The following is a 226804-nucleotide window of genomic DNA, read 5'->3' as shown; positions in this document are numbered from 1 at the left end:
GCGGGGCGAGGTCGGCGATCACGTCGTAGCCGTAGAGCATCTGCATCGGGCCCTTCTCCAGGCCCCAGGCGGAGTTGTTGCCCATCACCATGACGACCGGCAGGTCGTGGCGCACGAGGGTGTCGACGTCCATCAGCGAGAAGCCGGCGGCGCCGTCGCCCAGCAGCAGGGTGACCTGCGCGCTCGGGCGGGCGAGGCGGGCCGCGATCGCCGCACCCAGGCCGGCGCCGAGGCAGCCGTAGGGGCCGGGGTCGAGCCACCCGCCGGGGCGCTGGGGCTCCACGTACTTGCCGGCGAAGGAGACGAAGTCACCGCCGTCGCCGATCACCACCGAGTCGTCCGCGAGGCGCGGCACCAGCTCGCCGTAGATGCGGGCCGGGTGGATCGGGTCGGCCTCGGCGGTGAGGAGCTGCGCGTCCCGCTCTGCCGCCGCCTTCACCTGGTCGGCGAGCTGGTCGGACCAGGCCCGCCAGTCGGGCTTGTCGCCCCGCTCGATCGCGGCCTGGAGACCGTCGAGCACGGTCGTGAGGTCGCCGGCGACCGAGCCGGCCAGCTCGGCGTGGCCGGAGACCTGGTCGGGGGAGTCGGCGATGTGGACGACCCGCGCGAACGCGCCGTCGGGGTTCTTGTCGGGACCGCCGAAGACGCCGTAGCCGAGGCGGAAGTCGAGCGGCGTGCCCACCACGACGACGAGGTCGGCACCGGACAGGGCCGCACCGCGCGCCTTGGTAACGAGCGAGCGGTGGCCGCCGGGGATGATGCCGCGACCCATCCCGTTGGTCAGCGTCGGGATGCCGAGGTCCTCCACGAAGCGCAGCGCGGACACCTCGGCGTGGTCGGCCCAGACGTCGGTGCCGAGGATCAGCACGGGCCGCTGTGCCGCTGCCAGCAGGCGGGCGACCGCCTCGATCGCCGAGGCGTCGGGCTCGATCCGGGTGCCCTCGCCCGACGACGCGGTGCCGGTCGAGGAGTTGAAGAACTCGTCCATCGGTACGTCGACGAACACCGGTCCGCGGTGGCTCGAGCGCGCGAGGGTGAACGCCTCGTCCATGCCAGCCGTGACCTCGCCGGCGGTCATCAGGGTGCGTGCGGCCTTGGCGACGGGGGCGATGATCGGCGGTTGGTCGAGCTCTTGGAGCGAGCCGGTGCCCCAGCGGTTCTGCGGGGCGCGGCCGCCGACGACCACCATCGGTGACCCGGCGAACTGCGCCTGCGCGATGGCGCTGATGCCGTTGGTGACACCGGGTCCTGCGGTGAGGACCGCCAGTCCGGGGACGCGGGTGAGCTTGCCGGTGGCCTCGGCGGCGAACGCGGCGGTCTGCTCGTGGCGTACGTCGAGGAGGCGCATCTGCGGGTCCTCGCCCTCCTGGTTGATCCGCACCGCACCGTCGTACATCGGGAAGACGTGCGCACCCGACAGGGTGAACATCGTCTCGACACCGTGGGCGCGGGCGACGTGGACGGCCAGCTCACCGCTGTGGCCAGAAATCTCGCTCATGCCCGCAGGCTATCGGGTGTCTACTCGCAGGTAGGGAGCGTTCGTCATCCGGAGCGCGTCGATCACGACGAGCAGCAGGTCGGACCGCACGGTCGGCGGCCGGGGCGCGAGCGAGAGCTGCACGAAGAGGGCCCGCAGGAAGTCCTGGCCGGCGCGGGCCGGCGCGTAGGGGTCGTGGTCGACGGGGCCTGCGAAGGGGTTGCCGGCAGTGCCGATGCGGTGCACCCAGGGCTCGAGGACGTCGGTGTCGAGGGTGTTGCGGCGCAGGATCTGCATGACGGCGGCGGCGATCCGGTCGGGCTCACCGGCGGCGAGCGGCTCGTCGACGGGCTGGGCCAGGAGCCGCTCGGCGAGGATGTCGAGCAGGAGCGCGTGCTCGGGCCCTGCCAGGTGCGACGACTCGCCGAGGGCCCCGATCGTGTCCGCGCCGTGGGCGATCGCGTGCGCCCAGCCCTTGTCGACCACGTAGCCGCGGGTGTCGCGCTCGCCGAGGAACCAGGTCGCGGCCCGGTCGCCCCACTCGAGGACCTTGCCGCCGGGCAGCAGGTGCAGCTCGTTGTCGCGCTCGAGGCACGCTGCCAGGATCAGGGCGCTGAAGCTGCGCCGGAACACCGTGTCGGTGCCGCTCTCACCCAGCCCCACCGACAGCCCCGCGACCATGCCGTCGCCGAGCCCGGCGAGCAGGTCGTCGTAGACACCGCGCTCGATCCAGGTGGCGAGCGCCGGGAAGGCGGTGCCGTCACGGACCGCCGCATCTGTGGACCCGAGCATGGTGGTGAGCTCGGCCGTCAGGTCGTCGAGCGGCCGGTCGGACGGGACCTCGAACCCGGTGGCCTGCACCTGGCTCCAGTACCCGATCGACATGCCGCCAGTGTGCCAGCCGATCGCGCGCGGCCCCAGACGGGAGGCCCTAGCCGGGAGGGCCGAACCGGATCGACAGGTCGAGGTGGTCGGGTCCCCGTCACCTCGGCGCTCGCCCGCAGGTCCTGCCCATGCGCGTGGTCGTACGCGGGTCGTGCGGGTGTCCGTGGGAGGGCCCCGACCTGCGCGCGCGCACCGCCTAGTCTGGGCCGATGCCCTCCCTCCACGAGCTCGTGCGAGCCCACACCGATCTCGTGGAGGACGACATCGCGTGGCTGCAGCTGCTCATGGCGGACTGGCAGATCCTCGCCGACCTCTCGTTCGCCGACCTGGTGCTGTGGCTCCCGGACCGCGAGGGCCGGGGGTTCTGGGCCGGCGGGCAGATGCGGCCCACCACCGGCCCGACCGCGCTGGTCGACGACGTGCTCGGCACCTTCATCCCGGCCGGGCGACGGCGAATGCTCGACGAGGCTTACGGCTCGGGCCGGCTGGTGCGCGAGGGGGATCCCGAGTGGCGTGACGACGTGCCGGTCCGCGTGGAGGTCATCCCCGTACGACGTGCCGGCCGGGTCATCGCGATCATCGCCCGCAACACCAACCTGCTCGGCGTCCGCACCCCGAGCCGGCTCGAGCTGAGCTATCTCCAGACCGCCGCCGAGCTCACCCAGATGATCGCGTCGGGGCACTTCCCGCTGCCGGGGCAGCGCAGCGACCACGCGGACTCACCGCGGGTGGGCGACGGGTTCGTCCGCCTCGACCCGGCCGGCAAGGTCGTCTACGCCAGCCCCAACGGGCTGTCGGCCTACCGTCGGCTCGGGCTGCAGGGCGACCTGGCCGGCCTGGTCCTCACCGACCTGACCCGCGACCTGGTGCCGGTCCGCAAGCGCCCCGACGAGGAGACGCTCAGCGCCGTGCTGGGAGGCCGCGACGGCCGGGCGACCGAGGTCGGCACCGATGACGTGACCCTGATCGTGCGGAGCATCCCGCTGCGCCCGCAGGGGGACCGCAGCGGCGCGCTGCTGCTGGTGCGCGACGTCACCGAGCTGCGCAGCCGCGACCGCGAGCTCGTCACCAAGGACGTCACCATCCGCGAGATCCACCACCGGGTGAAGAACAACCTCCAGACGGTCGCCGCGCTGCTGCGGCTGCAGGCACGGCGTACGCAGGCCGAGGACGCCAAGGCGGCGCTGGAGGAGGCCGTGCGGCGGGTGGGCTCGATCGCGATCGTGCACGAGACGCTCAGCCACGCGCTGGAGGAGACGGTCGACTTCGACGACATCGCCGACCGCCTGGGGGCGATGGTGGTCGACGTGAGCGGCGTCGACCTGCCGGTCCGCGTGGTGCGCGAGGGCACCTTCGGCAAGCTGTCGTCCGACGCCGCGACGCCGCTGGCGATGGTGCTCACCGAGCTGCTGCAGAACGCCGTCGAGCACGGCTACGCCGGCCTGACCGACCGCACCGAGGGTCGGGTCGTCGTGACGGCGCGCCGCATCGTCGGCCGGCTCCACGTGGTCGTCGAGGACGACGGCCGCGGACTGCCGGACGGGTTCGACCTCGACGGGTCGACCCAGCTCGGGCTCTCGATCGTGCGCACGCTCGTCGAGTCGGAGCTGGGAGGGGTCCTCGAGATCGGCCCGGGGAGCCGGGGCACGCGCGTGCAGGCGGACCTGCCCGTCGACTAGGCGGTGCGGATGCGTGCGCGGGCGTTGCGTCGCTTCAGTGCGCGACGCTCGTCCTCGCTGAGTCCACCCCACACTCCGTGGTCCTGTCCGGCCTCCAGGGCCCAGGCAAGACACTGTTCGCGCACGTCACAACGACGGCACACCTGCTTCGCCTCCTCTATCTGGAGGATCGCGGGACCGGTGTTGCCGATCGGGAAGAACAGCTCAGGGTCCTCGTCGAGGCATGCAGAGCGACTGCGCCAATCCATGAGTGGGGGATTCCCTCTTTCTTTCACAGGCAAGTGGCTGTTTGCGGACATTCAGCGGGGCCCGGGCGCACGGAGCGCAGCGACAAGACTCGCAACCTTTGAACGTTCACACAACCCCCCGTGATGGTCGTCTCGGTCACAACTAGAATCCCCGAGTGCCTGTTACGCCTGCTGGACCAGACAGCGTCGCCCCTCCGCCCCTCGTGGTGGCTGCCTCGCTGACCGCGGTGGAGGCGTTCGTCCTCGCCGCGCTGGGGGTCTTCGAGCTCGCCAACCTGAGCTCGATCCGGCTCACGATGGGCGTCACGACCTCGGTCTTCTTCCTCGCGGCGGCTGCCGGACTGGCCTGGTGTGCCTGGTCGCTGTGGAAGGTACGCCGCTGGGCGCGTGGCCCGGTCGTGATGGCCCAGCTGATCCAGCTCGGGCTCGCGTGGAACCTCTGGGCGGGAGAGACCAAGCCGCTGTCGGTCGCCCTGGCCGTGGTGGCCCTGGTCGTCATCGTCGGGCTGGTCCACCGTTCGAGCACCGAGGTGCTGGAGCGGGAGTCCTACGGCTAGTCCTGCTCGAGCGAGGTCCGCAGCTGGGCGAGCGTGCGGGTCAGCAGCCGCGAGACGTGCATCTGGGAGACGCCGATCTCGTCGGCGATCTGCGACTGCGTCATGTTCTTGAAGAACCGCAGGAGCAGGATCTTCTTCTCCCGCTCGCCGAGCCCCTCGAGCAGCGGCTTGATGGACTCGCGGATCTCCACGTGCTCGATGTTGGAGTCCTCCACCCCGAGCGTGGCCAGCATCGCCGGAGGCCCGTCGTCGGAGTCGTCGGAGGCGTCGAGGGAGAGCGTGGCGTAGGCGTGGGAGGACTCGATGCCCTCCATGATCTCCTCGACCGAGCAACCGATGACCTCGGCGAGCTCGCGGGGCGTGGGGGAGCGGCCGAGCTTCTGGGTCAGCTCGCCTGTCGCACCGCCGATCTGCATGCGCAGCTCCTGCAACCGCCGGGGCACGCGGATCGCCCACCCCTTGTCGCGGAAGTGGCGCTTGATCTCCCCGATGACGGTCGGTGTGGCGTAGGTCGAGAACTCCACGCCGCGGTCGGTCTCGAAGCGGTCGACCGCCTTGATCAGGCCGATGGTGCCGACCTGCACGAGGTCCTCGAAGGGCTCGCCGCGGTTGCGGAAGCGCCGGGCGCAGTGCTCGACCAGCGAGAGGTGCAGGTGCACCAGGTCGTCGCGGGCCATGGATCGCGCGGCCGTGGAGCTGTCCCCGTCCCGCAGGACGACGAAGAGCTCCGCGCTGCGCGCGCGAACGTGATCCAGTCCGCTGAGTCCGACCGACTCAGCCTCATCCCCCGTGTGTGCGCTCATGTCAGAGCTCGGCACCCGTCGTTCCCGCAGCAACCTGCGACGTCACGGTGAAGCGGACACGGAACCGGCCCTCCCCGGATCCTGCCGACACGTCCTGGGCCATCGTGTCGAGCACCTGCCAAGCGAAGCTCTCGGTGTCCAGCGGCGGGTCGTCCATCGCCTCGGACTCGAGGGTGACGGTCAGGGCGCCCTGACCGAAGAAGAAGCACGCCACCAGGTCGGTCCCCGGGTCGGCGGCCGGGATCGCGAGGGCGGTGGCCTCACCGATCGCGATGCGCAGGTCCTCGATGTCGTCGATGGTGAAGTCGAGCCGCGCGGCCAGGCCCGCAGCCGTCGTACGCACCACCGACGCGTAGGCGCCCTCGGCGGGAAGTCGGAGCTCGACGTCGGCCCGAGGGCCCCCCGTGTGTTCTGACATCTGCGTCTTCGTCCCGTCCTCGAGGCTGATGTGCTCGGGCCCACCCTAACCGGGTCGGACTCCTTCGAGCAGCGCGAGCGACACGTCCCACAGCCGCTCCGCCGCGACCGGGTCGAGGGCGTACGCGCACACCCCGTGCAGTCCGTCCGGGACCTGCTCGACGACCGCTGCCTCGCGGCAGTCCTCGAAGTATCGCCCGCCGACACCCTGCAGTCCCGGCCAGGTGGCGAGCAGCACCGAGGTGGCCGCGCCCTGCTGGGGCGTCTTGACGCCCATGCCGGCGGCGTCGGTCGCAGGCACCTGCGCCTTGGTCGCCGCCAGGGTCGCGGGGTCCCAGTGCTGCTGCAGCTTGGTCCAGACCCCGCCCGGCATGAGGGCGTTGGCGGTGATGCCGAGGTCGGCCCACCGTCGGGTCGCCTCGACGGCGAAGAGGACGTTGGCCGTCTTGGACTGGCCGTAGGCCGTGCCTGCGTCGTAGGGCCGCCGGTCGAAGAACAGGTCGTCGAACAGGACCGGCGAGCTGCCGTGACCGCTCGAGCTGACCGAGACGATGCGCGCGTCGTCCGCGGCCGCCAACGCGTCGCGCAGCCCCAGCGCCAGCGCGAAGTGACCGAGGTGGTTGGTCGCGAACTGCAGCTCCCAGCCCTGCGGCGTGTAGGCCTCGGGGCTGGCCATGATCCCGGCGTTGTTGACCAGGACGTGCAGTGGTCCGACCCAGCCGTCCGTCAGCGTCGAGACCGTCCGCAGGTCGGCGAGGTCGAGGTGGACGACCTCCACGGTGTCGTTGCCGGTCGTGGCGGCGATGTCACGACCGGCCGTGTGCCCGGCCTCGAGGTCGCGCACCGCGAGGGTGACGCTCGCGCCGGCTCCCGCGAGGGCGCGGGCCGTCTCGAGCCCGATGCCCGACGCGGCACCCGTGACGAGCGCCGTACGGCCGGTCAGGTCGATGCCGGCCACCACGTCCTGCGCGGTGCTGGTGGCGTCGAAGGGGGTGGTGATGCGGGTGGCGATGGGGACTCCAGTCGGGTGGGGTGGGGGAGACGCAGCGGACCCGGCCGCCTGAACGAGGCGACCGGGTCCGACCTGGAATCTGACCGTGAAGGTCTGGGTTCAAGCACGAAGCAGCAAGCTGCTCAGGCCTTCTTCGTCTCCCAGAAGATCTCGGCGATTTCGTCGATCTTGGCGAGCAGCTCGTCGGCCTTCGCGGCGTCGAGCTCACCCTTGGTGCCGCTGGCACCGGCGAGCTTGGTGGCCTCGTTGACCAGCGTGTGGAGCTGCGGGTACTTCTCGAAGTGCGGGGGCTTGAAGTAGTCGGTCCAGAGCACCCACAGGTGGTGCTTGACGAGCTCCGAGCGCTGCTCCTTGATCAGGATGGCGCGGGTGCGGAAGTCGGCGTCGTCGTTGTCGGCGACCTTGGCGATGATCGCCTTGATGGACTCGGCCTCGATGCGTGCCTGAGCGGGGTCGTAGACGCCGCAGGGCAGGTCGCAGTGCGCGGAGACCTCGATGGTCGGGGCGAAGAAAGTGCGAAGCATGTGCTTCCTCTCGAACGTCGGGGAACCCTTCTGCTGCGACACTACTCCGCGTGGAACGTGCGGGTCAGTGGGGTCTCGCCCGGGTGGGTGGGCGCTCGATGCTCCCCACGCTGCGTGACGGTGACCGGCTGCTGGTCCGGTACGGCGCCCGCGTGCGCCCGGGCGACCTGGTGGTCGCCCGGTTCGCGGACGGGACGCTGGCGGTGAAGCGCGCGCAGGAGCAGCGGCCCATGGGATCGGGCGGGGAGGGGTGGTGGCTGGTGAGTGACAACCCCGACGAGGGGGTCGACTCCCGCCACCGTGGACCGGTGGCCGAGGACCACGTGCTGGCCGTCGTACGCCTGCGGGTGTGGCCTTCCCCACGCATGGGACGCGCTCTCTCGCCCCGATGAGCTGTGCGAGTATCGCCGGCATGGCCTCGCACCCGCACTCAGGCGATCCCGTGTTCGACCTGCATGTCGGCGGCAAGATGGAGACCGTCTCGACGGTCGCCCTCACCGGCCCCGACGAGCTCTCCCTCGCCTACACGCCCGGCGTGGCCCGCGTGTGCGAGGCGATCGCCGCCGACCCGTCGATGACGCAGCACTACACCTGGGTGCCCAACGTGGTCGCCATCGTCAGCGACGGCACGGCTGTCCTCGGCCTGGGCGACATCGGCCCGGCCGCCGCGATGCCGGTGATGGAGGGCAAGGCCGTCCTGTTCAAGCAGTTCGGTGGGGTCGACGCGGTGCCGATCTGCCTCGACACCACGGACGTCGAGGAGATCATCGAGACCGTCGTCCGACTGGCGCCGAGCTTCGGTGGCATCAACCTCGAGGACATCTCCGCCCCGCGCTGCTTCGAGATCGAGGCGCGGCTCAAGGAGCGCCTCGACATCCCCGTGTTCCACGACGACCAGCACGGCACCGCGGTCGTCGCGCTCGCCGCGCTGACCAACGCGCTCCGCCTCACCGGCCGCGACGCCGCCACGGCCCGGGTCGTGATCCAGGGAGCCGGTGCGGCCGGTGTCGCAGTGGCGCGGATCCTGCTCGAGGCCGGCGTGCGCGACATCGCCGTCCTCGACCGGCAGGGAGTGCTCAACTCCGAGCGCCACGACCTCACCGCGGTCAAGGCCGCACTGGCCCGTGACACCGCCGACGTGTTCGGTCGCCGCGGGACCCTGGCCGACGTGATGGCCGGCGCCGACGTCTACATCGGTGTCTCCGGCGGGCAGGTGCCCGAGGAGATCGTCGCCTCGATGGCCCCCGAGTCGATCATCTTCGGCCTGGCCAACCCGACGCCCGAGGTGCACCCCGACCTCGCCCACAAGTACGCCCGCGTCGTGGCGACCGGCCGCTCCGACTTCCCCAACCAGATCAACAACGTGCTGGCCTTCCCGGGCATCTTCCGCGGCGCCTTCGACGTGCACGCCACGGCGATCACCGAGGGCATGAAGGTGGCCGCGGCCACCGCGCTGGCGGCGCTCGTCGGTGATGCGCTGAGCGAGGACCTGATCATCCCGTCGCCCTTCGACCCGCGGGTCCCGGGTGCGGTGCGCGAGGCCGTGGCTGCAGCGGCGCGGGCCGACGGGGTCGCGCGGCGCTGATCGGTGGGCGTTCCTCCCAACGCTTGAGTACGCGACCCCGAGCGAGGAGAGCCTGAGGCCGGACACCATGAGGCATGGACACGACAACCTCGTCACGGAGGCCGAGCCGCGTTGCCTGGGCCATGCTCCTGGCGCTGGTGCTCCTCAGCACCGTCGGAGTCACGATGCTGCTGGTGCTGTTCGTGGGGATGTTCGCCGTCGCACTCCCGGTTGCCGCGCTGGCGGTGCTCGCCTGCTACGTCCTGAGCACACGAGCAGCCCACGACGCCGACTCGCGCACGGTGGTGCGGGAGACGGGTGCTGTGGCCCTCGCATCTCTCACCGGTTTCGGCATCTGGACCGGGATGCTCGTGCTGGGCTTCTGGGTCGGCATCGTCCCGCTCCTGGCGAGCGCTGACGGCTACGAGCACGCCGACGAATGGGGCCTGCTCAGCGTCCTCGTCGCGGCGTCGGCGACCGTCACCGCCTGGTGGCTGCTGCGTCGGTGCGTGAGTCCTTCGGGTCGAGCTGCACGCCGCGAGCGGCGTCGACGAGCTGGCTCAGGACCTCGGACACGAGGCCGCTGCTGAACCCTCTCTCGGTCACGGACTGGATCAGGTCCCGGGCGAGGTAGCCCACCTTGCGGTTGGCGTGCTCCGAGCACGTCCGCAGTCGGTCGAACGCCTCGTCCGCGGTGCAGCCCTCTGCGAGCATGATCATGCCCTTCGCCTGCTCGATGACAGGGCCGGTGTGGGCCTTCCGGGTGAGCGCATCTCGGACGTCGACCTCGGTCTCGTCGCGTCGCGCATCCGTCAGGTCGATGTAGTAGCCCTCGATCTCACTCGTCCGGCCGTCCGGGTCCAGGACGGTCCTGCCCACACTGACGACGGTCAGGGTGCGCTGGTTGCGGTCGACGAGGCGGTGGTAGCACCGGTAGGTCCCGCCGTCGCGGACGACGGCCGCGAAGACCTCCGCGGCACGCTCGCGATCCTCCGGGTGCTTGTGGTGCATGAGCGCCTGGGTCGTGGCGGGAATCTCGCGGGGTGAGTAGCCGTGCAGGTCGTAGAGGGCGTCGGACCACTCCCACTGGTCGTGGACCACGTCGTACCTGAACGGCGCGACCACGCCCGGGGACCGGGTGGCGGGGAAAGAGTCGATGTCCAACGTGCAGTCCGTGTCCTGTTCAGGGGGTGCGTCGAGGATACAAGCGAGCCGGCGCGCCCAGCGACCTGATCCAGCGCGCCCTACGCCCAGTAGATCTCGACGCCGTCGTCGGCGGCCTCGTCCATGACGCCTGCCTGGTGCTGGGTGAGCCGCCGGGTGCCGGTGTGGTCGACGAGGAACGCCTGGCCGTGGGGTGTGGTCCAGAGGTGCCTGCCGGAACCGGCCACGCGGCATCGATAGCCGCCGAAGGTCTTCCATCGGTGGTGCCGTCGGCGCAGCGGGCCGGAGTTGTGGGTGCCGGTCTGGCCGGGTGGCCCGGTGTCGTCGTACGGCGTGGAGTGGTCGTAGTCGACGCCGTCGCGGGTCGCCGTACGAGGTGAGAACGGGAAGCAGTCGCCGCCGACCTGGGTCCACACGTGGTCCTTGATGTCCTCGGGGTGCTCGTAGGCGTCGACGCGTCGGCGCATCCTCAGGTCGAGGACAGGGGTGACGGTGACTGCGGCGTTGCCGAGGACCTCGTGGAGCTGGGCGATGTCGATGGGCCCGACGCCCTCGACCCGGGCGACGCCGACACCGGTGCGGAGCGCCTCATCGGTGACGTGGACGAAGAGGCGGCCGCGGTTGCGGAGCCGCTCGAGGCGCCGGGCAGGCAGGGTGCAGAGCTTCTCGAGGGCACCCGTGGTGTGCTCGGGGAGCCAGGCAGGCGGGGCGGCGTCGCCGGCACCATCGATGTCGGTCTCGTCGTCGGGATCCGCGGGGTCGGCCACGTCGGTGTGCTCGAGGAGGAGCTTGATGAGCTCGGCGGGTCGGGCGAGCCAGCCGAGGGCCAGCGAGCGGAGCTCGTCGTGGTTGTGGTCGGCACCGAGGGTGAGGCTGAGGATGTCGGCGACCCGGTCGACCATCGCGTCGATCCAGGCGGCGTCGCCGGCGGTGACGCGGGCGATGATGCAGCGGTAGCCGTACTCGTCGGTGCGCGAGAGGCGTACGTAGCGCTCGTGGCGGAGGCGCTCGCGCTCGGCGCGGTGCGTCTCGGGATCGGCCTCGATGACCTTCGCGCGGGTGATCTCCAGGACGGTGGAGGGCGCGTGGCCGCGGATGGCCTTGGCGATCGCGCGGTCGACGCGGACCACCTGCTCGCTGAGCAGGGAGCGCGACAGGACGGCAACCTGGCGGGCGACCCAGGGCTCGCAGGCGCCGGCCTCGACGATGGCCCAGGTGCGTGGGAGGCGGTGGACGAGATCGAGGCCGTCGGCGATCAGCGCCCTCGTGGTCGCGGGGTGGGTCTCGCGGGCCATGGCGAGCTCGGGGATGGCGTGCTCACGGAGCGCGGGGGTGCCGTCGCCGCCCGGGGTGACCATCGGGTCGCGGTCATCATGCGGGTGGCCGTGGAGGACGGCCCACTGGATCGCCAGGTGCAGCTCGGCGACCTCGGCCAGACGGCGGGCCGTGAGTGCCTGCCCAGCCAGGTCCAGCACCTGGCCCGCGCTCGCTCCATCGGCCACCTGGGGCGGCTGCTGAAGGAGACGGGGAGCGGCCATGCCTCATGATATCGAACAGATGTTCGAGTGACAAGCAGGTTCGCGGCCGGTGTGGAGAAGAGACCAGGCCGGTGTCGAGCCGTGCCCCAGAGGATCGGACGGCAGGTCCTCCGGCTTGACCGCCGCCGGGTCGACGAACTGGTGGAAATCGCCCATGAAGGTGTGCACGAACCCGCACCGCAGGCAGATGACGCCGGCCGCGGACAGGCTCGACCCTAGGCGACCGGGCCGGGCCCGGGTCCGTCACCCGGATCGGGGGAGGAGCCCTTGCAGCATCGTTGCCACGCTCGGAGGACGCCGACACCAGGACCGGAGCCCCCATGTCGCACGCAGTGCAGCCCACTCTTCCGCCACCGCCCGAGGGTCCGATCGTCTACCCCCAGCGTCGAGCCGTCCTGTGGGGTGCCAAGGCCCTGGGCTACCTCGTGTACGCCTACCTGGTCCTCACGCAGATCGTCCTCGGGCTGGGATTCATCCTGCTGCTCTTCGGCGCCAACCCCGAGCCGGCCTTCGTCCAGTGGGCCTACCGGTCTCTCGACCGCGCCATGGAGCAGTTCCGCGGCATCTTCACCTCGATCGAGCTCGGCCAGACGGGCAACGACGTCGCGGCGGTGCTCGACGTCTCGATCCTCTTCGCCATGGTCGTCTACGCCATCATCGCCTGGATCATCCATGCCGGAGTCGCCTGGCTGGCAGCACGCATCACCCGTCTGGACCGTGAGGACCAGCAGTACCAGCGTGACCTCCAGCGCTACCAGGAGCAGGTGTTCCAGGAGCAGAAGCTCCGGGAACGCAGCTCCTAGCCGACGCTCAGAACCCGATCGACGGCTCGGGCGCCAGGAGCGTCCGCATCGCCCGCGCCAGCTCGGCGTACGCACCTGATCGGTGCTGGCGGACCAACCCGGCGCGCAGCAGCCCCCCGATGCCGTGCCCGAGGAACCCCGCGCCCAGCACGGCGACGTCGAGGGTGACGTCGGCGTCGTCGTCCGTACGTCGGGCGGCGCCCGAACCGCCCGACGCAGTCAGCCGCCACCGGCCGGCGTTCCACGGCGCACTGCGGTCCTCGACCTCGACGACGACGTCGCAGTCGCCCTCGAACGAGCGCAGCGACCACGCTGCCCCGACGTCGACCAGCCGGATCCAGGTGCTGTCCCAGGTCTGCAGGTCGCCGGTGTCGCGGGGTCCACCGATCCAGCCGAGCAGCGGGTCGTCCGCGCCGATGGCCTCGAGCTTCGTGGTGCCCATCAGGTCGATGTCGACGACCCGACGCGCGAGCGCCAGCCGCGCCGCGGGAAGTCCGCAGAACGTGCCGACCACGACCGTCCCCGACGGCCGCGCCCGCTCCCACTTGTGCTCGCGCCGCAGCCCGACGAAGCCGACGTCCTCGCCGTCGCGGCGGGCGAAGAGGACGCGACGCGCCTCCTTGTCCCGCAGCGCCTCAGCGGGCTCGAGGGACATCAGCGCGAAGAAGTCCGCGGACCCCACGATCGTTCCGGGAAGGTCCCCGGCGAGCCGCACCTGGCACGCACGCATCCGGTCGGTCACACCGGGCGCGGACATGGTGACGAGCTGCGTGGTGATCCCTGACGCCTCTTCCTCGAGGTGCGGAGCCGTGAACGTCGTCCCACGGCCGATCGACACCTGCAGCATGAGCGCCGCCATGCCGTAGCCGAACCTCCCGTAGATGCCGGTCTCGCTGGCGTGCAGCGCCGAGATCGCCACACCTGCGTCGTGGCAGCGGGTGAGGTGGTCGGTCATCATCGCGGCGAGCACGCCACGACGGCGTACGTCCGGGTGCACGCCGACCCAGGTGAGACCTGCGATCGGGACCACGGACCCGCCTGGCAGTGACAGCTCCATCGGACGCACGCCGTAGATGCCGCTGTGCAGGTCCTCCGGGCCGGCAGGGAGGTCGACCACGAACCGCTGGTCCTCGGGCAGGCCGAGCCGGAGGTGCTCGGCATCGGAGTCGGTCACCTCGCCGAACCAGACGAGCTGGTCGGTGGCCAGGTACTTCTGCGCGTCCTGCGAGAGACGTACGTCGATGCTCACTCGAGCAGCCAAACGGTTCGCCGCCGGACCCGCAACCGGTTAAGCGTCCCCACTCGCTAGGGTCGGGGAATGTTCGCCGTCTACGCCGAGACCTTCTCCTTCGACGACCCGCTGAGCGGCCTGATGGTGGGGGAGCGCCCCGCCCCCGAGGCCCCGGACGGGTGGGCCACGGTCACCGTCAGGGCCGCCAGCCTCAACCACCACGACCTGTGGTCGCTGCGTGGCGTCGGCCTGCGCCAGGAGGCGCTGCCGATGATCCTCGGCTGCGACGCCGCGGGCCTGGACGAGGACGGCAACGAGGTCGTCGTGCACGGCGTCATCGGCGACCCGTCGTGGGCCGGCGACGAGGCCGACGACCCCGGCCGGTCGCTGCTCTCCGAGCGGCACCAGGGCACCTTCGCCGAGCAGGTCATCGTGCCGCGCCGCAACCTCGTGCCCAAGCCTGCCTCGCTCTCCTTCGAGGAGGCTGCCTGCCTGCCGACCGCCTGGCTCACCGCCTACCGGATGCTCTTCGTCCAGGGTGACCTCAAGCCCGGCGAGACCGTGCTGGTGCAGGGCGCCGGGGGTGGCGTCGCGACCGCGCTCATCACCCTCGCCCGCGCAGCCGGCCTCACCGTGCTCGCCACGAGCCGCGACGAGTCCAAGCGCGAGCGGGCGCGTCAGATCGGCGCCCACGAGGTGTTCGAGTCCGGCGCCCGGCTGCCGGTCAAGGTGGACGCGGTGATGGAGACCGTCGGCAAGGCCACCTGGACCCACTCGATCCGCGCGCTGCGCCCGGGTGGCCGCATCGTCATCAGTGGCACCACGTCCGGTCCCGACGTCGACGATGCCGGGCTCACGCACGTCTTCTTCAAGCAGCTCTCGGTCATCGGCTCGACGATGGGCACCCGCGCCGAGCTCGACCTCCTGGTGAAGTTCCTCGACGCGACGGGCGCGCGGCCCCTCGTCGACCGCGCCATCCCGATGCAGGACGCCCGCGACGGCTTCGCAGCGATGGCCGAGGGCGACGTCTTCGGCAAGGTCGTCTTCACGCTATGACGGAGAACGCGGTGAGCGGGTCGTGAAGCACGTCCTCACCGGCGCCGGGTCCGGCATCGGCCTCGCGCTGGCGCAGCGACTGGCCGGGCGCGGCGACGACCTCGTCCTCGTCGTCCGCAACGACGCGAGGGCCGCTGAGCTCGAGGACACCTTCCCGCGCGCCCAGGTGCTGGTCGCCGACCTCGCCGACCCCGGCACGCTCAACGGCCTCGGCCGCCAGGTCGACGGGGGAGTGGACACCCTGCTGCACGTGGCCGGCGTGGTCGACCTCGGACCGGTCGGCCGGCTGCGGCTCGCGGACTGGGAGGAGCAGATCGCGGTGAACCTCACCGCACCCGCCGCCCTGACCCGCGAGCTCCTCCCGCACCTGCGCGGCAGTCGCGGCACGGTCGTGTTCGTCAACTCCTCGGCCGGGCTCTCCGCCAGCGCCGGCTGGTCGGCGTACGCCGCCTCGAAGTTCGGCCTGCGCGCCTTCGCCGACTCCCTCCGCGCGGAGGAGGTCGACTCGGGGGTGCGCGTCAGCACGGTCTATCCCAGCCGCACGGCGACGCCGATGCAGGAGAAGGTGCACGAGCAGGAGGGGCGGACCTACGACTCCTCGCGCTGGATCAGCGCGGAGACCGTCGTCGACACGATCCTGCACGTGATCGACCTGCCGGCCGACGCGACCATCCCGGACGTCACGGTCCGACCGGTCGTCCCGCGTCCGGGGACGTGAGCACGAACGCCCGGATCCGGCGGGTGCCCCCGACGCGCTGCCGGTAGCTCAGGTAGCCGGGGTAGAACTGCCCGGCCAGTGCGAAGACCTCCTCGGTCTCCGCCGGCGTCGCCGCCCGCGCGGTCACCTCTCGGGTGGTGCCGCGATAGGTGACCGTGGCGTGCGGGTCCGCCTCCAGGTTGAGCACCCAGGCGGGGGTCGAGGCCTGGCCGAAGTTGGTGCCCAGCAGCGCCAGCGTGTCGTCGTACGGCGTCGCGATGAGGTGGCTCGAGCGTCGCTGCCCGGACCTGCGGCCCGTCGTGGTCACCTCGAGGACCGCGAGCCCGGCCAGCAGGCTCGGCGCGCTGTGCCGTCCCCGCGAGAGGCGTACGACGACGTCGTCGAGGTGGCGCAGGGAGTGCGCGAACACCCAGCCGCCGGGTCGCGTGCCGGCCGCCCAGCGGACGAACCGGTGCAGCGGGTTGGCGGACGAGTGCGAGTAGTCGAGGTCGCTGGCGAGGCCCATGCGGTGATCATGCCTCCCGTGAGCGCCAGTTGAGCGCGCCGACGAGCAGCATCCGCAGCTGGGTGCGTGCCTCAGCCAACGTGCGTGCCTCGGACTCGGGATCCTCGACGAGACGCTCGGCCATCGTCACCACGAAGGAGACGATCAGGTCGGCGAGCAGCGCGATGTCGGTGCTGGAGTACTGGTCCGCAGCCCCGGTGCGGGCGACGTCCGTGGCGAGCTCACGGGTGATCAGGTCGATCTCGCGGCTGATCGCCTCGCGCACGCGGGGCGGGCCGGCTGTGCGCTCGCGGGCGATGAAGGCGTAGTGGGAGCGGTTCTCGCGCACGTGCTGCGCGACGATCGGCAGCGAGCCGTCGATGAAGTCGCGGTACTCCGGGGCATGGCGCCAGACGTCGAGCAGCATCTCGCGCAGCGACCGGAAGCTCTCGTCGACGAGGGCCAGCCCGAGCAGCTCCAGCGAGCCGAAGTGGCGGTAAAAGGCGGTCGGGACGACCCCGACCTGCTTGGCGACCTGGCGCAGCGAGATCGCCGCGAGGTTGGAGTCCGCGGCCAGGGCCAACGCGGCATCGAGGATCGCGCGTCTCGTCCGCTCCTTGCCCTCCGCCCGCGTGCCGGGGTCGCTGATGGCTCAGTCCTCGGGGTCGTCGAGCCGCGCCAACCACACGGCCAGCCGCTCGATCGGGATCTCGAAGTCCGGGTGCGCGTCGACGAAGCCCTGCAGCTGCTCGGCGAGCCACGCCAGGGTGACCTCCTCGTCACCCCGGCGTCGCTCGAGCTCCTCGATCCCGCGGTCGGTGAAGTACATCTCTCCTCCTCGGGACCTGGTGACTCAGTAGTCGTCGCCGCTGCTGCGCGGGGACTCGAAGGCCGCGTCGAGGAGCGTCTTCTGCTCCTCCACGTGACGCTTGACCGTGCCGACCGACGGCGACGCCGACGACGGGCGGGTGACCGGCTCGACGGTCAGCCCGAGCTCGGGCCACACGTTGAGCTGGTAGTGCGGCCACGGGCCCATGTTGCGCGGCTCGTCCTGCACCCAGCGGATCGCTTTCAGGTTCGGGTACTTGGCGATCTCCGCGCGGATCTCCTCGCGGGGGTTGGGGTAGAGCCGCTCGATGCGGGCGATGGCGAACTTCGCGCCGTTCTCGCGCTTGGCACGGTCGACCATGAGGTCCCACGTGACGCGGCCCGAGCACATGATCAGCGTCTCGACCTGCTCCGGGTCGGCCGCCTCGTCACCGATGAAGGGGCGGAAGGTCGTGCTGCCGATGAAGTCGCCGGGCTGCGAGGCCGCTTCCTTGCGCTTGAGCATCGACTTCGGCGTGAAGACGATCAGCGGGCGGTGCTCCTCGCCGAGCGAGTGCCGCCGCAGCAGGTGGAAGTACGACGCGGGGGTCGAGGGCTGCGCGACCACCATCGCGTCCTCGGCGCACATCGTGAGGAAGCGCTCGATGCGGGCCGAGCTGTGGTCGGGGCCCTGGCCCTCGTAGCCGTGGGGGAGCAGGAGCACGACGCCGGACTGCTGGCGCCACTTGGTCTCGCCCGCCGAGATGAACTCGTCGATCACCGTCTGCGCGCCGTTGACGAAGTCGCCGAACTGCGCCTCCCAGAGGACGAGCGCCTCGGGCCGCGCGACGGAGTAGCCGTACTCGAACCCGAGGGCGGCGTACTCCGAGAGCAGCGAGTCGTAGACGTGGAACTTCGCCTGGTCCTCGGTGAGGTTGGTCAGCGGCGTCCACTCGTCGGCGTTGACCCGGTCGATGATCGTGGCGAAGCGCGAGACGAACGTGCCACGGCGCGAGTCCTGGCCGGCCAGCCGTACGGGCCGTCCGTCCATGAGCAGCGAGCCGAAGGCGAGGATCTCGCCGGTGCCCCAGTCGATCGGGCCGTCGGTGATCGCGGCCGAGCGGCGCTGCAGCTGCGGCATCACCTTGGGGTGCACGGTGAAGTTGTCCGGCGGCGTGACGTAGGAGTCGGCGATCCGCTTGAGGACCTCCGGGGTCACCGCGGTCGAGAAGTCGCCCGCCGGCTTGTCCGGGTAGTCGGGGACCGTCGTCCACTCGGTGGGCGCCTCGGAGCTGGCCTCGCGGACCTCGGTGAAGACCCGCTCCAGCTGCTGCTGGTAGTCCTTGAGGACCTGCTCGGCCTCCTCGATCGTGATGTCGCCACGGCCGATGAGGGACTCGGTGTAGAGCTTGCGCACGGAGCGCTTCTGCTCGATCAGGTCGTACATCAGCGGCTGGGTGTACGACGGGTCGTCGCCCTCGTTGTGCCCGCGCCGGCGGTAGCAGACCAGGTCGATGACGACGTCCTTGTTGAACGTCTGGCGGTAGTCGAAGGCGAGCCGGGCGACGCGGATGCACGCCTCCGGGTCGTCACCGTTGACGTGGAAGATCGGCGCCTGGACCATCCGCGCCACGTCTGTGGCGTAGAGGGAGGAGCGCGAGGAGCCCGGTGCGGTGGTGAAGCCGACCTGGTTGTTGATCACGACGTGGACGGTGCCGCCGGTGCGGTAGCCGCGCAGCTGCGAGAGGTTGAGCGTCTCGGCGACCACGCCCTGCCCGGCGAACGCGGCGTCGCCGTGCACGAGCAGGGGGAGGACGGGGAACTTCTCACCCTGGTCGAGCAGGTCCTGCTTGGCGCGCGCGATGCCCTCGAGCACCGGGTTGACCGCCTCGAGGTGCGAGGGGTTGGCGGCCACGGAGACCTTGATCTTGTCGCCCGACCCGGCCACGAACTCGCCCTCGGCGCCGAGGTGGTACTTCACGTCGCCGGAGCCCTGGACGGTCCGCGGGTCGATGTTGCCCTCGAACTCGCGGAAGATCTGGCTGTACTTCTTGCCCACGATGTTGGCGAGCATGTTGAGCCGGCCGCGGTGGGCCATGCCGATGGTGACCTCGTCGAGGCCGGTCTCGGCGGCGGCCTCGCAGATCTCGTCGACCAGCGGGATGGTGGTCTCGCCGCCCTCGAGGCTGAAGCGCTTCTGGCCGACGAACTTGGTCTGCAGGAAGGTCTCGAAGGCCTCGGCCTGGTTGAGCTTCAGCAGGATCCGAAGCTGCTCCTCGCGGGGCGGCTTCACGTGCGGCTGCTCGACGCGCTCCTGGATCCACTTGCGCTGCTCGGGATCCATGATGTGCATGTACTCGATGCCGGTCGTGCGGCAGTAGGAGTCGCGCAGGATGCCGAGGATGTTGCGCAGCTTCATGAAGCGGCGGCCCTCGCCACCGAACGAGCCGGTCGCGAACTCGCGGTCGAGGTCCCACAGCGTGAGCCCGTGCGACTCGATCTCGAGGTCGGGGTGGCTGCGCTGGCGGTACTCCAGCGGGTCGGTGTCGGCCATCAGGTGGCCGCGCACGCGGTAGGCATGGATCAGCTCGAGGATGCGGGCCTGCTTGACGATGTCGTCGTCGTGGCTGGCCACGACGTCGCGGGCCCAGCGGATCGGCTCGTAGGGGATGCGCAGCGATCGGAAGATCTCGTCGTAGAAGTCGTTCTCCCCGATGAGCAGCGCGTGCACGCGCTTGAGGAACTCGCCCGACTGCGCACCCTGGATGACGCGGTGGTCGTAGGTCGAGGTCAACGTCATCGACTTGCTGATCGCGTTGCGGTTGATGGCCTCGTCGGAGGCGCCCTGCCACTCGGGGGAGTACTCCATGGCGCCGACGCCGATGATCGCGCCCTGGCCGGCCATCAGCCGCGGCACCGAGTGCACGGTGCCGATGCCGCCGGGGTTGGTCAGCGAGATCGTGGTGCCCTGGAAGTCGGTCACGGCGAGCTTGTTGTCGCGTGCCTTGCGCACCACGTCCTCGTACGCCGTCCAGAACGCGGCGAAGTCCATCGTCTCGGCGCCCTTGATGCTCGGCACGAGCAGCTGGCGGGTGCCGTCGGGCTTCTTCATGTCGATCGCGAGGCCGAGGTTGATGTGGGCCGGGGTGATCAGGTTGGGCTTGCCGTCGACGACCTCAAACCCGACGTTCATCTCCGGCATCGACCGCAGCGCCTTGATCAGGGCGTAGCCGATGAGGTGGGTGAAGGAGACCTTGCCGCCGCGGGCGCGAGCGAGGTGGTTGTTGATGACCGTGCGGTTGTCCCACAGCAGCTTGACCGGCACCGAGCGCACCGAGGTGGCGGTGGGCACGGTCAGGGAGGCGTCCATGTTGGCCACGGTGCGCGCCGGTGCGCCGCGCAGGACGGTGTAGGTGGGCTCGTCGCTCGTCTGCGACGGGGCGGCCGGCTTGGGGTCCTTCGCCACCGGCTTGGTGGTGCCCTTGGCGGGCTCGTCGGCGGCCGCGGCCGGGCGGGGCGTCGACTTCGGCGCGGCGGGCGTCTTGGCAGGGGCGGCGGCGGGCGCGGCCGCCGGGGCCTTCGCCGGCGCTGCGGCCGGGGCCTTGGCCGGTGCGGCGGCAGGTGCCTTCTCCGGGGCCTTCGCCGCTGCCTTCTCGGGTGCCTTCACCGCTGCCTTCTCGGGCGCCTCGGTGCCGTTCCCGAAGTACGCCGCCCACTCAGGACCCACGCTCCCGGGGTCCTTGTCGTACTGCTCCTTCATCTCCTCGACGAGCCACTCGTTGGCTCCCAGGTCAGAGGATGGAGCAACCGAGGACTGGTTGCCGGACTGCCCGTTCGGGGACTGCGCCACGCGTTTTCGCCTCTTTCAGAACTCTTCGCGCAAGGGTTGGACAACTGTGCCTGACTAGGGCGCTGACAAGGCTAGTCGCACACGCCTTCAAATGCAGGGGCGGGGATGGACTTTGAGGCATGGTGTCGACCACACCCCCTGTCCCACCCGCACCACCCCTGCTGGAGTCGTCATGCCACGCCCCTCACCGGGCCGCACCTCGTGGGCCCGCCGCAGCGCGACGCTCGTGCTTGCCCTCGTCCTGCCGCTGTCGGCGGCCTCCTGCCGCTCGGGCTCGGACCCCTCGGCGGCACCCGAGCGGATCAGCCGCAACGACGCGCAGGCGACGCTCGCGTCGCACCCCCTCGAGACCACGACCAGGATCCACCGGGTCTTCGGCCGGCTGCCCGACGCCCGTCGCAAGGACGTACGCCGTGAGGTCGGCGAGGTCGTCGACCGCTGGTGGGACGCGGCCTACCTCGGCGGTGCCTACCCCCGCAGCAGCTTCCCCTCGGCGTTCCCCGGCTTCACCGACGGCGCCGAGGAGCGCGCCCGGTCGGACAAGGCGCTGCTCACCAACGAGACCAAGGCGCCGGCCGTCGACGCGGTGACGGCCCGCCACCGCGAGGTGTCCCTCGACATCCTCGCCACCGGCAAGGAGGCGCGCTCGGTGACGGCGCACTTCAGGCTGCGATTCGAGGCGAGCGGCCAGAAGGCCGGCACCACCGTCGTACGGGGTCGCCTGTTCCTCACCTTCAAGCGGGGTGCGTGGCGCATCTTCGGCTACGACGTCGCGAAGGGAGCGCGGTGATGAACCCGGTGGTGCAGCGCATTCGTCGAGCAGCGAAGGCTGCCGTACTGGTGGGAGTCCTGGCCGTCACGGCGTTCGTCGTACCCCCGTCAGCCGTGCAGTCGACCGATGTCAGCCTGGTCAAGATCCGCCACGCCCAGGGCGTCGCCGTCGGCGGCGCGGACGTCGTGTGGATCCTCGCGATCGGCTCCGACGCCCGACCCGGGCAGGACATGAGACGCGCACGCGGAGACGCGCTCCAGCTGGTCGGGATCAATGCCCGTACGGGCGCCGCGACCGCGATCGGCGTGCCTCGCGACTCGTGGGTGAGCATCCCCGGGCACGGTCGCGAGAAGATCAACTCCGCGCTCTACTTCGCCGGCCCGCGCGGCATGGCCGGAGCGATGCGCAACCTCGTCGGCATCGAGCCCGACTACGTCATGGTGACCCGGTTCCCGTTCTTCGAGGACATGGTGGACGACATCGGCGGGATCACCGTGACCAACCCGCGCCGGTTCCAGGACCCCTACCTCAAGAAGGAGGGCTTCGCGAAGGGCCTCATCCACCTCGACGGCTACAACGCGATGGCCTTCTCGAGGATCCGCAAGGGACTCTCGGGTGGCGACTTCGACCGCTCGGCCAACCAGCAGCGCACCCTGCGCGGCATCCACGCCCGGATCCGGTCCCAGGCCGACCGGCCCGGCTTCATCGAGCGCGGCGTGATGACCGTGATGGAGCACATGGCCACCAACGCCTCGCCCGCCGAGCTCTTCGAGCTCGCCCAGGCGGTCGCGCAGGTGGACCCGTCGAAGATCACCACGTGCGTCGTCCGCGGGCGGGTGGGCTTCGTCGGCGCGGCCAGCGTGGTCTTCCCCGACGTCGCGCAGGCTCGTCGGCTCGGGCGCGAGGCCCGGGCCGACGCGACGTTGCGCGGCTGCTGAGCGCTGCGCCGCTCCTTGCCGCGTCCACCCAGGTCGCCAACCGACGAGTTGGCGCGCCAACTGGTGAGTTGGCAGGGAACCTCCGACATGCAGCGAGCGGCAGCACCCGACGGGTGCTGCCGCTCGTGTGGCGCGTGGCGCCTCCGGCAGGATTCGAACCTGCGGCACCTGGTACCGGAAACCAGTGCTCTATCCCCTGAGCTACGGAGGCCCGCACCGGCCCCGGGGCCAGTGCGCGGTGAAGACTACCGGTCGGTCGCCGCGGTCGTGAAACCGCCTCAGCGCAGGGCGAGGGAGCCGTTGGTGTCCGCGTCGAAGGGGAGCGCCCGGTGCTCGGCCACGCGGGCGTCGATCGCGGCCGCCACGTCGTCGGGCCAGGGCGCGGTCAGCCGGCTGTCCATCTCGATGTGGAGGAAGATCTCCTCGACCACGCAGGCAACGCGCTGGTGGGTCTCGTCGAGCACGTACACCAGCGCGTGGCAGGCACGCTCGGAGCGGCCCAGCAGGCGCACCCGGGCCGACATGGAGTCGCCGGTGCGCAGCTCGTTGAGGTAGGTCACGTGGTGCTCGGCGGTGAAGCAGGCCTGCCCGTGCGTCAGCGGCCACATCTGCGGGATGCCGACCTCGACGAGCGACTCGTCGAGGCCCTCGCTGGCGATGCCGATGTAGTGGCGGACGTTGAGGTGGCCGTTGATGTCCTCGAACGGCATCGGCACGGGCTGCTCGACGTAGGCCGGGAGGGCGATCAGCTGGTCGTAGGTCGGGTGCGTCGTCACAGCGCAGAACACTAGGCCCAAAGGGGCCGGGTGTGTCCGAGGCCAGGGGGTGAAACCGGTTCGGTCGGTGGCAGGCCCCGCCGATAGGCTGGGCGGGTGACTCCTGAGCAGCTCTCCGAGACCATCGTCGACGCGCTGGCGGCCCTCGTGGCCGACGGCGCGATCACGCTGCCCGACGGCGTGCCGACCCAGGTCACGGTGGAGCGACCGCGGCAGAAGGGCCACGGCGACTACGCCACCAACGTCGCGCTGCAGCTCGCCAAGAAGGCCGGCACCAATCCGCGCGCGTTCGCGGACCTGCTGGCCGGCGCGCTGGGCGAGCGGGACGGCATCGGCGCCGTCGAGGTCGCCGGGCCGGGGTTCCTCAACATCACGGTCGAGGCCGCTGCCCAGGGCCAGGTCGCTGCCGACATCGTCGCGGCGGGAGAGGCGTACGGCTCCTCCGACGCCTTCGCCGGCGAGAAGATCAACCTCGAGTTCGTCTCCGCCAACCCCACCGGCCCCCTGCACCTCGGCGGGGTGCGCTGGGCCGCCGTCGGTGACGCCCTCGGCCGGATCTTCACCAAGACCGGCGCCGAGGTCACCCGCGAGTACTACTTCAACGACCACGGCGCCCAGATCGACCGCTTCAGCTCCTCGCTGCTGGCGAGCGCGCAGGGCCGTCCGGCCCCGGAGGACGGCTACGGCGGCCAGTACATCCACGACATCGCGAGCGCGATCGTCCAGCAGCGCCCGGACGTCAAGGACCTCGACGACGCCGCTGCGCAGGAGGTCTTCCGCCAGGTCGGCGTGGACATGATGTTCGAGGAGATCAAGCAGTCCCTCCACGACTTCGGCGTCGACTTCGACGTCTACTTCCACGAGAAGTCGCTCCACGACTCCGGCGCCGTCGAGCGGGCCATCGCGCGGCTCACCGAGATGGGCAACACCTACACCGAGGACGGCGCGCTCTGGCTGCGCACCGAGCAGTACGGCGACGACAAGGACCGCGTGATCATCCGGTCCAACGGCACCCCCGCCTACATCTCCGGCGACCTCGGCTACTACCTCGACAAGCGCGAGCGCGGCTTCGACCGCTGCTTCATCATGCTCGGGGCCGATCACCACGGCTACGTCGGCCGGATGAACGCCATGTGCGCCGCCTTCGGCGACGAGCCGGGCAAGAACCTCGAGATCCTCATCGGGCAGATGGTCAACCTGCTGCGCGACGGTGAGCCGATGCGGATGTCCAAGCGCAACGGCACCATCGTGTCCATCGACGACCTCGTCGACGCGATCGGCGTCGACGCCAGCCGCTACGCCCTGGCGCGCTACCACTCCGACTCGCCGATCGACATCGACCTCGACCTGTGGGCCAAGGCCACGAACGACAACCCGGTCTTCACCGTGCAGTACGCGCACGCCCGGGTGTCGAGCCTGATGCGCAACGCGGCCGACCTGGGACTGACCGCCGAGTCCCACCCCGACCGCCTCGTCCACGAGAAGGAGGGCGAGCTCCTTCGCGCGCTCGCCGAGTTCCCGCGGGTGGTCAAGGCCGCCGCGGAGCTGCGCGAGCCGCACCGCGTGGCGCGCTACCTCGAGGAGCTATCGGGCACCTACCACCGCTTCTACGACAGCTGCCGGGTGCTCCCGCGTGGCGACGAGGAGGCCGGTGACCTGCACCGCGCCCGGCTCACACTGGTCGACGCGACCCGGGTGGTGCTCGCCAACGGCCTGTCCCTGCTCGGGGTCTCCGCCCCCGAGCGGATGTGAGTCGTGCCCACCTCCCACCCGTCCGGCTGGGCGCACGCCGACGGCGCCCTCCGGGGACCTTCCTGGCTGCGTGAGCCGACCGACCCCAACGAGCTCGTCACGCCCCTGTGGTCGCAGACGGCCACCAAGTCCGACGGTGTGCTCTCGGTCGGGGGAGTGCCGCTGCCCGAGCTGGTCCGCGAGCACGGCTCCCCGGCGTACGTCCTGGACGAGGCCGACTTCCGCGCGCGGGCCCGCGCCTTCCGCGACGCGTTCTCCTCCTACGACGTCTACTACGCGGGCAAGGCCTTCCTCTGCACGACCGTCGTCCGCTGGCTCGCGGAGGAGGGGCTCTCGCTGGACGTCTGCTCCGGTGGCGAGCTGCTGGTCGCCGAGCGGGCGGGCTTCCCGATGGAGCGCATCGGCTTCCACGGCAACAACAAGACGCTGCGCGAGCTCGAGCGAGCCGTCGAGCTGGGCGTCGGGCGGATCATCGTCGACTCGTTCCACGAGATCGAGCGGCTGACCGAGGTGTCCCGCGAGCTCGGTCGCACGACCGGCGTGATGATCAGGGTGACCGCGGGCGTCGAGGCCCACACCCACGAGTACATCGCCACCGCCCACGAGGACCAGAAGTTCGGCTTCTCCATCGCCAGTGGTGACGCGCTGCGCGCCGTACGCCTCGTCCACGACGCGCCGTCGCTGCACCTGCTCGGGCTGCACTCCCACATCGGCAGCCAGATCTTCGACACCTCCGGCTTCGAGGTCGCGGCCCGCCGCGTGCTCGCGCTCCACGCCACGGTGAGCGAGGAGATCGGCGTCGAGATGCCCGAGATGGACCTCGGCGGCGGCTTCGGCATCGCCTACACGACCCAGGACGACCCGTCCGACCCCGCCCAGCTGGCCACGGAGATGTCGAAGATCGTCGAGCACGAGTGCCGCGCGCTCGGGGTCGCCGAGCCGCGGCTCTCGATCGAGCCGGGCCGCGCCATCGTCGGGCCCGCGATGTGCACGGTCTACGACGTCGGCACGGTCAAGGAGGTCGCCCTCGACGGCGGCGCCCGCCGCACCTACGTCTCGGTCGACGGCGGGATGAGCGACAACATCCGCACCGCCCTCTACGACGCCGACTACTCCGCGACCCTCGCGTCGCGCGCCTCGGCCGCCCCGCCCGTCCTGGCGCGGATCGTCGGCAAGCACTGCGAGGCAGGCGACATCGTCGTCAAGGACGAGTTCCTGCCCGGCGACGTCCGTCCCGGCGACCTGCTGGCGGTGCCCGGGACCGGCGCCTACTGCAGATCCATGGCCTCCAACTACAACCACGCACTTCGTCCTCCGGTGATCGGAGTTCGGGACGGGAAGACTTTCACCGTGCTCCGACGAGAGACTGAGGCCGACCTGTTGGCGAGCGATGTGGGTGTCTCATGAACGAGCGCAGTGACGACCGCGCACTCAAGGTGGCGGTGCTGGGCTGCGGCGCAGTCGGCTCCCAGGTGGTGCGGCTGCTGACCGAGCAGCACGACGACCTGGCCGCCCGGGTGGGTGCGCCGGTCGAGCTGGTCGGCGTCGCCGTACGCCGGCTGGACGCGCCCCGCGACATCGAGGTGCCGCACGGGCTGCTGACCACCGACGCGGTCGGCCTGGTCTCCCGTGAGGACGTCGACCTCGTGGTCGAGGTCATCGGCGGCCTGGAACCGGCCCGGTCGCTGATCCTCGCAGCGCTGGAGAACGGTGCGAGCGTGGTCACCGCCAACAAGGCGCTCCTCGCCGAGGACGGACCGACCCTCTTCGAGGCGGCTGCCAAGGCCGAGCGCGACCTCTACTACGAGGCCGCCGTCGCCGGTGCCATCCCGATCCTGCGGCCGCTGCGCGAGTCGCTGGCCGGCGACAAGGTCACCCGGGTGCTCGGCATCGTCAACGGCACCACCAACTTCATCCTCGACAAGATGGACACCTCCGGCGCTGGCTTCTCCGAGGCACTCGAGGAGGCGCAGGAGCTCGGCTACGCCGAGGCAGATCCGACCGCCGACGTGGAGGGCTTCGACGCCGCAGCCAAGGCCGCGATCCTGGCCAGCCTCGCCTTCCACTCCCGGGTCACCGCCGCCGACGTCTACCGCGAGGGGATCTCCGAGGTCACCGCCGCCGACGTCCAGTCGGCGCGAGAGATGAATTCCGTCGTCAAGCTGCTCGCGATCTGCGAGCTCCGGGGCGACCAGGTCGCGGCCCGGGTGCACCCGGCGATGATCCCGCGCAGCCACCCGCTGGCCAGCGTCCGCGGTGCGTACAACGCGGTCTTCGTCGAGTCCGAGGCCGCCGGACAGCTGATGTTCTACGGCCCCGGCGCGGGCGGCGCCCCCACTGCGAGCGCGGTGCTGGGCGACCTGGTCACGGTGGCGCGCAACCGCCTCGCCCACACCCGCGGCCCCGGCGAGTCGGCGTACGCCGACCGTGCGGTGCAGCCGATGGGGGAGACCCGCACCCGCTACCACGTCGCGATCGACGTCGACGACCGCGCGGGCGTGCTCGCTGCGGTCGCCAACGCCTTCGCCGACCACGACGTGTCGATCCAGACGGTCCGACAGGAGGGCCGCGGGGCCGACGCCCAGCTGGTCGTCGTCTCGCACGCCGCTCCCGACGCGGCGCTGAGCGCCACCGTCGCCCAGCTCCGCAGCATGGACATCGTGCGCGAGGTCACCTCGGTGATGCGCGTGGAAGGCGGCGACGAATGACGAACGGTCAGTGGCGGGGCGTCATCGAGGAGTACCGCGACCTCCTCGACCTCCCCGAGGGACTCGTCGCGGTCACCCTGCGCGAGGGCGGCACCCCCTTGGTCCACTCCGACTGGCTGTCCGGGCTCACCGGCGGCGAGGTGTGGCTGAAGGTCGAGGCCAACAACCCGACCGGCTCCTTCAAGGACCGCGGCATGACCGCGGCCATCTCGGTCGCCAAGCACGAGGGCTCCGAGGCGGTCGTCTGCGCCTCGACCGGCAACACGTCGGCCTCGATGGCCGCCTACGCCGCCAAGGCCGGGCTCAAGCCGCTCGTGCTGATCCCCGAGGGCAAGATCGCCGCCGGCAAGATGGCCCAGGCCGTCGTCCACGGCGCCCGGATCATCATGGTCCGCGGCAACTTCGACCACTGCCTCGATCTCGCCCGCGGCCTGGCCCGCGACTACCCGGTCGCCCTGGTCAACTCGGTCAACCCGGTCCGCCTGCAGGGGCAGAAGACCGCGTCCTTCGAGGTGTGCGACTTCCTCGGAGACGCCCCCGACTACCACCTGCTGCCGGTCGGCAACGCCGGCAACATCGCCGCCTACTGGCTCGGCTACCAGCAGTACGCCGAGCTCGGCCGCGCGTCGCGGCTGCCGGTGATGCGCGGGTTCCAGGCCGAGGGTGCGGCACCGCTCGTGACAGGGGAGCCGTTCCCCGACCCGGAGACCAAGGCCACCGCCATCCGCGTCGGCAACCCGGCCTCGTGGCACCTGGCCGAGATGGCCGCCAAGGAGTCCGAGGGCAGGTTCGCCGCCGTCAGCGACGCGCAGATCCTCGCCGCGCAGGCCGAGCTCGCCCGACGCGACGGCGTCTTCGTCGAGCCTGCCTCGGCGGCCGGCGTCGCCGGCATGCTGGCCGAGCTTGCCTCCGGTGAGAGCTATGCCGGGAAGTCCGTGGTCATCACGGTCACCGGCCACGGGCTCAAGGACACCGCCACCGCGCTGGAGAGCCACACCGACATCGTCGACACGGTCGTCGATGCCGACGTCGACGCGGCCGCGGCCGCCGCCGGTCTCGCCTGAGCATGGCGACCTTCGTCGAGGGCCCGGTCCGGGTGACCGTGCCCGCCACGTCCGCCAACCTCGGACCGGGTTTCGACTCGCTCGGCCTCGCGTTGTCGCTGCGTGACCGGCTCGAGGCGGAGGTGCTCCCCGACGGGCTGGTCGTCGAGGTCGAGGGCGCCGGCGCGGACGGCGTGCCGCGCGACGAGTCGCACCTGGTCGTCCGAGCCATGAGGGCGGCCTTCGACCTGATGGGCGCCCAGCCGCCCGGCCTGCGGCTGTCGTGCCACAACGTCATCCCGCACGCGCGCGGCCTCGGCTCGTCCTCTGCTGCGATCGTCGCCGGTGTCGTGCTCGCCCGTGCACTCGTCGCCGGGGGCCAGCTGCTCGCCTCCGACGAGGCGCTCTTCGACCTCGCCGCCGACCTCGAGGGGCACCCCGACAACGTCGCCCCGGCGTTCTACGGCGGCTTCGTGATCTCGGGGCGCGAGGACGGCCACTGGTACGCCGTCCGGGTCGGCGTCGATCCGCGGGTCACCGCGGTCGTGTTCGTCCCGCCGACCGGCGTCGAGACCGCGGTCGCGCGGGGACTCCTGCCCGACGCGGTGCCGCACGCCGACGCGGCCGCCAACTCCGGGCGCGCCGCGCTCCTCGTCGCGGCCCTCACCGGCCAGCCCGAGCACCTCCTCGCCGCCACCCGCGACTGGCTCCACCAGGAGCAGCGGGAGCCGGCGATGCCGGAGACGCTGGCGCTCGTACGCCGCCTGCGCGCCGACGGCGTACCTGCCGTGGTGTCCGGAGCCGGACCGACCGTGCTGGCCTTCGGCACGAGCGACACCTCGACGCTCACCGGACGCTGTCCCGACGCCTGGGAGTGTCACGACCTGGCGATCGAGTCCGTCGGCGCCACCCTGCTAACCTGACGGCACGCCGTTCGGCGTATCCGCCCGCCGTAGCCCCTCTGCACTCTCGAGGGCCGCGCGCATGGGCACCACCATCCGCCTCGTAGGCCGCTCCTCGCGCCTCGCAGGTGACGCAACGTGCGAAGGACCCACGTGACCGAGACCCCCACTGCTGCTCCCTCCGACGCCCCGGAGAAGACAGCGGAGAAGAAGCCGGCCAGGAAGGCCGCCGCCAAGTCGGCCGGGCTGAACTCGATGCTGCTGGCCGACCTCAAGTCGATGGCCGCCGGCCTCGGCGTCGCCGGCGCCGGCTCGATGAAGAAGGCGCAGCTGGTCGACGCGATCAAGGCGACCCAGTCGGGCGCGCCCGCGAAGACGGACCCGGCTCCTGCCGCCGAGGCTGAGCCCGAGCAGACCGCACCCGAGCAGTCGGCACCCGAGCAGTCGGCACCCGAGCAGACCGCGCCCGAGCAGCCGGCACCCGAGCCGACCGCCGCCCAGCCGACGGTGCGGACCCGCACGCGCAAGCAGCGCCAGGCCGAGCAGGCCGCCGAGGCGAAGGCCGAGCAGCCCGCCGCGCGCGAGGAGGCGAAGGACCAGCCCAAGGACCAGCCCAAGCAGCAGGACCAGAAGCCGGCCAAGCAGGGCCAGAAGCAGCCGCAGGGCAAGCAGAACCAGCAGGACCGGCAGCAGCAGGACCGCAACCAGCAGGATCGCAACCAGCAGGACCGCAACCAGCAGCAGGACCGCCAGCAGGACCGCAACCAGCAGGCCCAGAACCAGCAGAACCAGCAGGACCGCAACCTGCAGGACGACGACGAGGACGACGAGGGCGGCAGCCGTCGCAACCGGCGCCGTCGCGGCCGTGACCGCACGACCGTGCGCACCGGCAGCCGCAACGAGCCCGACACCACGATCCTCGAGGACGACGTCCTGGTGCCGGCCGCCGGCATCCTCGACGTGCTCGACAACTGCGCGTTCGTACGGACCTCGGGATACCTGCCCGGTCCGGAGGACGTCTACCTCTCGCTCTCGATGGTGCGGAAGTACCACCTGCGCCGCGGCGACGCGGTCGTCGGCCAGGTACGCCAGCCCCGCGAGGGGGAGCGTCGCGAGAAGTTCAACCCGATGGTCCGCATCGACAGTGTCAACGGCACCGAGGCGGAGGGCGCCAAGGAGCGTCCCGAGTTCGCCGACGCGGTGCCGGTCCACCCGCACCAGAGGCTGCGCCTGGCCACGGACGAGGCCAACCCGATCGGTCGCGTGATCGACATCGCCGCGCCGGTCGGCAAGGGCCAGCGTGGTCTCGTGCTCGCGCCGCCGCGTACGGGTGCCACGTCGCTGCTGCAGTCGATCGCCCAGTCGGTGACGACCAACAACCCCGAGTGCCACGTGATGGTGGTGCTGGTGGACACCCGCCCCGAGGAGGTCACCGACTTCCAGCGTGCCGTGAAGGGCGAGGTCGTCGCCTCGACCTTCGACCGGCAGCCGGCCGACCACACCCTCGTCGCCGAGCTGGCCATCGAGCGGGCCAAGCGGTTGGTGGAGCTGGGCCACGACGTGGTCGTGCTCCTCGACTCCCTGACCCGCCTCGGCCGGGCCTACAACCTGGCCGCTCCGGCCAACGGCCGGATCCTCGGCGGGCTCGTCGACGCGTCCGCCGTGCACCCGACCAAGGAGTTCTTCGGCGCCGCCCGCAAGCTCGAGGACGCCGGATCGCTGACGATCCTGGCCACGGTGAGCGTGGGCACCGGGTCGGCCACGGACGAGTTCTTCCTGGAGGAGCTCGAAGGGACCGCCAACCTGGAGCTGGTGCTCAGCGCGGACCGCGCGGCCAAGGGCATCGTCCCGGCCGTCGACGTCGCCGCGTCGGGCACCCGACACGAGGACAGGCTGCTCGCGCCCGCCGAGGGCGCAGTGGTCGGCAACCTGCGCAAGCAGCTCGCCGCAGCCGACTCCCCGCAGGCCGTGACCAAGGTCTTCGGCTCGCGCTGATCGCGGGAGCACCCCGACCACGCTCCCGCGAGGGAATGCACCGATTGGCGCCGCTGTTGAGAGCGGTGGCACACTGAGCCGGTTCCGGTTCACGTCCTGAGCGATCCACGCGGACGACCCGGAACCCACCCGAGAGGAACACCATGAAGAAGGACACGCACCCCGACTACGTCGAGACCGCCGTCACCTGCACCTGTGGCGCATCGTTCACGACCCGCAGCACCGCGACCTCCGGCAAGCTCCACGCCGATGTCTGCTCGCAGTGCCACCCGTTCTACACCGGCAAGCAGAAGATCCTCGACACCGGTGGCCGCGTCGCCCGCTTCGAGGCCCGTTACGCCAAGAAGACCCCGGCCGCTGCTGCCGAGGCTGCCTCCGCCGAGTCGGTCGAGAGCAAGTAGTCCACGCCAGGCGCCGGTCGCCCGCTTCGTGCGGGTGGCCGGCGTCTTGTCGTCTGTCCAGGTCCGCCCAAATCTGCTGAGTCGAGGAGGAACGGTGTTCGAGGCCGTCGAAGGCATGCGTCAGGAGCACCTCGAGATCGAGCAACGGCTCGCCCTCCCCGAGACCCACGCCGACCAGCGCCTGGCCAAGCAGCTCAACCAGCGCTACGCCGAGCTGACCGCAGTCGTGACGACGTGGCAGGACTGGCTGCAGCTCGGTGACGACATCGAGGCCGCCCGCGAGCTCGGGGCCGACGACCCGGCGTTCGCCCAGGAGGCCGAGGAGCTGGCCGTGCGGCGCGAGGTCGCCTCGGAGCGGCTGCGCCGACTCCTGGTGCCGCGCGACGCCGCCGACGGCAAGGACGCCCTGCTGGAGATCAAGTCCGGCGAGGGCGGCGAGGAGTCGGCCCTCTTCGCCGGCGACCTGCTCCGGATGTACTCCCGCTACGCCGAGACCCGCGGGTGGAGCGTGGAGATCCTCGATGCCACCGAGTCCGACCTCGGCGGCTTCAAGTCGGTCACTGCGGCGGTGAAGGCCCGGGGGACCGTCGAACCCGGCCAGGCGCCCTACGCCCTGCTCAAGTTCGAGGGTGGCGTGCACCGCGTCCAGCGGGTGCCGGTCACCGAGTCGCAGGGCCGCGTGCACACCTCGGCCGCGGGAGTCCTCGTGTCGCCCGAGGCCGAGCCGGTCGACGTGACCATCGACGACAACGACCTGCGCATCGACGTCTACCGCTCCAGCGGGCCCGGCGGCCAGAGCGTCAACACCACCGACTCGGCCGTGCGCATCACGCACGTGCCCACCGGCATCGTGGCGAGCTGCCAGAACGAGAAGAGCCAGCTGCAGAACAAGGAGTCCGCGATGCGGATCCTGCGCTCGCGGCTGCTCCAGGCCGCGCAGGACGCTGCCGATGCGGAGGCCAGCGACGTGCGGCGCTCGCAGGTGCGTACGGTCGACCGCTCCGAGCGGATCCGGACCTACAACTTCCCCGAGAACCGGATCTCCGACCACCGCACCGGCTACAAGTCCTACAACCTCGACCAGGTGCTCGACGGCGACCTCGCGCCGGTGCTCGAGTCGTGCGTCGAGACCGACATGGCCGCCCGCCTGGCGGCGCTGGAGTCCTGAGGTGGAGGGCAAGGTGCGCGCGAGCGTGGCCCGGCGCGACGCGTCATCACTGCTGCGTGCGGCCGGAGTCGCCTCACCCGAGCGCGACGCCGACCTGCTGCTCGCCCACGTCCTCGACGTCGGGCTGGGCCGGTTGCCGCTGGTCGACGACCTGACCCCGCCCCAGCAGGAGCAGTACGACGTCCTGCTGGCGCGGCGGGCTGCCCGTGAGCCGCTCCAGCACCTGACCGGCACCGCTGCGTTCCGCCACGTCGAGCTGGCCGTCGGCCCCGGGGTCTTCGTGCCGCGCCCCGAGACCGAGCTGCTCGCCGGCTGGGCGATCGACGCGGCGTCGGCCCTCGACCGGCCGGCCCTCGTCGTGGACCTCTGCACCGGGTCGGGAGCGATCGCCAAGGCAGTCGCCGACGAGGTCCCCGACGCCGACGTCCATGCCGTCGAGCTCGACGAGGGCGCGCTGGCCTGGGCCGAGCGCAACCTTGCCGGCACGGGCGTCGACCTGCGCCACGGCGACCTCGCCACCGCCTTCGACGACCTCGCGGGCACCGTCGACGTGGTGGTCTGCAACCCGCCCTACATCCCGCTCGAGGCGTGGGAGTCGGTGGCCGCGGAGGCTCGCGACCACGACCCGCACCTGGCGCTGTTCTCCGGGCAGGACGGCCTCGACGCGATCCGGGTCCTCGAGCAGCGCGCCGCCCTGCTGCTGCGGCCCGGGGGAGTGGTCGGCGCCGAGCACGCCGACGTGCAGGGGGAGTCGGCACCGGGTGTCTTCGCGGCCTCGGGCCGCTGGGTCGACGTGGCCGACCACCGAGACCTCGCGGGTCGGGCGCGCTACCTGACCGCTCGACTGGCACGATGAGCCACGTGGACAGGCTTGCGACCTCGACCGAGGAGGAACGGGAGGCGGCAGTGACCGCCGCCGCCGGTGCCGTACGACGTGGCGAGCTGGTGGTGATCCCGACCGACACCGTCTACGGCATCGCCGCCGACGCGTTCTCCCACGACGCCGTCCGGAGCCTCCTCGAGGCCAAGGGCCGGGGTCGGGAGATGCCGCCTCCGGTGCTGGTCTCCGCCGCCACCACGCTCGACGCGCTCGCCGAGGGCGTACCTGCGTGGGCGCGCACCCTCGTCGAGACGTTCTGGCCCGGCCCGCTCACGCTGGTCTGTCGCCAGCAGGGCTCGCTGGTGTGGGACCTGGGCGAGACCCGCGGCACCGTCGCGGTCCGGATGCCCGACGACGCCCTCGCGCTGGCGGTCCTCGAGCGCACCGGACCCCTGGCCGTGTCGTCGGCCAACCTCACCGGCCGCCCGGCCGCGACCGACGCCGACCAGGCGGAGGAGATGCTGGGCGACGTCGTCGCGGTCATCGTCGACGGCGGCGACTCCCCGGGCGGCGAGGCCTCCACGATCATCGACGTCACCGTCCCGGAGGGCCGCGTCCTGCGTCTCGGCGCCCTGTCGCTCGAGGAGCTGAACGCCGCCATCGAGGAGCACGGCGTGGTGCTCTCGGACGAGGGCTGACGGTTGCGGGAGTACCTCCTCGTCTTCCTGGTCGCCCTGTCGGTGACCTACCTCCTCACTGTCATCGCCCGCGAGATCGCGCTGCGCACCGGCGCCGTGGCCGCGGTGCGCGACCGCGACGTCCACGCGGAGCCGATCCCCTACCTCGGCGGGCTGGCGATGCTCGGTGGCCTCTGCGCCGCCTACGTCGTCGCGCGCGAGCTGCCGTTCCTCACCCGGAGCGAGGGCTTCGTCTTCGAGGATGCGGGCGTCGTGCTCATGGCGGGCGCGCTGGTGTGCGCCGTCGGGGTCGTCGACGACATCTTCGAGCTCGACGCGCTCACCAAGCTCGGCGGGCAGGTCCTCGCCGCCGGTCTGCTGGTCGCCATGGGGGTGCGGTTCTACTACTTCCCGAGCCCGGACGGCGTGCAGTTCTCCCTCGACAACGCCCAGGGTGCGCTGCTGACCCTCGTCGTGGTCATCGGCACGATGAACGCGGTCAACTTCGTCGACGGCCTGGACGGCCTGGCCGCGGGCATCGTCGGCATCGGCGCAGCCGCCTTCTTCGTCTACTGCTACGCGGTGTCCGCCACGAACAACCTCACCCTGGCGACGACCGGCGCCCTGCTGAGTGCGGCGCTGGCCGGCGCGTGCGCCGGGTTCCTGCCGCACAACTTCCACCCGGCCCGCCTCTTCATGGGCGACTCGGGCTCGATGCTGATCGGCCTGGTGCTCTCCGCAAGCGCACTGACCCTGACCGGCCAGTTCGTGGGCATGCCGGCCACCGGAGGCAACAGCCTCTTCGTGACGGTCCTGCCGGTGCTGCTGCCGATCGCGCTGCTGATGGTGCCCATGGCCGACCTCGTGCTGGCCGTCGTACGCCGCACGCGGGCGGGCCGCTCGCCGATGAGTGCGGACAAGCAGCACCTGCACCACCGCCTCCTCGAGATCGGCCACTCCCAGCGCCGAGCCGTGCTGATCATGTGGTTCTGGGCCTTCACCGTGGCGTCCGGCGCGGTGCTCGTCAGCCTCTACGACGACCCGTGGGTGTGGTGGAGCCTGGGCTCCATGCTCGCCCTGACGATCGTGATGACCTTCGTGCTGCCCCAGGTGCATCGACCGCGCAAGACCGGGCTGGGCGACACCGGGCTGCCCGAGAACGCGATCATCGAGGGGCGGCTGGACGAGGCCCGGACCGACGCGCAGGAGGCGGGGGAGACGGTCCACGAAGTCTGATTGGAGCCCCTCCCAGACTTTGTGATAACTTTCACGAGCACTGAAGATGACCTCTCCCAGAGACAGGCCGCCGCCATGACGACCGAGTCGAAGCCAGGCACCCGCACCGGGTTGTCCCCGCTCCTCGGTGCCGTGGGCGCAGGCGCGGTCGCGGTGCTCGTCCTCGTGGTCGCTGCGGCGCTGACGGACGGCCGCGCGGCCGTCGTGGGCGCATCCACCGGGGGAGTGCTCACCCTGGCCGTGTTCGCCCTCGGCATCGCCGTCGTGGGCGTCGTCGCGCGCCTGATGCCTGCTGCGTCCTTGCTCGTCGCGCTCATGACGTACGCCCTCCAGCTCCTGGTGCTCGCGCTCTGCATCACCGCGATCGACCGCGCCGGCGTGGGCGCCGAGACGCTGTCCCGCGGCTGGTTCGCGGCCGGCGTCATCGCGGTGACGCTCCTGTGGATGGTGGGCCAGCTGGTCGCCGCCACCCGCCAGCGGATCCCGGCGTTCGAGACCACACCGGCTGACGCATTGGTCGATCACCCCGGGGGTGAGCGATGACCGAATCCGCTGCTAGTGTGCGGACCGCGATGGCTCGACAGCTTCCCCCGACGGCCGGACCCGACGACACCTCCAAGGGCGACCCCTGGCACGCCTTCGGCTACGTCGTGTCGGGTGTAGCCGTCTACGGTCTGGCTGGCTGGGCCCTCGATCGCTGGCTGGGAACGACCTTCCTCGTGGCGATCGGCATCCTCATCGGTGCCGGCTTCGGGATCTACATGACGTACGCACGGTTCAACAAGGCAAGCGCAGACGACAAGCCAGTAGGAGACTGACTCGATGTTCGGCATCACGATGGCTGAGTCCGAGGGTGGCGAGTTCCTCGCTCCCGGACCCAACAGCTTCGACTTCAGCGAGGTCCCGCTGTTCCACATCGGTGGCCTCGCGGTCACCAAGCCCATGGTCCAGCTGCTGCTCGGCGCCGTCATCGTCTTCGTGTTCTTCTACGCCGCCGCGCGCCGCGCCACCCTCGTGCCGGGCCGCCTGCAGTTCGCCGGCGAGGCCGCCTACGGCATGGTGCGCAACTCGATCGGCCGCGACATCATCGGCAGCAAGGACTACGCGAAGTTCGTCCCCTACCTGGTGACGCTCTTCTTCTTCCTGCTGATCAACAACGCGTTCGCATCGATCCCGGCGATCCAGTTCCCCACCTTCTCGCGTGCGTCGATGGCCTACGCGCTGGCGGGTCTGAGCTGGGTCATCTACAACGGGGTCGGCATCCACAAGCACGGGCTCCTCGGCTACCTCAAGCTCCAGAGCGTCCCGTCCGGCGTCAGCCCCGTGATGTACCCGCTCCTGGTGCCGCTGGAGTTCTTCTCCAACATCCTGGTCCGCCCGGCCACGCTGGCCCTGCGTCTCTTCGCCAACATGTTCGCCGGCCACCTGCTCCTGATCCTGTTCTCGACCGGTGGCCTGTTCCTCCTCGAGTACGGCGGCATCGGCTACGTCGCCGGCCCGCTCGCGTGGGTGCTGGCGATCGCGATCTCGTTCCTCGAGCTCCTGGTGCAGTTCCTCCAGGCCTACGTCTTCACCCTGCTCAACGCGATGTACATCTCCGGTGCGCTCGCCGACGAGCACTGATCCACCCGCACCACCTGCCCGACCCCCTGATCTGCTCCACCCCTACCTGTGAAGTAGCACCAACCGAAAGGAAACTGCCGTGGACGGCAACCTCAACATGATCGGCTACGGACTCGCGGCCATCGGCCCCGGCGTCGGCATCGGTCTGATCTTCGCGGCCTACATCTCCGGTGTCGCGCGCCAGCCCGAGGCGCAGGGTCGCCTCCAGTCGATCGCCATCCTGGGATTCGCCCTGGCCGAGGCGCTCGCCATCATCGGTATCGCGCTCGCGTTCGTCCTCTGACACGACCCGCTTGCACGACTGACGAAGGACTGCCATGCAGAATCTGATCTTCCTCGCGGAAGGAACCGAGCCCACCGAGGGCGGCCACGCCCCGGAGAACCCGCTCGGCTTCGTGCCCGTCGAGTTCGCCCTGTCGCTCGTGACCTTCGGCATCCTGCTGTTCCTCATCTGGAAGTACGTCGCTCCTCGTTTCGAGCAGACCTTCGCCGAGCGCACCCAGGCGATCGAGGGTGGCATCGCTGCGGCCGAGACCAAGCAGGCCGAGGCCGATGCCAAGCTCGCCGAGCTCGAGAAGCAGCTCGGCGACGCCCGGCACGAGGCAGCGCGCATCCGCGAGGAAGCGCGTGAGCAGGGCGCCCAGATCGTGGCCGAGATGCGGGAGACGGCCCAGGCCGAGTCCGCGCGCATCGTCGAGCACGGCAAGGCCCAGATCGAGGCCGAGCGCCAGCAGGCGGTCACCTCCCTCCGTGCCGAGGTCGGCGCCCTCGCGACCGGCCTGGCCGGTCGCATCGTCGGGGAGAGCCTGGAGGACGAGGCTCGTCAGAGCCGCGTCGTCGAGCGCTTCCTCACCGACCTCGAGGCGTCCAACGGTGCCGCATCGGGGAGCGTCAACTGATGATGCGAGGTGCGTCCGCAGACGCCTATGCCGCAGCCGCCGCAGTGCTTCCGGGCACCGGCGACCTGGGCCGGGTGGGTCAGGACCTGTTCGGGACGGCGGACCTGTTCCGCGCCGAGCCGGGCCTGCGCCGGGTCGCCACCGACGTGTCGCTGCGCGGTGAGGCCAAGGCCGACCTGCTCCGCGGCGTGCTCGGCGACAAGGTCTCGCCCGAGGCCATGGACGTCGTCGCCACGGCGGTAGCTCAGCGGTGGACCTCGGGTCGTGACCTGAGCGACGCCCTCGAGCAGCTCGGTGTGGTCGCCACGGTGCGGTCCACCGGCGGCGACGCCGGTCGACTCGAGGACGAGGTCTTCGCCGTGGGCCGGCTCATCCAGGCCAACCCGGAGCTGCGCGACGCGCTCTCCGACCCGGCCCGCAGCCGCGCCGACAAGTCAGGCCTGGTCAAGGGCCTGCTGGGCGACAAGGTCCTCCCCGCCACGGTGGCGCTCGTGCAGCAGTCGCTGTCCGGCAGCCACCGCACGGTGGCGGTCGCCCTCGCCGCCTACCAGAAGGTGGCCGCCGAGGTCCGTGGCGAGGGAGTGGCGACCGTTCGCGTCGCCCGCCCCCTGGCTGACGCGGACCGCGAGCGACTGGCCGGTGCGCTCGCGCGCACCTACGGCCGCGACGTGCACCTCAACGTCATCGTCGACCCCGAGGTCCTCGGTGGCATCCGCGTCGAGATCGGTGACGACGTCATCGACGGGACGGTGTCCAGCCGTCTCGACGACGCCGGCCGCAGGCTCGCCGGCTGACGCAGCCACGACCGACATCCAAGAACTTTTCGAGCAGCAGCAGACCCAGAGAACAGGTGAATGAAATGACGGAGCTGTCCATCCGTCCGGACGAGATCCGGGACGCGCTTCAGCGCTTCGTGTCGGACTACAAGCCCGACTCGGCGGCCAAGGAAGAGGTCGGCACGGTCGCGGAGGCTGCCGACGGCATCGCCCGCGTCAGTGGCCTGCCCTCGGTCATGGCCAACGAGCTGCTCGAGTTCGAGGACGGCACGCTCGGCATCGCGCTCAACCTCGACACGCGCGAGGTCGGTGTCGTGGTCCTGGGTGACTTCGACAAGATCGAGGAGGGCCAGGTCGTGCGTCGCACGGGCGAGATCCTCTCGGTCCCCGTCGGTGACGGCTACCTCGGCCGCGTGGTCGACCCGCTCGGCACCGCGATCGACGGCCTCGGCGAGATCACCCCGCTCGAGGGCCGCCGCGCGCTCGAGCTGCAGGCTCCCGGCGTCATGGTGCGCAAGTCGGTGCACGAGCCGCTCGCGACCGGCATCAAGGCGATCGACGCCCTGACGCCCATCGGCCGCGGCCAGCGCCAGCTCATCATCGGCGACCGCTCGACCGGCAAGACCACGATCGCGATCGACACGATCATCAACCAGAAGGCCAACTGGGAGTCCGGCGACCCGGACAAGCAGGTGCGCTGCATCTACGTCGCGATCGGTCAGAAGGGCTCGACCATCGCCGCTGTGCGTGGCGCCCTCGAGGAGGCCGGCGCGCTCGAGTACACGACGATCGTGGCCTCGCCCGCGTCCGACTCGGCCGGCTTCAAGTACCTCGCCCCCTACACCGGCTCGGCCATCGGCCAGCACTGGATGTACGACGGCAAGCACGTCCTGATCGTGTTCGACGACCTCACCAAGCAGGCCGAGGCCTACCGCGCCGTGTCGCTGCTGCTGCGTCGTCCGCCGGGCCGCGAGGCCTACCCCGGCGACGTGTTCTACCTGCACAGCCGGCTGCTCGAGCGGTGCGCCAAGCTCTCCGACGAGATGGGCAAGGGCTCGATGACGGGCCTGCCGATCATCGAGACCAAGGCCAACGACGTCTCGGCCTTCATCCCGACCAACGTCATCTCGATCACCGACGGGCAGATCTTCCTCCAGTCGGACCTGTTCGCGGCCAACCAGCGCCCCGCCATCGACGTGGGTGTCTCGGTCTCGCGCGTGGGTGGCTCGGCGATGACGAAGGCGATGAAGACCGTCACCGGTTCGCTCAAGGTCGACCTGGCGCAGTTCCGCGCGATGGAGGCGTTCGCGATGTTCGCCTCGGACCTCGACGCGGCCTCGCGCCAGCAGCTCGACCGCGGCCAGCGCCTGATGGCGCTGCTCAAGCAGCCGCAGTACTCGCCCTACCCGGTCGAGGAGATGACCGTCTCGCTGTGGACCGGCACGTCGGGGCGCCTGGACAAGGTGCCCACCGACGACGTGCTCCGCTTCGAGAACGAGTTCCTCGACTACCTGCGCCGCAGCCACGAGGGCATCCTCGCGGGCATCCGGGAGACCTCGAAGTTCGAGGACTCCACCGAGGACCAGCTCGCCCAGGCGTACGACTCCTTCCTCGACCAGTTCGAGACCTCCGACGGCCAGAGCATCAAGGCCGGCAAGGAAGAGCACGTCGCCCTCGAGGACGAGGACGTCGAGCAGGAGCAGATCGTCAAGCAGAAGCGGGGCTGAGGAATGGCTCTCTCGGTACGCGAGTACCGCGCGCGGATCAAGTCGACGGAGTCGATGAAGAAGATCACGCGTGCCATGGAGCTCATCGCTGCGTCCCGCATCATCAAGGCGCAGCAGCGGGCCCAGGCCGCAGCGCCCTATGCCCGTGAGCTGACTCGTGCGGTGTCGGCCGTGGCGACGTTCTCCAACGTCGACCACGCCCTCACCCTCGAGCCGGAGAACCCCAAGAAGGCGGCGATCCTGATCGTCACCTCCGACCGCGGGCTCGCCGGCGCCTACTCCTCGAGCGTGCTCAAGGAGGCCGAGCGCCTCATCGAGAAGCTCAGGGGCGAGGGCAAGGACGTCGACATCTACACGTCCGGTCGCAAGGCGGAGGCCTACTTCAAGTTCCGTCAGCGCCCCGTGGCGCAGTCGTGGACGGGCTTCTCCGACCAGCCGACGTACGACGTGGCTGCGGAGATCGGCGCCACGCTCATCGAGACCTTCCTCGCGGAGGAGGGCGACGACGTCGCAGCGGTCGACGAGGTCCACGTGGTCTACACGCGGTTCCGGTCGATGCTCAACCAGGAGCCCACCGCCGTACGCCTCCTTCCGCTGGAGGTCGTCGAGGGCACCGAGCCGCCCGAGGAGGGCGACCTGCTGCCGCTCTACGAGTTCGAGCCCTCGCCGAGCGACGTGCTCGACTCGTTGCTGCCGCGCTACGTCCAGAGCCGGATCTTCTTCGCCCTGCTCCAGGCTGCGGCCTCGGAGCTGGCGGCACGCCAGAAGGCGATGAAGGCCGCGACGGACAACGCCGACGAGCTCATCAAGAAGTACAAGCGCATTGCCAACCAGGCCCGCCAGGCTGGCATTACCCAGGAAATCAGCGAGATCGTCGGTGGCGTCAACGCGCTCGCCGACGCACAAGCCGGGAGTGAATGAGATATGACTGCCACCATCAACGAGTCCGCGGAGACCACCTCCGCAGCCGGCGTGGGCCGCATCGCCCGCGTCATCGGCCCGGTCGTGGACATCGAGTTCCCGTCCGACTCGATGCCCCCGCTCTACAACGCGCTCACGTGCGACTTCGAGCTCAGCGGCGAGCACCACTCGATCATCCTCGAGGTCGCCCAGCACATCGGTGACGGCATGGTCCGCGCCATCTCGATGAAGCCGACCGACGGCCTGGTCCGCGGCGGCCAGGTCAAGGACACCGGTGCGTCGATCACCGTGCCCGTGGGCGACGCGACGCTCGGCAAGGTGTTCAACACCACCGGTGACGTGCTCAACCTCAAGGAGGGCGAGACCTTCGAGCCCGCCGAGCGCTGGGGCATCCACCGCAAGGCGCCGGCGTTCGACCAGCTGGAGTCCAAGACCCAGATGTTCGAGACCGGCATCAAGGTCATCGACCTGCTCACCCCCTACGTGCAGGGCGGCAAGATCGGCCTGTTCGGTGGTGCCGGTGTCGGCAAGACCGTGCTCATCCAGGAGATGATCGCCCGCGTCGCCAAGGACCACGGCGGTGTGTCGGTGTTCGCCGGGGTCGGCGAGCGCACCCGCGAGGGCAACGACCTCATCGTCGAGATGGAGGAGGCCGGCGTCCTCGGCCAGACCGCCCTCGTCTTCGGCCAGATGGACGAGCCGCCGGGCACGCGCCTGCGGGTCGCCCTGTCCGCCCTCACGATGGCGGAGTACTTCCGCGACGTGCAGAAGCAGGACGTGCTGCTCTTCATCGACAACATCTTCCGCTTCACCCAGGCCGGTTCCGAGGTCTCCACGCTGCTCGGGCGCATGCCGTCCGCGGTGGGCTACCAGCCCAACCTGGCCGACGAGATGGGTCAGCTGCAGGAGCGCATCACCTCGACGCGTGGTCACTCGATCACGTCGCTGCAGGCGATCTACGTCCCCGCAGACGACTACACCGACCCGGCTCCGGCCACGACGTTCGCCCACCTGGACGCCACGACCGAGCTGTCGCGCGAGATCGCCTCGCTCGGCATCTACCCGGCCGTGGACCCGCTGACGTCGACGTCGCGCATCCTGGACCCGCAGTACATCGGCGAGGACCACTACCGCTGCGCGGTGCGGGTCAAGCAGATCCTGCAGCGCAACAAGGAGCTCCAGGACATCATCGCGATCCTCGGTGTCGACGAGCTGTCCGAGGAGGACCGCATCATCGTCTCGCGGGCCCGCCGCATCCAGCGCTTCCTGTCGCAGAACACCTACGTCGCCAAGCAGTTCACCGGCATCGAGGGTTCGACCGTCCCGGTGGCCGACACCATCGAGGCGTTCAACAAGATCGCTGACGGCGAGTACGACCACGTGGCCGAGCAGGCCTTCTTCATGTGCGGCGGTCTGGACGACGTCGAGCAGAAGTGGGCCGAGATCCAGAAGAGCCTCTGATGGCCGAGTCGACCGACAAGGTCCTGCAGGTCGAGCTGGTCGCTGCCGACCGGCTCGTCTGGTCGGGCCAGGCCACCATGGTCATCGCCCGCACCACCGAGGGCGACGTCGGCATCCTCCCCAACCACGCTCCGCTGCTGTCCTCGATCATCGAGGGCGTCGTGGACGTGCAGACGGTGGAGGGTGAGACCTGGATCGCGGCGGTCGACGCCGGCTTCCTTTCGGTCGCCGACAACCGGGTCTCGATCCTGTCGGAGCGGGCCGAGATGTCGCACGAGATCGATCTGGAGAAGGCACGCCAGGACCTCGAGCGGGCCAAGGGCGCGGGTGAGAACGACGACGCTGCCCAGGAGGCCGTACGTCGTGCCGAGGCACGCGTGCGTGCCGCGGAGCGGGCTTCCTGACCGCTCCTCCCACACGACCGCTAGGGTGAGCGCACGGACCTTCGGGTTCGTGCGCTCATCTGTCGGTGGGCCAGGACGCGGGAAGGACATGGATGCCGGTCTGGCAGTGGCTGCTCGACCTCGTCGGGCTCGTGCTCCTGCTTGCGCTGCTCTACGGCATCGCGCTCATCTTCCGGCGCCGGTTCCTCGCCCGCAACGGCGGGACCTTCGAGCTCAGCTTCCGTGCCCGCTCCGACCGCCCCGGACGGGGCTGGCTGCTCGGCATCGGGCGCTACTCCGGACAGTCGCTGGAGTGGTTCCGGATCTTCTCCCTGTCCCCGCGCCCCAAGCGGGTCTGGGCCCGTGACCTCCTGGACTACTCCGGACGCCGCGCGCCGGCCGGCGCCGAGGAGATGTCCCTCTACGACGGCCACGTGGTCGCGTCCTGCCACTACGGTGGCGACCCGCTGGAGATCGCCATGAGCGAGGCATCCCTCACCGGCTTCCAGTCATGGCTGGAGTCCGGACCCCCCGGCACCGACTGGAACCGGCGCTGACCCCGGGCTGAGGTCGCCTCAGGCGGGACCCGTCGAGTCGCCGATGCGGAGCTCGACCGGGAGCACGACGTCGTCGACAGCCGTCCCCCGGATGCGGGCGAGCGCCGCCTCCGCCGTCGTACGCCCCTTGCCCGCCAGCGGCTGCACGACCGTCGTGAGCTCGAGGTCGAGCCACGGCGTGGCCACGCCGTCGAACCCCGCGACGCTCAGGTCCTCGGGAACCCGGATGCCACGTCGTCGTGCCTCGAGGACCACGCCGGCAGCCTGGACGTCGCTCTGGCACACGATCGCGGTGGCGTCTCCGCTGCGCGCGAACCAGCCGGTCACCAGGGCCTGGGCCGCGGCGACGTCGCTGTCGCACGCGCCCACGACGGTGGCCTCGGGGAACACCTCGCGCAGGCCCGCCTCGCGCTCGCGCTGCGGATGGGAGGCAGCGAGGGTCACGGTCCCGACCCTGCGGTGCCCGAGGTCGTGGAGGTGGGCCGCCAGGGCCGCCGACCCACTGCGGTGGTCGATGTCGATGTGGGTGGCGCCGGGCCACGCGGGGCCCTCCACCACGACGAGGGGTACGTCGCGCGCGACGAGGTCGTCGTAGGCCGCCCAGGTCTCGCGCCCGCAGATGTCGTAGATGACCGCGTCGAGGGGGAGCCGGGCGTGGTCGTCGTCGTCGCTCATCAGCAGGAGCCCGAGCCCGGACGCTCCGAGCACCTCCGAGATCGCGTCGAGCATGGCCAGCGCGGCGGGGTCGCGGAACGCCGTGCTCAGCTGGCCCACCGCGATGCCGACCACACCGCTGCGGCCCTGCCGCAGGTTGCGCGCCAGCGGGTTGGGTCCGGAGTAGCCCAGCGCCGCGGCGGCCGCGACGACCCGTTCGCGGGTGGCCGCCGACACCGGCTTGTTGCCCGAGAAGGCCAGCGAGGCGGTCGACAGCGAGACTCCCGCCGCCGTCGCGACGTCGGCCAGGGTGGGGGCGCGAGATGGACCGGACACGAGTGAGAAGGTAGCATCGAATCGATTCGATCGAAACGATTCGCCGGTGCGTCCCGCACTGTGCCCCGAGGAGTGCTGTGCCCACCCTGACCGCCGCCCGCAACGCCGTCGGCCTCACGTTCTTCCTCAACGGACTGGTGTTCGCCAGCTGGGTCTCGCGGATCCCGGAGGTCCGGTCGAGCTTCGGGCTGACCAACGGCCAGCTCGGCCTCGTTTTGCTGGCGATCGCCGTGGGATCGGTCGTGGCGCTGCCCTCCACGGGAGCGGTGATCAACGCCTGGGGCACCGTACGGGTCGTGCGGATCGGCGCTGCCGCCGCGACGCTCGGGATGGTGACCGCCGCCCTCGGCCTGGGGCACGCCCTGCTGGTGACCGTCCTCGGTCTCTTCGTCTACGGCCTCGGCATCGGCGTGTGGGACGTCGCGATGAACGTCGAGGGCGCGGAGGTCGAGCGCGGCCTCGGTCGTACGATCATGCCCCGATTCCACGCGGGTTTCAGCGGCGGCACGGTCGTGGGCGCCCTGCTCGGTGTGCTGCTGATCGAGCTGTCGGTGCCCGCACTCGTCCACCTCGTCGCGGTCGTGCTGCTGTCGATCGTGCTGGTGTGGCGCACGTCCCCGGCGTTCCTGCCGGTCGCCGAGACGCACGAGGAGCACCGCACGTCGGCGGCCCGCGCATGGCTCGAGCCCCGCACCCTGCTGATCGGTGTGATGGTCCTGGCGCTGGCGATGACCGAGGGCACCGCCAACGACTGGCTCGCCGTCGCACTCGTCGACGGCCACGACGTCTCGCACGCGACGGGAGTCGCCGGCTTCGCCGTGTTCGTGCTCGCCATGACGGCGGGCCGGTTCGCGGGCACCGGCCTCATCGACCGCTTCGGCCGGGTCGCCGTGCTGTGGGGCACGATGGTCGTCGCCGGTGCCGGTGTGCTGATGATCGTCTTCGTCGAGCAGCCCGCGCTGGTGGTGGTCGGCATCGTGCTGTGGGGTGTCGGCGCCTCGCTCGGCTTCCCCGTGGGGATGAGCGCCGCGGCCGACGACCCGCTCCGGGCGGCGTCGCGCGTGAGCGTCGTCTCCACCATCGGCTATGCCGCCTTCCTCGCCGGCCCGCCGTTCCTCGGCTTCGTCGGCGACGAGGTGGGCACGCTCAAGGCGCTGCTGGTGGTGGCCGTGCTGCTGATGCCGGCGGCCCTGGTCGTGCCCGCGGCGCGCGAGCAGCGGGTCGTCGCAGCCCACCAGGAGTGATGCTCACGCGGGCTCAGTCGAAGAGCCCGCGGATGTCCTCGGCCGTGATGCCCGTGCTCGCAGCGCCCCCACCGTCCATGACCTTGGCGAAGAGCTCGGCCTTGCGGGCCTTGAGCGCCATCACCTTCTCCTCGATCGTGTCGGTCGCGACGAGGCGGTAGACGTTGACGTGCTTGTCCTGCCCGATGCGGTGCGCGCGGTCCACGGCCTGGGCCTCGGCTGCAGGGTTCCACCAGGGGTCGAGGACGTAGACGTAGTCGGCCTCGGTCAGCGTGAGGCCGACGCCGCCCGCCTTGAGGCTGATCAGGAACACCGGTGCCTCACCCCGACGGAACGCCTCGATGACCGCCTCCCGGTCACGTGTGCTGCCGTCGAGGTAGACCGTCGCGATGCCCTCTGCCGTGAGCCGGTCGCGCACGCGTCGCAGGAACGTGGTGAAGGTGCTGAACACCAGCGCCTGGTGGCCCTCGGCCGTCACCTCCGCCAGCTGGTCGGCCAGCAGGTCGAGCTTGGCGGAGCCCACCCGGTCGTGCTCGGGGTCGACCAGCGCCGGGTCGAGGGCGAGCTGGCGGAGCTTGGTCAGCGCGCTGAAGATGGCGACCCGGTTGCGGTCGAACTCCTCCACCAGCCCCAGGATCTTCTGGCGCTCCTTGGCGAGGTGGGTGTCGTAGATCTTGCGGTGCCGCGGCGCGAGCTCGATCTCCAGCACCTGCTCCTGCTTGGGCGGCAGCTCCGCGGCGACCAGCTCCTTGGTCCGGCGCAGCATGAAGGGCCTGATCCGTCGGCGGAACCGGTCCAGCGCCGCCGCGTCGCCGTCCTTCTCGACCGGACCCACGACCACGTCACGGAACCGGCGCGGTGCGGGGTAGAGCCCGGGCGCGGTGATGGAGAGCAGCGACCAGAGCTCCATCAGCCGGTTCTCGAAGGGCGTGCCGGTGACCGCCAGGCGGAAGTCGGCGTCGAGGGCGCGCACGGCGGCGTAGGCCTTGCTCTGGTGGTTCTTGACCTGCTGCGCCTCGTCGAGCACCAGTCCGCCCCAGTGCAACGGCGCGAACTGCTCGCGCTCGAGCCGGAGCAGCGCGTAGGTCGTCACCACCACGTCGTGGTCGCGGGCGATCGCCGCGACGTCGTGCGTGCGGCGGCCCACCACGCCCACCCGCAGCCCGGGCGCGTGGGTGGTCGCCTGCTGGCGCCACGCCGTCACCACGCTGGTGGGTGCGACGACCAGGAAGGGATCGCTCGCCCCGCCGGCCACGGCGTGCTGCACGAGCGCAAGCACCTGCAGCGTCTTTCCCAGCCCCATGTCGTCGGCCAGGATCCCGCCCAGGCCGTGCTGGTGGAGGAACGCCAGCCACCAGAAGCCCTCGAGCTGGTACGCGCGGAGCTCGGTCACCAGGCCGACCGGGGCGGGCTGGGGGATGTCGGCGAGGTCGCGCAGGGCGGTGGCCCGCTCCACCCACGTCGCGGCCTGCGCGTCGACCACGCCCAGCTCGGCCAGCTCGGCCCACACGCTGAGGTCGGTGGCCCCGACGCTGACGCGGCCGGGCTCGCCCTCGCGCAGCTGGGCGGCGAGGGCGACGACCTCCTGGAGGCGGTCGAACTCGGGCCGGTCGACGGCGACGTAGAGCCCGCTGGGGAGGACGAGGAACTCGTCCTTGCGGGTCAGCGCGGCCAGCACGTCGGGCAACGGGACGAGCTCGCCGTCGATGCTGACCTGCACCTCCAGGTCGAGCCAGTCGGTGTGGTCGGGTTGCTCGTCGGCGAGGGCGAACGCGATCTGAGGGGCCGTGGTCGACTCCCGGAAGTCGGGCCGCTCGTCCTCGACGACGTCGATGTCCGCCAGGGTGCGCAGGTGCGGCAGGTCGTGGAGCGCGAGGGCCAGGGCGTCCCCGTCGCGGACCGAGGTCGCCGCGGACAGGGCGCCGGGGACCGTCGCGAGGACCCCTCGCTCGAGCGAGGGGTCCCGGACGCCGCCGAGCGGGTCCGTCGAGGTGAGGGCGCAGCTGGCCGCACCGTAGGCCCACTCCCACCCGAGGGAGGCGTGGGTGGGCGAGTGCCAGGTGACGTGGAGCCGTAGGCGCGGTGGCGGGGGAGCAGGCACCTCCAGCGAGCCGTCCGACGAGCTGATCGCCAGCCGGCGGCTCAGCGGTCCGAGGGCGCCGAGGAACGGGTCGAGGTCCTCGGCGCCGACGACGACGGGGGGACCGAGGAGCAGGTCGAGCAGGCCCTCGTCCAACGGCTCGACCAGGTCGGTGAGCAGCACGTCGTCGCCCTCGACCAGGACCAGGGTCGTGGTCGGCCTCCCGACGGGCATGACCTGGTCACCGCGCCAGCGCCGCCCGCCCACCTCCGCGGCGACCTCGAGCACGGACTCCTCGCCGCGGGTGGTGAGGTCGGCGGTGACCTGTGCCGGCTCGTGGCTCAGCGCCAGGGAGTCGACGCCGGCTCCGGGGAGCAGCGTGACCCCGGCGTCGACGGCTGCGCGCAACGACGGGACGAGCCGGTCGCCGTAGTCGTCGAGCATCGGCGCGGCACCGGCCGCCAGGTAGGTGTGGAGCCCCACGAGACCGCGGTGGAGCGTCAGGAGCGCGTCGGCCTGCGCCGGCACGAACCGGCTGCGGGCCGCCGGACCGGACAGGTCGGTCCACTCGGCACCACTGCGCACCCAGCCGGAGCGGGCGCCGGGGCGCATCGGGCGCATGGAGAAGTCGCCGGGCGTGCCGCGGGACCACCGGGTGGCCGGGCGGCGGGAGATCTCCAGCCCGAGGCGCGTGCCCACGAGCGTCGACCGGGCCCGTTGCGCCAGGTCGTCGTTGATCCGGGCCAGGCGCTCGCGCCAGACCGGTAGAGGTGCTGGACTCGACGCCCCGCGCAGCCGGAGCGCCACGGCGGCGCCGTGCTTGCACAGCCTGGCGACCGGGCAGGAGCAGGCACTGAAGACCCAGTCGGAGGTCTCGTTGACCTCGGCGTGGAACTGCACGTCGTAGGGCACCTGCGCCGAGCCCAGGACCTGCGCGGTGGCGGTCAGGCTGCTCGAGGACTCATGGACGACCTCGAGCCGGAGGACGTGGTCGAGGATCCCCGCGGCGCGAGCCATAGTCCCCGCGTCGTAGAACTGGGCGAGGTAGACGTCGTTCAGCGCGTCGCGGATGTCCATGGCGCCGTCATCGTCGCACCGACGGCCGACATCGTGCGGTCGTCATCCACAGCCGTCCTCAGGCGTCGGCGGCCGTCTCCCCATCCGTCTGGCCGCGCTCGCCCCCGGGCACCCAGAGGATGTCGCCGTTCTCGCGGTTCGCGTGGCGGGCGAGGATGAACAGCAGGTCCGAGAGGCGGTTGAGGTAGGTGATGGCGAGCACGTTCATGGTGTCCTCGTGCTCCTCCCACGCCGCCCACCCGGCCCGCTCGGCACGGCGTACGACGGTGCGTGCCACGTGCAGGTGGGCCGCGCCGAGGGTGCCGCCGTTGAGGATGAAGGACCGCAGCGCGGGCAGCTCCGCGTTGTAGTGGTCGCACCAGGCCTCGAGCCGGTCGACGTAGTCCTGCTCGACCCGCAGCGGTGGGTAGGCCGGCTCGGCGACGACCGGGGTGGAGAAGTCCGCGCCGACGTCGAAGAGGTCGTTCTGCACGTGCGTGAGCAGCGCGACGACGTCGTCCTCGAACCCGCCGTGGGCGAGGGCCACCCCGATCTGGGCGTTGCCCTCGTCGACGTTGGCGTAGGCCTCGAGCCGCAGGTCGGTCTTCGAGGTCTCGCTCATGTCGCCGAGCCGGGTCTGTCCGGCGTCGCCGGTGCGGGTGTAGATGCGTGTCAGGTTGACCATGCTGCGGAGCCTAACGTCGGGACTCGCCGGAAAAGATCAGGCATGGACGCAACCGAAGGGGGTACAACATCGTCATAGGAGTGACACAGGTCACGCTAGCGGCGTCGGGGGACGTCGGGGAGGAGCACCCGATGGACATCGTCCTCGACGGACAGGCGCTGGTGCTGCACGGCGCGTTCGACGTGCGCAGCACGTGGGAGGTGCGCAACGCGATCTACGAGCGGCTCGAGTCCAGCGACTCCGACGTGGTGATCGACATGACCGACGTGTCCACGATCGACGTCACCGCGCTGCGCCTGCTGGCCGTGGCCACCCGGCACGCCTGGCTCACCGGCCACCACCTGACGATCCGCAACCCGGGCCCCGCCGTACGCCGGATGGTGCACCTGACCCGCCTCGCCCATGCCATCGAGGTCGAGCGCGCCGCGGCCACCGCCTGAGCGGAGGCCACGGCGCGGCCCGTCACGCCGCCGGCACGACCTCGATCGCGGAGATCTTGGCCTGGTTGACCACGGAGTCGAGGTCGACATCGACCTTCCCGTCGCTGACCTGCACCGTGTAGGACTTCACCACTGCTGTCGCAGAGCCGACGTCGGCGACGATGTCGTAGTTGTCGAGCCGCAGCTGCCCCTCGACCGCCACGTCGAACGTACGCCGACCGGTCCCGCCCGGGCCGCCGCCCGGAGCGCCGAAGTAGATCTCGGCGAAGTGCAGACGGACGGTGTAGGCGCCGTTCTGCACAGGGATGTCGTAGTCGATCGCCCCGGTCGCAGTGGAGTACTCCGACTGGTAGAGCACGTCGTCGGTGGTCCCGGCGATGGCGACCGCACTGGTGAAGGTCTTGCCACCGGTGCCGTACTGCTGCGCTCCCCAGGCGACGCCACCGGTGGTCACTGCTGGCCCGCCGGCGTTGATCCGGATTGCCGCCTGCGGTCGCGGCGGCGTGGTGACACCCGCCGTCGCCGAGGGTGCTGAGGCGTTCTGCGAGGTGTCCACCGCGATCACGCGGTAGGCGACCTGGGTGCCGCCCGGCGCCGTCGAGTCGATCAGCGACAACCCGGCGACGGGCGTCGCGTTGACCCGCGTCCAGGTGGTCGCGCCGGCGGCCTGCCGCTCGACCACGTAGCCACCGAGGTCCGCCAGCGCGACGGCGTTCCAGGAGACCTGCACGTCGTTGCCCGTGACCGATGCCGAGACGCCGGTCGGCGCCGAGGGCGGGGCGGTGGTGTCCGCCGGCGCGACCGGGGCGATGTTGGTCATCAGGAACACGTTGTCCTGGTAGTCGCAGTTGGCGCTGCCACCACCGCACCCGTTCTGCACGAAGTCCTGGCCGACGAGGTAGGCGCCCGGGACGGTCCGCCCGCCGATCTTCACCGGCCACACGCGGATGCCCAGGTTGGCCGGATCGGTCGACGTCGGGGCCTTGTTGCTGGTGTAGCCCGCGATCGTCAGCGCGAAGCTGCCCGTCGGGTTGGCCTGCCCCTGCTGGAAGGGAGCTGAGGCCGGCGCGGTGCCGGTCTGCGCGACGCGGGGGTAGAACGACTGGCCCCACGCGCCGTCGTGGGAGCCCGAGATCGGGCTCGCGATGCTGTCGCCCGTCTCGCCGCAGCACCCGTGCAGGGCGGTCAGCTGGCGCGCGGTGACCGGGCGTGACGCGTCCAGTCGCTTCCAGAGGAGGGACCGCACCTCGTCACCTTGGAGCGGGCCGTCGTAGGCGTCCTCCAGCGGCTCACCGATCGCCGTCGACCACCCGAACACCCGGGCGACCTCGGTCATGGTCGGCTCGACCCCACCCTCCGGCTGCGGCTGCCAGTAGCCGCGCAGCTGCACCGGCAGCTCGGGACGGTTGGCGGCGTTGGACGTGATGGTCATCGTCGCACCGTAGGAGCCGCGGCTGCCCGCGCCACCGAACTGCACGCGCAGGTCGTAGCTCGCGCCCGGTGCGATGGTCAGCGGAAGCGTGGTGCCCGGGACGGTGAAGTTGGTCGTGCTGGTGCGCACGCCCGGGGTCGGGTCCACCGGGGCCGACAGACCGAGGCCGGTCACCACCAGCGGGTCGTCCGGATCGGTGTTGCTGAGCCGCAGGGTGGCCGTGTCGTGGGTGACGGCGGCCGCGTGGGTGGACGTGCTGGTGGTCCGGTTGTTGAGGTGGTGCATGACGAGGAAGTCCTCGGCCATGCCCGGCACCACCGTGCCCCCGACGCGCTGGGCGTCCTGGTTGGTGATCGCGATCGCGGCCACGCTGCCGTCCACGATGGTGAACGTGCGCGTCGCGGTCGTGTCGTTGCCGGCGGCGTCGGTGGCCGTCACGGTCACCGTGTGCGCGCCGATGCCGGTGACCTCGAGCCGGTCGCCGGTCGGACGGGGCACCTCCGCGCCGTCGACGGTCCAGTCGACGAACTCGGTGCCGGAGCCGCCGCGGTCGACGACCTCGGCGACGACCGTCGCCGCACCGACGTAGCCGCCCGGGCCGGCGACGCCGCTGACGGACAGGTCCACGGTCGGCGGGATGACGTCGACCTCGGAGCCCGAGGCGACGCTGATCCACTGCACCTTGGTGTTGCTGCCCGTCGAGGCGAGGGTGAGCCGACCGTCGGTCACGTCGACCGATGCCGTGGCGACGCGGTAGTCGCCAGGACCGGTCGGGACGAACCCCGAGACGAGGGGCACGCCCTCGGCTGCGAGGCCGTGCGAGGAGTCGGCGAAGCCCGCGTCGCCCACGGACACCGACACGGTGTAGGTGCCGTCGGCGACGGCGAGCTCCCACTCGCCGTCCACCACGCTGGCGACCTCGGTGTCGTCGACGATCATCAGCGTGCTGGTCAGTGGGTCGGGGTCCTGCGTGCGGGCTCGGGTGTCGGCGGTCTTGGTCGCCCCGCCCTCGGTCCGCACCCAGCCGTAGCCCCGTGCCTCGGTGAACAGCTGGCCGCTGTCGGCCGACCAACCCGCCGGGGTGGGGGACGCGACGGGCTGGAAGCTCACCTGGGCCACCGTCTCGCCGCCGCCACCGGTGACCGGCGTGACCTCGATGTAGTCGATCTTGGTGTTGGTGCCGCCCACGGCGTCGAGGGTGAGCTCGCCGTCGGACACCGTGACGACCTGCGTCCCGGTCGCGTGGTGGCCGGCGCTGCCCGCCGCCCCGCTCGGGACGTGGGGGGCCGCGAGCAGCGGCACGCCCTCGACACGGACCTGGTGGGCCTCTGCGTCGGAGTTGGTCGCCGCGTCGCCCACGGCCGCCGTCACCTGGTAGGTGCCGTCGCCGAGCGCGAGCTCCCACGTGCCGGTGTTGCAGTTGTTGGCGGTGCAGTTGGGCGCGGTCTGCTGCTGATACTGCATGTGCATGAAGGTGTCGAGGCGTTGGTCGCTGTTGAGGTTGCGCTCGCGGCCGGACGTGGTGCGGGCCTCGGGGGCCAGCGTGGTGGCGTTGCGCCAGCCGTAGGTCAGCCCGCCCTGGTCGGCGAGCGTACGAGCACCGTAGGCCTGGCCGAAGTCACGCAGGTGTCCGGCAGGCACCGGCGCGGCCTCGTTCTGGAAGTTGACCCGGATCGTCTGTCCCGGCGGCTGGGTGCCGCCGGCAGGATCGACGTTGCGGACGATGAAGACGATGTCGTTGTAGTCGAATCCCGACGTGTGCTCCTCGGTCGCGACGACGTACGCGTGCGACACGGGCTGCCCGTTCTCCACCAGCGGGTAGACACGGACGTGGTTGCCGATCGCACCGGCGAACGTGTTGAGCGAGTCTTGGCTGTGGACCAGTCGGTTGGCGAAGAACGGCCACCGCGAGACGAACCCGAACGTCGACGGGCCGGGGTCGAACTGCAGCGCACCGGTGGTCGCCGGGGTCAGCGTCTGCCCGTTGGAGGTGGGCGAGTTCGACACCGAGAACAGCGCGTTGCGGGTCGCGGGTGCGGCGTCGTCGTACCACGACACCTCCGTCACCGGCGTGCTGTCCGTGGGCCCGAACACCGAGATCGGCTCGACCGTGACCGGGCCGTCGGCGAAGCGGGTGAAGGTCTCCACGTCGATGCTGTCGCCGAGGGTCGGCGAGACGCGCTCGCTCGAGCTGGAGTGGATCTCGTTGGTGGCGTCATTGTCGTCACCCGTGTCGATCCCCAGCTCCCAGGCGTCGAGGACGTACTGGAGCGAGGGCTCCGCGGAGCCGCCGAGCCCGTCGGTGCCGAGCCCACGCAGTGAGACGTTCGGTGCGCTCCCAGTGCTCAGGCTCAGCCCGAGCGAGGCGGGAGCCACGCCCTCGCTGCTCGGGTCGAAGCCGACCTGGACGGTGAACGAGGCGCCGGGGGCGAGCGTGACGGGTAGCGGCGAGCTGGTGGTTCGCGTGTACGCCGCCGCGCCGGCGCCGGTGACGGTCGCGCCGGTCACAGTGGTGGCCTCGTTGCCGTTGTTGGTCACCGTCACGGTGCCGAGGATCCGCGAGCCCGCGCTCGTCACCTGGTTGCCCACCAGGCGACGGGAGCTGACGGACACGTCCGCGCCACCCTGCCCGTCGGGTACCCGCAGCAGGTAGAGCCGCGGCTGACCGCTGCTCTGGTCGTAGGAGTTGACGTAGAGGTTGCCCGTGTCGAGGTCCTCGACGATGTCCAGCGGGTCGTCGAAGCCCGAGAAGCCACCGATCGTCGAACCGGCCTGGCCGCCCTCGATCTGCCCGTTGGCCGCGGCCTCGAGGGTGAAGACGTCGTCGAAGTTGGAGAACCGGACCACCATCAGGCGACCCTTGAGCTCGCCGCCGAACGTGTTGGAGCGATACTCGATGACGCCGTTGGGCGACTTGTTGAACTCGAAGTCGTAGGCCCAGCCGCGGTAGTTGCGGTCCGGTGCCACGGAGGCGGTGTACTTCGACCCGCCCGAGCCGGCGCCCTCGGGGTTGCCGCCGTTGTTGAGGACCCACTCGCACCGGGAGGGGTTCGGGTGCCCGTAGTAGCCGCCCGCCTCGACGTCGAACAGGAAGTCGCGCTGGGTGTTGTGGTTGGTCACCGCCGGCACCGTCGGCGCCGTGTAGGGCGCACCGTCGATCCGGCGCGTCGCGCACTCGGAGGTGACGTTGCGGCCGGGCACCTGGCCCGTGCGGGTCAGTGTGCCGCCGCTGGCAGTGACGCCCGGGCTGTTGCCGCCGCTGGCGGTGCCGTTGGTCGGCACGTAGAGGCTGCCGTTGGACGCGAAGACGAGGTCGTAGGCGTTGCGGATGCCGGTGGCGTAGATCTTCAGGGGGGCGGCCGCGGCATAGGGGTCGTACGAGCCGCCCTTGTCGACGGTCTGCACGTCCACGGGTCCGGATGCCTGGACGCGCTGCCACGTGGCGGCGGGGTCGAAGGTCAACATGGCCGCGGTCAGCAGCGTCTCCCCACGGTCGCCCCAGGCACCGTCGGGGTCTCCAGCCGCCTGGTTGGAGCCCTGCAGGAAGTAGAGCCTGCCGCCGGGACCGTAGGAGATCGAGTTGGACAGGTGGTCCTTCTGCGAGCGGGGCAGGTTGACGAAGACGTCGGAGATGGCCGGGCTCGTCACGCTCGCCGAGAAGTCGACCCGGCTCAGCTTGGAACCGAAGGCCTGGGACTCGTTGCCGATGTTGGCCGTCGCGTGGGTCACCCACGCCACGTCGGGGTTCGCGCGGTCGAACACGAAGCCGACCGCAGCCCGGCCCAGGAAGGCATTGATGGGCTGCTCGTCGCCGAGCGTGCCGTCAGCGTTGATCGGGTAGCGGAACATGCCCTGCCCGATGGTGGTGGCCCACAGGTGGCCGTCGTGCACCACGAGCGAGGCGTAGTACTTGCCGTTCTTGCCCAGGTCGACCTTCTGGAAGTCGACCCCGTTGACGGGGTCGAAGGTGCCGTTGGGGGGCTGCACCTCCCCGGTGCCGGTCGTGAAGAGCGACCGGAAGGGGACGAAGGTGCGACCTGTCGTGTCCTTCACGCCGTCGACCACGAAGCGGTAGGTGGTGGTGGCCTTGAGGTTGCCGCTCTGCTGGAAGTTGATGGAGTCACCGCCGCCGGTCGTGTTGCGGTTGCCCGCGACCTCGACGTCGGGAGCGCTGCCCGGGACGACCTCGAAGAGCCGCACCGTGGCGTCGGTGACGGTCGCCGGGTCGACCGGTCCCGGATCGGCGTTGGTGCCGACCAGGTGGACGTCCGCAGCCACGCCCTCGCCGAGGGAGGAGCCGAGCGACCGGTTGGCCGGCCGGGTCTGCACGACGAACGGAAGCGGGTCGGCGACGGTGGTGCTGGCCGACCTGATCTCGACGTAGGCGATCTTGGTGTTGGTGCCGCCCGTGGCGTTGATCGTGAGCTCTCCGTCGACCACCCCCACCCGCGTGGTGGCGGTGTCGAACTCGGCCGATGCGCTGCCCGTGAAACCCTCGATCAGCGCGGAGTTCTCCACGTTGACCGCGTGCAGGCTGTCGTAGCTCGTGGCACCCGGCTGGTCGCCGACCGCCACGGTCACGTCGTAGGTCCCGTTGTCGACGGCGAGCTGCCAGTCGCCGTCCTCGCACACGTTGGGCGGGCAGGCGGCGTTGGGCACGTCCGCGAACTGCATGTGGACGATCGAGTCGAGTCGTGCGTCGACACCGGCCCGGCCGCGTACGCGACCGTTGCCGACGAGCGAGAGCTCCTCCTCGCTGTTCTCCTTGACCCAGCCGAAGACGTGCTCGCCGCCGCCCTGGGAGGCCCCGCTGCGCTGGCCGTAGGGCTGTCCGTAGTCCTTGAGGTAGCCCGCGGCCGGGCTGCCTGCCTCGGAGGTGAAGTCCACCTTGACGTCGAGCGGGGTGTAGGGCTCGACCACGCCACCGATGAGCTCGGCGGAGAAGTCGGCGAAGGACACCACGACGTTGTCGGACGCGGCAGCGGTGCGCTTGGTGGCGTAGAGGCCACCGAAGGCGACTGGTCCGCCCGCCCCGGAGGGGAGGTCTGCGCCGGCGAGGAAGGCCGCCGGCACGGGGAGCTCCGTGGACCCGGCCGTGTTGGCCGGGTCGGTCAGCACGCCGAGCTGGCCGTCGCCCACGGCGTACGACCCGCGCACCACAGGCTGGGCGCCGGACGCGTCGACCTGGAGGACCAGACGGACCCGCTGGCCGCTCGGGAAGGCGGCCGAGTTGAGCTCGTACGTCGTCGCAGGCTGCGCGATCCCGCCGACCTCCTTCACCAGCTGGACCTTGTTGGTCGTGGCGGTCACCCGGACCACCGCGAGCTTGACGTAGTTGTCCTCGTCGAGGCCGAACCAGAGGCCGCCCTGCTGGCTCTGCGTGCCGGTTATCGAGCTGGGGAACGCCGGGTCGACGACCGTCGTCTCGAGCTCGTAGCCGTCCGTGCCACCGGCGAGGCCCACTCCCAGCATGTTGAGCTGGGAGTTGGTGCCGGCGCTGTCGGCGGGACGCCGGTAGGCGATGCCCTTCGTGGCGGCGATCTCCAGGTTGCCGGCCGGGCTCAGCGCGAGCAGGCCGGGCTCGAGCCCGGGCACGCCCGCGGTGCTGGGTGTGGTGGGCGCCGGCGCCTGGTCCACGTTGCCGCGGGCCGAGGGGTCGTCGACCATGGTGAACCCGGTACCGTCGAGGCCTCCCTGGGGACCGCCGAAGCCCAGGACGTAGGGCGTCTCGACCCGCACCGTGGAGCAGGGCTCGGTGCTGACCGGCAGGCAGGGTGCGCCCGCCTCGGCCACCGTGATGCTGAACGTGCGGGTGCCGCTCGCCCTGCCGTCGCTCGCGGTGACCACGACGGTGTAGGGGCTCTGGGCGGCCGTCCCGGCGCCCGGCGTGCCGGCCAGGGTGGCCGTGCCGTCACCGTTGTCGGTGAGGGTCAGCCCTCCGACGGCGAGGTCCGAGCCGATCGTCACGTCGTCACCCTCGGCGTCGGTCGTGGTGACCGTGACCGGGGCAAGGGCGGCGCCCTCGACGGCCGCGACGTCCGCGACCGCTGCGACGACGGGCGCGGTGTTGGGGACCTCGTGCGCCTCGACCATGAAGTCGCTGAAGGTCACCGTGGTGACGTCGGAGACCGGCGCGTTGCGCTTGGTGGCGAGGAGGCCGGCGAAGCTCTGCGGTGCCTCGTTGCCGACCGTGGTCCCGGTGAGGAAGGCGTCCGGCACGGGGACCGCGTCGGTGTCGACCGTGTTGGCCGGGTCCGCGAGCAGGGTCCGCTGGCCGGCGCCGACGGTGTAGTGGAGCACCGCCTGGCCTCCGGCGCCCGGGGTGTCGACGACCTCGAGCTCGAGCTGGACGTCCTGGCCCGAGGTGAAGCCGGCGCTGTTGAGCTCGTACGCCGTGCCCGGCGTCGCGACGCCACCGACCTCACGGAGCAGCTGGACCTTGTTCTGGGTCGCGGACACCCGGGACACGACCGCCTTGACGTAGTTGTCCTCGTCCAGGCCGAACCAGAGGCCACCCTGCTGCGAACCGTTGGTGGTGCCGGGGAAGGTCGGCGCCAGCACGGTGGTCGAGAGGTCGTAGCCGGTGGTCGAGCCGCGCACGCCGACACCGAGGGCGTTGAGCTGGGCGTTGGGGGAGGTGGCCGCCGGGCTCTGACCCGGGGCGCGGTACATGATGCCCTTGGTCGCGGTGAGGGTGAGCTGGCCGCCACCCGCGGCGACGAGCCCGGGCTCGAAGCCGGGCACGTCGGTGTACGTCGGCGTGGTGGGAGCCGGCGCCTGGTCGATGCTGGAGCGCAGGGACGGCCGGTCGACCATGGTGAAGCCGGTGTCGTCCAGCCCGCCCTCGGTGCCGGCGAAGCCGAGCGCGAAGGGCAGGTCGACGGCGATGTCGCCGCACGGCAGGGTGGACCGCTGAGGACACGGGTTGCTCGGGGCGGGCGCGACGACGACCTGGAAGGTCGCCGTGTCCGACCCGCCGTTGCCGTCGGTGACGGTGACGGTCACGGTGGACGTGCCGGAGACGGTCGGCGTGCCACCGAGCGCGATGCCGGTGGCGGTGCCGGTGCCGGTCATCCCCGAGGGGAGGCCGCTGACGGTGCGCGTGAGCGGGTCCCCCTCCTCGTCGGTGGCAGGCACCAGCACGGTGGCGTCGACGGCCCGGCCCTGGGTCGCCTGGACCGTGGCAGGGCTCGGGTCGCCCGCGACGGGGGCGTCGTTGACGTCGGTGACGGTGAGGACGAACGTGTCGCTCGCCCTCCTCCCAGCGGAGTCCTCGGCCGTGACGGTCACCGAGAAGGTGCCGCCCACGGTCGGCGTGCCGCTGATGGTGCCCGTGGCGGCCAGGTAGGTCACACCTGCGGGGAGGCCCGAGACGCTCACGGACGGCTTGCCGTCCTCCTCGTCAGTGGACACGACGGAGATCGCACCCATCGCCTGGCCCTCGATCGCGGTCGCGTCGTCAACCGGCACGAGCACGGGGGCGTCGTTGACCGCCGTGACGGTGATGGTGAGTGTCTCGGCAGAGGACAGGTTGCCGTCGGAGGCGCTCACCCTGACGGCGAAGGTGCCGGAGGCCGACGGGGTGCCCACGATCGTCCTGCCGGAGATGCTCAGCCCGGCCGGCAGGCCGGTGGCGGACAGTGTGACCGCCTTGCCCTCGGGATCGATCGCCTCCACCGCGATGGCGCCCATCGCCTGGTCCTCGACGGTGGTCACGTCGTCGAGCGGCGTGATCACCGGGGCCTCGTCGACGTCGGTGACCGTGACGGTGACGGTTGCCTCGTCGTCGAAGGTACCGGTCGTGGCGCGCACCGTCAGCGTGTAGGTGGTGACGCCCTCGAAATCGACCGCGCCGGCGAGGGTGAGCGCACCACTGGCCCGGTCGATGGCGAACCGACCGGAGCCGTTGCCGCCGGTGATGGAGAAGGCGATCGTGTCGCCGTCGGCGTCGGTGGCGACGACGGAGTCGACCACGGAGCCGACGGCCGCGTCCTCGGCCACCTCGAAGTCCTGGTCGTCGATGACGGGCGGGTGCTCGACGTCGCGCACGCGGACCGTGATCGTGGCAGTGGTGCTGAGGTCGCCCGCGGTGACGGTCGCGGTGAAGTCCCGCTCGCCCACCACGGCGGTGGCCTCCGGCCGCTCGACCGTCACGACGCCGCCGTCCGACACGGCGAAGTCGAGGCTCGCGGCGGAGAACTGCAGGTCCTCCAGCGTCGTCTCCTCGTCGGTCGCGACCAGCCTGCCGACGACCGTGCCGTCGCCGGCGCCCTCGAGCACGGTGAAGACCTGGTCGGTCATGACCGGGGCGTCGTCCACGGCGGTCGTCGTGATGGTGAAGACCTCCGCGACCGGCGTCGACGTGCCGTCCGTCGCTGAGACCGTGACCTGCGACGCGCCGCCGACGCGCGGCGTGCCGGTGATCCGGCGGGTGGCAGCGTCGTACGACAGGCCGGTCGGGAGACCGGTCACGGTGACCGTGACCTCCTCGTCCTCAGGATCTTCTGCCGTGATGGTGATCGGGGTGATCGCCTCGTCCTCGGTGACCGTCACGTCCGGCAGGGCCGTGATGACCGGCTCCTCGTCCACGTCCGTGACCCGCACGGTGACCTCGGCGTCGTCACCGAGTGCGCCGTCGCTGACGCGGACCTCCAGTGTGTGCGCCGCCTTCGCCTCGTGGTCGAGCGCCGAGGTGGCGGTGATGATCCCGGTGCTCGGGTCGATGGAGAAGCCGCCGCCGCTGACCAGGCTCCACGTCAGGCGGTCCCCGTCCGGGTCGCTGCCCCGGACGGCACCGACGATGGTCCCTGCCGGTCCTTCGGCGACCTCGAGGGTGATGTCGTCCACCGCGGGTGCGCGGTTGCCCGGCGCCGGCTCGCGCACGACGCCCAGGGCGAGGGTGCGCAAGGGGGAGGTGTCACGGCCGTCGTCGGCACGGAAGGCGGGTGCATAGGTGCCGGCCGATCCGGCCGGCGGCGTGCCGGACACGATGCCGGTCCTCCGGTCGAGCGTCAGCCACGCGGGCAGCGTCCCCGGCTCGACCAGGTAGGACACGGGTTCGGGCGCGCTGTCGGCGTCGGCGCCGATCAGCTGCAACGAGAACGGCGTGCCGATGACAGCGGTGCGCGCTCCGGGCGGGTCCAGCGTGGGGGGCTGGTTGCGGACGGTCAGGCGGTAGGACACGGAGGCCACCGCGAGGCCGTCGGACGCCTGGGAGGTGACCTGCCAGGCCATGCCGACGGCAGGGGCGGGCGCAGTGCCCGTGGTGGACCCGGTGGTCGTGGAGGTGGTCAGCCACGACGGGGGAACGGCGGGGGTGCGGTCGTTGGCCGGGGCAAAGGTCGTCACCCAGGCCAGGTCGCGCGGACCGTCGTCGGAGTCGGTGCCGACCGGCAGGACCCGTACGACGGTCCCTGCGTCAGCCACCACGTCGGCGATCGGTGCGACGGCGGGCGCCCGGTTGTTCCGGACCCGCACCTTGAAGGTCTCGCGGTCGGTGGCACGGCCGTCACTCACGATGAGGACCAGCGTGTAGCGGCGACCGGCGGCGGACTGGGGCGCCCGCCCCTTCAGCACACCGGTGCGCTTGCTGAAGCGCACCCAGGAAGGCTTGTTGCGGATCTGGTATCGCAGTCGGGTGCGGGGTCCGTCCGGGTCCTTGGCGCGCGGTCGCACGACCATGCTGTGACCTACCGCGGTGGTGACGTTGGCGATGTTCTTGATCCGCGGAGCCTTGTTGCTGGGCGCGGCGGCCGCGACCGGACCGAGTCCGGCCAGCACGAGCGCCGCGAGGAGCAGGACCGTGAGCACTGGGCGCAAGGCCCGGGACGTGACGTGACGACTGACAACCGACATCGGCTGGTTCCCCGATATTTCCCCCGTGGAGGAGCCCCCGCTCCTCGCTGAGCGGTCATGGCACCACGCTGGCGCGAGCAAAAGATCACAGGAACTGCCTAGGTTTTGCCGAGATTCCCGTCCGCTACACCCCGTCGGGGGTAATTGAGACCTGACGCGCCACGCCTCCGTGAGGTCCGTCTCACACGCCGTTCCCGGTGACTGGTCAGTAACCGAAGTCCTACTGTGTCGCCATGACCGAGACCGAGGACCGGCAGCCGCAGGACCGTCCCGTGAAGGACCGCCCCTGGGTGATGCGCACCTACGCCGGCCACTCCACGGCCGCTGCGTCCAACGCGCTCTACCGCACCAACCTGGCCAAGGGTCAGACCGGCCTCAGCGTCGCGTTCGACCTGCCGACGCAGACGGGCTACGACCCCGACAGCCCGCTGAGCCGCGGCGAGGTCGGCAAGGTCGGTGTGCCGGTCCCGCACCTGGGCGAGATGCGCACGCTCTTCGCCGACATCCCGCTCACCACCATGAACACGTCGATGACGATCAACGCGGTCGCGATGTGGATGCTCGCGATGTACCAGGTGGTCGCCGAGGAGCAGAACCCCGATCTGTCGCCCGAGGACGTCGCCTCCCAGCTGGCCGGCACCACCCAGAACGACATCATCAAGGAGTACCTGTCGCGAGGGACGTACGCGTTCCCGCCCGAGGCCTCGATGCGGCTGATCGCCGACATGATCGCCTACACCGTCCACCAGATCCCCAAGTGGAACCCGATCAACATCTGCAGCTACCACCTGCAGGAGGCCGGCGCGACGCCCACGCAGGAGCTCGCCTATGCGCTCAGCACCGCGATCGCCGTGCTCGACCAGGTCAAGGACTCGGGGCAGGTCTCGGAGGACGACTTCGAGAAGGTCGTCGGGCGGATCTCGTTCTTCGTCAACGCCGGCGTCCGGTTCGTCGAGGAGACCTGCAAGATGCGGGCCTTCGTCCAGCTGTGGGACGAGATCACCCGCGAGCGCTACGGCGTGGGCGACCCGAAGATGCGCCGCTTCCGCTACGGCGTGCAGGTCAACTCGCTCGGGCTCACCGAGGCGCAGCCGGAGAACAACGTCCAGCGGATCGTGCTGGAGATGCTGGGCGTGACGCTGTCGAAGAACGCGCGCGCCCGTGCGGTGCAGCTGCCCGCCTGGAACGAGGCGCTCGGTCTGCCGCGTCCGTGGGACCAGCAGTGGTCGCTGCGCCTGCAGCAGGTGCTCGCCTTCGAGTCCGACCTGCTGGAGTACGACGACATCTTCGACGGCTCGCACGTCATCGAGGCCAAGGTCGCCGAGCTGGTCGAGAGCGCGAAGGCCGAGATCGCACGGGTGCAGGACATGGGCGGCGCGATCGCCGCCGTCGACTACATGAAGTCCGAGCTGGTCTCGTCGCACGCGGCTCGCAGGGCCCGCATCGAGTCGGGCGACGAGATCATCGTCGGCGTCAACAAGTACGAGTCCACCGAGCCGTCGCCGCTGACCGCCGACCTCGACGGCGCGATCATGGCCGCCGACCCGGAGGCGGAGAAGACCGCCCGCGCCAGCGTCGAGGCGTGGAAGGCAGAGCGGGACGAGGCGGAGGTGGCCGAGTCACTGGCTGCGCTGGCGGCGGCCGCCGCGACCGACACGAACCTGATGGCACCGACCCTGGTCGCGGCCCGCGCCGGCGCCACGACGGGGGAGTGGGCGGCCACCCTGCGCGGGGTCTTCGGCGAGTACCGCGGCCCCACCGGGGTCGCGGGCGCGGCCACTGTGTCCCTCGGGGGCTCGGGCGGTGCCGACCTCGTCGCGGTCCGGGAGCGGGTGAGGGCCACCGGCGACGAGCTCGGCGGCCGGCTGCGGCTCCTCGTCGGCAAGCCGGGCCTCGACGGCCACTCCAACGGCGCCGAGCAGGTCGCTGTGCGAGCGCGCGACGCGGGCTTCGAGGTGATCTACCAGGGGATCCGGCTCACGCCGCAGCAGATCGTGGCTGCTGCCGTCGCTGAGGACGTGCACTGCATCGGGCTCTCGATCCTGTCCGGCTCGCACATGGAGCTGGTGCCCGACGTCCTCGACGGACTGCGGGAGGCGGGGCTGGACGACATCCCCGTCATCGTCGGCGGGATCATCCCGGAGTCGGACGGACGGCGGCTCCGCGAGCTCGGCGTGGCAGCGGTCTACACGCCGAAGGACTACGGCCTCACCGAGATCATGGGCAGCATCGTCGACGTCATCCGCACGGCCAACGGGCTCGCCTGACGCGTGCTTGGATGGGCGGGTGACCCTCGCCCAGGACCACCTCGCGACGATCCGCAAGGCGATCGGGGGCGTCCTGCGCCCACGCGGGTTCCGCGTCGCGTCGAAGCGCACCTGGATCCTCGGTGACGACGGGTCCGGATGGGTGGTCGTGGCCTGGCAGGGTGACAAGTGGAACACCCAGCAGGTCGCCGAGGCCTCCCTGGAGGCGGCGGTGTGGCCCGCCGGGACGCGGGAGCACCAGAGCGAGGTGCGGGGCACGGACCTGCCGGCACATCCGTGGGGAGGCGCACCGGTCGAGGCCACCGGCGAACGCGTCGCGGGTGACCGCGCGGCCGACCGGTTCACGGTGTCGGCCGACATGTCGCCCGAGGAGCTGGCTGCGGAGTCGGCGCGCGCCCGGTCGTACGCCACCGCGCTCACCGAGTGGGCGGACCGCATGCTCGACGCCCGGAGCTCCGCGCCCCTCATGCGTGGCGGCAACGCCGTCGCGGCGCTGATGGCGCGGCACCCCTCGTCGCCCGACCTCGACCCGGCGCTCGACCGGCTGACCGCGCGCTTCCAACGCGACCCGCGCCCCATCGAGCTCGCGGCGATCATCCGGCGGTGGCGTGCGGAGCGTGGCCTGCCCGAGGTCCCGCTCCCACCGTGGTCGCGCTACGCCTCGCGCCCCTACGCCGTCGGCCGACTGCCCTCGCCCCGGGAGGAGCTGCTCGCCGGGATCGGCGGCGGGGTCGAGTTCCACCACGCCGACGGCACGGTGCGACCCCCGCGACCCGAGGACCTGCCCGACGTGGCCGACCTCGCGCGGTGGCGCGAGGAGAGCCGTCGGGCCCCGCTGCCCGACGGCGTGCTGACGCACCTGCCCGAGTGGCTGCCGTACGTCGACTGGCTGGAGCTGCCCCAGCCCGGGCCCGGGCCCGATCCCGAGCCCGATCCCCTTCCTGCTCGACGCCGGTGGTGGCGACGGTGAGGCGGGTGATCGTGGTCGGTGCCGGCGTGGTCGGCCTGACGTGCGCGGTGCGCCTGCTCGAGGCCGGCCACCGGGTCGACGTGGTCGGCCGCGACCTGCCGCTGGAGACGACGTCGTCGGTCGCGGCGGCGGTGTGGTCGCCCTACTCCCAGCCCCAGGAGCACGTCGTGCGCTGGGCACGAGCGGCGTACGACGCCTTCGCGGAGCTCTGCGCGGACGAGTCGGCCGGGGTGGTCATGCGCACCGGCACCGAGCTGTTCCGTGAGCCGGCCGGTGACCTCTGGTGGCGCGACGCGCTGCCACCGGGGGCCGGGCCCGACCGCGAGACAAGCCTGCCGCCGGGATACGCGTCCGGCCTGACGATGCGCACACCGGTCATCGAGATGCCGGTGTACCTCCACTGGCTGGCAGCCCGTGTCGAGGCCCTCGGCGGCACGGTCACGCGGATGAACCTGTCGGCCCTGCCGACCGGTGACGTCCTCGTGGTCAACGCCAGCGGCATCGGTGCGCGCCTGCTCGGCGCCGACCCCACCGTCGGCCCCGTGCGCGGCCAGGTCGTCGTCGTGGAGCAGGTCGGGGTCGACCGCTGGTGGATCGACGCCGAGGCGCCGTCGTACGTCGTGCCGCGTAGCCGCGACGTCGTGCTGGGCGGCACCGCGGACGAGGGGGAGTGGAGCCGTACGCCGGACCCGGGCACGGCTGCGTCGATCCTTGAGCGGGCAGCAGTGATCGAGCCCCGCCTGGCCGGCGCCCGGATCCTGCAGCACAAGGTCGGCCTGCGCCCCGGGCGACCCGCGGTGCGCCTCGAGCGCGCGGACGACGTGATCCACTGCTACGGCCACGGCGGGTGCGGTGTCACCGTCTCCTGGGGCTGCGCCGACGACGTGGTGGACTTGGCGCGTGAGTGACCTCCAGTGCGCCGCCCGGGTGTTCGTCGCCCGGCACGGCGAGGCCGACTACGAGAGCGAGCTGCTGAGCGACGCGGGTGGCTGGCTCACGCCCCTGGGGCGCGACCAGGCAGGCGTGCTGGCCGCGTCGGTGTCGGGCGAGCGGATCGCCCGGGTGTGGACCAGCGACATGGCCCGGGCCGTCCAGACCGGCGAGATCGTGGCGGCGCAGCTCGGCACCGACGTGATCGTGCGCACGGGCCTGCGTGAGTTCGGTGTGGGCGACGCCGCAGGCACGACGGGAGATCCCGATCCGTTCGCCGAGACGTTCGCGGCGTGGCTCGACGGGGACCTGGCGGCCCGGATCCCCGGTGGGGAGAGTGGCACGGAGGTGGTCGAGCGCTACGCGGCCGTGCTCGACGAGATCGCGGACAGCCACCGCGGGGAGTCGGTGCTGGTGATCAGCCACGGCGGGGTGATGTGCATGGCCCTGTCCGCGCTGGCCCGCAACCTGACGCTCAGCCACTCGCGCGACCTCCCGGTGCCCCACTGCGAGGTGGTGGCCGTGGAGGCCGACGCGGACGGGTGGGTCGCCCGCTCGTGGGCGGGCCGGCCGATCACCTGGAACGACAGGTAAGCCTTGCCTAAGTGTCCTGTACGCTTCGCATGTGGGTTCGTCCAAGGGGTCGCCGAAGAAGTCCGGCAAGCTGCACACGAAGGTGGCCAAGCTGCCGAAGAAGAAGTGCTGCGTCTCCAGCAAGAAGTGCGCCCGCTGCCCGCTGCGGATGCTGAAGGAGGGCACGCTCCCGCCCGGCTACACGGTCAAGAAGCGCAGGCTGGTGAAGGTCGAGGTCGTGACCGGCAAGAAGGCCGCCTGAGCCCCCGCCTCACAGGGCGACGAGCACGAGCACGGCGACCAGCACCATCACCGCGAGCGCGATGCCCATGCGCACGGCCATGCCCGTGAGCCAGAGCGACAGCAGCGTCTCCACCCCGCCGCGCCGGTTGAGCGGTGACACGTCGACGACCGCGCTGCGGTTGATCGGCCCGTAGACGTGCGGGTAGGTGTCCTCGCCGACCGGCTCGACGCGCACCTCGGCGTCGGTGAGCCGGGTGGGATCGATCCTCAGCAGGACGAGGTGCTCGCCGAGGCCGCGGTAGTAGCGGTCGAACACTCCCTGCACCTGGTCGCGGCGCGAGGCGTGGATGAAGCCCTCCTCCTCGAGCGTCCGGCCCACGGTGGAGGTGGTGTAGGTCCCGGTCCCGAGGGTGCGGCGCCAGTCCGCGGCCGTGGCGATGTGGAAGATGCGCTCGGGCGGCGTCGCGGTCACCGTGCGAGGGTAACGACATGGTGGAGCGCGTCTACGTCGTGACCGACATCGAGGTCGACGGGTTCGTCCCCGGCGCCCACTCGATGCTCGCCCTGGCCTCCGTCGCGGTCACCGCGGCGGGCGAGCAGATGGGGGAGTTCGAGGCGGTGCTCGAGCGGCTGCCCGGTGCCCAGCCCCACCCTGACACGTGGGCGTGGTGGCTCTCCCAGCCGGCCGAGGTGCTCGCCGCGGCGACGGACGACCCGCGGCCGGTGCCCGCGGTGATGGCGGACTTCGTGTCGTGGGTGAAGGGACTCGGCGAGGAGCGTGAGTTCGTCGCGTCGCCCCTCGGCTTCGACGGGACCTACGTCGACTCCTACCTGCGCCGCTTCACGCCGTACGGCCTGGCGCAGGGACCCGACGAGACCGACCGCCTCTTCCACGGAGCCGGCCTGTGCCTCAAGAGCCTCGCCTGCGGGGTGAGCGGCGGTGACCCCGCGACGTTCTCCGTCCACGACCTGCCGGGCGAGTGGTTCGGCGACGTCGAGCACACGCACCGGGCCATCGACGACGCCCGCGGCTACGCACACCTCCTGGTCGAGGTGCTGAGGCGCTCGCGCGAGGGCTAGAAGAGCCGGTGCTCGGCGCCGTCGTCCATCCCGCGGAGCACGTCGTAGTCCACCAGGGCGCAGGCGATGCCGCGGTCGGTGGCGAGGACGCGGGCCTGGGGCTTGATCTCCTGGGCGGCGAAGATGCCCCGGACGGCGCCCTTGCGGGTGAGGGCGGGGTCGCGGTTGAGGAGGTCGAGGTAGCGGGTCAGCTGCTCGACGCCGTCGATGTCGCCGCGGCGCTTGATCTCGACGGCGACGGAGAGGCCCTCGGCGTCGCGGCACATCAGGTCGACCGGCCCGATGGCGGTCATGAACTCGCGCCGCACGAGCGTGAGCCCGTCCGACAACGTGGCGGGGTGCTCGGCGAGCAGCTCCTGGAGGTGCTTCTCGACGCCGTCCTTCTGCAGGCCGGGGTCGATGCCGAGCTCGTGCGAGGTGTCGTGGAGGACCTCGTCGATCAGGATGCGCAGCGTGTCGTCGGTCTTGCCGGCCGTCACCACCCACTCGGGGCGGCCGTCCTCGGCGACGCCCTCGCGGACGGTGCAGGGCGGCGACATCCAGTTGAGCGGCTTGTAGGAGCCACCGTCGGAGTGGATCAGCACCGAACCGTCCGACTTGAGCATCAGCACTCGCGTCGCGAGGGGCAGGTGGGCCGAGAGCCGACCTGCGTAGTCCACCTGGCAGCGCGCGACGACGATCCTCACGACGGGCGAATCTACAGTGGTCGCGTGACCGACCACGCAGTACGCCCCGCACGGGCGCGCGACCTCCCGCTGATCGCCGCGATCGAGGACTCCGGTCTCGCGATGTTCGAGGCCGTGCTGGGCGACCTGACCGGCGACGTGCTCGCCTCGCCGGCGCCCAGTGGGCACGAGCGGATGTCGCAGCAGGGCTTCCTCCTGGTCGCCGGCGACCCCGCGATCGGCTTCGCCCACGTCGTCGACATGGAGTCCCACGCCCACCTCGCCCAGATCTCGGTCCACCCCGACCACGCCCGCCGCGGCGTCGGGACGGCGCTGCTGGAAGCGGCCGCGGAGCGGGCTGCGACCAAGGGGCACGGCTCGCTCACGCTCACGACGTACGCCGACCTGCCGTGGAACGCGCCGTTCTACGCGCGGCACGGCTTCGTCGAGGTCGCCGAGGACGAGCCTCGGACTGCGGCGCAGCTCGCGATCACCGAGGAGGAGGAGCGGCTCGGCCTGTCCCGGCACGGTCGGCGCACCTGGATGCGGCGCCCCCTGCGCGCCCACCGGTCCACCGCCGAGCTGACCGCCTTCCTCCCGACCATCGACGAGGCGCCGCGCGACGTCGGCACCCTCCGGGCCGTCGTCCGCAGGCCTGCCGTGGGAGAGCGCGAGGTGCTGGAGGTCGGCCACCTCGACGTCGACGAAGGTCTGGTCGGCGACACGTGGGTCGCTCGCGGCAGTCGCCGCATGCCCGACGGCTCGGCCCACCCCGACATGCAGCTCAACCTGATGAGCCACCGGCTGGTGGAGTTCCTCGCCCAGGACCCGGAGCGCGAGGCGCTCGCCGGCGACCAGATGTTCCTCGACCTCGATCTCTCCCACGACCACCTGCCCGCCTGGAGCGAGCTGCACATCGGCGGCCCCGGGGGCGCCGTGGTCGTCGTGACCGACCAGCCCCACAACGGGTGCGGCAAGTTCATCGCGCGCTACGGCAAGGACGCGATGGCCTTCGTCAACGGACCCGAGGGCAAGCCGCGTCGCCTGCGGGGGCTCTGCGCCAGGGTGGCGCGCCCCGGCCCGGTCCGACCGGGCGACGAGGTGGTCGTCGTACGTCCCGGGACGTGACGGTTCCCACACCCGCGAGGCCGCACCCGCGTGGGAGCATGCGTCCATGAGCGACGAAACCACCCGCGAGTTCACCACCGTCGGCGTCATCGGCCTGGGCACCATGGGCGCCGGCATCGCCGAGGTGTTCGCCCGCAACGGCTACGCCGTGATCGGCGTCGAGGTCAACGAGACGGGTGTCGAGCGCGGTCGCCAGCACCTCGAGCACTCCACCGGCCGCGCCGTGAAGCGCGAGAAGATGACCGAGGAGCAGCAGGCCGAGCTGCTCGGCCGGATCACCCTCACCACGGAGATGAAGGACCTCGCCGTCGCCGACCTCGTCATCGAGGCAGTGGTCGAGTCGCTCGCGGTCAAGAAGTCGATCTTCCGCACGCTGGACGACATCGTCCGTGACGACGCGGTGCTCGCCACCAACACGTCCTCGCTCAGCGTCACCGAGATCTCCACGGCCAACTCCAAGCCGGGCCGCGTGGTCGGCGTGCACTTCTTCAACCCGGCCCCGGTGCAGAACCTCGTCGAGATCATCCGCACCGTCGTCACCGAGCCCGACGTCCTGGCCGACGTGCAGGGCCTGCTCCGCAGCCTCGGCAAGAACCCGGTCGTCTGCGGGGACAAGGCCGGGTTCATCGCCAACACCCTCCTCTTCGGCTACCTCAACCACGCGGTCGCGATGTACGAGGGCAAGTACGCCTCGCGTGAGGACATCGACGCCGCCATGCGCTTCGGCTGCGGCTATCCGATGGGCCCGCTGGCGCTGCTCGACCTGATCGGCCTCGACACGGCCTACGAGATCCTCGACACGATGTACAAGCAGGGACGCGACCGCCTGCACGCACCGGCGCCGATCCTCAAGCAGTACGTCACCGCGGGCCTCCTCGGCCGCAAGTCGGGCCGCGGCTTCTACACCTACGAGGCGCCCGACTCACCCGTCGTCGTCGACGACGCCCAGACCCCCAGCGCCGACGACAAGCCGCAGCTGAGGCACGACATCCGGCTCGTCGGAGTCGTGGGCACGGGCACCATGGCCGCCGGCATCGTCGAGGTCTTCGCCAAGGCCGGCCACGAGGTCCTCTTCACCGGACGCGGCCAGGACAAGATCGCCGGCGTCGTCGCCGCGATCACCAAGAACTTCGACAAGCAGATCCAGCGCGGCCGCGCCACCGAGGAGCAGAAGACCGAGGTGCTCGGCCGGGTGCGCGGCACCACCTCGCTCGAGGACCTCAAGGACGTCGACCTCGTCGTCGAGGCCATCGCTGAAGACCTCGCCGTCAAGACCACGCTCTTCGAGAACCTCGACGAGATCTGCAAGCCCGGGGCGATCCTCGCGACGACGACGTCCTCGCTGCCGATCATCTCCATGGCCCGGGTGACGAAGCGCCCCCAGCACGTCATCGGCATGCACTTCTTCAACCCGGCGACCATCATGAAGCTGGTCGAGGTGGTGTCCACCGTCGCGACCGACGAGGCCGTCACCGAGACCGTGCTGGCGCTGTGCGACCAGGTCGGCAAGGTGGCCGTGAAGTGTGGGGACCGCGCCGGCTTCATCGTCAACGCGCTGCTCTTCCCCTACCTGAACGACGCGGTGAAGATGCTCGAGGCCCACTACGCGACCGCCGACGACATCGACCTCGCCATGAAGCTCGGGTGTGCGCTGCCGATGGGTCCCTTCGAGCTGCTCGACGTGGTCGGCAACGACGTGTCGCTGGCGATCCAGAAGGAGCTGTACCTCGAGTTCCGCGAGCCGGGCTTCTCGCCCGCTCCGCTGCTCGAGCACCTGGTCACTGCCGGCTACCTCGGTCGCAAGGCCGGTCGCGGCTTCCGGGACTACAGCGCGCGCTAGTCGGTCCCCGCTGGCCGACCCCCGCTGGTCAATCGAGGCAGAACTCGTTGCCCTCGGGGTCCGCCATCCAGAGGTGACCGGCGGTCATCGGCGGCGACGGCTCGTGCCGCTCCACCCGGGTGGCCCCGAGGGCGACCAGCCGCTCGCACTCGGCCTCGAGAGCGGCCATCCGCTCCTCTCCCTGCCGTCCCGGGGCGGCGCGCAGGTCGAGGTGCACCCGGTTCTTGGCGGTCTTGCCCTCCGGCACCCGCTGGAAGAACAGGCGCGGGCCGGCGCCGTCGGGGTCCTCGGCCGCGGACGCTGAGTTCCACTCCGACTCGGGCACCCCGACCTCGGCGAGGAAGGCGTGCCACGCATCGAACGGGTCCTGTCCCGGCTCGAGCTCGCGCCCGGGTGGGGGCGGGTTGACGTAGCCCATGGCGTCGGCCCAGAAGCGGGACAGCGCCTGGGGGTCGTGGGCGTCGAAGGTCACCTGGATGGTCCGGCTCATGGATCCATCCTGACGACGACCACCGACAGCCGCCACCGACAGCCGCCACCGACCGGCTACTGCGAGAAGGTCTGCTCCATGACCAGCGCGGCCAGGCGGGCGCGGGTGTTGATGTCGAGCTTGCGGTAGATGTGGGTGAGGTGGGCGTCCACCGTGCGCGGTGACACGAAGAGCTCCTCCGCGATCCTGCGGCTGGTGAGCCCCTGGGCCACCCGCTGCGCCACCAGCCGCTCGGCAGCCGTGAGGGCGTCGAGCGCAGAGGGAGGTGCGGACGCGGGGCGGTTGAACACGGCGGTGATGAGGCCGACCGACTGCGCCGACAGGTCGTCCCCCTCGATCCAGTCCTCCGGCGCCCGGCCGGCAGGCAGGACGTCATAGTCGGCGGAGTAGCCCCAGCGCACCGCCATCCGCGGGGTGCGCAGCGCGAAGGCAGCGGCCGCGAGGGCACGCGCCTCCGGCAGCTCGCGGGCGTGGGCCACTCCGGCGAGACCGTCGAGGACGTCGGCCGCACGCAGCGGCAGGTGCATGGTGCGGCAGTGCTCGAGTGCCGTCAGGTAGGTCGTGGTCGCCTGGTCGAGGTCGCCGAGCTGCACGAGCGCCCGACCGAGCAGCAGGCGCGCCTCCACGCCGTCACGACCGAGCCTGGCCGAGTCGGCCAGGGCGACGACGTCGGCGGCCAGCCCGGCCGCCTGCCGCGCCTCGCCGCGCGCCAGCAGGTCCCGACCGTCCTGGGCCAGCACGGGCAGCCGGACCGCCCACGGCAGGGTCTCGCGGACCACCTCGGTGGGTGTCCACGTGGGGTCGATGCCCCGGAGCAGCGTCTCGGCCAGCAGGCCGACCCGGTCCTCGGCGAGCTCGCGGGCCTCGAGCACCACGGCACGCGCACCGGCCACTGCCTCGGCGGTGCGGCCCTGCTCGAGCGCGATGCGGGCCAGGACGGTGCGCGCGGAGAGGTCGATCCAACGCTCGTCGCGGGTGATCCGGCCCGGCATCGCGTCGCTCGCCGCCTGGGCGGCCTCGGCGAAGCGTCCCTGGGAGGCATAGACGTCGGCGAGCGTGCGGGTCGCCTGACGCCGGATCGACCCGTCGGGATCGAGGTCGATGGCGCGCCGGGCCTCCGCCTCCGCGCGCTGCATCTCGCCGGCGTCGAGGTGCATCTCGGCGCGGATCGAGGCGGTCTTGGACAGCTGCTCCTCGGGGCGGGGCGCGGACGAGGCGTGCTCGTCGGACCGGTCGAGCAACCACATGCCCTCGTAGGTGCCGCGCATCTCGGAGGCCGCGATCCCGGCCCGTCGCGCGACCTGGGCGCCCATCCAGGGCGGGCCGTCGCCGCTCGCGATGGCCGCCTCGAGGATCTCGAGGGCCTCGCGCGCCCGCATCGAGGTGTAGAGGGAGGAGAAGATCCGGTTGGCCACCGAGTAGCCGTCGGCGCGCGTGTCCGGGTTGGCGCACGCGGTGAGCACGGCGTGGCGCATGGCCGGCAGGTCGTGGAGCCACTCGGCGTCGGCGGCGCCGTAGTTGTCGTGCTCCGGGGCGTTGTCCTGCGCCCAGCCGAGCAGGCCGGCCTCGACCGCAGCCACGTCGACCGGGCTGGCCAGGGCACGCGCGCGCCCGCGGATGGGCGAGAGCATGTCGAAGCGCCCGCGGGCGTCGACCTCCAGCAGGCTGCGGCGTACGAGGTCGCCGGCCAGCTCTGCGGTGGTGGGGACCGACTCGTCGAGCACCCGGGCGAGCACGCCGAGGCCGGCCGGGAAGTCGAGCACGCCGATGCGCCGCAACGCGGTCGCGCTCGCCTCGTCCAGCAGCGCGTGGGCCGAGTCGACGGCCTGGTCGAGGCTGACGGTGGACATGGCGTTGCTCAGCCCGACCAGGGCCGACTGAACGGCCACCTGCTCGATGAGCAGGGGCAGTCCACCGGTGGCGCGCAGCAGGCGGCGTACCTCGTGGGACTGGGTGGTCAGGTCGACCGCCTGTCCGCCGGCCGAACGGATCCGGCGCAGGAAGAGCTCGACGGCCGGGCCCTCCAGCGGCGAGCGGTTCGTGGGGACCGGCAGCGGCCCGACGCGTACGACCGACTCCAGCGGCTGGCCGGCCGTGGTCCGCGCCGTCACCACCACGCGGGCGTCGGTGGTGCTCTCCAGCATCGACTGGAGCATCGGGCCGGCCCGGGTGACGTCGAGGTCCAGACCGTCGAGGACGAGGAGGCACTCGCGGCCGTCGACGGCACGTCCGAGGGCACCGCTGAGGGAGTCGCCCGGGGCGGTCTCCGACTCGAGGCTCTCCAGGGCGGCGACGAGCACGTCGTCGAGGCTGTGCAGGTTGCGCGCGTCGACCCACGACGCGGGCGAGGCGACCGCGGCATGGCGCACGAGGAGCGTCTTCCCGCTGCCGGGCGGACCGACCACGGTGACCCAGCGTGACTCGTCCATGGCCTGGCCCAGCACACGCTGGACCTCGGCACGACCGAGACAGGGGGACAGCACGAACTGAACCTATCGCTCTCCGCGAGAGAGATACGTAGGACTACGGATGCCGACACCCACAGGTTCGCGGGAGTCTTCTCGTACGCCGAGGGTGGCGGGGCCCCACAGGGGAGGGTCCGGCAGCCCACCGGCCGCCTCTCAGAGCAGGCCGTACGTCGTCGGGGGTCGACGTACGGCCTGCTCGGGAGTGCGCCCGCACCGGCTCCGGGACCTTGCCGCCGCTCGATAGGCTGTGGCCATGGAACTCGTCCTCGTGCTGGTCGTCCTCGGCGGTCTCGTCGCGGTCGCGGTGAGCGCGGGCAAGACGGGCAAGAAGCGCGAGCTGGCCAAGGCCGAGGCCGCGGTGGCGCCGGTTAAGCGGCTCGCCGAGGAGGACGTCACCGCCCTCGGCGTGGAGCTGCAGGACCTCGACATCGACCTGGCCGGCGAGCAGCTCGACCCGGGAGCCAACGCCGACTACCAGCGTGCCCTCGACGCCTACGAGTCCGCCAAGACGGCCGCCGCCGCGCTGACCCGCCCCGACGACGTACGCCACGTCACCGAGATCCTCGAGGACGGCCGCTACGCGATGGCGTGCGTGCGTGCGCGGGTGGCCGGGGAGCCGCTCCCGCAGCGCCGCCCACCCTGCTTCTTCGACCCGCGGCACGGGATGTCGGTCGCCGACGTCCCGTGGGTGCCGCCGGGCGGCGCCCAGCGGGACGTGCCCGCCTGCGCCCTCGACGCAGAGCGCGTGCGCGCCGGCGCCGAGCCCGACATCCGCAAGGTCATGGTCGGCTCCCGGCGGGTGCCCTACTGGCAGGGCGGTCGCGCCTACCAGCCCTACGCCCAGGGGTACTTCGGCAACTTCGGCCCGATGGAGTGGATGTTCATGGGCATGCTCTTCAGCGGCGGCTTCGACGGGCTCGGAGACGGCATCGGCGCCCTCGGTGAAGGCCTCGGCGACATGTTCGGCGGGATCGGCGACGGCATCGGCGACCTGTTCGACGGCTTCGACTTCTAGCCGTGGGCCTGCACACCACGGTCCTCGGCGACGACCACGCCGGGGCGACGATCGCCTTCTGCCACGGGCTCTTCGGCCAGGGCAGGAACTGGACGCAGGTCGCCAAGGCGCTCAGCGCCGTCCACCGGGTCCTGCTGCTCGACATGCCCAACCACGGCCGCTCGCCGTGGACGGAGTCCTTCGACTACGTCGAGCTGGCCGACCTGGTCGCCGACGAGCTCCGCGGTCACGGGCCCGTGGTCCTCGTCGGGCACTCCATGGGCGGCAAGATCGCGATGTGCCTGGCCCTGCGCCACCCCGAGCTGGTCGAGCGCCTCGTCGTGGTCGACGTCGCTCCCGTGGCCTACCCGAGCGGTCGCGAGTTCGTCGGCTACATCGACACCATGCGCGCGCTCGACCTCGCGGCCCTGCAGACCCGCGGCCAGGCCGACGAGGCCCTGCGTGAGGCGGTGCCCAACCCGGTCGTGCGCAGCTTCCTCCTGCAGAACCTGCGCCGCGCTGACGACGGGTGGCACTGGCAGCTCAACCTCGACCTGCTCGGGGCGTCCATGGACGGGCTCACCGGCTGGCCGGCCGAGCGCCTGGGCGAGGCGTCGTACGACGGTCCGGTGCTGTGGGTCGGCGGGGCGAGCTCGGACTACATCGACGACGAGCACTCCGCGGAGATGGACCGACGGTTCCCGCGCAACCGGAGGGTGCTGATCAAGGGCGCCGGGCACTGGGTGCACTCCGAGCAGCCGGAGATCTTCCTCGAGGTGCTGCGCCGCTTCCTCGCGTGAGGCGAGCCTGACTCAGGCCTTCTGGCGGGCGCGGTAGGCCGCCACGGCCTCGCGGTTGCCGCACGTGGTCGAGCAGTAGCGGCGCGACCGGTTGCGCGAGAGGTCGAGCACGACGTCGTCGCAGTCGTCGGCCGCGCAGCGGGCCAGCCGCGACATCTCGTCGGCGCGGATCACGTCGATCATCGCCATGGCCGTCTCGACGACCACCCGCTCGTCGAGCGGGTGGTCGGGGTCGACCGCGTGCACGTGCCAGTCCCACTGGTCGTGCCGCTGGAGCTGGGGGAGCGCCCTGGCGCGCGCGAGCATCGTGTTGACGATGCCGGCCGCCTCGTCGCGCTCGGCGAGCAGCAGGTCCTTGAGCGCGGGGCGCAGGCGCCGGAGGGCCTGGAGCTCGGCGGGGGTGGCGTCGTGGCGCCCGGTGTAGGTCCAGGCGGTGAGGAAGGCGGAGAGGTCCTCGACCGTGCCGAGGGGGTCGCCGGGGGCGTCGGTCGAGTTCACCAGCGCGACAGCGGCCTGCAGCGCCGCGTCCGTGTCATCCGTGAAAAGCACATTGACACATTACACGACCGCGCCATAGTGTCATGACCGTGACGGCTTTGACGCATGACAGCAGATCGTCGCGGACGACCACCGGTCTGCTGCTCGCCCTTGCGTCCGCCACCAGCTTCGGCCTGTCCGGGGTGCTGGCGCGCGGACTCCTCGACACCGGGTGGAGCGCCGGCGCGGCGGTGACCGTGCGCACCGTCATCGCCGCGACCGTGCTGATCGTGCCGGGCCTGCTGGCGGTGCGCGGTCGGTGGCACCTGCTCCGCGACAACGCCGGCCTCGTCACGGTCTACGGCATCTCGGCCGTGGCCGGGGCGCAGCTCTGCTACTTCTACGCCGTCACCTACATGCAGGTCAGCGTCGCGCTGCTCCTCGAGTACACCGCTCCCGTCGCGGTGGTGCTCTGGCTGTGGCTGCGCCACGGCCACCGGCCCTCCGGGCTGACCGTCCTGGGGGCGGCCATCGCCGCGTCCGGCCTGGTGCTGGTGCTCGACGTGATCTCGGGCGCCGAGCTGAGCACGGTCGGCGTCCTCTGGGCGCTCGGCGCGATGGTCGGCGCTGCGTCCTACTTCGTGATCTCCGCCGACGAGGGCAACGGCCTGCCGGGCATCAGCCTGGCCGCCGGCGGCCTGCTGGTCGCCAGCGTGGTGCTCGGCACCGCCGGCGCGGTCGGCGTGCTCCCGTTCCGTGGCTCGACCGCCCCCGCCGTCTACGACGGCCACTCCGTCCCGTGGTGGCTGCCCGTCCTGGCCCTCGGCCTGGTCACCGCAGCCTTCGCCTACGTCACCGGCATCGAGGCCGGGCGACGACTCGGCAGCCGGCTGGCGTCCTTCGTCGCGCTCGGCGAGGTGCTGGCGGCGGTGATCTTCGCCTGGCTGCTGCTGGGCGAGCTGCCGCGCCCCGTGCAGATGACCGGCGGCCTCCTGGTGCTCGCCGGAGTCGTCGTGGTCAAGCTGGGGGAGGGACGCGCGCCACTGGTGGTCGAGCCCCTCCCGGAGCCGGAGCCCGAGACGCTCAGCGAGAGTCCTGCCGCTTGAGGAAGACCTCGCGGTGCAGCAGCAGCAGCGCCGCCGCCACCGGCACGGCCAGCAGGGCACCGATGATGCCCAGCAGCGAGCCACCCACGAGCGCGGCGACCACGGTCACCGAGCCCGGGATGTCCACCGACTTCTTCATGATCCGCGGGTAGATGAAGTAGGACTCCACCTGCTGGTAGGCGATGTAGTAGACCAGCGCCACCAGGGCGACCGTCGGCGAGACCGTCAGGGCCAGCAGGGTCATCAGAGCGCCGGACACGAAGGCGCCCACGACCGGGATGAGCGAGAACAGGCCCACGACGAAGGCCAGGGCGAAGGCGTAGTCACCGAGCCCGACGACGAACGAGAAGACCAGCGTGCTCACGCCCGCACACATGGCCACGAGGAACGCGCCGGCGACGTAGGCGCCGGTCGAGCGGATGATCTTGTCGCCGAGCTCGCTCACGCGGGGCCGCTTGGAGGCCGGCGCGAGGGAGTAGCCGGCGTGCTTGATGCTGGGCAGTGAGGCCAGGAAGTAGATCATCAGGACGATCACGATGAAGCTGTTGGCCACCGCGGACAGCACCTTGAGGCCGACGCCGAGGGCGCCGCCGAACACCTTCTGGCCGAAGTCGCCGTTCTGGATGTAGTCGCGGGCCTTGGCGATGATGTCGTACTGGTCGTCGAGCTTCTGGACCTGACGGTTGCTCTGCAGGTCGTCGAGCCAGCCGGGCGCGTTGCGCGTGATCAGGGCGATCTGCTCGCTGATGACGGGGGCGATCGCGACCACGAAGAGCGCCAGCACCCCGATCACCACGACGAGCACGAGCAGGACCGACAGGCCGCGCCGCATGCCGCGGCGCATGAAGAACTCCACGACAGGGTTGAGCCCGATCGCGAGGAACATCGACATCACCAGCAGGATCAGGACCGAGGAGATGCTGAGCAGCTGCTGGGACAAGAAGATGGCGACGAGGGCGCCCAGCGCACCGAAGAAGCCGATGTTGAAGGGCGTGTGCCGCAGCAGCGTCGGGTGCGGAGCCGGCTCGGCGGGGACGTAGGGCGCGGGACTCGCCTCGTCGACCACCAGGTCCGTGGAGTCGTCGATGTGCTCGGCGATCTCGGCGGCCGACCTGGCCGACTCCTCGGCGGACTCGGCCGCGGCCTCGGCGCGGTCGGCGTCCTCGCTGACCTGGTCGACGACCTGCTCGAGGACCTCGGGCTCCACCTCGGCGTCCGGGGAGGACAGGGCCTCCCGGAGCCGGGTGCGCCAGCTCAGGACTCGTCCTTGTCGAACCCGGCGACGACGTCGCGCAGGGCCCCCAGCTGGGCGGTGATCGCGTCGCGACGCTTCGTCACGCGCTCGATCTCGGCCTGGATGTTGGCGAGCTCGCGCTCGGCCTCGGCGACCCGGGTGGTGCCGATGGAGTCCGCCTGGGACCGCGCCGAGGCGACGACCTGCTCGGCCTCGCGGCGGGCCCGGCTCAGCAGCCCCTCGGCCTCGGCCTGGGCCTGCTGGCGGTGGGTGTTGGCCTGCGCCGTGGCCTCGCGGGCACGCTGCTCGGCGGCGTTGGCGCGCTCCTCGGCCTCGGTGACGAGGCGCTGGGTCTCCGCCGTGGCGTTGCTGTGGTGCTCGGTGGCCTCGCGGGCGAGCCGCTCCTTCTCCACCGCCAGCGTGCGACGGGCCTCCTGCACCTCGCGGTCGGCGGCGGCGCGGGCCTGCTCGGCCTCGCGCGTCGCCGTCACGCGCAGCTCGTTGGTCTCCTGCTGGGCGGCCAGCCGCAGCTGGTCGGACTCGCGTCGCGCGGCGGCCAGGATGTCGGCGGCCTCCGCCTGGGCGAGGTTGCGCTCGGTCTCGGCGTCCGCGGTCAGTCGCGACCGCATCTCGTCGAGCTCCTTGAGCTGCACCATGCGCATGTCGTCGGCCTCGCGGGCCGCGTCGGCGCGGATGCTCTGGGCGTCGCGCTCGGCCTGCGTGCGGATCTCGTCGGCGTCGCGGCGGCTCGCCGTGCGTACGTCGGTGGCCTCGTCCTCGGCCAGCTTGAGCATCGAGGTGGCGCGACCGCCGAGGCCGGCGTAGGTGGGGTTGGCGTTCTCCTGCAGCTCGCTGCGCATCCGCTCGAGGTCCGCCTCGAGGTCGATGACGCGCTGCTCGCTGCTCGCGAGGCTGGAGGCCAGGCCGGACTTCTCGGTCTGGAGCTGGCCCACGCGCTGGTCGACGGCCGCCTTGTCGTAGCCGCCGCGGCGAACGAGGGGCAACGGGGCGGAGGCAGGCGCGGGTGCGGCCGGCGGGATCACCGGCGACGGGCGTGAGGGCTGGGGGGCAGCGGCCGCGACCGGCGCGGCTGCGGGAGCCGGCTCGGGCTCGGGCGTCGGCTCGGCCTTCGGTGCCTGCTCCGGCGTCCGCCTGGGCGCGGGCTGCATGGCCTGGGTGGCCTCGCCCGGGTCCTCGGCCTGCTCCTGGCTGGCCGGCGGGGACTTCGGTGCGTCCTTCGGGGTGACCGGGAGCACCTGCGTCTCCTCGGCTGCGCTGTCGGCGGACTCCGGCTCGTCGAAGATGGACAGGCCCTGGTCGCGGCTCATGCTGCGGCACCCTCTCTCGGTACGTGTGGACTGGTTCGGGGCCAGTCTGTCCGATGGCCGGGGACAAACACACCCCGGCTCGCGGAGAGTCCGCGAACCGGGGTGGAGGCCATCCCTGGGGGTGGGTGTCTCAGACGCCGCGGAAGCGGTTGATCGCCGTCTCGTGCTGGGCGCGCATCTCGTGGTTGAGGACGCCGAGCCCCTCCTCGGGCGCGAGGCACAGCACGCCGACCTTGCCCTGGTGGGTGTTGTGGTGGACGTCGAGGGAGGCCTGGCCGACCTCGTCGAGGGTGTAGGTCCGCGACAGGGTCGGGTGGATCTTGCCCTTGGCGATGAGGCGGTTGGCCTCCCACGACTCGCGGTAGTTGGCGAAGTGGCTCGAGATGATCCGCTTGAGGTTCATCCACAGGTAGCGGTTGTCGTACTCGTGCATGTAGCCCGAGGTCGAGGCACAGGTGGTGATGGTGCCGCCCTTGCGGGTGACGAACACCGAGGCGCCGAAGGTCTCCCGACCGGGGTGCTCGAAGACGATGTCGATGTCCTCGCCGCCCGTGAGCTCACGGATGCGGGCGCCGAAGCGCTTCCACTCCTTCGGGTCCTGCTGGGTGTTCTCGTCGTTCCAGAACTTGTAGCCCTCCTCGGAGCGGTTGATGATCAGCTCCGCGCCCATGCTGCGGGCGATGGCGGCCTTCTCCTCGTTGGAGACGACGCACACGGGGGTGGCGCCGCCGTTGAGGGCGTACTGCGTGGCGAAGCCGCCGAGACCGCCCGAGGCGCCCCAGATGAGGACGTTGTCGCCCTGCTTCATGTCGCCGCCGTTCTTGGAGACGAGCTGGCGGTACGCGGTGCAGTTGACGAGGCCGGGGGAGGCGGCCTCCTCCCAGGTCAGGTGCTCGGGCTTGGGCATCAGCTGGTTGGCCTTGACCATGGCGACGTCGGCGAGGCCGCCGAAGTTGGTCTCGAAGCCCCAGATCCGCTGCGACGGGTCGAGCATCGTGTCGTTGTGGCCGTCGGGGGCCTCGAGCTCGACCGAGAGGCAGTGCGCGACGACCCGGTCGCCGGGGTGCCACTTGGTCACGCCGGGGCCGGTGGCCAGCACGACGCCGGACAGGTCGGAGCCGACCACGTGGTAGGGCAGGTCGTGGCGCTTGCCGAGGTCGGACTCGCGGCCGTAGCGCTCGAGGAAGCCGAAGGTGGAGACGGGCTCGAAGATCGAGGTCCACACGGTGTTGTAGTTGATGGCGCTCGCCATCACCGCCACGAGCGCCTCGCCCGGGCCGAGCTCGGGCAGCGGGACCTCGTCGACGTGGATCGACTTGCGAGGGTCCTTCTCCTTGGCGGAGAGGCCCTCGAACATGTCGACCTCGTCCTTCTTCACGAAGGCGGCCCGGTAGGACTCGGGCAGCGCGAGGGAGGAGAAGTCCTCCGAGGTGGCGTTGCCGGACTGGATGGCTTCGAGGATGTTCTGCACAGGTGTCTCCTGGAATCAGGGGGTGAGGCAGCGGTGGCGCGACGGTCGATCGGGTCAAGATACCGGTGGGTAACCTTGCGTGGAACGAGGTGTGACGTACGTCGCTAGTGCGCCGTCCGCGCGGGCTCGACCAGCTCGACGAGCACCCCGCCGGCGTCCTTGGGGTGGATGAAGTTCACCCGGCTGTCGGAGGTGCCGCGCCGCGGGGCGTCGTACAGCAGGCGCAGGCCGCGCTCGCGGAGGACAGCGGCCACGTGCTCGACGTCCTCGACCCGGAAGGCGAGCTGCTGGATGCCCGGGCCGTTGCGGTCGAGGAACGTGGCGATGGTCGACTCGGGGGAGAGTGGTGCGAGCAGCTGGATGCACGACCCGGAGCTGCCCACCCCGACCATCGCCTCGCGCACGCCCTGCTCCTCGTTGACCTCCTCGTGGAGGACCTGCATGCCGTAGATGTCGCGGTAGAAGGCCATGGCGACGTCGAGGTCGGGCACCGCGATGCCGACGTGGTCGATCGCGGTAAAGAGGTGCTGGACGTCCTGGAGTGGCTCGGGAGCGCTCATGGGCACATGGTGGCCGAAGGTGGCGCGACGCGCGAGGGGGTGTGACGTGTGCCTCACGCCGCCCCGGAGACTCCCGTCAGAGGGTGGGGTCGGCCACGTAGTGGCCGATCACGGCCGCCGCGTCGATGTCGCCCACGAAGCCCAACGGGCTGCCGCACGGTCCGGCGTAGTCGCCGAGGAGGAAGTCCTCCCCGTCCGGCAGGCCGTAGCCGATGCCGACCGGGGAGACGACCGGGCTGCCCACCTGCACCCCGTCGACCCACAGCCGCACCGACTGCCCGTCGTACGCGCCCGTCACCCGGTGCCAGCGACCGTCCCAGATCCCCGCGCCGGCGTCGGCGGACAGGGTGTAGGTGCTGCCGTCGGATACGTAGAAGCGCAGGCCGCCCTGGGCTCCGGTGTAGAGGCCGTAGGACGCCGTCTCGCAGGAGAGCGACCCCTTCGAGGCGAGGTAGCGGAAGGTCCCGCCCGCCGTGCCGCGTACGCGCGCCACCACGGTCACCCCGTCGGGCTCCAGCGACGGTGCGTTGGCGACGCGGAGGTGCTGCGAGCCGGCGAAGCGGAGCGCGGAGCGACGCAGCAGGAGGCTCGGCACGGAGACCCACGCGGGGTCCTGGGCGTCGGCATAGGGAGTCGACCCGAGCTGGCCACGGTTGCCGCTGAAGGACCAGTCGTAGGCGACTTGGCCGGACCCCTCGTCGAGGAACCAGAGGCCGGCGAGGTCGCTGCCGGCCGCGCTGGCGGGCGGGGCGCACAGTGTGGTGCCCAGCACGGCCGTCGTGGCGAGGGCGACGAGGGTGGAGAGGGTGCGGCGGGCTCGGGACATGGTGCGCTCCTCGGACGTTCGGGGGTGGGCCTCCCGAGAAGGTGCCCCCAGCCCACCACCGCCGGGACCCGGACGGGTGCCGCGAGGTGGCCGGCTCCCACATTTTGGGGAGGGCCATGGCGGCTCGACGGTGTGACGTGTGCCTCACGGCGGGCGGGCCGCAGCCCCTGCCGCGTCGCATGCAGGAGTGGGTATCGTCGCCAGACGTACACCTCACCCGCATCGCTGGAGGAAAGCTCATGACCGGTTCTGTCATCGTCGCTGGAGCGCGCACCCCGATCGGCCGCCTCCTGGGTGGGCTCAAGGACCAGTCGGCAGCCGACCTCGGTGGCGTGGCCATCGCCGGCGCGCTCGACAAGGCCGGGGTCAGCGGGGACCAGGTCGACTACGTGATCATGGGCCAGGTCATCCAGGCCGGCGCCGGGCAGATCACCGCGCGCCAGGCCGCGGTCAAGGGCGGCATCCCGATGACCGTCCCCTCGATCACCATCAACAAGGTCTGCCTCTCCGGCCTCAACGCGATCGCGATGGCCGACCAGCTCATCCGCGCGGGGGAGCACGAGATCGTCGTCGCGGGCGGCATGGAGTCGATGACCCGGGCGCCGCACCTGCTGCCGAAGAGCCGTGAGGGCTTCAAGTACGGCGACACCGCGCTCGTCGACTCGATGGCCTACGACGCGCTCTACGACCAGTTCACCGACCAGGCGATGATCAACCTCACCGACGGCTGCAACGCCGCCGGCGCCCACCTGACCCGCGAGGAGCAGGACGCGTTCTCGGCCCAGTCGCACCAGCGTGCGGCGCTGGCCTGGAAGAACGGTGTCTTCGACGACGAGGTCGTGCCGGTGACGATCAGGACCCGCAAGGGCGACCTCACCGTCGCCGAGGACGAGGGCATCCGCGGCGACACCACGGTCGAGTCCCTCGCCAGCCTCCGTCCGGTGGCCAGGGACGGCAGCATCACCGCCGGCTCCGCGTCCCAGATCTCCGACGGCGCCTGCGCGGTGGTCGTGATGAGCAAGGCCAAGGCCGAGGAGCTCGGCCTCACCTGGCTCGCCGAGATCGGCGCCTCCGGGCAGGTCGCGGGTCCCGACTCCTCCCTGCAGCTCCAGCCGGCCAACGCGATCACCAAGGCGGCGCAGAAGGAGGGCATCGCGGTCTCCGACATCGACCTCTTCGAGCTCAACGAGGCCTTCGCGGCGGTCGGCATCGAGTCCGCCCGTCAGCTCGGCGTCGACCAGGACCGCGTCAACGTCAACGGCGGCGCGATCGCGCTCGGCCACCCGGTCGGGATGTCCGGCGCCCGCATCGTGCTGCACCTGGCCCTCGAGCTCCAGCGTCGCGGTGGCGGCGTCGGGGCGGCCGCCCTGTGCGGTGGCGGTGGCCAGGGCGACGCCCTGATCATCCGGGTCCCGCAGGCGTGATCGCCTCGTGACGCGGAGGGGTGCCCACGCGGTCCCCGACCTCGTCGCGCGAGCCCGCGAGGGTGATCCCGCCGCCGTCGCGCGGCTGATCACCCTCGTCGAGGATGCCTCACCCGTCCTGCGCGAGGTGATGTCCGCGCTCCGCGAGCACACCGGTCGGGCCCACGTGCTCGGCATCACCGGCGCGCCCGGGGTCGGCAAGTCCACCTCGACCAGCGCGCTGGTCTCGGCGATGAGGCGAGGGGGTCGGCGGGTCGGCGTGCTCGCCATCGACCCGTCCTCGCCGTTCTCCGGTGGCGCCCTCCTGGGCGACCGGGTGCGGATGGGCGACCATGCGCTCGACCGGGACGTCTACATCCGCTCCATGGGCGCCCGCGGGCACCTCGGCGGTCTCGCCTGGTCGACCCCGCAGGCCGTGCGCGTGCTTGACGCGGCCGGCTGCGACGTGGTGATCGTCGAGACCGTCGGCGTGGGGCAGAGCGAGGTCGAGGTGGCCGGCCTGGCCGACACCACCCTGGTCCTGCTCGCGCCCGGGATGGGCGACGGGATCCAGGCCGCCAAGGCCGGGATCCTGGAGATCGGTGACGTCTACGCCGTCAACAAGGCCGACCGCGAGGGCGCCGACCGCACCCGCCGCGAGCTCCGGACCATGCTCACCATGGGGGAGCGGCGCGAGGGTGCCTGGCGCCCACCGGTCGTGAAGACCGTCGCCAGCACGGGCGAGGGCATCGACGAGCTCCTCGGCGAGGTCGACCGGCACGCCGCCTGGCTCGGGGAGTCCGGCGAGCTCGCGCGTCGTCGTACGGTCCGGGCGCGACGCGAGGTCGAGGCGATCGCCCTGTCTGCCCTGCGGGCCCGCTGGGAGCGCGCCGATGACGGTGCCGACCTCGACGCCCTCGCCGGTCGCGTGGCGCAGGGCGACCTCGATCCCTACGCCGCTGCCGACGAGCTCCTCGACCAGGGGTAGTGGTCAGCCCAGCCGCAGCGTCTGGCCGGTGATCCGTGAGGCCGAGCTGCTGGCCAGGAACAGGGCGGCGTCGGTGACGGCCTCGCTCACCCGCTGCTGCTGGGTGCGCACCAGGGTGCCACCGGCAGCCCGGCTGCCACCGGACGGGACCGGTGGCGGGGCGTACTGGCGGGGCAGCACGGAGCGCGGCGCCTGGAGCACGGAGTTGACCCGCACGCCCAGCCCGGCCCACTTGTCCCCGGCGCGGGCGGTCGACTCGATCACCTCGGCCTGGGCGGCCTCCGTGGTCGACGACAGCTCCAGCCACGTGCGTACGGCGCCGGTGTTGACGACGCAGCCGCCTCCGAGCGCCGGGCTGTGGCTGAGCTTGAGCCGCAGCCGGGTGGTGAGGAAGGTCGGTCCCAGCAGCCCGGAGCGGGCGGCTTCGGCGATGAAGGCGTGCTCGCTGTCCGGGAGCCCGTAGGGCAGGTTGCAGGTGGCTGCGAGGACCAGCACGTCGAGGTGGTCGATGGCGCCGACGAGGTGGTCGATCGACGGCTGGCGCGCGAGGTTGACCGACTCGTAGTCGAACGGCGTGAGGTCGGTGTCGTAGAGGGAGCGGAGCATCATCGTGCCCGTCACGGTGACCGAGGCACCAGCCTGCGCCATGGCTGTCGCGATGGCGTGGCCCTCGCCGCGTGTACCGCCGACCACCAGCACCTGATAGCCGGTGAAGTCGTATGACCCCGATGTCATGCCGTGGCGCCCCTCCCGATGAACTCCGGGCTTGTTCTACCACGCCACGGGAGCCTCAGACCACCTCGTCCTCGGCCAGCACCTCGTCCTCGCGCAGGGGGTCGGCGAGGTCGGGGTGACCGGTCCGCACGGCGGCGAAGGTCCAGAGCTTGTTGAGCACGAAGGACAGGGGCGTGACCAGCACGATCACGACCAGCTGGGCCCAGTAGAGCCGGGTGCGCAGCCCGGTCGAGTCGTCGAAGACGCTCGTCGGCAGGCCCACCGGGGAGCCCGGGTGCATCAGCAGGGTCAGCAGGGCCAGACCCACCACCTGGCCGCCGAGGCCGACCACGAGGAACGGCCAGTACTCGGTCCACCAGCGCGAGGCCCGGGTGCTCCGGAAGGTCCAGGTGCGGTTGAGCTGGAAGTTGGACAGGTTGGCGACGAAGAACGCGATCGTGGAGTAGACGTGGTACCAGCGGACGTTGAAGTCGGAGGTGCCCAGGCCGATCACCGCGTCGTCGAAGTGGGGGCCCAGCTTGCGCAGCACGACGAGCGTGAGCAGGTTGACCAGCACGCCCGAGGCACCGACCAGCACGAAGCGGAACAGGAGCCCGAAGTTGCGCCGGTGGCGCGTCAGGAGAGCGCTTCCCCGGGATGGCATGCGCCGAGGCTACCGACCCCCGACACCTCGCGTGACCGGTCTCCCTAGGATTGAGCCATGACGCAGCAGCCGTTCAGCCGCCCAGGTGCCATCGACCTCTCCGGGCTGGGGAAGCCCGCGGCTCCGCCGCAGCCCACCGCGCCCGCGGGTGGCGGTTCGTCGTACACCGTGGTCGTCGACGAGCAGAACTTCCAGGACATGCTCGAGCAGTCGATGACGGCGCCCGTGCTGCTGGCGTTCTACTCCCGCACCCGGATGCCCGAGAGCGGCCAGCTCGCCGACGACCTCGAGACGGTGGTGGGCGAGCACGACGGTCGCTTCCTGCTGGGCCTCGTCGACATCGACGCGGTGCCGCAGATCGCCCAGGCCATGCAGATCCCGTCGATCCCGCTCGTCGTGGCCGTGGTGGACGGCCGGCCGATGCCGCTGATCCAGGACCCGCTGCCGATCGAGGAGCTGCGCACCGCGCTCACCCAGGTCGGCCAGCAGCTCACCGCCCAGGGCATCACCGGCCGCCACCAGCCGCGCTCCAGCGCTGCTGCGGTGGCGGAGGGCGAGGAGGAGGTCGTCGACCCGCGCTACGCGCCGGCACAGGACGCCCTCGCCGCCGGTGACGTGGACGCCGCGGTCGCGGAGTACCAGAAGCTCGTCGACTCCAACCCCGCCGACGTCGAGGCCGCCGGGGGGCTCGCGATCGCCAAGGTCATGCAGCGCACCCAGGGCGTCGACCTCGCCCAGGCGCGGGCCGCCGCGGCCGAGAACCCCGACGACGTCGACGCGCAGACGATGGTCGCCGACCTCGACATGCTCGGCGGTCATGTCGAGGACGCGTTCACCCGGCTGGTGAACCTCGTGGCCCGCACGGTCGACCCCGACAAGGCGAAGGCGCGCGACCACCTGCTCGGCCTCTTCGCAGCCGTCGGCAACGACGACCCGCGCGTGCTGGCGGGGCGCCGCAACCTGGCGTCAGCGCTGTTCTGAGGTCCCCTCTGGTCAGCCCCTCTTGATCAGCCCCTTTGGTCAGCGCTGCTCCAGCACCGACCGTCCGGCCTCCAGCCGCGCGACGGGCACGCGGAACGGTGAGCACGAGACGTAGGTGAGCCCGACCCGGTCGAAGAAGTGCACCGACAGCGGGTCGCCGCCGTGCTCCCCGCACACGCCGACCTTGAGGTCGGGCTTGGTCTCGCGTCCCTTCGTCGTACCCATCTCGACCATCCCGCCGACGCCGCGCTGGTCGAGCGACTCGAACGGTGAGACGTCGAAGATCCCGTGCTCGAAGTAGCGGGAGAAGAACGAGGACTCCACGTCGTCGCGGGAGAAGCCCCACGCCATCTGGGTCAGGTCGTTGGTGCCGAAGGAGAAGAAGTCCGCGGCCTTGGCGATCCGGTCGGCGAGGAACGCCGCGCGCGGCAGCTCGATCATCGTGCCGATCGCGATGTCGAGCGTCACGCCGCGGGCCTCCTCGACCTCGGCGATCACCCGCTCGATGGCGGTGCGGACGATCTCCAGCTCCCGGACGCTCGCGACCAGCGGCACCATGATCTCGGGTCGGGGGGTCCCGTGGGCGGCCAACCGGTCGGCCGCCGCCTCCGCCATGGCCCTGGCCTGCATGAGGAACAGACCGGGGATCTGGATGCCGAGGCGCACCCCGCGCAGGCCGAGCATCGGGTTCTGCTCGTGGAGCCGGCGTACGTGCGTGAGCAGCGTCGCGGCCCGCTCGTCGACCTCGCCGCGCTCCTCGGCGAGGGCCACCTCGACGCTCAGCTCGGTGAGGTCGGGCAGGAACTCGTGCAGCGGCGGATCGAGCAGCCGGATCGTCACCGGCAGGCCGTCCATGGCCTCCAGGATCCCGGTGAAGTCCTCGCGCTGGAGCGGCAGCAGCGCCGCGAGGGCCTCCTCCACCCCGGCCGCGTCCTCGGCGACGATGAGCTTCTCGACCAGCTCCCGGCGCTCGCCGAGGAACATGTGCTCGGTGCGGCACAGGCCGATGCCCTGGGCGCCGAAGCGGCGGGCCCGGGCGGCGTCCTCCGGGGTGTCGGCGTTGGTGCGCACGCGCAGGCGCCGCGCGCCGTCGGCGTGGGCCATGATGCGGGCGACCGCGTGGGCGAGGTCGTCGTCGAGCTTCTCGCCCTCGAAGTGGCGCACGACGACCGAGTCCGACACCGGCACGGCGCCGGCGAAGACCTCACCGGTGCTGCCGTCGATGGAGATGACGTCGCCCTCGCTCACCGTCACCCCGTCGCGGACCCGGAACTCCTTGGCGCGCGCATCGACGTCGAGCGACTCGGCGCCGCACACGCACGTACGTCCCATGCCGCGCGCGACGACGGCGGCGTGCGAGGTCTTGCCGCCCCGGCTGGTGAGGATGCCGCGCGCCGCGACCATGCCGCGGAGGTCGTCGGGGTTGGTCTCCTTGCGGACCAGGATCACGTCGTCGCCCCGAGCGGCCCACTCGACCGCGGTGTCGGAGTCGAACACCGCCTTGCCGACCGCCGCACCGGGGGAGGCGTTCATCCCCTTGGCGAGCAGGGTGCGCTCGGCGGAGTCGTCGAAGCGGGGGAACATCAGCAGCGCGAGCTGGTCGCCGGTGACCCGCAGGACTGCCTCGTCCATCTGGATCAGGCCCTCGTCGACCATGTGGACGGCGATCCGGAACGCGGCCTCCGGCGTGCGCTTGCCGACCCGGGTCTGGAGCATCCAGAGCTTGCCGCGCTCGACGGTGAACTCGATGTCGCACATGTCGCGGTAGTGCCGCTCCAGGCGGGTCATGATGCCCATCAGGTCGTCGTAGGACGTCTTGTCGATGTCGGACATGTCGGCGAGCGAGACGGTGTTGCGGATGCCGGCGACGACGTCCTCGCCCTGGGCGTTCTGGAGGTAGTCGCCGTAGACGCCCTGCTCGCCGCTCGCGGGGTCGCGGGTGAAGGCCACGCCGGAGCCGGAGTCCATGCCGAAGTTGCCGAAGACCATCGCCTGGACGTTGACCGCGGTGCCGAGGTCCTCCGGGATGCGCTCCTGACGGCGGTAGAGCCGGGCACGGTCGGTGTTCCAGGAGTCGAAGACCGCCCGGATGGCGAGGTCGAGCTGCTCGCGAGGCTCCTGCGGGAAGTCGCGCCCGGTCTGCTCCTTGATGATCGCCTTGAAGGTCTCGACCAGGGCGCGCAGGTCGTCGGCGTCGAGGTCGAGGTCGGACTCGCTGCCCCTGGCCCGCTTGGCCTCGTCGAGCGCCTCGGAGAAGAGCTCGGAGTCGACGTCGAGGACGGTGCCGCCGAACATCTGCAGCAGGCGACGGTAGGAGTCGAGGGCGAAGCGCTCGTCCTCGCTGCGTGCCGCCAGCCCGCCGACCGAGGTGTCGTTGAGACCGACGTTGAGGACCGTCTCCATCATCCCGGGCATCGAGAACTTGGCGCCGGAGCGCACGGAGACGAGCAGCGGGTCGTCGGCGTCGCCGAGGCGCTTGTCCATCGCCTCCTCGAGGCTCGCGAGGTGGGCGCTGACCTCCTCGGCCAGGCCCTCGGGCTCACCACCCTCGGCGAGGTAGGCCCGACACGTCTCGGTGGAGATCGTGAAGCCCGGCGGCACCGGGAGACCGAGGGTCGTCATCTCGGCGAGGTTGGCCCCCTTGCCGCCGAGAAGGTCCTTCTGGTCCTTGTTGCCCTGTGAGAATTCGTAGACCCAAGCCATGGAGGCATCCTGCCTCAGCGGCCGGACTCCGTATATGGCTGCTGACCGCCGACCGCGGCGCGCACCCGGCGTGCGGTGAAGTCTGCCGCCAGCTCGTCGACCTCCTCGAGCGTGCAGAACCGGACGTCGCGGATCTCCCGCTCCTGCTTCACGATCTCGTCGAGGGTGTCGGCGCGACGCGTCCCGCCGTCGAAGACCAGGCACACGGCGTCGTCCCAGCCGCCCCACGGCGGGAGCCAGTCGGTCAGGAGCAGCTCGCCCGGCTCGATGGCCAGGCCCAGCTCCTCCTCGACCTCGCGCTGCACGGCGACCCGCGGGGACTCGCCGACCTCGACGACGCCACCGGGCAGGTCCCAGTCGCGCTTGTAGGTCAGCTGGCACAGCAGCACCCGGCCCTCGGGGTCGCGCACGAGCATCTGGGAGATCGCCCGCTTGCGGGGCAGGAAGGAGTTGAGGAGGGAGCGGAAGCCGCCGGGCTCCGTCAGCGGCTTGTCGGTCACGAGCCGCGAGAACACGACGTAGCCGGTGGTCTCGGGTCGATCGCCCATCCCCGGCACGACACGCTGGACGCCCTCTCGGTGCATGCCCGCTCGCGTGGCCACGCTGAGGGAGCGGGTGTTGTCGGGGTCGACGCGTGCCTCGACCCGCTGCAGGCCTAACCCGCCCTGGGAAGCGTCGGTCAACGCCCAGTCGATCAGCACCCGGACCGCTCGCGTCGCGAAACCGCGGCGACGGTGTCCGGCGTACGACGTCCAGCTCAGGCTCGCCCCTGACGTCCCCTCGCGGGTGAGCTCGACGCTCCCGACGAGCTCACCGTCGTGCTCGACCACGAAGGACGCCTGCTCGCCCGTCGCCCAGCGGCTGCGCCACTGCTCGATCGCGGCGAGATGCCGTTCGGCGCTCACCTGGTCCGGGTCCCACCCGAACCAGGTCGCCATCTCGGAGTCGTGGCCGGCCACTGCCTCGGCGACGTCGTCGTCGCGCCAAGGGCGCAACGTGACGGTCCCGTCGTTCAGCGTGGGCTGGTCATCGGGCACGTTGCCACCCTAGCCAGTCCGACAACGACACCATGAAGGCAGTTGCGGCCGTGCGGACGCCCCGCCACGCTCAGCCTCGCCGTGCAGGTGGCGAACTGCCTGCACGGTGTCGTCAGGGGACGACGTCGAAGCGGGCCATCATCCCGTGGTCCTCGTGGTCGAGCATGTGGCAGTGGATCATGAACGGCCCGGTGTAGTCGGTGAACCGGGCCGCCACCTCCACCTCCTCTCCGGGCTCGAGGCGCCACGTGTCCTCGAGGCCGCGCTCCCACGGTGGGGGAGCCTGGCCGTCGCGCAGGAGGGTGCGCCACTGCTCGGCGTGGATGTGGACGTAGTGCGTCACGTCGCTGGTGTTGCGGAAGCGCCACCGCTCCACGGTCCCGAGCCGGGCCCGGTGGTCCACCCGCCCGGGGTCGAAGGCCTTGCCGTTGATGGACCAGAAACTGCCGTGGTGCTCCTCGTCGTGGAGCCCGAAGGTCCACGTCTTCGACACCTTCGACGGGACCGGGGAGACCAGGGCGGGTGAGGGCAACCGCGACGGCAGCCGCGAGGGGTCGCGCGCGCGGTCCCCGACCCGGAACTCCATGACAGCGGTCTCGCGGGCGTCGTCGCCGGTGGTCCCCGGCTTCGCGGGAACGGACTCGAGCACCACCCGCTGGCCGGTGGCGCCGCCGAAGTCGACGACGACGTCGGCGCGCTGGCCCGGTCCGAGGAGCACGCTGGTGCGCACCACCGCCTTCGGGAGCAGCCCGCTGCCGGTGCCGACCTGGAGGAACGGGCGACCGTCGGAGAACGTCAGGTTGTAGCTGGAGAACGGCGAGGAGTTGAGCAGCCTCAGGCGGTGGCGCGTGGCAGTGACGTCGAGGTAGGGCGCGTAGCGGCCGTTGACCAGCACGGTGTCGCCCACCGTCGCGTCGTCGGGTGGTGCCTGCGGACCGACCCATGCCATCTGGCCGTGGTGGCCGACCATCTCGGGGCCGTCGGCGAAGGGGTCGGTCAGCTGGTTGTCGGCGCGGAAGGAGCGCTCCGAGATCATCAGCGGGACGTCCCGGTCGCCGGTCGGCAGCCGGACGCCGGACAGCGGCGGGTCGGTGACGATGAACATCCCCTGCAGCCCGCGCCAGTTGTTGCGGGCGGTCCGGTCCATCCGGTGGTCGTGGTACCAGAAGAACGAGCCCGGCTCCGCGCGGCCGTCGACGGTCAGCGGGTAGTCGTAGGTGCGGCTCGCGCCCGGGCGGATGAGGTACGTCGTGGGCTGGCCGTCGTGCTGCGAGGCGTGGTGGTCGCCGTGCAGGTGCGTGGACATCGACCCCGCCTCGCGGGGGAGTCGGTTGACGATGGTGACCCGGGTCCCGCGGCCTCCGCGCCGGCGGATCGTCGGACCCGGGTACGTGCCGTCGTAGGTCCACATCGAGGTGCGTGGCCCGTCGGGCAGCGTGCGCACCAGGGCGCGTCGCATGACCAGCCGGATCTCGGCCCCGCGACGCGTCGGCGGGACCACGAGCGGCTGGTCGAAGGTCGGGCGCTCGGGTGCCACGCCGCCGCCGGCGCCCTCGACGGTCAGGACGCCCCGCATGCCGGGGTGGAACTTGCAGTAGAACGCCCACTCGCCGGCGGCCAGCGTGTCCACGCCAGGGACGGTCGCCGACGTCCCCGCCGCGATCCGGACGTCGAAGACCGGCAACCCGTCGGCACCCGTCGCCACCGAGGTGACGGTGTGGTCCATCGAGTCCAGGTTGACGACCGTGACGACGCCCCCGGTGATGCCGCCGCCCCCGGAGACGCTGACGTCCGGCGTGGCATAGCCCTTCCGGGCGCCGCCCTCCTCGATCACGATCGTGGCGTTGCGGACCGGTTCGGCGTACGCCCGAGTGGCCTCGGGCGCCGGCCCCACGACGTACGCCACCAGGGCCGAGGCGCTGAGCAGGACCGCGGCCACACCGGCCGCGGTCCGGCTCCTCGACCCCCGCATCCGACCGAGTCTGCTCCTCTGTCGGGAGGTCGGCACCTCCTATTTCGCGGTGGTCTGGACCTCAGTGCTATTGCCGATGACGTCGACAGTCAACCGTGCCTTTACTGGACTGTTGTGCCGACGAGTGTCGGCACAGCCCACCAAGAAGGGTTGGTCCACTCATGCAGATGGTGAAGAAAATGAAAGGGGTCGTCGCGGTCGTGGGTGCCACGGTGCTCGCCTGTACTCCCCTCCTGTCGTCGCCGACCGTGGCCGGTGCCTCGTCCGCGGCGACATCCAGCGCGGCGATGCCGCACATCACGGCCAAGGTGACCAAGCAGGGGATCGTCGTGCGTGGCACCGCCGGCCTCCGGGCCGGTCGCGTCCACCTCACGGTGAAGGGTCCGGGCACCGTCGAGTTCGTGTCCTTCGACCCCGGCTACACCGCCGACGACTTCGTCTCGGACGTCAACAAGTGCGGCGAGAAGTGCAACGTCAAGGCTCTCAAGCGCGCACTCGCCAACGCCACGATCCATGGAGGCATGACCGGCGGCACCGGAACCATCGTGCTGCCGACCGCCGGGTCCTACACCCCGTTCACCATCGGTGAGCGCGGTGCCGTCGTCGGGCAACCGTTCCGGGTCAGCGGACCGCCGCGGAAGTCCAGTGCTCCGAGCGTCGACGGCAAGATCCTCGCCAAGAAGGGTCTGTCGTGGGGCGGCTCCTCGATGCTTCCCGCCGAGGGGAGGTTCCTGTTCAAGAACAAGCGGGATTCCGGGGTGCCCCACTTCGTCCAGCTCCAGCAGGTCGAGGTCGGGACGACGGCGGACCAGGTCATCGATGCGCTGTTGGCGGGGGAGAACGGTCCTCCTCCGCCGTTCCTGGAAGCGGGGTTGCTCACCGGGACGCTCAGCCCTGGCCACAGCATGACGGTCGACTACGACCTTCCCCCGGGGCACTACGCGGTCATCTGCTTCTTCCCGGACCCGAACATGAAGGGCATGCCGCACGCGTTCATGGGCATGGTCAGGGTCATCCACCTCATGTGAGCCGCGCAGATGGACCCGGGGGATGCTGACGCCGTCCCCCGGGTTCTCCTGCTAGACGTCCTTGCGGAACCACAGCGTGGCCAGCGGCGGCACCACGATGTCGGCGTACGCCGGCTGCCCCTGGTGGTCACCCGCGGTGGCCGTGATCGAGCCCAGGTTGCCCACGCCGGAGCCTGCGTAGGCCTCGGCGTCGGTGTTGAGCACCTCGGTCCAGGTGCCGGCTGACGGGAGGCCGAGGCGGAAGCCCTCGTGCGGGTGGCCGGCGAAGTTGGCGACGCAGACCAGGTCGGGGTGACCGGGGGAGCGGCGCACGAACGAGAAGGTGTTGCGTCCCGCGTCGTTGGCGTCGATCCACGCGAACCCCGCGGGGTCGTTGTCACGGCCCCAGAGGGCGCCGCTGGCCTTGTAGGTGGCGTTCATGTCGCGCACCATCGCGTGCACGCCGGCGTGCTCGGGGTGCTCGAGCAGCCACCAGTCGAGCTCGCGGCTCTCCGCCCACTCCGACTCCTGGCCGAACTCGCAGCCCATGAAGAGCAGCTGCTTGCCCGGGTGCGCCCACATCAGGGCGAGGTAGGCACGCAGGTTGGCGAGCTGCTGCCAGCGGTCGCCCGGCATCTTGCGCAGGAGCGACCCCTTGCCGTGGACGACCTCGTCGTGGCTGATCGGCAGCACGTAGTTCTCGGCGAAGGCGTAGACCAGGGAGAACGTCATCTCGCCGTGGTGGTGGCTGCGGTAGAGCGGGTCCTTGGCGGCGTAGTCGAGGGTGTCGTGCATCCACCCCATGTTCCACTTGAAGCCGAAGCCCAGTCCGCCGTTGCTGGTCGGACCCGTGACGCCCGGCCACGCGGTGGACTCCTCGGCGATCGTGACGATGCCGGGCACCCGCTTGTAGACGGTGGCGTTCATCTCCTGGAGGAACTGCACGGCCTCCAGGTTCTCCCGGCCGCCGTGGATGTTGGGCGACCACTCGCCGGCCTCGCGGGCGTAGTCGAGGTAGAGCATCGAGGCCACGCCGTCCACGCGCAGGCCGTCGGCGTGGTACTCCTCGAGCCAGTAGACGGCGTTGGCGTAGAGGAAGTTGCGGACCTCGTGCCGGCCGAAGTTGAAGATGTGGGAGCCCCACTCCTTGTGCCATCCGCGCTGCGGGTTGGGGTCCTCGTAGAGCGGTGTCCCGTCGAAGCGGGCGAGCGCCCACTCGTCGGTGGCGAAGTGGCCGGGGACCCAGTCGAGGATCACGCCGACACCGGCCTGGTGCAGCCGGTCGATGAGCCGCTTGAGCCCGTCGGGGTCGCCGAAGCGCGCGTCGGGGGCGAAGTAGGACGTCACGTGGTAGCCCCAGGACCCGCCGAACGGGTGCTGCATCACCGGCATGAGCTCCACGTGGGTGAAGCCCAGGTCGGCGACGTACGGCACGAGCGCGTCGGCGATCTCGTCCCAGGAGTAGAGGCTGTCCTCGGGGGAGCGGCCGAGGTGCTTGCGCCAGGAGGCCAGGTGCACCTCGTAGGTCGACATCGCCTCGTCGACCGGGTGGCTGGTGCGTCGCGCCTCCAGCCAGGCGTCGTCGCCCCACTGGTGCTCTGAGCGCCAGACCCGCGAGGCTGAGCTCGGCGGCTTCTCGGCGTACTGGGCGAGCGGGTCGGCGCGGTCGGCCCACTGGCCGTCGGCGCCGCGGAGGCGGTACTTGTACTGGGAGCCAACGCCGGCGCCCTCGACGTGGACGTGCCACACGCCCGACCCGTCGAGGCGGGTCATCGGGTGGCGGGAGCCGTCCCAACCGGCCCACTCGCCGGCCACCTGGACCTCCTGCGCGTTGGGCGCCCAGACCCGGAAGGACGTGCCGGACTCCGTCACCTGGGCCCCGAGCACCGTCCAGAGCTCCTCGTGGCGGCCCTCGCCGATCAGGTGCAGGTCGAGCTCACCGGGTGCGTACGGGTCGGTCGTGCCGGTTGAACCGATCGGGTCACTCATGTCGACTCCTCCAGGGCTGCGAGCGGGATGGACAACCACCCGGGGCGGTTGCGTGCTTCGTAGACCGCCTCGTAGACGACCTTGTCCGCGAGGTAGGCGTCGAGCAGTGCGCGGGCCGCGTCGCCCAGGTCCGCGCCGCGTTGGGAGACGTAGGCATCGAGGAACGCCGCCCGGTTGCGGGCCGCCCACTCCGACGCTCGGTAGTCGCGCTGCTCGGCCTCGGCGCCCAGGTCGAAGCCGACCCCGGTCATGCCCACCACGCGTGGGGCGTAGTCGAAGGACCGGAGCATGCCGGCGACGTCGCGCCACACCGAGTCGGGCTGCAGGCGTACGGCGAGGGGCTTGGCCGGCTCGCCCTCGAAGTCGACGATCTTCCAGCCCTTGACGGTCCGCAGCGTCTGGCCCAGGTGCAGGTCGCCGTGGACCTGCTGGACCTCGACCCCGTCGAGGTCGCGCAGGCGGGCGAAGGTGGCCCGCAGTCCTGCCTCGTAGCGCGCCAGGTCGGGCACGACGTCGAGCGCGGCGTCGAGCCGTCCCTCCATCGCCGAGGCCAGGTCGCCGGTGGCGGCACCGTCGCGCTGCTCGACCGGGAAGTGCGCGGCCAGGTCGGCGTGCACCTCGGCGAGCGCGACGCCCAGGCGGGCGGCCTCGCCCGCGAAGTCGCCACCGACCTCGTCGGCGTGCAGGTCGGCCTCGGCGAAGAGGTTGCGGACGCTGGCCAGGGCCAGGTCCCAGCCGTCGCTCGCCGTGCGCAGGAACTGCTGGAGCATCGCCAGCTGGATGGTGGTGTTGGTCTCGTCGTCGACGAGGTCCAGCCAGCCGTAGAGCGCCGCGACGTGCGAGGACCCGGCCTCGGTGAGGACCTGGTGGATCGCGATGTCGGGGTTGACGCCCGGCGTCACCTTGCGGAAGACCTTCATCAGCGAGTCCTCGCCGAAGGCCACCGAGGAGTTGGACTGCTCCCCGGAGAACAGGGTGGAGTGGGCCTCGAGGTCCAGGTCGTGCCCGGGGACGCGGTGGAAGGCGAGCTGGCCGCGGACGTCCGTCGGTCGAGCAGAGTCGAGACCGGCGGTCGCGAAGGCCGCGAGCCAGAGCGCCATCGACTCGCGGTCGTGGAGGGCGTCGTAGACGAACGACCGGCCGAAGTCCTCGTCGTCCCACTCGCCGACCCAGGCGTGGCCGATCCGGTCCTGCGGCTCGCTGTAGTAGGCCAGCGGGAGCTGGTAGAGCTCTGTCTCCGCCGCTTGTCCTGAGCCCGTCGAAGGGTTTGCGAAGGTGAGCTCGGCCAGCTCGATCGCGACCCGCAGCCCGTCGGGTGCGTCGGGCAGCTCGCCCACGCGGCGTACGCCGGTGAGCGACCAGTCGCGGCCCTTGCCGCCGAACCAGCGGGCCTCGGCGATCAGGTTGCGCAGGGCGTCGTGCTTCACGGCGCCACCCCCGTCGAGGAGTCGGTGAGCCTCAGCCACATGAAGCCGTACCCACCGAGCGTCAGCAGGTAGGGAAGCTCACCGATGGCCGGGAACGGCACCCCGCCGAGCAGCTCGACCGGGACCATCCCCTCCCAGTGCCGCAGGTCCAGCTCGACCGGCTGCGGGAAGCGGGAGAGGTTGTTGACGCACAGGATGACGTCGCGGCCCTTCGGCCCATTGTGCTCGCGGACGTACGACAGCACGGTGCTGTTGGAGCCGCCGAGGTCGGTGAAGTCGCCCAGCCCGAACGCCGGGTGCCGGCGGCGGGCGTGCACGAGCCGCCGGGTCCAGTGCAGCAGCGAGGAGGTGTTCTCCAGCTGCGCCTCGACGTTGACCGACTGGTAGCCGTAGATCGGGTCCTGGACCGCCGGCAGGTGGAGCTTGCCGGGAGTGGCGGAGGAGAAGCCCGCGTTGCGGTCCGGCGTCCACTGCATCGGCGTACGCACCCCGTCGCGGTCGCCGAGCCAGATGTTGTCGCCCATCCCGATCTCGTCGCCGTAGTAGAGGACGGGTGAGCCGGGGAGCGAGAGCAGGAGCGCGGTGAAGAGCTCCATCCGGTTGACGTCGTTGTCGAGCAGCGGCGCCAGTCGACGGCGGATGCCGATGTTGGCCTTCATCCGCGGGTCGTGGGCATATTCGGACCACATGTAGTCGCGGTCCTCGTCGGTCACCATCTCGAGCGTGAGCTCGTCGTGGTTGCGCAGGAAGATGCCCCACTGGCAGCCGTCGGGGATGGCGGGGGTCTGCTCGAGGATCTCCGAGATCGGGAAGCGCGACTCGCGGCGCACGGCCATGAAGATGCGCGGCATGACCGGGAAGTGGAAGGCCATGTGGCACTCCGTGCCGATCCAGCGGCCGTCCTCGGTCTGCTCGGGCCCGAAGTACTCGACGACGTCGGCAGGCCACTGGTTGGCCTCGCAGAGCAGCACCCGGCCGGGGTAGTTCTCGTCGACGAAGGTGCGGCACTTCTTGAGGAACTCGTGCGTCTCCGGCAGGTTCTCGCCGTTGGTGCCGGGCCGCTCGTAGAGGTAGGGGACCGCGTCGAGCCGGAAGCCGTCGAGGCCCATGTCGAGCCAGAAGGCCATGGCCTCCAGCATCGCGTCGTGGACCTTGGGGTTGTCGAAGTTGAGGTCGGGCTGGTGGTGGAAGAAGCGGTGCCAGAAGTACTGCTGGCGCACCGGGTCCCACGTCCAGTTGGACGGCTCGGTGTCGACGAAGATCACCCGGGCGTCCTGGTAGAGCTCGTCGGTGTCGGACCAGACGTAGAAGTCTCCGTACGGTCCCTCGGGGTCGCTGCGGCTGGCCTGGAACCACGGGTGGGCGTCGCTCGTGTGGTTCATGACGAAGTCGATGATCACCCGGATGCCGCGCTGGTGGCAGGCGTCGAGGAACTCGTGGAAGTCCTCGACGGTGCCGCACTCCGGGAGGATGTTGTTGTAGTCGGCGACGTCGTAGCCTCCGTCGCGCAGCGGCGAGGTGAAGAACGGCGGCACCCACAGGCAGTCGACGCCGAGCCACTCGAGGTAGTCGAGCTTCTCGATCAGGCCCTGGAAGTCGCCCGTGCCGTCACCGTTGGAGTCGCGGAAGGACCGGACCAGCACCTCGTAGAAGACTGCCGTGCGGAACCAGTCCGGTTCGGCGTTGAGCACCGCGGTGGCTGCTCCGGCGTCCGTCGGCATCTGAGCTGACGTGGGGTGGTCGGTCAACGGGTCCTCCTGACACTGATGATGTGGGCGGGTTCCCAGCCGGGATCGAGGCGTACGTAGTCGTGCTGGCTCCAGCTCCAGTCGGCACCCGTGATCTCGTCGTGGGCGACGAAGGAGTCGTGCCAGTCGAGCCCCAGGGCCGGCATGTCGAGGTGGATCATGGTCTCGCGGGTGCCGTGGGGGTCGAGGTTGATGACCACCAGCACGACGTCCTCGCCCGAGTCCCCTCCACGCTTGCTGAAGACCAGCACCTGGTCGTCGTCGCTGTGGTGGATGGAGACGTTGCGCAGCAGCTGCAGGGCCGGGTGCGCACGACGGATCTCGTTGAGCCGGGTGAGGTAGGGCGCGAGGGTGTGGCCCTCGGCGTCGGCCTTCTCCCAGTCCCGGACCCGGATCTGGTACTTCTCGGAGTCGAGGTACTCCTCCGAGCCGGGCTTCACAGCGACGTGCTCGTAGAGCTCGTAGCCTGCGTAGACGCCCCAGCTGGGCGATCCGGTGGCGGCGAGGGCGGCCCGCACCTTGAACGCCGCCGGCCCGCCGTACTGCAGGTAGGAGTGCAGGATGTCCGGGGTGTTGACGAAGAAGTTCGGCCGCATCAGGTGGTCGGACTCGGCCGAGACCTCGACGAGGTAGTCCTCGATCTCGCGTTTGCCGGTGCGCCACGTGAAGTAGGTGTAGCTCTGGTGGTAGCCCACCGCACCGAGACCGTGCATCATCGCCGGCTTGGTGAACGCCTCGGAGAGGAACAGCACGTCCGGGTCCGTACGACGTACTTCCGCCAGCAGCCACTCCCAGAAGGCGAGCGGCTTGGTGTGGGGGTTGTCGACGCGGAAGATCCTTACGCCGTGCGCCATCCAGAGCTTCACGATGCGCAACACCTCGCGGCAGATGCCGGCGGGGTCGTTGTCGAAGTTGATCGGGTAGATGTCCTGGTACTTCTTCGGCGGGTTCTCGGCGAAGGCGATGGTGCCGTCGGCCCGCGTGGTGAAGAACTGCGGGTGCGTGGTGACCCACGGGTGGTCGGGCGCCGCCTGGAGCGCGAGGTCGAGGGCGACCTCGAGGCCGAGCTCGCCCGCCCGCGCGACGAACGCGTCGAAGTCCTCGAAGGTGCCGAGCTCGGGGTGGATGGCGTCGTGGCCGCCGTCCTTGCTGCCGATCGCCCACGGCGAGCCGGGGTCCTCGGGGCCGGGCGTCAGGGTGTTGTTGGGTCCCTTGCGGTTGACCTCGCCGATCGGGTGGATCGGCGGCAGGTAGACGACGTCGAAGCCCATCTCCGCGACCCGGTCGAGCCGCTTCGTGGCGGTGCGGAACGTTCCGGTGGTGACGGTGCCGGTCTTCTCGTCGCGGGTGGCGCCCTCCGATCGGGGGAAGAACTCGTACCAGCTGCCGAAGAGCGCGCGGGTGCGGTCGGCGCGAAAGCGGTAGGGCCCGCTGACCGACGTCATCTCGCGCAGGGGGTGCGCGAGGAGCACGGCGTCGAGCTCGGGGTCCTGCAGCGCCGCGAGGCGCGCGCCGACCGGTCGCTCGGTGTCGCCGGCCGCAGCGGTGGCGCCGCTCACGACGCCCGCCTCGCGCGCGTCCAGCGCGTCGGTGCCGGTGCCCGCAGCGACCCGCTCGAGCAGCAGCCGCGCCTCGGTGAACATCAGCTCGACGTCGACGCCGGCGGGGATCTTGATGCCGCCGTCGTGCTGCCAGGTGGCGATGGGGTCGGACCAGGCGTGGATCTCGAAGGTCCACTCGCCCTCGACGTCAGGGGTGACGTGGGCGAGGTAGATGTTGGGCTGGTCGCCGGCGAGGTGCATCCGCACCGGGTCGCGGCGTGCGCCCGTCGGATCGATGGCCACCACCTCGGCCGCGAGCTGGTCGTGCCCCTCCCTGAAGACGGTCGCGCGGACCGGCATCGGCTCGCCCACGGTCGCCTTGGCCGAGAGGCGACCGAGGTCGACGACGGGTGAAACATCCATCACGGGTATGCGTCCAACCATGGCCCCCACACTTGCGAAGGTTGGGTCACGGGCGCAAGCCGGGTGGGGCTGAGTCTCACCCCTTTGACTCCGGAGCGACTCAGCGACCGGTGACCACGATCCGCTTGAGGCCGGACCGGGCGGGCCGGAAGGCCGTACGGTCGGCCGGACGGAAGCGCACCCGCACGGTGTGGCGTCCAAGGATGAGACGGCGGGTCACCAGGACCGTGCGCTCGCCGGCCGTGGTGCTGACCGTCTTCCACTTCCTGCCGTCGACGAGGATCACCAGTCGCCCGGCCTCGGGGGTGGTGCCCTCGGACTCGACACCGATGACCAGGTTCGGGGCAGCGTTGCGCCGGGTCTGGAACTTGCGCAGCACCTTCAGCGAGACGGTCGGCCGCAGGCGCACCGTGGTCGGCGTGGCCGTGGTGGTGTCGTTGCCGGACCCCGTGCCGGACCCCGTGCCGGACCCCGTGTCCGTGTCCGAGCCCGTGCCCGAGCCGGTGCCCCCCGCGCCGCCGGAGCCTGCGCGGGGCGGGGTCGGCTGCACCGGGAGCGTCGCGTCCGCTGAGAAGACCTGCAGCTCGGAGGCGTGGACGATCGTGCCGCGGTCCGAGCCCACCTTGCAGTCGGTCAGCACGGTCGTGCTCGCGGTCTGCTGGCCGGCGTAGGCCCCCTGACCGGTGCACTGGTTCTCCAGCGTCACCAGCCGTACGCCGGCAGCAGCGGTGTCAGGCACGTCGAACGCCCGCATGGTGAGCGTCGGTGCCACCGGGCGGGGCAGCTCGCTCGGGAAGGCGTCTGCGGGCGAGGTGTAGAACCGCGTCCATGACGCGTCCGGGGAGTCGCAGCCGGCCGTGCACGCCTCGAGGGCGAACTGGCGCAGCGCCGTGAATCGCGAGCCCGAGTCCGGGTCCTCCTGGGCGAACGGGAGGTCCGTCCCTGAGGCGGGGGCCGGGGTGAGGTAGGCGCTCACCTGTACCCGCGTGACGGTGCTGACGTCGCCGGCGAGGTCGACGGAGACTGACGGGTGCGACTCGTCCACCTGGGCGGCGCTCACGCCACCCCAGTTGGTGGCTTCGGTGCCGTCGATCAGCGCCTCTGGGTTGAGCGAGCCGTCGGTGGCACCGATCACCGAGCCACCGGCAGCGGTGCTGGCCAGGTTGACCACGTCGCCGATCGTCTCGGCGCGGGCTGCCCTGTCCGCCAGGACCGTCATGGTCCAGCGGGTGAAGCCGCGGTCGGGGGAGACCGCCACCATCCGGTAGGTGCCCGGCGAGAACGAGGCGGTGGCTGGGAGGGGACTCGCGGGATCGGTGTCGGCCACCGGCGTCACACGGGCCTCGTAGTCACCGACGTAGATGTCGGCGGTGCCCGTGGTGGCGAAGGTGATCGCGGAATTCGGCCCGGTGGGGGTGGCGAAGCTCGGGGTGGGCTCGTCGTTGTCGGCGTCGAGGGTCGATGCACCGGCACCCATGCCGCGGCGGGCGAAGGCGGCCCACATCACGTCCCTGTTCGCGCCGCCGAAGCGCAGCTGGTCGGCTGCGATCATCGCGTCACGGGCGTCGAGCATCGACGTGGCGCCCTGCTGCAGGAGGAACGAGTCGAACATCAGCTGGACCCAGCGGCGGTTGCCCGGGCAGCCGTCTGCCGGGCGCGGCGTGGTGGTCGCGGTGGCGTCAGCGCAGTCGAGCTGGAGGGCCTTGTCGGCGTACGGGAACTGGGCGTCGTACTTCTCGACGAGGGCCTGGCGGACCTCCCACATCGTGCCGTTCCAGATCTCACCGTCGGCGTGGACCTCGGCTCCGGTGGTGTCGAATCCGTAGTCGGAGTAGTTGAGCGGGTTGTCGTCGATGGAGTAGTCACGGATCGCGGTCTCGGTGTTGCCGGTGGCGTAGGCGCCGACGGCCCAGACGTTGCCGCCGTTGCTGTAGCCGTGCGCGAACTGGTACTCGCCGGCGACCAGGTCGCCCCACGACTCGCCCATCGCGCCGCCCTGCTCCGAGGTGAGGCCCTCGTCCGGGCCGGCGACCATCCGGTTGCTGATGGCGTGGGTGTACTCGTGGCCGACGATGCCCATGTCGAGTCCGCCGTCGGTGCACGGGGCGTAGAAGGCGCCGGCGATCGGCTCGAAGAGATACTGGTTGGTGATGCCGGGGGTGCCGTCCTGCAGCGTGACCTGGTTGGCGTTGTCGCGGCCCTGGAAGGTCGGGCTGCCACCGGAGATCGCGCCTGCCTGGGCGTTGCCGATCTCTTGGTCGCCGGCGACGCCGCCGCGGCTGCCGTTGTCGAGCTGGAGGTTGTAGTTCTCCTCGGTAAAGCCGAGGTAGTAGGAGTAGTCGTGCATCCGGTTGTGCGCGACGAACAGGTTGCCGACGGATGCCTCGATGTCGTTGCCACCGGGCACGAGCTCGGCGACGTCGCACCGGCTGTTGTTCCAGCGGTCCTCGAACTCGGGCGAGTACTCACGCGTCGGGGAGACAGGTGCTTGTGCCAGACCACCCGGGGTGAGTGGGCTGGCCCACGCCTCGTGAGTGTTGGCGTTGTTGCCGACCGTCGTGAAGGTCGACAGAGGCCCGACCGTGTCCCACGGTCCGAAGGCCGCCACGTTGCGCAGCTCGCCCGGCGGCGTGGTGCACGCCGCGTCGAGGAGCCGCCAGCAGCCGACGACCGAGTTGGTCGGCGTCTCGTCGGGGGCGTCCAGGGTCGGGTTGGCGGTGAAGTAGCGCCACATCGGGTTGCCGGTCAGGTCACCGGTGCCGGGGGCCGCGGTGTCGCTGGTCGTCACCGCGAGGGCGTACTGGCCGACGACGATGGACGCGGCATCGAAGGGGCAGACCTGCACGGAGTAGGTGCCTCCCGGGATGCTCGCGTTGGCGTACGTCGCCACCTCGGGGTTGGTCGCGGTGTCGCCTGCGGTCAGGAGGGTGTCGCCCTGGAAGATCTTGACCACGAAGTCATCGGCGGGGATGCCGGTCGCGACCGCGGTGATCGAGCGGGTGAGGTCGTCCTCGAGCTCGAAGCTGTGCTTGATGCCACACGCCTGCGCCGTCACCGAACCGGTGAAGACGTCGTTGTAGGCGAAGTTCTCGGCCTTGTTGTGGCGCGCAAGGACCTCACCGGTGACGCCGTCGACCAGGCTGGTGAAGGCCAGGGACGCGCCGCCGGCGACGTTGACGACATTGGCCTCGAGGACCGGTCGGACCGACCCGTCGGCCATCGGCAGCGCGCGCAGTCGCACCTGCTGCTCCTGGGCGAAGCCGGGCACGACGAGTCGCGTCCAGCCGCCGCCCACGCTCGTCGTGATCGCCGCGACCTGCGCGGAGTCGGGCGCGACCGAGAGGTCGGTGGCGGCCTTCAACCAGCCCTGCAGCGGTGTCAAGGTGGCCGCGGGAAGCACCCCGGTGGTGCGGGCGAGGGACGAGGAGACGTAGGCCACCTTGCCGTCGGCGACGCCGACCGTCACCAGGCCGCCGAGGGCGGGGGCGAGCCCGTCGAAGTCCTGACGGAAGAGCACTGCACGGGCGTCGGACCGGGCCAGCTTCTGCGAGCTGACCAGGGCCAGGCCGTCGACGTCGGAGGCCGACATCGCGAACAGGTCGGCGTGGTCGCGCAGCCACCCACGTGCGGCGTCGACCGGTGCACCGGTGGCCACGCCGAGGCTGCCGCTCGCCGGCAGGATCGAGGCAGGGGTGCCGAAGTCGTTCCACCGCGCAGCGACGCCGCCCAACGCACGTACGGCCTCGCGCTGGGCGTCACTCGGTAGGACCGTGCCGCGTTCGTCGATGTCGCGGGGGCCGGCCACCGGGTCGCCCAAGGTGCGGACGTCGGCGGGAGTCTCGCCCGGAGTGATCGTCTGCTGGTCCTGGGAGGACTCGGCGGTGGCCGGCGAGGCGATCGTGGAGAGGGTGGAGATCGCGAGGAGCGATGCGGCCGCGAGGGTGGTGCGGCCGAAGGTGCGACGGGGCGAGGTCATGACCGCATCAACGCCGCGACGGGCGCGAAGGTTACTGACGAGTGTCTCGGGGAGGGTTGGATCGTTCCAAGAAATGCCCTAGCGTGCTCGATCGTGCGAGCGTTCAGACGATTCACCGTCCGCCCTGTCCTCCCCGAGCCGCTGGGAGCCCTGGCCGTCCTGGCCGGCAACCTGCGCTGGTCGTGGCACCCGCCGACGCAGGATGTGTTCTCCAGCATCGATGCGCAGGTCTGGCACGACGTGGCCGGTGACCCGGTCAGGTTCCTCGGCGCCGTCGGTCGCGAGCGGCTCGACGCCCTCGTGGACGACGCCGACTTCCGCGCTCGGCTCGACGCCGCGCACGACGACCTCCAGCGCTACCTCACCGAGGACCGCTGGTACGCCCGCAAGGCCGGTGACGACGCGCCGCGCGCCATCGCCTACTTCTCCTCCGAGTTCGGCATCGCCGCCGTGCTCCCGCAGTACTCCGGCGGTCTCGGCATCCTGGCCGGGGACCACCTCAAGGCGTCCTCCGACCTGGGCATCCCGCTGGTCGGCGTCGGCCTGTTCTACCGCCACGGCTACTTCAAGCAGGCGCTGGACCGCGACGGCTGGCAGCAGGAGAGCTACCCCGTCCTCGACCCCGACGAGCTCCCCCTGACCCAGCTCCGCGAGGCCGACGGCAGCCGCGCCACGGTGTCGATCGCGCTCCCCGACGGTCCGGACCTGGTGGCGCGCATCCTCGTCGCGCAGGTCGGCCGGGTGCCGCTGCTGCTGCTCGACACCGACATCGAGGAGAACAGCGCCCACTACCGCGACGTCACCGACCGCCTCTACGGCGGCAACTCCGAGCACCGGCTGCGCCAGGAGCTCCTGCTCGGCATCGGCGGCGTCCGCGCGCTGCGCGTGTGGTCACGCATCACCGGCGCACCGGCCCCGGAGGTCTTCCACGCCAACGAGGGCCACGCCGGCTTCCTCGGCATCGAGCGGATCCGCGAGCTCACCGTCAGCGACGACGGGCCGCACCTCGACTTCGACACCGCGCTCGAGGTCTCCCGCGCCGGCACCGTCTTCACCACGCACACGCCCGTGCCGGCCGGCATCGACCGCTTTCCCCGCGAGCTGGTGTCCCAGTACTTCGGTGGCAGCTCGCCGACCCCGGGCGTGCCGGTCGACCGGGTGCTGTCGCTCGGCGCCGAGGACTACGACGGCGGCGACGCCGGCGTCTTCAACATGGCCGTCATGGGCTTCCGGCTGGCGCAGCGCGCCAACGGTGTCTCGCAGCTGCACGGCCACGTCTCGCGTGGGATGTTCAACGGCCTGTGGCCGGCCTTCGACGAGGCCGAGGTGCCGATCACGTCGATCACCAACGGCGTCCACGGCCCGAGCTGGATCGCCCGCGAGGTCATCGAGCTCGCCGCCAGCCGCGGCGCCGACATCGAAGGCGACGACACCGACGCGCTGTGGCCCCTGGTCGACCAGTTCGGCGACCGCGAGATCTGGGACCTCAAGCGCACCCTGCGCACCCGCTTCATCGAGGACGCCCGCGACCGGATGCGTCGCTCCGCAGCCAAGCGGGGCTTCGCTCCCGCCGAGCGCACGTGGATCGACACCGCCCTCGACCCCGACGTGCTGACGATCGGCTTCGCGCGTCGTGTGCCGACGTACAAGCGGCTCACCCTGATGCTGCGCGACCCGGCCCGCCTCAAGAAGCTGCTCCTCGACCCCGAGCGCCCGATCCAGCTGGTCATCGCCGGCAAGGCGCACCCGGCCGACGAGACCGGCAAGCGGCTCATCCAGGAGATGGTGCGCTTCGCCGACGACCCGGAGATCCGCCACCGCATCGCGTTCCTGCCCAACTACGACATCGCCATGGCGCAGCCGCTCTACCCCGGTTGCGACGTGTGGCTCAACAACCCGCTGCGCCCCTACGAGGCGTGCGGCACGTCGGGCATGAAGGCCGCGCTCAACGGCGGTCTCAACCTGTCGATCCTCGACGGCTGGTGGGACGAGTGGTACGACGGCAACAACGGCTGGGCGATCCCGTCGGCCGACGGCATCGACGACACCGACCGCCGCGACGACCTCGAGGCCAACGCGCTCTACGACCTGCTCGAGACCGACGTCGTGCCGCGCTTCTACGAGCTCAACGACGAGGGTGTCCCGCCGCGCTGGCTGGAGATGGTGCGCCACACCCTGAAGTCGCTCGGGCCGAAGGTGCTCGCCACCCGCCAGGTACGTGACTACGTCCGCGAGCTGTACGCCCCGGCGGCGCACACCGCGCGCTCGCTCAACTCCGACTACGCCGGCGCGCACGAGCTGTCGGCGTGGAAGCAGTCGGTCCGCGCCGCGTGGCCGGGCGTCCGGGTCGAGCACATCGACTCCGAGGGCGTCGGCGACCAGGCCGAGGTCGGCGCCACGCTGGCCGTCCGCGCCTGGGTGGCGCTCGGCTCGCTCTCGGCCGACGACGTCGAGGTCCAGGTCGTGCACGGCCGGATCGGCGCGGACGACGAGCTCACCGCCACCGCGGTCACGCCGATGCTGGTGGGGGAGTCGTACGACGGCAACCGGCACCGCTTCGACGCGGCGGTCCCGCTCCGGGTCTCCGGGCCCTTCGGCTACACGGTCCGGGTCGTCCCGCGCAACGAGGCGCTCGCGTCCGTGGCCGAGCTGGGGCTGGTCTCGGAACCCGCCTAGCCGCAGCTGTCGGGCCGGCTCGCGACGGGGCGTCGCAACGGGGTGCCCGAGGGCCGGCGTGGATCTCCCCCAAACTCGCGAGACGTAGTGCGCCGGACGCCCTACTGTCGGCCCATGAAGATCCGTTCGCACGTCGTTGCGCTCGCCCTGCTGGGATCAGTGGTGGCAGCGGCCCCACCAACTTCGGGGGCCGTGGCGCCGGATGCGGTGAGCGTGACCGACCGAGCGGGTGACGTGCGCATCGCTCGCAGGGCGACGGGTCTCCCTCGTGCGCAGCGCACGTCCATCGACCTGAGGCGCGTCGACGTGGAGCCCATCGCGGACGCAGCTCGCTTCACCGTGCGCCTGCGCACGGTGCTCCGCACGCGCGCCTTCGACCAGATGGTGTTCCTGCGTCTGGTGCCGCCGGCCGGGTCGTCGGAGACCTGGAGCGGGGACATCGGCATGAGCGCGCAACGGCGGGACCTCGCCTACGCCAACTACTTCACCGACGGCAGCGGGACGAGCTACGAGGTCTGCGACCCGCTGCGGGCGCGGGTCCGCCACCGCACCGACGAGATCGTGCTCGACGTCCCGCTCCGGTGCTTGCCGGAGGGCGAGGTGCTCGTCAAGGTCCTCAGCCTCACGGGCTACTTCCGCTCCGACGCGGCCCGTCCGTGGTCACAGGACCGCGCCCGGTTCCCCGCGCCGATCGTGCTGCGCTGAGACGGATCACGACATGGTCACCGTCCCGCCCACCATCCTCGAGCCCTTCCTCGCCGCCGCCGACGAGGCGGCGCAGCAGCGCGACGACGTCGACCAGGACGTCGCCCGGGAGCTGATGGAGGAGGCGGCCACCATGCTCCACAACAGCCTCGCGCTGGATGATCTCGACGAGCACGACCTCGCAGTCGTGGTGGCCGGTCTCAGCCGGGCGCTGGTAGCGCCCGATCCCACGGAGGCCGTACGCGCGCTCCCGGACGCGGTCTCGGACCAGGACGTGCACGACCCGGCGGGGGTGCAGGCGGCCTACGTCGTCGCGGCGTCGGTGCTGCAGCTCTGAGGAACCTCAGCCGAAGGTCAGCCAGAGCCCGATGGCGGTCGGGACGACTCCCAGCAGCAACCAGGGAGACGGGATCCGCCTGCCGTGGATGGCGAGGCCGGTCGCGACCGCGATCGCGCCGAAGACGCCGGCGATGACGTTGAGGCCGATCCTCGAGCTGTCGGGCGCGTCGTCGAGCAGCACCGCGGCGACGACCAGGCCGACGACGAGGTGGCAGATCGTGGTCACCGCGAGCACGGACATGACCCACTTCTGCACCCGGGCGAGGTCACGGGCGTCCTTCTCCGGGTCCTGGACGACCCGACGGGGCGCGTTCATGTCGAGGAGGTGGCCGCGGCCCTTCTCCTGACGACGGGACGGAACGCTGCTGGCCATGGGGCCATTGTCGCAGGTCAGCCGGGGCGTCGTCACGTCGGGCAGACTGCGCAAGTGCGATCAAGCGCGACACCCGGAGCGCGGGCAAGGTGGTGGGCATGACGACAGCGGCCGACACCTTCGCTGCCTTCCTCGACGCCCTCTCCGGGACGCTCGAGCTGGGCAGCGAGGAGCGCGCCAGATGCCTCCACCTGTCCCGCTTCCACCTCGACCGGGTGGTGTCGGCGACCGGGGGCGAGCCGCCGGAGCGGATGCGCCGCCGCCTGCTGCTCGAGCGGGCGGCCTACCGCCTCGCGACCGGTGACCAGCCGGTGGTGGACGTCGCGTTCGAGGCCGGGTTCGGCTCGCACGAGGCCTTCACCAGGGCGTTCGCCCGGGAGTACGGCGCGCCTCCGAGCCGCTGGCGTCAGCACCCGACCCGCACCCGGATCGAGGGGCCGAGCGGCGTGCACTTCCACCCACCCGGCAGCCTGCGGCTGCCGACCCGACGACAGGTGACCCCGATGGACCTCATGACACGGATGATCGAGCACCACGTGTGGCTGACCGGCGAGATGCTCGAGCGGGCCGAGCGACTCGACGACGAGCAGCTCGACGCCCCGATCGAGGTGCCGATCGGCACCATCGACGACGACATGAGCATCCGGTCGGTGCTCGGCCGGCTGGTCGGGCAGCTTGCCCAGTGGAACGCCGCCGCGTCCCAGCGTCCCTACGACTGGGACCAGGAGCGCGGGAAGTCGATCAGTACGCTGCGTCGCGAGCTGGCCGAGGAGGGGCCGGCCTTCCTCGCCCAGGTGCGTACGACGGTCGAGGAGGGCCGCCTCGACGACACCTTCCTCGACGTCACCTGCGACCCGCCGCGCGTCTTCACCTACGGCGGGATGATCGCGCACGTGCTGACCTTTGCGGCCGTACGACGGCTCGTGGTGCTGGGTGCCTACGAGACCCTGGGGATCACCGACCTCGACGCCGGTGACCCGGCGCAGTGGGTGGCCGAACCGGCCTGAGCCGAGCAGGTCTAGGTCTGCCGCAGCACCAGCACCGAGTGGGCCTGCAGCTCCATCGAGCTGCCGGCCACCACCGGCGTGCCGATGGCGATCTCGGCGTTGGTCGAGAGCGCCACCTCGCCGTGGTGGACCCACTGGTTCTCGGGGAACGTCAGCGTGACGTCGTCGCTGCCGGCGTTGAGCCAGATCATGAAGGACTTGTCGCGGATCTGCTCACCACGCGGTCCGGGATAGCGCAGCGGGGCGCCGTTGAGGAACATCCCGACGGTCCGGCGGTCGTCGTCGTTCCAGTCGGCGGTCTCCATCTCGCGGCCGTCGGGGTGGATCCACACCAGGTCCTTGATGCCGCCCCTGATGGTCGGTCGCCCCTCGAACCAGTGCCGCTGGCGCAGCACGGGGTGCTCGCGACGCAGCCGGAGGGCGGTCTTGGTGATGTCGTAGACGTCGAGCCAGGCATCCTCGGGCCGCCAGTCGATCCAGGAGATCTCGTTGTCCTGGCCGTAGGCGTTGTTGTTGCCGCCCTGGGTGCGCCCGCGCTCGTCACCGGCGGTCAGCATCGGCACACCGCTGGAGAAGCACAGCGTCGCCATCAGGTTGGCGGCCTGGCGACGCCGCATCGCGACGACCTCGGCGTCGTCGGTCTCACCCTCGACCCCGCAGTTCCAGGACCGGTTGTTGTCGGTGCCGTCGCGGTTGTCCTCACCGTTGGCCTCGTTGTGCTTGCCGTTGTAGGACACGAGGTCGCGCAGGGTGAAGCCGTCGTGCGCGGTGACGAAGTTGACCGACGCATAGGGGGAGCGGCCGTCGTCGGCGTAGAGGTCGCTCGAGCCCGCGAGCCGTGTGGCGACCGTGCGTACGCCCTGCGAGTGGCCGCGCCAGAAGTCGCGGACGGTGTCGCGGAACTGGTCGTTCCACTCGACCCACGGCGGCGGGAACTGGCCCACCTTGTAGCCGTCCATCGAGGCGTCCCACGGCTCGGCGACGAGCTTGACGTGCCGCAGCACCGGGTCCTGCCCGATCGCGGTGAGGAGGTGGCTGCCCATGTCGACGACCTGGTCGGTGCGGGTGAGGGCGCTCATCAGGTCGAACCGGAAGCCGTCGACGTGCATCTCGGTGACCCAGTAGCGCAGCGAGTCCAGGATCATCCGCAGGCTCTGGGTGTGCGTCGCGTCGACGGTGTTGCCGCACCCGCTGACGTCCCAGTAGGTGTCGGCCATCGGGATGTCGTCGGGCTTCTTGACGGGCGGGTGGACCACGCGCTGGTAGTAGCCGCGGTCGTCGAGGCCGCGGAAGCTCAGCGTCGGGCCCAGTGGTCCGGCCTCGGCGGTGTGGTTGTAGACGACGTCGAGGATGACCTCGAGGCCGGCCTCGTGGAACGCCTTGACCATCTGCTTGAACTCGGTGACCTGCTGGCCGCGGTCGCCGGAGGCGCTGTAGGCGTTGTGCGGGGCGAAGAAGCCCAGCGAGTTGTAGCCCCAGTAGTTCACCAGGTCGCGCTCGGCGAGGGCGGGCTCGGAGAAGAACTGGTGGATCGGCAGCAGCTCCACGGCGGTGATGCCGAGGTCGCGCAGGTAGTCGATGACGGCAGGCGTGGCGAGGCCGGCGTACGTCCCGCGCAGCTCCTCGGGCACCCGGTCGTGCAGCTGGGTCATGCCCTTGACGTGCATCTCGTAGATGACCGTGTCGCGCCACCGGCGGCGCGGCGAGGTGTCCGCTCCCCACTGGAAGTCGTCGTAGACCACGACGCTGCGCGGGACGTAGGGCGCGGAGTCGAGGTCGCTCGCCTTCTCGGGCTCGCCCACGGCGTAGCCGAAGATCGCGTCGTCGACCACGAGCGAGCCGGAGACCGCCTTGCCGTAGGGGTCGAGCAGCAGCTTCTCGGCGTTGAAGCGCATGCCGGCGGCAGGGTCCCAGGGGCCGTGGGCGCGGTAGCCGTAGCGGGTGCCGGGTGACACGTCGGGCAGCGCGCCGTGCCAGACGCCCAGCGAGTGCTCGGTGAGCTGGTGGCGCACCTCGACGTCGTCGTCGTCGAAGAGGCAGACCCACACCTCCTCGGCGCTGGGCGCGTAGACGGCGAAGTTCGTGGCGTCCTTGTGCCAGGTCGCTCCGAGGGGGTAGTTGCGCCCCGGCCAGACCGTCATCGTCTCGCCGTCGTGGTGCCAGGTTCCGGGGGTCACGGGAGCCATTGTGGTGGAGATCCGGGGTCACGGCAGAATGCGCCCACGACACGCACCCACACCGATGAGGAGCCACCATGGAGTTCGTCTCGATCGACGTGACCGACGGGGTCGCGGTCCTGCGGCTCGACCGGCCCAGGATGAATGCGATCAGCATCCAGGTCCAGGCCGACCTCCGGGAGGCGGCCGCGGAGCTCGGCGAGCGCGACGACGTACGGGCCGTGGTGCTGTGGGGCGGCGAGCGCGTCTTCGCCGCCGGCAACGACGTCAGGGAGATGGCCGACCTCACCTACTCCGACATGGTGAAGGTCTCCACCTCCGTCAGCTCCGCGACCACGGCGATCGCCCGGATCCCCAAGCCGGTGATCGCCGCGGTCAACGGGTACGCCCTGGGCGGGGGCTGCGAGCTGGCGCTCTGCGCCGACCTGCGCTTCGCCGCCGAGGACGCGGTCTTCGGCCAGCCCGAGGTGCTCCTCGGCATCATCCCCGGCGCCGGCGGCACCCAGCGCCTGACCCGCCTGGTGGGCACGGCGAAGGCCAAGGACATCATCTTCACCGGTCGCTTCGTCAAGGCCGACGAAGCGCTGCGGATCGGGATGGTGGACCGGGTCGTCCCCGCCGAGAAGGTGCTCGAGGAGGCCGTGGCCTACGCCTCGCAGTTCAGCAACGCTGCCGCGCTCGCCATCCGGGCCGCCAAGGAGTGCATCGACCGGGGCAGCGAGGTCGACCTCGACACCGGTCTGGAGATCGAGCGCCAGCAGTTCGCCGGAGTCTTTGCCACCGAGGACCGTACCCGCGGCATCACCTCGTTCGTTGAGAACGGACCGGGCAAGGCCACATTCGTGGGACGGTGACCCGGCCGCAGCGACAACTGATCACGTGACTGAAGGAGACAAGACCAGTGGCAACGAAGATCCGGGTGAGGGTGGCTCAGCTCCTGTGGTTGGTGTGCGCCTTCGCCGCACTGCTGCTGGCGGTGGGCGCGCTGCTCATCGCCCTGGACGCCAACCAGAAGAACGACCTCGTCGACTTCGTCCTGCGTGGCGCCGACTTCGTCGACCTGGGTGTCTTCTCCCGCCAGGACGGCATCAAGCAGTTCCGCGGCCAGGGGGCCGAGGTCAAGAACGCCCTGTTCAACTGGGGTCTCGGCGCGATCGCATGGCTGGTCGTGGGCCGGGTCCTCGACCGGATCGTGAAGCCCTGATCCGATGCTCGCACCGCTGACCGTCCTTGCCGCCGCGATGGTGCCTGCCGTCGCGCTCGCAGGTTCCTCGACCACGACCGTCGCGCTCAGCGCGCCCGAGTCCGCCTACGGCCAGAGCGTGACCGCGACGGCGACGGTGGCCGCGAGCTCCGGGGCCGCCGAGGGCGACGTCGTCTTCTCCGTCGACGGGCTGGCCAGGAAGGTCAACCTCGGTGCCAACGGGACCGCCACGCTGGTCCTGCCCAGGGCCACGGTCGGCGAGCACTCGATCTCGGCGACGTACGTCCCGTTCCCCGCGAGCGACCAGGGGAGCGCCTCGCCCATTCAACGCTGGGTGGTCTCGCAGGTCCGGACCCGGCTCCAGGTGCGGGTGATCGGCCGGGGTGCGCGGATCCCGACCTCGGTGCAGGTGAGTGCGTCCGGCGAGTACGGCACGCGGCCGACCGGTCGGGTGAAGGTCGTCGTGCGCCGGATCGGCACCCGCGACAGCACGCGCGTGGTCACCCGCCTGAGCACCACGGGGGGCGCCCTGGCCGCGCTCGGACGCCTCGACCAGGGCCACTACCGGCTGGCGGTGACGTACGTCGGTGACTCCCAGCACCTGCGGGAGACCAGCTCCGGGACGTTCTACGTCCGGCGCCGCTGAGCGTGCCGCACGACCGTGACAGTGTCACTGTGAGCGACCCCACCCCGATCGCCATTCCTTGTCGCGTGAGGGACTTGTAGCCTCACCAGCACATCCGACTGCACAGGAGGGGCCGCGAGGCCACACCACCATGAACATTGTTGTCTGTGTGAAGTACGTGCCGGACGCCACGGCCGATCGCAAGTTCGAGGACGACTTCACCGTCGACCGCGTCGGCGTCGACGGCCTGTTGTCCGAGCTCGACGAGTACGCCGTCGAGCAGGCCCTGCAGTTCCGTGAGAAGCGCGAGGGCGAGGAGATCACGGTCACCGCGCTGACCGTGGGTCCCGAGAAGGCCGTCGACGCAGTGCGCAAGTCGCTGCAGATGGGCGCCGACTCCGGCGTCCACGTCCTTGACGACGCCATCGCGGGCTCCGACTACATCGCGACCTCGCTGGTGCTGGCGAAGGCGATCGAGAAGATCAAGGCCGATGCCGGGGTGGACCTGGTGATCTGCGGGATGGCGTCGACCGACGCGTCCGGCTCCGTGGTCCCCGCGATGCTGGCCGAGCGCCTCGGCATGCCGCAGGTGACGTTGGCGTCGGTGATCGAGTCGCAGGGCGACCAGGTCCGGATCAAGCGCGACAACGAGGGCTCGACCGAGGTCATCGGCGCGACGCTCCCGATCGTGCTGAGCGTGACCGACCAGTCGGGCGAGGCCCGCTACCCGTCGTTCAAGGGCATCATGGCGGCGAAGAAGAAGCCGCTGGAAACCTACTCGCTGGCCGACCTGGGCGTCGACTCCGGCGAGGTCGGCCTGGCCGTCGCGTGGTCGCAGGTTGAGGACACCACCGAGCGTCCGCCGCGCACCGCCGGCGAGATCGTCACCGACGAGGACGGCTCGGGCGCCGGCGCGCTGGTCGACTTCCTCGCGTCCAAGAAGTTCATCTGAGCACCGGGAAAGAGGAGCGAGCACATGTCTGAAGTCCTGGTAGTCATCGACCACGTCGACGGCGAGGTCAAGAAGCCCACCTATGAGCTGCTGACGATCGCGAAGCGCATCGGCGAGCCGTCGGCCGTGTTCTTCGGCTCGCCCGAGCAGGGCGACGCGGTGGCCGAGAAGGTCAAGAAGTACGGCGCGGCCAAGGTCTACGTGATCGACGACGCGCAGATCAAGGGATTCCTCGTGGCACCCAAGGCCGAGGCCCTGCAGCAGCTCGCCGAGAAGAGCAGCCCGGCGGCGATCCTGCTCCCGTCGTCGTTCGAGAACAAGGAGGTCGCCGGTCGCCTGGCGATCAAGCTGGGCTCGGGCCTGATCACCGACGCCGTCGACGTGCAGGAGGGTGGTGTGACCACCCAGTCGGTCTTCGCCGGCAACTACACAGTCCAGGCCAAGGTCACCCAGGGCACGCCGATCATCACGGTCAAGCCCAACTCGGCCGCCCCTGAGGAGTCCGAGGGAGCCGGCACGGTCGAGGCGTTCGCCGCGACCATCTCCGACGTCGCCAAGACCGCACAGATCGTGGCCACCCAGCCGCGTCAGTCGACTGGTCGCCCCGAGCTGACCGAGGCCGCGATCGTGGTCTCCGGCGGTCGTGGCACCGGCGGCAACTTCGAGCCCGTCGAGGGCTTCGCCGACTCGATCGGTGCCGCCGTGGGTGCCTCGCGTGCCGCGGTCGACTCGGGCTGGATGCCGCACGCGTTCCAGGTCGGCCAGACCGGCAAGACGGTCTCGCCGCAGCTCTACGTCGCCAACGGCATCTCCGGTGCGATCCAGCACCGCGCCGGCATGCAGACGTCGAAGACGATCGTCGCGGTCAACAAGGACCCCGAGGCCCCGATCTTCGAGCTCGTCGACTTCGGCGTCGTGGGCGACCTCCACACCGTGCTGCCCGCCGCGACCGAGAAGGTCAAGGAGCGCAAGGGCTGACCCCAGCCCCCCGTACGCACGACGGCCCGGCAGCCCTGCTGCCGGGCCGTCGGCGCGTCACCAGCGCTCGTGCCGGGTCGTCCACTCGCCGGCACGCTCGACGATCCGCACCGTGTAGCCCTGGTCCCGACGGCCAAAGACGTCGAAGGCGTCCTGCTGGACCCATGACGTCTGAGCGAAGCGGCAGTCGCGGGGCGGTGTCGGCAGCGAGGTCCGGCCCAGGCGGGTCCATCCCTGACCTGACGAGTGCTGGAGCACCGTCGGCCAGCCCCGGCTCCGCCCTGCCGACGTCAGTCGCACCGCACCGGCCGGACCGTCGGGCACGACCATGTCGCATCGGTCGGCGACGCCGCCGGGAAGGGCGAGGACGCCCAGCTCGCGCGAGATGATGTAGGTCGTGCTGCGAGCGGGGATGGCCACGTACTGCCCGTCGGCGGAGAGGCCGCGGGGATTCCGGCTTCCCCGGACGACCTGCCAGGTGCTCCCGTCGTTCGTGGTGAGGGTGACCCGTCGACCGTGGTCACCGCACCTGAGGTCGGCCACCAGCACACCGAGCGACTCGGCGGTCCAGGTGTCGTCCCAGTAGCAGCGCTCGCGGGTGCGGAGGACGGTGACGGGCGTGGCCCAGGTCTGTGTCGAGGGGTCGTAGGACTGGGCCATCACGGAGCGCCTGTCGGTGGAGCCGAGGGCGAACAGGGGCAGTCCTGGTGCGGTGAAGAAGGTGCGGTCGAGCGCCCGCCAGGTCTGGTAGAGCCCCGGAGCGGTCGCTGGCGCGATCGCTGTCAGCCCCCATGGTGAGGACGCGTCGGCCCGGGAGACGACGGCACGCTGCGCGGGGGAGGACGGGTCGCCGTACCAGACGGTGTCGCTGTCCACGTTGGCGAGCGCGACGTCCGAGCACCCGCCGGCGACCTGCAGCTCCTGCCGGGCCGGCGTGGCGTCACCGGTCCGTGTCTGCACGACCAGCCGGCACCGACGGCCGAGCTGCGCGAAGTAGAGGTACGACACCCGGGCGTCGTCGTCGATGGTCGCCGTGACGGTGTACTCCTGGCCGTCGGTGTCGAGGTCGTGCTCGGTGAAGCCGCCGGCGGTCCGGGCGGTGTAGCGGCTGTGCAGCGGCCACACGGCGTTCTGGCCGTCGGGGGAGATGCCGGGCTCCTCGTAGGCCTCGCCCTCGAGCGTGTACGACGACCAGGTGACGCCGTCCGGAGACCACAGGGCCCGCGACGAGACGGGTGCGGTGTCCTCGGAGTAGCCGTAGCGGTCGCAGAACGCGATGGCGGCCACGGCGCCGTTCGACGTACGCGCGTCGACCCCGCCGCAGGAGAGGTTCTTCCTGCGTACGACCTCGAGCCGCGGCCCCCAGACGCCGGTGGCTGCGTCGAGGCGTCGGGAGAAGACGGCGCGATGGTTCTCTGCCGCCCACAGGCGCAGCAGGTCGCCGTCGGCGAGCGTGAGCTCGACGCCACCGGGGATGTCGCGCGGCATCTCGGCCGTCGGGGGAGCCGCTGCGGGCAGTGCGTGACCTCCGGTCGAGCCGGTCAGGACCGCTGCTGTCGTCGCCAGTGCGACGATCACCCCCGTGATGCGAGACATGGATCCAGCGTAGGCCGGATCGGCCTACGCTCGCCTGCATGGGCACTGCCGAGGAGGAAGCCGTCCGCGAGGTCGCCGGACGGGCCAGGACCGCGAGCCACGCGCTCGCGACGGCGACCCGGACCACCAAGGACGCCGCGCTGCACGCGATGGCCGACGCGCTCCTCGCCTCGTCGTCCGTGGTCCTCGCGGCCAACGCGGAGGACGTCGCCCGGGCCGAGGCCGCCGGCACCGCGGCCAACATCGTCGACCGCCTCCGTCTCGACGACGGCCGGCTCGAGGCGATGGCACAGGGGCTGCGTGACGTCGCCGGCCTGCCGGACCCGGTGGGCGAGGTGCTGCGCGGCAGCACGCTCGCCAATGGTCTCGAGCTGCGCCAGGTGCGGGTGCCGTTCGGGGTGGTCGCGATGATCTACGAGGCTCGCCCCAACGTGACCGCCGACGCCGCCGGCATCTGCCTCAAGGCCGGCAACGCGGTCCTCCTGCGCGGCTCGTCGAGCGCGCGCTCCAGCAACGCCGCGATCGTCGAGGCGATGCGCGGCGCACTGGTCGGCAGCGGCCTGCCGGAGGACGTCGTGCAGCTGGTGCCGGGGGAGACCCACGAGAGCGTCAGGGCGTTGATGCGCGCCCGCGGGCTGGTCGACGTGCTGATCCCGCGCGGCGGTGCGGGCCTGATCCGCAGCGTGGTCGAGGAGTCGACGGTTCCCGTGATCGAGACCGGGGTCGGCAACTGCCACGTCTACGTCGACGCGTCCGCCGACCTCGAGCAGGCGCTCGCGATCGTGCTCAACGCCAAGACCCAGCGCACCAGCGTCTGCAACGCCGCCGAGTCGCTGCTCGTGCACGAGGACGTCGCCGACGAGTTCCTCCCGATCGTGGTCGAGGCGCTGCAGGCCGCCGGTGTGCTCATCCACGGCGACAGCGCCTTCGCGGAGTACGACGACGTGGTGCCGGCGACCGACGAGGACCACGGCACCGAGTTCCTGGCGCTGGAGATCTCTGCGGCCGTCGTGCCCGACGTCGAGGGGGCGATCGCGCACATCCGCCGCTTCTCGTCCGGTCACACCGAGGCGATCCTGGCGCGGGACCAGGCCACCGTCCGCCGCTTCGTCGCGGCCGTCGACTCGGCTGCGGTCGTGGTCAACGCCTCCACCCGCTTCACCGACGGCGGCGAGTTCGGATTCGGTGCCGAGATCGGCATCTCCACGCAGAAGCTGCACGCGCGGGGGCCGATGGGTCTGCCGGAGATGACGTCCAGCAAGTACGTCGTGGTCGGCGAGGGCCACGTGCGCTGATGCCGGTAGGCTGACGCGCATGCTGAGCACCATCACCCTCTTCGCTGCCGAGTCCGCCGAGCACAGCGAGCCCGCGATCCACCCCTACTGGATCGGCGTGATCGCGCTCGGGCTGTTGATGGCGCTGCTGCTGGCAGTCGTGTCCTTCGGTGGCGGCCGCGAGCACAGCTGAGGCCGGCGACCCTGTGAGTGCCCCGGTCGCCGGGCGTCGTGTCGGTGTGATGGGTGGCACCTTCGACCCCATCCACCACGGCCACCTGGTGGCTGCCTCGGAGGTCCAGGCGTGGTTCGACCTCGACGAGGTCGTCTTCGTGCCGACGGGCGACCCCTGGCAGAAGAGCGACCGCGACGTCACCGAGGCCGAGCACCGCTACCTGATGACGGTGGTCGCCACGGCCGCCAACCCGCGCTTCAACGTGTCCCGCGTCGACATCGACCGGCACGGACCGACGTACACGATCGACACGCTCCGCGACCTCAAGGCCGAGATGCCCGACGCGGAGCTGTTCTTCATCACCGGGGCCGACGCGCTGGCCGACATCTTCACCTGGCGCGACGTCCAGGAGCTCTTCGACCTCGCGACGTTTGTGGGTTGCACGCGTCCGGGCTACACCATGGACCCGGAGACGCTGGAGAAGATCCCCTCCGACAAGGTCACCATGGTGGAGATCCCGGCGCTGGCGATCTCCTCGACCGACTGCCGCGACCGGCACCGGCGCGGCGAGCCCGTCTGGTACCTGGTGCCGGACGGGGTGGTCCAGTACATCGCGAAGCACGACCTCTACGCCTCACCTCCCAGCCCCACCGAGGGCACGAACACCAGCAAGGACACTGCATGACAGCCACCGACCACGCCCTCGAGCTCGTCGCCGTCGCGGCCCAGGCCGCGCACGACAAGAAGGCCGACCAGGTGCTGGCCTTCGACGTCAGCGAGCAGATCGCGATCACCGACGCCTTCGTGCTCGCGAGCGCCACCAACGAACGCGCCGTGGGCGCCATCGTCGACGAGGTCGAGGACAAGCTCCGCGAGGCCGGCGCCAAGCCGATCCGCCGCGAGGGGCACCGCGAGGGTCGCTGGGTGCTGCTCGACTACGGCGAGATCGTGATCCACGTGCAGCACGAGGAGGAGCGGATGTTCTACGCCCTCGAGCGGCTCTGGAGCGACTGCCCGGTGATCCCGCTCGACCTGACGTGAGCCTGCGCCGCACCCTCGTGGTGCTGCGCCACGGCCGTACGGCCTGGAACGACGCCGGTCGGGCGCAGGGGCACGCCGACATCGAGCTCGACGAGCTCGGTCACGCGCAGGCGTCGGCCGCGGCGACCGAGCTCGCCCTGCTCGCCCCGACCCGGATCTGGTGCAGCGACCTCTCCCGGGCGCGCCAGACCGCTGCGCCGCTCGCCGGGGCGACCGGGCTCGTCCCCGAGGTGGTCCCGGCGCTGCGCGAGTACGACGTGGGCAAGCGCACCGGCATGACCTTCGACGAGTTCGCGGCCGCCTTCCCCGACGAGTACGCCGCCTGGCTGGCCGGGGACGAGTCCCTGACCGTGCCGGGGGCCGAGACGACCTCCGACGTCCGGGCCCGGATCGTGCCCGCCATGCGCGCCTGCCTCGACGCCCTCGGGGCGGGGGAGACCGGCATCGTGGTGACCCACGGCGCCGCGCTGCGCGTCGGCGTCGCCGGGCTGCTCGCCTGGCCGGACGAGATCGACGAGACCCTGGCCGGGATGGACAACTGCGGCTGGCTGCGGCTGCGCGAGCACACGCGCTTCGGCCACCTCCAGCTGGCGTCGTACAACCAGTGCGCCGCCACGTGAGCGACCGCGCCCGCGAGGTCGACGTCACCATGAGCCGCCAGCTGGCGCGGGTGATGGACGACGCCGTGACCGTGCCCGGCACCCACATCGGTCTCGGCCTGGACGCCCTGATCGGGCTGATCCCCGGCATCGGGGACGCGTTCGGCAGCGCGTTGTCGAGCGTGATCGTGCGCGACGCCATCCGGGCGCGGGTGCCGATGGTGGTGCTGGCGCGGATGGGGCTGAACCTCATCATCGACGCCGTGCTGGGCCTGGTGCCCGGCCTCGGTGACCTCCTCGACGTGGCGCACCGCGCCAACCGCAAGAACCTCCGGCTGCTGATCCGGGAGATCGAGCGAGAGCCCCTGCGGGAGCCGCCGACACCGGTCTACGTCGCCGGCGCGGTGGCCCTGATGGCGATCCCCGTGCTGGCCGGGCTGGCCGTCGCGGTGCTCGGATTCTGGCTCCTGGTGCGCTGGCTGACGTGACCCCGGACCCCGATTTCACCTCGCCCCACCTGTCGGCTAAAGTTCTCGGCTGTTGGGGGTGTGGCGCAGCTGGTAGCGCATCTGCATGGCATGCAGAGGGTCAGGGGTTCGAGTCCCCTCACCTCCACCAACACCGAAGAGGCCGGACCCGCTGGGTCCGGCCTCTTCTGCGTCCCGGCCCCTGGACTCGGCGTTCCCGAGTTGTCGGTGGCACCATGTGTCCATGACCGCGACCGACCTCACCACCAGCACCGCCACTGCGGCCCACATCGAGACCACCGAGCGCTACGCCGCGCACAACTACCACCCCCTTCCGGTGGTGCTCGCCGAGGGCGACGGCGCGTGGGTCATCGACGTGGACGGCCGCCGCTTCCTCGACTGCCTGGCGGGCTACTCCGCGCTCAACTTCGGTCATTCCAACGAGCGCCTGGTGGCCGTCGCGCGTGAGCAGCTGGGGCGCCTGACGCTGACCAGCCGCGCCTTCTACAACGACCAGCTCGGCGACTTCGCCGAGGCGCTGTGCCGCCTGACCGGCAAGGACATGATCCTGCCGATGAACTCCGGCGCGGAGGCCGTCGAGACCGCGATCAAGGTCAGCCGCAAGTGGGGCTACGAGGTCAAGGGCGTCCCGGCCGGCCAGGCCTCGATCGTCACCATGGAGGGCAACTTCCACGGCCGTACGACCACCATCGTGAGCTTCTCCGACGACGAGGTCGCCACCTCCGGCTACGCGCCCTTCACGTCCGGCTTCCGGCGTGCCGCCTACGGCGACATCGACGCGGTCGCCGCGGCCATCGACGACACCACCGTCGCGGTCCTCTTCGAGCCGATCCAGGGTGAGGGCGGGGTCGTGATGCCGCCCGAGGGCTTCCTGCGCGACCTGCGTGCCCTCTGCACGGAGCGCAACGTGCTGATGGTGGCCGACGAGATCCAGTCCGGCCTGGCGCGCTCGGGCAAGACCTTCGCGTGCGACCACGAGGACGTCGTCCCCGACATCTACATCATGGGCAAGGCTCTCGGCGGCGGCATCTACCCCGTCTCCGCCATCGCCGCGGACCACGCGATCATGGACGTCATCACGCCCGGCTCGCACGGCTCGACGTTCGGCGGCAACCCGCTGGCTGCCGCGATCGGCACCGAGGTCGTCGCGATGCTCGAGGAGGGCACCTTCCAGGCTCGCGCCGTCGAGATCGGCGCGCTGATCGAGGCGGGCTTCCGTCCCCTCGTCGGCCAGGGACTGCTCGGCGTACGCGTGCGCGGAGCGTGGGCCGGCATCGACATCGACCCTGCCCTCATGACCGGTCGGCAGATGTCGGAGCGCCTGATGGACCGCGGCATCCTCGCCAAGGACACCCACGGCTCGACCGTCCGCTTCGCGCCGCCGCTGGTCGCCAGCGACGACGACATCGCCGGGCTCGTCACCGCCGTCACCGAGATCCTCGCCGCGGGCTGAGCCACACGCAGGTGAGCGCCCGCTTCGACCACCTCGTCATCGCCGTCGAGGACCTCGACGAGGCGGCGTCCCGGTGGGGAGCGGCCGGCCTGCCCGCGTCCCGCGGCGGTGCGCACCCCGTCGGCACGGAGAACGTGCTCGTCCGCGGCCCGAGCCCGGCGTACGTCGAGCTGATCGCCGCCGGCTCGGGGGAGTCCAATCCGTGGCTCGACCGGGTCCGCTCGGCCCCCGGCCCGATCTCGTGGGCGATCGCGGTCGACGACCTCGACGCGGCTCGGACGGCGCTGGTGGCGGCCGGCTTCGACCCTGACCCGCCGGTGCCCGGCTCGCGCCGCACACCCGACGGCGACCTGCTCGAGTGGCGGGTCTGCGACGTCGGATCCGGGCCGTACGACGGCGCCCTGCCGTTCCTCATCGAGTGGACGGCGCCGATGGGACCGGGACCTGCGGACGGTCCGGTCGTCGAGCACGTCAGCCTCACCCCGCCGGACCCCGAGCCGCTGGCCGACCTCCTGCTGGCCCTGGGGTTCGTGCCGTCCGAGCACTGGCCGCGCCGGATGTTCCACTCGGCGCAGGGACCGGCGATCTCGCTGCTGCCGGTGGGGACGCCAACTGTGGGCGAGCCGGGTGCGTCGTGGTTCATGTCCTGGGAGGACGGCGGGGACGAGCCGGCGGTCTCGCTCACGCTCGCCGTCCCCGGCGGGGAGCTCACCGGCCACCCGCTGGACGGGGTCGCCGTGTCGACCCGGCCGGACCGTCGTCGGTTCGCCGCTGCCGCGCTCCTGCCGGCGGTGGACGAGGCCTTCGCCCGGCTGCGGGGCGACCTCGCCGACTGGCCCGACCCGCACCCGGGCGGGCGCCGTCCTGCGGAGGACGAGTACTCCCGGGTGACCGATCCGTCCCGCTACCGGTTGCTCGGGGTGCGCGCCGACGCGTGGGTGGACGTGCTGACCTCCACCGGCCTCGGGGTCGCCGAGACCGTCGACCCGGCAGCCGCCACCTGGCTGGGCGAGCACGTGCTGACGCCGTCGCGCGTCACGCTCGTCCGCGGCCGGGAGGGCACCCAGCCGGTCGTCGTCGCCCGGTGCCCGTCGAGCGAGGCCGCGGAGGCCTTCGTGCAGGTCGGCGTCGGTGAGCCCACCGAGGTTCTCGATCGGCAGCCCGACTGCGGTTGCGATGCCTGCGACACGGGCTCGGCCGATCTCCTGGAGACGGTCGACACCGCGTTCGTCCTGGCCCTGTCCGGGGGCGTGTACGCAGTGCGGGAGGGCGACCAGGTGGTCAGGCGGACGCTCGACGGCTGGGGGAGCAGCGGCAGGTTCGCCCGCGGCGAGCAGGCGGCCTGGCTCGCCGAGGCGGCGGAGGGCCGGCGTACGGCCGGGGTCGTGCGCGGGGAGGCCTGGCTCTAGGCGAGCCGCTCGACCACGCGGCCGAGGCCGGCGGCGCGAGCCGCCTCCAGCGGTGTCGTCCCTTCGAGTGGGGACCGCAGGGTCCTCGACGCGCCGCGCTCGAGCAGCAGCAGCGCCACGTCCTCGCGACCCTCCTCGATCGCAGCCACGAGTGCCGTGGACTGGAGCTCGGCGTGGATGAAGTCGACGTCCACCCCGGCATCGAGGTGGTGCTCGACCAGGCTCACGTCGCCGGCGCAGGCGGCGGCGAAGAACGCCTTGTAGTCACCGTGCGACATCGCCGTCGGCCTCCCGATGGTGGAGCAGGGGGACGGTAGGTCCGTCCGGGCACTCCACTGTCGCCACCACCTCAGGCGATGGTCAGTCCGCCGTCGACCGGGATCATCTGCCCGGTGACGTAGCCGGCGGCGTCGGAGGCCAGCCACACCGCAGTTGCCGCGAGCTCGCGGGGGTTGCCGGTGCGGCCGGACGGCACGCGCTGCATCGCCAGGTCGAGGTAGCCGTCGGGGTAGGTCTCGGTCATCTCCGAGGCGAAGAAGCCCGGAGCCAGCGCGTTGACCCGGATGCCCTTGCGACCCGTCCACTGCTGGGCGAGGTCGCGGGTGAGGCCACCGAGACCGGCCTTGGAGGCGGAGTACGCCGCCTGGGGCAGGCCGCCGGTGGTGATGCCGAGGATCGAGGAGATGTTGATGATGCTGGATCCGGGCTGCATCACCCGGCCGCAGGCCTGGGCCATCCAGTAGCAGCCGTTGAGGTTGACGTCGACGACCGAGCGGAACTGCTCGGGCGTCTCCCGGGTGGCGGGTACGGCGGTGCCGATGCCGGCGTTGTTGACCAGCACGTCGACCCGGCCGAAGGTCGCCATCGCCTCGTCGACGAGCCGCTGGCACTGGTCGGGGTCGGCCACGTCGGTCTGCACCGTGTGCACGCGGCGGCCGATGGAGCGTACGGAGTCGGCGACCCGCTCCAGCCTGTCGACGCGGCGCGCGCCGAGCACCACGTCCGCGCCGGCCTCGGCGAAGCAGTGGGCGAACGCGACGCCGAGGCCGCTCGAGGCGCCGGTGACGATGACGACCTTGTCGTCGAGACGGAAGAGGTCCATGACGGTCATGGCCCGACCTTACGGCCGCTCACTGCGGACCGGACCCGGGGGAGCGGTGATCCAGCCACAGTCCGGGCAGCGGGGAGTGTGGCTCAGCCACCGCTCGGGGCGGGTTCCTCGGCGACCGGCTCCCGCACGTCGACCGGGGCGCGCGGCAGGGTGCGTACGGACCGCGAGCAGAGCACGAGTGCCACGACTGCGACGTACGCCACGGCGGAGGCGATCAGGACGGGACGGAAGCCGAACGCCACCGCCAACGGCCCGTACGCGAGCTGCCCGATCGGGATCGCCACGAACGATCCGAGGGCGTCGTAGGAGTAGGCCCGCGAGAGCATCCGGTCCTCGATGTTCTCCTGCATGGCGAGGTTCCATCCCATGCCGAACACCTCGGTGCCGGCACCAGCCACGAAGGCCGCCACGACCAGGCCGACCAGGTGGGGCGAGACCCCGAGGATCAGCATCGGCGGTGCCATCATCAGCACGCCGAGCATCCCGAGCAGCAGCGGGCGCTCGAGGCGGACCCTGAGCAGGACGACAGTCGTGATGAGCAGTCCCGCTGCCTCCGCGGACAGGACCAGGCCCCAGCCCTGCCGACCGATCGTGTCGTCCGCGATCGCGGGGCCGAGGGTGAACCAGGCCCCGGCGTGGATGAGGTTGAGCACACCGAAGCCGACGACGACGGTCCACAACCACGGAGTCGCCCAGAAGAAGCTCCAACCCTCGCGCAGCTCACGCATCGTGTCGGCAGGCTCACCCGCGGACTCCTTGGGCGGGATCGTCACCGGCATCAGGAGCAGGGCAGCCAGGAGCCACGTGCCGGCATCGACGGCCAGCGCCCACCCCGAGCCCACCGTGACGACCAGCAGCGCACCGGCGGTGGGGCCGAGCACCATCATCCCGTTGCGCGTCAGGGAGATCAGTGCGTTGGCCGGCTGGAGATCCGAACGGGGCACGAGCTGGGGGAGCACGCTCGCCATCGCCGGGAACCCGATGCCGGACACGGCACCGTGGACGATGCTCAGCACCACGAGCATCCAGATCTCGGCGTGTCCTGCCAGCACCAGCACGGCGATCGCGCCCTGGCTCAGTGCCGACGCGACGTTCGAGAACTGCAGCACCAGCGTGCGGGGGAACCGGTCGGCGATGACGCCGCCGTAGAGCAGCAGCGCGACCATCGGGATCGTGTGGGCAGCCAGCACCTGGCCGAGCGCCGTGGGGGAGTCGGTGATGTCGAGGACCGCGAAGGCCAGCGCGATGCTCGCCATCATGTTGCCGAGCGTGTTGACGAAGCGCGAGGAGAAGTACCACGCGAAGTTGCGGTTGCGCAGGGGTGCGAGCGCGCCGGACCAGGTCACGGCCGCCACCGCGCATCCTCACCGGTGAGCCCACCGGACATCGTGAACGCGTTGCTCGTCGCGCTGATGTGCACCGTGTCGGGAGTCCCAGCCGGGCGGGCCTCGGCGTGCAGGAGGTGCGAGGCCTCGTGCATGAGGTCCAGCGCGCGGCGCCAGACGTCGAGTGGCACCCAGGCCTCGAGGTCGCTCGACGAGCCGCCGCCCCGCGCTGCGTCACGCAGCCGCCGCTCGATCTCGAGCGCGTTGGCGCGGGCGTGGGCGATCCGGTCGTCGACCGCGCTCGTACGGTCGGCGACCTCGCGCGAGGCGTCGTACCGGTAGCGCTTGGCCACCCCGCCGCGGATCTTCTCCTCGCTGTCCACGACGAGCTCGCCGACGTCGTGGAGCACCCGCAGGTGGTAGGACGCATTGGCGTGGGTGAGGTCCAGCGCACGGGCCACCTCGGCCGCACTCATCGCCTCGGCGGTCAGCAGCGACATGATGCGCAGCCGTACGGGGTGCGCGCTGGCCCGCAGCCGTGCCACCGCATCGTCGTCGGTCCCGGTCGTCGCATCCACGCTCACCCTCCAAGAGTGCTTGGGGAGTGAGTGTGCCCGGCGGTCGGGCCGACTGTCAAACACTTCTTGGGCAGTGGGGGAGCAGGCGTCCCGGATCGACCCCTGACCCGACCCTGACTCCACCCCGGGACGGGATGAAACCCCGCTCGCGGAGTGGTTGAGTGGGTGTCAGCACAGGGCACCCGGCCCGCCGAGGAGTGAGTGAGATGTCCGACCAGTTCCCGCAGTACCCGCAGGACCCGCAGCAGACGCAGGCGCACCAGCAGGCCTACGGCCAGCAGCCCCACACCCCAGCGCCGCAGACCGCCTACCAGGCCCAGCCGCCGACGATCTCGGCCGAGGACGAGCGCACGTGGGGAGCGATCAGCCACGCCGGCGCCGTCATCGCGATGATCTGCTCGGCCGGGTTCCTCGGCTTCGTCGCCTCGGTCGCGGTCTACATGATCTACAAGGACCGCGGTCCGTTCGTCCGTGCCCACGCCGCGAACTCGATCAACATCCAGATCACCATGTTCATCTGGCTGGTCGTGCTCGGCATCCTCACCATCCCGGTGGCGCTGCTGACGCTGGGCATCGGCCTCGTCGTGATGCTGCCGGCACTCGCCGCCGCGTTCGTCGTCGCAGGCGTCCTGCACGTGATCGGTACGGTCAAGGCCTACAACGGCGAGTGGTGGAACCCGCCCTTCACGCCCAGGTTCGTGAAGTGACGCTGCGTCAGGTGAGCTGAGCCAGGACCTCGTCCTGCCACGCGAACGCTGCTCGCGACCGGACCGTCAGCAGCTCGTGCGGGGACGACGTCGCCCGAGCAGCAGAGCCGGCCGGCCCGGGCAGCAGTGCCTCCACCCGCTCGGCCATCCCGGCCGGCAGGTCGGTGCGCAGGTAGCGCAACCCGAAGTCGTGGCGCGCGGGGCAGTGCTGGATCCGCAGCAGCCGCACCAGCGGCTCGACCGCGAGGCGCAGGTGCAGTGCGGTCGCCTCGGCCTGGTCCCCACGCGCGATCGCCCGCTCCACCAGCCAGGCCGCCGTCTGGCGCCGCGCCACCGCCTGCTGCACGGCCTGGTCCCGCTGGGCCTGCATCTGCGCCTCGTCGTCGTCCTCGAGCAGGAGGAGGCCATTCGGGTCGTGCAGGACCATCGGCGTGCCGTGGCGACGGGTGTCCATGGTGAGCCGCTCGGGGGTGGTCTGGACGACCACGTCGACCAGTCGGGTCGGCCGGGACAGGTCGGCGGCGTCGGGCTGCAGGTGGATGAAGCACTGCCGACCGGTGGGCCAGGTCGCCTCCGGCAGCTCCCAGACGTGGTCGACGTCGAGCGCCGCGCGCACCAGCGCCAGCACGGCGTCGTACGTCGTCGCGGCGTCGCCGCTGCACCAGGCCTCGACGTCGAGGTCGGAGTGCTCGTCCCACCCGCCGGTGACCGCCGAGCCGTTCACCACGACGACCTGCAGCGCCGGGACGTGGTGGGGGAGCGCGGCCAGCAGCCGAAGGACGTCGTCGTACCTGCTCAGGTCAGCAGCCATGGAAGCGAGTATGATGCACACGTGCACCAGGACCTCCTTCTTCCTCAGCCGCGTTGATCGCCTCTCCCACCCACGGAGACCGACGCGCGGCTACCCCTCCATGTGAGGGGTTTTTTCATGCCAACACCCAGCAGCACGCACCACGCCAGCAACAAGAGGACACGCCATGAGCAGCCCAGACACGAGCGACACCGGAGCCCACGAGGCCGAGCGCGCGACGTACGACATCGCGGCCGCGGAGACGAAGTGGCAGCGCGTGTGGGAGGACCTCGACCCGTTCAGGGCCGACGACGACAGCCCGCGCGAGAAGCGCTACGCGCTGACGATGTTCCCCTACCCGAGCGGCGACCTGCACATGGGTCACGCCGAGGTGTTCGCGCTGCACGACGTGGTCGCGCGCTACTGGTGGCAGCGCGGCTACGAGGTGCTGAACCCGATGGGCTTCGACTCCTTCGGCCTGCCCGCGGAGAACGCCGCGATCCGCAACGACGAGCACCCCGACACCTACACGCGCGCCAACATCGCCAAGTCCATCGAGTCGTGCAAGAAGTACGCCGCGTCCTTCGACTGGTCGCGGACCTTCAACACCTCCGACCCGGACTACTACCGCTGGACGCAGTGGCTGTTCCTGGAGTTCTTCAAGCGCGGCCTGGCCTACCGGAAGAACAGCCCGGTCAACTGGTGCCCGCAGGACCGGACGGTGCTGGCCAACGAGCAGGTCGTCAACGGCGCCTGCGAGCGGTGCGGGGCGGAGGTGACCAAGAAGGAGCTGACCCAGTGGTACTTCAAGATCACCGACTACGCCCAGGAGCTGCTGGACGGCCTGGACGAGCTGGAGGACACGTGGCCGGCCCGCGTCGTCACCGCGCAGCGCAACTGGATCGGCCGGTCCGAGGGTGCGCACGTCGACTTCGCCATCGACGGGCGCGACGAGCCGGTCACGGTCTACACGACCCGGCCGGACACGATCTTCGGCACGACCTTCATGGTGGTCGCGGTCGATGCCGCGCTGGCGGACGAGCTGGTCACCGACGCGCAGCGGGAGGCCTTCGAGACCTACCGCGAGGAGGTCCGTCGCGAGACCGAGATCGAGCGCCTGTCGACCGACCGTCCCAAGACCGGGGTCGACCTGGGTGTCACCGCCACCAACCCCGTGACGGGGCAGCAGATCCCGGTCTGGGCGACCGACTACGTCCTGGCCGACTACGGCACCGGCGCTGTGATGGGCGTGCCCGGCGGCGACCAGCGTGACTGGGAGTTCGCCACCGCGATGGGGCTGCCGATCGTGCGCACCACCGAGGTGCCGGACGACTTCGACGGCGAGGCCTACAGCGGTGAGGGGGCGACCATCAACTCGCCCGCGCCGGGCGAGGACGCCCCGCTGGACATCAACGGGCTGCCGGTCGCGGAGGCCAAGAGCACGACGATCGAGTTCCTGGAGGGGCAGAGGACCGGCCAGGGCACCGTCAACTTCCGGCTGCGCGACTGGCTGCTGAGCCGCCAGCGCTACTGGGGTGCCCCGATCCCGATCATCCACTGCCCGGTCGACGGCGAGGTCCCGGTCCCCGAGGACCAGCTGCCGGTCACGCTGCCGATGCTGCGCGGCGCCGACCTGAAGCCCAAGGGCACCTCGCCCCTGGGCGGGGCGGCCGAGTGGGTCAACGTCGCCTGCCCGACCTGCGGCGGGCCGGCCACCCGCGACACCGACACCATGGACACCTTCGTCGACTCGTCCTGGTACATGTTCCGCTACTGCTCGCCGCACGACGACACGCAGCCGTTCGACTCGGCGAAGGTCAACGCGTGGATGCCGTCCAACCTCTACGTCGGCGGTGTCGAGCACGCCGTGCTGCACCTGCTCTACGGCCGGTTCTTCACCAAGGTGCTCAACGACATGGGCCTGGTGGACTTCCGCGAGCCGTGGTCGGCCCAGCTCAACCAGGGCTTCGTGATCAACCAGGGCAAGAAGATGAGCAAGTCCCTGGGCAACGGCGTCAACCTGGGGGACCAGCTCGGTGCCTTCGGTGTGGATGCGGTGCGCCTGACCCTGGTCTTCGCGGGCCCGCCCGAGGACGACATCGACTGGGCCAACATGTCGCCGGAGGGTTCGCTGCGCTTCCTGCAGCGCGCCTGGCGGCTGTCCGGTGACGTCACGTCGTCGCCCGGCGCCGACGTCACGACCGGAGACCTGGCGCTGCGGCGTACGACGGCGCGGACCGTGCACGACGCGGCCGAGCTGGTCGAGGCCTACCGCTTCAACGTGATGGTCGCCCGCGTGATGGAGCTGGTCAACGCGACCCGCAAGGCCATCGACTCCGGGTGCGGCCCCGCCGACCCGGCAGTGCGTGAGGCGACCGAGGCGGTGGCGATCCTGCTGTCGCTGGTCGCGCCCTACACGGCCGAGGAGATGTGGGAGCGGCTGGGCCACCAGCCCACCGTCGTACGCGCCGGCTGGCCGGAGGTCGACGAGGCCCTGCTGGTCGAGGACACCGTCACGGCGATCGTCCAGGTCAAGGGCAAGGTCCGGGCGCGCCTGGAGGTGGCCTCGGACATCTCGGAGGCCGACCTGGAGGCCGCCGCCCTGGCCGACGAGGGCGTGCAGCGCGCCATCGACGGAGCGCCGGTCCGCAAGGTGATCGTGCGCGCGCCGAAGCTCGTGAACATCGTCGTCTAGGTCTTCGGTCCGCCAGTAGGGTCTCGCTATGCCTCGCGTGGTGGTCGTCACCGACTCGACCGCGAGCCTGCCCGCCGAGGTGGCGCAGGCTCGCGGCATCCGGGTCGTGCCGCTGCAGGTCGTGATCGGCGCCAGGGTGCTCGACGAGGGGCCGGACGGTGCCACCCCCGACGTGGTCGCGCAGGCGCTGCGTGACTTCGTGCCGGTCAGCACGTCGCGACCGGCGCCGATGCTCTTCGCCGACCTCTACCGCGAGCTCGAGGCCGACGGCGTCGACGAGATCGTGTCGATCCACCTCTCCGGCGAGATGAGCGGCACCTTCGAGTCCGCGCAGCTGGCGGCGCTCGAGGTCGAGCTGCCGGTGCACGTCGTCGACTCGGGACAGGTCGGCATCGCGACCGGCTATGCCGCGCTCACCGCGGCCGATGTGCTCGACGCGGGCGGCACCGGCCAGGAGGCGGCCGAGGCCGCGCTCGCCCGGGGCGAGGCAGCCACGTCGTTGTTCTACGTCGACACCCTCGAGTACCTCCGTCGCGGTGGCCGGATCGGTGCCGCTGCCGCGATCCTCGGCAGCGCGCTGTCGGTGAAGCCGCTGCTGGAGATCGCCGAGGGCAAGGTGGTCCCGCGCGAGCGGGTCCGTACGGCGTCGCGCGCGCTCGCCCGGCTGGCCGACCTGGCGGTCGAGGTGGCCGGCGACCAGGTCGTCGACGTGAGCGTCGCCCACCTCGCCAACGGCGACCGGGCCGCGGAGCTCGCAGCGATCCTCGCCGAACGGCTGGCCGAGGGGCTCGAGGGTCGCGAGGTGATGTGCGGCGAGCTCGGTGCCGTGCTGGGCGCGCACGTCGGGCCGGGGATGGTCGCGGTCTGCGTGTCTCCGCGCCCCTGAACCCCGGCGGGGCCTGTCCACAGATCGCGCAGGCCCCCTGTTGCGGCCCCGTCGTCGTTCCTAGCGTGGAGGGATGCGCCGATCCCCGTCGTCCTCCGAGCACGCCGAGGCGGTGTCGCGCCGACTCGCGACGCTGAGTGCGGAGCTCGCTGCCGTCCGCGGCGAGCCGGACGACGCCTCGACGCACACGCGGGTGCGCGAGCGCGTGGACGCGGGTCCGCCTCCGGTCGTCCTTCCGGTGCCGGGGCGACACGCGTCGCGGCGCCTGCGCATCGGGGGTCTCCAGCTGGGGCCGGTGCACCTCGCGCTCGTCGCCGTCGTGGCGGCGCTGGCCGTCGGTCTGGCGGCGTGGTGGGCCGTACGCGACCAGGCGGAGGCCGTGCCGATGGCGCCGGTGGGCTCCGCGGCGGGGTCACCGTCGCCGCTGGCCGACGTGAGTCCCGAAGCCGGGACCGCATCGTCAGAGGAGGCCGCCGACCTCGTGGTCGACGTCGCCGGCAAGGTGCGCACGCCCGGCATCGCCGTGCTCCCGGCCGGGTCACGGGTCGTCGACGCGCTGGAGGCGGCTGGAGGGGCGCGCCGCGGGGTCGACCTCACGTCCCTCAACCTGGCCCGGCCCGTGGTCGACGGCGAGCAGATCCTCGTCGGCGTCGCGCCGGTGCCCGGGGTCGCCGGCACCCTCACCGCTCCGTCGACAGGCGACGCGCTGGTCAGCCTCAACACCGCCGACCAGACCACGCTCGAGACGCTGCCCGGGGTGGGGCCGGTGACCGCCGAGTCGATCATCGCGTGGCGCACCGACAACGGCGGGTTCACCTCCGTGGACGAGCTGCTCGAGGTCGACGGCATCGGCGAGGCCACCCTCGAGGACCTCGCCCCGCTCGTCACCCTCTGACCCGTGCCCGACCTGCGCGCGCTGGCCCTCGGCGCGGGGGCGTGGGTGGGCGCCCTGCTGGTCCTGCTGCTGCCGGGGTGGGTGGCGCTGGTCGCGGTCTGCACGGTCGTCCTGGTCGTGGCTGGTGGCGCACGTGGTCGACGCTGGTCTGCCGCCTGGCTGGGTCCTGTCGCCGCCCTCGCCGCCGTGGCCGGGATCGCCACGCTCCAGCAGACCCTCGTCGAGACGTCACCGCTGACCGGGCTCGCCGACGACGGCGCCGTCGTCTCGGTCCGGCTCCAGGTCACCTCGGACGTCCGCGTCGTCGCCGGCCAGTACGGCGACCTCCAGGTCGCGCAGGCCCGGGTCCAGCGGGTCGAGGGGAGGGGGCGCGCGTGGCACCTCGACGCCCCGGTGGTGCTGATGGCCTCTGCGGACTGGCCACGGTTCGCGCTGGGCACAGCCGTCGAGACCACGGCCCGGCTGGTGCCGGCCGAGGACGACGTGGCCGCACTCGTGCGCCCCACCGGCGAGCCACGGGTGGTGGCCGAGCCGGACGTGTGGTGGGACGCCGCCGCAGCCGTACGCCGTTCGGTGCGCGCGGCCGTCGCCGGACGGGACGCCGACGCCCGCGAGCTCGTCCCGGCGCTGGTCGTGGGTGACGACGGCGGGCTCGACCCTGCCCTCGCCGACGACTTCCGGACGACCGGGCTCACCCACCTGCTGGCGGTGAGCGGCACCAACCTGACCCTGGTGGTCGGTTTCCTCCTCGTCCTGGGACGGTGGCTGGGCGTGCGCGGGCGATGGCTCTACGTGCTGGCGGCCGTCGGGATCGCCGGCTTCGTGATGACCGCACGGGCCGAGCCCAGCGTCGTACGCGCAGCCGCGATGGGCACCGTCGCCCTCGTCGGGATGGCGCGCAACGGCCGCTCGCGCGGCACCCGCGGGCTCGGCGTCGCCGTGCTCGGCCTGCTGCTCCTCTGGCCACGGCTCGCGGTCACCGCGGGCTTCGCCCTGTCGGTCCTGGCGACCGCCGGCATCCTGCTCCTGGCCCCGGTCTGGCGGGATGCGCTGATGCGCTGGACGCCGCGGTGGGTGGCCGAGGCCGTCTCGGTGCCGCTGGCCGCCCAGGTCGCGTGCACGCCTGTGGTGGCCGCGCTGTCCGGCCAGGTGAGCCTGGTCGCCGTCGGCGCCAATCTCCTCGCGGCTCCGGCTGTCGCGCCGGCCACCGTGCTCGGGCTGGCCGGAGGGCTGCTCGGCCTGGCCTGGTCGCCGCTCGGGGTGCTGGCGGCCGCTCCCGCCGCGTGGTCTGCGCAGTGGATCATCGCGGTCGCGCGGTGGGGAGCCGACGTGCCGACGGCAGCGGTCGACTGGGGGACCGGCCCGGCTCCGCTGGTGCTGCTGACCCTGCTGTGCACGGCGTCCGTGCCGCTGGCACCCCGGGTGCTCCGCCGTCCGGGCTCCACGCTGGCCTGCACCGGACTGCTGGTGGTGGTGATGCTCGTCAGGCCGCCGAGCCCCGGGTGGCCACCGACGGGGTGGGTGTTCGCGGTCTGCGACGTCGGGCAGGGCGACGGACTGGTGCTGCGGGCGGGCGAGCACGCGGCGGTGGTGGTGGACGCAGGACCGGACCCCGAGACGATGGACGCCTGCCTCGACCGGTTGGAGGTCCGGTCCGTGCCGCTGCTGGTGCTGACCCACTTCCACGCCGATCACGTCGACGGGGTCGCAGGCGTGCTCGAGGGCCGCGAGGTCGCCGCGATCGAGGGCTCGGCCCTGCTCGAGCCCGCGGCGGGGGTGCAGGAGGTGGAGTCCGCGTTCGGCCGCCACGCCGCCCTGTCGTCGTACGGCATGACGCGACGGGTGGGTGGGGTGACCCTGCAGGCGGTGTGGCCCCGTCCGGACGGGACCGGCGGCGACCCGAGCGAGAGTGCACCCAACAACGCCAGTGTCGTGCTGGTCGCCGAGGTGGCGGGCCTCCGGATCCTGCTCACCGGCGACGTCGAGCCGTCCGCCCAGGCGGCGCTGGCGCGGGACCTCGCGGGGCTCCGGGTCGACGTCCTCAAGGTGCCGCACCACGGCAGCCGGCACCAGGACCTCGACTGGCTGACGTCGCTCGGAGCCCGGCTGGCGGTGGTGTCGGTGGGGGAGGGGAACGACTACGGCCACCCCGCGCCCGACCTGCTCCTCGCGCTGTCCGCCGCGGGCGCGCGGGTGTGGCGTACGGACACCGCCGGCGACGTGGTCGTGGTGGTGAGGGACGGCGAGGTCGGTGTCGTCACCCGCGGATAGAGTGACGGCACCATGGCACGCACCCCCTCCGCCGCGCAGGTCCTCGGCCACGTCGTCCTCGTGACGGGCAAGGAGGAGTACCTCTCCTCGCGCACCGTCGTCTCGGTCCGCGACGCCGTTCGGGTGCACGACGCGGACGCCGAGTTCGCCGAGTCGCCTGCCTCCGACCTGACCCTCGCCTCCCTCGGGGAGATGTCCGCGCCGTCCCTCTTCTCCTCGATCCGCTGCGTGACGGTGCGCGGGCTGGAGGACCTGCCCGACGAGTCGGTCGACGGGCTGCTCGCCTACTGTGCCGACCCGGTCGACGACGTCGCGCTCGTGCTGGTGCACTCCGGCGGCGCCAAGGGCAGCGGCGTGCTGGCCAAGCTGCGCAAGCTCCCCGCGGTGACCGAGGTGAAGTCCGAGGAGATCAGGGCCAGCGAGATGCCGGGCTTCGTGACCTCCGAGGTCGCCACGCACGGGGCGAAGATCGACTCCGACGCCGCCACCTTCCTCGTCCAGGCTGTCGGCACCGACCTGCGCTCGCTGGCGGCTGCAGCCGACCAGCTGACCAACGACTTCCACGGTGAGCAGCTCACCGTGGAGAAGGTGCAGCGCTACTTCGGTGGTCGCGCCGAGGCCAAGTCGTTCACCGTCGCCGACGCGGCGTTCGCGGGCAAGCGGGCGCTCGCCCTGGAGGAGCTGCGGTGGGCGCTCGACTCCGGCACCGCCGCGGTGCTGGTGACCTCGGCGATGGCAGCCTCCGCGCGCAGCCTGGCCCGCTACCTCGGCTCACCGCGGGGAGCGCGCGACGGTGACCTCGCCCGCGACCTCGGCGTCCCGCCGTGGAAGGTCCGCACGGTCCGCGACCAGTCGCGGTCGTGGAGTCCCGACGGCATCGCTGCGGCAGTGCGCGCGGTCGCCGTGGCCGACGCCGACATCAAGGGGCAGGCGCACGACGCGTCCTACACCCTCGAGCGGCTGGTCCTCACCGTCGCCGGGCTGCGCGACCCCCGCTGACCGACCCCCGCTGACCGACTGGGCCCGAAATGCAAAACACCCGCCACGAGGGCGGGTGTCCAGCGAGGAGGCTCGGGTCAGAGCGACGCGGCCTTCTTGGCGATCGAGGACTTGCGGTTGGCGGCCTGGTTGTCGTGGATGACGCCCTTGGCAGCGGCCTTGTCGAGCGCCTTCATGGCGTCGCGGCCCGCGGCGACGGCCGCGTCCTTGTCGCCGGTCTCGGCGAGCTCGCGGAACTTGCGGACGGCGGTCTTCAGGCGCGACTTGACGGCCTGGTTGCGCACGCGCGCCTTCTCGTTCTGCTTGTTGCGCTTGATCTGGGACTTGATGTTCGCCACGTGTGGGTCCTCGATGTTGTGGAGCTGGTCAGGGTGAAAGTCTCGTGCTGTCGGCTGCCTGGCAACCGCTCCTGCCGATGAGCACAGGAGGGTCGGGCGCCGGACATGCAGTGAGAAAGACTACCGGCACCCGTCCCGAGCGCCCAAATCCGCCTACAGCGAGCGACCGGTGCGCCTGCTCACTGCCTCCAGCATGCGCCTCGACTCGCGGGTCCGGAACTCGTTGAGCGTCGGCAGGTTGACGTCGACCGCGACGACCGACCTGACCGCGAGGTGGGCGCCGAAGCCGGCGAGGAACGCGGTGACCGTCTCCTCGCCCGCCTCGAGGAGCGTCGGGGAGGACGCGATGGAGGTGTCGAACCAGGGCTCGTCCATCCGCTCCAGCCGGGTGAGCAGCGGGTCGGCCCAGGCCGGGCCGCGTGCCGCGGCGCCCCAGTCGATGAAGACGATCTCCCCTCCCGGTCGCCGCAGCAGGTTGTCGACGCGGATGTCCCAGTGGGCGAGGTGGGGCATCGGGCGCGAGCCGTGGTCACGCAGCACTGTGGCCCAGCCGTGCGGGTCGGTCCGCAGCCACGCGGGCACCGGCACCTCGGCCGGTGCGTCGCGGAGCGTGTCGAGGGTGTCGGCCCACCTGCGGAGCACGAACCCCACGTCGACCAGGTCCACCGACTGAGGCACCTCGAGTCCCTGCAGGACCTCGGACAGCCGGTCGGTCCCCTCGAGGACCGCGTCCAGCTCCGCGTCGTCGCTGAAGTCGGGGTGGCGCCCCTCGACGTCCTCGATCAGAAGCGCGACCCAGTCCCCGTCGTCGTACGACCCCAGTAGCTGCGCCCACAGCTCGTGCGCGCCGATGTGCGTGAGCACGCCGATCTCGCGCCGGAAGAGGCTCGGGGTGTCGGGATTCAGCGAGGCGCCGACAGCCTTGACGAACGCGCGGGTCCCGTCGGCGCAGGTCACCCGCGTGGCGCAGCCCGGCGACATGCCGCCCACCTGCTCGGCCACCTCGACGACCGGGGAGCCCAGCGACCGGTCGACCCAGGCGCGGACCGCAGCGGGCACACCGTCGTACGGCAGGCGTACGCCGACCGCGCGGGGCGCGGTCACGACCAGCCCCGGCGCTCGGACAGCCAGTCCCAGCAGACCTCGCCCTGCCAGCGCTGGTGGTCGCGGATGTGCGGGGACGTGTGCGGGGCGGGCAGCTCGCACTGGGTGAAGAAGTAGCCGACGTAGAGCGCGAGGTTGATGTCGTACGCCTCGGGGTCGACGTCCTTCAGCAGCCGGCGCCCGGCGATCACGCGGTCCACGTCGATCCCCTCCGCGCGCGGGCCGATCAGGGCGGCGAACGAGTCGAACCAGGCGGCACCGCGCACGGGCCAGTTCCAGTCGCACACCAGCGCGCGTCCCTCGGGGTCGATGAGCACGTTGTCGGAGCGGATGTCGGTGTGCACCAACGTGTCGCCGCCGACGACCTCGGCGTAGCGCCGGGCGAGCGCCTCGGTCTCGGCGAGGTGGGTGGGGTCGAGGTCGGTGCGGGTCTCGCGCAGGCTGGTCCAGCCGTCGAGGAGCGGGGCGAAGTCGACCTCGGCGGTGTCGAGGTCCAGCCCGGCCGGGGGTGGGGTCAGCAGGTCGGCCGCCTGCTCGAGGGAGTCGAGGAGCGCGTCGAGGTCGTCCTCCTGCCAAGGCCGGTGCGGCGCCCGGGCGGCGACGTACTCGATGCCGAGCACCACCCAGTCGTCGTCCAGGTGCCACAGCAGGCGCGGGGCCGGCACCGACGCGGGCAGTGCGGCGAGCTTGCGGGCCTCCTCGCGGTAGGAGTCGGCGAACACGCGCTGCGCCTTGACCGACGCCGCCTTGGCGAAGTGGCGGGAGCCGTCCTCGCACACGAGGACGGACGCGAAGCCGGGCGTGAAGCCGCTGGTCTGCGAGATCGCCGACACGACGGGGGAGCCGCACCTGCGCTCGATCCACGCCCGCAGGTGCGGCGGGAGGAAGGGCCACTCCAGGCGCCTGGCGGTCTCCCCGTGCGGGGCTGGGTAGGGCGGCAGCGGCGTGCGGGACATGGCGGCATCCTTCCCCACCGGTCGCCGCGCCCGACACCGGATATCGGGCTGCGCCCGCGGCTTCGACCTTGGCAGGATGGCGCCATGCCCGAGCTCGTCCTGCCCACCACGTCCGTGCGCGAGTCCTTCCTGGAGGCGATGGACGAGTTCGTCGCCGAGGGCGCGGAGTTCAGCCAGACCGCCGCCTGGATCGAGCACAACGCCCCCGGCTGGCAGGACCCCGACGCCTTCGCGGTCTTCGTCGAGGCGGTGAAGGCCGACGCCCTCCTCGAGACGCCTCGCCTCGAGTGGCACGTGCCGTGCACGACCCTGTGGTGGGTCGACGGCGACGACTACCTCGGCCGGCTCGCCATCCGCCACGAGCTCAACGACTTCCTCCTCGACGTGGGCGGGCACATCGGCTACGACGTACGCCCCACCCGTCGGCGCGAGGGGCACGCCACCGCGATGCTGACGAAGGCGCTGCCGTGGGCGCTCGCTCTGGGCATCGACCCCGCCCTGGTGACCTGCGACGACGACAACGTCGGATCGATCCGGGTGATCGAGGCGGCGGGCGGCGTGCTGGAGGACGTACGCGGCACGAAGCGGCGCTACTGGGTGCCGACGTCCTGAGCCGCAGCGGGCACCGCGGTCGGGGCGGGCGCGGCCCGGGTGCGCGTGGCGGCGCCCACGCCGACCACCGCGACCACCAGCCCGACCAGCTGGGTGGGCGAGAGCGTCTCGTCGAGGATCAGCCACGCCAGCACGGCCGTGACCGGTGGGCTGAGGAAGAACAGGCTGGCCGCCGCGCCCGAGCCACCGCGCAGCACCAGCAGCGACAGCAGCACCAGGCCGATGATCGAGTTGACGATCGCCAGGAACAGCACCGAGATCAGGGCCTGCCGGCCGTCGGTGACCGGCCACGCGCCCTCCGTGAGCCAGCCGAGCACCAGCAGGGGAGGTGCCGACACGGCGAACTGGACGGCCGCCGACCAGAGCAGGTCGGGTTGCGCGCCGATCCAGCGCTGGCCGAGCGTGCCGAGGCTGAGGGTGAGCATGCTGAGCGCGCCGATGACCACCGCGACGGGGCCGCCCGCGTGGCCCAGGTCCGCACCCAGGACGAGCAGCACGCCGGCCACCCCGACGCCGAAGCCGAGGACCTGCACACGGGAGACGCGCTCGCCGAGGAGCCCGGCCGCCAGGAGGGCGGTGAGGACGGGGCTGAGTGCGTGGAAGAGCGAGGCGAGGGTGGCGCCCAGGCCGAGGTCGAAGGCGACGTACATCAGGCCGAACTGCAGCGCATTCATCACCAGCCCCACCAGGGCCACCCGGCCGAGCGTCGCGCGGTCCATCCGCGTGGGTCGACGCAGCGCCAGTGACAGCCCGGCGGCGATCAGGGCGGCGACGACGAAGCGCCAGCCCAGGACCGAGAACGGCGCGGCGGCGTGCACGGCGGCGGGCCCGGAGATGTAGCCCGACGACCAGACGAGCACGAACGCGGCGGCCGGCAGGAGCGGGAGGTGGTTCGCGTGGGCCGGCCGAGTCACCCCCGCACGCTAACGCGCCGGTTCGGCGAGGCTCGCCCCGCGTGGGAGAATGGTCCGATCCCTCCGTCGTACTCCTGAAAGCAGTCCGTGAGCCTCAAGAACGCGCCGAAGCCTGGCTCGACCGACCCATCGATCATCCGCAACTTCTGCATCATCGCGCACATCGACCACGGCAAGTCGACCCTCGCCGACCGCATGCTCCAGCTGACCGGGGTGGTCGACGAGCGCTCGTCCCGCGCGCAGTACCTCGACCGGATGGACATCGAGCGCGAGCGCGGCATCACCATCAAGAGCCAGGCCGTGCGCCTCCCGTGGACCGTGCCGGCCGACAACGCCGAGGGCGTCGAGCCCGGCACCTACGTGCTCAACATGATCGACACCCCCGGGCACGTCGACTTCACCTACGAGGTGTCCCGCTCCCTCGAGGCGTGCGAGGCCGCGGTCCTGCTGGTCGACGCCGCCCAGGGCATCGAGGCCCAGACGCTGGCCAACCTCTACCTCGCGCTCGGCGCGGACCTCCACGTCATCCCGGTGCTCAACAAGATCGACCTCCCCAACGCGCAGCCGGAGAAGTACGCCGCCGAGCTCGCCGGCATCATCGGCTGCGACCCGTCCGACGTGCTGCAGACCTCGGCGAAGACCGGCCTCGGCGTCGAGGCGCTGCTCAACGAGATCGTCAAGCAGACCCCCGCCCCCGTCGGCAACGCCGACGCCCCGCCCCGCGCGCTCATCTTCGACTCGGTCTACGACACCTACCGCGGGGTCGTCACCTACGTCCGCGTCGTCGACGGCAAGCTCAGCCACCGCGACCGCATCAAGATGATGTCCAACGGCGTCGTCCACGAGATGCTCGAGGTCGGCGTCATCAGCCCCGAGCCGATGAAGGCGAGCGACCTCGGCGTCGGCGAGGTGGGCTACCTCATCACGGGCGTCAAGGACGTACGCCAGTCGCGCGTCGGTGACACCGTCACCAGTCAGCACCACGGGGCGACGGAGTCGCTGGGCGGCTACAAGCACCCCAACCCGATGGTGTTCGCCGGGCTCTACCCGATCGACGGCGACGACTACCCCAACCTCCGCGACGCCCTCGAGCGCCTGCAGCTCAACGACGCCGCGCTGGCCTACGAGCCCGAGACGTCCGGCGCGCTGGGCTTCGGCTTCCGCTGCGGCTTCCTCGGCCTGCTCCACATGGAGATCGTGCGTGAGCGCCTCGAGCGCGAGTTCAACCTCGACCTGATCTCGACGGCCCCCAACGTCGTCTACTCGGTCGCGATGGAGGACGGCACCGTCATCGAGTGCACCAACCCGAGTGAGTACCCCGACGGCGGCAAGATCGCCGAGGTGCGCGAGCCGGTCGTGCGCGCCACGATCCTGTCGCCCTCCGACTACATCGGCACGATCATGGAGCTCTGCCAGGCCAAGCGCGGCAACCTGCAGGGGATGGACTACCTCTCCGAGGACCGCGTCGAGATGCGCTACACGCTGCCGATGGGCGAGATCGTCTTCGACTTCTTCGACCAGCTCAAGTCGCGCACCAAGGGCTACGCCTCCCTCGACTACGAGCGCGACGGCGACCAGGCCTCCGACCTCGTCAAGGTCGACATCCTGCTCCAGGGCGAGCCGGTCGACGCGTTCAGCGCGATCGTGCACAAGGACGCGGCCTACGCCTACGGCGTGATGCTGGCCGGCAAGCTCAAGGAGCTCATCCCGCGCCAGCAGTTCGAGGTGCCGATCCAGGCAGCCATCGGTGCCCGGGTGATCGCGCGCGAGAACATCCGCGCCATCCGCAAGGACGTCCTCGCCAAGTGCTACGGCGGCGACATCACCCGCAAGCGCAAGCTCCTGGAGAAGCAGAAGGAGGGCAAGAAGCGGATGAAGATGGTCGGCCGCGTCGAGGTCCCCCAGGAGGCGTTCGTCGCCGCGCTCTCCACCACGCAGCCGGCCGAGAAGTCCGGCAAGAAGTAGTCGTGCCCCCGATCGTCCGCAGCGACGAGGTGCCCCCGCGGCCCTGGGGCAACGGTGGAGGTACGACGCGGGAGCTGGCGACGGCCGACGACGGGGCCTGGCGGATCAGCCTCGCCGACGTCGACCGCGACGGACCGTTCTCCACCTTCCCCGGCCGGCACCGCCTCCTGACGGTCGTCGACGGACCGGTGCTCGGGCTGGAGGTCGACGGCGAGACCCACGTCGTCGAGCCGCACCGACCCTTCGCGTTCTCCGGGGACGCGGCGGTCGTCGCGTCGGTGCCCGAGGGCGCGGTGCGCGCGCTCAACGTCATCGCCTCGCCCGACGTGGACTCCTTCGTCACCGTCCTCGAGCTCGGCCGGACCTCGGTCCTGCCGCTCGCCGGCGACCAGGCGGCGTACGTCCTGAAGGGGACCGACGCCGGCTGCCTGGTCACCGGACCGGGTGAGGTCGCGGGCCGCTGCACGGTCGCCGTCATCACCCTGCAGCGCAGCTGACCCGTCCGCCTGACCAATCCGACGGGGGTGGCCGTCGCGAACTGCGACCGTGACGCCAGGGGACCGGTTGCGGGTCGAGATGATGCGGGCGACTGCGAGGTTCACGGTGTCGTACGGAGACGGGCTGAGGTTCGCGGGCCGCGACCTGCCGGCTCCCGACCGCGTGCTCGTGCCGACCCGCCACGGCAAGGTGCCGGTCTTCCTCTACCGGCCGGCGCCCGGCCCGCTGCCGATCCACGTGCACCTGCACGGCGGTGCGTTCCTGATGCGCTACCCCGCGATGGACGACTGGTGGTGCCGCTACGTCGCTGCCACGGCGGGCGTGGTGGTCGCCAACGTGGACTTCGAGGTGGCACCCCGCGTCGCCTACCCCGTCGCCCAGCAGCAGGCGCACGACGTCGCCGCGGCGCTCGCGGGCGACGGCACCCCGGTCTCGGTCGGCGGCTTCAGCTCCGGCGGTGGCCTGGCCGCGTCGGTGGCGCTCCAGGCGCGCGACTCCGGCTCCTTCACCCCGACGCTGCAGGTGCTCGGCATCCCGTCGCTCGACCTGTCGGCCGAACCCCGCGACGGCGAGCCGGGCATGATCTCGCCGGAGCTGCGCCGCCTCGTGCGCCGCGTGTACCTGCCCGATCCGGCGACCCGGCTGGAGCCGTACGCCTCGCCGCTGCTCGCCGCTGACCTGACCGGGCTGCCGCCGGCGGTCGTGCTCACCGCCGAGCGGGACGTCCTGCGCGCGGAGGGCGACGCCTACGCCCACCGGCTCCGGGCCTCCGGCATCCGGGTGGTGCACGACGTGACGCCCGGCGTCGACCACTACTTCCTCACCGAGGACCCGGTCCGCGCCCGCTCGACGATGGCGATGGTCGCCGGCGAGATCCGGGACGCCGCCTAGGCCGACTGGGCCGCCTGGGCCGCTTAGGACTGCCGAACCGGCTCGGGGCGCCAGCCCGGGTCCCGGCCCAGCCGGGCCAGCAGGCGGTCGGAGGCGGATGCGTCGTCGGACACCTCGACCGCCTCCCTGCAGATGCCCTCGGAGTAGAGGGCGTCGCCCCAGCCGTCGGCCGTGGTGTGCAGCTGGGTGGCCTCCTCGTCGCTGATCGTCCACTCCTGTCCCGTGGCGCGGGCGATGTCAGAACCGTGGACGACGAGGTCCCAACCGTAGAAGTCGGCCATCGTGGCCGCGATCGTCGTGCGGCCGAACCAGCCGTCGTACTCCGTGTCGGCGACGCCGTCGCGGGCAAGCACCTCGGCGACGGCCGCGGCATGCTGGCGCCAGGCCCCGACCGGATCGCTCCGGTCGGGCGAGGGCCCGGGGCCGAGGTCCTGCCGCTTGAGGAACTCGCGCTCGGTGTCGATGACGTGGTCGACCACGTCGCGGACCGTCCACGCCTCGCAGGGGGTCGGTGCGTCCCACGCGGGCCAGGCCCGGCCGACGATGGTGGCGAAGACGTCGGCTCGCTCGGTGAACTTCAGTGAGGTCTCGGTCATGGGTCCACGTTCGCAGCGCGGGTGTCGGTGCCTCTTGTGATAATCCGACACGTGCAGGCGTCACGGGGATCCCGGAAGGTCGATCCGGTCGACCGCGCGCACCTGACGGGCGTGAGCCGTCCCTCACCGCCCATCCACCGCTATGCCCCGAGCCCCCACCTCACGGACCTGGTGGACCGTTTCTGGATCCCGGTCTGGTCGCTGGCCGAGCCGTCGACCCAGAGCACCCTCCAGCACCCGGTGTGCCTCGTCGTCGTGAGCAACACCTATGCCCGGTTCTACGGCGTCGCCCGCGGCCGGTCCAGCGTCACGCTCGAGGGCGACGGCTGGGCCGTCGGCACCATGCTGACCCCCGGCGCGGGTCGGCTCCTGCTGGGCCGGTCGGTCGCCACGGTCACGGACCGCTGGATCGAGCTCGACACGGTGCTGTCTCCCGCGCACGCCGACCTCGTCGACCGGGTCCGCACCGCGATGGAGCCCGACCCGGGCGTCCCCGCCGCCCACGCGGCGGCGATCGAGGCGACGGAGCGGTGGCTGGCGACGCACCTGCCCGTCGACGGGCAGGGACTGCTGGTCAACGAGCTCGTCACCTGGCTGCGCGACCACCCCGACGTGACGCGGGTGTCCGACATGGCGGCGCACGTCGGGCTGACGGAGCGCAGCCTCCAGCGACTCCTCGAGCAGCGGCTGGGACTCGGCCCCAAGTGGCTGGTCCAGCGACGCCGCCTGCACGACGCCGTCGAGGGGTTGAAGGCGGGCACGACCGGGCTGGCCGACATGGCCGCCACCCTCGGCTACACCGACCAGGCGCACTTCACCCACGACTTCCGCACGGTCGCGGGCATGACGCCCGGGGAGTTCCTCCGCGACCAGCCCGGCGCCCTCACACCACCTCGCGGCTGAGCGAGACGTCCGTGACCGTGATGCCGAGGGCCGCCTCGAGCGCGGCGACGGGCGCGTCGAGCTCCGCCCTGCGGGGCCGCCGGGTGCCGGCGAACCACACCACCTCCAGTGGTCGCCTCCTCGCCGATCCTGTCGCCCGCCAGTAGCCGGTGATCCGGCCGTCGACCATCAGGGGCGGCAGCACCAGCCCGTTGGCGCCGCTCCACAGCCGGGTGAGGTGGGCAGGCGCGGCGAACCGTTCGCGGCCCGCGGGGTCGTAGCCGCACATCAGCGCGTCGAACTCCGGCAGCAGTCGTACGCCGGCCAGCGTGCGTGGCGCCGGCGGATCGGCCAGGTCGACGTACGTGCGGCCGTCGGGGCCGTCCGCGGCGACGAGCCCGAGCCGCTCGCCGAGGTCAGCGAGGTGCTCGTCGACCACGCGCAGGCCGACGCCGGACCACCAGGCGAGGTCGTGTCGCGAGGCCGGACCGTGGCTGCGCAGGTGCAGCTCGATCGCGTCCGCGACGCTCGCGTCGACGACCGGCGGGAGGGTGCGGTACTCGGGTGCCCCCTGGCCCGACCAGTCCCCGTTGACCGGACGCCGCACGAGGCCACCGTGGCCGAAGGCGAGGTAGCGACCCGCCTGTTGCCCGGTCACGTCGTCGCGTCCCTCGTGCTCCATCAGCCACCGGTGCAGGTGGTCGGCCAGCTCGTCGGTCGTGCGCCACGCGGTCGCGAACTCCTCGGTGGCCCGCCACAGGTCCTCGAGCGTCGATCGCTCGAGGCGCAGCATCCGCTGCCACAGGGTGCGTTGACCGACCCGCGTCGCGGCACCTAGGGCGGCGTACTGCTCCGGTGTCGCGGTGTGGACGGTGCCTCGGACCGTGCTGCCGCGCACGACCGCCCCGGACTCGTAGGCCGCGGTGAGGTCGTCACGGGTGGTGCCCGGGAAGCGTGCGGCGAGCGCGAGGATGGGGGAGCGGGCCGTCTGGGACTGGATCGGCCCGACCGCCGCGAGTCGCCCGACGAGGTCGGTGGGTGCCTCGGGGAACTGGCGCGCCAGGGCCAGCTGGCCCAGGTCGTCCCACGAGAAGCCCACGCCTGCACGCTAGTGGGCGAGGGGTGGTCGGCGGTCCGACGCTGCGGTTGACTGGCGACATGCCGTCACCGCGCACCCTCCGGGCCAGCCGCACACTTCCCGTCGAGGTGGGCGCCGCCTTCGACGCGGTGCTGCCGATGCCGTTGCCGCGGATCTTCTGCCGGCGCTTCGCGGCGCTGCCGCCCATCAAGGACGTCCGCGACCAGTCGGGCGTGTGGGGCACGGTCGGCCAGACCCGCACGATCGTGCTGGCCGATCGCGGCACCATGCGCGAGACGCTCACCGCAGTGAGTCCCGGCGCGAGCTTCGGCTATCGCATCGAGCCGATGACCGGTCCGCTCACACCCCTCGTCTCGGCGGCCGAGGGCACGTGGGCGTTCGCGCCGGCCGGCACCGGCGTCGAGGTGTCCTGGCAGTGGGTCGTGGAGCCGACCCGCGCAGGGAGCATGGTGATGCCCGTCTTCGCCCGCATGTGGCAGGGCTACGCGCGCCAGGCGCTGGAGGAGATCGAGCGCGCCCTGGTCCCTCGGTGAGGGACTAGTCGAGCATCGGTCCGCCCGGCCGGCCGTAGGCCTCGGCCACGATCTCCGCCACCACGGACAGGGCGATCTCGCCGGGCGCCCTGCCGCCGAGGTTGTGACCTGCGGGCACGTGCAGCGCGGACACGTCGGCACCCTCCTCGACGAGCTCGTCGAGGAGCGCACCGGCACGACGTCGACTCGCCATCATGGCGACGTACGACGCCTCCGAGCCGAGTGCGGCCCGCAGGACGGCCGGTGCATCGGGGGCGTCGTGGTCGCACAGCACCACTGCGTCGCCGGCGCGCGGGGCGAGCCCAGGACCACCGTCGTCGGCCGCCTCGACGAGCACCTCACGCCCGACCGCGCCGGCGATCGTGGCGATGGCCTGCGAGATCGGGTTGTCGCTCAGGACCAGGATCCGGCCGTGCTCTGCCTGCTCGTCCGACCACGGTTGCTGACGCATGCTCATACGCGTACTCGCTTCGCTCCGTGCGCGCATGAGGCACATGTCGCGCTGTTCTCGATGATGAGCTCGCTGACGCTCGCTCGTGTGTGCACCCTAGGCTCGCCCCATGCCCGTCGCCATCCCGCTGGGACTGCTGTCCCAGCGGAGCCTGGGGGAGGACTGGTCGCGCTGGCTCGACCGGTTGCCGCGGCTGACCGACGACCTGCTTGCCGACTGGCACCTCGTGCCGAGCGCAGAGACGCTCCACGGCTTCTGCTCGCTGGTCGTGCCCGTCCGTGACGCCGACGGGGCGCCTGCTGGCCTCAAGGTCACCTTTGACGGCGACGTCGAGTCGCTCCACGAGGGGTTGGCCCTGCAGCACTGGGGCGGGCGCGGCGCCGTACGCCTGCTGCGGGCCGACCCGCGCCGGCGCGCGCTCCTGCTCGACTGGCTGCCCGGACCGGACCTCGGTGACAGCTGGGACGTCGAGGCCTGCGAGGTGGTGGGCGGCCTCTACGGCCGACTTCACCAGCCGGCGATGCCGCAGCTCGCCACTGTCGCGTCGTACGTCGAGCGCTGGCTGGACGACCTCGCCGGCCTGGGCCGCGACCTCCCGATCCCGCGCCGCTACGTCGAGCAGGCCCTCTCCACCGGACGTGACCTGCTGGCCGACGACGGAGGCCGGCCTGTGGTCGTGCACGGCGACCTCCACTACGCCAACGTCATGGCGGACGCGGCCGGGGAGTGGCTCGCCATCGACCCCAAGCCGATGAGCGGCGACCCGCACTACGAGCCTGCCCCCATGCTGTGGAACCGGATGGACGAGCTCGCCGGGCCGGGGGCGGTGGGCTCGGTCCGGGACGGGCTGCGGCGCCGATTCCACGCGATCGTCGACGCGGCCGGTCTCGACGAGGCGCGCGCCCGCGACTGGGTGGTCGTGCGCATGGTGGTCAATGCGGGCTGGACGGTCCAGGACGCGGCCGCTGCGGGTCGGCGACTGACGGCCGACGAGCAGGAGTGGGTCACCCGGTGCATCGCCATCACCAAGGCCGTCCAGGACTGACTTTTCTGATCCGGGGCGAGACAAATGGGGTGTTTGCTACCGCTGGGTAAACATAGTGATCTAGGTTACAGCCCAAGTCAGCAGCACGCCCCCGCTGTGTGACGCGGTCGCGTCACGCTCCGACGAATGAGTAGGTAACAGATGGCGCTCACGATCGACACGGCCTTCCTCGACACGATGCCGGCCAACGTGGCCGTCCAGTTCTTCGACCGCGTGGCCGCATCCCCCGACAGCGAGGCCTTCCGCTTCCCGCGTGGGGAGGCGTGGGAGTCCGTCACCTGGAAGCAGGCCGGCGACCGCGTCGAGGCGCTCGCCGCCGGCCTGATCGCGCTCGGCATCGAGTCCGAGCAGCGCGTCGGCATCGCCTCCGGCACCCGCTACGAGTGGATCCTGGCCGACCTCGCCATCATGTGCGCCGCGGGCGCGACCACCACGGTGTACCCGAGCACCAACGCCGAGGACACCGTCTACATCCTCGGCGACTCCGAGAGCCGCGTCGTCTTCGCCGAGGACGACGAGCAGCTCGCCAAGCTCACCGCACACCGCGCCGAGCTGCCCCACGTCACGAAGGTCGTCACCTTCGACGGAGCCGCCGACGGTGACTGGGTGATCACCCTGGACGACCTGGCCGCGCTCGGTGCCGCCAGGCTCGCCGAGCAGCCCGACATCGTGCGTACGACGTCCGAGGCGATCGCTCCCGACCAGCTCGCGACCCTGATCTACACCTCCGGCACCACCGGCCGCCCCAAGGGCGTCCGGCTCCGGCACTCGTCGTGGGTCTACGAGGGCGAGGCCATCCGTGCGCAGGGCATCCTGTCCGAGAGCGACCTCGAGTTCCGCTGGCTGCCGATGGCCCACTCGTTCGGCAAGGTCCTCATGTCGACCCAGATGGCGTGCGGCTTCGCTGCCGCGATCGACGGTCGCGTCGACAAGATCGTCGACAACCTCGGCGTGGTGAAGCCGACCTTCATGGGTGCGGCCCCCCGCATCTTCGAGAAGGCCCACGGCCGCATCGTCACGATGCAGGCCGCGGAGGGTGGCGCCAAGGAGAAGCTCTTCAAGGCAGCCTTCGCCACCGGCCTCGAGGTCGAGCGCCTCAAGCGCGAGGGCAAGTCGGTCCCGATCGGCCTCAAGGTCAAGCACGGTCTCTTCGACAAGCTGGTCTTCAGCAAGGTGCGCGACCGCTTCGGAGGACGCGTCCGCTTCTTCATCTCCGGTGCCGCCGCGCTCAACCGCGACATCGCCGAGTGGTTCGGCGCGGCCGGCATCACCATCCTCGAGGGCTACGGCCTGACCGAGACCTCCGCGGGCTCGTTCGTCAACCACCCCGACCAGAACAAGTTCGGCACCGTCGGTCCGGTCTTCCCGGGCAGCGAGGTCAAGCTCGGTGAGAACGACGAGGTCATGATCAAGGGCCCCGGCGTGATGGACGGCTACCACAACCTCCCCGAGGAGACCGCGAAGACGCTGACCTCCGACGGCTGGCTGCACACCGGTGACAAGGGCGCCCTCGACGAGGACGGCCACCTGGTCATCACCGGCCGGATCAAGGAGCTCTTCAAGACCTCCGGCGGCAAGTACATCGCACCGCCGGCGATCGAGTCAAAGTTCAAGGCCGTGTGCCCCTACGCCAGCCAGTTCATGGTCTTCGGCGAGGAGCGCAACTACGTCGTCGCGCTCGTCACTCTCGACCCCGATGCGATGGCGGGCTGGGCCGAGGCCAACGGCATGAGCGGCGCGTCCTACACCGACATCGTGCAGTCCGACGCCGTGAAGGCGATGGTCGCTGAGTACGTCGACGAGCTCAACAGCCACCTCAACCGCTGGGAGACCATCAAGAAGTGGAAGCTCCTCGACCACGACCTCACGGTCGAGTCGGGCGAGCTCACCCCCTCGATGAAGGTCAAGCGCAACGTCGTCCAGGGCAACCACCAGGGCCTGATCGACGAGATGTACGCCTGAGGCGAGCACTGCTCGCGGGGGCACGCGTGGTTTGATGACCCGCGTGCCCCCCGCGCAGCCCGACGGCGACGTCGCCCCCGAGGACGGCCTGCTGCCCGACGAGGCGTGGGCCGAGTTCGGCCGCAAGCCCTTCGGCCTCTACGTCCACGTCCCGTTCTGCAGCGTCCGTTGCGGCTACTGCGACTTCAACACCTACACCGCGCACGAGCTCGGTGACGAGGTCGGCGCCAGCCGGTCGACCTACGCCGAGGCTGCGATCCGCGAGATCCGCTTCGCCCGCCAGGTCCTGGGGCACCGCGACGTCAAGATCGAGACCATCTTCTTCGGCGGAGGCACCCCGACCCTGCTGAAGCCGGCCGACCTCGGTGCGATCGTGGCCAGCGCGGCGGCCGAGTTCGGCCTGGCCGACGGGGTGGAGATCACCACCGAGGCCAACCCCGACAGCGTGGCTGCCTGGGACCTCGACGAGCTGCGGACCGCCGGGTTCAACAGGATCAGCTTCGGCATGCAGTCCGCCGTCGACCACGTGCTGCGCACGCTCGACCGTACGCACGACCCGATGCGGGTGCCGGCCGCGGTCGACTGGGCTCGTCAGGCCGGCTTCGACGACGTCAGCCTCGACCTCATCTACGGCACGCCGGGGGAGTCGCTCGCGGACTGGGAGACCTCGGTGGAGGCCGCGCTGTCGTGCCGGCCCGACCACATCTCGGCGTACTCCCTCATCGTCGAGGAGGGCACCGCTCTTGCCCGGCAGGTCAAGCGCGGCGAGCTGCCGATGCCCGACGAGGACGACCTCGCCGACAAGTACCACCTCGCCGACGAGCGTTTCTCGGCCGCCGGGCTGGGCTGGTACGAGGTGTCCAACTGGGCCACCTCGCCCGACCACTGGTGTCGCCACAACCAGCTCTACTGGACCGGCGGCCACTGGTGGGGAGTCGGCCCCGGCGCGCACTCGCACGTCGGCGGCACGCGGTGGTGGAACGTCAAGCACCCCACGGCGTACGCCGACCGGCTGGGCCGCGGCGTCTCGCCGGCCCTGGCCCGCGAGGTGCTGGGCTACCGCGACCAGAAGGTCGAGCGGATCCTGCTCGAGATCCGTCTGGTCGAGGGACTCCCGGTCACGGCGCTGGAGGCCACCGGCCGCTCGCACGTCGCCCGCCTCGTCGCCGACGGCCTGGTCGAGCTCGTGGCCGAGCGCCTCATCCTCACCCAGCGTGGCCGGCTCCTCGCCGACGCAGTCGTGCGCGACCTCGTCGACTAGCGCCTCCGCTTCGCTTCGGTCCGGAGACTGGCAGCCGGTGTGAGTTCGCGGCGCGACCGGGAGTGCAGGAGGAGGGCTGCGTCCGGAGGAGCGAAGCGGGGGAGGGCGCGGCAACGACGACGAACGAGCGGGCTCAGGCGCCGCGGACACGCGCCGAAGCGAAGTGGAGGCGCAATATCAGCCCGTGGTGAAGTCGATGAGCTCCTCGACCCGACCCAGGAGCTCGGGCTCGAGGTCGGCGAAGGAGGAGACCCGGCCCAGGACGTGCTTCCAGGCGCGGGCGATGTCGGCCTGGTCGCGGTGCGGCCAGCCGAGCTGCTGGCAGGTGCCGGACTTCCAGTCGATGCCCTTGGGCACGTGGGGCCAGCGGGGGATGCCGAGCCGCTCGGGCTTGACCGCCTGCCACACGTCGATGAACGGGTGGCCCACGACCAGCACGTGCTTGCCGATGGGGGAGCGGGCGATGCCCTGGGCGATCCGCGCCTCCTTCGACCCCGGCACCAGGTGGTCGACGAGCACACCGACGCGGCGCTGCGGGCCGGGCTTGAAGTCGCGCAGGTGGTCGGCGAGGTCGTCCACGCCGCCGAGGTACTCCACGACGACGCCCTCGATCCGCAGGTCGTCGCCCCAGACCTTCTCGACCAGCTCGGCGTCGTGCCGTCCCTCGACGAAGATCCGGCTGGCGCGTGCGACGCGTGCCTTGGCGCCCTGCACGGCGACCGAGCCGGACGCCGTACGCGTGGGGGCGGCCGGTGCGCCTGCCCGCACCGGGCGGGTGAGGATGACCGGCTTGCCCTCGAGGAGGAAGCCGGGCCCGAGCGGGAACGTACGCCGCTTGCCGCGCCGGTCCTCCAGGGTCAGCGTGTCGATGTCGCGGTCGACCGCGACCACCTCGCCGCACCAGTCGGTGGTGACCTCCTCGACGACCATGCCGATCTCGGTGGGCGTCTCGACGGCGCGGCCGTTGGCCGGCTTGCGCCAGTCGGTGGAGAGGACGTCGGTTCCGTAGCGATCCTGAGGCACTGGACCACGTTATGGATCTCGGGAACAGCATCGGGGGAGGCCACGCCGTGCAGGACGCACAGCTCCTGCGCGACACGCCGATGACCCGCTCGGGACTCCGGGTGACGGCGCCACGGGGCCCGGACGCCCTACCGTGGCGTCCGACATCGGGGGCATTCGGGGGTGGCACGACGTGGCAGTACGCGACGACTACGAGGAGGACGGCGTGTTCCGCCCCGTGCGGCTGCCGTTGCGGACCGAGCTGATGATCTCCGCTGCGATCGTCGCGTTCGTGGCGGGCAGCTTCGGCGGCTTCATCTACTTCCTTGCCCAGACCCAGGGGCGCTGACGTGCCGAAGCGCTCACGCCCCACCCAGCACTCGACCATCGCCCGCTCCTTCGGCGGCCGGAGCGGGTTCGTCTCCCAGGAGCTCGACCACCGCGACCGGCCCGAGGCGCCGATGAGCCGATGGGAACGGGCGTCGGCCCGACTCACGTGGGACGAGGTGGCCAACCACTACGAGGAGTACGAGGACGAGAACCACTTCCGCATCGGCAGGCTGGTGCCCTCGACGGAGCTGCTCATCAGCATCGGCATCGTGCTGTTCTTCTTCGGCAGCTTCGCGGCCTTCATCGCGGTCCTCGCGCTCACCCGCTGAGGGTCAGCTGCCGGCGCCGCCGCCGGACTCGGTGTCGCCCTCCTGGTCGGGCGCTGCGCTCGCGCCGTCGTCGTTGCCCAGGTCCTCCTGGGTGGCGTCCATCTCGAGCTCCTCGCGGCTCTTGGTCTCTTCAGCGTCGGGGTCGAGGGGCTCGGCGAGCGGGTTGTCCTCGCCGGGCTGGAGGTCCTCGGGGAGCTGGTCGTCCGAGATCCCGCCGAGGGTGGCGGAGTCGGGGGACGTGGTGTCGCCGGAGTGGTCCGCGTCGGCCGGGCTGGTGCCGGCACTGGACTGAGGGGTCTCGGTGGAGGCGGCAGGATCGGGCTGGGCGTCGCTGGTGTCGGTCATCCTCCAGTCCTACCGGCCCCCGGCGCGGCGGACCAGCCCCGTCGGGGTGTGCTGCACCTGCGGCCCTCAGCAGATGCCGGCGTGCAGGTGGGAGCGCAGGGCGGCGCCGAGCTCCTGCGGCGAGGAGACCGTGCGCAGGAAGTCGAGCCGTTGCGTGTGGCCACCTGCGTCGTCGAGCCACGACACGTCGACGCCGGCCGCATCGACGCGCAGCAGGCTCGCGGCGAGCAACGACTGCAGAGGCAGCCCGAAGGTACTGGCCATGGCGGACCGCAGCTCGAGCTCGTGGGCCTCGTTGGTGTGCTCGGCGGTCCGCTGGAGGTAGCCGGGGTTGAGCACGTGCCCGCGGTCGCGGAACAGGGCCACGTCGACCGGCACGGGGCGGTCGTCACGGAACAGCGTGACCCGGGAGACCTCCAGCGCGACCAGCGCGCGCGGGTCGCCGCAGCACTGGCAGCCCGAACCACGCTGGGTCAGTCGTCCCTGCAGGAACAGGTCGGTCCGCGGCTCTCCAGCGCCGGAGGCGCCGAGCCCGCTGCCGATCTCGACCACCCCGCCGGCCCCGCTGCGTGCGGCCGCCAGGAGTGCCGAGGCGTCGGACGCGCTGAAGACCGGCGAGCCGTGCACGTCGCACGTGACGTCGTACGCCTCGTCGGTGAGGGCGTCGCGCTGCTCATCCACCCGCAGGGTGATCGAGTCGGGGCACGACAGCACGCTGCGGGCGAGCCGGGCAGCATCGGCAGGGGTCATCACGTCTCCACTGGTTAGGTAAGGCAACCCTAACTGAACGTGGGCGGTCAGACCAGTGGCAACCGCTTCTGGCTGCGGGGGAGGTGCTCGTAGCCCAGGCGTACGGCGCTGGCGAGGCGCTCGCGCTCCCACGGCCACTCGCCCTCGGCCAGGGCCTGCGACTGGGGCACGCCGCGCGAGGCGAGGTCGCGGATGGTCTCGGCGATGATGCCGAGCTCGACGCGCTGGTCCTGGACGAAGTCCTTGTCGACCACCTGCCCGTGGCCTGGCACGACGACGGTCCGGTCGGTCATCAGTCCGAGGACGAGGTCGATGGTCAGCGGCCACTCCATCGGCCACGAGTCGTCACCGATGAAGGGCGGGTCGGACTCCTCGATCAGGTCGCCGCCGAGCAGCACGTCGGCGTCGGGGACGCGGACCACGAGGTCTCCCGCGGTGTGCCCGCGACCGGGGTGGATGAGCTCCACGGCGCGGTCCCCTAGGTCGAGCTGCACCGCGGAGGAGAAGGTGTGCGTCGGCAGGAGGACCTCGGTCGCGAGGATGTCGTCGCGATGCGGGTGGTCGGCCTGCCCGTCGTACATCTCGAAGGTGTGGCGGGCCGACTCCTCGACGTGGTCGCGCGCCCAGTCGGTGGCGTGGATCGGCATCTCGCCGAACTGCTCGACCATCGTCGCGTTGCCGAAGTGGTGGTCCCAGTGCTCGTGGGTGTTGACCAGGCCGGTCAGCGGGCCCGCGCCGAGGCGTCGTACGTCGTCGGCGACGATCCGCGCCTGCGCGGCCGAGCCGTGGGTGTCCACCATGAGCAGCCCGTCGGAGCCGCCGATGAGGGTGATGTTGACGTGCATCCAGTCGTAGTGCGCCACCCAGACTCGCGGCGCCACCTCCGTGAAGTCGGGCATGCTCGGGACACTACGGGCTGCTAGTAGAGTTGGCACTCAGGGCGAACGAGTGCCAACCCAGTGAGAGTCCAGTGCCGGCGAGGAGGGAATCCATGGTCGACGACCGCAAGCTCGACGTGCTGCGCGCGATCGTGGAGGACTACGTCGCCACCGAGGAGCCGGTCGGCTCCAAGGCGTTGGTCGAGCGGCACGGTCTCGGCGTCTCCCCGGCGACGGTGCGCAACGACATGGCGGCGCTGGAGGAGGAGGGCTACATCCACCAGCCCCACACCAGCGCGGGCCGCGTGCCGACCGACAAGGGCTACCGGCTCTTCGTCGACAAGCTCGCCACCCTCAAGCCGATGAGCATGGCCGAGCGCCGCGCGATCTCGACGCTCCTCGACGGTGCCGTCGACCTCGACGACGTCGTGCAGAAGTCGGTGCGCCTGCTGAGCCAGCTGACCCGCCAGGTCGCGATCGTCCAGTACCCCTCGCTCTCGCGCTCCACGGTCCGCCACGTCGAGCTGGTCGCGCTGACCCCGACCCGCGTGATGGTGATCCTGATCCTCAGCACCGGCCGGGTCGAGCAGCGTCTCGTCGAGCTGGACGCGGAGCTCGCCGACACCGACCTCGCGGAGCTGCGCGCCGCGGTCAACCGGGTCAGCGCGGGCGTGCAGATCGCGGCCGCAGCCGCGGCGGTCGTCGACCTGCCCGAGGCCGTACGCCCCGAGCAGGCCGACGCGACCCGCGCGATCGCGACGGTCCTCGCCGACGCCATGTCCGACCACCGCAGTGACGAGCGCGTCGCGGTGAGCGGCACCGCCAACCTGGCCCGCTACGGCGACTTCGACACCGCCGTCCGCCCGCTCCTCGAGGCGCTGGAGGAGCACGTCGTGCTGCTCAAGCTCTTGGGGGAGTCGGGCGTGGACGCGGTGACGGTGCGCATCGGCCACGAAGGCCCCTACTCCGAGCTCGCGGCGACCAGCGTGGTCGCCACCGGCTACGGCCCCCAGGAGTTCCACCTCGGCTCCCTGGGCGTCGTCGGCCCCACCCGGATGGACTACCCCGGATCCATGGCAGCCGTACGCGCCGTCGCGCGCTACGTCTCGCGGATCCTCGATGAAGGAAACCAGTGACCCAGGACCCCTACGAGATCCTCGGCGTCTCGCGTGACGCCAGCGCCGACGAGATCAAGAAGGCCTACCGCAAGTTGGCCCGACAGCTGCACCCCGACGTCAACCCCGACCCGGAGACGCAGGACCGCTTCAAGGACGTCTCGCGCGCCTACGAGGTGCTGAGCGACGCCGGCAAGCGCCAGGCGTACGACCGCGGCGGCGACGCCTTCAGCCAGGGCTTCGGCGGTGCCGGCCAGGGCTTCTCGTTCACCGACATCATGGACGCGTTCTTCGGTGGCGGTGCGGGAGGTGGCGGTGCCCAGCGTGGTCCGCGCTCGCGTGCGCGCCGCGGCCAGGACGCGCTGATCCGCCTCGACGCGACGCTCGCCGAGGCGGCCTTCGGGGTGACCCGCGAGATCAAGGTCGACACCGCGCTCACCTGCGAGGCCTGCTCGGGCGAGGGCACCGCGCCCGGCACCTCGCCGACCACGTGCGAGACCTGCCACGGCCAGGGCGAGGTCGCGGTCGTCCAGCGGTCGTTCCTCGGCGAGATCCGCACCCTGCGCCCCTGCGCGGCCTGCCGCGGCTTCGGCTCGGTCATCCCGGACCCGTGCCGCGAGTGCTCCGGCGACGGCCGCGTCCGCACCCGCCGCACGCTCACCGTGAAGATCCCCGCGGGCGTCGACCACGGCACCCGCGTCCAGCTCACCGGCCAGGGCGAGGTCGGTCCCGGCGGCGGCCCGGCCGGCGACCTCTACGTCGAGATCCACGTGGCGCCCCACAAGACCTTCACCCGCCACGGCAACGACCTCCACACGACGATCTCGCTGCCGATGACCGCCGCAGCGCTCGGCACCCAGCTGACGCTCCCGCTGCTGGAGGCCGACGTGGCCTCTGCCGACTCCGAGACGTCGACGACCTTCGACCTCGAGGTCAAGGCCGGCACCCAGTCGGGCACGGAGCAGGTGATCCGCGGCTTCGGCGTGCCGAGCCTGCGCGGTGGTCGCGGCGACCTGGTCGTGAGCATCTCCGTCGACACCCCGACCCGCCTCGACCCGCGCCAGGAGGAGCTGCTGCGCGAGCTGGCGGCGATCCGCGGCGAGGAGACGCCCGACGGTCAGGTAGAGGCGCCGCACACGTCGATGTTCGGCCGACTCCGCAACGCCTTCCAGGGCTGATCGGAGGGCTGGGCACGGTGTCGCTCCCCGTCCACCTGGTCGGCTCGCTGGACGGAGCCGCGGTCGGCTCCGTCGTGGAGGTCACCGGTGACGAGGCGCACCACGCGGTCGCCGTACGACGACTGCGCGAGGGCGAGCAGGTCGTGCTGACCGACGGCCTCGGGACCTCCGTCACCGGCTCGGTCGCGTCGACGGGCAAGCGGGTCTTCGCCGTGCGGGTCGACTCGGTCCGCCACGACCCGCGTCCCGAGCCCGCGATCACCGTTGTCCAGGCGCTGCCCAAGGGCGAGCGCGGCGAGCTCGCCGTCGAGGTGCTCACCGAGGTGGGCGTGGACCGGATCGTGCCGTGGGCCGCCTCGCGCTCGGTCGCGGTGTGGAAGGGCGAGCGGGCCGTGAAGTCCCACGCCAGGTGGCAGGCCACCGCTCGCGAGGCCGCCAAGCAGTCGCGCCGGTCGTGGCTGCCGACCGTCTCGGCCCTCGCCTCGACCGCCGATCTCGTCGCGCTGATCGCCGACGCCGACCTCGCCGTGGTGCTCCACGAGGACGCGACCGCACCGCTCGCCGGCTTGGCCGTGCCGACCTCCGGGCGGATCGTGGTCGTCGTCGGACCGGAGGGCGGCATCGCCCCGGACGAGCTGGCCGCCCTCGCCGAGGCGGGAGCGGTGTCGGTCCGGCTCGGCGCCGAGGTGCTGCGTACGTCCACCGCCGGCGTCGTCGCGGTCGGCGCGCTGCTCGCGCGTACGGGTCGCTGGGCCTGAACCCCCGTCTGTCCCGCGGCCCCCGGGTGTGTCGGACAGGACGAACCCGGCGTACGCCCGACGCCTGAGCGTGGCCGGGTCCCCGATCTCCGACTTTGTCCTGTCCGACACGCAGGGGGTGGGTCGGACAGGACAAAGTCGGCGTACGGGCGCGGGCTGAGCGTGGCCGGACCCCCGATCTCCGACTTCGTCCTGTCCGACGCGCACGCCCGCGTGGGCGAGGAGACGGCTACTGGACCGTGATCGTCTTGGTGTCGATCGCCGGCCCGTTGCCCTCGGCACCGCCGGAGGGGTCGTCGGTCTCGCACTGGACGACCGCCTCGCCCGTGACGCCGTCGAGCGGGAGCTCCACCTCGAACGGGAAGAGCTTGTCGTCCATCCAGCCGTCGGACTGGTAGCCCTCGAGGGCCACCTCCTGCCCTCCCACGACCAGCCGGCACGGCCCCGAGGCCTCGAAGGAGTTGGCCACGCCGGTCACGGTCAGGGTGTCGCCGGTGACGGTGTCGCCCTCGGCGGGGGACGTGATGTTGACGAGGTTGAGGGTGCGCAGCGCGCTGGCAGCCTCGAACGGCGCGTCGGTCGGGAGCCCGAAGAGGGGGAGTCCGCCCTCACGCTGCACCATGACCGGCACCCGCTCCTGCTGCACGCCCTGGAGCGAGTAGACCAGCTGCTGCACGGCGAGCCCGGCCTGGCGCTTCGACATGCCGTCCGGGCGCTCGGTGAAGGCGTCGGACGCGACCTCCACGAGCAGCACCCCGTCGGTCGCGGTGACGGACGTGATCTCCACCGGCGGCCAGAGCGTGCGGTAGTCGGGGTCGTCGGGGGTCCCGCCACCGGCGACGAGGCGTGCGGTCTCGAGCAGGGGGTCGCCCGAGACCCGGTGGAACTCCCGGAAGAGCGCGGGACCACGCGGACCGTCCCCGGCGAAGTAGACCGGCACCGCGGTGCCGTCGTCCTCGGTGGGCGTCTCGCTGGGCGTGCCGGACGGCTCCTCCGACGGGGACGTCGACGGCTTCGGCGTGCGCGTCGGCTCGTCGGTCTCGCCGGAGGCCGGCACGGGGTCGTCGTTGCTGCAGGAGGCGAGCGTGAGGCCGGTCGCCAGGACGACGGCGGTCACGCCCGCCCATCGTCGTACGGACGGGCGGCGTGCGGGGAAGGTCATGATGTCCACGGTAGTTGGACGTCGACCCCCCTCAATCGGTTACACGCCGCGGGGAGAGGTCCTAGGCTGACCCGATGAGCGAGACGTCGGCCGACTGCATCTTCTGCACGATCGTCGCCGGTGAGATCCCTGCCGACGTGCTGGCCAGCAACGAGCACGCGATCTCCTTCAAGGACCTCAACCCGCAGGCGCCGTTCCACGCGCTGGTGGTGCCGGTCGACCACCACGAGAACGCTGCCGCCTCCGCAGCGGCCGACCCGGCGATCATCGGGCACCTGGTGTCCCTCGCCGACGAGGTCGCGAAGGCCTCGGGCAACGAGGAGTACCGGCTCATCGCCAACACCGGCGTCGGTGCCGGACAGAGCGTCTTCCACACCCACTTCCATGTGCTCGGCTCGACGCCCGCCATGACCGAGTCCCTGATCTGAGCCGCCCGACATGCCCCGCACCCGCGCCGTCCTCGCCGCACTCCTGACCACCGGCCTGCTCGCGCTGTCCGCCTGCGGCGGCGGCTCGGACGCCGGCTCCGACGGCGAGAGCCGCGCCACCCAGCCCGCCGACTCCGGGGACACCTCGCCCGTCGCCGAGGAGGCCGCGGCCGGAGGTGCGGGCCACAGCGGCCACTACGCCGAGCCGGCGAAGTCCCGGCCGCTGCGCGCGGGAGAGACGCGTACGACGATCGCGATGCCCGGCAGCTACACCCCGTCCGCGCCCTACGGCACCGGCACCGACGACTACCGCTGCTTCCTCCTCGACCCCGAGCTCGACCGGGACACCTGGCTCACCGGCACGCAGGTGCTGCCCGGCAACCCCGAGGTCGTGCACCACGTGATCCTCTTCCAGGTGCCACCCGAGCAGGTCGCGGCTGCCGAGGCCAAGGACGACGCCGAGGAGGACGAGGGCTGGACCTGCTTCGGCGGCACCGGGCTCGATCGCGTCACCAACGTCGACCAGTCCTCGTGGATCGGCGCATGGGCGCCCGGCGGCAAGGAGTCCGTCGTCAAGCCCGGCTTCGGCGTCCGTCTTGCCCAGGGCAGCCGGATCGTCATGCAGGTGCACTACAACCTGCTCGCCGGCGTGCAGCCCGACACCTCCGCCGCCCAGCTGCGCCTCGCCCCCGGCAAGCGCCCCTACGAGGCGCTCAGCACGATGCTGCTGCCCGCCCCGGTCGAGCTGCCGTGCCGCGCGAAGCACGACGAGGGGGCGCTGTGCGACCGCGCCGCGGCTCTGGCCGACGTCAAGGAACGCTTCGGTGCCGAGGGCAACACCGCCGACCTGCTGCACCTCCTGTGCGGGGGCGAGCCGGAGCCCGGCCAGACCCAGTCGTGCCTCCGTACGCTCGGCGAGCCGATCACGATCCACGGCGTCGCCGGCCACATGCACCTGCTGGGCCGCTCGATCAGGATCGAGGTCCGACCCGGCACTCCCCAGGCGCAGACCGTCCTCGACATCCCGGTCTGGGACTTCGACGACCAGGGCAGCCGGCCGATCGAGCCGATCACCCTGCAGCCGTTCGAGCAGGTCAAGGTGACGTGCACGCACGTCCAGTGGCTGCGCGACAAGCTGCCCGCCTTCGAGGGCCAGCCCGACCGCTACGTCGTGTGGGGCGAGGGCACCACCGACGAGATGTGCCTCGGGATGCTGCAGGTCACGCGGGGCTGAGGCGCACCTCGCGCCGCAACTGAGTGGGCCGTACGCCACCCGCTCGGTAGCATGGAGGGGCTCACGCCAACGACCCGGAAGGCCGCCCGTCACGGGCATCCATGACTGACACGACCCGCCCCGACGCCCAGCAGGACACCCCGACCCACACGGTCGTCGTCCCCAACAGCATCGACATGGTCTCGGTCCTGGGGCCGGGCGACGAGCACCTCCGGCTGATCGAGCGGGCCTTCGACGCCAGGATCCATGTGCGCGGCAACCGCATCACGCTGTCCGGCGACTCCGCCGAGGTCGCGATGGCCGAGCGGCTGCTCGACGAGGTCGTCACGCTGGTCCGCACCGGCCAGGGCATCACCGGCGAGACGGTCGAGCGGATCATCCTGATGCTGCAGACCGAGACGCAGGAGCGTCCGGCCGACGTGCTGAGCCTCAACATCCTGTCCAACCGCGGCCGCACCATCCGACCGAAGACGCTCAACCAGAAGCGCTACGTCGAGTCGATCGACACGTCCACGATCACCTTCGGCATCGGCCCCGCCGGCACCGGCAAGACCTACCTCGCGATGGCCAAGGCCGTGCAGGCCCTGCAGGCCAAGGAGGTCAACCGGATCATCCTGAGCCGTCCGGCCGTCGAGGCCGGTGAGCGCCTCGGCTTCCTGCCCGGCACGCTCAGCGAGAAGATCGACCCCTACCTGCGCCCGCTCTACGACGCGCTGCACGACATGGTCGACCCCGACACCATCCCCAAGCTGCTCGCGGCCGGCACCATCGAGGTCGCACCGCTGGCGTTCCTCCGTGGCCGCTCGCTCAACGACTCCTTCATCATCCTCGACGAGGCGCAGAACACGACGCCCGAGCAGATGAAGATGTTCCTGACCCGGCTGGGCTTCGGCTCGCGGATCGTCGTCACCGGCGACACCAGCCAGGTCGACCTCCCCTCGGGCACCAAGTCCGGGCTGCGGGTCGTCGAGGGCATCCTCGAGGGCGTGGAGGACATCACCTTCTGCCGCCTCACCCCGACCGACGTCGTACGCCACCGGCTGGTGGGGCGCATCGTCGAGGCCTACGAGGTCTTCGACGCCGCCAGCGAGACCCCGGGTGCGGGGCAGGGCCCGTCGCAGGCCCAGCGACCGCGCACCGCGCCGACCAAGTCCGAGCGGAGCACCCGATGAGCATCGAGGTCCTCAACGAGTCCGGCCTCGAGCTCGACGTACGCCGCCTGTCCCGGCTGGCGCGCTTCGTGATGGACGAGATGCGCGTCCACCCGCAGGCCGAGCTGTGCATCAAGGCGGTCGACGAGGACACCATCGCCGAGCTCAACGAGAAGTGGATGGAGAAGGAGGGGCCGACCGACGTGCTCGCCTTCCCGATGGACGAGCTGCGCCCCGGCAAGGTCAACGAGGAGCCCGAGGAGGGCGTGCTCGGCGACCTCGTCGTGGCCCCGGCCGTCGCCGAGCGGCAGGGCGAGGAGGCCGGTCACGGGCGCGAGGCCGAGATCGACCTGCTCACCACCCACGGCATCCTGCACCTCCTCGGCTACGACCACGCCGAGCCCGACGAGCACGCGGTGATGTTCGGCCTCCAGGCCGAGCTGCTGGAGAAGTGGCGCGCGAGCCAGGACCGTGCCGACCAGGACCGCGCCGACCAGGAACCTGGCTGACGATGACCGCCGACATCTGGCAGCTCGGATCGGCAGCCCTGCTGGTCCTGCTGGCCGGCCTCTTCTCCGCCGCCGACGCCGCACTCGGGAGCTTCTCGCGGGCCCGCGCGGAGGAGATGCGGGCCGAGGGACGCAGCGGTGCCGCCCGGCTCGTCAAGCTCCTCGACGACCCCACCCGCTACCTCAACACCGCACTGCTGCTGCGGCTGCTGTGCGAGATCAGCGCGATCGTGCTGGTCTCCACCTGGGCGCGCGACGCCTTCCAGGACTCCCTGCTGCCCAGCATCCTGACGACGATCGGCGTGATGCTGGTCGTCTCGTTCGTGGTCATCGGCGTCGCGCCCCGCACGATCGGCCGTCAGCACGACGCGCAGGTCGCGCTGATGTCGGCCGGCCCGATCTCGCTGGTCACCACGATCCTCGGCCCCATCCCGGCGCTGCTGATCATGCTCGGCAACGCGATCACCCCTGGCAAGGGCTTCAGCGAGGGCCCGTTCTCCACCGAGACCGAGCTGCGCGAGCTGGTCGACCTGGCCGAGGCGTCCGCGGTCATCGAGTCCGGCGAGCGTCGGATGATCCACTCCGTCTTCGAGCTCGGCGACACCACCACCCGCGAGGTGATGGTGCCGCGCCCCGACATGGTCTACATCGAGCGCCACAAGAACCTGCGCCAGACCCTGTCCCTCTTCCTCCGCAGCGGCTACTCCCGCATCCCGGTGACCGGCGAGAACCTCGATGACATCGTCGGCATGGCCTACCTCAAGGACCTCGTGCGGCGTGACTTCGAGGCTCCCGACGTGGAGTTCACCCAGCGTGTCGACGAGGTGATGCGCCCGGTCCACTACGTCCCCGACTCCAAGCCCGTCGACGCCCTGCTCACCGAGCTGCAGGCCCGTCGCCAGCACATCGCAGTCGTCGTCGACGAGTACGGCGGCACCGCCGGGCTGGTCACGATCGAGGACGTGCTGGAGGAGATCGTCGGCGAGATCACCGACGAGTACGACGCCGAGGAGGTCGAGGTCGAGCACCTCGACGGCGGCGTCATCCGGGTCTCCTCGCGCTACCCGGTCGACGACCTCGACGAGCTGGTCGGCTTCTCGGTCGAGGACGACGACGTCGACAGCGTCGGCGGCCTGATGGCCAAGCACCTCGGCAAGGTCCCGATCCCCGGCTCGGTCGTGGAGTGCCACGGACTGCGCCTTGAGGCCGAGCGGGCCACCGGTCGCCGCAACAAGATCGACGCCGTGCTGGTGTCGGTGCTGGGGGCCGAGGGGGAGGGCGCCGACGACGATCCGTCCTCGCGCACCCCCGCCCACGTCACCTCCGGCGGCCGCTGACCACGACGTACTCCCAGCGCATCCGGCCGTCGCCCTCGTCGGCAGCGGCGGCCAGGGCGTCGAGGGCTGCGTCGAGCTCGGCGGTGCGCTCCGGCTGGTCGGCCAGCCCGCGATAGGCCATCAGCGTCGGGCCGTAGTTGTCGCGGAAGTAGGTCCGGAAGTCGGTCGGGCCGGTGAAGTGGTCCACGTCGACGTGGTCCTGGGTGAAGGTGAGGTCGTCGACGCGGTCGCCGAACAGCTCGCGCACGTGGTCCTCGCTGCCCCACAGCGGCGGCGGCTGCACGCCGGCCGGCGGGGCCGGCACGAAGTCGCGCATGGTGGCGAACAACCGACCGATGAACCCCTCCGGCGTCCAGCTGAGGATCCCCAGCCGACCGCCCGGGCGCAGCACCCGGAGGATCTCGTCGGCCGCCGCCTGGTGGTGGGGCGCGAACATCACGCCGACCGTGCTCAGCGCGACGTCGTACGAGGCGTCGGGCCAGGGCAGTGCCTCGGCGTCCGCGACCTGCCAGTCGATGTCGAGGTCGGGGTGCTCGGCGCGGCCGATGTCGAGCAGCTCGGGGGTCAGGTCGGAGGCGACGACCGTGGCGCCGGTCCGGGCGGCCGGGGCGGCCGCGTTGCCGGTGCCGGCGCCGATGTCGAGGACCCGCTCGCCGCTGGTGATCCCGAGCGAGGCGACGAGGCGCTCGCCGAGGACCGGGATGATCTCCCGCGCGACGCGGTCGTAGTGGCCCGAGGCCCACATGGAGCGGTGGCGCGCCTTGAGTGCGGCATCTGCTGGCGGTGCGGTGGTCGTGGTGTTCATGCTGGGTTCCCTCCGTCGGTGCCAGCCCCTCCCGGGCTGGTGACCCCACGCTAGGAACCCGCGGGCAGACCGACGAGTGCATGATCTGTACCACCCGTCCGGGTGGGCGTAGCGTGCCAGCCATGGGCGCGAGCTATCGCCAGTTCTGTCCCATGGCCAAGGCCATGGAGCTCCTCGACGAGCGGTGGACGCTGCTGCTGGTGCGGGAGCTGTTGCTCGGCAGCGAGCGCTTCAGCGACCTGCGGCGCGGGCTGCCGCGGATGTCGCCGACGCTCCTGTCCCGCCGGCTGCACCAGCTGGTGGCCGCCGGTGCGCTGACGCGTGACGACAGCGGGGGAGAGGTGCGCTACCGGCTCACCCCGGCCGGCCAGGAGCTGCGTCCCGTCGTGGAGGCGTTGGCGGTGTGGGGCACCCGGTGGATCCCCGAGCTCGCCGACGAGGAGCTCGACCCCAAGCTGCTGGTGTGGGACATGCACCGCAACATCGACCGGACCCACGTCCCGCTCGGGCGGTCGGTCGTGCGGTTCGACTTCTCCGACGTCGAGCCCAAGGTGGCGCACTGGTGGATCGTGATCACCACCGACGACGTGGACGTGTGCGACGTCGACCCCGGCGACGAGCCGACGGCAGTGGTGCGGACCTCGCTGCGATCGCTCACGGAGGTCTGGCGTGGAGATCGCACCTGGGCGCACGCGCACCGGGCCGGCACCCTCGACGTGCTCGGCACCCGCGACGTGCAGGGGTCGCTGGCGGAGTGGTTCACGCTGTCACCGTTCGCGGGCATCCCGCGCCCCGTCAGCAGCTGAGCACCGCACTAGGGTTGGGGGATGACCGACCTGTCCGCCGAGGACGCCAAGCTGGTGACCCTGGCCCGCTCCACACGCGCCCGGACCCGCGCCGCGGAGGGCGCCGCCGTACGCGACCTCGACGGCCGGACCTACGCCGGCGCCAGCGTCCGCGTCGCCCACCTGGACCTCACCGCCCTCGAGGTCTGCGTGGCGATGGCGATCGCCTCGGGCTCGACCGGTCTGGAGGCTGCCGTGGTGCTGGGGGAGGGTGACGACGTGGACGTCCGTGCCGCCAGCGCCTTCGCGGGCCCCGGCGTGCCGGTGCTCCTCGGGGACGCGAAGGGCTCGATCCACTCGCGCACCAGCACGCAGGGTGCGGACGAGCCCGCGACGTGAGCACCCGTGCCGCCCAGTTCGAGGCGACCGTCCGCAGCCGTGAGCCGCTCACCGACCACCTGGTCCGGCTCGTGCTCGACGGACTGGACGGCTTCGAGTCCACCGGAGTGCCTGACGAGTGGGTGGGCCTCGTGGTGCCCGGCCAGTTCCAGAGCCGCTACTACACCGTCCGCAGCTTCTCCGACGGCGTGCTGACCCTCGACGTGGTGGTGCACGACGTCGGTCTGGTCACCGAGTGGGCGATGCGCGACTGCATCGGCGACACCGTCACGATCACCGAGCCCAGGTCGTCGTTCGCCCCGCCGCCCGGTGCCGGGTGGCTGCTGCTCGTCGGTGACCTGACGGCCATGCCCGCGATCGCCCGCATCGTCGAGAACCACCCCGACCTGCCGACGTACGTCCTCGCCGAGGTGTCCGACGACCTCGCCGGCTACCTCCCCGACCACGCGCAGGTGACGTGGCTCGCGCCGCCGTCGTCGGGACAGAGCGCGCTGGCCCACGTGGTCGAGGGGATCGACTGGCCCGCGGGCGAGGGCTACTTCTGGATGGCGGGGGAGTCGGCGCAGATGCGCGCGATCCGCAAGCACCTGATGCGTGAGATCGGCCTGCCGACCAGCCACTACGACGTGATGGGCTACTGGCGCGCGACCGCTGGTCGACAGCCGCGGGCGGTCGATCCGGGACCCATCTGGCGGGCGGGCAAGGCGGCAGGGAAGAGTGACGAGCAGATCTGGGCCGAATACGACGCAGCGCGAGAGGCGACCGATGGCTGACGAGCAGGACGACATCAACGACGACGTCAGCGAGGACGCCCCCGAGGATGCTGCGGAGGACGTGGACGACCTCGACGACGACGGCGATGAGGACGACGAGCTCGACGACGACTTCGACCTCTCAGGGGTCGCCCCGGCGAGCGCCTTCTACACCGCTCCCGAGGGCTACCGGAGCGGCTTCGCCTCCTTCGTCGGCCGCCCCAACGCGGGCAAGTCGACGCTGACCAACGCGCTCGTCGGGCAGAAGATCGTCATCACGTCCTCCAAGCCGCAGACCACCCGCAACGTGGTGCGCGGCATCGTGCACCGCGAGGACGCCCAGCTGATCCTCGTCGACACCCCCGGTCTCCACCGGCCTCGGACGCTGCTCGGCGAGCGGCTCAACGACCTGGTGCGTACGACGTGGGCCGAGGTCGACGTGGTGGCCTGCTGCTTCCCGGCCAACGAGAAGATCGGGCCTGGCGACCGGTTCCTGGTCACCGAGCTGGCCAAGGTCCGCCGGACGATCCGCATCGCCGTCGCCACCAAGACCGACCTCGTCACCCCCGAGCAGCTCGGCCAGCACCTGCTGGACATCCAGAAGCTCGGCGAGGAGACCTCGACCGAGTGGGCCGAGATCGTCCCCGTCTCGGCGGTGTCCGGCGACCAGGTCCAGCTGCTGGCGGACCTCCTCGTCGGGCAGATGCCGGAGGGCCCGCCGCTCTACCCGGACGGCGACCTCACCGACGCGCCGGAGGAGGCGCTGGCCGCCGACCTGATCCGCGAGGCCGCGCTCGAGGGCGTGCGCGACGAGCTGCCGCACTCGATCGCCGTCGTGGTCGAGGAGATGGGCCTGCGCGAGGGCCGGCCCGACGACAAGCCGCTGCTGGTGATCGTGGCCAACCTCTATGTCGAGCGTGACTCCCAGAAGGGGATCATGATCGGCCACAAGGGATCGCGCCTGCGCTCGGTGGGCACCGTCGCCCGCAAGCAGATCGAGGCGCTGCTCGGCACCCCGGTCTACCTCGACCTCCAGGTGAAGATCGCCAAGGACTGGCAGCGCGACCCCAGGCAGCTGCGCAAGCTCGGCTTCTGACCCGTCACGCAGCTCGCGCCGCCTGCTCGCCCAGCGCCTCGACGAGGCGCCTGATCGCAGGTCGACGCGACGTGGCCGCGCGGTGCACGGCAATGAAGCGGCGCGTCGGCACCGACCCCTGCAGCGGGATGACCCGGACGGTGTCGGGCAGGGCAGGACGGCCCAGCCGGGGCAGCACCGCCACGCAGAGCCCGGCAGAGACCAGCGCGACCTGGGAGGCGTACTCCTCTGCTCTGAAGTCCACGCGGGGCTGCTCGGTCGCTGCACGGAGCATGTCGAGGATCCAGCGGGTGCAGATGCTGTCGGAGACATCGGTGACCCACACGTCGTCCACGGTCTCGGCGAGCGCCACCGTCCGGCGTCCTGCGAGGCGGTGGGTCGCGGGGACGACCAGGTCGACCGGGTCGTCGGCGAGGTGCACGGCCACCAGTCCGGCTGCGAGCGTGGTGCGGTCGTCGACCCAGTCGTGGACGACCGCCACGTCGGCGTACCCGCTCGTCACCGCGTCGAGCCCCAGCTCCGGCGCCAGCTCCCTCAGCCGGACGCGCAGGCCCGGGGCGGCCTTGGCCAGCGCGCCCAGTGCGGGTGCTGCGACCCCGCGGATCGCGGAGGGGAAGCACGCGAGGCTCAGCGTCCCGGTGAGTCCGCCCGCCAGCTCCTCGAGGCGCCCCAGCGCGACGTCCCGTGCTGCCTCGACGGACACCGCCGCGTCGACGAGGACCAGCGCGGCGTCGGTGAGGACGACACCGCGCCCGACGGGCTCGAGCAGACGCACGCCTGCCTCGCGCTGCAGCTTGCCGATCTGCTGGCTCACGGCGGAGGACGTGTAGCCGAGCTCGCGCGCCGCGGCAGCCACCGAGCCGCGGCGGTGGACGGCGCGGAGGAACACGAGACGCGTGAGGTCGATCATGTAGCAACGCTAACGGGTGCAGGCGTCGTATGGGCGCTGGTCCTTACTGGTCGGTGCCGTCGATCATGGACCCATGACAGCCCTCGCGCAGCAGTCCTGGCTTCCTGACCACAGCAGGGACTACGTCCACGCACTGGCGACAGCGGCTGCGGAACGCACAGGCCCCGCCGCACTGGCCGAGCTGGACCGCCTGGTGGAGGCCAACCGGCAGATCCACGACCGCGACTGCGTCAACCTCAACCCGGCGACGAACATCATGAACCCGCGTGCCGAGGCGATGTTGTCCGCCGGGCTCGGGTCGAGGGCGTCACTGGGCCACCCCGGGGACAAGTACGAGATGGGGCTGGAGGCCATCGAGCAGATCGAGGTCATGTCGGCCGAGCTCGCCGCGGAGGTGTTCGGAGCACGCCACGCCGAGATCCGCGTGCCGTCGGGTGCCATCGCCAACCTCTACGCCTTCATGGCGACCTGCGAGCCGGGCGACACGATCATCGCGCCGCCCGCGAGCATCGGTGGCCACGTCACCCACCACGCCGGCGGGTCGGCCGGGATGTACCGGTTGCGCACCATCGCCGCGCCGGTCGACGCCGACCGCTTCACCGTCGACGTGGCGGGCCTGCGCGACCTCGCGCTCGAGCACCGACCCCGCATGATCACCATCGGCGCGAGCATGAACCTCTACCCCCACCCGGTCGCCGCGCTGCGGGAGGTCGCCGACGAGGTCGGAGCCGTGCTGCTCTTCGACGCCGCCCACCTGTGCGGCCTGATCGCCGGCGGAGCCTGGCCCAACCCCCTCGAGGAGGGCGCGCACCTGATGACGATGAGCACCTACAAGAGCCTCGGCGGCCCGCCCGGAGGCCTGATCGTCACGAACGAGCCGGAGATCGCCCAGCGTCTCGACTCCATCGCCTATCCCGGCCTGACTGCCAACTTCGATGCCGGCAAGGCCGCCGCCCTGGCCGTGACCATGCTCGACTGGAAGGCCACCGGCAGGGACTACGCCGAGACGATGGTGGAGACCGCTGCTGCGCTGGCGGCCGGACTGCTGGAGCGGGGACTGCCCGTCTTCCGGGCCGGACGCGGCGCGACCGAGTCCCACCAGCTCGCCCTCGAGGCGCGCCGGTGGGGCGGTGGCCAGAGCGCGGCGAAGCTCCTGCGTCGGGCCAACCTGCTGACGTCCGGCATCGGGCTCCCGGTCGAGGCCGTCGACGGCGACATGAACGGGTTGCGCGTCGGCACGCCCGAGCTGGTCAGGCTGGGCATGCAGGCCGACGACATGGACGAGCTCGCCGGCCTCATCGCCGAGGGTCTGTCTGTGGACGTCGACCACGACGACTTGGCTGCGCGGGTCACAGCGTGGCGATCGCGCTTCTCCGGCGTCCACTTCGTCGCCTGACCCGACGCACCATGAGGGTGAGGAGGGGAACACTCCGCGTCCCTCGTCGGTTGGAGGCATGGTGAGCGCCCCCGAGATCACCCGAGCGAGCGTCGGCCTCCGCAGCGAGCGCGGGCCGCTCCTGCTCGCCGTCATGCTCAGCATCGGCCTGGTCGCGATCGACGCGACGATCCTGGCCACCGCGGTCCCGGCGGTGGTCGACGACCTCGGCGGGTTCACGTCCTTCCCCTGGCTGTTCTCGATCTACCTGCTGGCCCAGGCCGTGTCCGTCCCGATCTACGGCAAGGTCGCCGACCTCTACGGACGCAAGCCGGTGATGCTGCTCGGCATCGGACTGTTCGTGCTGGGGTCCCTGCTGTGCGGCATCGCCTGGAGCATGCCGGCGCTCATCGTCTTCCGGCTGGTCCAGGGCCTGGGCGCCGGCGCCGTGCAGCCGATGGGCATGACGATCGTCGGTGACATCTACTCGCTCGAGGAGCGTGCCAAGGTGCAGGGCTACATCGCCAGCGTCTGGGCCCTCGCCTCGGTGGTCGGTCCGACGCTGGGCGGGATCTTCGCCGACTACCTGTCCTGGCGATGGATCTTCTTCGTCAACCTCCCCCTCGGCGTGGCGGCCGCGTGGGTGCTGTGGCGTCGCTTCGACGAGAACGTCGAGCCGCGCAAGCACGCCATCGACTACGCCGGTGCCGTGCTGCTGGCGGCGGGAGGCTCCCTGCTGCTGCTCGGACTCCTGGAGGGCGGGGTGCGCTGGGACTGGAGTTCGGCCCCCAGCATCGCGATCCTGGCGGCCTCGGTGGCCCTGCTCGCGGCCTTCGTGGCAGTCGAGGCGCGTACGCCCGAACCCGTGCTCCCGCTGTGGATCTTCCGCCGCCGCGTCCTGAACGCGGCGAACTCAGGCGCGTTCGTCGTGGGCGTGCTGATGTTGGGGCTGACGTCGTACGTCCCCCTCTACGCGCAGGCCGTGCTCGGCCACGGTGCCCTCGTCGCCGGCCTGGCGCTGGCGTCCATGACCATCGGGTGGCCGATCGCCGCGTCGACCAGTGGCCGCTTCTACCTCACGATCGGCTTCCGTCGCACGGTGCTGATGGGCGCGGTGTTCGTGATCGCCGGAGCGGCGCTGCTGCTGCCGGTGGGCGCCGACAGCGCCCTGTGGCAGCTGGCCCTGCCGTGCTTCGTCATGGGCATCGGGTTCGGGTACGTCGCCAGCCCCGGCGTGATCGTGGCCCAGTCGAGCGTCGGCTGGGAGCACCGCGGTGTGGCGACGAGCACCAACATGTTCGCCAGGTCGATGGGCAGTGCAGTGGGCGTCGCGGCCTTCGGTGCGATCGTCAACAGCCGGGTTGCCAGTGGCGCTTCGCAGGGAAAGCCCCTGGACCTCGAGCACCTGTCGGCCGGCGTGCTCGCACCCGCGATCCACGCGGTGTTCGTGTGCACCGCGGTGGTCGCGCTGGCCCTGGTCCTCTCAGGTCTCCTGATGCCCCGGGACGCCGGGGAGGAAGCGCTCGCCGACGCCTGAGGACCGCTCGACGACGTACGCGGGGACGGGGCGACCCGGGCCGAGGTCGGGCGCGTCGAGGGGAGCGCCGCGGACCACCTCGAGCGGGACGACGCCAGCCCACACGGGCTGGTCGAGGTCCTCTGCGGGGTCCTCGGAGAAGCCCGTGCTGACCTTGACCGACCACTCGTCGAGGGGGAGGCGCAGCACCATCGTCGCGGCCACCTCCTTGGCCAGCGGCGCGCGGAGCTCTGCCCAACGGCCGGGCAGCAGGTGCTCGGTGAGCACCTCCAGTGCACGGAGCCGCTCGTCGGCCGGCACCTCGGAAGCAACACCCAGGACGCTCGCGCTGCGGTATCGCATGCTCGACTCGAAGGCGGACCTGGCATAGACGAGTCCGTCGAGGTGGGTGACGCTGACGCACACCGGCGCTCCAGCTGCGACCGCGCGCATCAGCCGGCTACCGGTCGAGCCGTGCAGCAGCAGGGCGTCGCCGTCGCGGGCGCATGCCATCGGCAGGACGTAGGGCTGTCCGTCGACCTGGATGCCGACCGACGCCTGCAGGGCGTCGTCGAGGATCGCGTGCAGGCTCACGACGTCGTGCACCTGCTTCTCGGGCAGGCGTCGTACGTCGGTGCGCAGGGCACTCCTCGTCGGCTGGTCCTCCGTCATGGGCAGATCATGCCGCAGACCTCGGTCGACGCCCCTCCCGTGGACCAGGAGCGGTGGACGTCTCAGAACCCGATCGGGAGGCCGGCGTAGTTCTCCGCGAGCCCGGTGGCCCCGGCCTCGCTGGTGGCGACCCACCGCAGCTGCGAGAGCTGGAGCTGCTGGTCGAACTCGTCGCCGCTGGTGTGCAGCATCGTCGTCATCCACCACGAGAAGTGGGTGCAGCGCCACACCCGGCGCAGCGCGGTGTCGGAGTAGGCGTCGGCGAGGCGGGAGTCGTCGTTGCGGACCAGGTCGACGAGCGCCGGCGCGAGCAGGCCCACGTCGGCGACGGCGAGGTTGAGCCCCTTCGCGCCGGTGGGCGGCACGATGTGGGCGGCGTCGCCGGCCAGGAACATGCGGCCGTGCCGCATCGGGGTCTGCACGAACGAGCGCATCGGCAGCACGCTGCGTTCGGTGATCGGCCCCGGCGTGAGGGTCCAGCCGTCCTGCCCGTGCCCGAGGCGCGTGGCCAGCGAGGACCAGATCCGGTCGTCGGACCAGTCGTCGAGGTCGGTGCCGTTGGGGACCTGGAGGTAGAGCCGGGACACCGTCTCCGACCGCATCGAGTGCATCGCGAAGCCGTCGGGGTGCCACGCATAGATCAGCTCGTCGGTCGACGGTGCGACGTCGGCCAGGATGCCGAGCCACGAGTACGGGTAGACCTTCTCCCAGGTCTGGCGGATCGTGTCCGGGACCGAGGCCCGCGACGGCCCGAAGGACCCGTCGCAGCCGACGACGACCGAGGCGGTGACGCGGGTCGGCGCGCCGTCCGCGGACGTGAAGGTGACGGAGGGGGAGTCCGACTCGAGGTCGTGGAGCGCCGTCCCCGAGACCCCGTAGTGCACCTCCTGGCCGCCGGCCGTGCGCGCCGCGACGAGGTCCTTCTGCACCTCGGTCTGGCCGTAGACCCACACTGACCGACCGGTGAGGTCGACGAAGTCGAGGTGGTGGCGCTCCTCGGGCCACTGCAGGTGGATGCCGCGGTGCTGGTCGCCCTCACGCGCCAGCCGCTCGCCCAGCCCCGCGGCGTGCAGGAGGTCGACGGACGACTGCTCAAGGATGCCTGCGCGGATCCGTGAGGCGACGTAGTCCTCGGTGCGCGTCTCGACCACCACCGACTCGACGCCCTCGGCCGCGAGGAGGTGCGACAGCAACATGCCGGCAGGGCCGGCGCCGATGATCGCGACCTGCGTGCGCACCTCGTCCATGGCCCCAGTCAACGGGGCGGTACGACGGCCCGGCGAGAGCCGCTTTCCGCTGGACGGAACCTCAGGTCGAGCGCGCGGCGTCGAGGGCGCGCCCCACGCCGCGAGCCGCCACCTGCAGGGCGGCGACGAGGCGTGCGCGGTCGCGCTTGAGCGACGGCACGACCAGTCCGAGCGCCGCCACGACCTCGCCGCCGCGGCGTACGGGCACGGCGACCGAGCACGCGCCCAGGCTCATCTCCTCGGTCGTGGTGGCGTGGTCGTCGCGCAGCGCCTGGGCGAGCTGTCTCCGCAGCCGTCCGGGCTGGGTGACGGTGTAGGCCGTGATGCGCGGCAGTTCGGCCAGCACCCGCTGCTGCACCTCGAGCGGGGCGTGGGCGAGCAGCACCTTGCCCACCCCGGTCGCGTGCATCGGCAGCCGGGACCCGATCGTGCTCACCACCGGGACCGAGGCGCTCCCACGCAGCCGGTCGAGGTAGAGCACCTCGGCGTCGTCGCGCACCGCGAGGTGGACCGTGGAGCGGGTCGCGCCGTAGAGGTCGTGGAGGTAGGGCGAGGCCAGCTCCACCAGTCCGGCCTGCAGGGGAGCGAGCAGGCCGATGTCCCAGAGCCGGCGGCCGATCACGTAGTCGCCCGAGCCGGTGCGGGTCAGTGCCCCCCACTCGACGAGCTCGGCCACCAGCCGGTGCGCCGTGGGCACCGGCAGGTCGGCGCGCTCGGCGAGCTCGGTGAGGGTGAGCCGACGGTGCTCCTCGTCGAAGGCGCCCACCAGCGCCAGCGCCCGGCTGGTGACCGAGGCGCCGGGCGACGCGGAGTTGCCGGCCATGGGCTGCATCCTTCCACTAGGCGGAAGGGGTGTCCTCCATCGTCGCCGGGACCGTGGCGAGCGCGGCGACCGCGACCAGGGCCGCGACCGCGAAGGCGTAGAAGCCCCAGGGGTACGCGATGCCGGCCGTGACGAGGGCGCCACCCAGGGACGGACCGACGATGGCGCCCACCCGACCGACGCCGGCAGCCATGCCGAGGGCAGTGCCCCGGATCTCCGGCGGGTAGAGGTGGCCGACGAAGGCGTAGACCAGCACCTGGGCGCTGAAGACGAAGATGCCGGCGAGGAGCACCGCGGCGTAGACGAGGGCGGTGCTCTCCAGCTTGATGGACAGCAGGGCGAGGAAGGCCGCCGCCAGGCCGAACCACACCAGCACCGTCGGCTTGTTGCCACGCGAGTCGGCGATGCGTCCCGCCAGCATGAGGCCGAGGACAGCCCCCACGTTGGGACGAGGAGCAGCCCGATCCCGCCCTCGATGGAGTAGCCGGCCTCGCCCATGATCGTCGGCAGCCACGTGTTGAGCCCGTAGACCAGCAGCAGGCCGCAGAACGACGCGACCCACAGGCCGAGGCTCACCCTGAGGTAGCGGCCGCGGACGACCTCGCTGCTGCGCGAGACCGGAGCCTCGCCGGTGCCGCGCGCCTCCACGGCACGGACGTACGCCTCCGACTCCGGCAGCCGCGCCCACAGGAGCGGGACGGTCAGCAGTCCGGCGACGCCGCCGACCACGAACATCGACTCCCACCCGTGGTCCTCGACCAGCCACAGCGCGAGGAGCGCGGTGAGCACCGCACCGACGTGGTAGCCGGTCATGGTGCGGGTCACTGCCGACGAGCGGCGCTCGCTGGTCGCTTGCTCGCTCATGAAGGCCAGGGCGGTCGGCAGGCAGGCGCCGAGGCCGAGCCCGGCCAGGAACCGCAGCACGGTGAACTGGGTGACGTCCTGCGCCAGTGGCACCGCGAGGGTGAGCAGCGAGAACCAGGTGACGCACCCGATCAGGCTGCGGCGGCGACCGAAGCGGTCGGTGAGCGGACCGATCGCGACGGCACCGATGCCGACGCCCACCAGGCACATGGTGGCCGCCGTCGTCGCGGACGAGGCCGTGAAGCCGAGGTCGCCGCTCTCGATGAGGGTCGGGATCACCGCCCCGATGACGACGAGGTCGAAACCGTCGAGCGCGACCGCCAGCCAGCACAGGACGACGGGCCAGTGGGGGGACCGGGACGTGGAGGTGGAGGGGGCGGATGTGGTGCCGAGGGACATGCGTGCGCTCCTGACCGAGAGAGGGCGTGCCGAGATGCCGAGTCGTCCCACCGTGACAGTGGTCACGACGCGGACCGACGAGACCTTTCCGTCCAGTGGAAGTCTCGGAGGTCTCGGCCGGGCGCCGGCGTCGTAGCCTCCGTCTCGTGACCCAGACCCACGCGGAGCAGACGCAGGCGCAGGTGAGTGCGGAGATGACCGCCCTCACCGAGGCGTACGACGCGTCCGCGACCGTCGAGACGCAGACCCGGCTCGACTACCCGCCCTACCGCAGCAGCCTGCTGCGCCACCCCACCAAGGACCTGCACCACGCCGACCCGGAGGGCATCGAGCTGTGGAGCCCGGTCTTCGGCGAGCGCGACATCGATCCCCTCGAGGCCGACCTCACCCTCCAGCACGACGGGGAGCCGATCGGCGAGCGGATGAAGGTGACCGGCCGGGTCCTCGACGGTGACGGGCGCCCGGTGCGCCACCAGCTGGTGGAGATCTGGCAGGCCAACGCAGGCGGGCGCTACGTCCACAAGCGCGACCAGCACCCGGCCGCCATCGACCCGCACTTCACGGGCGTCGGCCGCTGCCTCACCGATGCCGACGGCACCTACTCCTTCACCACGATCAAGCCCGGCCCCTACCCGTGGCGCAACCACCGCAACGCCTGGCGCCCGGCCCACATCCACTTCTCGCTCTTCGGCTCCGAGTTCACCCAGCGCATGGTCACCCAGATGTACTTCCCGGGCGACCCGCTGTTCGCCCTCGACCCGATCTTCCAGGCGATCGTCGACCGGTCGGCCCGCGAGCGGCTGGTCGCGGCCTACGACCACGACGTCACCGAGCACGAGTGGGCGACGGGCTACCGATGGGACATCGTCCTCACCGGCACCCACCGCACCCCGCTCGAGGAGGACGAGTCATGACGCTGGTCCCGACGCCCGGCCAGACGGTCGGCCCGTTCTTCGCCTTCGCCCTCGTCCACGACGGCGGGGCAGAGCTGGTCCCGCACGGCCACCCCGGTGCGATCCGCTTCACCGGTCGGGTGCTCGACGGCGCCGGCGACCCGGTGCCGGACGCCCTGGTGGAGATCTGGCAGGCCGCGCCGGACGGCAGCGTCGTACGAGCACCAGGCTCGTTGCACCGGGACGGCTTCACCTTCACCGGATGGGGACGCGCGCCGACCGACCGCTCGGGCCGCTACACCTTCACCACGCTGACCCCGGGCGCCACCACGCCCGGCGCAGCGCCGTACGTCGCCGTCACCGTGTTCGCACGTGGCCTGCTCGACCGGCTCCTCACCCGGGCCTACGTCCCGGGCGACGACGCCGCGCTGGGCGCCGACCCGCTGCTCGCGTCCGTCGAGGAAGCCCGGCGCGCGACGCTCGTCGCCACCGCCGACGAGCACGGGTTCGTCTTCGACATCCGGCTCCAGGGCGACGGCGAGACCGTCTTCCTCGACCATCGGCGAGACTGACCACGTGAGCGACCTCCACTGGCCCGACCTCTTCTGGCCCGGCGACGAGCGGGCAGGCGACCACTTCGGCCAGGAGGCCTTCGTCCGGGCGCTCGTCGCCGTCGAGGAGGACTGGCTCGCGCGGCTCGGACAGCCGGCCGACCTGCAGTCCCTCGTCAGCCGGCGCCACCTCGAGCGGCTGGCCAACGAGTCCGAGGGGGGCGGCAACCCGGTGATCGGACTCGTCGAGATGCTCCGCGACGGGCTCACCGGTGACGCGGCCCGGTGGCTCCACCGCGGGCTCACCAGCCAGGACGTGCTCGACTCGGCCCTCATGCGGATGGCGGAGGACGCCGTCGACGACCTGCGCGCCGACGTGTCCCGGCTCGGCGGCGCGCTCACCGCGCGCGCGACGGCCCACCGCGACACCCCGATGGTCGCCCGCACCCTCACCCAGCACGCCGTCCCCACGACCTTCGGGCTCCGCGTCGCGCAGTGGCTCGCCGCCGTCGTCGACGCTGACGAGCAGCTCGCAGCGCTGAGGTTCCCCGACCAGCTCGGTGGCGCCGCCGGCACCCGCGCCGCGATGGTCGAGCTCGGCCTCGAGGTCGACCTCGAACCGGTCCCGTGGCACACCGTCCGCACGCCCGTCACCCGCCTCGGCGACGCTCTCGTCACCACGACCGACGCGCTCGCCCGGATCGCCAACGACGTCCTCGTCATGTCGCGCCCAGAGATCGCCGAGCTCGCCGAGGGCATGCCCGGGGGCTCGTCGACCATGCCCGGCAAGGCCAACCCGGTCCTGTCCGTGCAGGTCCGCCGTGCCGCGCTGACCACGCCCCAGCTCGCCGCGACCCTGCACGTCGCCGCCGCCTCACAGGTCGACGACCGTGCCGATGGTGGCTGGCACGTCGAGTGGGCGACCCTGCGCGACCTCGTACGCCGGACCCTGACAGCGGCCGGCCAGTGCGAGGAGCTCATCAGCGGTCTCGAGGTCCACGCCGACCGGATGGCCGCGACCCTGGCGGCTTCCCACGACGCGGTCCACGCCGAGCAGCGCTCGATGACGACGCTGACCGGCCGCCCCCCGCTCCCGTCGTACGACGGGCAGGCGGGCGCGATCGTCGATGTCGTCGTCCTGCGCGCCCAACGCCACTGGAGGACCCCATGATCCCCGTCGTCACCGCCCTGCGCCTGACCCCTGTCGAGGACCGCGACGCGCTGCCGCTGCTCGTCCTCGGTCCCTCGCTCGGCACGTCCGCCGCGACGCTCTGGGGCGATGCCGCGACCCACCTCGCCGACCACTTCGACGTCGTCGCGTGGGACCTCCCCGGCCACGGCCGCAACCGGTCCGTGCCCGAGGAGCCGTGGTCGATGGCCGACCTCGCAGTCGGCGTGCTGACGACCGTCGACGAGGTCCTCGCCGAGCGCGGCGACGTCGGTGGCACCTTCGGCTACGCCGGCGACTCCGTCGGTGGCGCGGTCGGCCTCCAGCTCCTCCTCGACGCGCCGAGCCGTGTCTCGGGTGCCGTGCTGCTGTGCACCGGCGCCCAGATCGGCACCGCGGAGTCGTGGACCGAGCGGATCGACCTCGTGGGCTCCGCCGGCACGCCCGCACTGGTGACCGCCTCCGCGCAGCGCTGGTTCGGCCCCGGCTTCCTGGACCGCGAGCCTTCCCGTGGCTCGGCGCTCCTGCACGCGCTGCAGGAGGTCGACGACACCGGCTACGCCCAGGTGTGCGCCGCCCTCGCCGGCTTCGACGTCCGCGACCGCCTCGGCGAGATCAGCGCTCCGGTGCTGGCCGTCGCGGGCTCCGTCGACGTGGCGACGCCGCCGGACAAGCTGCGCGAAGTCGCGGACGGCGTACGACACGGGCGCTTCGTCGAGCTCGACGGCGTGGCCCACCTCGCGCCCGCCGAGGCTCCGGAGGAGGTCGCCCGGCTGGTCCGCCGGCACCTGGTCGGCGATCCGGACGGCGATGGCAGCCGGACGCTCGACGAGGTCCACGCCGCCGGCATGGTCGTACGCCGCGAGGTGCTGGGCGACGCGCACGTCGACCGGGCCACCGCCGCCACGACCGACCTCGACCGCGACTTCCAGGAGCTGATCACCCGCTACGCCTGGGGCAGCATCTGGACCCGCACCGGCCTCGACCGCCGCAGCCGCTCGCTCATCACCCTGACCGCGCTGGTCGCGCGCGGGCACCACGAGGAGCTCGCGATGCACCTGCGGGCCGCGCGCACCAACGGCGTCACCGTCGAGGAGATCAAGGAGCTGCTGCTCCAGACCGCGATCTACTGCGGCGTCCCCGACGCCAACACGGCCTTCCGGATCGCCCGGGAGGTCCTGTCCGAGGAACCCGCCGAGAAAGAGGCACCCGACGCATGACCGAGTCCTACCTCTACGCCGCCGCCCGCACGCCGTTCGGCCGGTTCGGCGGCGCGCTGGCCGACGTACGCCCCGACGACCTGGCTGCGGTCGCCCTGACCGGCGTGCTCGACCGGGCGCCCGGCCTCGACCGCGCCGCGGTGGACGAGGTGGTGTGGGGCAACGCCAACGGCGCCGGCGAGGACAACCGCAACGTCGGGCGGATGGCTGTGCTGCTCGCCGGGCTGCCGGTCAGCGTGCCTGCCACGACCGTCAACCGGCTGTGCGGGTCGAGCCTCGACGCGACCATGATGGCCTCGCGCGCCATCGAGACCGGCGACGCCGAGATCGTGGTCGCGGGCGGTGTCGAGTCGATGACGCGAGCGCCGTGGGTGCTGCCCAAGCCGTCGCGCGCCTTCCCGGCCGGCAACGTCACCGCGGTCTCCACGACGCTGGGCTGGCGGCTGGTCAACGACCGGATGCCTGCCGAGTGGACGGTCTCGCTCGGCGAGGCCAACGAGCAGCTCGCCGAGAAGCACGGCATCGGCCGCGCCCGGCAGGACGAGTTCGCCGCACGGTCGCACCACCTGGCCGCCGCGGCCTGGGACGCAGGGTTCTACGACGACATGGTCGTCCCCGTCCCCGGCGTCGACCTGGCGCGTGACGAGGGGATCCGCCCCGGCAGCAGCGCCGAGAAGCTCTCCGGCCTCACGCCCAGCTTCCGCCCCGGCGGCACCATCACGCCGGGCAACGCCTCCCCGCTCAACGACGGCGCGGCGGCCCTCCTGCTGGGCTCGGAGGGAGCGGCCGGCACCCTGGGGCTGGAGCCGCAGGCCCGGATCGCGGGGCGGGGGTCCTTCGCCCTCGAGCCGCAGCGCTTCGGCTACGCACCCGTCGAGGCCGCAGGGATCGCGCTGCGCCGTGCCGGCGTCACGTGGGCCGACGTCGCCGCGGTCGAGCTCAACGAAGCCTTCGCGGTCCAGTCGCTCGCGTGCGTCGACGCCTGGCTCGACCAGGGACTGGCCGATCCCGGCCTCGTCAACGCCCGGGGCGGCGCCATCGCGATCGGCCACCCGCTCGGCGCCTCGGGTGCCCGCGTCGTGGCCACGCTGGCCAAGCGGCTCATCGAGTCGGGGGAGAGGTGGGGCGTCGCGGCGATCTGCATCGGCGTCGGCCAGGGACTGGCCGTCGTCCTCGAGAACGTCCGGACGGAGCCCTCGTGACGCTCGTCGTGGAGACCACGGACGAGGCCGTGGACGGCATCGCGGACGGGTCGACCGTCCTGGTCGGCGGCTTCGGGATGGCCGGCATGCCGGTCGACCTCATCGACGCGCTCATCCGTCAGGGGGCGAGCGACCTGACGGTCGTCTCCAACAACGCCGGCAACGGTGACACCGGGCTCGCCGCCCTGCTCGCTGCGGGTCGGGTGCGCAAGGTCGTGTGCTCGTTCCCGCGCCAGTCCGACTCGTGGGTATTCGACGGCCTCTACCGCTCCGGCGACATCGAGCTCGAGGTCGTCCCGCAGGGCAACCTCGCCGAGCGGATGCGCGCCGCCGGTGCCGGCATCGGCGCATTCTTCTGCCCCACCGGGGTCGGTACGCCGATCGCCGAGGGCAAGGAGACGCGCGAGATCGACGGCCGGACGTACGTCCTCGAGTACCCGCTCCGGGGCGACGTGGCCCTCATCGGCGCCCACGTCGCCGACCGCGCCGGCAACCTCGTCTACCGCAAGACCGCCCGCAACTTCGGGCCGGTGATGGCCACTGCCGCGACGACCGTGGTCGCGCAGGTCGGATCCGTGGTCGAGGTCGGTGAGATCGACCCCGAGCACGTCGTCACCCCGAGCATCTACGTCGACCGGGTGGTGACCGTATGAGCGAGCCAACGTCCGGCCCGGTGGTCGAGCACCTCGACCGCGGACCCCTGTCGCGCGACGAGATGGCCGCGCTGGTCGCCCGCGCCATCCCGGCCGGCGCCTTCGTCAACCTCGGGATCGGCCAGCCCACGCAGGTCGCCGACCACCTCGCCGCGGACTCCGGCGTCGTCCTGCACACCGAGAACGGCATGCTCGGCATGGGGCCGGCGGCCGTCGGTGACGCGATCGACCCCGACCTCACCAACGCCGGCAAGGTCCCGGTCACCGAGCTGCCCGGGGCGTCCTACTTCCACCACGCCGACTCGTTCGCGATGATGCGCGGCGGGCACCTCGACGTGTGTGTCCTCGGCGCCTTCCAGGTGTCCGCGACCGGCGACCTCGCCAACTGGCACACCGGCGCCCCCGACGCGATCCCCGCGGTCGGCGGCGCGATGGACCTCGCCATCGGCGCCAAGCAGGTGCTGGTGATGATGACGCTCTTCGCCAAGGACGGCACGCCCAAGCTGGTGCCGACGTGCACCTACCCGCTCACCGGGGTCGGGTGTGTCGACCGGGTCTACACGGAGGTCGCGGTGTTCGAGGTCGGCCCCGGTGGCGTACGGGTGCTCGAGACGTTCGGCACGAGCGTCGCCGAGCTGGCCGCGCGCCTCGACGTACCCCTGCGCAGCTGAGCACCCGTCAGGCGGGCACCCAGCAGATGCCGTAGCGCTGGCCCGCGTCCCACTGCTCCCCGGTCGGGATCTCCTGCGTCCAGGTGAAGTCGAGCGGGTCGTCGGCCCGGGCCCGGGCGACGTCGCCGCAGGGCGCCTCCATGCGGTCGGCGACCGCCGCCTGCGGGGGCAGCCGCCTGCCGGGGATGTCCACGGTGGCGACCGCGGCCCACGCGTGCTGCGCGCCGCAGGACACCCGTCGGAAGGCCTGGCTGCCGGGGGCGGCGGTGGCGCACATCGCCAGCACGGGTGCGTCGCCCCAGCCCTTCGTCCGCCGGGGTTGTGGCAGCAGCGCGCGGGGCCCGGCGACCGCGACCACGTCGCAGCGGAACCAGTCGGCACCCGCCTCGGCCCTGGTGGCGCTCGGGGTGAACCACACGGCCTGGGCCATGGTCAGGCGCAGCTCGCGCGGCGTGATGCCCAGGTGCCGCGGCAACCGGGACTGGCACGTCGTACGCGCCTGCCGCTGCGCCGCGTCCGAGTCGACCCGGCGGGTGCTGCCGGCCGGGGTCTCCAGCCGGAGCCGGCCGACGAAGTAGGTCTGCGCGGTGTGCTTCCTGCGGCACGCGACGGCCTCGGTGCGCCCGACGACGGCGACGGCCTGGCGGAAGGTGAGGGCGTGGCACTCGCCGACCCTCGGCGTCGGCCCGGGGTCGGGCGGCACGGCCTCGCTCGGGGTCTCGGTGACGGACGGCGAGGGCGAGGCACTCGGGTCGGCCGGCTCCGAGGGGGAGGCGCTGCAGCCCGTCAGGATGAGCGCCGCGACCACGGTGGCGGCCCTCGCGCGCAGCCGCGTCATCCCATCACCAGGGCGGCGAGCGTCCCGCCCAGGTCGTACGCCGACTCCCGCTCGGCCTCGCCCACGTCACCCAGCACCTCGAGCACCGGGGCGGCCTGGCGCCACGACAGCGCACCGACGATCGCCTGCACGGAGCGCACGGCGCCGGTCGTGTCGTAGCGGCCGTGGACGTAGAGGCCGTACGGCTTGGGGCCGCCGTCGGCTGCGGCAGCCGATCCGTCGTCGCTGAGCGCGCCGCCCGCCTGCAGGAAGATCGTGTCGAAGAAGTGCTTGAGCGCACCGCTCATGTAGCCGAAGTTGGCGGGGGTGCCGAGCAGGAAGCCGTCCGCTGCCAGCACGTCGTCGGCGTCGGCCTCGAGCGCCGCGCGGACCACGACCTCGACGCCCTCGATCGCGTCGTCCGAGGCGCCCGCGACCACCGCCTCGGTGAGAGCCACGACCGACGGGGTGGGGGAGTGGTGGACCACCAGCAGTCGAGGCATGGCCAGAGCCTACGAGGGCGAGTAGCGTCACGTGGCGTGACCTTCGAGGTGGCAGGCGAGGCGTACGACCGGTTCATGGGTCGCTACTCCCGTCCGCTCGCCGCCGACCTCGCCGCCTTGCTCGCGCCGTCCACCGGGCAGCGCGCGATCGACGTCGGCTGTGGTCCCGGGGCCCTGACCGGGGCGCTCGTCGAGCGTCTCGGCGTCGACGCCGTGGCGGCGGTCGATCCGTCGGCCCCGTTCGTCGAGGCGTGCGGGGCGCGGTTCCCGGGCGTCGACGTGCGGCAGGGCACGGCCGACTCACTGCCCTTCGACGACGACACCTTCGACCTGGCGGCGGCCGGCCTGGTCGTCCACTTCATGCCCGACCCGGTGGCCGGACTCACCGAGATGGCCCGCGTGACCCGCGCTGGCGGGTGGGTCGCCGCGACGGTCTGGGACCTCGCCGGGTCGAGGGCCCCGATGTGGCCGGTCTGGGAGGCGTTCGGGGTGATCCGCCCGGGCGGGCTCGCCGAGGAGCGGCTCCCGGCCGGCACCGACGGTGAGCTGCGGCGGATGTTCGAGGCCGCCGGGCTCCGCGACGTCGAGGCTGCGGAGATGCCGGTCACGGTCACGCACGGCACCTTCGAGGAGTGGTGGACGCCCTACCTCAAGGGCGTGGGACCGATCGGCGAGGAGCTCGCGGCGCTCGACACCAGCGACCGCCAACGCGTCGAGGACCTGTGCCGTGACCGGCTGGGTGCCGGGCCGTTCGACCTCACCGCAGTGGCGTACGCCGTCCGCGGTCGCGCCTGACCTGTCTCAGGTCGCGGGAGCCGGGGAGCGAGATCTCGCACCCGGGGCTAGTCTGGTGGAGTCATGATGCGCAGCCTGCTCCTCCTTCGTCGCCGCAACGAGGCCTAGACCCGGCCCCCTCGTTGCGGAGTGCGGCGCGTGCCGGTCGCCCCTTCAGCACACCGAGGAAGAGTCATGACCCACCTGAGCAACACCGCCAACACCCAGGGCGCCAGCCCGATGCCGTTCGGCCGCTACACCCCGTTCGCGCCCGTCGACGTGCCCGACCGCACGTGGCCGACGAAGAAGGTCGAGAAGGCTCCGCGCTGGCTCTCCACCGACCTGCGCGACGGCAACCAGGCGCTGATCGACCCGATGACCCCGGCCCGCAAGCTCACCATGTTCGAGCTGCTGGTGAAGATGGGCTACAAGGAGATCGAGGTCGGCTTCCCGAGCGCCAGCCAGACCGACTTCGACTTCGTGCGCAAGCTCATCGACGAGGACCGGATCCCCGACGACGTACAGATCTCGGTGCTCACGCAGGCCCGCGAGGACCTGATCGAGCGCACCGTCGACTCGCTGGTCGGCGCCCCGCGCGCCACCGTCCACCTCTACAACGCGACCGCGCCACTCTTCCAGCGCGTCGTCTTCAACGTCAGCCCCGACGAGTGCCGCAACATCGCGGTCCGCGGCACCGAGATGGTGATGAAGTACGCCGAGGAGCGTCTCGGCGGCATCGTCGGCAGCCAGGACTTCGGCTACCAGTACAGCCCCGAGATCTTCACCCAGTCCGACACCGACTTCGCCCTCAGCGTCTGCGAGGCGGTCTCCGACGTGTGGCAGCCCGAGACCGGTCGCGAGATCATCCTCAACCTGCCCGCCACGGTCGAGATGTCGACGCCCAACACCTACGCCGACCAGATCGAGTACTTCGGCCGCGGGCTCACCCGCCGCGAGCACTCCGCGATCAGCCTGCACCCGCACAACGATCGCGGCACCGCCGTCGCCGCGACCGAGCTGGCGCTGATGGCCGGTGCCGACCGCGTCGAGGGCTGCCTGTTCGGCCACGGCGAGCGCACCGGCAACGTCGACCTGGTGACCCTGGGCATGAACCTCTTCAGCCAGGGCATCGACCCCCAGGTCGACTTCTCCGACATCGACGAGGTGCGCCGGACGGTCGAGTACTGCACCAACCTGCCTGTCCACCCGCGCCACCCCTACGCCGGCGACCTCGTCTACACCGCCTTCTCCGGCTCCCACCAGGACGCCATCAAGAAGGGCCTGGAGGACCTCGAGAAGCGGGCCGCCGAGCAGGGCATCGACGTGCGCGACATCGACTGGGAGGCGCCCTACCTGCCCATCGACCCCAAGGACGTGGGCCGCACCTACGAAGCGGTCATCCGGGTCAACAGCCAGTCCGGCAAGGGCGGCGTCGCCTACGTGCTCAAGTCCGAGCACAAGCTCGACCTGCCGCGCCGCGCGCAGATCGAGTTCAGCCGGGTCGTCCAGCAGCACACCGACACGGAGGGCGGCGAGATCACGCCGGAGGAGATCTGGTCGGTCTTCCGCGGGGAGTACCTCGACCGTCGTACGCCGCTCGAGCTCGACTCCGTGCACACCTCGAGTGCCGCGGGGGAGAAGGACCAGCTCACCGTCGGCGTCTACGTCGACGGCGAGCGGCAGGAGCTCTCGGGTGAGGGCAACGGCCCGATCGCGGCGTTCGTCGACGCCATCTCCGGCCTCGGCCACGACGTACGTGTCCTCGACTACGCCGAGCACGCGCTGTCGGCCGGCGGCGACGCCATCGCCGCGGCGTACGTCGAGTGTGCCGTGGGCGAGAAGGTGCTGTGGGGCGTCGGGCTCGACGCCAACATCGTCACCGCCTCGCTCAAGGCCGTGATCAGTGCCGTGAACCGCGCCTGACGGGTATGTTCCAGACATGCTGGTGAGCGAGCGGATCGGACAGTTCTTCGTCGAGTCCGACGGTGGGCGCGACCGGCTCGAGTACACCGAGTACGGCGCCGGTGACGAGTGGGTCGTGCTGCTGCACGGCCTGCTCATGCCGCGGCGCATGCAGCAGCCGCTGGCGCGGGCGATGGCCGCCCAGGGCCTGCACGTGGTGACGCTCGACCTGCTCGGCCACGGCCGCTCGGACCAGCCCGCCGACCCGCTCGTCTACTCGATGACGTCCTTCGGCGAGCAGGTCGTGGCGCTCCTCGACCACCTCGGCGCCGAGCAGGCCGTCATCGGCGGCACCTCGCTGGGCGCCAACGTGTCCCTCGAGGTCGCGGTCATCGCGCCCGAGCGGGTCAAGGGCCTCATCGTCGAGATGCCGGTCCTCAACCACGCGCTCGTGGCGGGGATCCTGGCCTTCGTCCCGATCATGCTGGCGGCGCGCTACCTGCCGTTCACGGCCAACACGCTCCAGAAGCTCTCGCGGTCGGTGCCCCGCGGGATCGTCCCGTTCTGGGCCGGCATCGGGCTCGACACCGTCGACCACCGGGCCGACTCGATCGCGTCGGTGCTCCACGGGGTGATCTTCGGACGCCTCGCGCCGTCGTCGAGCCAGCGCCGCCGCATCCACGCGCCGGTCTTCCTCGTCGGCCACCCGATCGACCCGATCCACCCCTTCGTGGACGCCGACATGCTGGCCGCCGAGCTGCCCAACGTCCGCTTCGAGCGGGCCACGTCGATCCTCGAGTGGCGTTTCCGCCCCGACCGCCTCACGGCGGCGGCCGCCGACTTCGCCCTCGACTGCTGGCGCGTCGCCGCTCCTGCCACGGCCACCGCCAAGCGCACGCGGAAACGCTGACGTCCAGCCGTCCCGGGGCGGCCGTGTGGGGGAGGATGTAGGCGTGCCCCTCTACCGCGACGAGGCGGTCGTGCTGCGCACCCACAAGCTGGGCGAGGCCGACCGCATCATCACCCTCCTGACGCGACAGCGCGGCAAGGTGCGCGCGGTCGCCAAGGGAGTGCGGCGTACGACGTCGCGCTGGGGCTCGCGCCTCGAGCCGTTCGCCCACGTCGACCTGCAGCTCGCCGAGGGCCGCAGCCTCGACGTGATCACCCAGGCCGAGACGCTCGAGCCGTTCAACTCCCGCCTCGGCATGGACTACGACCGCTACACCGCCGGCACCGTGATGCTGGAGACCGCCGACCGGCTCGTCACCGAGGAGGGAGAGCCGGCCGTCCAGCAGTTCCTCCTCCTCGTCGGCGGGCTGCGCGTGCTGGCCGGCGGCGAGCACGGGGCCAAGCAGGTCCTCGACTCCTACCTCCTGCGATCCCTCTCGGTCGCCGGCTACGCGCCGTCCTTCGACCACTGCGTCCAGTGCGGGATCGAGGGACCCCACCGCTTCTTCAACCCGTCAGCCGGCGGCGTGCTGTGCACCTCGGACAAGCTGCCCGGATCCGCGACCCCCGCGGCCCAGACGGTGCTCGTGCTGGGTGCGCTGCTCGTCGGTGACTGGCCGGTCGTGCACGCCGCCGACCCGCGTCACCTGCGCGAGGCCAGCACCCTCGTCTCCGCCTACCTCGCCTGGCACCTCGAGCGCGGCCTGCGCTCCATGGCCTACGTCGAGCGCTGACTAGGCTCTCCACCGTGAAGCGATCCGTCCGCCCGCCGACCCCGCACCCGTCCGGCGCGACGCCCCCGCCGATCCCCCGCGACCTCGTGCCCCAGCACGTCGCGATCATCATGGACGGCAACGGCCGCTGGGCCAAGGACCGCGGCCTGCCCCGCACCAAGGGCCACGAGCAGGGGGAGTCGTCGCTCTTCGACGTCGTCGAGGGCGCGATCGAGGTCGGCGTGAAGGCCATCTCCGCCTACGCGTTCTCCACCGAGAACTGGTCACGCTCGCCCGACGAGGTGCGCTTCCTGATGGGCTTCAACCGCGACGTGATCCGCCGCCGCCGCGACGAGATGCACGAGCTCGGCGTACGCGTGCGCTGGGCCGGTCGCGCACCGCGGCTGTGGCGCTCGGTCATCAAGGAGCTCCAGGTCGCCGAGGAGATGACCCGCGACAACGACGTCCTCACCCTGACGATGTGCGTCAACTACGGCGGTCGCGCCGAGCTCGCCGACGCCGCCCGCTCGATCGGGCGCGAGGTCGCCGCGGGCCGGCTCAACCCCGAGAAGATCGACGACAAGGTCTTCGCCCGCCACCTCTACGTCCCCGAGCTGCCCGACGCCGACCTCGTCTGGCGCACGTCGGGGGAGCAGCGGCTGTCCAACTTCATGCTGTGGCAGGCCGCCTACAGCGAGATGGTCTTCACCGACGTGCTCTGGCCCGACGTCGACCGCCGGCACCTGTGGGCCGCGGTCGAGACGTACGCCCGGCGCGACCGCCGCTACGGCGGCGCCCTCCCCAACGCCTGACCCCCCGCCCGCCCCGCCGAGCGGTGGTCCAGCCACATTCGGCTTTCGCCGAGTGTGGCTCCGTCACCGCCCCAACCGGGTCGGACCGCGTCAGCGACAGGCCGGGCAGGTCCCGAAGATCTCCAGCGTGTGGCTGATGTCGGCGTAGCCGTGCTCGCCTGCGATCGCGTTGGTCCAGCGCTCGACGGCCGGGCCCTCGACCTCGACGGTCGCCCCGCACGTACGACACACGAGGTGGTGGTGGTGGGTGTCGGAGCAGCTGCGCCAGATGGCCTCGCCGTCCTCGTTGCGCAGCATGTCGACCTCGCCGGCGTCGGCGAGCGCGGCGAGTGTGCGGTAGACGGTCGCGAGGCCCACCGAGTCGCCCTGCTGGGAGATGAGGTCGTGGATCTCCTGCGCACTGCGGAAGTCGTCGAAGCCGGCGAGGGCCGCTGCGACCGCCAGTCGCTGACGGGTGGGCCGGACCGTCGGCCGCGAGCCGTGGTCAGTGCTCGTCATAGTGCTCTCCGTGGGGTGCGTGGCGGTGGCCGTCGTGGACGTAGTCGACGTGGTCGCCGTGCGGGACCGCCGGGTGTCCGCAGTCGTTGCCGTGCTCGTGGACGTGCTCGTCGGCGGAGCGGTGCGGGGCTGCGGTGACCTCGGGGAACGGTGCCATCAGCCGGCTGCGCCGCCGCATCCAGACCCCGATGGGCCAGGTCGCGGTGAACATGGCCAGCGCGAGCAGCACGATCGTCGGCCCGGGGGCGACGGCCACGCGGAAGGACAGGGCCGCGCTCAGCAGCAGCCCGCCGACGGAGGCGACGCAGCCCACGAGCATCGCCCCGACGAACGTCGCCCGGAAGGAGCGTGCCAGCTGCTGCGAGGTCGCGACCGGCACCACCATCAGTGCCGAGACCAGCAGCAGGCCGACGGTGCGCATGGCGACCGTGATGCTCACGGCGGCCAGCACCGCGATCAGCAGGTTGTAGCCACGGACCCGCAGCCCCGCCACACGGGCGAAGTCCTGGTCGCTGGAGACCGCGAAGAGCTGCGGGGAGAGGCCGAGCGTGAGGACGAGGACCACCACGGTGAGGACCGCGGTGAAGACGACGTCGGTGAACGAGATGCTGTTGAGCGAGCCGAAGAGGTAGGCCTGCAGCGTCGCCGCGCCCTGCCCGGCGATGCCGGTGATCAGCACGCCGCCGGCCAGGCCGCCGTAGAAGAGCAGTGCCAGCGCGACGTCTCCGTTGGTGTGGCCGCGCTCGCGGATCACCTCCATCAGCACCGCGCCGAGCACGGCGACCACGACGGCGGTCCAGGTGGGGGAGGTGCCGGTGAGCAGGCCGAGCGCCACGCCCGTCACGGCGACGTGGCCGATGCCGTCGCCGAGGAGCGCCAGCCGGCGCTGGACGATGAAGGTGCCGATCGCGGGCGCCGCGAGCCCGGTGAGCAGGGCCGCGACCAGCGCGCGCTGCATGAAGTCGAGGGACAGGAGGTCGAGGAAGCTCATGCGGGGTCCCTGCGGCGTTGTTCGGGGGAGCGAAGCGGAGGAGAGGAACGTCGTGGGGTGCTCATGGTCGGTTCCGCCGCTCCCAGTCGAAGGGCGAGGAGACGTGGGGAGCGTGGTCGTGCCCACCCGGTACGTCGTGCTCGTGCGGGTGGTGGTGCGTGTGAGAGGCGACCTCCTGCGTGAGCGGCGGGCCGTCGTAGGCCACCCAGCCGTCACGCATCACGACCGTGCGGTCGATCAGCGGCATCATCGGGCCGATCTCGTGGGCCACCAGCACGATGGTCGCGCCACGCTCCTTGAGCCGGCGCAGCGCATCGGCGAGGGCCTGCTGGTTGGGCAGGTCGACGCCGGCGGTGGGCTCGTCGAGCACGAGCAGGTCCGGCTCGCCCGCCAACGCCCGGGCGATGAGCACCCGCTGCTGCTGGCCGCCCGAGAGCTGGGAGACACCGTGTGACGCGCGGTCGGCGAGGCCGACGACGTCGAGCGCGGACTCGACGGCGCGCCGGTCGGCCGCACTGGTCGGGCGCAGCAGGCGGCGGCGTCCGACGCGTCCGGAGGCGACCACCTCGCGGACCGTGGCCGGCACGCCGCCGGTCGCGGTCGAGCGCTGGGGCACGAAGCCGACCCGCTGCCAGTCACCGAAGTCGTCGAGCGGTGTGCCGTAGAGACGCACCTCGCCGCGCGCCACCGGCAGCAGCCCGGTGAGCGCGCGGACGAGGGTGGACTTGCCCGACCCGTTGGGCCCGAGCAGCGTCACCATGTCCCCGGCATGGACGGTCAGGTCGACGTCGCGCAGGATCGGTCGTCCGCCGATGGCGACGGAGACCTGGTCGAGGACGACGGGGACGGTGACGTCGTACGGGAGGCCGGCGGGAGTCACGAGCAGCCGTTGGCCTGCTGGAGGGCCGTCAGGTTCTCGCTCATGAGGGAAAGATAGTCCTCGTCGGTCGTGTCGTCCGACAGGCCCTCGATGGGGTCAAGGATCGCGGTGGACACCCCGAGGTCGTCGGCCAGCGTCTCGGCCATCTTCGCGCTGACCAGGCGCTCGGAGAACACGGTGGTCACGCCGTCCTCGGTGATCAGCTCCTGGAGGCGGGCAAGGTCGGCGGCCGTGGCCTCGGCGTCGGGGGAGAGCCCGGCGATCGGCTCGAAGTCCAGCCCGTAGCGCGCCATGTAGGCGAAGGCCTGGTGGCTCACCACGGTGGTGGTCCGCTCGCACGACGCGAGTCCGTCGGTGTAGTCCTGGTCGAGGGACTCGAGCTCGGTGCGCAGCGCTGCCGCGTTGTCGGCGTACGTCTGGGCGGCGTCGGGGTCGACCTCGCCCAGCTCGTCGGCGACGGCGTCGGCGAAGTCGGCCACGAGGAGCGGGTCGAGCCAGAAGTGCGGGTCGAAGTCGCCGTGCTCGGCGTGCTCCTCCGCGGTCTCGCCCTCGTGCTCCTCGCCCTCGTGCTCGTCCTCGGTGGCCGGCAGCAGGTCGACGACCGCGGCGGCGTCCAGCACGGGAGCGTCGGCGCCCTCGACGGTGGCGTCCACGGCCGGCTGGAAGCCGTCCTCGAGGACGATGAGGTCCGCATCCTCGAGGGCCGCGGTCTGGGCGATGGTGAGCTCGAGGTCGTGCGGCTCCTGGCCGGGCTGGGTCAGGTTCTCCACGGTCCAGTCGTCGCCCGCCACCCGCTCTGTCACCCAGGCCAACGGGTAGAACGACGCGACGGCCCGGCGACCATTTCCGGAGGCGTCGTCACCCAGCTGACCACACCCGGCAAGGAGGACGGTGGCGGCCAGGAGGCTGGGAAGGGGAAGGAGGCGAGTGGCGAGCGACATGAGAACGATTCTCAGGGCAGTTGAGAACGATTGTCAAACCGACCACGGCCTAGTCTGGGCAGATGCTCGTCGTCACCCGCCTCCGTACGCCCTCTCCCGACCCCACTGCCGAGCAGGAGCTGCGCGGCGGGCTGCTGCACGCGCTCGGCATCCTGGCCGCGAAGCCCGGCTACGACGGGGGCGAGGTCGGGCGCAACGTCGATGACCCGACCCTGTGGGTGCTCACCACCCGCTGGGAGAACGTCGGCTCCTACCGCCGCGCGCTGGGGTCGTACGAGGCCAAGATGCACATCCAGCCGCTGATGGTGCACGCGCTCGACGAGCCGAGCGCCTACGAGGTGGTGGAGGAGGGGACCGACCTCAATGAGGCCCAGCCCCGATCGATAGGGTGATCGCTCCTCCCAGTGAGGAGAAGCACTGCACGAGCCGACAGCCAGCCGGCCCGACCTGCCCCCTGTAGAAGGAATCACCGTGGCCAAGCCTGCCCCCACCGCCCTGGACAACGTCGTCTCCCTCGCCAAGCGCCGGGGTTTCGTCTACCCCTGCGGTGAGATCTACGGCGGCACCAAGTCCGCCTGGGACTACGGCCCCCTCGGGGTGGAGCTCAAGGAGAACATCAAGCGCCAGTGGTGGCGCTTCATGGTCACCCGCCGCGACGACGTGGTCGGCCTCGACTCCAGCGTCATCCTGCCGACCCGCACCTGGGAGGCCAGTGGCCACCTGAGCACCTTCAGCGACCCGCTGACCGAGTGCCAGTCCTGCCACAAGCGCTTCCGCGCGGACCACATGCAGGAGGACTACGCGGCCAAGAAGGGCATCGAGGACCCCGACACGGTCGACATCAACGAGTCGATCGCCTGTCCCAACTGCGGCACGCGCAACGCGTGGACCGAGCCGCGCAACTTCAACATGATGCTCAAGACCTACCTCGGTGTCATCGAGGACGAGTCCGGCCTGCACTACCTCCGCCCCGAGACCGCGCAGGGCATCTTCCTCAACTTCTCCAACGTCGTCACGAGCAGCCGCCAGAAGCCGCCGTTCGGCATCGCCCAGATGGGCAAGAGCTTCCGCAACGAGATCACGCCGGGCAACTTCATCTTCCGCACCCGCGAGTTCGAGCAGATGGAGATGGAGTTCTTCGTCAAGCCCGGCGAGGACGACGAGTGGTTCCGCTACTGGATCGAGGAGCGCACCCGCTGGTACGTCGACCTCGGCATCAACCCCGACAACCTGCGCCACTACGAGCACCCGCAGGAGAAGCTCTCCCACTACTCCAAGGGCACGACCGACATCGAGTACCGCTTCGGGTTCTCGGGTCGGGACTTCGAGGAGCTCGAGGGCATCGCCAACCGCACCGACTTCGACCTCAAGCAGCACAGCGAGTTCTCCGGCAAGGACCTGTCCTACTACGACCAGGCCGCCGACGAGCGCTACCTGCCCTACGTCATCGAGCCGGCCGCCGGCCTCACGCGGTCGCTGATGGCGTTTCTCATCGACGCCTACACCGAGGACGAGGCGCCCAACACCAAGGGCGGCGTGGACAAGCGGGTCGTGCTCAAGCTCGACCCGCGCCTGGCTCCGGTCAAGGTCGCCGTGCTCCCGCTGAGCCGCAACGCCGACCTCTCGCCCAAGGCCAAGGCGCTGGCCGCCGAGCTGCGCCAGAACTGGAACGTCGACTTCGACGACTCCGGCGCGATCGGTCGCCGCTACCGCCGCCAGGACGAGATCGGCACGCCGTTCTGCGTGACCGTCGACTTCGAGACCCTCGACGACAACGCGGTCACCATCCGCGAGCGCGACACGATGGTCCAGGAGCGGGTCAGCCTCGACGGCATCACCCGCTGGTTCGCCGAGCGCCTGGTCGGCTGCTGACGCCTGCGGGCCAGTCGTACGCCGGCGGCGGGGCTCCGTCGCCGACGTACGCGCCGTGCCACCATGGCGCCATGCGGCGCACGGTGCTCCTCCCGACTGTCCTCGCGGTGGCACTGTCCGCGTGCTCGGGGACGGACACCGACACCGGGCCCGAGGTGGGCGGCACGACCAGCAGGGTCGTGAGCACGCCTGCCGGCACCGATCCCGGCTCCGACCTCGGGGAGGCGGCGGTGCTCGTGTGGCAGCCCGCCACCAGCGTCACCGGCGTGCTCGAGCTCAGCGTGGACGCGGTCGCGGAGCAACGCCGGTCGGTCTTCGACGGCTGGGTGCGCGACGACGCGATGGCCGCGTCCCGCCCCTACTTCGTCACGGTGTCGCTGAGGAACACAGGGGAGTCGGACCTCGGTGGCTTCGACGTGCCGCTCTACCTACGCGACGACACCGGCGCACTGGGTGCCCCGTGGACACTCGGCGGCGACTTCACCGCCTGCCAGAGCGGGCCGCTGCCGTCGCCGTTCGAGGCGGGCGCCGAGACCGAGATGTGCCTAGTCTACCTCGTCCCCGACGGCGCGCGGATCGATGACATGGTCTTCGAGCCCACCGAGGGGTTCGACCCGATCTCCTGGACCGGTGAGGTCGCGCGCCCGCGCGGCAACGGCTGATTTGGGTCGGACGCCGGACCGCTCGACAATGGGGACATGACCGCCGTCCCCGCCTCCCTCACCCTGGGGTCGTTGCGCGTCGACACCCCGGTCGTGCTGGCGCCGATGGCCGGCATCACCAACGCGGCCTACCGCCGGCTCTGCGCCGAGCAGGGAGCCGGGCTCTACGTCAGCGAGATGATCACCAGCCGCGGCCTCGTCGAGGGCGACGAGGTCACCAGGAAGATGCTCGTCTTCGACGAGCTCGAGACGGTCCGCTCGGTGCAGCTCTACGGCACCGACCCGGTCTACATCGGCAAGGCCGTCGAGATCCTCTGCGCCGACCACGGCGTGGCCCACGTCGACCTCAACTTCGGCTGCCCGGTCCCCAAGGTGACCCGCAAGGGCGGCGGGGGAGCGCTGCCGTGGAAGCGCGGCCTGCTCGGCGAGATCCTCACCGCCGCGGTTGCGGCAGCAGCGCCGTACGACGTCCCGGTGACGATGAAGACCCGCAAGGGGCTCGACGACGACCACCTCACCTATCTCGACGCGGGCCGGATCGCGGAGGAGACGGGCGTGGCGGCCATCGCCCTGCACGGCCGCACCGTCCAGCAGGCCTACTCCGGGCAGGCCGACTGGGACGCGATCGCGGCCCTCGTCGAGCACGTCGACATCCCGGTCCTCGGCAACGGCGACATCTGGGAGGCGGCGGACGCCCTGCGGATGGTCGAGCAGACCGGTGCCGCAGGCGTGGTCGTCGGCCGCGGCTGCCTCGGCCGCCCGTGGCTCTTCCGCGACCTGGCCGCTGCGTTCCACGGCGACGACGTCGCGACCCTCCCGACCCTCGGCGAGGTGCGCACCATGATGCGTCGCCACGCCGAGCTGCTCTCTGCGCACATGGGGGAGGAGCGCGGCTGCAAGGAGTTCCGCAAGCACGTCTCCTGGTACCTCAAGGGCTTCGGCGCCGGCGGCGACCTCCGCCACAGGCTGGCCCTCGTCGACTCGCTGGCCACGCTCGACGACCTGCTCGTCGGCCTCGACGGCGACGAGCCGTTCCCGGTGCGTGAGCTCGGCACGCCGCGCGGTCGCCAGGGGTCGCCCCGGGCCAGGGTGGCGCTCCCCGAGGGGTGGCTCGATGACACGGACGGACGCGGCGCGCACCTGCGCGAGGACGCCGACGAAACCACTGGCGGGTGAGCCGGAACACCCTCGTTTTTACCGTGGACAATTGGGACAGGCCGAGAATCCTGTGCTTCACTCGATGATCGCGTCGGCGTGGGCACGGGCCCCGAGTCAATTTCGGCCCCGTGGATCGACGCACTGTCCCCCGTCAGCAACTGCAAAGGATCAGCGCTGTGGCTCAGCATCGCCACAAGCGGGAAACCCCTGCTACCCCCGGTCCCCGTCCCTCCCGATTCTCCCGGATCCCTCGATCCGTCCTGGTCTCCGCACCGATCGCCGTCGTGGCGACGATGTCGGCCGTGACCATGGGCGTGCTCGCTGCGGCCCCCGCGACCTCGGACAACACCCTGCTGGCCTCCACCAGCACCACGTCCACCAAGACGCCGACCGAGGCGCCCACCGACACGGCGGCCGTCGCGCAGTCGTTCGCCAACGCCACGTCCCTCGCCCGGCGCGGCGAGGCGACCGTGTCGCGCTCCCAGATCCGCACCGCGGCGAAGGCCGAGTCGGCCGTCCGTGAGGACCTGAAGATCGACCGTCTGGCCCGCCAGACGGCCAAGAAGGTCGGCAACAAGCTGTGGACCCTCGAGGTCCTCAACCTGTGGGACGGCCCGAGCGAGAAGGCCGAGAAGCTCGGCGAGATCGGCGCCCTCGAGCAGGTCTCGGTCACCGGCCGTCGCCAGCTGGGCCGCGCACAGGTCGTCATCGACGGCCAGTCGCGCTGGGTCAGCGCCGACTACCTGGCCCAGGACAAGCCCGAGCCCGAGCCGGCCGGTCCGAGCCTCGGCGGCGCGTGCGCCAACGGCTCCACCATCGACGCCGGGCGTGCCTCGCTCTACGAGATCCACGACGTGGTCTGCGCCAACTGGCCCGAGATCACCAGCTACGGCACGTGGCGCAGCGACGGCGAGCACGGCCAGGGTCGCGCGATCGACATCATGATCAGCGGCGAGACCGGCTGGGCCATCGCCGAGTTCCTGCGCGCCAACTACTCCGCGCTCGGCATCGAGTACATCATCTACTCCCAGCAGATGTGGTCCGTGGAGCGCAGCGGCGAGGGTTGGCGGGGCATGTCCGACCGTGGGTCGACGACGGCCAACCACTACGACCACGTGCACGTCACGGTCTACTGACGCCCACCGCCAGCCTGTCCGGGTCGTGTCCTCGGGGACGGCTAGGCTGACCGGCCGATGAGCATCGAGGACCTGTACGCCGACGAGGCGCGCGAGCGCGTGGTCGCCGAACCTCCCAAGCGGGTGGACGCGCCCGTGCGCCTGGCGTTCGAGCGCGACCGGGCGCGTGTCGTCCACGCGGCGGCGTCACGCCGGCTCGCGGCCAAGACCCAGGTCGTCGGGCCGCAGACGGACGACTTCGTCCGCAACCGGCTCACGCACAGCCTCGAGGTCGCGCAGGTCGCCCGCGACCTGGCCCGCGCGGTGGGCACCCATCCCGACATCGCCGAGACCGCGGCGCTGGCCCACGACATGGGCCACCCGCCCTTCGGCCACAACGGCGAGCGCGTGCTGGCCGAGCTCAGCGCCGACTGCGGCGGCTTCGAGGGCAACGCTCAGACCCTGCGCCTGCTGACCCGGCTGGAGTCGAAGACCTTCGACGCCGACGGCCGGTCGGTCGGTCTCAACCTCACCCGCGCGACGCTCGACGCCTGCACGAAGTACCCGTGGCTCCGCACCGACGCCACCGGTCCCCACGGCGTCCACGCCGACGGCACGCCGCGCGTGGTCGTGAAGTTCGGGGTCTACGACGACGACCGTCCTGTCTTCGACTGGCTGCGCGCCGGCGTCGACGGCCGACGCCGCTGCCTCGAGGCACAGGTGATGGACCTCGCCGACGACGTCGCCTACTCGGTGCACGACGTCGAGGACGGCATCGTGGCCGGTCGACTCGACCTCACCCGCCTCGACCGCGACGCCCTCTGGGAGACCGTGCGCTCGTGGTACCTGCCCGGCATCGACGACGCCGCGCTCGACGCCGCGCTTGCCGACCTGCGAGCGGTGGGGAGCTGGCCCCGCACGTCGTACGACGGCAGCAGGCGCAGCCTGGCCGCCATCAAGAACCTCACGAGCGACCTCATCGGCCGGTTCTGCGGCAGCGCCCAGCAGGCCACCCTCGCCGCGTCGGCCGGCGAGCCGCCGGTGCGGCACCGGGCCGACCTGGTGGTGCCGGCGCGCACCGAGGTGGAGATCGGGGTCCTCAAGGGCATCGCGGCCCTCTACGTCATGCAGGCCGACGACCGCGTCACGTTGATGAAGCGCCAACGCGAGCTGGTCGCCGAGCTCGTCGAGGGCATCTGGGCGCGCGGCGTCGAGGCCCTCGACCCGGTCTTCGTGGAGGATTGGGACGCTGCGACCGACGACGCCGCCCGGCGCCGCGTGGTCATCGACCAGGTGGCGTCGCTCACCGACGCCAGCGCCGTCACCCGCCACGCAACGATCACAGGTCGCTCCGCCAGCTGAGCAGCCAGCGCGAGGCCCCCCGCCGATCGGGCAGCGAGCCCGAGGCCCCCGCCGGTCGAGCAGCGAGCACGAGGCCCCCCGCCGATCGGGCAGCGAGCCCGAGCCCCCCGCCGGTCGAGCAGCGGGCGCAGCGAGCCCCCGCCGGTTGAGCAGCGAGCGCAGCGAGCGTGTCGAAACCTAGGGCAGGTCGCCCTGCGGGTACGGGTTGTCCTGCAGCGCGACGTTGTCGGGGTTGAGCTGGTCCTCGAGGTCCGCGCGGTGGCTGCTGCCACTGCCGGACGGCGTCACCTTGTCGGCGGCGGTGCCCGCCGCGGCGACGACCTTGTCCTTGACGACCGGCGCCTTCTCCTTGGCGAGGTCGGCGGCCTGGGTGGCCTTCTCCTGCACACGCGGGTCGTTCTTGACCCGCGTGGCGGTCTTCTTGATCTGCTCGTAGCGCTCGCGGCCGGCGCGGGCGCCGAGGACGTAGCCGACGAAGCCGGCGGCGAGGAGGGAGAGCTTCTTCATGGGGTGTGCTCCTTCAGGGCTGGGGACTGCAGAGGGGAAGTCAGTGGGTGCGGCGGTGGCGCCAGAGCAGCAGCACGACGGCCATCGCCGCCAGTGATCCTGCGGCAGCCAGGACCTCGGGTCGGGGTGCACCCGACTCCGTGGTCGCGGAGCTCTTCAGCTCGGCCACCTTGTCCTGGGCGCGCGACTTCACGTCGAGCTTGGCTGCCAGCTCGTCGACCGTGCCGGCCAGCTGCTCGCGCTGCAGGACGATCTCGGCCTCGATCTGCTCGGGGGTGCGTGCGTCAGACATGGCGGCCTCCCTTGACGGTGGCGAGGTCGTCCTTGATGCCCCGGATGGCCTTCTCGGGTGCTGCCGGAGTTGCCTCGGCGACCTTGTTCTTGCCTGCCAGGCCAGCCACGGCTGCGCCGATGACCAGGACGATCGCCACGACGAGGGCGGCGAGCCACGTGTCCAGCACCGTGGCGAGACCGAGGATCGCGGTGGTGACGAGAGTGCCGACGGCGAAGAAGCCGAGCAGTCCGGCGACGCTGAACATGCCGATCCCGACGCCGGCGCGCTTCCCCTTCTCGGCCACCTCGGCCTGGGCCAGGCGGATCTCGGACCGGACGAGGTCGGGGATCTGCTGCGAGAGCTGATGGACGAGGGCGCCGAGTGTCTGACTCTCGGGAGCTCCCTGCTGTTGAGTCATCTCCCGACCATCCCAAACCTCCGGTCCGATCACCAGCGGCCTTCCCCCGAAGGGGTGGCGGCCCCCACCCCCGCGGGTATGTGGAGACTCGGCGCGGCAGGTGGGCGGGCGCCCGTAGACTCCCCGACGTGGCTGGCCGGATTCGCGACGACGACATCGCCGAGGTGCGCGAGAAGGCGCGGATCGACGACGTCGTGTCGCAGTACGTCACTCTCAAGCGTGCCGGCGGCGGGTCGCTCAAGGGCCTCTGCCCCTTCCACGACGAGAAGACGCCGTCGTTCAACGTCAATCCCGCGCGACAGTTCTTCCACTGCTTCGGCTGCCAGGAGGGCGGCGACGTCATCGCCTTCATCATGAAGGTCGACGGCCTCACCTTCACCGAGGCGGTCGAGCGGCTGGGGGAGAAGTACGGCGTCACGCTGCGCCGTGAGGACGGCGACGACGAGCCCGCCCGGCCCCGTGGGCCCGCCCGCGGCCGGCTCATCGAGGCGCACAAGGTCGCGCAGGCGTTCTACGCCGAGCAGCTGGCCTCCGCCGACGCCGTGGTGGCGCGACAGTTCCTCCACCAGCGCGGCTTCGACCAGGCGGCCGCCGAGCTGTTCGGAGTCGGGTTCGCGCCCCGTGACGGGGAGGCGCTGACCCGCCACCTGCGCGGTCGCCGGTTCACCGACGAGGAGTCCGTCGCCGCCGGGCTCGTGGCGCACGGCCGCTCCCACTACGACCGCTTCCGCGGTCGGCTGGTCTGGCCGATCCGCGAGGCCAACGGCGACACGATCGGTTTCGGCGCGCGGCGGATCTTCGACGACGACCGGATCGAGGCGAAGTACCTCAACACCTCCGAGACCGCGATCTACAAGAAGAGCCAGGTCCTCTACGGCATCGACCTGGCGCGCACCGCGATGAAGGACGCCCAGCAGGCCGTCGTGGTCGAGGGCTACACCGACGTGATGGCCTGCCACCTCGCCGGCGTACGCACTGCCGTGGCGTCGTGCGGCACCGCGTTCGGCACCGACCACGCGCGGGTCCTGCGTCGTTTCCTCGGCGACCACGGGGCCACCAGCGGTGAGGTCATCTTCACCTTCGACGGCGACTCGGCCGGCCAGAAGGCCGCGATGAAGGTGCTGGAGAGCGACCAGGTCTTCGCCTCCCAGACCTACGTCGCCGTCGCTCCCGAGGGCATGGACCCCTGCGACCTCCGCATCAAGGAGGGGGACGAGGCGGTCCGCGAGCTGGTCGCCAAGCGTCAGCCGCTCTACCGCTTCGCCCTCGACAACATCCTGGCCCGCCACGACCTCGACCGCGCCGACGGCCGCGTCGACGCCCTGCGCGACGCGGCCGGGCTGGTGGCCAGCATCCGCGACAAGACCAAGGTCGAGTCGTTCTCGCGCGAGCTCGCCCACATGGTCGGCGTCGACCTCGACGAGGTCCGCACCGAGGTCCGCCGGGCGGCCAGCCGACCCGCTCCGTCGCCCGCGGACGAGCGGCGAACGACGCGTCACGAGGTGCCCGCCGCGCCCGAGCCGCCGCGCCAGGTGCTGCCGAGCCTGTCCGACCCGCGGTTCCTCATCGAGCGCGAGCTGCTCAAGCTCGTCATCCAGCACCCGTCGGGCGTGGGGCGCACCACTGCCCACGTCACCACCACCGACTTCACCCACCCGACCTTCCAGGGAGTGTGGGAGGCCGTCACGGCCGCCGACGGCCCGGCGGCCGGCGCGGACGACCCGGGCTGGGCCAACAAGGTCCGTGAGGCCGCCACCGAGCCCGCCGTCGTCGCCGCGATCACCGAGCTCGGCGTCGAGCCGGTGCGCGGCACGTCCGACCCCAACCCCACGTTCGCCGTGGCCTACGTCTACCGCCTCCAGGAGCTCACCACGTCCCGCCGCATCGCCGACGTCAAGGCGCGCCTCCAGCGCACCAACCCCGTCGACAACGCCCTCGACTACAACAGGATGTTCGGTGAGCTCGTGATGCTCGAGCAGCACCGCCGCAAGCTCCGCGAAGGTGCCGTCGGCCCCGGAGCCACGGCATGAGCCCGTCGTGGGGCAGGAGCCGCGGACGTACGTCGTCGCCCGCCCTCCCGGTCGCCCGCGGCGAGAAGGTGCTGGCGTCCGCCGAGGCCGCGGACGGCACCGTCTTCGCCGGCACCCGCGACGCCTTCTACGTCGCCGCCGACGGTGAGACCCGTCGTGTCCCGTGGGAGGAGGTCGAGGCGGCTGACTGGGACCGTGACACCGACACGTTCCGGCTCTCCGAGGTCGGCAGCTGGGGCGACCTGCGTCCGGTCCACACCGCCACCCTCGCCGATCCAGGGCGACTCCTCGAGCTGGTCCGCGAGCGCGTCACCGCGAGCGTGGTCCTGCAGCGCCACGTGCCGGTCGCGGGACGTCGCGGACTCCGGGTCATCGCGCGGCGAGCACCGTCCGGATCGGGTGGCGTCCAGTGGGTCTACGAGTACGACGAGGGTGTCGACCCGGACGACGAAACCGTCCGCGAAGCGGCCCGCGAGGCCCTCGAGGTCATGCGCCGTGACGTCGGCCTGCCCTGATTTCCCCACCCCGGCAGAGGCTTGCTAAGGTTTGCCACCGCTGCTGAAGCGATCCCCTGTAGCTCAACTGGCAGAGCATTCGACTGTTAATCGGAGGGTTGTTGGTTCGAGTCCAACCGGGGGAGCCACCGAAGGCCCCTGACCTGCGACGTCCGCAGGTCAGGGGCCTTCAGCATGTCCGGGTACGGCGCGGGGCACCGCGCTGCCTCACGGGATTCGGGTGAGGTGCCGCGCGCCGTGCCGACCTAGCGTCGAGCAGCGGCGCACCTCGCCCGGGTCGCCCCGACGCACATCCCCGGAGGTCCTCGTGAACAAGGCCGTACTGCACTCGTTGACGGAGCCGGAAGGCAACCTGGTCCGCGAGGCCGAGCCTGCCGCCCTGCGGGAGCTCGACGAGGACCAGCTCCTCGAGCTCCAGACCCGCGTCCAGCGCGCGCGCACCAAGTACATGAAGATCTACCGGCGTGGCGCCAGCGCGTCGGTCTCCGAGGTCGGCGGCCGCGGGAAGTCCTTCGCCCGCAACCAGCGGGCCCGCGACAAGGCCGAGGTGTTCGAGACGGTGCTGGCCCAGGTCAGCCGCCAGGTCAGCGTGGTGGCCCGGCAGACCGCCACGGAGCTGCGTGCCGAGAGGATCGCCGAGGCGCGTGCGGCCAGGTCCGCGGGGCCGTCCTCGACGGGCGGCGCGACGGGACCGGCGTCGGTCCCCAGCGGTCGCCGCGCAGCGACGAAGACGACGGGCGGGGTGAAGCGCGACGCCTCCTCGCAGGCGCAGGGAGTACGCCGCCAGGCCGCGCGCGACGCCCGCTGACACCCCAGGTCGGGAGGTCGGCCGTCAGGGCGCGGCGCGCATGCTCACTCCTGAGCCGAGGCCCAGGAAGGCGCCGACCGCCAGTCCGAGCAGCACCCCGAAGGCGATGCCGAGCATCGAGCCGCCCGCTGCCAGCAGCGACGTGACGCCGTCGGCGCGCTGGTCGCCGAGGTACTTCGCCACCCCGGCGAGTCCGGCAGCGCCCGGCACGAGCAGCCAGAACGCCGGCATGAAGGTCACCAGCGTCGGCGGCCCGGTGGGGAGCTCGGCGACCAGCATCGCCAGGGGTGTCATCACCAGTGCCCCGGTGAACGCGGAGAGGTCCTCACCGAGCAGGGTCCCGCCGACGACCTGGCCGGCGTACGCGACGAGCAGGATCGAGACCACCCACCGGGCCATCGGCAGCTCGACGCTGCTGGTCAGCACCACCCCTGCGCCGAACACGAGCACCCCCAGCCAGGGGGAGAGGACCCCGAACCCGTCCAGGGAGGGTTCCGGGAGGCTGTGGGCAGGGACGCCGACGAGCTGGGACGCAGTGACGATCCCGATCGCCAGGAGCGTCAGTGTCATCAGTCCGTGGGCGAGCCGCCCGACCCCAGCCACCATCTGGCCCGTGGCCAGCTCGATCACTGCGGTCGTGAGCTGGGCACCGGGCAGGAACGTGACCAGCACCGCGAGAAGTGGCGCGAACACGCCGATGTCGGCGCCGGCACGGATGAGCAGGAACACGCTGAGGGAGCACCCGAACGCAGTGGCGACCGGCAGGAACACCCGGTAGGCCGCCGGGACCTCGCTGCGGTGGAGCTGCAGGGTGCCCGCCCCGGTGGCCAGCACGACGGCCGTGAGCATCTCCCACCAGGTGCCGCGCACGATCAGGATGAGTCCGGCTGCCAGGAGCGGATAGCCGGCCAGGCGCAACCACGGGGCGTACGGCGCCGGGCGGGCTCCTGCCGCGACCAGCGCGGCCAGGCCGGCCTGTGGGCCGATGAGGGCGGCCTCGGCGTCGTCCACGACCGCGAACACGGCGCCCACCTGGTCCAGGCGGAGGCTGTCACCCGCGGGCGCGATGGCGGTCTGCACCGACTCCGCCCCCGGCATCGAGACGAACAGGGCGGTCGGCAGGACCGCGATCGCGATCTCGGGCACGCCGTTGACCGCCGCCACGCGACGCAGGGTCGCGGTCACCTGCGTCACCGACGCACCTGAGTCGACCATGGCCACACCGAGGGCGATGACGAAGGCGATGACCAGTGCCTCGTCACGCGGATCCGGGCTCTCCCACACGGCCGCCACGTCTGCCGTCCCGCTGCCCGCCGCCGCTCCGGAAAGGACACCCGGACCCGAGGGCGGCTCGGTCACCGACGTCGACCGCCGGCGCGCGACGGCTTCGCGGCGGTGGATGCGGCGCACCGCCAGCACGGCGACGACCAGCACCGCCAGCGCTGCCCACGCCGACGCAGCGGGGACAGGACTGTCGGCCAGGGCGGACCCGTCGCCGGCAACCTGGACCGATGCCACTGCCTGGGGGGCCTCGCGCACGTGGCGACGGTAGGCCGACAGAGGTCCGTCAGGGCTCACCCGATTGTCGTGAGCGGCGTCCTCAGGACTCGCGGGCGGCGGCGAAGGCGCCGATGAGCTGGGCCTCGGCGGCGTCGAGGTAGGCCGCCATCACCGACTCAGCCGCGTCGAGATCGCCCGCGGCGAGCAGCTCGAGGATCGTCCGGTTCTCCGGGAGATAGGCCAGGTGGAACGCCTGCGGGGCGTCCATCACGTGGAAGACCAGGCGCAGCTCTGCCAGGAGGTGCCCCATCGCCTCCGAGACGCGCGGGCTCTGCGCGAGTGCGGCCACGGCCTGGTGGAAGTGCATGTTGGCCGTGCCGACCTCGACCCACTGCTCGCGAGCAGCGGCCGCCTCGCCCTCCTCGACGGCCTCGCGGACCGGGGCCAGCAGCTCGGCCCACCGGTCGTCGGAGGAGCCCGCACGACGCCGTTCGGCGGCGCGACGTACGGCGCCGCACTCGAGGATGCGACGCAGCTGGTAGAGGTCCCGGACGTCGTCCACGGTCAGCTCGCGGACGAAGACGCCGCGGTTGAACTCGTGCACCAGGAGGCGCTCGTGGCCGAGCAGCCTGAACGCCTCGCGCAGGGTGTTGCGCGAGACCCCCAGGGCCGCGCCGATGTCCTCCTCGGACAGGCGGGTGCCCGGGCGGAGATGGCCCTCGGTGATGCGGGCCCGGAGCACGTCGGCGACCCGGCCCGACGTGCTGGCACGGCCCAGTCCGGGACGCTCGGCCCGGAGCCCGTCGAGCCAGCTGGTGGTGGTCACGCTCGAAGGCTAGCCGATGAGGGGTATTGACGGATTGTTCAACAATCCCTCATGGTGGTGTGACGGGGACCACTTTCCGACGGACCACTCGGGACCGACACAGATGGGCACGACATGACCGACGAGACCAGGCAGACCGACACCGGGGCACCGGCGCAGGCGACCCCGGGCAAGGCCGGCGCAGCGCGCGGGGCGTTGCTCGGCGCGATGTTCCTGATGGCCACCAGCGCCATCGGCCCCGGCTTCATCACCCAGACCACCGTCTTCACCGCCCAGCTCGGAGCGGCGTTCGCCTTCGCGATCCTCGTGTCGATCCTCGTCGACATCGCGGTCCAGCTCAACGTGTGGCGCGTCATCGGGGTCTCCGGCATGCGCGCCCAGGAGCTGGCCAACACGGTGCTTCCCGGTGCCGGCTACTTCCTGGCGGCCCTCGTCGTGCTGGGCGGGCTGGTGTTCAACATCGGCAACATCGGCGGCACGGCGCTGGGCACCAACGCGATGTTCGGCCTCGACGTCAAGATCGGCGGCGCGATCTCGGCGCTGATCGCGATCGCCATCTTCCTGAGCAAGCGGGCCGGGATCGCGATGGACCGGATCGTGGTGGTCCTCGGCGTCGTGATGATCGCGATGGTGCTCTACGCCGCCGTCGTCTCGGGACCGCCCGTGGGCGAGGCGCTGCGCCAGACCGTGCTGCCCGACGAGGTCGACTTCCTGATCATCACCACGCTCATCGGTGGCACCGTCGGTGGCTACATCACCTACGCCGGCGCCCACCGGCTCGTCGACTCCGGCATCACCGGTCCCGAGCACGTCCGCGACATCACGCGCGGCTCGGTGACCGGCATCCTGGTGACCGGCGTGATGCGCACGCTGCTGTTCCTCGCGGTGCTCGGCGTCGTCGCCGGCGGCGTGACGCTGGCTGCGGACAACCCGCCTGCCTCCGCCTTCCAGGCCGCCCTTGGCGACGTGGGCGTACGGGTCTTCGGCATCATCCTGTGGGCCGCGAGCATCACCTCGGTGATCGGTGCCTCCTACACCTCGGTGTCGTTCCTGTCCGGCTTCTCACCGCGCCTCGAGGCCCGCCGCAACCTGGTGACCGTCGGCTTCATCGTCTTCTCGGCAGCGATCTACCTCGCACTGGGCCAGGCACCCGTCACGCTGCTCGTCGTCGCCGGCGCTCTCAACGGGCTCATCCTGCCCGTGGGCTTCGCCATCATCCTGTGGGTCGCCGCACGCCGGATCGACCTGCTCCGGGGCTACCGCTACCCGAAGTGGTTGCTGGCCGTCGGGGCAGCCGTGTGGGTGCTCACGGTCTACCTCGGCTGGAACTCCCTCGGCGGCATCGCGGACCTGCTGTGACCGGGCCCCGGATCGACCTCAACGCCGACCTGGGCGAGTCCTTCGGCAGCTGGACCCTCGGCGACGACGACGCCCTGCTGGAGGTGATCACCAGCGCCAACGTGGCGTGCGGCTTCCACGCCGGCGACCCCACCGTGCTGCGGCGTACGTGCGCCCGGGCCGCCGAGCGCGGCGTGGTGATCGGCGCACAGGTGGGCTACCGCGACCTCGCCGGCTTCGGGCGCCGCTTCATCGACGTCGAGCCCCACGACCTGACCAACGACGTGCTCTACCAGCTCGGCGCACTGGAGGCCTTCGCCCGGGTCGCAGGGACGCAGGTCCGCTACGTCAAGCCGCACGGCGCCCTCTACAACGCGATCGTGCACCACGAGGCGCAGGCCGAGGCGGTCGCCGACGCCGTACGTCGCTACGACCCGACCCTGCCCGTGCTCGGCCTACCCGGCTCCGTGTGGCTCGCGGTCGCCGGTGCCGCCGGGCTGACGACCGTCCCCGAGGCCTTCGCGGACCGCGCCTACACGCCCGAGGGGACCCTGATCCCGCGGCGCGAGCCCGACGCGGTCCTGCACGACCCCGGCCACGTGGCCGAGCGCACGGTCCGGATCGCCACCCGCGAGGAGGTGGTCTCCTCCGACGGTTCGCTCGTCCCGGTCCGCGCCGCGTCCGTGTGCGTGCACGGGGACAGCCCGGGGGCCGTGGTCATGGCCACGGCCGTACGCCGCGGGCTCGAGGAGGCGGGAGTGCAGGTGCTGCCGTTCGTCGGCGGTGGGCCGGGATGAGGCTGCTGCCCTGCGCCGGGTCCGGCCTGCTGGTCGAGCTCGACGACCTCGACGCCGTGCTCGCGCTCTACGCCGAGCTCGTCGAGGACCCTCCCGAGGGCGTCGTCGACCTGGTGCCGGCCGCCCGCACCCTGCTGCTGCGGATCGACCCGGCACGGACCGACCCGACGCAGGTCGCCAGGGCCGTACGTGCCGTCGAGCCGCGATCGGGGCACCGTCCCGACGCCGGTCGCCTCGAGGTGCCGGTGACCTACGACGGCGAGGACCTCGCCGAGGTCGGCCGACTGACCGGGCTGGGGGAACGGGGCGTGATCGAGGCCCACACCGCGCAGGAGTGGACGGTCGCGTTCTGCGGCTTCGCTCCCGGCTTCGGCTACCTGGTCGGGACCGACGACCGGTTCACGGTGCCGCGCCGCGCCGACCCACGCACCCGGGTGCCGGCCCGGTCCGTCGCGCTGGCCGGCGAGTTCACCGGGGTCTACCCCCGCGAGTCGCCCGGAGGGTGGCAGCTCATCGGCCGCACCTCGGTGGATCCCTGGGACCTCCAGCGTGATCCGCCCGCCCTCCTGGTGCCGGGCCTCCGCGTCACCTTCGTGGAGGCCTCGTGACTGCGTGGCTGGAGGTGGTGAGGCCCGGTGCGCTGAGCACGGTGCAGGACCTCGGGCGTTCGGGCCTGGGCGCCCTCGGGGTCGGTCACGCGGGCGCTGCGGACGTGCCCGCCCTGCGCCTGGCCAACCGCGTGATCGGCAACCCCGAGTCCGCGGCCGCCGTCGAGGTCACCTTCGGAGGACTCGAGGTGGTGGCGCGAGGGGGCGCCACGATCACCCTCACCGGCGCGCCCTGCACGATGACCGTCGACGGCCGCACCCACGGTTCCCACAGCGTGGTGTGGGTGCCCGACGGCGCGACCCTGCGGCTCGAGGCCCCGACCTCCGGGCTCCGCAGCTACCTCGCCGCACGCGGGGGGATCGAGGTCCCGCCCGTGCTGGGCTCCCGGTCCACCGACACCCTGTCCGGCGTCGGACCCGCCCCGCTGGCCGCCGGCGACCGGCTGCCGGTCGGCCGCGCCACGGCCGCACACCCGGGCGTCGACGTGGTGCCCGTGCAGGTGCCCGCGGCAGGCGACGTCACCCTGCGCGTCGTCGACGGCCCCCGCGCCGACTGGTTCACCGGGGCCGGACGGGCCGCCCTCCTCTCCGGTGCCTACGAGGTCACCGCCGACAGCAACCGGGTCGGCATGCGGCTCTCCGGGCCCGTGCTCGACCGCGCGCGCGACGACGAGCTCCCGAGCGAGGGCATGGTCTGCGGAGCGCTCCAGGTGCCGCCTTCGGGCCAGCCGACGCTCTTCCTCGCCGACCACCCCGTCACCGGCGGCTACCCCGTCATCGCAGTCGTCGTCCACGCCGACGTACCCCTGGCCGCGCAAGTCCGCCCGGGGCAGCGCCTCACCTTCCGCCGAGTCCCGTCCCCGTCGCCCGTCCCAGGAGCATCCGATGACTGACGTCGCCGCCCTCACCCCCACCGAGGCCCGCGCGAGGTTCCGCGCCGGACTGCGCGTGCCGACGTCCGGCTGGAGCGCCGGCTGGACCCAGGCCAACCTGCTCGCCGTGCCGCGCGACCTCGCCTACGACTTCCTGCTGTTCGCGCAGCGCAACCCGGCACCGTGCCCGATCCTCGACGTGACCGAGCCCGGGGAGGTGAGCAGCCTGCGGTTCGCCGGCGACCTGCGGACCGACCTCCCTGCCTACCGCATCTACGAGCACGGCGAGCTGGTCGCCGAGGTCGACGACGTGACCGATCGCTGGCGCGACGACATGGTGGCGTTCCTCATCGGGTGCAGCTTCACCTTCGAGGCCGCGCTCCTGGAGGCGGGAGTGCCCGTACGCCACCTCGAGCAGGGGCGCAACGTGCCGATGTTCCGCACCTCCGTGGCGTGCCGCCCGGCCGGGTCACTGTCGGGACCGCTGGTCGTCTCGATGCGTCCGATGCCCGCCTCGCAGGTGGCCACGGCGGTCCGGGTGACCTCGCGCTACCCCGCCGTGCACGGGGCGCCCGTCCACATCGGATCCCCTGCTGAGCTCGGCATCACCGACCTCGATGCACCCGACTTCGGGGACCCCGTGGAGGTGCGCCCCGGGGAGGTCCCGGTCTTCTGGGCCTGCGGTGTGACCCCGCAGGCCGCGGTCATGCAGTCCCGTCCGGCCCTGGCGATCGGCCACGCCCCCGGCCACATGGCGATCACCGACATCCGCGAGAGCGAGCACCTCGTCCCGTGAGTCCCGGGAGGGCGGACCGGCCGGACCCGCAACGAAGGGCCCGACGCAGCACGCGTCGAGCCCTTCGCCTCCTCGCACGCCGTTGTGCGATCCGGACTCGGGTCCGTCAGCCGACGGACATGTCCCCGAGCTCGTAGCCCTGCTCCGCGTGGACCGTGGCGTCCAGTCCCGCGTGCTCGAACTCGTCCGCCACGCGCAGCCCCATGATGCGGTCCAACGCCTGCGCGATGACGTAGGTGACGATGAAGGAGTACGCCAGCACGGCCAGGGCGCCGACGACCTGGCGCCAGAGCTGGTCGGTGCCGCCGCCGTAGAGCAGACCGTCGATGCCGGCAGGCGCCGCCGCAGTGGCGAGGAAGCCGATGGCGATGGTGCCCCAGAGGCCACCGACGAGGTGCACGGCGACGACGTCGAGCGAGTCGTCGTACCCGAGGCGGTACTTCACCCCGATGGCCAGCGAGCACAGCACGCCACCGCCCACGCCGACCAGGATGGCGCCGACGGGTGAGACCGCCGAACAGGCCGGCGTGATGGCGACCAGACCGGCGACGAGCCCGGACGCGGCGCCCAGCGAGGTGGCGTACCCGTCCCGGATCTTCTCGGTGAGGATCCAGGCCAGGCTCGCGGCCGCCGGGGCGACGAGCGTGTTGACCCACGCGACCGCGGCGGTGTTGTTGGCCGCCAGCGCCGAGCCGGCGTTGAAGCCGAACCAGCCGAACCACAGCAGGCCCGCGCCCAGCATCACCAGCGGCAGGTTGTGGGGGCGCATCGCCTCGGTGCCGAAGCCGCGGCGGGTGCCGAGCACCAACGCCAGCGCGAGTGCGGCCGCGCCGGCGTTGATGTGCACGGCGGTGCCGCCGGCGAAGTCGATGGCACCGAGCGTGTTGGCGATCCAGCCGCCCACGTGGTCGCCCACGCTGAAGTCGAACACCCAGTGCGCGACCGGGAAGTAGACGAGGGTCGCCCACACGCCGGCGAAGACCAGCCAGCTGCCGAACTTCATCCGCTCCGCGACCGCACCGGAGACGAGTGCGACCGTGATGATCGCGAAGACCGCCTGGAAGCCGACGAAGGCCATCGTGGGCAGGCCACCGGCCTCGGACGTCGTGTCCTCGAGGAGGCTGCTCAGCCCGAGGAACTCGGTCGGGCTGCCGAGCAGGCCACCGCCGACGTCGTTGCCGAAGGCCAGCGAGTAGCCGTAGAGGACCCACAGCACGCTGATCAGGCCCATCGCGCCGAAGGACATCATCATCATGTTGAGCGCACTCTTGGCGCGGACCATGCCGCCGTAGAAGAGTGCGAGGCCGGGGGTCATCAGCAGCACCAGGCTGGCGCTGGCGAGAACCCATGCGGTGTCTCCGGTGTTGACCACCAGGGACCTCCTTCGATTGTGGGGCCCGAGGGCGGGGACGCGGAAGCAGGCCCGCCCGAGTGGCCTGAGGCCCACGATCGGTCCCGTGGGTCCGGGAGAGGTTCCGGGCCGGTGTCCGGGGCGTAACGTCTCGACCCCGCGTGTGAACGTTGGGTTACGCGACCACCCGCCGCCTCCACCCCGGGAGAGGCTGGCCGCATGAGCGCGGAACCGACGACCGACCCGGAGCACCAGGGCGAGTTCCTGGTGCGCCCGGACGGCACCGTGCGGGGGGACGACGGCGCCTCGGGTGCGCTCGCCGCGGCCCTGCCCTACACCGGACGACTGGCCCGTCGGATGGGGGAGCTCGTCGAGGCGGGCGACCTGCGCGTGATGGAGGCCTTCGGGGCCCAGCGACTGACGGTGGGGGTGACCTGGACGCCGGCCGGCGAGGGCACGTTCCGCGCCGTGGTCACGCCGCTCGAGCCGCGCGCGCTGCCGTCCTTCATGGTCGTCGGCGGCGCCGACACCGCGGCGACGGTCAGCCACTGCGTCAACCGCCTCGCTGCCGTCGAGGGCGTCGCGTGGAGCTCGATCGTCACCGCCGACTCCCGGGTGATCGCGGCGGTGGGGGAGCAGCAGGACCTGCACCACCTCGCCGAGGTCGGCAACCGAATGCTCGCGATCCTGCGCTCGCTCGAGGACCAGCACGCCACCGGCTTCATGCGGCTGCGCTTCGAGAAGGGCGCCGTCATCGGCGCCTCACTCGGGCGGCACGCGCTGGTCGCCTTCGCCTCGACCGCCGAGGACACCGACCTGGTGACCATGATCGACGAGATCCGCGCGATCCTCGCCGACCACGACCTGGGCACGGTCACCACCGAGTTCGAGCCGGGGTCGGAGGAGCCCGACGAGCCGGTCGTCGACGCGACACCCGACCCCGCAGCACCCGCGCGCCCGGCGCTGCCGGTCGGCGCTCGCTACCGGGGCGCCGCAGCGCGTCCGGACAAGCCGCCGAGACGGTCGCTGTTCGGCCGCTGACGGATCAGCCCCAGCCGAGCGGGAACACCTCGAACGTCGCCGCGTGGGTGACCCCGAGGCCCTGGCCGCCCCCGCGGAGGATCCCGTCGAGGAACTCCTCCGGGTCCCAGCCCTCCCACCCGAGGCCCTCGATGTAGGCCCGGTGCTCCTTCAGCGAGGCGACGCCGGCCTGGAAGGTCTCGGTCACGTCGACGGCGTGCGTCGCCTGCGGTGACGACCCCGACCACACCGCTCGTACGCCGCCCCAGGGCTCGAGGCCGTCGGTCAGCTGCTCGGGGAAGATCCACCGGTTGCCCGCATCGCGTACGGCGTCCAGCAGCGCCCTGCCCACGGCGATGTGGTCGGCCTGGTTGAGGTTGGCGCCGCCGAAGGTCTCGCGGAAGTTGATGGTCATCGCGATGTCGGGCTGGTGCCTGCGCACCACCTCGGCGATCGCTCGCCTCAGCTCGACGCCGTACTCCAGGGTGCCGTCGGAGAGCCGCAGGAACTCGACCTCGTCGACGCCGACCACGTGCGCCGACGCGATCTCCTCGGCCTCACGCAGGGGTCCGCTCTCGTCGGGGTGGATGCCGTCGATCCCGGCCTCGCCGCTGGTCACCATGCAGTAGACGACCCGCTTGCCCTGCCCGGTCCAGCGCGCCACCGCGGCGGCGCCGCCGTACTCGATGTCGTCGGGGTGCGCGACCACGAAGAGCGCGGTCTGCCAGTCCTCGGGGAGGGGCTCGAAGCTCGGTGGGGTCGCCATGGGTCGAGCATGGCACCACGAGTGTTGTGTAGTGAAACCGGTGACTTACTCGTATAAGGTCGCGGGATGACCTCGATCGCTCCGACCCGTCGCGGGTTCCTGACCGCTGCCGCCGTCGCCGGCGCCACCGCCCTCGCCCCGGCGTCCGGGTGGCGCGCGGCGCCCGCCCGCGCCGCCGCGCCCTTCATCCTCAAGCCGACGCCGCCGGCGTACTTCACCGACTTCGGCACCAACGCCGAGATGCTGTGGAGCTCGGTGGACCCGAAGGCCTACCTCACGCCGCAGTCCCGGCTGTTCGTGCGCAACCACACCCGCACACCGCAGATCACCCGCGCCGGCTACGCCCTGCGGGTGTACGGCGACGGGCTGGCCACGTCGCGCGCCGAGGGCGAGGCGCTCTCGCTGACCCTCGACGACCTGCAGCGCCTGCCCCACCACGAGCACACCGCAGTCCTCGAGTGCACCGGCAACGGCCGCCGGCTCTTCAAGGACCAGCAGGGCCAGACCGTCTCCGGCACCGCGTGGACGCTGGGCGCCGTGGGGACGGTGCGGTGGACCGGCGTACGCCTGCGCGACGTGCTCGCCTCGATCGGCCTGGCGCCCGACGCCGTCTCGATCGAGGCCGCCGGGCTCGACGACCCGTTCGTCTCCGGCGGCACGGACTACGGCCGCGTGCGCCGCCCGTTCCCCGTCTCGAAGGCGCTCGACGACGCGGTCCTCGCCTGGGGGATGAACGGCGAGGACCTCCTGCCCGACCACGGCTACCCGCTGCGCCTCGTCCTGCCCGGCTGGGTCGGCATCGCGAGCATCAAGTGGCTCGGCTCGCTCGAGGTCTCGCGCTCCGCGCTCACGTCGCCGTGGAACACCACCTTCTACCGGATGACCGGGCCGGAGTGGCCCGTCGACTCACCGCCGCTCACCGTCAACCCGGTGCGCTCGGCCTGGGAGCTGGCCCGTGACGCGGTCCTGCCCTCACGCCCGGTGACGCTCACCGGTCGTTCGTGGAGCGGCGCGGGCCGGATCAGTCGCGTCTCGGTCAGCCTCGACGGCGGCACGAGCTGGCGCCCGGCCGTGCTCGACCGCAGGTCGCGCCAGGACGAGGGGTGGACCCGGTGGTCGGTGCGGTGGGGCAACCCGCGACCCGGACACCACGAGATCCTCGCGCGCGCCACCGACGAGCGGGGCCGCACCCAGCCGCTCGAGGCCGTCTTCAACACCCAGGGCTACTTCTTCGACGCGGTCGTGCGCCACCCGGTCCGGGTCGTGTGAGCCGTCAGGCCATCACGCCGATGGCCGACGGCGCGAAGCCCGGGAAGACCTGCGCCACCGAGACCCCGAAGCGACGCGTCACGACCTCCGTCAGGACGCTGCGGTAGTCGGTGGTGACGAGGACGTCGGCGTCGAGGGAGTCGGTCAGCCCGGGCCACGAGCCGTAGTAGCGCCCGCCCTTCACCCCGGCGCCGGCCACGAACATCACGTTGCCGTAGCCGTGGTCGGTGCCGTAGTCGTCGTTCTCCTTGACCCTCCGGCCGAACTCGCTCAGCGTCACGAGCGTGACCCGGTCCGCAGCGGGTCCGAGGTCGGCGAAGAAGGCAGCGATCGAGGCGGCGAGGTCGCCGGCGTTGCGCCTCATCTCTCCCCACTCGACCGTGCCGAGGTCGGTGTGCATGTCCCAGTCGCCCTGGTCGACGGTGATGACCTCTGCGCCGACGCCGGAGCGCACGATGCGCGACACGTCGGAGAGGGCCTTGCCCAGCCCCGTGCCGGGGTAGGCGGTGGCGGGGGTGCCGGCAGGCAGGTCGCGCGCGGCACCGAAGGTCTCCGCGCCGGAGATCGCGTCGCGGACCGCCCGGCTCATCGGTCCGCTGCCCTTCCAGGCGTGGGCCAGCGATGCCAGTCGGCGGCCGTCCTCCTCGGTCCCGGCGACCTTGGCCTGGTCGACGCGGCCGACGACGAAGGCCGGGTTGCTGCCGAAGAGCGACGTCGGGACCTGGTTGCCCATCGCCGTGCCCTGCAGCGGCGAGGCGCCGGGGAGGTCTCCGAGGAGCCGGTTGAGCCAGCCGTTGCGCTCGGTCGACCCGGGTGCGGCGTCCTCGATGGCCTCCATCGCCGCGAAGTGCGACCGGTTGGGCGTCGCCATGCCGGTGGCGTGCACCGCGGCCAGCGTCCCGGCGTCCCACATCGGGAGCAGGGGCGCGAGCGCCGGGTGGAGCCCGAACATCGCGTCCGGTGCCAGGAGCGAGGCCTGAGGTATGCCGATGCGCGGGCGCGCGGCGTAGTAGGCCGGGTCGCCGTGCGGCACCACGAGCGAGAGTCCGTCAGCAGCACCGCGCAGGGAGAGCAGCACGAGCACCGAGCCGGTCGCCGATGACAGGCGGGTGGCCGGTCGCCCGGTGACGGCGTACGCCCGGGGGCCGGAGCCGCCGAGACCCGGTCCGAGGGCCATCGCCCCGCCGGCGAGAGCCGTGCCGAGCACGGCGCGGCGGCTCAGGAGCGTGCGCGCCTCGTCGTAGTCGGGGCAGCCGCAAGAGCCGGAGCTGGTGGTCGTGGGGTCAGGAGTCGTCATGTCAGCACGCCAGGTGGTCGGGGGAGTCGAGGACGGCGGCGAGCAGCCGCGGGAAGCCCCACTGGTAGAGGCCGTGGTCGCGGTCGATCTTCTCCCTGGCCTTGCAGCCGGTGGCCAGGCACGCCGTCGCCAGGAGGTTCTTGCCGGCGGGCCGGTGGAGCAGGTCGCGACTGACCTCGTCGACGAGGTCCTTGAAGCGGATCGGCTTCTTGGCAGGCACCCAGGCGCTCGGCCTGCGGTAGTCGAGGTCGACCGTGGGCCACCACATGCCGGCCATCGACCAGTGCATGCTCATCGACCCGAGCGCCCGCGCGGGCGAGGCCCAGATGTCGTCGTGGACCGGGGTGCCGTCGGGGCGTGGCCACGCGTGCGGGGAGAGGCCGAGCCCGGAGGCCTGCCAGAGCATCGCGTTGACGCCGGAGTCGGCGCTGCTGGGGCGCTCGATCCCGACGCCGAGTGCGCGGTAGGTCGCCACCACGTCCTCGCTGGGGTCGCGCAGCTTCGCGCCCGCAGAGGACCGGAACTCCTTGCTGGCCACGAGTGCGCGCAGCACCGGCACGATCTCGGTGTCGTTCTTGAGGTAGACCTTCGCCAGCCGCTTCACCAGCGCCTGCGGCGGGTCGTCGCGGACGAACTTGGTCGCCAGCCGCTCGGCGATCTTGTGGGCGGTGTCGGGGTGGTGCGCGAGGTACCGGAGGTAGTCCTTGGTGACCTGGCGCCCGTCACCCTTCGCGTTCTTGTCGCTGAACCCGCGCACCTGCACCCGGCCGCGGTAGTGGTCCTCCTTGACGTACGACGCCGCCCAGCTCTCCCAGAGGTCGACGTGCCAGCCGGTGAGGATGCGCGAGGAGGCCTTGACGTCGTCCTCGTCGTAGTTGCCGGCGCCGAGCGTGTGCAGCTCGAGCAGCTCGCGGCCGAGGTTCTCGTTGGGCGCCCGCTTCGTCGACGTCGCCGCCGACAAGAAGATGAGCATCGCCGGGTGCGTCGTGGTCTCGACGAGCAGCTCGTCGAAGCGGCCCAGCGCGTGCTTGCGGATCGTGTCGCCGTAGTCGACGCGCCAGGTGAAGTGCGCGTCGCCGCTCACGGGCACGTGGAGCATGCCCTCCCAGAACTCGGTCATCTTCTCGAGCACGGGTCGGCGGGTGCGGATGCGCCGCACCAGCAGCCACCGGCCGTAGTCCTCCATGACCTGCCAGCCGCCGCGGATCTCCTTGGCCTGCCGCTGCCACAGCTCCGAGGGCCCGCGGTCGAGGTCGGGCCACCAGCGGCGGACCTGCTCGGCGTCGCCGTCCGGGAACGACCCCGGCCGCGTGAGCTGCAGCTCGAACCACTGCTGCGCGCTCCCCGCACGGCGTACGTCCTTCGCGAGCGCGGCGTCCACGCCGTATCCGAAGCGCGTCACCAGGTGACGCTGCGACGGGGTCAGCAGCTCTGCACGATTCCTTGCCACCCAAGGACCTCCCATCCCGAGACGGATCACTGTCCCACGCCGCGCGCCGCCGGCGAAGCCGAACCCCGATAACGACTTGCCCACGACCTCACGGGCGGGATCGGATGGGGAGGTGGACATCCGCGAGCTCGACGTCAGCGATCCCGCCGCCCGCCGCGCCTGGTACGACGTGCAGGAGGCCTCGGCCCGCGCCGATCGACCGCACGCGCTGCTCCAGGCCTTCGACGCCTTCGAGGTCTCCGCGACCCGGCCGGGGGCGTACGTCGACCGGCTCCGCCTCGAGGCGCGCGACGGCGACCTGCTGGTCGGGGTCGCCGACCTCGAGCTCCCGTTGACCGAGAACCTCGACGTCGCGTGGGCGGAGGTCAACGTGCTGCCCGCGCACCGGCGCAAGGGCACCGGCCGCTCCCTGTGGGAGGCGGTGGTCGACCGCGCGCGGGCAGCCGGTCGTACGCGGGTCGGGGGAGAGGTCAGCGTCGACCTCGAGGTCTCCGGGGCGGGAGCAGCGTTCGCCACAGCGATGGGCGCAGTCGAGAAGCACCGCGAGGACCACCTGCTCGCCGAGCTGCCCGTGCCCACCGTCCCGATCGCCGCGGACTACGAGCTCATCGCCTGGCGCGGACGCTGTCCCGACGAGCACCGCGCGGACTACTTGGCGATGCGCAACCAGATGAACGCCGACATCCCGACCGGCGACCTCGACCTGGAGGCGACGGTCCTCGACGACGCCCGGCTCGCAACGTCGGAGCAGCGCCTCGGCGCGTCGTACGACGTCCGCGTCGCCGCCGCGCGCCACCGGCCCGACGGCGTCTTCGGCGGCTACTCGCTGCTCTTCGTGCCCCACGGCGCCGACCACGGCTGGCAGGACGACACCCTGGTCATGCCCGAGCACCGCGGCCACCGCCTCGGTGCCGCGCTCAAGGCCGCCAACTACGCCGACCTGCCCGCGCACGTCCGCCTCGTCCACACCTGGACAGCTCCCTCCAACACTGCGATGCACCACACCAACACGGCTCTCGGCTTCCGCGTGGTGGAGCACATGTACGAGATGGAGGCGAGCATCGACACCAACCGGTGAGCCCGTCACGGAACCCCCGATAGGGTGCGCCACGAGGGGCGGTAGCTCAGTCGGTCAGAGCAGAGGACTCATAATCCTTGGGTCGTGGGTTCGAGCCCCACCCGCCCTACGAGGTGCCGATCTGCGAGGTCAGCCCTCGCCGGCGATCAGGTAGCCGTCGCCGCTCTGCTGGAGCTGCAGCCGGCCCTGCTGCGTGGTGGTGCGGCCGGACGTGGTGACGTACTGGACCGTGTACGACGTGGTCAGGGCCTCGGGATCTGCGCGCACGTCCGAGACGCTCGCCGACTCGATGGTGCTCCAGAAGCCGGAGTAGCGACCGAACCCACCGCTCTCGGTCTGGAACCCCGGGGTGAGCATCTCGAACGTCACCTGCGGGTCGGACGTGACCTGGGAGTAGTAGTCCTCGACGAACACCTCCATCGCTGCGGCATCTCCCTCGGGAGCCGCGTCGGTGGTCGGTTCCGTCTCGGTGGGCTCCGCCGTGGGCTCCTCCGTGGGCTCCGCGCTCGGCTCCTGCGTCGGTTCCTGCGACGCAGAGGGCTGCTCCGAAGGCTGGCTCTGACCAGTGCCGGCCCCCTCGGCAGCGGTGTCGCGGTTCGCGTCCTCGGGCCACCACAGCCAGGCGCCGAGCCCGACCAGCACGACGAGGGCGGCCACCGCGGCGAGGCGCGCCAGCGGACGCCGCCCCGACGGCGGTGCGTTGCTCGCGGCGACGGGGGTGGGGCCAGCGACGGGAGTGGGCGCGGCAGGGGCCGGCACGGTGGCCATCCCCACCGTCGCCTCACGGTCGGGGTCGTCGCCGGGACGCGGCTCGGGGCCCGGACCACGCGCGACATGGCGCAGCTCGTCGCGCGCCCGCGCGACCGGCCACCGCTGGTCAGGATCCTTCTGCATCATCCCGGCCAGCGGCGTCGCCAACGGATGGTCGTCGGGCAGCCGCGGCGGACCGTCGTGGACGATCCGGTAGAGACCGCCGAGCACGTTCTGGCCCATGTCGTACGGCGCCCTGCCCATGACCGCGTGCCAGAGCGTGGCGCCGAGCGACCAGACGTCGCTGGCAGCTGTCGCGTCCGACCCCGACGCCACCTCCGGGGCGAGGTAGGCGGGGGAGCCGGTGACGAGCCCCGTCCTGGTCAGCGCCGCGTCGGTCGCCGACCGGGCGATGCCGAAGTCGCCGAGCTTCGCGTGGTCGCGGTCGTCGACCATGATGTTGCTGGGCTTGACGTCACGGTGCACGATGCCGGCCTGGTTCGCCTCGACGAGCGCGTCGGCGGCCTGCGCGATGATCCCGGCCGCGCGGCTCGGCGACAGCGGGCCCTCGGCCACGATCAGCTCGGTGAGGGTCCGTCCCTCGACGTGCTCCATCACGAGCCAGTAGCAGTCGTCGTCCTTGACGAGGTCGAGGATCGACACCACGTGCGGGTGGTTGACGCCGGCGGCGAGGCGCGCCTCGCGCTCGGCGCGCGCCACGTCGTCCTCGGTCGTGCCGGGGAGGAGGCCCATCCGCTTGATGGCGACCGCCCGGCCCAGCACCTCGTCGCGCCCGAGGTGGACGACGCCCGCTCCGCCGCGGCCGATCTCGCGTTCGAGGGTGTACCTACCTGCAATCACGTCTGAGTCGCCCCTTCCTGGCTCCGCCACAGGCTAGACAGGTTCGGGGGGACATCCGCACCACCCGTGGGGACCAGTGCCGTGTGAGGCACCGCGCACCGAGGGGGTACTAGCACCATCGGACATCTGTCCGCCGCCGCTCGCCACGACCACGCTGGACCCACCTACCCAGGAGGATCCATGACCACCACCACGCACCGCTCGAGGACCGCCCTCGCCCCCCTCGCCCTCGTCACGATCGGCCTCGTCGGGGCCGGCACGACCGCGGCCTCCGCGCACAGCGACGACGACGACCGCGTCATCGTCACCGGCGCCTGCAGCGCCGGCGCCGACTGGAAGCTCAAGGTGAAGACCGACGACGGTCGCCTCGAGGTCGAGGGCGAGATCGACAGCAACACCGTCGGCCAGCAGTGGCGCTGGGCCATCCGCCACAACGGTTCCGTCAGCGACCGCGGCTCGGCCACCACGACGGGTCGCAGCGGCTCGTTCAGCATCGAGCGCCAGGTCGTCGACCTCGCCGGCACCGACCGGGTCGTGTTCCGAGCCGTCCACGACGGCCAGACCTGCCGCGGTGTGGTCAACTACTGATCTTCACCGGAAGGCCCCCCATGCGTTGGCTGACGAATCCCGTGGCGCAGTTCCTGGCCGCGGGATTCGTCACGCTCGTGGTCGTCGTCCTCGTCACCAGCGCCCTCAGTCGAGAGGCCGCCGACGAGGAGGCCATCGCCGATGCCCGCTCGCTCACCGGCGTGCTCGGCCGCTCCGTGGCCCAGCCGGCCATCCCGGAGGGCCTGGTCACCGGCGATGCCGCGGCCATCGACCGCCTCGACCGCACGGTGCTCGACCGTCTCCTGGTGGACGACGTGCGCCGGATCAAGGTCTGGGCGGCCGACGGCACCATCCTCTACAGCGACCGCACCGAGCTGATCGGTGCGGTCTACCCGCTCGGCGACGACGAGCTCGACGTGATCGAGGAAGGCGGGACGGACGCGGAGCTCTCCGACCTGACCCGGCCCGAGAACCGCTACGAGCGCGAGCTCGGAGGTGACCTGCTCGAGGTCTACACGAGGATCCGGTCGCCGGAGGGCGAGCCGCTCCTCTTCGAGGCCTACTTCACCGCCGACGAGCTCGGCCAGCAGCGGGCCGCCGTGCTCGACCGCTTCCTCCCGATCACCATCGGCGCGCTGGCGGCGCTGGTCGCCCTCACCACGCCGCTCATCTGGCTTCTCGCCCGACGGCTCTCGCGCGGCGCCCGCGAGCGCGAGCGCCTGCTCGAGGCGGCCGTACGCGCCTCCGACGCCGAGCGCCTGCGGATCGCACGCGACCTCCACGACGGCGTCGTGCAGGACCTCGCCGGTTCGTCGATGGCGCTCTCGACCCTCGCCGCACGCGGTGTCGGGCCCGTCGCGGACGAGCTCGAGGACGTCGGCCGCTCGCTCCGGGTGAGCATGCGCTCGTTGCGGTCACTCCTGGTCGAGATATACCCGCCGGACCTGCACACCGCCGGTCTCTCCGCCGCGGTCCACGACCTCGTCGCACCGCTGGTGGCCGCCGGAGTGGAGGTCGACGCCGACATCAGCGGTGACGAGGACGCCCCGCCGGCCGCCGTGGCACTCGTCTGGAGGGTGGCTCAGGAGTCCGTCCGCAACGTCGCCCGCCACGCGCAGGCCACCCGGATGTCGCTCACCGTCCGTCGAGAGGACGATGCCCTCGTGCTGGAGGTCGTCGACGACGGGGTCGGGTTCGACGTGACCACCGCCGCGGGGGACGAGCACGTCGGGCTGCGCGCTGCCGAGAGCCTGGTGCGTGAGCACGGTGGCGCGATGGAGGTGGAGTCCACGCCCGGCTCGGGCACGATGGTGCGCGTGGAGGTCCCGGTCGCATGATCCGCGTGGTGCTGGCCGACGACCATGCCGTCGTACGCCGTGGGCTGACCGGCCTGATCGAGTCCACCGACGACCTCGTGGTGGTCGGCGTCGCCAAGGACGGGAGCGAGGCGGTGGCGCTCGTCCGCGAGCACCGCCCCGACGTGGCCGTCATGGACCTGCAGATGCCCGTCCTCGACGGGGTCGAGGCCACCCGCGCGATCGTGTCCGAGCAGCTCGGCACCGAGGTCCTCGTGCTGACCTCCTTCTCCGACCACGCCCGCATCGACGCCGCGATCGAGGCGGGAGCCGTGGGGTACCTGCTCAAGGACGCCGAGCCCGAGGTCCTGCTCGACGGCATCCGCGCAGTGGCCAGGGGCGAGTCGCCGCTCGACCCGCGCGCGGCGCGCCGGCTCATCAGCAGGGCGAGCCCGGCGCGGACCGACGTGGGCCTCCACGAGCTGTCCCCGCGCGAGACCGAGGTGCTCCGGCTGGTGGTGTCGGGCCTGCTCAACAAGCAGATCGCGTCCCGGCTCGGCATCACCGAGCGGACCGTGAAGGCCCACCTGACCTCCGTCTACCAGCGCATCGGCGTGGCCGACCGCACCCAGGCCGCGCTGTGGGCCGAGCGGCACGACCTGGGGGCCTAGCCCTCTCCGGCGATCAGGTACTGGTCGTCCTGGCGCTGCAGCTGCAGCCGGATGCTGTCGGTGTTCTCGGCGCCCGACTTCATGACGTAGTCGACGGTGTAGCCCACGGTGAGGTCCGACGGGTTGCTGTCGACGCTCTCGAGCTCGGCCGAGCGCACCTTGCTCCACCACCCGATGTAGCCCTCGTAGCCACCGCTGGCGTCCTGGAACTCCGGCGTCAGCTGGTCGAACGCTGCGCGGGGGTCGGTCGTCACGGTGGAGATGTAGGAGGTGATGAAGGCATCCATCTGCTCGCGGGTGTCCTCGGCCGTGAGCGGGGGCGTCGTCTCGGTGGGCTCCGGAGTCTGCGAGGAGGACTCGGCGGCGGTGGTGTCGTCGGGGAGTGCCTCGGGGGTGTCGCGCCCGGCCCAGACGTACGCCAGCACGACAGCCGCGACCGCCAGGACAGCTCCTGCCGCGACCAGTCCCCAGCTGAGCGACCCGCGTCGCGCGGGTCGTGGGGTCGACGGCGGAGTCGGTGCGGGGGAGACCGGCGGCAGGACACCGGTGTGCCCGGGAGCCTGCGGTACGACGGGCGCCGGGACCACCGTGGACCGCTGTCCTCGTGCCAACCGGGCCAGCTCGTCACGCACGCGGGGCATCGGCCAGCGCTGCTCGACGTCGCGGTTCATCATCACCGACACCAGGCCCGCCATCGGGTGGTCGTCGGGCAGTCGTGGCGGGTCCTCGTGCACGATCTTGTAGAGCGCGCCGATCAGGTTGTCGCCGACGTCGTAGGGCGGCTTGCCGGTGACCGCGTGGTAGAGCGTCGCGCCGAGGGACCAGACGTCGCTCGCCGGGGTCGCCGACGAGCCCGAGGCGACCTCGGGAGCGAGGTACGCCGGCGACCCGGTCACCAGGCCGGTCTGGGTGAGCGACGCGTCGTCGGCCGACCGGGCGATGCCGAAGTCGTTCAGCTTGGCCGCTCCGTGCGCGATCAGGATGTTGCTCGGCTTCACGTCACGGTGCACGATCCCGCTGCGGTGCGCCTCCACGAGGGCGTCCGCCGTCTGGCCGAGCAGCGTGGCGGCCTCGGCGGCGTCCATCGGGCCGCTGGACCTGACGCGTTCGCTCAGCGTCTCGCCGTCGACGTACTCCATCACCAACCAGCGGACGTCGTCCTCGTCGACCAGGTCGAAGACCGACACGACGTGCGGGTGGTTGAGCGCGGCAGCGAGGCGGGCCTCGCGCTGGGCACGTTCGACCTCGGCGTTGTCCGAGCCGGGGATGACGCCGATGCGCTTCATCGCGACCTGTCGGCCCAGCACCTCGTCGAGTGCCAGGTGCACCGTCCCGGAGCCGCCTCGACCGATGACTCGCTCGAGCGTGTACCTGCCTGCGATCACGTGCCGTCCTTCCTGCATACCGGCTCTAGGCTAGTGCCCGACCACCAACGCGACCCCACCCGAAGGAACTCACGTGACGACCCCCAACGTCCTCGACGAGCTGGAGTGGCGCGGCCTGATCGCGCACTCCACCGACCGCGACGCGCTGCGCGCTGCGCTGGGCGAGGGGAGCGTCAAGTTCTATGTGGGCTTCGACCCGACGGCGCCGAGCCTCCACATGGGCCACCTGGTGCAGGTGCTCACCGCGAGGCGGCTGCAGGAGGCCGGTCACACGCCGTACGCCCTCGTGGGCGGCGCGACCGGGATGATCGGCGACCCCAGGGACTCGGGTGAGCGGACCCTCAACAGCCTCGACACCGTCAAGGACTGGGTGGACCGGGTCCGCAGCCAGATCGAGCCGTTCTTGTCCTTCGAGGGCGACAACGCCGCCACGATGGTGAACAACTACGACTGGACCGCCTCCATGTCGGTGATCGACTTCCTGCGTGACATCGGCAAGCACTTCCCCGTCAACCGGATGCTGGCCCGCGACGTGGTGAAGAGCCGGCTCGAGGCGGGGATCAGCTACACCGAGTTCTCCTACGTCCTCATGCAGTCCATGGACTTCCTCAACCTCCACCGTGACCACGGCGTCACGCTGCAGTTCGGCGGTTCCGACCAGTGGGGCAACCTCACGGCCGGGGTCGAGCTGATCCGCCGGGCCGACGGGGCCCACGCGCACGCCATCGCGACGCCGCTCATGACGAAGGCGGACGGCACCAAGTACGGCAAGACCGAGGGCGGTGCCCTGTGGCTCGACCCGGCGATGCTCTCGCCCTACGCGTTCCACCAGTTCTGGCTCAACGCCGAGGACGCCAAGGTCGGCGAGCTCCTGCGGGTCTTCACCTTCCTCACGCGCGAGGAGATCGAGGACCTGGAGCAGCAGACGGCGGACAAGCCGTTCCTGCGAGCGGGTCAGAAGCGCCTGGCCGACGAGGTCACCGCGCTCGTCCACGGCGCCGAGGAGGTCGAGCACGCCAAGGCCGCGGCCGCCGCGTTGTTCGGCGGGGGAGACCTCGGGGCGATCAGGCCGGCCACGTTGGCTGCCGCGCTCCGCGAAGCAGGAGGTACGACACTCCCCGCGGGTGACATGCCCGGGATCCTCGACCTCCTGGTGGCCGCCGGGCTGGCCAAGAGCAAGGGCGAGGCACGCCGCACCGTGACCGAGGGAGGCGCCTACCTCAACAACGTGCGCGTGGAGGACCTCGAGCTGCAGCCCACCCGGGAAGACCTCGTCGCCGGCTCGTGGCTTGTGCTGCGCCGCGGCAAGAAGAACTTCGCAGGCGTCGAGGTGGCCTGATCCGAGGCCGTGTCGGGCGGTGCTCACGACCGCCCGACACGCTCGAATGATCGCACCACCTGCCACAACAGGCCTCTGACCTGCGAAAACACCACTGTGCGCGCGGTCACACCATCTCGATTTGCGCGTTCCCACCGTGCCGTCTAATGTTCTCTTTGTCGCCAGGGAGCGGCGGGGAGCAAGACCGGTCAGGTCGGGCTCTCGGCCCCGGGAGGACAACCTGAAGCGGTCATCGGTCACGATGACACCACCGGGTCAGAGCGAAACAGTCGAGGATTTGCCACGACAGAAAGTCGCTCGCTAGGTTTCACCAGTTGCCTCACGCAACCGAGATCCTCACCGGGTCGCGATGTGGGTGCGTCTGATTCTTGAGAACTCAACAGTGTGTTTGATTAGTCGACGAATTAGTTTGTTTTGCCCCGTTGGCATTCATGGTTGTCTGGCCTCTTTTTTGGGGTTGGGTGGTTGTGGTGTCAGTGGTTTCTTTGACAATGATTCTGACAATTTGTCAGTTTCGTTTTTTGTCAGGGGATGTGGCTCTCTTTTTCCTCGTGCCTGGTTCTGGCCTTTGGGTTGGGGTGGGTGTGGGGTGCAAGTTTTCAATGGAGAGTTTGATCCTGGCTCAGGACGAACGCTGGCGGCGTGCTTAACACATGCAAGTCGAGCGGAAAGGCCACTTCGGTGGTACTCGAGCGGCGAACGGGTGAGTAACACGTGAGTAATCTGCCCCTGGCTTTGGGATAGCCACCGGAAACGGTGATTAATACCGGATATGACCACGTACTGCATGGTGTGTGGTGGAAAGTTTTTCGGCCAGGGATGTGCTCGCGGCCTATCAGCTTGATGGTGAGGTAATGGCTCACCATGGCTTCGACGGGTAGCCGGCCTGAGAGGGTGACCGGTCACACTGGGACTGAGACACGGCCCAGACTCCTACGGGAGGCAGCAGTGGGGAATATTGGACAATGGGCGGAAGCCTGATCCAGCAACGCCGCGTGAGGGATGACGGCCTTCGGGTTGTAAACCTCTTTCAGTACCGACGAAGCGCAAGTGACGGTAGGTACAGAAGAAGCACCGGCCAACTACGTGCCAGCAGCCGCGGTAATACGTAGGGTGCGAGCGTTGTCCGGAATTATTGGGCGTAAAGGGCTCGTAGGCGGTTTGTCGCGTCGGGAGTGAAAACGCCGTGCTTAACACGGCGCTTGCTTTCGATACGGGCAGACTAGAGGTATGCAGGGGAGAACGGAATTCCTGGTGTAGCGGTGAAATGCGCAGATATCAGGAGGAACACCGGTGGCGAAGGCGGTTCTCTGGGCATTACCTGACGCTGAGGAGCGAAAGTGTGGGGAGCGAACAGGATTAGATACCCTGGTAGTCCACACCGTAA

Annotated in this window: 212 protein-coding genes, 4 tRNA genes, 1 rRNA gene and 1 pseudogene (1 of these 218 cut by a window edge); 134 read left to right on the top strand and 84 right to left on the bottom strand. The window is 71.5% G+C overall.

The window, feature by feature from the left end; genetic code table 11:
* Together BM127_RS08805 and BM127_RS08800 are read right to left on the bottom strand one after the other, a co-directional pair.
* Positions 1–1498 carry the 5' portion of an acetolactate synthase gene (locus tag BM127_RS08805; protein ID WP_091197468.1) on the bottom strand. The gene continues 173 nt to the left of window position 1, outside the view, so 1498 of the gene's 1671 nt are visible here — the first part of the coding sequence; it begins with the start codon at positions 1496–1498; its stop codon lies beyond the left edge, outside the window.
* 9 nt (positions 1499–1507) lie between these two features.
* Positions 1508–2362: a DUF2785 domain-containing protein gene (locus tag BM127_RS08800; RefSeq protein ID WP_091197465.1), complete on the bottom strand. Its 855-nt coding sequence runs from the start codon at positions 2360–2362 to the stop codon at positions 1508–1510.
* Positions 2363–2571: 209 nt separating this feature from the next.
* Here BM127_RS08800 and BM127_RS08795 point away from each other — a divergent pair, with 209 nt between their 5' ends.
* Positions 2572–4041 (top strand): sensor histidine kinase, encoded by a 1470-nt coding sequence (locus BM127_RS08795; protein WP_091197462.1) that lies wholly within the window; start codon positions 2572–2574, stop codon positions 4039–4041.
* Here the strand turns inward: BM127_RS08795 and BM127_RS08790 are convergent.
* Complete coding sequence (locus BM127_RS08790; RefSeq protein ID WP_090969765.1) at positions 4038–4289, bottom strand: WhiB family transcriptional regulator; 252 nt, start codon at positions 4287–4289, stop codon at positions 4038–4040. The genes BM127_RS08795 and BM127_RS08790 overlap by 4 nt on opposite strands.
* 206 nt (positions 4290–4495) lie before the next feature.
* On the opposite strand from BM127_RS08790, the gene BM127_RS08785 reads away from it, so the two are divergent.
* Positions 4496–4846, top strand: a complete 351-nt coding sequence (locus BM127_RS08785) for a hypothetical protein (RefSeq protein ID WP_139227697.1) — start codon at positions 4496–4498, stop codon at positions 4844–4846.
* On the opposite strand, the gene BM127_RS08780 is transcribed toward BM127_RS08785, so the two are convergent.
* From BM127_RS08780 to sodN, 4 genes are all read right to left on the bottom strand, one after another.
* Positions 4843–5649 carry an RNA polymerase sigma factor SigF gene (locus BM127_RS08780; RefSeq protein ID WP_091197457.1) on the bottom strand — a complete coding sequence of 269 codons (807 nt, stop codon included), beginning with the start codon at positions 5647–5649 and terminating at the stop codon, positions 4843–4845. The genes BM127_RS08785 and BM127_RS08780 overlap by 4 nt on opposite strands.
* Before the next feature lies 1 nt (position 5650).
* Positions 5651–6067, bottom strand: a complete 417-nt coding sequence (locus tag BM127_RS08775) for an ATP-binding protein (protein ID WP_091197455.1) — start codon at positions 6065–6067, stop codon at positions 5651–5653.
* 45 nt (positions 6068–6112) lie between these two features.
* The gene (locus tag BM127_RS08770; RefSeq protein WP_244889167.1) at positions 6113–7024 is read right to left on the bottom strand and encodes an SDR family NAD(P)-dependent oxidoreductase; all 912 of its coding nucleotides are present in this window, start codon (positions 7022–7024) and stop codon (positions 6113–6115) included.
* Positions 7025–7200: 176 nt separating this feature from the next.
* Complete coding sequence (gene sodN, locus BM127_RS08765) at positions 7201–7602, bottom strand: superoxide dismutase, Ni (protein WP_091197966.1); 402 nt, start codon at positions 7600–7602, stop codon at positions 7201–7203.
* 50 nt (positions 7603–7652) lie between these two features.
* Here sodN and BM127_RS08760 point away from each other — a divergent pair, with 50 nt between their 5' ends.
* The 3 genes from BM127_RS08760 (at position 7653) to BM127_RS21850 (ending at position 9756) form a co-directional block, all read left to right on the top strand.
* Positions 7653–7994, top strand: coding sequence for a S24/S26 family peptidase (locus BM127_RS08760; RefSeq protein ID WP_091197449.1), 342 nt, complete (start codon positions 7653–7655; stop codon positions 7992–7994).
* Complete coding sequence (locus BM127_RS08755; RefSeq protein WP_091197447.1) at positions 7991–9187, top strand: NAD(P)-dependent malic enzyme; 1197 nt, start codon at positions 7991–7993, stop codon at positions 9185–9187. Before BM127_RS08760 ends, BM127_RS08755 begins: the two co-directional genes overlap by 4 nt.
* A gap of 74 nt (positions 9188–9261) precedes the next feature.
* On the top strand, positions 9262–9756 hold the full coding sequence (locus tag BM127_RS21850; RefSeq protein WP_139227696.1) for a hypothetical protein: 495 nt from the start codon (positions 9262–9264) through the stop codon (positions 9754–9756).
* On the opposite strand, the gene BM127_RS08750 is transcribed toward BM127_RS21850, so the two are convergent.
* Together BM127_RS08750 and BM127_RS22220 are read right to left on the bottom strand one after the other, a co-directional pair.
* Positions 9647–10330, bottom strand: a complete 684-nt coding sequence (locus BM127_RS08750; protein ID WP_175507359.1) for a PAS and ANTAR domain-containing protein — start codon at positions 10328–10330, stop codon at positions 9647–9649. The genes BM127_RS21850 and BM127_RS08750 overlap by 110 nt on opposite strands.
* Before the next feature lie 80 nt (positions 10331–10410).
* Entirely contained in the window at positions 10411–11868 is a 1458-nt protein-coding gene (locus BM127_RS22220; RefSeq protein WP_175507358.1) for a hypothetical protein, read from the bottom strand.
* A 320-nt stretch (positions 11869–12188) separates the two neighbouring features.
* Here BM127_RS22220 and BM127_RS08745 point away from each other — a divergent pair, with 320 nt between their 5' ends.
* Positions 12189–12671, top strand: coding sequence for a hypothetical protein (locus tag BM127_RS08745; protein ID WP_091197442.1), 483 nt, complete (start codon positions 12189–12191; stop codon positions 12669–12671).
* 7 nt (positions 12672–12678) lie between these two features.
* Here the strand turns inward: BM127_RS08745 and BM127_RS08740 are convergent, their stop codons facing one another.
* Complete coding sequence (locus BM127_RS08740) at positions 12679–13920, bottom strand: GNAT family N-acetyltransferase (RefSeq protein WP_091197439.1); 1242 nt, start codon at positions 13918–13920, stop codon at positions 12679–12681.
* Between the two features lie 69 nt (positions 13921–13989).
* Here BM127_RS08740 and BM127_RS08735 point away from each other — a divergent pair, with 69 nt between their 5' ends.
* The gene (locus BM127_RS08735; protein WP_091197436.1) at positions 13990–14958 is read left to right on the top strand and encodes a zinc-binding dehydrogenase; all 969 of its coding nucleotides are present in this window, start codon (positions 13990–13992) and stop codon (positions 14956–14958) included.
* 22 nt (positions 14959–14980) lie between these two features.
* Positions 14981–15676, top strand: coding sequence for an SDR family oxidoreductase (locus tag BM127_RS08730; protein ID WP_091197434.1), 696 nt, complete (start codon positions 14981–14983; stop codon positions 15674–15676).
* Here BM127_RS08730 and BM127_RS08725 read toward each other — a convergent pair.
* The 4 genes from BM127_RS08725 to BM127_RS08710 are packed head-to-tail and all read right to left on the bottom strand — an operon-like array spanning position 15639 to position 20817.
* Entirely contained in the window at positions 15639–16181 is a 543-nt protein-coding gene (locus BM127_RS08725; RefSeq protein ID WP_091197431.1) for a nitroreductase family deazaflavin-dependent oxidoreductase, read from the bottom strand. The genes BM127_RS08730 and BM127_RS08725 overlap by 38 nt on opposite strands.
* A gap of 7 nt (positions 16182–16188) precedes the next feature.
* The gene (locus BM127_RS08720; protein WP_276327186.1) at positions 16189–16758 is read right to left on the bottom strand and encodes a TetR family transcriptional regulator; all 570 of its coding nucleotides are present in this window, start codon (positions 16756–16758) and stop codon (positions 16189–16191) included.
* Between the two features lie 54 nt (positions 16759–16812).
* Complete coding sequence (locus tag BM127_RS22215; protein WP_091197426.1) at positions 16813–16989, bottom strand: DUF6104 family protein; 177 nt, start codon at positions 16987–16989, stop codon at positions 16813–16815.
* 24 nt (positions 16990–17013) lie between these two features.
* Positions 17014–20817: a multifunctional oxoglutarate decarboxylase/oxoglutarate dehydrogenase thiamine pyrophosphate-binding subunit/dihydrolipoyllysine-residue succinyltransferase subunit gene (locus tag BM127_RS08710; RefSeq protein WP_091197424.1), complete on the bottom strand. Its 3804-nt coding sequence runs from the start codon at positions 20815–20817 to the stop codon at positions 17014–17016.
* A gap of 172 nt (positions 20818–20989) precedes the next feature.
* On the opposite strand from BM127_RS08710, the gene BM127_RS08705 reads away from it, so the two are divergent.
* Both BM127_RS08705 and BM127_RS08700 read left to right on the top strand, forming a co-directional pair.
* Positions 20990–21607, top strand: coding sequence for a hypothetical protein (locus BM127_RS08705; protein ID WP_091197421.1), 618 nt, complete (start codon positions 20990–20992; stop codon positions 21605–21607).
* Positions 21608–21618: 11 nt separating this feature from the next.
* Complete coding sequence (locus BM127_RS08700) at positions 21619–22527, top strand: LCP family protein (protein ID WP_231263335.1); 909 nt, start codon at positions 21619–21621, stop codon at positions 22525–22527.
* A gap of 135 nt (positions 22528–22662) precedes the next feature.
* On the opposite strand, the gene BM127_RS08695 is transcribed toward BM127_RS08700, so the two are convergent.
* Together BM127_RS08695 and BM127_RS08690 are read right to left on the bottom strand one after the other, a co-directional pair.
* Positions 22663–22738, bottom strand: a tRNA-Arg gene (locus tag BM127_RS08695).
* 67 nt (positions 22739–22805) lie between these two features.
* Positions 22806–23303, bottom strand: a complete 498-nt coding sequence (locus BM127_RS08690; RefSeq protein ID WP_091197416.1) for a thioesterase family protein — start codon at positions 23301–23303, stop codon at positions 22806–22808.
* Positions 23304–23399: 96 nt separating this feature from the next.
* Between BM127_RS08690 and argS the strand changes: the two genes are divergently transcribed.
* The 22 genes from argS (at position 23400) to BM127_RS08580 (ending at position 44352) form a co-directional block, all read left to right on the top strand.
* The gene (argS, locus tag BM127_RS08685; protein ID WP_091197413.1) at positions 23400–25055 is read left to right on the top strand and encodes an arginine--tRNA ligase; all 1656 of its coding nucleotides are present in this window, start codon (positions 23400–23402) and stop codon (positions 25053–25055) included.
* 3 nt (positions 25056–25058) lie between these two features.
* Complete coding sequence (gene lysA, locus BM127_RS08680) at positions 25059–26462, top strand: diaminopimelate decarboxylase (protein WP_091197411.1); 1404 nt, start codon at positions 25059–25061, stop codon at positions 26460–26462.
* Positions 26459–27763 (top strand): homoserine dehydrogenase, encoded by a 1305-nt coding sequence (locus tag BM127_RS08675; RefSeq protein WP_091197409.1) that lies wholly within the window; start codon positions 26459–26461, stop codon positions 27761–27763. Before lysA ends, BM127_RS08675 begins: the two co-directional genes overlap by 4 nt.
* On the top strand, positions 27760–28827 hold the full coding sequence (gene thrC, locus BM127_RS08670; protein WP_091197406.1) for a threonine synthase: 1068 nt from the start codon (positions 27760–27762) through the stop codon (positions 28825–28827). Before BM127_RS08675 ends, thrC begins: the two co-directional genes overlap by 4 nt.
* 2 nt (positions 28828–28829) lie before the next feature.
* Positions 28830–29729 (top strand): homoserine kinase, encoded by a 900-nt coding sequence (gene thrB / locus BM127_RS08665; protein ID WP_091197402.1) that lies wholly within the window; start codon positions 28830–28832, stop codon positions 29727–29729.
* Between the two features lie 132 nt (positions 29730–29861).
* Positions 29862–31703, top strand: coding sequence for a transcription termination factor Rho (gene rho / locus BM127_RS08660; protein WP_091197399.1), 1842 nt, complete (start codon positions 29862–29864; stop codon positions 31701–31703).
* 143 nt (positions 31704–31846) lie between these two features.
* A complete protein-coding gene (gene rpmE, locus BM127_RS08655; protein WP_091197396.1) occupies positions 31847–32104 on the top strand; it encodes a 50S ribosomal protein L31 in 258 nt (85 codons plus the stop codon).
* 94 nt (positions 32105–32198) lie between these two features.
* Positions 32199–33272 (top strand): peptide chain release factor 1, encoded by a 1074-nt coding sequence (prfA, locus tag BM127_RS08650; RefSeq protein ID WP_091197393.1) that lies wholly within the window; start codon positions 32199–32201, stop codon positions 33270–33272.
* Positions 33273–33285: 13 nt separating this feature from the next.
* On the top strand, positions 33286–34128 hold the full coding sequence (prmC, locus tag BM127_RS08645; protein WP_091197963.1) for a peptide chain release factor N(5)-glutamine methyltransferase: 843 nt from the start codon (positions 33286–33288) through the stop codon (positions 34126–34128).
* Entirely contained in the window at positions 34125–34790 is a 666-nt protein-coding gene (locus BM127_RS08640) for an L-threonylcarbamoyladenylate synthase (RefSeq protein WP_091197391.1), read from the top strand. Before prmC ends, BM127_RS08640 begins: the two co-directional genes overlap by 4 nt.
* Before the next feature lie 3 nt (positions 34791–34793).
* Complete coding sequence (locus tag BM127_RS08635) at positions 34794–36005, top strand: MraY family glycosyltransferase (protein ID WP_091197389.1); 1212 nt, start codon at positions 34794–34796, stop codon at positions 36003–36005.
* Positions 36006–36080: 75 nt separating this feature from the next.
* Entirely contained in the window at positions 36081–36548 is a 468-nt protein-coding gene (locus BM127_RS08630) for a hypothetical protein (RefSeq protein WP_091197386.1), read from the top strand.
* Positions 36549–36577: 29 nt separating this feature from the next.
* Complete coding sequence (locus BM127_RS08625) at positions 36578–36823, top strand: AtpZ/AtpI family protein (RefSeq protein ID WP_101228832.1); 246 nt, start codon at positions 36578–36580, stop codon at positions 36821–36823.
* 4 nt (positions 36824–36827) lie between these two features.
* Complete coding sequence (gene atpB, locus BM127_RS08620) at positions 36828–37628, top strand: F0F1 ATP synthase subunit A (RefSeq protein ID WP_091197381.1); 801 nt, start codon at positions 36828–36830, stop codon at positions 37626–37628.
* A 79-nt stretch (positions 37629–37707) separates the two neighbouring features.
* The gene (gene atpE, locus BM127_RS08615; protein WP_269800883.1) at positions 37708–37911 is read left to right on the top strand and encodes an ATP synthase F0 subunit C; all 204 of its coding nucleotides are present in this window, start codon (positions 37708–37710) and stop codon (positions 37909–37911) included.
* A 34-nt stretch (positions 37912–37945) separates the two neighbouring features.
* A complete protein-coding gene (locus BM127_RS08610) occupies positions 37946–38527 on the top strand; it encodes a F0F1 ATP synthase subunit B (RefSeq protein WP_091197378.1) in 582 nt (193 codons plus the stop codon).
* The gene (locus BM127_RS08605) at positions 38527–39321 is read left to right on the top strand and encodes a F0F1 ATP synthase subunit delta (RefSeq protein ID WP_091197375.1); all 795 of its coding nucleotides are present in this window, start codon (positions 38527–38529) and stop codon (positions 39319–39321) included. Before BM127_RS08610 ends, BM127_RS08605 begins: the two co-directional genes overlap by 1 nt.
* 65 nt (positions 39322–39386) lie before the next feature.
* Positions 39387–41030: a F0F1 ATP synthase subunit alpha gene (gene atpA / locus BM127_RS08600; RefSeq protein ID WP_091197372.1), complete on the top strand. Its 1644-nt coding sequence runs from the start codon at positions 39387–39389 to the stop codon at positions 41028–41030.
* Between the two features lie 3 nt (positions 41031–41033).
* On the top strand, positions 41034–41951 hold the full coding sequence (locus tag BM127_RS08595) for a F0F1 ATP synthase subunit gamma (protein ID WP_091197369.1): 918 nt from the start codon (positions 41034–41036) through the stop codon (positions 41949–41951).
* A 3-nt stretch (positions 41952–41954) separates the two neighbouring features.
* The gene (gene atpD, locus BM127_RS08590; RefSeq protein WP_091197367.1) at positions 41955–43412 is read left to right on the top strand and encodes a F0F1 ATP synthase subunit beta; all 1458 of its coding nucleotides are present in this window, start codon (positions 41955–41957) and stop codon (positions 43410–43412) included.
* A complete protein-coding gene (locus tag BM127_RS08585) occupies positions 43412–43816 on the top strand; it encodes a F0F1 ATP synthase subunit epsilon (protein ID WP_091197364.1) in 405 nt (134 codons plus the stop codon). The genes atpD and BM127_RS08585 overlap by 1 nt, the downstream gene beginning before the upstream one ends.
* A 92-nt stretch (positions 43817–43908) precedes the next feature.
* Positions 43909–44352: a DUF2550 domain-containing protein gene (locus BM127_RS08580; RefSeq protein ID WP_091197363.1), complete on the top strand. Its 444-nt coding sequence runs from the start codon at positions 43909–43911 to the stop codon at positions 44350–44352.
* An 18-nt stretch (positions 44353–44370) separates the two neighbouring features.
* On the opposite strand, the gene BM127_RS08575 is transcribed toward BM127_RS08580, so the two are convergent.
* On the bottom strand, positions 44371–45342 hold the full coding sequence (locus tag BM127_RS08575; protein WP_091197360.1) for a LacI family DNA-binding transcriptional regulator: 972 nt from the start codon (positions 45340–45342) through the stop codon (positions 44371–44373).
* 77 nt (positions 45343–45419) lie between these two features.
* Between BM127_RS08575 and BM127_RS08570 the strand changes: the two genes are divergently transcribed.
* Complete coding sequence (locus BM127_RS08570; RefSeq protein WP_091197358.1) at positions 45420–46586, top strand: MFS transporter; 1167 nt, start codon at positions 45420–45422, stop codon at positions 46584–46586.
* 13 nt (positions 46587–46599) lie between these two features.
* On the opposite strand, the gene BM127_RS08565 is transcribed toward BM127_RS08570, so the two are convergent.
* On the bottom strand, positions 46600–49743 hold the full coding sequence (locus BM127_RS08565) for a DEAD/DEAH box helicase (RefSeq protein WP_091197355.1): 3144 nt from the start codon (positions 49741–49743) through the stop codon (positions 46600–46602).
* A 58-nt stretch (positions 49744–49801) separates the two neighbouring features.
* The gene (locus tag BM127_RS08560) at positions 49802–50407 is read right to left on the bottom strand and encodes a cob(I)yrinic acid a,c-diamide adenosyltransferase (protein WP_091197352.1); all 606 of its coding nucleotides are present in this window, start codon (positions 50405–50407) and stop codon (positions 49802–49804) included.
* Positions 50408–50538: 131 nt separating this feature from the next.
* Here BM127_RS08560 and BM127_RS08555 point away from each other — a divergent pair, with 131 nt between their 5' ends.
* Positions 50539–50847 (top strand): STAS domain-containing protein, encoded by a 309-nt coding sequence (locus BM127_RS08555; RefSeq protein WP_091197350.1) that lies wholly within the window; start codon positions 50539–50541, stop codon positions 50845–50847.
* A gap of 22 nt (positions 50848–50869) precedes the next feature.
* Here BM127_RS08555 and BM127_RS08550 read toward each other — a convergent pair whose 3' ends face one another.
* Positions 50870–62089: a putative Ig domain-containing protein gene (locus BM127_RS08550; RefSeq protein ID WP_091197347.1), complete on the bottom strand. Its 11220-nt coding sequence runs from the start codon at positions 62087–62089 to the stop codon at positions 50870–50872.
* Between the two features lie 278 nt (positions 62090–62367).
* Here BM127_RS08550 and BM127_RS08545 point away from each other — a divergent pair, with 278 nt between their 5' ends.
* The 5 genes from BM127_RS08545 to BM127_RS08525 are packed head-to-tail and all read left to right on the top strand — an operon-like array spanning position 62368 to position 67136.
* The gene (locus BM127_RS08545; protein ID WP_091197343.1) at positions 62368–64401 is read left to right on the top strand and encodes a protein meaA; all 2034 of its coding nucleotides are present in this window, start codon (positions 62368–62370) and stop codon (positions 64399–64401) included.
* Positions 64402–64420: 19 nt separating this feature from the next.
* Positions 64421–65371: a hypothetical protein gene (locus BM127_RS08540; protein ID WP_091197340.1), complete on the top strand. Its 951-nt coding sequence runs from the start codon at positions 64421–64423 to the stop codon at positions 65369–65371.
* Positions 65368–66279 carry an FAD-dependent oxidoreductase gene (locus BM127_RS08535; protein ID WP_091197960.1) on the top strand — a complete coding sequence of 304 codons (912 nt, stop codon included), beginning with the start codon at positions 65368–65370 and terminating at the stop codon, positions 66277–66279. Before BM127_RS08540 ends, BM127_RS08535 begins: the two co-directional genes overlap by 4 nt.
* Positions 66272–66895, top strand: a complete 624-nt coding sequence (locus tag BM127_RS08530; RefSeq protein ID WP_157829548.1) for a histidine phosphatase family protein — start codon at positions 66272–66274, stop codon at positions 66893–66895. The genes BM127_RS08535 and BM127_RS08530 overlap by 8 nt, the downstream gene beginning before the upstream one ends.
* Before the next feature lie 31 nt (positions 66896–66926).
* Positions 66927–67136: a hypothetical protein gene (locus BM127_RS08525; protein ID WP_091197335.1), complete on the top strand. Its 210-nt coding sequence runs from the start codon at positions 66927–66929 to the stop codon at positions 67134–67136.
* Between the two features lie 9 nt (positions 67137–67145).
* Here the strand turns inward: BM127_RS08525 and BM127_RS08520 are convergent, their stop codons facing one another.
* Positions 67146–67589: a DUF952 domain-containing protein gene (locus tag BM127_RS08520; protein WP_198554262.1), complete on the bottom strand. Its 444-nt coding sequence runs from the start codon at positions 67587–67589 to the stop codon at positions 67146–67148.
* A gap of 17 nt (positions 67590–67606) precedes the next feature.
* Here BM127_RS08520 and BM127_RS08515 point away from each other — a divergent pair, with 17 nt between their 5' ends.
* On the top strand, positions 67607–68197 hold the full coding sequence (locus BM127_RS08515) for a 3'-5' exoribonuclease domain-containing protein (RefSeq protein ID WP_091197333.1): 591 nt from the start codon (positions 67607–67609) through the stop codon (positions 68195–68197).
* Here BM127_RS08515 and nucS read toward each other — a convergent pair.
* Positions 68194–68919, bottom strand: coding sequence for an endonuclease NucS (gene nucS, locus BM127_RS08510; protein ID WP_443678026.1), 726 nt, complete (start codon positions 68917–68919; stop codon positions 68194–68196). The genes BM127_RS08515 and nucS overlap by 4 nt on opposite strands.
* On the opposite strand from nucS, the gene BM127_RS22525 reads away from it, so the two are divergent.
* Both BM127_RS22525 and BM127_RS08495 read left to right on the top strand, forming a co-directional pair.
* Complete coding sequence (locus tag BM127_RS22525) at positions 68908–69990, top strand: GNAT family N-acetyltransferase (RefSeq protein ID WP_198554263.1); 1083 nt, start codon at positions 68908–68910, stop codon at positions 69988–69990. The genes nucS and BM127_RS22525 overlap by 12 nt on opposite strands.
* Before the next feature lie 46 nt (positions 69991–70036).
* On the top strand, positions 70037–71830 hold the full coding sequence (locus tag BM127_RS08495; protein ID WP_091197326.1) for a 3-hydroxyacyl-CoA dehydrogenase family protein: 1794 nt from the start codon (positions 70037–70039) through the stop codon (positions 71828–71830).
* A gap of 28 nt (positions 71831–71858) precedes the next feature.
* On the opposite strand, the gene BM127_RS08490 is transcribed toward BM127_RS08495, so the two are convergent.
* Positions 71859–72320 carry a VOC family protein gene (locus tag BM127_RS08490; protein WP_091197324.1) on the bottom strand — a complete coding sequence of 154 codons (462 nt, stop codon included), beginning with the start codon at positions 72318–72320 and terminating at the stop codon, positions 71859–71861.
* Between the two features lie 56 nt (positions 72321–72376).
* Entirely contained in the window at positions 72377–74803 is a 2427-nt protein-coding gene (locus BM127_RS08485; protein ID WP_091197322.1) for a helix-turn-helix domain-containing protein, read from the bottom strand.
* 238 nt (positions 74804–75041) lie between these two features.
* Between BM127_RS08485 and BM127_RS08480 the strand changes: the two genes are divergently transcribed.
* Complete coding sequence (locus tag BM127_RS08480) at positions 75042–75803, top strand: hypothetical protein (protein ID WP_091197320.1); 762 nt, start codon at positions 75042–75044, stop codon at positions 75801–75803.
* Between the two features lie 2 nt (positions 75804–75805).
* On the top strand, positions 75806–76582 hold the full coding sequence (locus BM127_RS08475) for an alpha/beta fold hydrolase (RefSeq protein ID WP_091197318.1): 777 nt from the start codon (positions 75806–75808) through the stop codon (positions 76580–76582).
* 12 nt (positions 76583–76594) lie between these two features.
* Here BM127_RS08475 and BM127_RS08470 read toward each other — a convergent pair whose 3' ends face one another.
* Positions 76595–77131 carry a CGNR zinc finger domain-containing protein gene (locus BM127_RS08470; RefSeq protein ID WP_091197315.1) on the bottom strand — a complete coding sequence of 179 codons (537 nt, stop codon included), beginning with the start codon at positions 77129–77131 and terminating at the stop codon, positions 76595–76597.
* 38 nt (positions 77132–77169) lie between these two features.
* Between BM127_RS08470 and BM127_RS08465 the strand changes: the two genes are divergently transcribed.
* Positions 77170–78165, top strand: coding sequence for an EamA family transporter (locus BM127_RS08465; protein ID WP_231263333.1), 996 nt, complete (start codon positions 77170–77172; stop codon positions 78163–78165).
* Here the strand turns inward: BM127_RS08465 and BM127_RS08460 are convergent.
* From BM127_RS08460 to BM127_RS08440, 5 genes are all read right to left on the bottom strand, one after another.
* On the bottom strand, positions 78143–79372 hold the full coding sequence (locus tag BM127_RS08460) for an AI-2E family transporter (RefSeq protein ID WP_101228834.1): 1230 nt from the start codon (positions 79370–79372) through the stop codon (positions 78143–78145). The genes BM127_RS08465 and BM127_RS08460 overlap by 23 nt on opposite strands.
* A 47-nt stretch (positions 79373–79419) precedes the next feature.
* On the bottom strand, positions 79420–80727 hold the full coding sequence (locus tag BM127_RS08455) for a coiled-coil domain-containing protein (RefSeq protein ID WP_091197309.1): 1308 nt from the start codon (positions 80725–80727) through the stop codon (positions 79420–79422).
* A gap of 130 nt (positions 80728–80857) precedes the next feature.
* Positions 80858–82198: a crotonyl-CoA carboxylase/reductase gene (gene ccrA, locus BM127_RS08450; protein ID WP_091197308.1), complete on the bottom strand. Its 1341-nt coding sequence runs from the start codon at positions 82196–82198 to the stop codon at positions 80858–80860.
* Between the two features lie 104 nt (positions 82199–82302).
* Entirely contained in the window at positions 82303–82758 is a 456-nt protein-coding gene (gene mce / locus BM127_RS08445) for a methylmalonyl-CoA epimerase (RefSeq protein ID WP_091197305.1), read from the bottom strand.
* Positions 82759–82834: 76 nt separating this feature from the next.
* On the bottom strand, positions 82835–83584 hold the full coding sequence (locus BM127_RS08440; protein WP_091197302.1) for a LamG-like jellyroll fold domain-containing protein: 750 nt from the start codon (positions 83582–83584) through the stop codon (positions 82835–82837).
* 239 nt (positions 83585–83823) lie between these two features.
* Between BM127_RS08440 and BM127_RS08435 the strand changes: the two genes are divergently transcribed.
* Both BM127_RS08435 and meaB read left to right on the top strand, forming a co-directional pair.
* The gene (locus BM127_RS08435) at positions 83824–85008 is read left to right on the top strand and encodes an acetyl-CoA C-acetyltransferase (protein WP_091197300.1); all 1185 of its coding nucleotides are present in this window, start codon (positions 83824–83826) and stop codon (positions 85006–85008) included.
* Positions 85009–85015: 7 nt separating this feature from the next.
* Complete coding sequence (gene meaB, locus BM127_RS08430) at positions 85016–85975, top strand: methylmalonyl Co-A mutase-associated GTPase MeaB (protein WP_091197297.1); 960 nt, start codon at positions 85016–85018, stop codon at positions 85973–85975.
* 3 nt (positions 85976–85978) lie between these two features.
* On the opposite strand, the gene BM127_RS08425 is transcribed toward meaB, so the two are convergent.
* Both BM127_RS08425 and BM127_RS08420 read right to left on the bottom strand, forming a co-directional pair.
* Positions 85979–86710, bottom strand: a complete 732-nt coding sequence (locus BM127_RS08425) for an SDR family oxidoreductase (RefSeq protein ID WP_091197295.1) — start codon at positions 86708–86710, stop codon at positions 85979–85981.
* A 55-nt stretch (positions 86711–86765) separates the two neighbouring features.
* Complete coding sequence (locus tag BM127_RS08420) at positions 86766–87353, bottom strand: GtrA family protein (RefSeq protein ID WP_091197292.1); 588 nt, start codon at positions 87351–87353, stop codon at positions 86766–86768.
* Between the two features lie 57 nt (positions 87354–87410).
* Here BM127_RS08420 and BM127_RS08415 point away from each other — a divergent pair, with 57 nt between their 5' ends.
* Positions 87411–88334, top strand: coding sequence for a tetratricopeptide repeat protein (locus tag BM127_RS08415; RefSeq protein WP_091197289.1), 924 nt, complete (start codon positions 87411–87413; stop codon positions 88332–88334).
* A gap of 39 nt (positions 88335–88373) precedes the next feature.
* Here the strand turns inward: BM127_RS08415 and ppdK are convergent, their stop codons facing one another.
* The 3 genes from ppdK to BM127_RS08400 all read right to left on the bottom strand — a co-directional run bounded on the left by ppdK (position 88374) and on the right by BM127_RS08400 (position 94046).
* Positions 88374–91037 carry a pyruvate, phosphate dikinase gene (ppdK, locus tag BM127_RS08410; protein ID WP_091197286.1) on the bottom strand — a complete coding sequence of 888 codons (2664 nt, stop codon included), beginning with the start codon at positions 91035–91037 and terminating at the stop codon, positions 88374–88376.
* 14 nt (positions 91038–91051) lie between these two features.
* Entirely contained in the window at positions 91052–92074 is a 1023-nt protein-coding gene (locus BM127_RS08405) for an NUDIX hydrolase (protein WP_091197284.1), read from the bottom strand.
* 112 nt (positions 92075–92186) lie between these two features.
* A complete protein-coding gene (locus BM127_RS08400; RefSeq protein ID WP_091197281.1) occupies positions 92187–94046 on the bottom strand; it encodes a multicopper oxidase domain-containing protein in 1860 nt (619 codons plus the stop codon).
* Positions 94047–94213: 167 nt separating this feature from the next.
* Between BM127_RS08400 and BM127_RS08395 the strand changes: the two genes are divergently transcribed.
* The gene (locus tag BM127_RS08395; RefSeq protein WP_139227693.1) at positions 94214–95074 is read left to right on the top strand and encodes a hypothetical protein; all 861 of its coding nucleotides are present in this window, start codon (positions 94214–94216) and stop codon (positions 95072–95074) included.
* A 51-nt stretch (positions 95075–95125) separates the two neighbouring features.
* Here BM127_RS08395 and glgB read toward each other — a convergent pair whose 3' ends face one another.
* The 5 genes from glgB to BM127_RS08370 form a co-directional block, all read right to left on the bottom strand.
* The gene (glgB, locus tag BM127_RS08390) at positions 95126–97042 is read right to left on the bottom strand and encodes a 1,4-alpha-glucan branching protein GlgB (protein WP_091197276.1); all 1917 of its coding nucleotides are present in this window, start codon (positions 97040–97042) and stop codon (positions 95126–95128) included.
* Entirely contained in the window at positions 97039–98469 is a 1431-nt protein-coding gene (locus tag BM127_RS08385; protein ID WP_101228838.1) for a maltokinase N-terminal cap-like domain-containing protein, read from the bottom strand. Before BM127_RS08385 ends, glgB begins: the two co-directional genes overlap by 4 nt.
* A complete protein-coding gene (gene treS / locus BM127_RS08380; RefSeq protein WP_091197270.1) occupies positions 98466–100190 on the bottom strand; it encodes a maltose alpha-D-glucosyltransferase in 1725 nt (574 codons plus the stop codon). Before treS ends, BM127_RS08385 begins: the two co-directional genes overlap by 4 nt.
* 23 nt (positions 100191–100213) lie before the next feature.
* Positions 100214–102202 carry an alpha-1,4-glucan--maltose-1-phosphate maltosyltransferase gene (locus tag BM127_RS08375; RefSeq protein ID WP_091197268.1) on the bottom strand — a complete coding sequence of 663 codons (1989 nt, stop codon included), beginning with the start codon at positions 102200–102202 and terminating at the stop codon, positions 100214–100216.
* A gap of 79 nt (positions 102203–102281) precedes the next feature.
* A complete protein-coding gene (locus tag BM127_RS08370; protein ID WP_091197266.1) occupies positions 102282–106157 on the bottom strand; it encodes a M36 family metallopeptidase in 3876 nt (1291 codons plus the stop codon).
* A gap of 93 nt (positions 106158–106250) precedes the next feature.
* Here BM127_RS08370 and glgP point away from each other — a divergent pair, with 93 nt between their 5' ends.
* From glgP to BM127_RS22210, 3 genes are all read left to right on the top strand, one after another.
* Positions 106251–108833 carry an alpha-glucan family phosphorylase gene (gene glgP / locus BM127_RS08365; RefSeq protein ID WP_091197263.1) on the top strand — a complete coding sequence of 861 codons (2583 nt, stop codon included), beginning with the start codon at positions 106251–106253 and terminating at the stop codon, positions 108831–108833.
* Between the two features lie 114 nt (positions 108834–108947).
* Positions 108948–109538 carry a hypothetical protein gene (locus BM127_RS08360; RefSeq protein ID WP_139227692.1) on the top strand — a complete coding sequence of 197 codons (591 nt, stop codon included), beginning with the start codon at positions 108948–108950 and terminating at the stop codon, positions 109536–109538.
* 13 nt (positions 109539–109551) lie between these two features.
* On the top strand, positions 109552–109875 hold the full coding sequence (locus tag BM127_RS22210; protein WP_091197258.1) for a hypothetical protein: 324 nt from the start codon (positions 109552–109554) through the stop codon (positions 109873–109875).
* A gap of 6 nt (positions 109876–109881) precedes the next feature.
* Here BM127_RS22210 and BM127_RS08350 read toward each other — a convergent pair whose 3' ends face one another.
* Positions 109882–110250, bottom strand: a complete 369-nt coding sequence (locus tag BM127_RS08350) for a hypothetical protein (protein WP_091197255.1) — start codon at positions 110248–110250, stop codon at positions 109882–109884.
* A 98-nt stretch (positions 110251–110348) separates the two neighbouring features.
* Here BM127_RS08350 and BM127_RS08345 point away from each other — a divergent pair, with 98 nt between their 5' ends.
* Positions 110349–111257, top strand: a complete 909-nt coding sequence (locus tag BM127_RS08345) for a helix-turn-helix transcriptional regulator (protein ID WP_091197253.1) — start codon at positions 110349–110351, stop codon at positions 111255–111257.
* Between the two features lie 11 nt (positions 111258–111268).
* Here the strand turns inward: BM127_RS08345 and glgX are convergent, their stop codons facing one another.
* Positions 111269–113443 (bottom strand): glycogen debranching protein GlgX, encoded by a 2175-nt coding sequence (gene glgX / locus BM127_RS08340; RefSeq protein ID WP_091197250.1) that lies wholly within the window; start codon positions 113441–113443, stop codon positions 111269–111271.
* Positions 113444–113511: 68 nt separating this feature from the next.
* On the opposite strand from glgX, the gene BM127_RS08335 reads away from it, so the two are divergent.
* The 5 genes from BM127_RS08335 (at position 113512) to BM127_RS08315 (ending at position 117193) form a co-directional block, all read left to right on the top strand.
* Positions 113512–114288, top strand: coding sequence for an enoyl-CoA hydratase/isomerase family protein (locus tag BM127_RS08335; RefSeq protein ID WP_091197248.1), 777 nt, complete (start codon positions 113512–113514; stop codon positions 114286–114288).
* A 71-nt stretch (positions 114289–114359) separates the two neighbouring features.
* On the top strand, positions 114360–114638 hold the full coding sequence (locus BM127_RS08330) for a hypothetical protein (RefSeq protein ID WP_231263332.1): 279 nt from the start codon (positions 114360–114362) through the stop codon (positions 114636–114638).
* Between the two features lie 4 nt (positions 114639–114642).
* Complete coding sequence (locus BM127_RS08325) at positions 114643–115284, top strand: Ig-like domain-containing protein (protein ID WP_091197240.1); 642 nt, start codon at positions 114643–114645, stop codon at positions 115282–115284.
* A gap of 148 nt (positions 115285–115432) precedes the next feature.
* Complete coding sequence (locus BM127_RS08320) at positions 115433–116215, top strand: electron transfer flavoprotein subunit beta/FixA family protein (RefSeq protein ID WP_231263331.1); 783 nt, start codon at positions 115433–115435, stop codon at positions 116213–116215.
* A 24-nt stretch (positions 116216–116239) separates the two neighbouring features.
* Entirely contained in the window at positions 116240–117193 is a 954-nt protein-coding gene (locus BM127_RS08315) for an electron transfer flavoprotein subunit alpha/FixB family protein (protein WP_091197236.1), read from the top strand.
* Positions 117194–117250: 57 nt separating this feature from the next.
* Here BM127_RS08315 and BM127_RS08310 read toward each other — a convergent pair whose 3' ends face one another.
* On the bottom strand, positions 117251–118789 hold the full coding sequence (locus tag BM127_RS08310) for a hypothetical protein (protein ID WP_101228842.1): 1539 nt from the start codon (positions 118787–118789) through the stop codon (positions 117251–117253).
* 38 nt (positions 118790–118827) lie between these two features.
* Here BM127_RS08310 and BM127_RS08305 point away from each other — a divergent pair, with 38 nt between their 5' ends.
* From BM127_RS08305 to BM127_RS08270, 9 genes are all read left to right on the top strand, one after another.
* On the top strand, positions 118828–120084 hold the full coding sequence (locus tag BM127_RS08305) for a glutamate-5-semialdehyde dehydrogenase (RefSeq protein ID WP_091197232.1): 1257 nt from the start codon (positions 118828–118830) through the stop codon (positions 120082–120084).
* Between the two features lie 19 nt (positions 120085–120103).
* Positions 120104–120256, top strand: a complete 153-nt coding sequence (locus tag BM127_RS22205) for a hypothetical protein (RefSeq protein ID WP_175507357.1) — start codon at positions 120104–120106, stop codon at positions 120254–120256.
* A gap of 13 nt (positions 120257–120269) precedes the next feature.
* Entirely contained in the window at positions 120270–120923 is a 654-nt protein-coding gene (gene nadD / locus BM127_RS08300; protein ID WP_269800884.1) for a nicotinate-nucleotide adenylyltransferase, read from the top strand.
* Positions 120920–121279 carry a ribosome silencing factor gene (gene rsfS / locus BM127_RS08295; RefSeq protein ID WP_091197227.1) on the top strand — a complete coding sequence of 120 codons (360 nt, stop codon included), beginning with the start codon at positions 120920–120922 and terminating at the stop codon, positions 121277–121279. Before nadD ends, rsfS begins: the two co-directional genes overlap by 4 nt.
* Entirely contained in the window at positions 121276–121899 is a 624-nt protein-coding gene (locus BM127_RS08290; protein WP_157829549.1) for a histidine phosphatase family protein, read from the top strand. The genes rsfS and BM127_RS08290 overlap by 4 nt, the downstream gene beginning before the upstream one ends.
* Positions 121896–122366 carry a DUF4112 domain-containing protein gene (locus BM127_RS08285; protein WP_198554264.1) on the top strand — a complete coding sequence of 157 codons (471 nt, stop codon included), beginning with the start codon at positions 121896–121898 and terminating at the stop codon, positions 122364–122366. The genes BM127_RS08290 and BM127_RS08285 overlap by 4 nt, the downstream gene beginning before the upstream one ends.
* A 54-nt stretch (positions 122367–122420) precedes the next feature.
* Positions 122421–122496, top strand: a tRNA-Ala gene (locus BM127_RS08280).
* 93 nt (positions 122497–122589) lie between these two features.
* Positions 122590–123819, top strand: a complete 1230-nt coding sequence (gene rocD / locus BM127_RS08275; protein ID WP_091197947.1) for an ornithine--oxo-acid transaminase — start codon at positions 122590–122592, stop codon at positions 123817–123819.
* Positions 123820–123830: 11 nt separating this feature from the next.
* Positions 123831–125228, top strand: coding sequence for a DUF6226 family protein (locus BM127_RS08270; protein WP_175507356.1), 1398 nt, complete (start codon positions 123831–123833; stop codon positions 125226–125228).
* On the opposite strand, the gene BM127_RS08265 is transcribed toward BM127_RS08270, so the two are convergent.
* The 4 genes from BM127_RS08265 to BM127_RS08250 form a co-directional block, all read right to left on the bottom strand.
* The gene (locus BM127_RS08265) at positions 125225–125506 is read right to left on the bottom strand and encodes an ankyrin repeat domain-containing protein (RefSeq protein WP_091197220.1); all 282 of its coding nucleotides are present in this window, start codon (positions 125504–125506) and stop codon (positions 125225–125227) included. The genes BM127_RS08270 and BM127_RS08265 overlap by 4 nt on opposite strands.
* A 71-nt stretch (positions 125507–125577) precedes the next feature.
* Complete coding sequence (locus BM127_RS08260; protein WP_091197218.1) at positions 125578–126339, bottom strand: SDR family NAD(P)-dependent oxidoreductase; 762 nt, start codon at positions 126337–126339, stop codon at positions 125578–125580.
* Between the two features lie 83 nt (positions 126340–126422).
* Complete coding sequence (locus BM127_RS08255) at positions 126423–127694, bottom strand: MFS transporter (RefSeq protein WP_231263330.1); 1272 nt, start codon at positions 127692–127694, stop codon at positions 126423–126425.
* Positions 127682–128248: an ArsR/SmtB family transcription factor gene (locus BM127_RS08250; protein WP_198554265.1), complete on the bottom strand. Its 567-nt coding sequence runs from the start codon at positions 128246–128248 to the stop codon at positions 127682–127684. Before BM127_RS08250 ends, BM127_RS08255 begins: the two co-directional genes overlap by 13 nt.
* A gap of 200 nt (positions 128249–128448) precedes the next feature.
* Between BM127_RS08250 and BM127_RS08245 the strand changes: the two genes are divergently transcribed.
* A complete protein-coding gene (locus BM127_RS08245; RefSeq protein WP_091197216.1) occupies positions 128449–128949 on the top strand; it encodes a DUF4870 domain-containing protein in 501 nt (166 codons plus the stop codon).
* Positions 128950–128956: 7 nt separating this feature from the next.
* Here the strand turns inward: BM127_RS08245 and BM127_RS08240 are convergent, their stop codons facing one another.
* Positions 128957–129760, bottom strand: a complete 804-nt coding sequence (locus BM127_RS08240) for a hypothetical protein (RefSeq protein WP_091197213.1) — start codon at positions 129758–129760, stop codon at positions 128957–128959.
* Between the two features lie 166 nt (positions 129761–129926).
* Between BM127_RS08240 and leuS the strand changes: the two genes are divergently transcribed.
* The 5 genes from leuS (at position 129927) to holA (ending at position 137485) form a co-directional block, all read left to right on the top strand.
* On the top strand, positions 129927–132434 hold the full coding sequence (gene leuS, locus BM127_RS08235; RefSeq protein WP_091197210.1) for a leucine--tRNA ligase: 2508 nt from the start codon (positions 129927–129929) through the stop codon (positions 132432–132434).
* Between the two features lie 28 nt (positions 132435–132462).
* Complete coding sequence (locus BM127_RS08230) at positions 132463–133320, top strand: DegV family protein (protein WP_091197207.1); 858 nt, start codon at positions 132463–132465, stop codon at positions 133318–133320.
* A 73-nt stretch (positions 133321–133393) separates the two neighbouring features.
* The gene (locus BM127_RS08225) at positions 133394–134215 is read left to right on the top strand and encodes a ComEA family DNA-binding protein (RefSeq protein ID WP_091197205.1); all 822 of its coding nucleotides are present in this window, start codon (positions 133394–133396) and stop codon (positions 134213–134215) included.
* Between the two features lie 3 nt (positions 134216–134218).
* Entirely contained in the window at positions 134219–136486 is a 2268-nt protein-coding gene (locus tag BM127_RS08220) for a ComEC/Rec2 family competence protein (RefSeq protein WP_091197203.1), read from the top strand.
* Positions 136487–136498: 12 nt separating this feature from the next.
* On the top strand, positions 136499–137485 hold the full coding sequence (holA, locus tag BM127_RS08215; protein WP_091197201.1) for a DNA polymerase III subunit delta: 987 nt from the start codon (positions 136499–136501) through the stop codon (positions 137483–137485).
* 77 nt (positions 137486–137562) lie between these two features.
* Here the strand turns inward: holA and rpsT are convergent, their stop codons facing one another.
* From rpsT to BM127_RS08200, 3 genes are all read right to left on the bottom strand, one after another.
* Positions 137563–137823, bottom strand: a complete 261-nt coding sequence (gene rpsT, locus BM127_RS08210) for a 30S ribosomal protein S20 (RefSeq protein ID WP_091197198.1) — start codon at positions 137821–137823, stop codon at positions 137563–137565.
* A 153-nt stretch (positions 137824–137976) separates the two neighbouring features.
* Entirely contained in the window at positions 137977–138927 is a 951-nt protein-coding gene (locus tag BM127_RS08205) for an aminoglycoside phosphotransferase family protein (RefSeq protein ID WP_091197196.1), read from the bottom strand.
* Entirely contained in the window at positions 138924–139883 is a 960-nt protein-coding gene (locus tag BM127_RS08200) for a phosphotransferase family protein (RefSeq protein ID WP_091197193.1), read from the bottom strand. Before BM127_RS08200 ends, BM127_RS08205 begins: the two co-directional genes overlap by 4 nt.
* A gap of 84 nt (positions 139884–139967) precedes the next feature.
* On the opposite strand from BM127_RS08200, the gene BM127_RS08195 reads away from it, so the two are divergent.
* Positions 139968–140495, top strand: coding sequence for a GNAT family N-acetyltransferase (locus tag BM127_RS08195; protein ID WP_091197191.1), 528 nt, complete (start codon positions 139968–139970; stop codon positions 140493–140495).
* Here BM127_RS08195 and BM127_RS08190 read toward each other — a convergent pair.
* Positions 140474–141409 carry a DMT family transporter gene (locus tag BM127_RS08190; RefSeq protein WP_091197188.1) on the bottom strand — a complete coding sequence of 312 codons (936 nt, stop codon included), beginning with the start codon at positions 141407–141409 and terminating at the stop codon, positions 140474–140476. The genes BM127_RS08195 and BM127_RS08190 overlap by 22 nt on opposite strands.
* Positions 141410–141496: 87 nt before the next feature.
* Between BM127_RS08190 and lepA the strand changes: the two genes are divergently transcribed.
* The 3 genes from lepA to BM127_RS08175 are packed head-to-tail and all read left to right on the top strand — an operon-like array spanning position 141497 to position 144763.
* Positions 141497–143374 carry a translation elongation factor 4 gene (gene lepA, locus BM127_RS08185; RefSeq protein ID WP_091197185.1) on the top strand — a complete coding sequence of 626 codons (1878 nt, stop codon included), beginning with the start codon at positions 141497–141499 and terminating at the stop codon, positions 143372–143374.
* A 2-nt stretch (positions 143375–143376) separates the two neighbouring features.
* Positions 143377–143871, top strand: coding sequence for a HutD/Ves family protein (locus tag BM127_RS08180; protein ID WP_091197182.1), 495 nt, complete (start codon positions 143377–143379; stop codon positions 143869–143871).
* 49 nt (positions 143872–143920) lie between these two features.
* Positions 143921–144763 carry an alpha/beta hydrolase fold domain-containing protein gene (locus tag BM127_RS08175; RefSeq protein WP_198554266.1) on the top strand — a complete coding sequence of 281 codons (843 nt, stop codon included), beginning with the start codon at positions 143921–143923 and terminating at the stop codon, positions 144761–144763.
* 23 nt (positions 144764–144786) lie between these two features.
* On the opposite strand, the gene BM127_RS08170 is transcribed toward BM127_RS08175, so the two are convergent.
* Positions 144787–145359: a TIGR03086 family metal-binding protein gene (locus BM127_RS08170; RefSeq protein WP_091197177.1), complete on the bottom strand. Its 573-nt coding sequence runs from the start codon at positions 145357–145359 to the stop codon at positions 144787–144789.
* 111 nt (positions 145360–145470) lie between these two features.
* Here BM127_RS08170 and BM127_RS08165 point away from each other — a divergent pair, with 111 nt between their 5' ends.
* Entirely contained in the window at positions 145471–146262 is a 792-nt protein-coding gene (locus tag BM127_RS08165; protein ID WP_198554267.1) for a helix-turn-helix domain-containing protein, read from the top strand.
* Here the strand turns inward: BM127_RS08165 and BM127_RS08160 are convergent.
* Entirely contained in the window at positions 146243–147340 is a 1098-nt protein-coding gene (locus tag BM127_RS08160; RefSeq protein ID WP_091197172.1) for a DNA glycosylase AlkZ-like family protein, read from the bottom strand. The two genes, BM127_RS08165 and BM127_RS08160, sit on opposite strands and share 20 nt — an antisense overlap.
* Positions 147341–147399: 59 nt before the next feature.
* Here BM127_RS08160 and BM127_RS08155 point away from each other — a divergent pair, with 59 nt between their 5' ends.
* Positions 147400–147873 carry an SRPBCC family protein gene (locus BM127_RS08155; RefSeq protein WP_091197941.1) on the top strand — a complete coding sequence of 158 codons (474 nt, stop codon included), beginning with the start codon at positions 147400–147402 and terminating at the stop codon, positions 147871–147873.
* A gap of 4 nt (positions 147874–147877) precedes the next feature.
* Here BM127_RS08155 and BM127_RS08150 read toward each other — a convergent pair whose 3' ends face one another.
* The gene (locus BM127_RS08150; RefSeq protein ID WP_157829550.1) at positions 147878–148324 is read right to left on the bottom strand and encodes an XdhC family protein; all 447 of its coding nucleotides are present in this window, start codon (positions 148322–148324) and stop codon (positions 147878–147880) included.
* A gap of 109 nt (positions 148325–148433) precedes the next feature.
* Here BM127_RS08150 and BM127_RS08145 point away from each other — a divergent pair, with 109 nt between their 5' ends.
* The 3 genes from BM127_RS08145 to hemW all read left to right on the top strand — a co-directional run bounded on the left by BM127_RS08145 (position 148434) and on the right by hemW (position 152592).
* A complete protein-coding gene (locus BM127_RS08145; protein ID WP_091197167.1) occupies positions 148434–149369 on the top strand; it encodes an aminoglycoside phosphotransferase family protein in 936 nt (311 codons plus the stop codon).
* A gap of 141 nt (positions 149370–149510) precedes the next feature.
* Positions 149511–151331, top strand: a complete 1821-nt coding sequence (locus BM127_RS08140; protein ID WP_091197164.1) for an AMP-dependent synthetase/ligase — start codon at positions 149511–149513, stop codon at positions 151329–151331.
* A gap of 43 nt (positions 151332–151374) precedes the next feature.
* On the top strand, positions 151375–152592 hold the full coding sequence (gene hemW, locus BM127_RS08135) for a radical SAM family heme chaperone HemW (RefSeq protein ID WP_091197939.1): 1218 nt from the start codon (positions 151375–151377) through the stop codon (positions 152590–152592).
* A gap of 177 nt (positions 152593–152769) precedes the next feature.
* Here hemW and BM127_RS08130 read toward each other — a convergent pair whose 3' ends face one another.
* On the bottom strand, positions 152770–153615 hold the full coding sequence (locus BM127_RS08130) for a DUF3097 domain-containing protein (protein WP_091197160.1): 846 nt from the start codon (positions 153613–153615) through the stop codon (positions 152770–152772).
* A gap of 172 nt (positions 153616–153787) precedes the next feature.
* Here BM127_RS08130 and BM127_RS22200 point away from each other — a divergent pair, with 172 nt between their 5' ends.
* Entirely contained in the window at positions 153788–153943 is a 156-nt protein-coding gene (locus BM127_RS22200) for a hypothetical protein (protein ID WP_157829551.1), read from the top strand.
* A gap of 1 nt (position 153944) precedes the next feature.
* On the top strand, positions 153945–154253 hold the full coding sequence (locus tag BM127_RS08120) for a hypothetical protein (RefSeq protein ID WP_091197154.1): 309 nt from the start codon (positions 153945–153947) through the stop codon (positions 154251–154253).
* A 3-nt stretch (positions 154254–154256) separates the two neighbouring features.
* On the opposite strand, the gene BM127_RS08115 is transcribed toward BM127_RS08120, so the two are convergent.
* From BM127_RS08115 to BM127_RS08105, 3 genes are all read right to left on the bottom strand, one after another.
* Complete coding sequence (locus BM127_RS08115) at positions 154257–154598, bottom strand: hypothetical protein (RefSeq protein ID WP_091197151.1); 342 nt, start codon at positions 154596–154598, stop codon at positions 154257–154259.
* A 66-nt stretch (positions 154599–154664) separates the two neighbouring features.
* On the bottom strand, positions 154665–155348 hold the full coding sequence (locus BM127_RS08110; protein ID WP_091197149.1) for a DUF2470 domain-containing protein: 684 nt from the start codon (positions 155346–155348) through the stop codon (positions 154665–154667).
* Positions 155349–155395: 47 nt separating this feature from the next.
* A complete protein-coding gene (locus BM127_RS08105; protein ID WP_091197147.1) occupies positions 155396–156247 on the bottom strand; it encodes an MBL fold metallo-hydrolase in 852 nt (283 codons plus the stop codon).
* A 92-nt stretch (positions 156248–156339) separates the two neighbouring features.
* Here BM127_RS08105 and hrcA point away from each other — a divergent pair, with 92 nt between their 5' ends.
* From hrcA to BM127_RS08090, 3 genes are read left to right on the top strand one after another with little or no spacing between them, the layout of a single operon-like run.
* A complete protein-coding gene (hrcA, locus tag BM127_RS08100) occupies positions 156340–157362 on the top strand; it encodes a heat-inducible transcriptional repressor HrcA (protein WP_091197145.1) in 1023 nt (340 codons plus the stop codon).
* Positions 157359–158519 carry a molecular chaperone DnaJ gene (dnaJ, locus tag BM127_RS08095; RefSeq protein ID WP_091197142.1) on the top strand — a complete coding sequence of 387 codons (1161 nt, stop codon included), beginning with the start codon at positions 157359–157361 and terminating at the stop codon, positions 158517–158519. Before hrcA ends, dnaJ begins: the two co-directional genes overlap by 4 nt.
* Before the next feature lie 17 nt (positions 158520–158536).
* Entirely contained in the window at positions 158537–159277 is a 741-nt protein-coding gene (locus BM127_RS08090; RefSeq protein ID WP_091197140.1) for a 16S rRNA (uracil(1498)-N(3))-methyltransferase, read from the top strand.
* 229 nt (positions 159278–159506) lie between these two features.
* On the opposite strand, the gene BM127_RS08085 is transcribed toward BM127_RS08090, so the two are convergent.
* Positions 159507–160439: a Gmad2 immunoglobulin-like domain-containing protein gene (locus tag BM127_RS08085; RefSeq protein WP_139227691.1), complete on the bottom strand. Its 933-nt coding sequence runs from the start codon at positions 160437–160439 to the stop codon at positions 159507–159509.
* A gap of 74 nt (positions 160440–160513) precedes the next feature.
* On the opposite strand from BM127_RS08085, the gene BM127_RS08080 reads away from it, so the two are divergent.
* The 5 genes from BM127_RS08080 to BM127_RS08060 all read left to right on the top strand — a co-directional run bounded on the left by BM127_RS08080 (position 160514) and on the right by BM127_RS08060 (position 165098).
* The gene (locus BM127_RS08080; protein WP_091197134.1) at positions 160514–160867 is read left to right on the top strand and encodes an HIT domain-containing protein; all 354 of its coding nucleotides are present in this window, start codon (positions 160514–160516) and stop codon (positions 160865–160867) included.
* Between the two features lie 10 nt (positions 160868–160877).
* Positions 160878–162101 carry a hypothetical protein gene (locus BM127_RS08075; RefSeq protein ID WP_091197130.1) on the top strand — a complete coding sequence of 408 codons (1224 nt, stop codon included), beginning with the start codon at positions 160878–160880 and terminating at the stop codon, positions 162099–162101.
* A gap of 101 nt (positions 162102–162202) precedes the next feature.
* Positions 162203–163273, top strand: a complete 1071-nt coding sequence (locus tag BM127_RS08070) for a PhoH family protein (RefSeq protein ID WP_091197128.1) — start codon at positions 162203–162205, stop codon at positions 163271–163273.
* Positions 163270–163761 carry an rRNA maturation RNase YbeY gene (gene ybeY / locus BM127_RS08065; protein ID WP_091197126.1) on the top strand — a complete coding sequence of 164 codons (492 nt, stop codon included), beginning with the start codon at positions 163270–163272 and terminating at the stop codon, positions 163759–163761. The genes BM127_RS08070 and ybeY overlap by 4 nt, the downstream gene beginning before the upstream one ends.
* A gap of 2 nt (positions 163762–163763) precedes the next feature.
* Positions 163764–165098 carry a hemolysin family protein gene (locus tag BM127_RS08060; RefSeq protein WP_091197123.1) on the top strand — a complete coding sequence of 445 codons (1335 nt, stop codon included), beginning with the start codon at positions 163764–163766 and terminating at the stop codon, positions 165096–165098.
* Here BM127_RS08060 and BM127_RS08055 read toward each other — a convergent pair.
* The gene (locus tag BM127_RS08055) at positions 165079–165903 is read right to left on the bottom strand and encodes a class I SAM-dependent methyltransferase (protein ID WP_091197120.1); all 825 of its coding nucleotides are present in this window, start codon (positions 165901–165903) and stop codon (positions 165079–165081) included. The two genes, BM127_RS08060 and BM127_RS08055, sit on opposite strands and share 20 nt — an antisense overlap.
* Before the next feature lie 122 nt (positions 165904–166025).
* Here BM127_RS08055 and BM127_RS08050 point away from each other — a divergent pair, with 122 nt between their 5' ends.
* Genes BM127_RS08050 through era form a run of 4 tightly spaced genes read left to right on the top strand, consistent with a single transcriptional unit; the run spans position 166026 to position 168935 of the window.
* Positions 166026–166709 carry a winged helix-turn-helix transcriptional regulator gene (locus tag BM127_RS08050; RefSeq protein ID WP_091197118.1) on the top strand — a complete coding sequence of 228 codons (684 nt, stop codon included), beginning with the start codon at positions 166026–166028 and terminating at the stop codon, positions 166707–166709.
* Between the two features lie 21 nt (positions 166710–166730).
* The gene (locus BM127_RS08045; protein WP_091197115.1) at positions 166731–167087 is read left to right on the top strand and encodes a cytidine/deoxycytidylate deaminase family protein; all 357 of its coding nucleotides are present in this window, start codon (positions 166731–166733) and stop codon (positions 167085–167087) included.
* On the top strand, positions 167084–167860 hold the full coding sequence (locus BM127_RS08040) for a siderophore-interacting protein (protein WP_091197113.1): 777 nt from the start codon (positions 167084–167086) through the stop codon (positions 167858–167860). Before BM127_RS08045 ends, BM127_RS08040 begins: the two co-directional genes overlap by 4 nt.
* On the top strand, positions 167853–168935 hold the full coding sequence (era, locus tag BM127_RS08035) for a GTPase Era (RefSeq protein ID WP_091197110.1): 1083 nt from the start codon (positions 167853–167855) through the stop codon (positions 168933–168935). The genes BM127_RS08040 and era overlap by 8 nt, the downstream gene beginning before the upstream one ends.
* 4 nt (positions 168936–168939) lie before the next feature.
* Here era and BM127_RS08030 read toward each other — a convergent pair whose 3' ends face one another.
* The gene (locus BM127_RS08030) at positions 168940–169845 is read right to left on the bottom strand and encodes a LysR family transcriptional regulator (RefSeq protein WP_091197108.1); all 906 of its coding nucleotides are present in this window, start codon (positions 169843–169845) and stop codon (positions 168940–168942) included.
* A 73-nt stretch (positions 169846–169918) separates the two neighbouring features.
* Between BM127_RS08030 and BM127_RS08025 the strand changes: the two genes are divergently transcribed.
* Both BM127_RS08025 and BM127_RS08020 read left to right on the top strand, forming a co-directional pair.
* The gene (locus BM127_RS08025) at positions 169919–171241 is read left to right on the top strand and encodes a serine hydroxymethyltransferase (RefSeq protein ID WP_091197104.1); all 1323 of its coding nucleotides are present in this window, start codon (positions 169919–169921) and stop codon (positions 171239–171241) included.
* Positions 171242–171299: 58 nt separating this feature from the next.
* Positions 171300–172757 carry an MDR family MFS transporter gene (locus tag BM127_RS08020; RefSeq protein WP_091197102.1) on the top strand — a complete coding sequence of 486 codons (1458 nt, stop codon included), beginning with the start codon at positions 171300–171302 and terminating at the stop codon, positions 172755–172757.
* Here the strand turns inward: BM127_RS08020 and BM127_RS08015 are convergent.
* The 5 genes and pseudogenes from BM127_RS08015 to BM127_RS23145 form a co-directional block, all read right to left on the bottom strand.
* A complete protein-coding gene (locus BM127_RS08015) occupies positions 172704–173408 on the bottom strand; it encodes a pyridoxamine 5'-phosphate oxidase family protein (protein WP_091197099.1) in 705 nt (234 codons plus the stop codon). The two genes, BM127_RS08020 and BM127_RS08015, sit on opposite strands and share 54 nt — an antisense overlap.
* Before the next feature lie 62 nt (positions 173409–173470).
* On the bottom strand, positions 173471–174655 hold the full coding sequence (locus tag BM127_RS08010) for a 4-hydroxybenzoate 3-monooxygenase (protein ID WP_198554268.1): 1185 nt from the start codon (positions 174653–174655) through the stop codon (positions 173471–173473).
* A gap of 61 nt (positions 174656–174716) precedes the next feature.
* Positions 174717–175478 carry an IclR family transcriptional regulator gene (locus BM127_RS22780; RefSeq protein WP_091197096.1) on the bottom strand — a complete coding sequence of 254 codons (762 nt, stop codon included), beginning with the start codon at positions 175476–175478 and terminating at the stop codon, positions 174717–174719.
* 16 nt (positions 175479–175494) lie between these two features.
* Positions 175495–175920, bottom strand: a complete 426-nt coding sequence (locus BM127_RS22775; protein WP_231263327.1) for an MFS transporter — start codon at positions 175918–175920, stop codon at positions 175495–175497.
* A gap of 74 nt (positions 175921–175994) precedes the next feature.
* Positions 175995–176741, bottom strand: a pseudogene (locus BM127_RS23145) (MFS transporter); the annotation flags it as partial.
* Positions 176742–176887: 146 nt separating this feature from the next.
* Here BM127_RS23145 and pcaH point away from each other — a divergent pair.
* Genes pcaH through BM127_RS07965 form a run of 7 tightly spaced genes read left to right on the top strand, consistent with a single transcriptional unit; the run spans position 176888 to position 183099 of the window.
* Complete coding sequence (pcaH, locus tag BM127_RS07995; protein ID WP_231263326.1) at positions 176888–177655, top strand: protocatechuate 3,4-dioxygenase subunit beta; 768 nt, start codon at positions 176888–176890, stop codon at positions 177653–177655.
* Positions 177652–178206: a protocatechuate 3,4-dioxygenase subunit alpha gene (gene pcaG, locus BM127_RS07990; protein ID WP_091197094.1), complete on the top strand. Its 555-nt coding sequence runs from the start codon at positions 177652–177654 to the stop codon at positions 178204–178206. The genes pcaH and pcaG overlap by 4 nt, the downstream gene beginning before the upstream one ends.
* Before the next feature lie 4 nt (positions 178207–178210).
* A complete protein-coding gene (locus BM127_RS07985; RefSeq protein ID WP_091197092.1) occupies positions 178211–179356 on the top strand; it encodes a lyase family protein in 1146 nt (381 codons plus the stop codon).
* Positions 179353–180573: a bifunctional 3-oxoadipate enol-lactonase/4-carboxymuconolactone decarboxylase PcaDC gene (pcaDC, locus tag BM127_RS23200; RefSeq protein WP_091197089.1), complete on the top strand. Its 1221-nt coding sequence runs from the start codon at positions 179353–179355 to the stop codon at positions 180571–180573. The genes BM127_RS07985 and pcaDC overlap by 4 nt, the downstream gene beginning before the upstream one ends.
* Complete coding sequence (locus BM127_RS07975; RefSeq protein ID WP_091197086.1) at positions 180570–181775, top strand: thiolase family protein; 1206 nt, start codon at positions 180570–180572, stop codon at positions 181773–181775. The genes pcaDC and BM127_RS07975 overlap by 4 nt, the downstream gene beginning before the upstream one ends.
* Entirely contained in the window at positions 181772–182428 is a 657-nt protein-coding gene (locus tag BM127_RS07970) for a 3-oxoacid CoA-transferase subunit A (protein WP_091197083.1), read from the top strand. The genes BM127_RS07975 and BM127_RS07970 overlap by 4 nt, the downstream gene beginning before the upstream one ends.
* A complete protein-coding gene (locus BM127_RS07965; RefSeq protein ID WP_091197079.1) occupies positions 182425–183099 on the top strand; it encodes a 3-oxoacid CoA-transferase subunit B in 675 nt (224 codons plus the stop codon). Before BM127_RS07970 ends, BM127_RS07965 begins: the two co-directional genes overlap by 4 nt.
* A 7-nt stretch (positions 183100–183106) precedes the next feature.
* On the opposite strand, the gene BM127_RS07960 is transcribed toward BM127_RS07965, so the two are convergent.
* Together BM127_RS07960 and BM127_RS07955 are read right to left on the bottom strand one after the other, a co-directional pair.
* Positions 183107–183937: a septum formation family protein gene (locus BM127_RS07960; RefSeq protein ID WP_091197076.1), complete on the bottom strand. Its 831-nt coding sequence runs from the start codon at positions 183935–183937 to the stop codon at positions 183107–183109.
* Complete coding sequence (locus BM127_RS07955) at positions 183934–184419, bottom strand: NAD(P)H-dependent oxidoreductase (RefSeq protein WP_091197073.1); 486 nt, start codon at positions 184417–184419, stop codon at positions 183934–183936. Before BM127_RS07955 ends, BM127_RS07960 begins: the two co-directional genes overlap by 4 nt.
* 36 nt (positions 184420–184455) lie before the next feature.
* Here BM127_RS07955 and BM127_RS07950 point away from each other — a divergent pair, with 36 nt between their 5' ends.
* From BM127_RS07950 to BM127_RS07930, 5 genes are all read left to right on the top strand, one after another.
* Positions 184456–185214 (top strand): class I SAM-dependent methyltransferase, encoded by a 759-nt coding sequence (locus BM127_RS07950; protein ID WP_091197071.1) that lies wholly within the window; start codon positions 184456–184458, stop codon positions 185212–185214.
* Between the two features lie 174 nt (positions 185215–185388).
* Complete coding sequence (gene leuA / locus BM127_RS07945; RefSeq protein WP_091197068.1) at positions 185389–187116, top strand: 2-isopropylmalate synthase; 1728 nt, start codon at positions 185389–185391, stop codon at positions 187114–187116.
* A gap of 16 nt (positions 187117–187132) precedes the next feature.
* Positions 187133–188005, top strand: coding sequence for an alpha/beta fold hydrolase (locus BM127_RS07940; protein ID WP_091197065.1), 873 nt, complete (start codon positions 187133–187135; stop codon positions 188003–188005).
* A gap of 43 nt (positions 188006–188048) precedes the next feature.
* Entirely contained in the window at positions 188049–188777 is a 729-nt protein-coding gene (recO, locus tag BM127_RS07935; RefSeq protein ID WP_091197063.1) for a DNA repair protein RecO, read from the top strand.
* Entirely contained in the window at positions 188774–189568 is a 795-nt protein-coding gene (locus BM127_RS07930) for an isoprenyl transferase (RefSeq protein ID WP_372476627.1), read from the top strand. The genes recO and BM127_RS07930 overlap by 4 nt, the downstream gene beginning before the upstream one ends.
* Positions 189569–189658: 90 nt before the next feature.
* On the opposite strand, the gene BM127_RS07925 is transcribed toward BM127_RS07930, so the two are convergent.
* The 4 genes from BM127_RS07925 to BM127_RS07910 form a co-directional block, all read right to left on the bottom strand.
* On the bottom strand, positions 189659–190066 hold the full coding sequence (locus BM127_RS07925; protein ID WP_091197059.1) for a Fur family transcriptional regulator: 408 nt from the start codon (positions 190064–190066) through the stop codon (positions 189659–189661).
* Positions 190053–191057: a metal ABC transporter permease gene (locus tag BM127_RS07920; RefSeq protein WP_091197056.1), complete on the bottom strand. Its 1005-nt coding sequence runs from the start codon at positions 191055–191057 to the stop codon at positions 190053–190055. Before BM127_RS07920 ends, BM127_RS07925 begins: the two co-directional genes overlap by 14 nt.
* A gap of 61 nt (positions 191058–191118) precedes the next feature.
* Positions 191119–191937, bottom strand: coding sequence for a metal ABC transporter ATP-binding protein (locus tag BM127_RS07915; RefSeq protein ID WP_091197053.1), 819 nt, complete (start codon positions 191935–191937; stop codon positions 191119–191121).
* Positions 191934–192878, bottom strand: a complete 945-nt coding sequence (locus BM127_RS07910) for a metal ABC transporter substrate-binding protein (protein ID WP_091197050.1) — start codon at positions 192876–192878, stop codon at positions 191934–191936. The genes BM127_RS07915 and BM127_RS07910 overlap by 4 nt, the downstream gene beginning before the upstream one ends.
* A gap of 62 nt (positions 192879–192940) precedes the next feature.
* Between BM127_RS07910 and BM127_RS07905 the strand changes: the two genes are divergently transcribed.
* The 6 genes from BM127_RS07905 to BM127_RS07880 all read left to right on the top strand — a co-directional run bounded on the left by BM127_RS07905 (position 192941) and on the right by BM127_RS07880 (position 199047).
* Positions 192941–193270: an antibiotic biosynthesis monooxygenase family protein gene (locus tag BM127_RS07905; RefSeq protein ID WP_091197048.1), complete on the top strand. Its 330-nt coding sequence runs from the start codon at positions 192941–192943 to the stop codon at positions 193268–193270.
* Between the two features lie 79 nt (positions 193271–193349).
* On the top strand, positions 193350–194750 hold the full coding sequence (locus tag BM127_RS07900; protein WP_175507355.1) for a glycine--tRNA ligase: 1401 nt from the start codon (positions 193350–193352) through the stop codon (positions 194748–194750).
* A gap of 71 nt (positions 194751–194821) precedes the next feature.
* Entirely contained in the window at positions 194822–195412 is a 591-nt protein-coding gene (locus tag BM127_RS07895; RefSeq protein ID WP_091197043.1) for a hypothetical protein, read from the top strand.
* Between the two features lie 36 nt (positions 195413–195448).
* Positions 195449–196588, top strand: a complete 1140-nt coding sequence (gene dusB / locus BM127_RS07890) for a tRNA dihydrouridine synthase DusB (RefSeq protein WP_091197042.1) — start codon at positions 195449–195451, stop codon at positions 196586–196588.
* A 290-nt stretch (positions 196589–196878) separates the two neighbouring features.
* Positions 196879–197706: an SH3 domain-containing protein gene (locus BM127_RS07885; RefSeq protein WP_476703504.1), complete on the top strand. Its 828-nt coding sequence runs from the start codon at positions 196879–196881 to the stop codon at positions 197704–197706.
* 57 nt (positions 197707–197763) lie between these two features.
* Positions 197764–199047: a deoxyguanosinetriphosphate triphosphohydrolase gene (locus tag BM127_RS07880; protein WP_091197037.1), complete on the top strand. Its 1284-nt coding sequence runs from the start codon at positions 197764–197766 to the stop codon at positions 199045–199047.
* A gap of 177 nt (positions 199048–199224) precedes the next feature.
* On the opposite strand, the gene BM127_RS07875 is transcribed toward BM127_RS07880, so the two are convergent.
* Genes BM127_RS07875 through BM127_RS07865 form a run of 3 tightly spaced genes read right to left on the bottom strand, consistent with a single transcriptional unit; the run spans position 199225 to position 200246 of the window.
* On the bottom strand, positions 199225–199554 hold the full coding sequence (locus BM127_RS07875; RefSeq protein WP_175507354.1) for a YtxH domain-containing protein: 330 nt from the start codon (positions 199552–199554) through the stop codon (positions 199225–199227).
* A gap of 40 nt (positions 199555–199594) precedes the next feature.
* Positions 199595–199846 carry a DUF3618 domain-containing protein gene (locus BM127_RS07870; RefSeq protein ID WP_091197035.1) on the bottom strand — a complete coding sequence of 84 codons (252 nt, stop codon included), beginning with the start codon at positions 199844–199846 and terminating at the stop codon, positions 199595–199597.
* Positions 199839–200246: a phage holin family protein gene (locus BM127_RS07865; RefSeq protein WP_091197032.1), complete on the bottom strand. Its 408-nt coding sequence runs from the start codon at positions 200244–200246 to the stop codon at positions 199839–199841. Before BM127_RS07865 ends, BM127_RS07870 begins: the two co-directional genes overlap by 8 nt.
* A 128-nt stretch (positions 200247–200374) precedes the next feature.
* Between BM127_RS07865 and dnaG the strand changes: the two genes are divergently transcribed.
* The 4 genes from dnaG (at position 200375) to BM127_RS07845 (ending at position 203599) form a co-directional block, all read left to right on the top strand.
* Positions 200375–202276 (top strand): DNA primase, encoded by a 1902-nt coding sequence (dnaG, locus tag BM127_RS07860; RefSeq protein ID WP_091197029.1) that lies wholly within the window; start codon positions 200375–200377, stop codon positions 202274–202276.
* Positions 202273–202791 carry a hypothetical protein gene (locus BM127_RS07855; protein ID WP_091197026.1) on the top strand — a complete coding sequence of 173 codons (519 nt, stop codon included), beginning with the start codon at positions 202273–202275 and terminating at the stop codon, positions 202789–202791. The genes dnaG and BM127_RS07855 overlap by 4 nt, the downstream gene beginning before the upstream one ends.
* 52 nt (positions 202792–202843) lie before the next feature.
* A tRNA-Asn gene (locus tag BM127_RS07850) sits at positions 202844–202919 on the top strand.
* Positions 202920–203098: 179 nt separating this feature from the next.
* Positions 203099–203599 carry a hypothetical protein gene (locus BM127_RS07845; protein WP_198554270.1) on the top strand — a complete coding sequence of 167 codons (501 nt, stop codon included), beginning with the start codon at positions 203099–203101 and terminating at the stop codon, positions 203597–203599.
* Positions 203600–203623: 24 nt separating this feature from the next.
* Here the strand turns inward: BM127_RS07845 and BM127_RS07840 are convergent, their stop codons facing one another.
* Positions 203624–205138, bottom strand: a complete 1515-nt coding sequence (locus BM127_RS07840; RefSeq protein WP_139227689.1) for a threonine/serine exporter family protein — start codon at positions 205136–205138, stop codon at positions 203624–203626.
* 61 nt (positions 205139–205199) lie between these two features.
* Positions 205200–205925 (bottom strand): GntR family transcriptional regulator, encoded by a 726-nt coding sequence (locus tag BM127_RS07835; protein WP_091197020.1) that lies wholly within the window; start codon positions 205923–205925, stop codon positions 205200–205202.
* Between the two features lie 114 nt (positions 205926–206039).
* Between BM127_RS07835 and BM127_RS07830 the strand changes: the two genes are divergently transcribed.
* The 5 genes from BM127_RS07830 to BM127_RS07810 are packed head-to-tail and all read left to right on the top strand — an operon-like array spanning position 206040 to position 210336.
* Complete coding sequence (locus BM127_RS07830; RefSeq protein ID WP_091197018.1) at positions 206040–207284, top strand: NRAMP family divalent metal transporter; 1245 nt, start codon at positions 206040–206042, stop codon at positions 207282–207284.
* Complete coding sequence (locus tag BM127_RS07825) at positions 207281–208060, top strand: LamB/YcsF family protein (RefSeq protein ID WP_091197015.1); 780 nt, start codon at positions 207281–207283, stop codon at positions 208058–208060. The genes BM127_RS07830 and BM127_RS07825 overlap by 4 nt, the downstream gene beginning before the upstream one ends.
* On the top strand, positions 208057–208668 hold the full coding sequence (locus BM127_RS07820; protein WP_091197013.1) for a 5-oxoprolinase subunit B family protein: 612 nt from the start codon (positions 208057–208059) through the stop codon (positions 208666–208668). Before BM127_RS07825 ends, BM127_RS07820 begins: the two co-directional genes overlap by 4 nt.
* Positions 208665–209561, top strand: a complete 897-nt coding sequence (locus BM127_RS07815) for a 5-oxoprolinase subunit C family protein (RefSeq protein WP_091197010.1) — start codon at positions 208665–208667, stop codon at positions 209559–209561. The genes BM127_RS07820 and BM127_RS07815 overlap by 4 nt, the downstream gene beginning before the upstream one ends.
* Complete coding sequence (locus BM127_RS07810) at positions 209554–210336, top strand: putative hydro-lyase (protein WP_091197007.1); 783 nt, start codon at positions 209554–209556, stop codon at positions 210334–210336. The genes BM127_RS07815 and BM127_RS07810 overlap by 8 nt, the downstream gene beginning before the upstream one ends.
* A 106-nt stretch (positions 210337–210442) precedes the next feature.
* Here the strand turns inward: BM127_RS07810 and BM127_RS07805 are convergent, their stop codons facing one another.
* Positions 210443–211708 carry an ammonium transporter gene (locus BM127_RS07805; RefSeq protein ID WP_091197004.1) on the bottom strand — a complete coding sequence of 422 codons (1266 nt, stop codon included), beginning with the start codon at positions 211706–211708 and terminating at the stop codon, positions 210443–210445.
* A 198-nt stretch (positions 211709–211906) separates the two neighbouring features.
* Here BM127_RS07805 and BM127_RS07800 point away from each other — a divergent pair, with 198 nt between their 5' ends.
* Entirely contained in the window at positions 211907–212728 is an 822-nt protein-coding gene (locus tag BM127_RS07800; protein WP_091197000.1) for a hypothetical protein, read from the top strand.
* A 4-nt stretch (positions 212729–212732) separates the two neighbouring features.
* Here BM127_RS07800 and BM127_RS07795 read toward each other — a convergent pair whose 3' ends face one another.
* Positions 212733–213473: a PIG-L deacetylase family protein gene (locus BM127_RS07795; protein WP_091196998.1), complete on the bottom strand. Its 741-nt coding sequence runs from the start codon at positions 213471–213473 to the stop codon at positions 212733–212735.
* Between the two features lie 66 nt (positions 213474–213539).
* On the opposite strand from BM127_RS07795, the gene BM127_RS07790 reads away from it, so the two are divergent.
* Positions 213540–214742, top strand: a complete 1203-nt coding sequence (locus BM127_RS07790; protein ID WP_091196995.1) for a sulfite oxidase — start codon at positions 213540–213542, stop codon at positions 214740–214742.
* Positions 214743–214746: 4 nt separating this feature from the next.
* On the opposite strand, the gene BM127_RS07785 is transcribed toward BM127_RS07790, so the two are convergent.
* Entirely contained in the window at positions 214747–216039 is a 1293-nt protein-coding gene (locus BM127_RS07785; protein WP_091196992.1) for a DUF1501 domain-containing protein, read from the bottom strand.
* Between the two features lies 1 nt (position 216040).
* Positions 216041–217441: a DUF1800 domain-containing protein gene (locus BM127_RS07780; RefSeq protein WP_157829552.1), complete on the bottom strand. Its 1401-nt coding sequence runs from the start codon at positions 217439–217441 to the stop codon at positions 216041–216043.
* A 160-nt stretch (positions 217442–217601) separates the two neighbouring features.
* Between BM127_RS07780 and BM127_RS21835 the strand changes: the two genes are divergently transcribed.
* Together BM127_RS21835 and BM127_RS07770 are read left to right on the top strand one after the other, a co-directional pair.
* The gene (locus BM127_RS21835; RefSeq protein WP_139227688.1) at positions 217602–218567 is read left to right on the top strand and encodes a GNAT family N-acetyltransferase; all 966 of its coding nucleotides are present in this window, start codon (positions 217602–217604) and stop codon (positions 218565–218567) included.
* A 35-nt stretch (positions 218568–218602) separates the two neighbouring features.
* Positions 218603–218676: transfer RNA gene (locus BM127_RS07770), tRNA-Ile, on the top strand.
* 20 nt (positions 218677–218696) lie between these two features.
* Here the strand turns inward: BM127_RS07770 and BM127_RS07765 are convergent.
* Complete coding sequence (locus BM127_RS07765) at positions 218697–220178, bottom strand: serine/threonine-protein kinase (protein WP_175507353.1); 1482 nt, start codon at positions 220176–220178, stop codon at positions 218697–218699.
* A 180-nt stretch (positions 220179–220358) separates the two neighbouring features.
* On the opposite strand from BM127_RS07765, the gene BM127_RS07760 reads away from it, so the two are divergent.
* The 3 genes from BM127_RS07760 to BM127_RS07750 are packed head-to-tail and all read left to right on the top strand — an operon-like array spanning position 220359 to position 222693.
* Positions 220359–220766 carry a hypothetical protein gene (locus BM127_RS07760; RefSeq protein ID WP_091196982.1) on the top strand — a complete coding sequence of 136 codons (408 nt, stop codon included), beginning with the start codon at positions 220359–220361 and terminating at the stop codon, positions 220764–220766.
* A 20-nt stretch (positions 220767–220786) separates the two neighbouring features.
* Positions 220787–222064 carry a sensor histidine kinase gene (locus BM127_RS07755; protein WP_091196979.1) on the top strand — a complete coding sequence of 426 codons (1278 nt, stop codon included), beginning with the start codon at positions 220787–220789 and terminating at the stop codon, positions 222062–222064.
* Positions 222061–222693 carry a response regulator gene (locus tag BM127_RS07750; protein WP_091196976.1) on the top strand — a complete coding sequence of 211 codons (633 nt, stop codon included), beginning with the start codon at positions 222061–222063 and terminating at the stop codon, positions 222691–222693. The genes BM127_RS07755 and BM127_RS07750 overlap by 4 nt, the downstream gene beginning before the upstream one ends.
* On the opposite strand, the gene BM127_RS07745 is transcribed toward BM127_RS07750, so the two are convergent.
* Complete coding sequence (locus tag BM127_RS07745; protein ID WP_175507352.1) at positions 222690–224078, bottom strand: serine/threonine-protein kinase; 1389 nt, start codon at positions 224076–224078, stop codon at positions 222690–222692. The genes BM127_RS07750 and BM127_RS07745 overlap by 4 nt on opposite strands.
* 73 nt (positions 224079–224151) lie before the next feature.
* Between BM127_RS07745 and tyrS the strand changes: the two genes are divergently transcribed.
* The gene (gene tyrS, locus BM127_RS07740) at positions 224152–225417 is read left to right on the top strand and encodes a tyrosine--tRNA ligase (protein WP_091196970.1); all 1266 of its coding nucleotides are present in this window, start codon (positions 224152–224154) and stop codon (positions 225415–225417) included.
* A 599-nt stretch (positions 225418–226016) separates the two neighbouring features.
* A 16S ribosomal RNA gene (locus BM127_RS07735) occupies positions 226017–226804 on the top strand; the annotation flags it as partial.

This window comes from Nocardioides alpinus (assembly GCF_900112035.1).
Classification (GTDB): domain Bacteria; phylum Actinomycetota; class Actinomycetes; order Propionibacteriales; family Nocardioidaceae; genus Nocardioides; species Nocardioides alpinus.
This window is presented reverse-complemented; position numbering and strand designations above follow the sequence as displayed.

Coding starts and splice junctions, on each gene's coding strand:
- BM127_RS08800 (WP_091197465.1), bottom strand. CDS start 2,362: ATGTCGATCGGGTACTGGAGCCAGGTGCAGGCCACCGGGTTCGAGGTC.
- BM127_RS08795 (WP_091197462.1), top strand. CDS start 2,572: ATGCCCTCCCTCCACGAGCTCGTGCGAGCCCACACCGATCTCGTGGAG.
- BM127_RS08790 (WP_090969765.1), bottom strand. CDS start 4,289: ATGGATTGGCGCAGTCGCTCTGCATGCCTCGACGAGGACCCTGAGCTG.
- BM127_RS08780 (WP_091197457.1), bottom strand. CDS start 5,649: ATGAGCGCACACACGGGGGATGAGGCTGAGTCGGTCGGACTCAGCGGA.
- BM127_RS08775 (WP_091197455.1), bottom strand. CDS start 6,067: ATGTCAGAACACACGGGGGGCCCTCGGGCCGACGTCGAGCTCCGACTT.
- sodN (WP_091197966.1), bottom strand. CDS start 7,602: ATGCTTCGCACTTTCTTCGCCCCGACCATCGAGGTCTCCGCGCACTGC.
- BM127_RS08755 (WP_091197447.1), top strand. CDS start 7,991: ATGAGCTGTGCGAGTATCGCCGGCATGGCCTCGCACCCGCACTCAGGC.
- BM127_RS21850 (WP_139227696.1), top strand. CDS start 9,262: ATGGACACGACAACCTCGTCACGGAGGCCGAGCCGCGTTGCCTGGGCC.
- BM127_RS22220 (WP_175507358.1), bottom strand. CDS start 11,868: ATGGCCGCTCCCCGTCTCCTTCAGCAGCCGCCCCAGGTGGCCGATGGA.
- BM127_RS08745 (WP_091197442.1), top strand. CDS start 12,189: ATGTCGCACGCAGTGCAGCCCACTCTTCCGCCACCGCCCGAGGGTCCG.
- BM127_RS08735 (WP_091197436.1), top strand. CDS start 13,990: ATGTTCGCCGTCTACGCCGAGACCTTCTCCTTCGACGACCCGCTGAGC.
- BM127_RS08725 (WP_091197431.1), bottom strand. CDS start 16,181: ATGGGCCTCGCCAGCGACCTCGACTACTCGCACTCGTCCGCCAACCCG.
- BM127_RS22215 (WP_091197426.1), bottom strand. CDS start 16,989: ATGTACTTCACCGACCGCGGGATCGAGGAGCTCGAGCGACGCCGGGGT.
- BM127_RS08705 (WP_091197421.1), top strand. CDS start 20,990: ATGCCACGCCCCTCACCGGGCCGCACCTCGTGGGCCCGCCGCAGCGCG.
- BM127_RS08675 (WP_091197409.1), top strand. CDS start 26,459: ATGAACGAGCGCAGTGACGACCGCGCACTCAAGGTGGCGGTGCTGGGC.
- thrC (WP_091197406.1), top strand. CDS start 27,760: ATGACGAACGGTCAGTGGCGGGGCGTCATCGAGGAGTACCGCGACCTC.
- thrB (WP_091197402.1), top strand. CDS start 28,830: ATGGCGACCTTCGTCGAGGGCCCGGTCCGGGTGACCGTGCCCGCCACG.
- rpmE (WP_091197396.1), top strand. CDS start 31,847: ATGAAGAAGGACACGCACCCCGACTACGTCGAGACCGCCGTCACCTGC.
- BM127_RS08640 (WP_091197391.1), top strand. CDS start 34,125: ATGAGCCACGTGGACAGGCTTGCGACCTCGACCGAGGAGGAACGGGAG.
- BM127_RS08630 (WP_091197386.1), top strand. CDS start 36,081: ATGACGACCGAGTCGAAGCCAGGCACCCGCACCGGGTTGTCCCCGCTC.
- BM127_RS08625 (WP_101228832.1), top strand. CDS start 36,578: ATGGCTCGACAGCTTCCCCCGACGGCCGGACCCGACGACACCTCCAAG.
- atpB (WP_091197381.1), top strand. CDS start 36,828: ATGTTCGGCATCACGATGGCTGAGTCCGAGGGTGGCGAGTTCCTCGCT.
- BM127_RS08610 (WP_091197378.1), top strand. CDS start 37,946: ATGCAGAATCTGATCTTCCTCGCGGAAGGAACCGAGCCCACCGAGGGC.
- BM127_RS08605 (WP_091197375.1), top strand. CDS start 38,527: ATGATGCGAGGTGCGTCCGCAGACGCCTATGCCGCAGCCGCCGCAGTG.
- atpA (WP_091197372.1), top strand. CDS start 39,387: ATGACGGAGCTGTCCATCCGTCCGGACGAGATCCGGGACGCGCTTCAG.
- BM127_RS08595 (WP_091197369.1), top strand. CDS start 41,034: ATGGCTCTCTCGGTACGCGAGTACCGCGCGCGGATCAAGTCGACGGAG.
- atpD (WP_091197367.1), top strand. CDS start 41,955: ATGACTGCCACCATCAACGAGTCCGCGGAGACCACCTCCGCAGCCGGC.
- BM127_RS08585 (WP_091197364.1), top strand. CDS start 43,412: ATGGCCGAGTCGACCGACAAGGTCCTGCAGGTCGAGCTGGTCGCTGCC.
- BM127_RS08580 (WP_091197363.1), top strand. CDS start 43,909: ATGCCGGTCTGGCAGTGGCTGCTCGACCTCGTCGGGCTCGTGCTCCTG.
- BM127_RS08565 (WP_091197355.1), bottom strand. CDS start 49,743: ATGGACATCCGCGACGCGCTGAACGACGTCTACCTCGCCCAGTTCTAC.
- BM127_RS08560 (WP_091197352.1), bottom strand. CDS start 50,407: ATGGTCAACCTGACACGCATCTACACCCGCACCGGCGACGCCGGACAG.
- BM127_RS08555 (WP_091197350.1), top strand. CDS start 50,539: ATGGACATCGTCCTCGACGGACAGGCGCTGGTGCTGCACGGCGCGTTC.
- BM127_RS08545 (WP_091197343.1), top strand. CDS start 62,368: ATGACCGAGACCGAGGACCGGCAGCCGCAGGACCGTCCCGTGAAGGAC.
- BM127_RS08515 (WP_091197333.1), top strand. CDS start 67,607: ATGGTGGAGCGCGTCTACGTCGTGACCGACATCGAGGTCGACGGGTTC.
- BM127_RS08495 (WP_091197326.1), top strand. CDS start 70,037: ATGAGCGACGAAACCACCCGCGAGTTCACCACCGTCGGCGTCATCGGC.
- BM127_RS08490 (WP_091197324.1), bottom strand. CDS start 72,320: ATGAGCCGGACCATCCAGGTGACCTTCGACGCCCACGACCCCCAGGCG.
- BM127_RS08480 (WP_091197320.1), top strand. CDS start 75,042: ATGGAACTCGTCCTCGTGCTGGTCGTCCTCGGCGGTCTCGTCGCGGTC.
- BM127_RS08455 (WP_091197309.1), bottom strand. CDS start 80,727: ATGAGCCGCGACCAGGGCCTGTCCATCTTCGACGAGCCGGAGTCCGCC.
- mce (WP_091197305.1), bottom strand. CDS start 82,758: ATGAGCGCTCCCGAGCCACTCCAGGACGTCCAGCACCTCTTTACCGCG.
- BM127_RS08440 (WP_091197302.1), bottom strand. CDS start 83,584: ATGTCCCGAGCCCGCCGCACCCTCTCCACCCTCGTCGCCCTCGCCACG.
- BM127_RS08435 (WP_091197300.1), top strand. CDS start 83,824: ATGACCGGTTCTGTCATCGTCGCTGGAGCGCGCACCCCGATCGGCCGC.
- BM127_RS08425 (WP_091197295.1), bottom strand. CDS start 86,710: ATGACATCGGGGTCATACGACTTCACCGGCTATCAGGTGCTGGTGGTC.
- BM127_RS08420 (WP_091197292.1), bottom strand. CDS start 87,353: ATGCCATCCCGGGGAAGCGCTCTCCTGACGCGCCACCGGCGCAACTTC.
- BM127_RS08415 (WP_091197289.1), top strand. CDS start 87,411: ATGACGCAGCAGCCGTTCAGCCGCCCAGGTGCCATCGACCTCTCCGGG.
- ppdK (WP_091197286.1), bottom strand. CDS start 91,037: ATGGCTTGGGTCTACGAATTCTCACAGGGCAACAAGGACCAGAAGGAC.
- BM127_RS08400 (WP_091197281.1), bottom strand. CDS start 94,046: ATGCGGGGGTCGAGGAGCCGGACCGCGGCCGGTGTGGCCGCGGTCCTG.
- BM127_RS08395 (WP_139227693.1), top strand. CDS start 94,214: ATGGTGAAGAAAATGAAAGGGGTCGTCGCGGTCGTGGGTGCCACGGTG.
- glgB (WP_091197276.1), bottom strand. CDS start 97,042: ATGAGTGACCCGATCGGTTCAACCGGCACGACCGACCCGTACGCACCC.
- treS (WP_091197270.1), bottom strand. CDS start 100,190: ATGCCGACGGACGCCGGAGCAGCCACCGCGGTGCTCAACGCCGAACCG.
- BM127_RS08375 (WP_091197268.1), bottom strand. CDS start 102,202: ATGGTTGGACGCATACCCGTGATGGATGTTTCACCCGTCGTCGACCTC.
- BM127_RS08370 (WP_091197266.1), bottom strand. CDS start 106,157: ATGACCTCGCCCCGTCGCACCTTCGGCCGCACCACCCTCGCGGCCGCA.
- BM127_RS08360 (WP_139227692.1), top strand. CDS start 108,948: ATGAAGATCCGTTCGCACGTCGTTGCGCTCGCCCTGCTGGGATCAGTG.
- BM127_RS22210 (WP_091197258.1), top strand. CDS start 109,552: ATGGTCACCGTCCCGCCCACCATCCTCGAGCCCTTCCTCGCCGCCGCC.
- BM127_RS08350 (WP_091197255.1), bottom strand. CDS start 110,250: ATGGCCAGCAGCGTTCCGTCCCGTCGTCAGGAGAAGGGCCGCGGCCAC.
- BM127_RS08345 (WP_091197253.1), top strand. CDS start 110,349: ATGACGACAGCGGCCGACACCTTCGCTGCCTTCCTCGACGCCCTCTCC.
- glgX (WP_091197250.1), bottom strand. CDS start 113,443: ATGGCTCCCGTGACCCCCGGAACCTGGCACCACGACGGCGAGACGATG.
- BM127_RS08335 (WP_091197248.1), top strand. CDS start 113,512: ATGGAGTTCGTCTCGATCGACGTGACCGACGGGGTCGCGGTCCTGCGG.
- BM127_RS08325 (WP_091197240.1), top strand. CDS start 114,643: ATGCTCGCACCGCTGACCGTCCTTGCCGCCGCGATGGTGCCTGCCGTC.
- BM127_RS08315 (WP_091197236.1), top strand. CDS start 116,240: ATGTCTGAAGTCCTGGTAGTCATCGACCACGTCGACGGCGAGGTCAAG.
- BM127_RS08310 (WP_101228842.1), bottom strand. CDS start 118,789: ATGTCTCGCATCACGGGGGTGATCGTCGCACTGGCGACGACAGCAGCG.
- BM127_RS08305 (WP_091197232.1), top strand. CDS start 118,828: ATGGGCACTGCCGAGGAGGAAGCCGTCCGCGAGGTCGCCGGACGGGCC.
- BM127_RS22205 (WP_175507357.1), top strand. CDS start 120,104: ATGCTGAGCACCATCACCCTCTTCGCTGCCGAGTCCGCCGAGCACAGC.
- rsfS (WP_091197227.1), top strand. CDS start 120,920: ATGACAGCCACCGACCACGCCCTCGAGCTCGTCGCCGTCGCGGCCCAG.
- rocD (WP_091197947.1), top strand. CDS start 122,590: ATGACCGCGACCGACCTCACCACCAGCACCGCCACTGCGGCCCACATC.
- BM127_RS08265 (WP_091197220.1), bottom strand. CDS start 125,506: ATGTCGCACGGTGACTACAAGGCGTTCTTCGCCGCCGCCTGCGCCGGC.
- BM127_RS08260 (WP_091197218.1), bottom strand. CDS start 126,339: ATGACCGTCATGGACCTCTTCCGTCTCGACGACAAGGTCGTCATCGTC.
- BM127_RS08245 (WP_091197216.1), top strand. CDS start 128,449: ATGTCCGACCAGTTCCCGCAGTACCCGCAGGACCCGCAGCAGACGCAG.
- BM127_RS08240 (WP_091197213.1), bottom strand. CDS start 129,760: ATGGCTGCTGACCTGAGCAGGTACGACGACGTCCTTCGGCTGCTGGCC.
- leuS (WP_091197210.1), top strand. CDS start 129,927: ATGAGCAGCCCAGACACGAGCGACACCGGAGCCCACGAGGCCGAGCGC.
- BM127_RS08230 (WP_091197207.1), top strand. CDS start 132,463: ATGCCTCGCGTGGTGGTCGTCACCGACTCGACCGCGAGCCTGCCCGCC.
- BM127_RS08225 (WP_091197205.1), top strand. CDS start 133,394: ATGCGCCGATCCCCGTCGTCCTCCGAGCACGCCGAGGCGGTGTCGCGC.
- holA (WP_091197201.1), top strand. CDS start 136,499: ATGGCACGCACCCCCTCCGCCGCGCAGGTCCTCGGCCACGTCGTCCTC.
- BM127_RS08200 (WP_091197193.1), bottom strand. CDS start 139,883: ATGTCCCGCACGCCGCTGCCGCCCTACCCAGCCCCGCACGGGGAGACC.
- BM127_RS08195 (WP_091197191.1), top strand. CDS start 139,968: ATGCCCGAGCTCGTCCTGCCCACCACGTCCGTGCGCGAGTCCTTCCTG.
- BM127_RS08170 (WP_091197177.1), bottom strand. CDS start 145,359: ATGACCGAGACCTCACTGAAGTTCACCGAGCGAGCCGACGTCTTCGCC.
- BM127_RS08155 (WP_091197941.1), top strand. CDS start 147,400: ATGCCGTCACCGCGCACCCTCCGGGCCAGCCGCACACTTCCCGTCGAG.
- BM127_RS08150 (WP_157829550.1), bottom strand. CDS start 148,324: ATGCGTCAGCAACCGTGGTCGGACGAGCAGGCAGAGCACGGCCGGATC.
- BM127_RS08145 (WP_091197167.1), top strand. CDS start 148,434: ATGCCCGTCGCCATCCCGCTGGGACTGCTGTCCCAGCGGAGCCTGGGG.
- BM127_RS08140 (WP_091197164.1), top strand. CDS start 149,511: ATGGCGCTCACGATCGACACGGCCTTCCTCGACACGATGCCGGCCAAC.
- BM127_RS08115 (WP_091197151.1), bottom strand. CDS start 154,598: ATGACCGACACCAGCGACGCCCAGCCCGATCCTGCCGCCTCCACCGAG.
- BM127_RS08110 (WP_091197149.1), bottom strand. CDS start 155,348: ATGACCCCTGCCGATGCTGCCCGGCTCGCCCGCAGCGTGCTGTCGTGC.
- BM127_RS08105 (WP_091197147.1), bottom strand. CDS start 156,247: ATGCCCGACTTCACGGAGGTGGCGCCGCGAGTCTGGGTGGCGCACTAC.
- hrcA (WP_091197145.1), top strand. CDS start 156,340: ATGGTCGACGACCGCAAGCTCGACGTGCTGCGCGCGATCGTGGAGGAC.
- BM127_RS08085 (WP_139227691.1), bottom strand. CDS start 160,439: ATGACCTTCCCCGCACGCCGCCCGTCCGTACGACGATGGGCGGGCGTG.
- BM127_RS08080 (WP_091197134.1), top strand. CDS start 160,514: ATGAGCGAGACGTCGGCCGACTGCATCTTCTGCACGATCGTCGCCGGT.
- BM127_RS08075 (WP_091197130.1), top strand. CDS start 160,878: ATGCCCCGCACCCGCGCCGTCCTCGCCGCACTCCTGACCACCGGCCTG.
- BM127_RS08070 (WP_091197128.1), top strand. CDS start 162,203: ATGACTGACACGACCCGCCCCGACGCCCAGCAGGACACCCCGACCCAC.
- ybeY (WP_091197126.1), top strand. CDS start 163,270: ATGAGCATCGAGGTCCTCAACGAGTCCGGCCTCGAGCTCGACGTACGC.
- BM127_RS08060 (WP_091197123.1), top strand. CDS start 163,764: ATGACCGCCGACATCTGGCAGCTCGGATCGGCAGCCCTGCTGGTCCTG.
- BM127_RS08055 (WP_091197120.1), bottom strand. CDS start 165,903: ATGAACACCACGACCACCGCACCGCCAGCAGATGCCGCACTCAAGGCG.
- BM127_RS08050 (WP_091197118.1), top strand. CDS start 166,026: ATGGGCGCGAGCTATCGCCAGTTCTGTCCCATGGCCAAGGCCATGGAG.
- BM127_RS08045 (WP_091197115.1), top strand. CDS start 166,731: ATGACCGACCTGTCCGCCGAGGACGCCAAGCTGGTGACCCTGGCCCGC.
- era (WP_091197110.1), top strand. CDS start 167,853: ATGGCTGACGAGCAGGACGACATCAACGACGACGTCAGCGAGGACGCC.
- BM127_RS08030 (WP_091197108.1), bottom strand. CDS start 169,845: ATGATCGACCTCACGCGTCTCGTGTTCCTCCGCGCCGTCCACCGCCGC.
- BM127_RS08025 (WP_091197104.1), top strand. CDS start 169,919: ATGACAGCCCTCGCGCAGCAGTCCTGGCTTCCTGACCACAGCAGGGAC.
- BM127_RS08020 (WP_091197102.1), top strand. CDS start 171,300: ATGGTGAGCGCCCCCGAGATCACCCGAGCGAGCGTCGGCCTCCGCAGC.
- BM127_RS08015 (WP_091197099.1), bottom strand. CDS start 173,408: ATGACGGAGGACCAGCCGACGAGGAGTGCCCTGCGCACCGACGTACGA.
- BM127_RS08010 (WP_198554268.1), bottom strand. CDS start 174,655: ATGGACGAGGTGCGCACGCAGGTCGCGATCATCGGCGCCGGCCCTGCC.
- BM127_RS22780 (WP_091197096.1), bottom strand. CDS start 175,478: ATGGCCGGCAACTCCGCGTCGCCCGGCGCCTCGGTCACCAGCCGGGCG.
- pcaG (WP_091197094.1), top strand. CDS start 177,652: ATGACGCTGGTCCCGACGCCCGGCCAGACGGTCGGCCCGTTCTTCGCC.
- pcaDC (WP_091197089.1), top strand. CDS start 179,353: ATGATCCCCGTCGTCACCGCCCTGCGCCTGACCCCTGTCGAGGACCGC.
- BM127_RS07975 (WP_091197086.1), top strand. CDS start 180,570: ATGACCGAGTCCTACCTCTACGCCGCCGCCCGCACGCCGTTCGGCCGG.
- BM127_RS07965 (WP_091197079.1), top strand. CDS start 182,425: ATGAGCGAGCCAACGTCCGGCCCGGTGGTCGAGCACCTCGACCGCGGA.
- BM127_RS07960 (WP_091197076.1), bottom strand. CDS start 183,937: ATGACGCGGCTGCGCGCGAGGGCCGCCACCGTGGTCGCGGCGCTCATC.
- BM127_RS07955 (WP_091197073.1), bottom strand. CDS start 184,419: ATGCCTCGACTGCTGGTGGTCCACCACTCCCCCACCCCGTCGGTCGTG.
- leuA (WP_091197068.1), top strand. CDS start 185,389: ATGACCCACCTGAGCAACACCGCCAACACCCAGGGCGCCAGCCCGATG.
- BM127_RS07940 (WP_091197065.1), top strand. CDS start 187,133: ATGCTGGTGAGCGAGCGGATCGGACAGTTCTTCGTCGAGTCCGACGGT.
- BM127_RS07925 (WP_091197059.1), bottom strand. CDS start 190,066: ATGACGAGCACTGACCACGGCTCGCGGCCGACGGTCCGGCCCACCCGT.
- BM127_RS07920 (WP_091197056.1), bottom strand. CDS start 191,057: ATGAGCTTCCTCGACCTCCTGTCCCTCGACTTCATGCAGCGCGCGCTG.
- BM127_RS07910 (WP_091197050.1), bottom strand. CDS start 192,878: ATGTCGCTCGCCACTCGCCTCCTTCCCCTTCCCAGCCTCCTGGCCGCC.
- BM127_RS07905 (WP_091197048.1), top strand. CDS start 192,941: ATGCTCGTCGTCACCCGCCTCCGTACGCCCTCTCCCGACCCCACTGCC.
- BM127_RS07895 (WP_091197043.1), top strand. CDS start 194,822: ATGCGGCGCACGGTGCTCCTCCCGACTGTCCTCGCGGTGGCACTGTCC.
- dusB (WP_091197042.1), top strand. CDS start 195,449: ATGACCGCCGTCCCCGCCTCCCTCACCCTGGGGTCGTTGCGCGTCGAC.
- BM127_RS07885 (WP_476703504.1), top strand. CDS start 196,879: ATGGGCGTGCTCGCTGCGGCCCCCGCGACCTCGGACAACACCCTGCTG.
- BM127_RS07880 (WP_091197037.1), top strand. CDS start 197,764: ATGAGCATCGAGGACCTGTACGCCGACGAGGCGCGCGAGCGCGTGGTC.
- BM127_RS07875 (WP_175507354.1), bottom strand. CDS start 199,554: ATGAAGAAGCTCTCCCTCCTCGCCGCCGGCTTCGTCGGCTACGTCCTC.
- BM127_RS07870 (WP_091197035.1), bottom strand. CDS start 199,846: ATGTCTGACGCACGCACCCCCGAGCAGATCGAGGCCGAGATCGTCCTG.
- BM127_RS07865 (WP_091197032.1), bottom strand. CDS start 200,246: ATGACTCAACAGCAGGGAGCTCCCGAGAGTCAGACACTCGGCGCCCTC.
- BM127_RS07855 (WP_091197026.1), top strand. CDS start 202,273: ATGAGCCCGTCGTGGGGCAGGAGCCGCGGACGTACGTCGTCGCCCGCC.
- BM127_RS07830 (WP_091197018.1), top strand. CDS start 206,040: ATGACCGACGAGACCAGGCAGACCGACACCGGGGCACCGGCGCAGGCG.
- BM127_RS07820 (WP_091197013.1), top strand. CDS start 208,057: ATGAGGCTGCTGCCCTGCGCCGGGTCCGGCCTGCTGGTCGAGCTCGAC.
- BM127_RS07810 (WP_091197007.1), top strand. CDS start 209,554: ATGACTGACGTCGCCGCCCTCACCCCCACCGAGGCCCGCGCGAGGTTC.
- BM127_RS07800 (WP_091197000.1), top strand. CDS start 211,907: ATGAGCGCGGAACCGACGACCGACCCGGAGCACCAGGGCGAGTTCCTG.
- BM127_RS07795 (WP_091196998.1), bottom strand. CDS start 213,473: ATGGCGACCCCACCGAGCTTCGAGCCCCTCCCCGAGGACTGGCAGACC.
- BM127_RS07790 (WP_091196995.1), top strand. CDS start 213,540: ATGACCTCGATCGCTCCGACCCGTCGCGGGTTCCTGACCGCTGCCGCC.
- BM127_RS07785 (WP_091196992.1), bottom strand. CDS start 216,039: ATGACGACTCCTGACCCCACGACCACCAGCTCCGGCTCTTGCGGCTGC.
- BM127_RS07760 (WP_091196982.1), top strand. CDS start 220,359: ATGACCACCACCACGCACCGCTCGAGGACCGCCCTCGCCCCCCTCGCC.
- BM127_RS07755 (WP_091196979.1), top strand. CDS start 220,787: ATGCGTTGGCTGACGAATCCCGTGGCGCAGTTCCTGGCCGCGGGATTC.
- BM127_RS07750 (WP_091196976.1), top strand. CDS start 222,061: ATGATCCGCGTGGTGCTGGCCGACGACCATGCCGTCGTACGCCGTGGG.